Annotated in this window: 179 protein-coding genes (2 of these 179 cut by a window edge); 53 read left to right on the forward strand and 126 right to left on the reverse strand. The window is 53.1% G+C overall.

The annotated features are described in order from the left end of the window. Nucleotides 1-2113 carry the 3' portion of a 2Fe-2S iron-sulfur cluster-binding protein gene (locus HBA55_RS12805; protein WP_166991569.1) on the forward strand. Its footprint begins 1124 nt before the window's first position, so 2113 of the gene's 3237 nt are visible here — the last part of the coding sequence; its start codon lies off the left edge, out of view; its stop codon occupies nucleotides 2111-2113. A 14-nt stretch (nucleotides 2114-2127) separates the two neighbouring features. Here HBA55_RS12805 and HBA55_RS12810 read toward each other — a convergent pair whose 3' ends face one another. The 5 genes from HBA55_RS12810 to HBA55_RS12830 form a co-directional block, all read right to left on the reverse strand. After that, entirely contained in the window at nucleotides 2128-2652 is a 525-nt protein-coding gene (locus HBA55_RS12810) for a DUF2478 domain-containing protein (protein ID WP_166991574.1), read from the reverse strand. A gap of 92 nt (nucleotides 2653-2744) precedes the next feature. Then, nucleotides 2745-4355, reverse strand: coding sequence for a GMC family oxidoreductase (locus tag HBA55_RS12815; protein ID WP_166991577.1), 1611 nt, complete (start codon nucleotides 4353-4355; stop codon nucleotides 2745-2747). A 61-nt stretch (nucleotides 4356-4416) separates the two neighbouring features. Further along, complete coding sequence (locus tag HBA55_RS12820) at nucleotides 4417-5661, reverse strand: MFS transporter (protein WP_166991579.1); 1245 nt, start codon at nucleotides 5659-5661, stop codon at nucleotides 4417-4419. Between the two features lie 294 nt (nucleotides 5662-5955). After that, nucleotides 5956-6975 carry a 2-dehydropantoate 2-reductase gene (locus HBA55_RS12825; RefSeq protein WP_166991582.1) on the reverse strand — a complete coding sequence of 340 codons (1020 nt, stop codon included), beginning with the start codon at nucleotides 6973-6975 and terminating at the stop codon, nucleotides 5956-5958. Between the two features lie 4 nt (nucleotides 6976-6979). Then, a complete protein-coding gene (locus tag HBA55_RS12830) occupies nucleotides 6980-8152 on the reverse strand; it encodes a phytanoyl-CoA dioxygenase family protein (protein ID WP_166991585.1) in 1173 nt (390 codons plus the stop codon). Between the two features lie 114 nt (nucleotides 8153-8266). Between HBA55_RS12830 and HBA55_RS12835 the strand changes: the two genes are divergently transcribed. The 6 genes from HBA55_RS12835 to HBA55_RS12860 all read left to right on the forward strand — a co-directional run bounded on the left by HBA55_RS12835 (nucleotide 8267) and on the right by HBA55_RS12860 (nucleotide 14024). After that, nucleotides 8267-8929 (forward strand): TetR/AcrR family transcriptional regulator, encoded by a 663-nt coding sequence (locus HBA55_RS12835; protein ID WP_166991588.1) that lies wholly within the window; start codon nucleotides 8267-8269, stop codon nucleotides 8927-8929. Nucleotides 8930-9012: 83 nt separating this feature from the next. Next, nucleotides 9013-9552 carry a cytochrome b/b6 domain-containing protein gene (locus tag HBA55_RS12840; RefSeq protein ID WP_166991590.1) on the forward strand — a complete coding sequence of 180 codons (540 nt, stop codon included), beginning with the start codon at nucleotides 9013-9015 and terminating at the stop codon, nucleotides 9550-9552. A 13-nt stretch (nucleotides 9553-9565) separates the two neighbouring features. Then, nucleotides 9566-10402 carry a glutathione S-transferase family protein gene (locus HBA55_RS12845; RefSeq protein ID WP_166991593.1) on the forward strand — a complete coding sequence of 279 codons (837 nt, stop codon included), beginning with the start codon at nucleotides 9566-9568 and terminating at the stop codon, nucleotides 10400-10402. A 189-nt stretch (nucleotides 10403-10591) separates the two neighbouring features. Beyond that, a complete protein-coding gene (locus HBA55_RS12850) occupies nucleotides 10592-12658 on the forward strand; it encodes a TonB-dependent receptor (RefSeq protein ID WP_166991596.1) in 2067 nt (688 codons plus the stop codon). Further along, nucleotides 12658-13491, forward strand: coding sequence for an AraC family transcriptional regulator (locus tag HBA55_RS12855; RefSeq protein WP_166991599.1), 834 nt, complete (start codon nucleotides 12658-12660; stop codon nucleotides 13489-13491). The genes HBA55_RS12850 and HBA55_RS12855 overlap by 1 nt, the downstream gene beginning before the upstream one ends. Before the next feature lie 89 nt (nucleotides 13492-13580). Beyond that, entirely contained in the window at nucleotides 13581-14024 is a 444-nt protein-coding gene (locus HBA55_RS12860) for a DUF3291 domain-containing protein (protein ID WP_166991602.1), read from the forward strand. Nucleotides 14025-14555: 531 nt separating this feature from the next. Here HBA55_RS12860 and pepQ read toward each other — a convergent pair. The 9 genes from pepQ to HBA55_RS12905 form a co-directional block, all read right to left on the reverse strand. After that, nucleotides 14556-15863 (reverse strand): Xaa-Pro dipeptidase, encoded by a 1308-nt coding sequence (pepQ, locus tag HBA55_RS12865; protein WP_166991605.1) that lies wholly within the window; start codon nucleotides 15861-15863, stop codon nucleotides 14556-14558. Further along, on the reverse strand, nucleotides 15863-17170 hold the full coding sequence (locus tag HBA55_RS12870; protein WP_166991608.1) for a cytosine permease: 1308 nt from the start codon (nucleotides 17168-17170) through the stop codon (nucleotides 15863-15865). Before HBA55_RS12870 ends, pepQ begins: the two co-directional genes overlap by 1 nt. Nucleotides 17171-17237: 67 nt before the next feature. Beyond that, entirely contained in the window at nucleotides 17238-18905 is a 1668-nt protein-coding gene (locus tag HBA55_RS12875) for a hydantoinase B/oxoprolinase family protein (RefSeq protein ID WP_166991611.1), read from the reverse strand. 12 nt (nucleotides 18906-18917) lie between these two features. After that, nucleotides 18918-21002 (reverse strand): hydantoinase/oxoprolinase family protein, encoded by a 2085-nt coding sequence (locus HBA55_RS12880; RefSeq protein WP_166991614.1) that lies wholly within the window; start codon nucleotides 21000-21002, stop codon nucleotides 18918-18920. Nucleotides 21003-21030: 28 nt separating this feature from the next. Next, nucleotides 21031-21348, reverse strand: a complete 318-nt coding sequence (locus HBA55_RS12885; protein WP_166991618.1) for a cupin domain-containing protein — start codon at nucleotides 21346-21348, stop codon at nucleotides 21031-21033. Nucleotides 21349-21380: 32 nt separating this feature from the next. Beyond that, nucleotides 21381-22229 (reverse strand): aspartate/glutamate racemase family protein, encoded by an 849-nt coding sequence (locus HBA55_RS12890; RefSeq protein ID WP_206019782.1) that lies wholly within the window; start codon nucleotides 22227-22229, stop codon nucleotides 21381-21383. A 17-nt stretch (nucleotides 22230-22246) separates the two neighbouring features. Further along, nucleotides 22247-22849, reverse strand: a complete 603-nt coding sequence (locus tag HBA55_RS12895; protein ID WP_166991621.1) for a helix-turn-helix domain-containing protein — start codon at nucleotides 22847-22849, stop codon at nucleotides 22247-22249. Between the two features lie 72 nt (nucleotides 22850-22921). Continuing rightward, nucleotides 22922-25105, reverse strand: a complete 2184-nt coding sequence (locus HBA55_RS12900) for a TonB-dependent receptor (RefSeq protein ID WP_166991624.1) — start codon at nucleotides 25103-25105, stop codon at nucleotides 22922-22924. A gap of 468 nt (nucleotides 25106-25573) precedes the next feature. Next, nucleotides 25574-25729, reverse strand: a complete 156-nt coding sequence (locus HBA55_RS12905; RefSeq protein WP_166991627.1) for a hypothetical protein — start codon at nucleotides 25727-25729, stop codon at nucleotides 25574-25576. 156 nt (nucleotides 25730-25885) lie between these two features. Between HBA55_RS12905 and HBA55_RS12910 the strand changes: the two genes are divergently transcribed. Further along, on the forward strand, nucleotides 25886-26359 hold the full coding sequence (locus tag HBA55_RS12910; protein ID WP_166991629.1) for a hypothetical protein: 474 nt from the start codon (nucleotides 25886-25888) through the stop codon (nucleotides 26357-26359). A gap of 1396 nt (nucleotides 26360-27755) precedes the next feature. Here the strand turns inward: HBA55_RS12910 and HBA55_RS12915 are convergent. From HBA55_RS12915 to HBA55_RS12930, 3 genes are all read right to left on the reverse strand, one after another. After that, nucleotides 27756-30176 carry a TonB-dependent receptor gene (locus tag HBA55_RS12915; RefSeq protein WP_166991632.1) on the reverse strand — a complete coding sequence of 807 codons (2421 nt, stop codon included), beginning with the start codon at nucleotides 30174-30176 and terminating at the stop codon, nucleotides 27756-27758. A 208-nt stretch (nucleotides 30177-30384) separates the two neighbouring features. Beyond that, complete coding sequence (locus HBA55_RS12920) at nucleotides 30385-30978, reverse strand: NUDIX hydrolase (RefSeq protein WP_338109407.1); 594 nt, start codon at nucleotides 30976-30978, stop codon at nucleotides 30385-30387. A 26-nt stretch (nucleotides 30979-31004) separates the two neighbouring features. Continuing rightward, nucleotides 31005-31931: a LysR family transcriptional regulator gene (locus HBA55_RS12930; protein WP_166991635.1), complete on the reverse strand. Its 927-nt coding sequence runs from the start codon at nucleotides 31929-31931 to the stop codon at nucleotides 31005-31007. A gap of 185 nt (nucleotides 31932-32116) precedes the next feature. Here HBA55_RS12930 and HBA55_RS12935 point away from each other — a divergent pair, with 185 nt between their 5' ends. From HBA55_RS12935 to HBA55_RS12955, 5 genes are all read left to right on the forward strand, one after another. Further along, nucleotides 32117-33832 (forward strand): thiamine pyrophosphate-requiring protein, encoded by a 1716-nt coding sequence (locus HBA55_RS12935; protein ID WP_166991638.1) that lies wholly within the window; start codon nucleotides 32117-32119, stop codon nucleotides 33830-33832. 25 nt (nucleotides 33833-33857) lie between these two features. Further along, nucleotides 33858-34646, forward strand: a complete 789-nt coding sequence (locus tag HBA55_RS12940; protein WP_166991642.1) for an SDR family oxidoreductase — start codon at nucleotides 33858-33860, stop codon at nucleotides 34644-34646. A gap of 34 nt (nucleotides 34647-34680) precedes the next feature. Next, nucleotides 34681-36093, forward strand: coding sequence for an aldehyde dehydrogenase family protein (locus HBA55_RS12945; protein ID WP_206019784.1), 1413 nt, complete (start codon nucleotides 34681-34683; stop codon nucleotides 36091-36093). Nucleotides 36094-36116: 23 nt separating this feature from the next. Next, nucleotides 36117-37655, forward strand: coding sequence for an acyl-CoA synthetase (locus HBA55_RS12950; protein WP_166991645.1), 1539 nt, complete (start codon nucleotides 36117-36119; stop codon nucleotides 37653-37655). A 187-nt stretch (nucleotides 37656-37842) separates the two neighbouring features. Then, nucleotides 37843-38715 carry a VOC family protein gene (locus tag HBA55_RS12955; protein WP_166991648.1) on the forward strand — a complete coding sequence of 291 codons (873 nt, stop codon included), beginning with the start codon at nucleotides 37843-37845 and terminating at the stop codon, nucleotides 38713-38715. A gap of 136 nt (nucleotides 38716-38851) precedes the next feature. Here the strand turns inward: HBA55_RS12955 and HBA55_RS12960 are convergent, their stop codons facing one another. From HBA55_RS12960 to HBA55_RS12980, 5 genes are all read right to left on the reverse strand, one after another. Next, nucleotides 38852-39640, reverse strand: coding sequence for an alpha/beta fold hydrolase (locus tag HBA55_RS12960; RefSeq protein WP_166991651.1), 789 nt, complete (start codon nucleotides 39638-39640; stop codon nucleotides 38852-38854). Continuing rightward, nucleotides 39640-41364: a PHA/PHB synthase family protein gene (locus tag HBA55_RS12965; RefSeq protein WP_166991654.1), complete on the reverse strand. Its 1725-nt coding sequence runs from the start codon at nucleotides 41362-41364 to the stop codon at nucleotides 39640-39642. The genes HBA55_RS12960 and HBA55_RS12965 overlap by 1 nt, the downstream gene beginning before the upstream one ends. A gap of 219 nt (nucleotides 41365-41583) precedes the next feature. Next, nucleotides 41584-43731, reverse strand: coding sequence for a 3-hydroxyacyl-CoA dehydrogenase NAD-binding domain-containing protein (locus tag HBA55_RS12970; protein ID WP_166991657.1), 2148 nt, complete (start codon nucleotides 43729-43731; stop codon nucleotides 41584-41586). A gap of 1 nt (nucleotide 43732) precedes the next feature. Continuing rightward, nucleotides 43733-44944: an acetyl-CoA C-acetyltransferase gene (locus HBA55_RS12975; protein WP_166991660.1), complete on the reverse strand. Its 1212-nt coding sequence runs from the start codon at nucleotides 44942-44944 to the stop codon at nucleotides 43733-43735. Between the two features lie 112 nt (nucleotides 44945-45056). Then, nucleotides 45057-45713 (reverse strand): TetR/AcrR family transcriptional regulator, encoded by a 657-nt coding sequence (locus HBA55_RS12980; protein ID WP_166991663.1) that lies wholly within the window; start codon nucleotides 45711-45713, stop codon nucleotides 45057-45059. 185 nt (nucleotides 45714-45898) lie between these two features. Between HBA55_RS12980 and HBA55_RS12985 the strand changes: the two genes are divergently transcribed. The 6 genes from HBA55_RS12985 to gstA are packed head-to-tail and all read left to right on the forward strand — an operon-like array spanning nucleotide 45899 to nucleotide 50787. Next, nucleotides 45899-47041, forward strand: a complete 1143-nt coding sequence (locus tag HBA55_RS12985; RefSeq protein ID WP_166991666.1) for an acyl-CoA dehydrogenase family protein — start codon at nucleotides 45899-45901, stop codon at nucleotides 47039-47041. 25 nt (nucleotides 47042-47066) lie between these two features. Beyond that, the gene (locus HBA55_RS12990) at nucleotides 47067-48167 is read left to right on the forward strand and encodes an Rv3169 family protein (RefSeq protein WP_166991669.1); all 1101 of its coding nucleotides are present in this window, start codon (nucleotides 47067-47069) and stop codon (nucleotides 48165-48167) included. 27 nt (nucleotides 48168-48194) lie between these two features. Continuing rightward, nucleotides 48195-49235: a phosphotransferase gene (locus HBA55_RS12995; protein WP_166991673.1), complete on the forward strand. Its 1041-nt coding sequence runs from the start codon at nucleotides 48195-48197 to the stop codon at nucleotides 49233-49235. Continuing rightward, entirely contained in the window at nucleotides 49225-49674 is a 450-nt protein-coding gene (locus HBA55_RS13000; RefSeq protein ID WP_166991677.1) for a hypothetical protein, read from the forward strand. The genes HBA55_RS12995 and HBA55_RS13000 overlap by 11 nt, the downstream gene beginning before the upstream one ends. A 24-nt stretch (nucleotides 49675-49698) precedes the next feature. Beyond that, nucleotides 49699-50178, forward strand: coding sequence for a flavin reductase family protein (locus HBA55_RS13005; protein ID WP_166991679.1), 480 nt, complete (start codon nucleotides 49699-49701; stop codon nucleotides 50176-50178). Nucleotides 50179-50196: 18 nt separating this feature from the next. Further along, nucleotides 50197-50787 (forward strand): glutathione transferase GstA, encoded by a 591-nt coding sequence (gstA, locus tag HBA55_RS13010; RefSeq protein WP_166991682.1) that lies wholly within the window; start codon nucleotides 50197-50199, stop codon nucleotides 50785-50787. Nucleotides 50788-51427: 640 nt separating this feature from the next. Here gstA and HBA55_RS13015 read toward each other — a convergent pair. The 5 genes from HBA55_RS13015 to HBA55_RS13035 all read right to left on the reverse strand — a co-directional run bounded on the left by HBA55_RS13015 (nucleotide 51428) and on the right by HBA55_RS13035 (nucleotide 57560). Next, the gene (locus HBA55_RS13015) at nucleotides 51428-52396 is read right to left on the reverse strand and encodes a LysR family transcriptional regulator (RefSeq protein ID WP_166991685.1); all 969 of its coding nucleotides are present in this window, start codon (nucleotides 52394-52396) and stop codon (nucleotides 51428-51430) included. Nucleotides 52397-52402: 6 nt separating this feature from the next. Next, nucleotides 52403-53692, reverse strand: coding sequence for a TRAP transporter large permease (locus HBA55_RS13020; RefSeq protein ID WP_166991688.1), 1290 nt, complete (start codon nucleotides 53690-53692; stop codon nucleotides 52403-52405). Continuing rightward, nucleotides 53685-54215, reverse strand: a complete 531-nt coding sequence (locus HBA55_RS13025) for a TRAP transporter small permease (RefSeq protein WP_166991691.1) — start codon at nucleotides 54213-54215, stop codon at nucleotides 53685-53687. Before HBA55_RS13025 ends, HBA55_RS13020 begins: the two co-directional genes overlap by 8 nt. Then, nucleotides 54208-55254 (reverse strand): TRAP transporter substrate-binding protein DctP, encoded by a 1047-nt coding sequence (gene dctP, locus HBA55_RS13030; protein WP_166991694.1) that lies wholly within the window; start codon nucleotides 55252-55254, stop codon nucleotides 54208-54210. The genes HBA55_RS13025 and dctP overlap by 8 nt, the downstream gene beginning before the upstream one ends. Nucleotides 55255-55427: 173 nt before the next feature. After that, a complete protein-coding gene (locus HBA55_RS13035) occupies nucleotides 55428-57560 on the reverse strand; it encodes a TonB-dependent receptor (RefSeq protein WP_166991697.1) in 2133 nt (710 codons plus the stop codon). A 247-nt stretch (nucleotides 57561-57807) separates the two neighbouring features. Here HBA55_RS13035 and HBA55_RS13040 point away from each other — a divergent pair, with 247 nt between their 5' ends. From HBA55_RS13040 to HBA55_RS13050, 3 genes are all read left to right on the forward strand, one after another. Continuing rightward, nucleotides 57808-59034: a CaiB/BaiF CoA transferase family protein gene (locus HBA55_RS13040; RefSeq protein ID WP_166991700.1), complete on the forward strand. Its 1227-nt coding sequence runs from the start codon at nucleotides 57808-57810 to the stop codon at nucleotides 59032-59034. After that, a complete protein-coding gene (locus HBA55_RS13045; RefSeq protein WP_166991703.1) occupies nucleotides 59022-59852 on the forward strand; it encodes an HpcH/HpaI aldolase/citrate lyase family protein in 831 nt (276 codons plus the stop codon). Before HBA55_RS13040 ends, HBA55_RS13045 begins: the two co-directional genes overlap by 13 nt. A gap of 171 nt (nucleotides 59853-60023) precedes the next feature. Then, on the forward strand, nucleotides 60024-61190 hold the full coding sequence (locus HBA55_RS13050) for a sterol desaturase family protein (protein WP_206019785.1): 1167 nt from the start codon (nucleotides 60024-60026) through the stop codon (nucleotides 61188-61190). On the opposite strand, the gene HBA55_RS13055 is transcribed toward HBA55_RS13050, so the two are convergent. Further along, nucleotides 61187-62137: an AEC family transporter gene (locus tag HBA55_RS13055; RefSeq protein WP_166991706.1), complete on the reverse strand. Its 951-nt coding sequence runs from the start codon at nucleotides 62135-62137 to the stop codon at nucleotides 61187-61189. The two genes, HBA55_RS13050 and HBA55_RS13055, sit on opposite strands and share 4 nt — an antisense overlap. A gap of 124 nt (nucleotides 62138-62261) precedes the next feature. Further along, a complete protein-coding gene (locus HBA55_RS13060) occupies nucleotides 62262-63290 on the reverse strand; it encodes a zinc-binding alcohol dehydrogenase family protein (RefSeq protein ID WP_166991709.1) in 1029 nt (342 codons plus the stop codon). Nucleotides 63291-63407: 117 nt separating this feature from the next. On the opposite strand from HBA55_RS13060, the gene HBA55_RS13065 reads away from it, so the two are divergent. Together HBA55_RS13065 and HBA55_RS13070 are read left to right on the forward strand one after the other, a co-directional pair. Continuing rightward, on the forward strand, nucleotides 63408-64340 hold the full coding sequence (locus tag HBA55_RS13065; protein ID WP_166991712.1) for a LysR family transcriptional regulator: 933 nt from the start codon (nucleotides 63408-63410) through the stop codon (nucleotides 64338-64340). Nucleotides 64341-64479: 139 nt separating this feature from the next. Further along, entirely contained in the window at nucleotides 64480-65358 is an 879-nt protein-coding gene (locus tag HBA55_RS13070) for a helix-turn-helix domain-containing protein (RefSeq protein ID WP_206019786.1), read from the forward strand. A gap of 8 nt (nucleotides 65359-65366) precedes the next feature. Here the strand turns inward: HBA55_RS13070 and HBA55_RS13075 are convergent, their stop codons facing one another. The 8 genes from HBA55_RS13075 to HBA55_RS13110 form a co-directional block, all read right to left on the reverse strand. Further along, on the reverse strand, nucleotides 65367-66260 hold the full coding sequence (locus tag HBA55_RS13075) for an MBL fold metallo-hydrolase (RefSeq protein ID WP_240946054.1): 894 nt from the start codon (nucleotides 66258-66260) through the stop codon (nucleotides 65367-65369). Nucleotides 66261-66399: 139 nt separating this feature from the next. Further along, on the reverse strand, nucleotides 66400-67884 hold the full coding sequence (locus HBA55_RS13080) for an APC family permease (RefSeq protein ID WP_166991715.1): 1485 nt from the start codon (nucleotides 67882-67884) through the stop codon (nucleotides 66400-66402). A gap of 55 nt (nucleotides 67885-67939) precedes the next feature. Beyond that, nucleotides 67940-68764 carry an alpha/beta fold hydrolase gene (locus tag HBA55_RS13085; RefSeq protein WP_166991718.1) on the reverse strand — a complete coding sequence of 275 codons (825 nt, stop codon included), beginning with the start codon at nucleotides 68762-68764 and terminating at the stop codon, nucleotides 67940-67942. After that, entirely contained in the window at nucleotides 68761-69216 is a 456-nt protein-coding gene (locus tag HBA55_RS13090; protein ID WP_206019787.1) for a lipocalin-like domain-containing protein, read from the reverse strand. Before HBA55_RS13090 ends, HBA55_RS13085 begins: the two co-directional genes overlap by 4 nt. A 41-nt stretch (nucleotides 69217-69257) precedes the next feature. Next, nucleotides 69258-70226 (reverse strand): VOC family protein, encoded by a 969-nt coding sequence (locus HBA55_RS13095; RefSeq protein ID WP_166991721.1) that lies wholly within the window; start codon nucleotides 70224-70226, stop codon nucleotides 69258-69260. A gap of 13 nt (nucleotides 70227-70239) precedes the next feature. Continuing rightward, nucleotides 70240-71016, reverse strand: a complete 777-nt coding sequence (locus HBA55_RS13100; protein WP_166991724.1) for a 1,6-dihydroxycyclohexa-2,4-diene-1-carboxylate dehydrogenase — start codon at nucleotides 71014-71016, stop codon at nucleotides 70240-70242. A gap of 12 nt (nucleotides 71017-71028) precedes the next feature. Then, on the reverse strand, nucleotides 71029-71523 hold the full coding sequence (locus HBA55_RS13105; protein WP_166991727.1) for an aromatic-ring-hydroxylating dioxygenase subunit beta: 495 nt from the start codon (nucleotides 71521-71523) through the stop codon (nucleotides 71029-71031). Next, nucleotides 71520-72743 (reverse strand): aromatic ring-hydroxylating oxygenase subunit alpha, encoded by a 1224-nt coding sequence (locus HBA55_RS13110; RefSeq protein ID WP_166991730.1) that lies wholly within the window; start codon nucleotides 72741-72743, stop codon nucleotides 71520-71522. The genes HBA55_RS13105 and HBA55_RS13110 overlap by 4 nt, the downstream gene beginning before the upstream one ends. Nucleotides 72744-73008: 265 nt before the next feature. Here HBA55_RS13110 and trpD point away from each other — a divergent pair, with 265 nt between their 5' ends. Beyond that, nucleotides 73009-74034: an anthranilate phosphoribosyltransferase gene (trpD, locus tag HBA55_RS13115; RefSeq protein ID WP_166991734.1), complete on the forward strand. Its 1026-nt coding sequence runs from the start codon at nucleotides 73009-73011 to the stop codon at nucleotides 74032-74034. 17 nt (nucleotides 74035-74051) lie between these two features. On the opposite strand, the gene HBA55_RS13120 is transcribed toward trpD, so the two are convergent. The 3 genes from HBA55_RS13120 to HBA55_RS13130 are packed head-to-tail and all read right to left on the reverse strand — an operon-like array spanning nucleotide 74052 to nucleotide 78137. After that, nucleotides 74052-75551, reverse strand: a complete 1500-nt coding sequence (locus HBA55_RS13120; protein ID WP_166991736.1) for an aldehyde dehydrogenase — start codon at nucleotides 75549-75551, stop codon at nucleotides 74052-74054. Nucleotides 75552-75593: 42 nt separating this feature from the next. Then, nucleotides 75594-77327, reverse strand: coding sequence for an amidohydrolase (locus HBA55_RS13125; protein ID WP_166991740.1), 1734 nt, complete (start codon nucleotides 77325-77327; stop codon nucleotides 75594-75596). Between the two features lie 6 nt (nucleotides 77328-77333). Then, nucleotides 77334-78137, reverse strand: a complete 804-nt coding sequence (locus HBA55_RS13130) for a fumarylacetoacetate hydrolase family protein (protein WP_277345590.1) — start codon at nucleotides 78135-78137, stop codon at nucleotides 77334-77336. A 142-nt stretch (nucleotides 78138-78279) separates the two neighbouring features. Here HBA55_RS13130 and HBA55_RS13135 point away from each other — a divergent pair, with 142 nt between their 5' ends. Beyond that, nucleotides 78280-79059, forward strand: coding sequence for an IclR family transcriptional regulator (locus HBA55_RS13135; RefSeq protein ID WP_166991743.1), 780 nt, complete (start codon nucleotides 78280-78282; stop codon nucleotides 79057-79059). A 47-nt stretch (nucleotides 79060-79106) separates the two neighbouring features. Here HBA55_RS13135 and HBA55_RS13140 read toward each other — a convergent pair whose 3' ends face one another. Further along, the gene (locus HBA55_RS13140) at nucleotides 79107-80444 is read right to left on the reverse strand and encodes an aminotransferase class III-fold pyridoxal phosphate-dependent enzyme (protein ID WP_166991745.1); all 1338 of its coding nucleotides are present in this window, start codon (nucleotides 80442-80444) and stop codon (nucleotides 79107-79109) included. 13 nt (nucleotides 80445-80457) lie between these two features. Next, on the reverse strand, nucleotides 80458-82218 hold the full coding sequence (locus HBA55_RS13145; RefSeq protein WP_166991748.1) for an amidohydrolase: 1761 nt from the start codon (nucleotides 82216-82218) through the stop codon (nucleotides 80458-80460). A 254-nt stretch (nucleotides 82219-82472) separates the two neighbouring features. Between HBA55_RS13145 and HBA55_RS13150 the strand changes: the two genes are divergently transcribed. After that, the gene (locus HBA55_RS13150; protein ID WP_166991751.1) at nucleotides 82473-84818 is read left to right on the forward strand and encodes a TonB-dependent receptor; all 2346 of its coding nucleotides are present in this window, start codon (nucleotides 82473-82475) and stop codon (nucleotides 84816-84818) included. A gap of 535 nt (nucleotides 84819-85353) precedes the next feature. Here the strand turns inward: HBA55_RS13150 and HBA55_RS13155 are convergent. Beyond that, nucleotides 85354-85917 carry a phosphohydrolase gene (locus HBA55_RS13155; protein WP_166991754.1) on the reverse strand — a complete coding sequence of 188 codons (564 nt, stop codon included), beginning with the start codon at nucleotides 85915-85917 and terminating at the stop codon, nucleotides 85354-85356. A 593-nt stretch (nucleotides 85918-86510) separates the two neighbouring features. Here HBA55_RS13155 and HBA55_RS13160 point away from each other — a divergent pair. The 3 genes from HBA55_RS13160 (at nucleotide 86511) to HBA55_RS13170 (ending at nucleotide 90067) form a co-directional block, all read left to right on the forward strand. After that, a complete protein-coding gene (locus tag HBA55_RS13160) occupies nucleotides 86511-86984 on the forward strand; it encodes a type 2 periplasmic-binding domain-containing protein (RefSeq protein WP_420821499.1) in 474 nt (157 codons plus the stop codon). A gap of 228 nt (nucleotides 86985-87212) precedes the next feature. After that, nucleotides 87213-89585: a TonB-dependent receptor gene (locus HBA55_RS13165; protein ID WP_166991760.1), complete on the forward strand. Its 2373-nt coding sequence runs from the start codon at nucleotides 87213-87215 to the stop codon at nucleotides 89583-89585. A gap of 50 nt (nucleotides 89586-89635) precedes the next feature. Continuing rightward, nucleotides 89636-90067, forward strand: coding sequence for a hypothetical protein (locus tag HBA55_RS13170; protein ID WP_166991763.1), 432 nt, complete (start codon nucleotides 89636-89638; stop codon nucleotides 90065-90067). Nucleotides 90068-90159: 92 nt separating this feature from the next. Here the strand turns inward: HBA55_RS13170 and HBA55_RS13175 are convergent, their stop codons facing one another. The 3 genes from HBA55_RS13175 to HBA55_RS13185 are packed head-to-tail and all read right to left on the reverse strand — an operon-like array spanning nucleotide 90160 to nucleotide 96450. Further along, nucleotides 90160-92154 carry a CehA/McbA family metallohydrolase gene (locus tag HBA55_RS13175; RefSeq protein WP_166991766.1) on the reverse strand — a complete coding sequence of 665 codons (1995 nt, stop codon included), beginning with the start codon at nucleotides 92152-92154 and terminating at the stop codon, nucleotides 90160-90162. Nucleotides 92155-92213: 59 nt separating this feature from the next. Then, nucleotides 92214-93986 (reverse strand): amidohydrolase, encoded by a 1773-nt coding sequence (locus tag HBA55_RS13180; protein ID WP_166991769.1) that lies wholly within the window; start codon nucleotides 93984-93986, stop codon nucleotides 92214-92216. A gap of 16 nt (nucleotides 93987-94002) precedes the next feature. Next, complete coding sequence (locus HBA55_RS13185) at nucleotides 94003-96450, reverse strand: TonB-dependent receptor (RefSeq protein ID WP_166991772.1); 2448 nt, start codon at nucleotides 96448-96450, stop codon at nucleotides 94003-94005. Nucleotides 96451-96698: 248 nt separating this feature from the next. Here HBA55_RS13185 and HBA55_RS13190 point away from each other — a divergent pair, with 248 nt between their 5' ends. After that, complete coding sequence (locus HBA55_RS13190) at nucleotides 96699-97520, forward strand: helix-turn-helix domain-containing protein (RefSeq protein WP_166991775.1); 822 nt, start codon at nucleotides 96699-96701, stop codon at nucleotides 97518-97520. Nucleotides 97521-97527: 7 nt separating this feature from the next. Here the strand turns inward: HBA55_RS13190 and HBA55_RS13195 are convergent, their stop codons facing one another. Then, nucleotides 97528-98172, reverse strand: coding sequence for a hypothetical protein (locus tag HBA55_RS13195; protein WP_166991778.1), 645 nt, complete (start codon nucleotides 98170-98172; stop codon nucleotides 97528-97530). A gap of 172 nt (nucleotides 98173-98344) precedes the next feature. Then, complete coding sequence (locus HBA55_RS13200) at nucleotides 98345-99319, reverse strand: aldo/keto reductase (RefSeq protein ID WP_166991781.1); 975 nt, start codon at nucleotides 99317-99319, stop codon at nucleotides 98345-98347. Nucleotides 99320-99458: 139 nt separating this feature from the next. Between HBA55_RS13200 and HBA55_RS13205 the strand changes: the two genes are divergently transcribed. Next, a complete protein-coding gene (locus HBA55_RS13205) occupies nucleotides 99459-100358 on the forward strand; it encodes a LysR family transcriptional regulator (protein ID WP_206019788.1) in 900 nt (299 codons plus the stop codon). Nucleotides 100359-100742: 384 nt separating this feature from the next. Here HBA55_RS13205 and HBA55_RS13210 read toward each other — a convergent pair whose 3' ends face one another. The 12 genes from HBA55_RS13210 to HBA55_RS13265 form a co-directional block, all read right to left on the reverse strand. Then, nucleotides 100743-102704, reverse strand: coding sequence for a pyrroloquinoline quinone-dependent dehydrogenase (locus tag HBA55_RS13210; protein WP_166991787.1), 1962 nt, complete (start codon nucleotides 102702-102704; stop codon nucleotides 100743-100745). A gap of 169 nt (nucleotides 102705-102873) precedes the next feature. After that, nucleotides 102874-105375: a TonB-dependent receptor gene (locus tag HBA55_RS13215; RefSeq protein WP_166991790.1), complete on the reverse strand. Its 2502-nt coding sequence runs from the start codon at nucleotides 105373-105375 to the stop codon at nucleotides 102874-102876. Nucleotides 105376-105486: 111 nt separating this feature from the next. Beyond that, nucleotides 105487-108042, reverse strand: a complete 2556-nt coding sequence (locus HBA55_RS13220) for a TonB-dependent receptor (RefSeq protein ID WP_166991793.1) — start codon at nucleotides 108040-108042, stop codon at nucleotides 105487-105489. Continuing rightward, complete coding sequence (locus tag HBA55_RS13225; RefSeq protein WP_166991796.1) at nucleotides 108011-109096, reverse strand: FecR family protein; 1086 nt, start codon at nucleotides 109094-109096, stop codon at nucleotides 108011-108013. The genes HBA55_RS13220 and HBA55_RS13225 overlap by 32 nt, the downstream gene beginning before the upstream one ends. 10 nt (nucleotides 109097-109106) lie before the next feature. Beyond that, a complete protein-coding gene (locus HBA55_RS13230) occupies nucleotides 109107-109718 on the reverse strand; it encodes a sigma-70 family RNA polymerase sigma factor (protein WP_166991799.1) in 612 nt (203 codons plus the stop codon). A gap of 132 nt (nucleotides 109719-109850) precedes the next feature. Then, the gene (locus tag HBA55_RS13235; RefSeq protein WP_166991802.1) at nucleotides 109851-111596 is read right to left on the reverse strand and encodes a serine hydrolase domain-containing protein; all 1746 of its coding nucleotides are present in this window, start codon (nucleotides 111594-111596) and stop codon (nucleotides 109851-109853) included. A gap of 88 nt (nucleotides 111597-111684) precedes the next feature. Next, a complete protein-coding gene (locus HBA55_RS13240) occupies nucleotides 111685-114048 on the reverse strand; it encodes a hypothetical protein (RefSeq protein ID WP_166991806.1) in 2364 nt (787 codons plus the stop codon). Nucleotides 114049-114188: 140 nt separating this feature from the next. Beyond that, nucleotides 114189-115913, reverse strand: coding sequence for an amidohydrolase family protein (locus HBA55_RS13245; protein WP_166991809.1), 1725 nt, complete (start codon nucleotides 115911-115913; stop codon nucleotides 114189-114191). A gap of 196 nt (nucleotides 115914-116109) precedes the next feature. Beyond that, nucleotides 116110-118848, reverse strand: coding sequence for a TonB-dependent receptor (locus HBA55_RS13250; protein WP_166991811.1), 2739 nt, complete (start codon nucleotides 118846-118848; stop codon nucleotides 116110-116112). Between the two features lie 89 nt (nucleotides 118849-118937). Beyond that, nucleotides 118938-120062 carry a FecR domain-containing protein gene (locus tag HBA55_RS13255; protein WP_166991813.1) on the reverse strand — a complete coding sequence of 375 codons (1125 nt, stop codon included), beginning with the start codon at nucleotides 120060-120062 and terminating at the stop codon, nucleotides 118938-118940. A gap of 9 nt (nucleotides 120063-120071) precedes the next feature. After that, nucleotides 120072-120635, reverse strand: a complete 564-nt coding sequence (locus HBA55_RS13260) for an RNA polymerase sigma factor (RefSeq protein WP_166991815.1) — start codon at nucleotides 120633-120635, stop codon at nucleotides 120072-120074. A gap of 109 nt (nucleotides 120636-120744) precedes the next feature. After that, nucleotides 120745-121314, reverse strand: coding sequence for a cysteine hydrolase family protein (locus HBA55_RS13265; protein ID WP_166991818.1), 570 nt, complete (start codon nucleotides 121312-121314; stop codon nucleotides 120745-120747). Between the two features lie 373 nt (nucleotides 121315-121687). Here HBA55_RS13265 and HBA55_RS13270 point away from each other — a divergent pair, with 373 nt between their 5' ends. Continuing rightward, nucleotides 121688-124003 carry a TonB-dependent receptor gene (locus tag HBA55_RS13270; protein ID WP_166991821.1) on the forward strand — a complete coding sequence of 772 codons (2316 nt, stop codon included), beginning with the start codon at nucleotides 121688-121690 and terminating at the stop codon, nucleotides 124001-124003. Nucleotides 124004-124020: 17 nt separating this feature from the next. On the opposite strand, the gene HBA55_RS13275 is transcribed toward HBA55_RS13270, so the two are convergent. Further along, nucleotides 124021-125025, reverse strand: coding sequence for an AraC family transcriptional regulator (locus HBA55_RS13275; protein ID WP_166991824.1), 1005 nt, complete (start codon nucleotides 125023-125025; stop codon nucleotides 124021-124023). A 118-nt stretch (nucleotides 125026-125143) separates the two neighbouring features. On the opposite strand from HBA55_RS13275, the gene HBA55_RS13280 reads away from it, so the two are divergent. The 5 genes from HBA55_RS13280 (at nucleotide 125144) to HBA55_RS13300 (ending at nucleotide 132653) form a co-directional block, all read left to right on the forward strand. Beyond that, the gene (locus tag HBA55_RS13280; RefSeq protein ID WP_166991826.1) at nucleotides 125144-126103 is read left to right on the forward strand and encodes a phytanoyl-CoA dioxygenase family protein; all 960 of its coding nucleotides are present in this window, start codon (nucleotides 125144-125146) and stop codon (nucleotides 126101-126103) included. 37 nt (nucleotides 126104-126140) lie between these two features. Beyond that, nucleotides 126141-127625, forward strand: a complete 1485-nt coding sequence (locus HBA55_RS13285; RefSeq protein WP_166991829.1) for an arylsulfatase B — start codon at nucleotides 126141-126143, stop codon at nucleotides 127623-127625. Nucleotides 127626-127679: 54 nt separating this feature from the next. Then, on the forward strand, nucleotides 127680-128099 hold the full coding sequence (locus HBA55_RS13290) for a MarR family winged helix-turn-helix transcriptional regulator (RefSeq protein WP_166991832.1): 420 nt from the start codon (nucleotides 127680-127682) through the stop codon (nucleotides 128097-128099). 100 nt (nucleotides 128100-128199) lie between these two features. Continuing rightward, nucleotides 128200-131376: an outer membrane lipoprotein-sorting protein gene (locus HBA55_RS13295; protein ID WP_206019789.1), complete on the forward strand. Its 3177-nt coding sequence runs from the start codon at nucleotides 128200-128202 to the stop codon at nucleotides 131374-131376. Further along, a complete protein-coding gene (locus HBA55_RS13300; RefSeq protein ID WP_166991835.1) occupies nucleotides 131373-132653 on the forward strand; it encodes a DUF1302 family protein in 1281 nt (426 codons plus the stop codon). Before HBA55_RS13295 ends, HBA55_RS13300 begins: the two co-directional genes overlap by 4 nt. 737 nt (nucleotides 132654-133390) lie before the next feature. On the opposite strand, the gene HBA55_RS13305 is transcribed toward HBA55_RS13300, so the two are convergent. Next, the gene (locus HBA55_RS13305; RefSeq protein ID WP_206019790.1) at nucleotides 133391-136636 is read right to left on the reverse strand and encodes an amidohydrolase family protein; all 3246 of its coding nucleotides are present in this window, start codon (nucleotides 136634-136636) and stop codon (nucleotides 133391-133393) included. Nucleotides 136637-137021: 385 nt separating this feature from the next. Here HBA55_RS13305 and HBA55_RS13310 point away from each other — a divergent pair, with 385 nt between their 5' ends. After that, a complete protein-coding gene (locus HBA55_RS13310; protein WP_240946055.1) occupies nucleotides 137022-137321 on the forward strand; it encodes a type II toxin-antitoxin system CcdA family antitoxin in 300 nt (99 codons plus the stop codon). Next, nucleotides 137321-137638: a CcdB family protein gene (locus HBA55_RS13315; RefSeq protein ID WP_166991838.1), complete on the forward strand. Its 318-nt coding sequence runs from the start codon at nucleotides 137321-137323 to the stop codon at nucleotides 137636-137638. The genes HBA55_RS13310 and HBA55_RS13315 overlap by 1 nt, the downstream gene beginning before the upstream one ends. Nucleotides 137639-137659: 21 nt before the next feature. On the opposite strand, the gene HBA55_RS13320 is transcribed toward HBA55_RS13315, so the two are convergent. Beyond that, on the reverse strand, nucleotides 137660-138481 hold the full coding sequence (locus HBA55_RS13320; RefSeq protein WP_166991841.1) for a helix-turn-helix domain-containing protein: 822 nt from the start codon (nucleotides 138479-138481) through the stop codon (nucleotides 137660-137662). Nucleotides 138482-138577: 96 nt separating this feature from the next. Here HBA55_RS13320 and HBA55_RS13325 point away from each other — a divergent pair, with 96 nt between their 5' ends. Then, on the forward strand, nucleotides 138578-139537 hold the full coding sequence (locus HBA55_RS13325; RefSeq protein WP_166991844.1) for an NADP-dependent oxidoreductase: 960 nt from the start codon (nucleotides 138578-138580) through the stop codon (nucleotides 139535-139537). A 49-nt stretch (nucleotides 139538-139586) separates the two neighbouring features. On the opposite strand, the gene HBA55_RS13330 is transcribed toward HBA55_RS13325, so the two are convergent. From HBA55_RS13330 to glmS, 4 genes are read right to left on the reverse strand one after another with little or no spacing between them, the layout of a single operon-like run. Then, on the reverse strand, nucleotides 139587-141155 hold the full coding sequence (locus HBA55_RS13330) for an AMP-binding protein (RefSeq protein WP_166991847.1): 1569 nt from the start codon (nucleotides 141153-141155) through the stop codon (nucleotides 139587-139589). Nucleotides 141156-141174: 19 nt separating this feature from the next. After that, complete coding sequence (locus tag HBA55_RS13335) at nucleotides 141175-142362, reverse strand: glutamate mutase L (protein WP_166991850.1); 1188 nt, start codon at nucleotides 142360-142362, stop codon at nucleotides 141175-141177. Next, entirely contained in the window at nucleotides 142359-143723 is a 1365-nt protein-coding gene (locus HBA55_RS13340; RefSeq protein ID WP_166991853.1) for a methylaspartate mutase, read from the reverse strand. Before HBA55_RS13340 ends, HBA55_RS13335 begins: the two co-directional genes overlap by 4 nt. Further along, nucleotides 143720-144151, reverse strand: coding sequence for a methylaspartate mutase subunit S (glmS, locus tag HBA55_RS13345; RefSeq protein ID WP_166991856.1), 432 nt, complete (start codon nucleotides 144149-144151; stop codon nucleotides 143720-143722). The genes HBA55_RS13340 and glmS overlap by 4 nt, the downstream gene beginning before the upstream one ends. Before the next feature lie 224 nt (nucleotides 144152-144375). Here glmS and rraA point away from each other — a divergent pair, with 224 nt between their 5' ends. Further along, entirely contained in the window at nucleotides 144376-144855 is a 480-nt protein-coding gene (gene rraA, locus HBA55_RS13350) for a ribonuclease E activity regulator RraA (RefSeq protein ID WP_166991859.1), read from the forward strand. Nucleotides 144856-144934: 79 nt separating this feature from the next. Here the strand turns inward: rraA and HBA55_RS13355 are convergent, their stop codons facing one another. Together HBA55_RS13355 and HBA55_RS13360 are read right to left on the reverse strand one after the other, a co-directional pair. After that, on the reverse strand, nucleotides 144935-146122 hold the full coding sequence (locus HBA55_RS13355; RefSeq protein WP_166991862.1) for an amino acid aminotransferase: 1188 nt from the start codon (nucleotides 146120-146122) through the stop codon (nucleotides 144935-144937). A gap of 219 nt (nucleotides 146123-146341) precedes the next feature. Continuing rightward, nucleotides 146342-147238 carry a fatty acid desaturase family protein gene (locus HBA55_RS13360; RefSeq protein WP_166991865.1) on the reverse strand — a complete coding sequence of 299 codons (897 nt, stop codon included), beginning with the start codon at nucleotides 147236-147238 and terminating at the stop codon, nucleotides 146342-146344. Between the two features lie 134 nt (nucleotides 147239-147372). Here HBA55_RS13360 and HBA55_RS13365 point away from each other — a divergent pair, with 134 nt between their 5' ends. Beyond that, nucleotides 147373-148380: a helix-turn-helix domain-containing protein gene (locus HBA55_RS13365; protein ID WP_166991868.1), complete on the forward strand. Its 1008-nt coding sequence runs from the start codon at nucleotides 147373-147375 to the stop codon at nucleotides 148378-148380. On the opposite strand, the gene HBA55_RS13370 is transcribed toward HBA55_RS13365, so the two are convergent. Beyond that, complete coding sequence (locus HBA55_RS13370; protein WP_166991871.1) at nucleotides 148368-149345, reverse strand: NAD(P)H-dependent flavin oxidoreductase; 978 nt, start codon at nucleotides 149343-149345, stop codon at nucleotides 148368-148370. The genes HBA55_RS13365 and HBA55_RS13370 overlap by 13 nt on opposite strands. A gap of 157 nt (nucleotides 149346-149502) precedes the next feature. Between HBA55_RS13370 and HBA55_RS13375 the strand changes: the two genes are divergently transcribed. The 3 genes from HBA55_RS13375 (at nucleotide 149503) to HBA55_RS13385 (ending at nucleotide 153890) form a co-directional block, all read left to right on the forward strand. Then, nucleotides 149503-150519: an AraC family transcriptional regulator gene (locus HBA55_RS13375; protein ID WP_166991874.1), complete on the forward strand. Its 1017-nt coding sequence runs from the start codon at nucleotides 149503-149505 to the stop codon at nucleotides 150517-150519. A 166-nt stretch (nucleotides 150520-150685) separates the two neighbouring features. Further along, the gene (gene ilvB, locus HBA55_RS13380) at nucleotides 150686-152524 is read left to right on the forward strand and encodes a biosynthetic-type acetolactate synthase large subunit (protein ID WP_206019791.1); all 1839 of its coding nucleotides are present in this window, start codon (nucleotides 150686-150688) and stop codon (nucleotides 152522-152524) included. Nucleotides 152525-152621: 97 nt separating this feature from the next. Beyond that, nucleotides 152622-153890, forward strand: a complete 1269-nt coding sequence (locus HBA55_RS13385; RefSeq protein WP_166991877.1) for a hypothetical protein — start codon at nucleotides 152622-152624, stop codon at nucleotides 153888-153890. Between the two features lie 132 nt (nucleotides 153891-154022). Here the strand turns inward: HBA55_RS13385 and HBA55_RS13390 are convergent, their stop codons facing one another. From HBA55_RS13390 to HBA55_RS13440, 11 genes are all read right to left on the reverse strand, one after another. Beyond that, the gene (locus HBA55_RS13390) at nucleotides 154023-155021 is read right to left on the reverse strand and encodes a 4Fe-4S dicluster domain-containing protein (RefSeq protein ID WP_166991880.1); all 999 of its coding nucleotides are present in this window, start codon (nucleotides 155019-155021) and stop codon (nucleotides 154023-154025) included. Further along, the gene (locus HBA55_RS13395; protein ID WP_166991883.1) at nucleotides 155014-155436 is read right to left on the reverse strand and encodes an acyl-CoA thioesterase; all 423 of its coding nucleotides are present in this window, start codon (nucleotides 155434-155436) and stop codon (nucleotides 155014-155016) included. The genes HBA55_RS13390 and HBA55_RS13395 overlap by 8 nt, the downstream gene beginning before the upstream one ends. A 3-nt stretch (nucleotides 155437-155439) precedes the next feature. Beyond that, entirely contained in the window at nucleotides 155440-156354 is a 915-nt protein-coding gene (locus HBA55_RS13400; protein WP_166991886.1) for a 3-hydroxyacyl-CoA dehydrogenase NAD-binding domain-containing protein, read from the reverse strand. A gap of 80 nt (nucleotides 156355-156434) precedes the next feature. Continuing rightward, nucleotides 156435-158678 carry a TonB-dependent receptor gene (locus HBA55_RS13405; RefSeq protein WP_166991889.1) on the reverse strand — a complete coding sequence of 748 codons (2244 nt, stop codon included), beginning with the start codon at nucleotides 158676-158678 and terminating at the stop codon, nucleotides 156435-156437. 38 nt (nucleotides 158679-158716) lie between these two features. Further along, on the reverse strand, nucleotides 158717-160678 hold the full coding sequence (locus tag HBA55_RS13410; RefSeq protein ID WP_166991892.1) for a GH39 family glycosyl hydrolase: 1962 nt from the start codon (nucleotides 160676-160678) through the stop codon (nucleotides 158717-158719). Further along, entirely contained in the window at nucleotides 160675-161202 is a 528-nt protein-coding gene (locus HBA55_RS13415; protein ID WP_166991895.1) for a gluconokinase, read from the reverse strand. Before HBA55_RS13415 ends, HBA55_RS13410 begins: the two co-directional genes overlap by 4 nt. Beyond that, a complete protein-coding gene (locus tag HBA55_RS13420) occupies nucleotides 161199-162491 on the reverse strand; it encodes a TRAP transporter large permease subunit (protein ID WP_166991899.1) in 1293 nt (430 codons plus the stop codon). Before HBA55_RS13420 ends, HBA55_RS13415 begins: the two co-directional genes overlap by 4 nt. Next, the gene (locus HBA55_RS13425) at nucleotides 162488-162958 is read right to left on the reverse strand and encodes a TRAP transporter small permease (RefSeq protein WP_166991902.1); all 471 of its coding nucleotides are present in this window, start codon (nucleotides 162956-162958) and stop codon (nucleotides 162488-162490) included. Before HBA55_RS13425 ends, HBA55_RS13420 begins: the two co-directional genes overlap by 4 nt. Nucleotides 162959-162973: 15 nt before the next feature. Then, on the reverse strand, nucleotides 162974-163765 hold the full coding sequence (locus HBA55_RS13430) for an SDR family oxidoreductase (RefSeq protein ID WP_166991905.1): 792 nt from the start codon (nucleotides 163763-163765) through the stop codon (nucleotides 162974-162976). A gap of 18 nt (nucleotides 163766-163783) precedes the next feature. Next, entirely contained in the window at nucleotides 163784-164626 is an 843-nt protein-coding gene (locus tag HBA55_RS13435; RefSeq protein ID WP_166991908.1) for a 5-deoxy-glucuronate isomerase, read from the reverse strand. Beyond that, entirely contained in the window at nucleotides 164623-165642 is a 1020-nt protein-coding gene (locus HBA55_RS13440) for a TRAP transporter substrate-binding protein (protein ID WP_166991911.1), read from the reverse strand. The genes HBA55_RS13435 and HBA55_RS13440 overlap by 4 nt, the downstream gene beginning before the upstream one ends. A 137-nt stretch (nucleotides 165643-165779) precedes the next feature. Between HBA55_RS13440 and HBA55_RS13445 the strand changes: the two genes are divergently transcribed. Next, a complete protein-coding gene (locus HBA55_RS13445; protein WP_166991914.1) occupies nucleotides 165780-167372 on the forward strand; it encodes a CehA/McbA family metallohydrolase in 1593 nt (530 codons plus the stop codon). Nucleotides 167373-167393: 21 nt separating this feature from the next. Continuing rightward, nucleotides 167394-168680, forward strand: coding sequence for an alanine racemase (locus HBA55_RS13450; RefSeq protein WP_166991917.1), 1287 nt, complete (start codon nucleotides 167394-167396; stop codon nucleotides 168678-168680). A gap of 10 nt (nucleotides 168681-168690) precedes the next feature. Here the strand turns inward: HBA55_RS13450 and HBA55_RS13455 are convergent, their stop codons facing one another. From HBA55_RS13455 to HBA55_RS13495, 9 genes are read right to left on the reverse strand one after another with little or no spacing between them, the layout of a single operon-like run. Beyond that, nucleotides 168691-170664, reverse strand: a complete 1974-nt coding sequence (locus HBA55_RS13455) for a CehA/McbA family metallohydrolase (protein ID WP_166991920.1) — start codon at nucleotides 170662-170664, stop codon at nucleotides 168691-168693. Further along, the gene (locus tag HBA55_RS13460; RefSeq protein WP_166991923.1) at nucleotides 170661-172571 is read right to left on the reverse strand and encodes a serine hydrolase domain-containing protein; all 1911 of its coding nucleotides are present in this window, start codon (nucleotides 172569-172571) and stop codon (nucleotides 170661-170663) included. The genes HBA55_RS13455 and HBA55_RS13460 overlap by 4 nt, the downstream gene beginning before the upstream one ends. 1 nt (nucleotide 172572) lies before the next feature. After that, nucleotides 172573-173565 (reverse strand): N-acetyl-D-Glu racemase DgcA, encoded by a 993-nt coding sequence (gene dgcA / locus HBA55_RS38035; protein WP_338109408.1) that lies wholly within the window; start codon nucleotides 173563-173565, stop codon nucleotides 172573-172575. Nucleotides 173566-173571: 6 nt separating this feature from the next. Next, nucleotides 173572-174708: a DUF819 family protein gene (locus HBA55_RS13470; RefSeq protein ID WP_166991929.1), complete on the reverse strand. Its 1137-nt coding sequence runs from the start codon at nucleotides 174706-174708 to the stop codon at nucleotides 173572-173574. Beyond that, nucleotides 174705-175919 carry a saccharopine dehydrogenase family protein gene (locus HBA55_RS13475; protein WP_166991932.1) on the reverse strand — a complete coding sequence of 405 codons (1215 nt, stop codon included), beginning with the start codon at nucleotides 175917-175919 and terminating at the stop codon, nucleotides 174705-174707. Before HBA55_RS13475 ends, HBA55_RS13470 begins: the two co-directional genes overlap by 4 nt. Then, a complete protein-coding gene (locus tag HBA55_RS13480) occupies nucleotides 175912-177375 on the reverse strand; it encodes an APC family permease (RefSeq protein WP_166991935.1) in 1464 nt (487 codons plus the stop codon). The genes HBA55_RS13475 and HBA55_RS13480 overlap by 8 nt, the downstream gene beginning before the upstream one ends. A 6-nt stretch (nucleotides 177376-177381) precedes the next feature. Next, the gene (locus tag HBA55_RS13485; RefSeq protein ID WP_166991938.1) at nucleotides 177382-178170 is read right to left on the reverse strand and encodes an enoyl-CoA hydratase-related protein; all 789 of its coding nucleotides are present in this window, start codon (nucleotides 178168-178170) and stop codon (nucleotides 177382-177384) included. A gap of 24 nt (nucleotides 178171-178194) precedes the next feature. Beyond that, on the reverse strand, nucleotides 178195-179961 hold the full coding sequence (locus tag HBA55_RS13490) for an acyl-CoA dehydrogenase C-terminal domain-containing protein (RefSeq protein ID WP_166991941.1): 1767 nt from the start codon (nucleotides 179959-179961) through the stop codon (nucleotides 178195-178197). 23 nt (nucleotides 179962-179984) lie between these two features. After that, the gene (locus HBA55_RS13495) at nucleotides 179985-181376 is read right to left on the reverse strand and encodes an aminotransferase (RefSeq protein WP_166991944.1); all 1392 of its coding nucleotides are present in this window, start codon (nucleotides 181374-181376) and stop codon (nucleotides 179985-179987) included. A gap of 276 nt (nucleotides 181377-181652) precedes the next feature. Here HBA55_RS13495 and HBA55_RS13500 point away from each other — a divergent pair, with 276 nt between their 5' ends. Beyond that, entirely contained in the window at nucleotides 181653-181814 is a 162-nt protein-coding gene (locus HBA55_RS13500) for a hypothetical protein (RefSeq protein ID WP_166991947.1), read from the forward strand. A 34-nt stretch (nucleotides 181815-181848) separates the two neighbouring features. On the opposite strand, the gene HBA55_RS13505 is transcribed toward HBA55_RS13500, so the two are convergent. From HBA55_RS13505 to HBA55_RS13530, 6 genes are all read right to left on the reverse strand, one after another. After that, a complete protein-coding gene (locus tag HBA55_RS13505) occupies nucleotides 181849-182520 on the reverse strand; it encodes a GntR family transcriptional regulator (RefSeq protein ID WP_166991950.1) in 672 nt (223 codons plus the stop codon). A 101-nt stretch (nucleotides 182521-182621) separates the two neighbouring features. Beyond that, on the reverse strand, nucleotides 182622-184853 hold the full coding sequence (locus tag HBA55_RS13510) for a CocE/NonD family hydrolase (RefSeq protein ID WP_166991953.1): 2232 nt from the start codon (nucleotides 184851-184853) through the stop codon (nucleotides 182622-182624). Nucleotides 184854-184918: 65 nt separating this feature from the next. After that, on the reverse strand, nucleotides 184919-185875 hold the full coding sequence (locus HBA55_RS13515) for a PLP-dependent cysteine synthase family protein (protein WP_166991956.1): 957 nt from the start codon (nucleotides 185873-185875) through the stop codon (nucleotides 184919-184921). Between the two features lie 7 nt (nucleotides 185876-185882). Then, a complete protein-coding gene (locus HBA55_RS13520) occupies nucleotides 185883-186767 on the reverse strand; it encodes a 3-keto-5-aminohexanoate cleavage protein (RefSeq protein WP_166991960.1) in 885 nt (294 codons plus the stop codon). Between the two features lie 32 nt (nucleotides 186768-186799). After that, nucleotides 186800-188704: a serine hydrolase domain-containing protein gene (locus HBA55_RS13525; protein WP_166991963.1), complete on the reverse strand. Its 1905-nt coding sequence runs from the start codon at nucleotides 188702-188704 to the stop codon at nucleotides 186800-186802. Nucleotides 188705-188739: 35 nt separating this feature from the next. After that, the gene (locus HBA55_RS13530) at nucleotides 188740-190866 is read right to left on the reverse strand and encodes a TonB-dependent receptor (protein ID WP_166991966.1); all 2127 of its coding nucleotides are present in this window, start codon (nucleotides 190864-190866) and stop codon (nucleotides 188740-188742) included. A 239-nt stretch (nucleotides 190867-191105) separates the two neighbouring features. On the opposite strand from HBA55_RS13530, the gene HBA55_RS13535 reads away from it, so the two are divergent. Continuing rightward, on the forward strand, nucleotides 191106-191774 hold the full coding sequence (locus HBA55_RS13535; protein WP_166991969.1) for a GntR family transcriptional regulator: 669 nt from the start codon (nucleotides 191106-191108) through the stop codon (nucleotides 191772-191774). A 5-nt stretch (nucleotides 191775-191779) separates the two neighbouring features. Here HBA55_RS13535 and HBA55_RS13540 read toward each other — a convergent pair whose 3' ends face one another. From HBA55_RS13540 to HBA55_RS13605, 14 genes are all read right to left on the reverse strand, one after another. After that, nucleotides 191780-192715 (reverse strand): hypothetical protein, encoded by a 936-nt coding sequence (locus tag HBA55_RS13540; protein WP_166991972.1) that lies wholly within the window; start codon nucleotides 192713-192715, stop codon nucleotides 191780-191782. Nucleotides 192716-192729: 14 nt separating this feature from the next. Next, nucleotides 192730-194001 (reverse strand): DUF3592 domain-containing protein, encoded by a 1272-nt coding sequence (locus HBA55_RS13545; protein ID WP_166991975.1) that lies wholly within the window; start codon nucleotides 193999-194001, stop codon nucleotides 192730-192732. 255 nt (nucleotides 194002-194256) lie between these two features. Next, nucleotides 194257-194547: a hypothetical protein gene (locus HBA55_RS13550; RefSeq protein WP_166991978.1), complete on the reverse strand. Its 291-nt coding sequence runs from the start codon at nucleotides 194545-194547 to the stop codon at nucleotides 194257-194259. Nucleotides 194548-194693: 146 nt separating this feature from the next. Continuing rightward, entirely contained in the window at nucleotides 194694-194930 is a 237-nt protein-coding gene (locus tag HBA55_RS13555) for an SCP2 sterol-binding domain-containing protein (protein WP_166991981.1), read from the reverse strand. Nucleotides 194931-194968: 38 nt separating this feature from the next. Continuing rightward, nucleotides 194969-196120, reverse strand: coding sequence for an acyl-CoA dehydrogenase family protein (locus HBA55_RS13560; protein WP_166991984.1), 1152 nt, complete (start codon nucleotides 196118-196120; stop codon nucleotides 194969-194971). 74 nt (nucleotides 196121-196194) lie between these two features. Then, nucleotides 196195-197856 (reverse strand): AMP-binding protein, encoded by a 1662-nt coding sequence (locus tag HBA55_RS13565; RefSeq protein WP_166991987.1) that lies wholly within the window; start codon nucleotides 197854-197856, stop codon nucleotides 196195-196197. Between the two features lie 151 nt (nucleotides 197857-198007). Further along, complete coding sequence (locus HBA55_RS13570; protein ID WP_166991990.1) at nucleotides 198008-199174, reverse strand: alpha/beta fold hydrolase; 1167 nt, start codon at nucleotides 199172-199174, stop codon at nucleotides 198008-198010. Then, nucleotides 199171-200526 carry a wax ester/triacylglycerol synthase family O-acyltransferase gene (locus tag HBA55_RS13575; protein WP_166991994.1) on the reverse strand — a complete coding sequence of 452 codons (1356 nt, stop codon included), beginning with the start codon at nucleotides 200524-200526 and terminating at the stop codon, nucleotides 199171-199173. Before HBA55_RS13575 ends, HBA55_RS13570 begins: the two co-directional genes overlap by 4 nt. 29 nt (nucleotides 200527-200555) lie before the next feature. Beyond that, entirely contained in the window at nucleotides 200556-202604 is a 2049-nt protein-coding gene (locus HBA55_RS13580) for an SDR family oxidoreductase (protein WP_166991997.1), read from the reverse strand. A 2-nt stretch (nucleotides 202605-202606) separates the two neighbouring features. Beyond that, nucleotides 202607-204088 (reverse strand): DUF3336 domain-containing protein, encoded by a 1482-nt coding sequence (locus HBA55_RS13585; protein ID WP_166992000.1) that lies wholly within the window; start codon nucleotides 204086-204088, stop codon nucleotides 202607-202609. A 22-nt stretch (nucleotides 204089-204110) separates the two neighbouring features. Next, on the reverse strand, nucleotides 204111-206549 hold the full coding sequence (locus HBA55_RS13590) for an efflux RND transporter permease subunit (RefSeq protein ID WP_166992003.1): 2439 nt from the start codon (nucleotides 206547-206549) through the stop codon (nucleotides 204111-204113). Between the two features lie 24 nt (nucleotides 206550-206573). Beyond that, nucleotides 206574-207701: a WD40/YVTN/BNR-like repeat-containing protein gene (locus tag HBA55_RS13595; RefSeq protein ID WP_166992006.1), complete on the reverse strand. Its 1128-nt coding sequence runs from the start codon at nucleotides 207699-207701 to the stop codon at nucleotides 206574-206576. 136 nt (nucleotides 207702-207837) lie between these two features. Beyond that, nucleotides 207838-209199, reverse strand: a complete 1362-nt coding sequence (locus tag HBA55_RS13600) for a DUF1329 domain-containing protein (protein ID WP_166992008.1) — start codon at nucleotides 209197-209199, stop codon at nucleotides 207838-207840. A gap of 40 nt (nucleotides 209200-209239) precedes the next feature. Further along, complete coding sequence (locus tag HBA55_RS13605; protein WP_166992011.1) at nucleotides 209240-211066, reverse strand: DUF1302 domain-containing protein; 1827 nt, start codon at nucleotides 211064-211066, stop codon at nucleotides 209240-209242. 316 nt (nucleotides 211067-211382) lie between these two features. Here HBA55_RS13605 and HBA55_RS13610 point away from each other — a divergent pair, with 316 nt between their 5' ends. Further along, nucleotides 211383-212432: an AraC family transcriptional regulator gene (locus tag HBA55_RS13610; RefSeq protein ID WP_240946057.1), complete on the forward strand. Its 1050-nt coding sequence runs from the start codon at nucleotides 211383-211385 to the stop codon at nucleotides 212430-212432. Between the two features lie 67 nt (nucleotides 212433-212499). Here HBA55_RS13610 and HBA55_RS13615 read toward each other — a convergent pair whose 3' ends face one another. The 6 genes from HBA55_RS13615 to HBA55_RS13640 form a co-directional block, all read right to left on the reverse strand. After that, nucleotides 212500-213177: a hypothetical protein gene (locus HBA55_RS13615; RefSeq protein WP_166992017.1), complete on the reverse strand. Its 678-nt coding sequence runs from the start codon at nucleotides 213175-213177 to the stop codon at nucleotides 212500-212502. Then, entirely contained in the window at nucleotides 213177-215474 is a 2298-nt protein-coding gene (locus HBA55_RS13620) for a xanthine dehydrogenase family protein molybdopterin-binding subunit (protein WP_166992020.1), read from the reverse strand. The genes HBA55_RS13615 and HBA55_RS13620 overlap by 1 nt, the downstream gene beginning before the upstream one ends. Nucleotide 215475: 1 nt before the next feature. Continuing rightward, a complete protein-coding gene (locus HBA55_RS13625; protein ID WP_166992023.1) occupies nucleotides 215476-215970 on the reverse strand; it encodes a (2Fe-2S)-binding protein in 495 nt (164 codons plus the stop codon). 128 nt (nucleotides 215971-216098) lie between these two features. Then, nucleotides 216099-217238: a low temperature requirement protein A gene (locus HBA55_RS13630; protein WP_166992027.1), complete on the reverse strand. Its 1140-nt coding sequence runs from the start codon at nucleotides 217236-217238 to the stop codon at nucleotides 216099-216101. A 2-nt stretch (nucleotides 217239-217240) separates the two neighbouring features. Continuing rightward, nucleotides 217241-217615, reverse strand: coding sequence for a cupin domain-containing protein (locus HBA55_RS13635; protein WP_166992031.1), 375 nt, complete (start codon nucleotides 217613-217615; stop codon nucleotides 217241-217243). Between the two features lie 71 nt (nucleotides 217616-217686). Further along, the gene (locus HBA55_RS13640) at nucleotides 217687-218271 is read right to left on the reverse strand and encodes an NAD(P)H-dependent oxidoreductase (protein WP_166992034.1); all 585 of its coding nucleotides are present in this window, start codon (nucleotides 218269-218271) and stop codon (nucleotides 217687-217689) included. A gap of 166 nt (nucleotides 218272-218437) precedes the next feature. Here HBA55_RS13640 and HBA55_RS13645 point away from each other — a divergent pair, with 166 nt between their 5' ends. Further along, entirely contained in the window at nucleotides 218438-218794 is a 357-nt protein-coding gene (locus HBA55_RS13645; protein ID WP_166992037.1) for a winged helix-turn-helix transcriptional regulator, read from the forward strand. Between the two features lie 92 nt (nucleotides 218795-218886). Then, complete coding sequence (locus tag HBA55_RS13650) at nucleotides 218887-219291, forward strand: GFA family protein (RefSeq protein WP_166992040.1); 405 nt, start codon at nucleotides 218887-218889, stop codon at nucleotides 219289-219291. 50 nt (nucleotides 219292-219341) lie between these two features. Here HBA55_RS13650 and HBA55_RS13655 read toward each other — a convergent pair whose 3' ends face one another. The 10 genes from HBA55_RS13655 to HBA55_RS13700 form a co-directional block, all read right to left on the reverse strand. After that, nucleotides 219342-220160 (reverse strand): SDR family oxidoreductase, encoded by an 819-nt coding sequence (locus tag HBA55_RS13655; RefSeq protein ID WP_166992044.1) that lies wholly within the window; start codon nucleotides 220158-220160, stop codon nucleotides 219342-219344. Between the two features lie 122 nt (nucleotides 220161-220282). Further along, nucleotides 220283-222697, reverse strand: coding sequence for a TonB-dependent receptor (locus HBA55_RS13660; protein ID WP_166992047.1), 2415 nt, complete (start codon nucleotides 222695-222697; stop codon nucleotides 220283-220285). A 240-nt stretch (nucleotides 222698-222937) separates the two neighbouring features. Then, a complete protein-coding gene (locus tag HBA55_RS13665; protein ID WP_166992050.1) occupies nucleotides 222938-223960 on the reverse strand; it encodes an ester cyclase in 1023 nt (340 codons plus the stop codon). A gap of 68 nt (nucleotides 223961-224028) precedes the next feature. Next, a complete protein-coding gene (locus tag HBA55_RS13670) occupies nucleotides 224029-224445 on the reverse strand; it encodes a hypothetical protein (protein WP_166992053.1) in 417 nt (138 codons plus the stop codon). Between the two features lie 106 nt (nucleotides 224446-224551). Continuing rightward, a complete protein-coding gene (locus HBA55_RS13675; RefSeq protein ID WP_166992056.1) occupies nucleotides 224552-225601 on the reverse strand; it encodes a helix-turn-helix transcriptional regulator in 1050 nt (349 codons plus the stop codon). A gap of 57 nt (nucleotides 225602-225658) precedes the next feature. Continuing rightward, entirely contained in the window at nucleotides 225659-226525 is an 867-nt protein-coding gene (purU, locus tag HBA55_RS13680; protein ID WP_166992059.1) for a formyltetrahydrofolate deformylase, read from the reverse strand. Nucleotides 226526-226536: 11 nt separating this feature from the next. Further along, a complete protein-coding gene (locus HBA55_RS13685) occupies nucleotides 226537-227205 on the reverse strand; it encodes a sarcosine oxidase subunit gamma (protein ID WP_240946058.1) in 669 nt (222 codons plus the stop codon). Then, nucleotides 227198-230206 carry a sarcosine oxidase subunit alpha gene (locus HBA55_RS13690; protein ID WP_166992062.1) on the reverse strand — a complete coding sequence of 1003 codons (3009 nt, stop codon included), beginning with the start codon at nucleotides 230204-230206 and terminating at the stop codon, nucleotides 227198-227200. The genes HBA55_RS13685 and HBA55_RS13690 overlap by 8 nt, the downstream gene beginning before the upstream one ends. Beyond that, on the reverse strand, nucleotides 230206-230514 hold the full coding sequence (locus HBA55_RS13695; RefSeq protein ID WP_166992065.1) for a sarcosine oxidase subunit delta family protein: 309 nt from the start codon (nucleotides 230512-230514) through the stop codon (nucleotides 230206-230208). Before HBA55_RS13695 ends, HBA55_RS13690 begins: the two co-directional genes overlap by 1 nt. Nucleotides 230515-230540: 26 nt before the next feature. Continuing rightward, nucleotides 230541-230686, reverse strand: partial view of a sarcosine oxidase subunit beta family protein gene (locus HBA55_RS13700; RefSeq protein ID WP_166992068.1) — the end only. The gene runs 1123 nt beyond the window's last position; only the last 146 of its 1269 coding nucleotides appear in the window; the start codon falls outside the window, past its right edge; its stop codon occupies nucleotides 230541-230543.

The following is a 230686-nucleotide window of genomic DNA, read 5'->3' on the forward strand; positions in this document are numbered from 1 at the left end:
GTATGGTCTTATTGGAAGTTTGCACCTGTTGGAGCGCAGAACACCCGCGGCAGACAAAGCTCCCGGACATTGCGATCCCCGACTCAATGCCAAGAAAATAAAGTCCGCACTGCATTACCTGGGTGCCGACATGGTCGGAATATCCGAGGCACCCGACTGGGTCTGGTATTCCCACGATTTGGATGGTTCGGAAATTCATCCTCCCCATAAAAACGCGATCACCCTGTTGATCGATCAAGGTCACGAAACCATGGAGGGCGCCAGCGGTGACGATTGGATAGCTGCCAGCCAAAGTATGCGCGCTTACCTTCGCGGCATGTTGCTGGGGGGCATTGTTGCCGAACAAATCCGCAACCTGGGATACAGTGCCTCCACCCACAGTGTTGTCGACAGCGATGTGATTCACACGCCACTGGTTTTGCTGTCGGGCCTGGGGGAAATCAGCCGTATCGGAGACACTGCGCTGAATCCGTTTTTGGGGCCGCGTTTGAAAACCCTGGTCATTACCACGGATATGCCCCTGGAAGCGGACAAACCCATCGACTTTGGCTTGCAGGCATTTTGCAACGCCTGTAAAAAGTGTGCTCGCGAGTGTCCCTCTGGCGCGATCTCTGCGGGCCCAAAAGTGATGTTTAACGGCTACGAAACCTGGAAAGCGGATGTCGAAAAATGCGGGCGCTATCGAATGACCCAGGACCAGGGTGCCATGTGCGGCCGCTGCATGAAAACCTGTCCCTGGAACCTGGAAGGGTTGTTTGTAGAATCGCCGTTCCGCTGGCTGGCCATGAAGGTTCCGCAGGCGGCCAAAGGGCTAACCTGGTTGGACGACAAATTGGGGCATGGCAACATCAATCCGATGAAAAAATGGTGGTGGGATATAGAAACCACCCAGACCGGCGTTAAACAGGTGGTGCCTGAAGAACGGATTAACGTTCGAGAATTGAATTTGGATCTGGACCTGCAGCCTGAAGACCAGACTCTGGCCTGCTACCCGGCGGATATGGCACCGGCCCCTGTACCCATTGTGCAGCCAATGGATAGAGAGCTGGCCATCGAACGCTACCAAAATCTATTGTCGCCTGAGGAATACCAAGCGAAATTGGACAGGGGCGATACCGACAACCTGGTACCTGTCTATCAAATTCCGGAAGATACGCCTGACGTGCAGTATCTGCGTATTGCAAAGCGGGAAATGAGTGCCGAAGGCGTTGTCCGGTTTGAACTGGAAAGTCCAGACGGCAAGCCTTTAACCCCTTTTACAGCGGGTGCCCACATTGATCTGGTGATCGATGCCCCCTTCACCCGACAGTACAGCCTGGCCGGCGATCCCGCTGATCGCTCCAAATATGTGCTGGGAATTTTGAATGAACCGGAAGGACGTGGAGGTTCGCTCCGCGCCCATGAACGTTTGTTAGAAGGCGCAATTGTTCCCGTTACCGGTCCCCGTAACCATTTCGAACTGGAAGCGTCGGCAGAGAAAACACTTTTGTTTGGCGGCGGTATCGGCATTACCCCCATGATCGCTATGGGTCATCATTTATACGCCATCGGCGCTGATTTCGATCTTCACTACAGCTTTCGCTCACGCTCGACGGCGGGATTTATCGAAGAGCTATTGGCAACGCCCTGGGCAGATCGGGTACATCTTCATATATCAGCGGAAGGCACTCGAGCGGATCTGGCGGCACTCATTGGCGCAGCTGAACCGGGCAAGTTTCTATACACCTGCGGACCCAATGCGTTTATGGACGCTGTGCTCACTACAGGAGAAACCCTGGGTTGGCATGAACACAACCTGAGAAGAGAATATTTCTCAGCACCGGAACACGATGAGTATGAGAATTTCCCGTTTAAGGTAAAAATTGCCAGCACCGGTAAAACCATTGATGTTCCTGCAGAAAAATCCCTGGCCGAGGTCCTGGAAGAGAATCATATTCCCGTAATCACCAAGTGCAACGACGGTATTTGCGGTGTCTGTTCGACAAGGTACATTGAAGGTGATGTGGAGCACAGGGATTTCGTACTGTCCCGGGACGAACGCCGGGAGCATCTTATCGCCTGTTGTTCCCGTGTCACCCCGGAAAGTGAGCAGGTTTTGGTCCTGGATAGATGATCTCGTGGGAGTGTCTAGTCCCGATCCAGGGCTTCGCACCAATTCAGCAACGCTGGAACCTCACAGGGCAGGAGATCACTGCAACCGCCGGTAAACTCCTGCCAGCGTTCCTGCACGCCGGCTGGCACCGCAACCAGAATAGGAATACCGTCCGCCATGGCATGCAGAATCTCGTCGGCAAGACCGCCTCCCTGCTGCTCCTGTTCGCCGAATTTCTCAACCACCACCAGGTCAACGCGGTCAGCAATGGCCTTTCTCAACACGGCTGTAGCGTCGGTCAGCGCTGAGAGATTCAGCGAGCATTCATTGTTTTCGATCTGCTCCCTGGTGGGGCGATTGATCGGAATACGCTCGCCGGTGGATACATCGATAATATCGACTTGCGTCTTGTAGCCATCTTTATGGCGATGAATCTCCTGCACCACTCCGCCAACGCGCCAGCCACGCTCGAGCAGTTCTTGAGCCACCAGATTGAGTGCGTCTCGGGAAGGCGTTTCTTTGGTATACAGGACGGCGCCGGCGCGCACGTGGTCGAGCATGGGGTTCTCGCTTGATGTCAATCAAAATCCAACGCTCACTATACGATAATTACACGGTGTCTGTCCCCTGTCTCAAGACATCGGACGAACCACTAACTGGCATCCTCCAGGATCATGGCGGCCCCTTTTTCCGCAATCATCACCGTTGGTGCATTGGTATTGCCAGAGACGATGGTGGGCATAATAGAGGCATCAATGACTCGTAGCTGGTCGACCCCGTGTACCTGCAAGCGGTCGTTGACCACCGCCTCGGCATCTGAGCCCATTTTGCAGGTACCCACTGGGTGAAAAATGGTGGTACCGAGATCACCGGCAGCGTGGGCCAATTGTTCGTCCGTCTGCAAGTCCGACCCCGGCTTCCATTCCGTGGGGTTATAGGGCTTGAGCGCATCAGCCGCCATGATACGGCGGGTAAATTTGAGTCCGTCGATGGCCACTTTCCGGTCTTCCTCGGTGGAGAGGTAGTTAAGTTTGATTTCCGGCGCGCTGTTGGGATTGTCATCTTTAATCCGGATATGCCCCCGACTTGAGGGTCGCAAGTTACAGACTGAGGGTGTCACGGCATTAAAGCGATGAAGCGGCTCGCCAAATTTATCCAGCGACAGGGGCTGTACGTGCCATTCGATATTGGCGCTGGGCTGGTCGGGGTCGCTCTTGGCAAAAGCCCCCAGTTGCGAGGGTGGCATAGTGAGAGGACCGGTTCTAAACAGCAGGTATTGAAGCCCCATTTTGGCTTTGCCCACCAGGCTATTGGCCAGTTGGTTGAGGGTAACGGTGTTTTCCACCTGGTAGACGGTACGGATCTGAAGGTGGTCTTGCAGATTCTCCCCCACCCCGGCCAGATGATGATTAACCGAAATGCCCATACTTTGCAGTTGCTGTGAATTACCGATACCAGACAGTTGCAGTATCTGCGGCGAACCGATGGAGCCGGCGGCCAGGATAACTTCGCGGTTAGCGCTGAACACCTGGGAGGGTGCGCCATTGATGCTGACTTTTACTCCCGTTGCGCGCTGTTGTTCGGAGCCACCTTCGAGCTCCAGCTGTTCAACAATCGCATTGGAAATGATCGTTAAATTGGGACGATTTTTGACAGGATCGAGAAACGCCCTGGCTGCGCTCCAGCGCTTGCCTCGGCGCTGGTTCATCTGGAAGTAGGCAGTACCGAAGTTATCGCCACGATTAAATTCCTCGATTTTTGGGATACCCGTTTCTGCAGCCGCATCCCGCCAGGCGTCAAGTATTTCCCAATTGACCCGCCGTTCTTCGACACGAAGCTCGCCATCGGCGCCGTGAAATTCGTCAGCGCCATGCTGGTAGCTTTCGGATTGTTTGAAAATGGGCAGCACATCCTGCCATCCCCAACCTCGATTGCCAAGCTCAGCCCAATGGTCGTAGTCGCTGCGCTGGCCACGCATATAAATCATGGCATTGATGGAGGAACAGCCACCCAGAACTTTGCCACGGGCATAGCCGAGGCTGCGGCCATTGAGGCCAGTATCAGGTTCAGTCTGATAACACCAGTCCGTGCGGGGGTTGTTGATCGTGTAGAGGTAACCGACGGGAATGTCGATCCAGAAGTAATTGTCTTTGCCACCGGCTTCGAGCAGAAGTACGTTGTTGTTGGGGTTATTGCTGAGGCGATTGGCGAGGACGCAGCCGGCGGTGCCGGCGCCGACGATGATGTAGTCGTAGGTGTTCATGGATGTTGGTCCCTCTTTGTTGCCGTGTATTGTTCAATATTGTCGCAGGAATGGCAAAAAATCAGGGGATGGATTTTTTCAAACGCAGGGCAGCTATCAGACCCAACACCGAGCATAATGACAAAAAAAGGAAATAATGTTGAAAACCGGTAGTCCCCGGATTTGCGTCGAGCAGCCGACCGGTGATGGGCGCAAAAAAGATATCGGGTGTAAAACCAATAACTGAGATCAGACCTACCGCTGACCCCGTGATTCTGCGGTGAATATTGGACTCTTCCAACAGAGCAAAGTAAACAGCCCGTAGCGCATAAACGGCTATAAACGTTAGCAGGAGGTTGCCGATGACCAGCTGCTCTCCCACCGCCATAGGTGACAACAGGATCAGGGTCACAAACGCCAGCGCCAAGATTCCGAATAGCGTGGAGACCAGACGGCTGGTGATCCAGCGGTCCGCCAGCAGACCGGCTGCAATGGCGGCAATAGGACGTGTATAGCTGGCATTGGCAGTAAAAGCAGCGGCGTCGAGTTGGCTCATGCCGAGTACCTGCACAGCAAAGATACCGTAGTTATCCAGCCCTTTGTAGCCGCAATAGGCACACACGACAATAACGGCTTGCCAGCCAATCGCCGGGTTGGAGAAAACGGTTTTCCAGGAGGGCGCTGATCGGCGTGAGTACACAGCGTACGAAGTCGTCGCAGGTGGCAGAAGCCATATCACCAACGCCGCAGTCAGTGCGGTGGCACCAGCATAAAACAGAATAACCGATTGCAGGGCGTTACTTTGCTGTTCCGCACTGCCGCCCTCGACCCATTGCAGCCCCATAATCAGCACCGCAAGACTGGCCAGAATGCTGGCCACCATACCGCGGCCACCATCAAGAAAGCCGAAAGCCAGACCCTGTTCGTGAGCACCGGCCCACTCTCTTGTTGATTTAATCAACGCGGCCCAAAACAGAAGGATGCTGGTGAGCCCCCAAAAGGCAAATAGAACAAAGAGCACGGATTGACTGGGTATGGAGACAAAAACAAAGCCGCCCATGGCAGTAGCCAGCAGTGACATCGTCATCAACGTGCGGGCAGAAAACCGATCAGCCAGCCAACCACCGGGAAAGTAAGAGAGCATAGCGACAACGCCATAGAGTGCAAATATATCGCCGAGTTGGGTATTGGTTATGGAGAAGACTTCGAGCAATGTTGGACGAAAAAAGCGCGGCACGTGGAACGGCAGACTAAAAATGATCTCACCGGCAATGATCAGGGTGACCAGTGCGGCATAATGAGACAGAGTACGTTGATTGCTGACCATGGTCCTTCATTCGCCCTTTTCAGAGGGATACGGCATTGAACGCCAATGGCAAGCATCCTATGCCTGTCCAATCCAAGTCAACAATACAGTTAACAATGAGGCACAATTCCTGGAGAACCACGGTGTGAGGGCGGCCGAGGATGTTGTTTTCAGAGCGTCAAAACCGAGCGCCGAAAGAGCCAAAAAGACCGGCGTGCCGGGCTTTTTGGTGACTGAGGGCAGCCTGGAGGGCCGCCGGTTAGCTCTGAAAACAACATCCTCGGCCGCCTTTGAGGCACAAAACTCAATGACGTTTCAGACAGGTCCCGAAGTTACTCGCCGAAATAAATCCGCTGCAGGATAGTTAGGAGACCCAGACTGAGATTGCTCCGCCTGCCGAACCAGATCAACAATCGCCTGATTAACCGGCGCGGACCGCCCCAACGCCTCAGCCAACTGCACAATCTCCCCATTCAAAAAATCGATCTCCGTCCTACGCCCCAACGCCAGATCCTCATACATCGAAGAACGCGCCTTCGGATCAATCTTAATCATCGAACCGGCAATCCGTCGAAAAATCCAATCCGGCAAACACAACAAAAACGGAATAACCCCAGGACCAACCTTACCCACCTTTGCCGGCGTAATACCCGCCTGCTTCAACAGCCCCAATGCCTCCCTCTGCGACATGGCCGTAATCCGACGAAACTCACCGCGATTCAACTGCTCCTTCAACGGAATCCCCGACAGCGCGTTGACCGAATTATTCAAATTCATCAACAGCTTGCCCCACTGAATCCCCTCCAAGTCATCAGACATCACTGTAGGGAGGTCCGCCCGCTGTAACGCCTCAACCAATGCAGACGCCGATGGGTCAGCCTCGATCATCAACTCACCCTCAGTACCGCAATGAAAATGCCCGCCACCGGCACTGACCACATTAAAAGGCACCATACCTTTCAACACCTTGTGATCAGGCAGACACCGCCGCAACACCTCCGTATTACGCACACCATTTTGCAGACTGACCACCACCGCCTTCGGATTCAGCGCCGACGCCATCAACAAAGCGGCGGACTCCGTGTCACCGCTCTTAACAGTGACCAACACAAAATCCGTATCGGCGAGCACGTCGTTGCTCAAAGAAAACTGAAAATTCGACCAGGGCACTTGAGCATCCCGCCCGCGCCAATCCGTCACATGCAGCCCATGCGCCTGCAACTGCTGCTGGATTCGGGGGCGGCCTATCAACGTCACCCGCGCCCTGCCCGCCGCCAGACAGCCGCCGACATAGCAACCGATACTGCCCGCCCCCAGAACTGCAATCTTAACCATATTGTCAGATACTCAAATCGTAGAGGTTATAGTCCTTAATATCAGCCTTTGCCGCCGCATCCCACCGATACTGCTCACCGCTATCGCGAAGCGGCTGATAATCGTAGGGTACCTCATCCGGAAAGCGCTGGCGTCTGGCATCAATGCCATAGCCGATCAGACGCGAACGTTTGCGAATAAACTCATCGTCATACACCAGCGCCTCTGCATGAATACCCGCCCCTTTGACATCCAGCACTGAAGATCGACGATGGAAACCGAAGTTTACCGTTACACGAGGCTCGAAACCGGTATTGGCAAACGAACCATGCACTAATTGACGATTACAAATCACCACATCCCCCGGATTACACACAATTGGAACCGCGTTTAACAAACGCTCACTACCCGCCTCTTCAACCAGTTTGGTGATATCCACCTTTCCCTGCTTGTGAGTACCGGGTACCACCCAGACACCGTTCACAGCCGTGCTGCCATACACCTGTGCCATAAAATTAAAGCCGTGAATGCCTTCATCAAAGTCAGGGTTGTTCCAATGGGTGTCGCCATCCTGATGCCAGGAAACCGCCGCCCCCAAACCGGGATCTTTAATAAACAGACTCTCATGGAAAGGGGCAAAGTCCTCGCCATTGACCTCAGCCGCCACCTTCAGCAATTGGGGATGCCCGTAAACCCTCAGACAGCTCTCTGAAAACTGCAGCGAACCCATCATCACAAACACCGCTTCCTCTGGAGCATCCGCCGCTGCCTCCGGCTCAAACAATTTGGTCTGGTGGCGACCATTGGCAATGGCGGTTCCCCCCAGAGGGTCACCCAAAGGCTTGGACCAGATCAGATTCAGACCCGCACAATCCGAACCCAGCGCCGGTCCGCCACTCACTGAGATCTTATCGCCATTTCTCGCCGGAAAACGACTGCGCATCTCCTCAAGGTCCGCCTTGATATCCTCAACCTCCTCCTGATCGAGAATCCCTTCGAAGATATAGAAACCGTAGCGAGAGTATGCTTCCAGGATCTTCGGATCCAGCCTGCCCTGGGAGTCAAAGCGAATGGGGCCACGGTTGTCGAGAGCCAGCGCCTGGCGCTCTCCCTCCAGTAAATATTGGCGCATGGCTTCTTCGTCTTTGCCATAGTGAGCCGCGCAGGCATCGATGGATGTTTTCGTATCAACGTTCATGGTAGACTTTCTCTCACAGTTTTTATTCATATTAAAATTTTATGACCATTAAAAAGTGTGGTCAAGCCGTTTTTTTTGAACAATAATTTTGAACAACGTGTTCGGAGCACACCCATGACCCGCAAAAATCCCGCCCGAGGCAGCGCCACCCGTACCGCCAATATGAATAAACGCCGGGAGCAGATACTCACCTGTGCGGGCAATATCATTGCCTCTGAGGGTGTAGAGGCCTTTACGCTGAACCGCCTGGCTCAAGAGGCCGAAGTTACAGTTCCCACCATCCACAACCTGATCGGTAAAAAGTCAGATGTGGTCAAGAGATTGGTGGACGAGACGTTAATCAGAGTGGAGGAAGCCTTTAACGATCAGGTGATGAGCGACCCCATCACTGCGGTAGAGACCTTTATTGATCAATTGATGGATCTGTTTTCGTCCAACGAGGACCTGTACCGGGCAGCCTTTATCGCTGGCGAGCAGGCTAAACTGTTTGAGCACGTCAAACCCACCGGTATCTTCTCAAAGTCTCTGCAACTGACCATTCAGGTGATCGAACACGCGCAGGCCGAGGGTTATCTGGAAGGTCGGATCAACACCCACCGGTTGGCACAGGAGATCTTTGGCTGCCAGCGATTGGCACGTCACGACTGGATGCATGGGTATATTGACCTGGATACCTACCGTAATCAGGTGTTGGTGGGAATGTTCATATTGTTTGCCGCCGATGCGGCGCCCGAGTTTCGCAACACGTTACTACAACGGGTGGAAGAAATAAGATAAATGGACAAGTAATCATAATTGAATATAGTTCACTTTATAGGTACCATTGCGTCATTCCCGACTTCTAACAAGAGGTATGAACGGTGGCGCTTCACTATTCCTTCTCCCAAAAACTGCTGCACTGGCTGATGGCCCTGCTCATCATCCTGGATCTGATCGTCGCCCAGAAATTTGGGGGGATAATGGAAGTCGCGGATCGGCTGGAGTCCAGGGCAGACCACGCGGGTTTAAACCTGGTGGTAATGGCGCTGTTTTTACTCAGAGTGTTCTTGCGCCGCAAGCACGGTGCGCCGCCGCTGCCCCACAACACCGTTGACTGGCAGGCCAGGCTGTCCAAAATCACGCATCTGGCGATTTATTTCTTTATGGCGGCTCTGTTTGTCACAGGACTGACGACGGCGATCAATGCTACCTCTCCCATTGAAGTCTATGGCCTGCTGGATATCACCCGCGGCAACAGCGACGAAAACCTGTTCCAATTTGTGCGGCAATTTCACGAATTTTCCACCCAAGTAGTGATAGCACTGATCGGCCTGCACGTGGTGGCAGTCCTCTACCATCAACTGGTAAAGCGCGACAACATCATGGCAAGAATGCTGCGCTCACCACGAAACGACTTTTGAAGGGAGACTTGCAATGGCTGTTATCGAACCCCAGACCCTGGAAGTAAAGGAATGGACGGGATTGCATCTTATGCACTACGGCATGAGCAACTGCTCCCAGCGTGTGCGAATCATGCTGGAGGAAAAAGGACTGACATGGAACAGTCGTATTATCGATATCCCGAAGGAAGAAAACCTGACCGACTGGTATCAGGGAATCAATCCCAATGGGGTTGTGCCTACGCTGGTGCACGATGGCAAGGTGATTATTGAGTCGACGGATATACTCGAATATCTGGACGAGCAATTTCCGGGGAGCTGTGGCAGCCTGACAAACGGCGATGGCCTGCAGCACAATACCCTGAAGGCGATGATAGCAAGAGCCAACAGCGCACAAACACAAATCAAACTGCTGTCGTTCGAATATCTGTTCAAACCTATGGCCAAGAAAAATCGAAAGCAATTGGCAACTCTGGAGCAAAAACTTCGAAATCAAGAGCTCTTGGCATTCCACCAGCGGTTTTCTTCCAAATCAGGTGTTGCTACAGGCGAGCTGCTCAACAATATCTGTGTGATGCACGAGCATTTGCACACGTTGGAACAACAACTCTCGCAGAATTCCTGGCTGGCCGGTAATCGCTTCAGCATCGCCGATATCGCCTGGATCGTAAACATTCATCGTCTCGAATTGATGCATTTTCCCTTGGATCGCTACCCACATCTTGTGTCCTGGACTGCGCGAATGAAATCCCGTCCCAGCTACCGAAAAGCCCTGGTCGATTACCAACCTCCAGCCATTGGTATCGTCAGGTGCTACGCCTGGTTTCGCTCCAGATTTGGACGGGCATCCTTCCGGCACGCTGTATGCTAAGACCCGGTTTCTTTTACACGTAAAATTCCGGAGTTAAATTCCCGTCATTTGTCGTATTTCTGGCATAAAGAGCTATTTCATTCTTCGTCAAACACCCCTAGAGTACAGGCCTCCTAAAATATGGAGAGGCGTTTAGGGGTATAATCGCCTGACAACAATATTTGCCACAGGCAAGAACGAGGAAAACTGATGAGAACAACTCAGCTGCTGCCAGCTGTCGTGATGGCCCTGTCCTGCACAGAGCTCGTCGCCGAACAGGCCCCCATGGAAACCATGGTAGTGACGGCCACCCGTGAAGGCTCACTGCTCAAGGATATCGCCGGCAATACCTCCCTGGTAACACAGGATGCGTTGAAACTGGTCGGTCACAGCCATATCCAAGAAGCCCTGGCCAGGGTACCGGGCGTTAATCTGGCTCGTGGTAATGGCCAGGAATACCTGCCCGCACTGCGTTCACCGGTGCTCACAGGCGCCGGCGCCTGTGGCAGTATCCTTGCAGCGGTAGATGGTATCCCACTTCGTTCAGCCGGTTTCTGCAACATCAACGAGCTGTTTGAAGCTCCCTCTGAGCAAGCCCAGCGCATCGAAGTGGTGCGCGGTCCGGGGAGTGCTCTCTATGGCTCCAATGCCATGACCGGCGTTATCAACGTGATTACCCCCAGTGTCACAGAGAAGTCTTTTTGGTCCCTGGGCCTGGAAGCCGGCCCACATGACTATTCACGCCTCAAATACAGCCAAAGTGAACGAATGGGCGACCATGGCCTGCGTGCCGATTTGGTGTTGGCCCACGATGGCGGTTACCGGGACGACTCTGGGTTTGACCAGCAAAAGCTGACGTTGCGACATGAATACGGCACTGAGAACCTAAGCTATACCACCACACTACAAGCGTCCAACCTGAATCAGGAAACCGCGGGCTATGTAAACGGCACCGATGCTTATAAAGACAGCGATCTGCAGGACAGCAATCCCAACCCGGAGGCCTATCGCGACGCTACCGCCTTAAGGCTGGCCACTCAAGTGGTCTACACGCTGGATGAACAACGCCGCTGGGTAGTGACTCCATACCTCCGCTATACCGATATGGATTTCCTGCAACATTTTTTGCCGGGTGACCCACTGGAAGAAAATGGCCAGAAGAGTCTCGGGCTGCAGAGCGCCTATTTTCATAACCTCAACGAGAAATTGAAAATTATTGCCGGGCTGGATCTGGAATATACTGACGGTTTCCTCAAACAGAGCCAGGATGCTCCTACCCGTGGCTCCGCATTTTTACAAGCCACCATTCCTGAAGGCAAACACTACGACTACCAGGTCGACGCCATCATGGCGGCGCCCTTCGTCCACGCCAACTGGGATCTGAGCGAAAAGTTGAGCGTTCAGGCCGGTCTGCGCTTCGAAGTGATGGACTACGACTACGACAACCGCATGCTCGATGGCCGCACCGCAGAAGATGGCACTGCCTGTGGTTTTGGTGGTTGCCGCTACAGCCGTCCGGCGGATCGCGATGACCGGTTTGAAAACTGGTCGCCCAAGCTGGGAGTGCTCTACCGTATCGACAATGATACCCAGGTCTATGCCAATGTCTCGCAGGGCTTCCGCGCCCCCCAGGCCACCGAGCTCTATCGCTTACAGCGTGCTCAACAGGTGGCGGATCTGGACTCTGAGTCCCTGGACAGCCTAGAGATCGGACTTCGCGGTCAGCAGTCTCTGGTCGCATATGAAGTCATTGCTTATGCGATGAAAAAAGAGAACGTGATCTTCCGGGATTCTGACTTCTTCAATGTGGCTGACGGCGAGACACGTCACCTTGGCCTGGAGCTGGCCCTGTCTTACTCCATTAACGAGCAATGGGACGTTGCGCTGTCCGCCAGCTATGCCGAGCACGAATACGATGATGACCGTGTACTGGGAGGAATCGCCATTGATGGCAATGAAGTGGACTCCGCACCCAAGCACTTTGGTAATCTGCGGCTGGGCTGGAACCCTGTGGCTAACGCCCGTGCCGAGCTCGAATGGGTACACCAGGGTGACTACTACACCGACCCCGAAAACCTCCATTCCTATGAAGGCCACGATATACTTAACCTGCGCGGCACCTGGCAGGTGAATCAATCCACCCGCCTGACCGCGCGGGCTACCAACCTCACCGATCGCGAATATGCAGAGCGGGCTGACTACAGTGGCTTTAGTGGTGATCGTTACTTCCCCGGTGAGCCTCGGTCCTTGTACGTTGGGGTGGAGTTCAGTTATTGATGAGTGATCACGGGTTTTGGCGTTCTCTTCAGCTCCCCTATTTGGAGCTACGCTATGCCCGTGGCAGTCATAATGTTTATGGCCTGCATGCCCATCGAGAGTACTCTATCGGACTGGTCGCTTCGGGTGAGGCGACGTCTGTTATCAATGGGACCGAGTATCAGCTCGGACCCGGCGATTTGGTCCTGATCAATCCTGAAGAGCCCCACTCGTGTAACCCTAACGCCGGCACATCCTGGGGCTACTATATGCTCTACATCGCTGCGGATTGGTGGCAAAAAATCGCTAATGGGTTAGCTGCTGTTCCGGGAGCCGCAAACTTTCATCTGCCCGTCGTGCGCGATGCTTCACTTGCCTCCTCGTTCACCGAATTCGCCGCTGGAGTGCTCCAGCACAATGGAGGAGCTGCTCTACCGACCGAATTCATTGAACTTGAATTGCTGGACTGCCTGTTGAAACTAGTGGAGACAACTCATACTCTCAATCAGTCCCCTTCAGACCTCGATAAACCCAATCAGCCTCTGATTGATAAGATCAAGACCTACCTGCACTCCCATGTTGGGGACAACGTACAGCTGCAAGAACTCTGCGAAATTGCCCATCGAAGCCCCGGCAATGTCATACGACTCTTCAAGCAACATACCGGCATGTCGCCCTACGCCTATCTGCAAAACTATCGTATCAATCAGGCGAAAGTTCTGCTGAGAGAGGGGCAATCGATCTCTCAAGTTGCCCAATCCATGGGATTTTCCGATCAGAGTCACCTTAACCGCATTTTTAAGCGGCATGTGGCCTCTACGCCACGTCGTTATCAGAAACCTGCGACCGGTTGATCTGCCGACAACGGGCAATATCGTTCAATTTTTCCCGCAACGAATTCGCTACGCTTGTTTACGTCTGTTATTAATGGATGGAGATGATCATGACCGAATATCGATTAGCCCAACTTAATATTGCCGAAAGCCCCTATACTGAGAATGCTCCGGAACTACAGGAGTTTCTCGCTAACATTGATCGAATCAACAAACTGGCCGAGGAATCCCCCGGCTTCGTATGGCGATTGCAAACCGAAGAAGGAGATGCCACCAGCCTGAAGCCACTTGGGGAGCAGGTGTTTGTAAACTTGTCCGTTTGGGAGGATCTCTCCTGCCTCAGAACGTTTGTCTATAACACCGAGCACAGGCACTTTCTAAACCGGCGAGCGCAGTGGTTTATACGTCGCCCTACAGCTCACTTGGTGTTGTGGTGGATCGATCGTGATCATCTACCCACCATTGAGGAAGCCATCGCCAGGCTGGGACTCCTGCAAGAGAAAGGACCGACAGCACAGGCGTTTGATTTTGGGTATGCACTGCGGAATTCTTGATGACAATCAGTTGCCTGGCGAGACAGGCAACTGATTGAAGTTCAATCCATTTCTGTTTCGAATCAAGCTGTTCTATTTGAACGCTATTCGCGAACTACGTTTGGAATGATCGAATAGGCAGCAAAGTGCCAGGAGCGGAAATAGAAATTCGCAGAATTTGCGTTCCAAAATGATCACGGTGGCGTTGTTCGTGCGTAGGTCGGATTAGGCGCTTTGCGCCGTAATCCGACGGCTCCGCGGGTGTTGTTCGTTGGCTTCGCCCCGGTTCTTAACACCCTTGAATGTACCTGCAACAGGTGATTTATACACGGCCGCCGCCAATTTAAACCTTCGGCGGATCGTCGGATTACGAAGCGCGAAGCGCGAAGCGCTTCTAATCCGACCTACATTCGTGCGGCCGTTGCGGACATTATCGAATGCCCATGGTGCCCTGAACCAGGATTATGAATTTCCGGTTATGGCACTTTTCCGCCTAAGCCTGAACTCAAACAACCAACAAGCCTTCCTGAAGACCCAATTTTAGAAAGGTGTTTAAAACACCTCTCGCGTCAAATTTTCCACCCCGTTTTCCGTGACCACCACATTGTCCTCGATTCTAATGCCTCCGAAAGGCATTAACTGATCAAGAAGCCTGGCATTGAGAATATTCCCTTTATCCAACCACGGCTGTAACAGCATCGGTATAAAGTAAAGACCCGGTTCAACCGTAAACACCATATTTTCTTCGGCTGTGCGGGTGCAACGCAGAGAAGGGAACTCGGGGTGGGGTTTTCGCAATTGCCCATTCGGCGATGCCAGATGACCACCCTGGTCGTGTACCTGAACACCAATCAAATGCCCAAGCCCGTGGGGTAAAAAAGCACGTGTAACTCCCAGATCATATGCTTCTTCTGCCGATACCGTCAGTAGATCCTGTGATACCAACAGAGATGCCAGCAGTCTATGGGCCTCTGCATTGAGTTCCCTGAAGTCAACACCTGGTCTCATAGATTCAACCAGTCGTTGCTGCAAGGATTCCACACCGTCGATCAACGCCCTGAAACCATCATAGCCATCACCCGTGCTATTGCTCATGTAGGTTCGGCTGATATCCGCAGCATAACCCAGACACTGAGCACCCGCATCGATCAGGAAGGACCGAGACATTTTCGGTCTTTGGGTATCAAGCACCATATGGTGAAGTACCGACGCGTGTTGGTTCAAGGCCACGATGTTGCCATAGGGGAGCTCTTCTTCACGGCAACCTACTGCCGACAAATAAGTCATATGGATTTCGTATTCAGAAAGCCCTTGCCGAAACGCTTGCTCAGCGGCCTTGTGGCCCCTGATCGCGTTTCGATTGGCATCTCGCATCAGATCCAGTTCGAACGGAGTTTTGCAGGCGCGTTGATAGTCGATAACATTCAATATGCCTTCGGGATTGATGTTGGATGCCTCAGCTGTCCAAGGACAAGATTCCCGAGCGCCAATAAAGGCCAGACCACGATCTTTGGGCAGCAAGCGTCTTAGCTCCTGTTCACTCTCATACTCTACAACTTCAACCGATTGCGCTACTTCATCGGGCAGAGGCTCCGGTGGGCTGTGCCAAAAATCCCTGAAGACTTTCAGCAATAGCGTTGGCCTATCGCTGTCCCGTCGAAACACGAGAAAACAATCCGGTTGGTTAAGCTGTGGCAGGCATTCGCGAAAATAAGCGTTAACCGAAAACGGATAATTCACATCATCCCGAAATCGATACAACACAGAGCCTGAAGCAATAACAACGCCTTCGAACTCTGAGGCCTCCAATGCATGATGAATATTCTTAACTTTATGGGAAAGATGATTGGCAAAAGACATTAGGAAATCTCCGGCTTCTTCGATAAGGGAGAGAATAACACCTGCACTTTAAGCAACGGATACAGTAGAGCTGCAACAATTGCGGCGTCTAGAGCGGAGACGCCCGAAAGCTCCACCAGGCCGTTGCTACTGGCGTAGCCAACTCCGCTGGACAATGCCCAAGCCAACAGCGCATTGATATTAAAGGCGGGTTCATTTTTCAATGCATCTGTTGCACATCTGCCCCGCCTGACAAGCAACACATCAATCACATAGATGGCCGCCACGGGCGGGATCAGAATACCCAGAAGAACCAAAAAAGGGATGAAGTAGTCCTGTGCCTGGCTCAATGCCAATGCTGTACCTGTAACGCCAGCGGCTAAGGTGATCGAGGACAAACGCCCTTGCGAAAATACCGTCGCCAGGGACAATCCCGATGAATACAAACCGACCACATTACTGGACCAGGAACCGAGCACCAGTAACAGAAAAGCAGGCACACCAATTCCCAGGGCGATCATGATTTCTATCAGATTCACCTGACCTGTTGCCACGCTGGGAATCGCCGCTAATACCTGAACGATCGGATAAAACACACCCAATGCCAACACCATGGCCCACGCCGATTGTCGAACGTTGCGGGCAAACCGGCTGTAATCCGGTTGAATCACTACGCCCACGATATAGCCACCAATTACGGCGGATGTGGCTTCGGAAAACGTCATACTCGCTCCCAGAGCAACCGGCACATCCCAACCCGGAATGTGATCGACTGTGAGCCAATTGGTGTAGAGCAGAAAGAACAGCATCAAGGGCACCAACAGAAATGCCAGTCGATCAATACCACTGAATCCGACCACAGCAATCCAGATCATCAACACGCTTCCAGAGATAACGTACAGCCAGGCAGGCAACTGCCAGCCCAATCCTGCCCGAATCGCCATATCCGCTGCCTGTCCAAACACGTTGGCGGTGACGGCGTACCATCCAATCAGCGTGAGGGCGATCACAAAGTTCATGATCTTGGCGCCGGAGCGACCAAACGCAAACTCTGCCAGTACATAAGTGGACAGGCGGGTCGTTGCTCCGGTGACAGACGTCAACACACCCAATACACACAAGACAAGACTTCCCAGCAAAAATGCCGGCAGAGCCTCTGACAGCCCAAGACTGCCGCCCACCTGGGCGGAAACCAGAAAGATGGGAATGCCAATTAACGTACCCACCACGATCAGGGCAATGTGCCAACTCGACTTGGTGCAGTCTTCCGGTACCGGGGAATGAAAAAACCCATCGGGTCGAGTATTGACCCCGTTATTTGAGTTCATAGGAATTCTCGATAAAAAAGGCGGCGAGGATTCCCCCAGCGACTGGCGCAGGGGGATAGTGGGCAAATCACTCGTGGTGGTAGTATTTCCGCGCCTGTTCCGCAGTGACATATCCGTTTTTGATATCCATCGCCACTTGCTCGCGAGGTCGCTTCGCCGGGTCGCCAAAACCCCCGCCGGTGCCTGTGGTCAAACGAATCACTTCGCCTTTTTGCGCGCGAACGGTCGTACACATGTGGTAACGTTCCGTGGAACCATCGTGACGAAGGATTTGGGCATAATTATTGGAGCCCTCCTGCCCACCATTCATTCCCCAGGGCTTTGAAACCGTGCGAGAGGCTGCGTAGGTCAGAAACGCTTCCTCAGCCGTTACCTGATAATCCAGAACCACGCCCTTGCCGCCGCGAAACTCGCCGGCGCCGCCATCTTCATTATGAAATGCGTATTGGTTGACCTGCAGTCCATAGCGGCTTTCAAACAGCTCGATGGGAATATTGAAAGTCTCGCCATTGGCACAGCAGAATTGGCCGCTGTCACCATCGAGACCTTCAGCGGCTCCCCAGCCACCGACCAAGGGTTCACCCATAACAAACAACTCACCGGTCTGAGGATGCACTCCAGAGACGAAAGTCGCCCCGACACTGCGCTGATGGCCGGCGGGCAGGCGATCGGGCAGTATCGGCGCCAGGGCCTTCCACATAACGTCAATTGCCGCGATCAGGGGCTCGTAATAAAGCGAGACAGGCGCGGGGCTCTGGGCGCTCACCAGCGTACCGTCCGGGCAAATCACCTCCAGCGCACGAAAGCAGCCACCATTGGCGGGAATGTCGGTATTGGTCACTGCCTTGAACAGACAGCGGGCCCCCGTAACCAGACCGGTATAGGAGCAATTGATTGGCCCGGGCACCTGCGGGTCTGTCCCGGTGTAATCGGCGATCATCTTGTCGTCAGTAATGGTAACCTTGACGCGGATTTTGAAGGGACCATTGCCGAGGCCATCATCCTCAACAATGTCTTCCGATTCATAGACACCCGTGGGCAGCTTTTGCAACTCGGCCTGAGTCATTCGTTCGCCATAGTCCAGCAGATCGTCCATGGCGAACAGGACCGACTCACAGCCGTACTTGTCGACGATTTCGCCAATTCGTTTGGCCCCTACGTTGGCTGCAGCCACTCCTGCATGCATATCACCAATCGTTGAATCCGGCAGGCGAACATTGGTTCGTATCAGGTCGATTAAGGAGGCGTTCGGTTGGCCTTTTTCGTAGAGTTTGAGGAAACGAAAATGCAGGCCCTCCTGATAAATCTCGGTAGCAACCGTTGACACACTGCCGGGCTGCGCGCCACCCACTTCGGTCCAGTGGGCTTTGTTGACGGTCCAGGCGATCAACAGATCGTTGTGAAAAACCGGGACCAGAATCACGACATCGGAAAGGTGCGTACCACCTCCCTCGTAGGGGGAATTGGTAATAAACACGTCGCCGGGGTAGATGCTGTCTATGTCGTAGTGGGTAAGCAGACTCTGTACGGCAGTATCCAGGGTCGCCAGAAAAGCCGTGACACCGTTACCCTGTGCCAGCAAATTGCCGGCTGCATCTGTCGCCCCCACGGCGAAGTCTGTCGTCTCGTAGATGATAGGGCTCATGCTGGTCCGCACCATGGCTTCAAACATTTCGTCACCCAAGGCCACAATGGAGTCTTTAATAATTTCGGTTGTAAACACGTCGTTAATCATGATCGGTCTCCCTTAGCCTTGTGGTATCTGACGTACGTTGAGTTCAACATGATAGTTGCCGTAGTCGTCGAGTGTGACCCGATGCCCCGGCGAGACCACCAGGGTAACGGAAGGCTCCTGAATCACCGCAGGACCGAAAAGCGCCATGTCCGGTTCGAGTTTCAAACCGTCATAAATTACCGCGTTATGAATGCCGTGCTGATCAAAATCCACCTCGCGGGTGTGCAGCACGCAGTCTTCGAGGCGCGCACCTGTGAACGGTTTTTTGGCCAACGCCGGTTTCGGCACCAGGACTTTGGCGACCAAATGAAAATTAACGATTTCCACACCGGCGTCCAAACGATAGGTAAAGCGTTTTTCATGGGCGTTATGAAACTGCTCGATCGCATCGCCCAACCTGACCTGGTCGTTTTCCATAGGCACCGACACCTTCACAGTATGCTCCTGACCGGTATAACGCATATCCGCAAAATATTCGTAAGCCAACTCGGCGCTGGTCATATCCACACCGTCTGTCCGGTAGTCCGCTTCCGCCTCGGCACGCAGACGGGAAAACTCCGCGCTGATCGCCTCCGTGTGCTCGTTGCTCAACAGCCCTGGGCGAGTCTGTAAATAATCCCGGCGCAAGTCAGTCAGTAACATGCCCCAGGCCGAAAACACGGATGAGTTGACCGGCACAATCACTCGCGGCACCTTGAGCTCCTCGGCCAGCGCCACCGCGTGCATGGCGCCGCCTCCGCCAAAGGCCATGAGGGCAAAATCGCGGGGATCATAGCCCTTATTGGTGGACACCAGACGCAGCGCATTGGTCATATTGGCATTGGCGATACGCACAATGCCCCTGGCGACCGCTTCCTTGCTCAACTCCAGCTCTTCCATCAACGGTGCAAACGCAGTATCGACAGCATTCCAATCCGGTTCGACTTCGCCACCCACAAAGCTGGCCGGATCAATCCGACCGAGCACCAGATTGGCGTCAGTGGTAGTTGGCTTGGTACCACCCTTGCCATAGGCGGCCGGCCCCGGCATGGCACCGGCGGACTGGGGCCCCACGTGCAACTTCCGGCCTTGATCCACCCACGCAATGCTGCCGCCGCCATTGCCGATCTCGACAATTTCCGACACCGGCGTCTGTATCGGGTAACCGGGGTTTTTGGTGTCTTTTTCGATGTAGTACTCGGTGGTGACTTTCACCTCGGCGTCTTCGATCAGTGTACACTTCGCTGTGGTACCGCCGATATCCAGAACAATCAGATTTTTTTCCTCGATAGTCTCGCCCAGGTACGCCGCCGCAAAGATTCCACTGGCAGGACCGGACTCGACCATGGTGATCGGATTCGCCTTGGCCGCCTCTACCGTGGAGATACCGCCATTGGACTGCATCATATAAGGCTTGTCGTCAAAGCCGCCCCTCGCCAGCTTTTCCTCCAGGGATTCAATATATTTTTTGGCAATGGGATGCACATAGGCAGACAACACCGTGGTATTGGTACGTTCATACTCACGCCATTCGCGACTGATCTCATGGGAGGCGAGAACCGAAACCTGCGGCCATAGTTCGTTGATGCGTGCCTTCACCCGCTGTTCATTGGCCGGTTGGATGTAAGCGTGCAAAAAGCTGATGGCAATCGCCTCTACGCCTTCGCTCTTGAAATACTCCAACAGTTCCGCAAGCGGTGCCAGGTCCACTTCTTGTTGTGTTTCGCCGTTGAAGGCGACTCGCTCATTCAGCTCCGCTCTCAGATAACGGGGAACAAATGCGGCGGGTTTACGAAAATTAAAGTTAAACAAGTCGGGACGATTGCCCCGGGCGATTTCCAGTACATCCCGAAATCCGCGGGTCGTGATCAAGGCGGTTTTCACACCTTTGCGTTCGGTCAGCGCGTTAATCACCACTGTGGAACCGTGGGCAAAAAAGTCCAGATCCCGAGGGGACAGCCCTACTTTTTCGATGGCGTTCATAACGCCCTGTTCAAAATTGGGCGGTGTCGTGTCGGCCTTGGCGGTCTTTACCTCGCCACTCTGGCCCGTTGATTCATCAATGCTGTAATACACCAGGTCGGTAAAGGTACCGCCCACATCGCTCGCTGCTCGCATAAGTAAAACTCTCTCTGTTTATATGTGTCTAACCGCAAAGCACCCAAAACACTTTGCTGTCTTGCAGTGCCGTTGAGGCGTGCTTCTCTCCCGCCTCCAGCCAGACCACCTGGCCGGCCTTCACAGAGGTCGTTCGGCCATCCAGATGCAGATCCATTTGCCCTTCTATAATGTAGGATATTTCGTGCTGATCGTGGGTTGCCATATCCGTTTCCGGATGGGTGGTTCCTTCAGAAAAGCTGGCCATTCCGACGGAGATCACACTCTTATGCTCGGGTACCAATTCAAGAATTGTTTCCACGGTGGTGCCTTCCGCCACGAAATCGTGCAGATCGAAGATTTTCATTTTTAAACCTCAAGTATTGCCTTGGTTGGCAGTTAGATGACGACGCGGTGACCAACCAAATCTTGCGTTTGAAACAAGCCGAAGGACTTCAGCTCCTGTTCATCAGGTGGCGCCATACTGCCCTGGCGGCTGGGGGACCAGTCAAAACGGTGTTTCAGTTCGACCATGGTTTCCGCCCATTTATAGGCGGCGCAAATCGGATCTATGACGGGAACGCCCAGTTCCTGTTGAACCCGTTCGTACAAACCAAACGTGCAGGTACAACCCAACACCAGGGCTTCGGCGCCATCCTCCTCAATGGCACGTTTGCCGGCCAGGATAATTCTGTCTTCCGTCAGGCGGCAGTCGCGTTGCAACTCCGGAACTGATATGTCTATGGATCGCATAGATGCAAGTTTTGAGTCACAACCGTAGGCACTGACTCGCTCCGACATCTGTTCAATCCATTTCGCTTGCCCGACGATAATGGAAAACTTATTACTCAGATGCTCGGCCAATTGCAGGCTGGCCTGGCAGGGAGCAACCACCACCGAAGAACCGGAAATTTCTCTTGCCGCCTCCAGTGATGGGTCGTAAAAGCAACCAATCACGATCGCATCAAAATGATTCTCTGCCCCGTAACGGGTGGCCTTAATGATGTCGCCGGCTACCAGGGCTTCATAGGTCCTGTATTCGAGGTGGTGCGGAGTTGGCGACAACGCCAACGACACGACCTCTACCGCAACATCCTGCTGTTTAATGGTGTGAATGTATTCGGCGATGGGAAAATCGTAATCGCCCACACCAATCGGGTTAATCCAGAGAATGGATTTTATGCCCGTGTTACTGGCTCTACTGTCACTGTTGTTGTCACTGTTATCACAGCAGTTATCGTCAGACAATTGAACACCTATTCAAGTCATTTGTCGGAGTTCTCCGACAGGTTTTGGTGTAACCAGGCTGGTGATCCGCACCACAATAAGCGCGTCAAGGCGTCTGTCGGGTTCTCTGTATCCACGCCCATTTGGTAGTCGAAATGGACACTGTCACCTTCGTCCAGTACCGTCTCTTCTTCACCAATTTTGATGGCCAGACGCCCTTCCAGTACGTAGATAAAGCCTTCACCCTCTCGCTTCACATAAGGGAAACGGTAGTGAGGGGGCACCTCCGTGATCAACTGCTCCATCTTTTGATTGGGGAACTGACTGCTCAGCAGGCGATACTTGACCGGATGATCGATATCCAGGTACTCAGGCTTGTTGGCTCGATGAACCAGCCCTTCGCCTTCGGGCACATCGATAAAGTAGCCGATTTCCACCTCCAGCGCCTCTGCGATGGACTGCAGAGACACCAGAGAAAAGCTGCTTTTACCCCGCTCTACCAATGAAATAAACGCACTGGACAGCTCGCACTTGTCGGCCAGTTGTTGCATCGTCATGCCCATATCTTTACGACGAGCACGAATGGCTGGACCTACCGCGTGAGCGTAGCGTTCCTTTTTCTTCAGTAATTCCTTGATCATGCCTTACACCGTTTTGTGTGATGTTGGGATATTACAACATCCCGCCATCACACGCCTCTATTGGCTTCCCGGTCAAAAGTTGTACCGGAAGTCCAGATTCCATATTCTCGGGGGTGCCGGGTGAGCAAAGCCGCCCAACACCCATTCCGAGTTGTACTCTTCATCCGTGGCGTTTTTGACACTGGCCACCAGTGACCAGGTATCCTCGGCGGATTCAACACCGATTCTGGCATTAACCAGACTCAACGACGAGCGCTTGGAGCTGTTTTCGGGGTCCCAGTACTGGCCGCCACGATGTTCGTAATCCAGCCGGACCAAGCCATTCAGACTGTCAGTAATCGCGAATCGGTATTGACCACCAATGTTAAACGTCGACTTGGGCACGTAGGGGGCTTCATTACCTTCTGCCGATGGATTCAGGCCGTACTCGGTCACTTCACTGTCGGTATAGCCAATGCCGGCATACACATCGAAGTTATCACTTAAGTGCGCCAAGAGTTCCAATTCTCCACCCGAGATTTCGACTTCGTCGATATTCACCAATACCTGCGCGCCAACCTCGCCGACAAACACAAAGTATTGCTGCCCATCCACCTTAGTGTGATAGATGGAGCCATTGAGCCGGATGCTGTTGTCAGCGAACTCGGATTTAAAACCAACTTCCAGCGTTTCTGTCTCCTCCTGGTCCACTACATCACCCACGCCGATCAAGCCGGCACCGGCTGCCGCAACGCCCACACCATTTTGGTTAAACTGACCACTGCGGAAACCTTCACCCCAGGAGCCGTAGACCTGCATATCTTCGTTGATCCGGTAGCGTAGCGTCAGCTTGGGCTGCCACTTGTCGAACTCTTCCTTGTTCTCCACGCCTGGCAAACCCGACGTATTGTGCTCAGAGACCCTCTGGCGTCTTTCGTCCTGGTCATAGCGCAAGGCAAAGGCGGCTTCAAGGTTTTCGGTGATGTCGTAGTTGAGGCTGCCGAATACTGCCCAGGCCGTGTTGTCATTGTCATCCGCCAGGAAAGATAACGTGGGATTCTCGGCGTCCGTAAATGCCGGGCGACGCTCAATTCGAGTAATGCCCTGACGATTGTCGATACCCGTGGTGGTAGAAATAAAGCGCTCGGTCTCCAGATAGTAAGCGCCCAACATCCAGCGCAGTGCACTGTCGTCAATGGAGGTGATTCTGAATTCCTGACTCCAGGCCTCGATTTCAGCGTACTGAGTCTGAGTACCGTCGAATACCCCGAAAATTCCGGTGGCTGCGGTATAGGGGAATTGATCACCACCCGTATATTCTTCGACTTTGTTCCAGGAAGTAATTGAGGTCAGGCTGACGGCGCCGGCCAGGTATTCGAGTTTGAGTGAGGTTTCATCGATATCCCGTTCGCCCTCGCCTTCGTTGTTGGCGCAGAAATCACGACTGACTGAATCCGCGTCGGAGGTCCCGGCAAACGCCAGTGCGTTGTTGGTAAAACAGGGCTGGCCCGGATCAAACAACGCCGGCTGGTATTGAAAGTTGATGGCACCGGATTCCGTGCGCCCCAGGTTTACCCGCAGGTCGGCGGTCAGGTTCTCGCTGACGTGCCACTTCAACAAACCGCGAATGGTGGTGTCTTCGTACGGATCCACTTCGGTGCCGAGAAAGTCATTGTCCAGGTAACCGTCGCGGTCCACATAGCTGGCAGCCAATCGATACATCAAGGTGTCTTCTACCAGTGCACCGCTGATGGAACCCTGTACCCGGGTTTCATCGCCCTTGCCAAGACCGACACGAACATAACCTTCGGTTTCATTGGTGGGCTGTTTGGTGGTGATCAGTATGGCCCCGCCGGTGGCGTTTCGGCCGTAAAGCGCGCCCTGCGGGCCCCTGAGCACTTCGATTTGCTCGACATCGAACAGCTCCTGAGTGAACTGCCGGGAATTGATTTGCAAAACGCCGTCCACCACCGTCGCCACCGGTGGTTCGCCGTTGCGTACCTGGGTCACACCGCGAATGGTCATAAACGACACACCGGCACTCTGGGACTCCGCCAGGGTGACATTGGGTGTCATGGCGATAAAGTCGCCAGCGCTGTCGATTTTGGCGTCTTCGATCTGGCTGGCCGTGAATGCCGTTTCACTCAGGGGTACGTCTTGCAGGCTTTCCGCCCGGTGGCGTGCGGTAACTACAATTTCCTCCAGCTCAAAGGCTAGCCCGGATTCTGATGCGGCAGCGATCGATATCGCCAGCGCCAGGCGCTTAAAGTGGGACATGGAACTCTCCTCTTAATTGTGCGGTTTCTTATGTGTTTCTTATCAATGGCCGTTTTGGGATCTGTGGCTGGGAACACCCCTGCCGTGCTTATAAAATCTACTCCACTTAATTTTTTAAGTAAAGTATATGTTTTTAAGTCGCCATGAATCTCTGGCATTTTGATCAAATTTCAGCCAGGCGAAAGGCAACGAAAAAAGGTGAGAAACCTATTGAAGAGCCCGTGGTTTGTGGGCTCAGCTCAATAGAGCCCAGAGGACGGCATTGAGCCAATGCGAGCTTTGGTTATATAAAAATGGCTAATCTATGCCAATTTAACCTAACCTGACATCTTAAAAATTTAAGTGACTCATCTTTTGACTCAAAGCAGCCCTTCGGATTTCAACGCCTTCTGCGCATGCCTTGCCCACTTGAACACACTCTACTGCACCATTTTTTCACACCGTCCATCCTCACAATTCAGCCCACACTCATAGCCCAAGCACCCTCTTGTGCTTGGGCTCATAACCGCCCACATAGGCAAACGCCGTCCAGTGGCGTGTTGCCAGACTATAGGCCGTGTAAGACAGTACAATCACACCGGATATCGCCAAGGACCTTAACGTAAATCCTTTTACCGTCAGCATCTTGATTCCTTACACCGGGTTAGGCCAACTCAATCATGTTGGCGAGTACGGCTTTGCGGATGGCCGCGAAGGGCTCGTCGGATTCGGCCCAGTTCGTTTACGTCGCCGGCATTGGCCAGTTCAGGGAACTGACACAGTGGCTTGTGCGTGTGGAGCGTGTCGGCAGCCTCAGGGGCTTTGGTTACCAGTGCATTGTTGACCGCCGGTGCTGAATCGCTGATTCACATTCTGCGTATTGAAAAAATCACTCGAAAGTTTTGGATTGGCGCGGGATGGGTTTTCGTAATAAAAGTCAGTATTCCATCTACGGCTTTGTTGGGATCACCGGGACGAAAATCGAGAAGGATTCTTTCAACTTTGGAGACAGTTATTGGAGAGTTATCAGATAATTTTCTGTCGTTACGATCCACGAAAGTGATAGATTTCTATAACCTAAGAAAACCATCATTCAACCCTTGTGAAAAGACCCGCTGTAAAACCACCGATGTTTTTGACCGCAGTTGTACTGGCACTGGTGGGCTTTACAATAGGTGCTCGCCACTGGACCGGGTTTGTGTGCTGTGGTGGCTACAAGCCCAGAAAGTTGATACTAATCAAGCCCTACTGTTTTCTGAAAACCGTCAGAGATGACACAATAACCAAGCTACATTGACGCAGGTTACATATTCACCTGGCAGATGCCGTACCGCAAAGGGCATGAACTAGATTTGAGAAGAAATGGCATCGGAGGCTGGACCTGAACAGGCATACTATCTCAAAAATGGAATCCTCACTTCAAAAAAACCTACGCAGGTTAGTAGTCCAAAAAGCTTACAGATAAATACCTCGGCAAGACTATCAGATCGCCCACCTTCGAGTCACAACAAAGACTCTTACTCCAGGTGACCGCCAGCCACGGGCTCCATACATGACTGTGATTCGATACACGAAGCCATTTGTGTCATCTCCCTATTCGACCACTTCGCCTTAATGAGCCGATGTAATCCAGGGATGATCTTTCGGGCTTATTTCGTACGCGTAAGAACACTGGTTCCGTTGTACTCAATTTTCGAAGCGGACATCCCTAAGCTACGAATAGTCGCCGCTGAATTCCCGCTTGCTACCCGTTTCCGACTTTCCTACATCGGAAAACTCCATGAAATTATTCGTTAATGAAAGTCCGTTGTATGTCATAGAGCCGCCGTTTCTCACAAAGACAGGTATGCGCAAGTATGCGGCCATACAGCCTTATTAATTGTGGGGTTGGATCAGGCCAACGTCCAACCCTGTCAGAATACTAATCTATTTGCATATTCCATGATAAATGGAATCATTACCAAACACGTCTTTCATCATCAACATGGTACATACTATGAGATATACGCTTTGGTAATCAAATACCAGCTTCACAAGCAACGTTAATCGCTTCTGTCCTATTACTTACATCGAGTTTTCATAAATATGAACAGGTGCCATTTAATAGTAGCCCGAGAGACAAAGAGAATTTCCGATGGCCTCTAGTTGGAGTATCCCTTCTGCAGTAGCTTTAAGAGCCCTAACTCCCAAAAAGTAAGTCCATCCACCTTTTAGCCTAAATCATTATTTATGTCTTCATTTTGTGAGGCCAGCACATCGGTAACATCAAAAATTTGAGAAAGATCCGAGACAAAACTCGGAAGGTCTCCCTCTTTTTTATTTTTTATGCTTTGTACAAGTACTCTAAGAAATTCAGATAGTAGATATTCCAGAAAACCCGATCATAATCAAAGATTCTCAGCCGGCTTTTTTGCGGCGAGCGAAGCAGAGAATTGGATCCCCCCCCCAAAGCACTGATCTGTCTTGCCACTATCACCGTAGGCCTTTGCAGTAGGTATATTTGAAGGTTTCGAACTCTCAAAACCTTTCAGGGGAGCTATTCGTATGAAGTGAACGGCTTTTCTAGCCAGGAAGAAAGAATTAAATCTAATTGAGCCAACCAATTTGAAAAATGGTAGAGAAACGCTGCTTTATTAACAGCGTTTCTCGTATTGACAGATCGACAGAGATCTTATTGAAAGTTCATCCCAAACTGAATGGCGATGGTTTTCGGCGGATTTGGCACCAAAGAGCCGGAACCTGGAGAGGTTGGTAATAACTGACGAAAATCGGATGTCACTTCGTCGTTCAGGTTTTTACCGATCAACGCTATGGTCCAATCGCCAGCTGCAGACTCGTAGCCAATTCGCAGGTTTAGCTTCTCATAACCTGGCTGGTAGGATATGGGCTCCAAAGTTGCAAGTGTGTCGTAACCGCTGGAGAAATCCACACTTGGCTCAATGCTCAATAACCCCTCACCCAACGGCATTTCGTAGTTCACGCTAAGGGTACCGCTCCACTCGGGGCTAAAGGGTCGATTCTCACCCGACAGATCATTGGTCTGCGCAACGTTATCGTCACAGGTACCCAGTGCTTTGTTAACCTCATCGCAAGGCGCATCCACCCACTCATCATAAATCGCGTCCAGCCAGGCAACATCGGCACTAAGAGTCACTCGCTCGGAAGCTCTCCACGTGACCGCCATTTCTACCCCTTCGGACTTGGCTTTGCCGACGTTATCCACAAATGTGACTACTGCGCCAGTGGGAGAAACAGTATTACCAGATTCCTGAAGATCGTCGTATTCGTTGCTGAAAGCTGCCAGGCTAACGAACATGGCGCCGTCCAGCAACGTGGCCTTCATGCCCACCTCATAGGCTGTCACTTCTTCTTTGTCGAAGGTTTCCGGTATGTTTGAGAACCCAAAGCCACCCGATTTAAAACCGCGGGAGAACTTAGCGTAAGCCATGACATCCGGAGTTATATCGTAAGAAAAGTTCACCGATGGCATAAAGCCACTGTCTTTGTGCGTGGTGTCTGCAAACTGCGCCGGGCTGCCGCCGATCACTGCACCTTGAATAAAACCGGCGAGCTCAGCGTCGTTGGTGATTGGGGCTAATCCCGGCAGAGGGATGACCACGGGATATGGAATCGGCAGAGTTCCGTAGACAGCTTCTAGCGGTACCGCCGAATCGAGTGTTGGCACGTTGTCAGACCACACCACAGGGATATTAATGCGCGACGCCTCTTTCTCCACTTCGGAATAACGCAGTCCCAAACTCAACAGCGCCGCATCCGACAACTGAATATCCACCGCCGCAAAAACGGACTTCAGCTCTTGCTCCTGATCAGTATTGAGCGCATAGCCCGAGCCAGGGATCCACAGGGCACCGAGTGGTCCCAATAATTCTGGGGTCACGAAATTAAACGCCACGCCGTTTTCCAGCTCCAAATCGCTGTTGAGGTAGTAGGCACCCACCATCAGATCAATCTGATCGCCAATGCTGGTTTCAAAGCGAATTTCCTGTGAGAACTGGTCAAATTCTTCACCCACATACGCAGGCAAAAATCCGCCCTCTAATCCCAGGCTATTGGGCAGGTTCACTGGCATCGGGTCCGCCAGGCGTTCGCTCTCATGGGTATAGAAGCTGCTCACTGCGGTGATGGCACCTCCAGACTCCAGCTCCCAACGGTTGCTCCATTCAATTTCGTCGAACTCAGCTTTGAAGAAAGCACTGGTGCCGTAGCTGTTGTAGTCGATGCGATCTTCACCGCCCAATGCCAGAAACCCCTGGCACAGTAGTGACGATGGGAGACCGCCTTCTGGTGACGCGCAAGAGACGATTTCTGACGGTACCGCCTCGCTGACATCCAACTCACCATTGTCCCAGCGGAAGTCCATGCGATAGCTGTCCGTGGGCTCCCAAGCGAAGGACGCTCTGACCGAATGATCGTCATTACTTGGGCCCTCCTGGCCGCTGGTTTGATTCTCAGAATAGCCATCACTGCCAAACAAACGACCCGCCAGTCGAACGGAGAGTTGCTCGGTGACAGCAAGAGAAGCGCCAACGTCAATATTGTAGTCGCCATATTCAGGTTCGTAGTACAGATTCACGTTTGCTTGACTATCGTCACCGGGATTGGACTTTCGCGTGGTTAGACTGAACGCTCCAGCGGTGGCATTGGCGCCGAAATAGGTCAATTGTGGACCTTTGAGCACCTCCACACGCTCCAGGTCAAACATGGCCAAGCGACGACTGATTGCACGGCTGCGGTAGCTGCCATCCACGAAGGTGGATACGGCTTGCTCGAAAGCAACGTTATTGCCCGAGCCGAAACCACGAATATTGATCAGTTCACCGACGGCCGTTGGTGCGATCTTGACGGTGGGTACCTTAGCGGCGAGCACGTTAAGGTCCGTCAAATTGTTTTTGGTCATGTTATCGCCGCTAACCACGGATACCGCAACGGGGACTTCCTGCAGAGTTTGCGTCCGCTTCTGTGCGGTGACTACAATTTCTTCCAGGGTGTACTGCCCTATGGCCTGGGTTGATGTTCCAACCAGAGCTATAGCGCAGGTCAGGGGCAGGGCTTTTAATGCGAACGCATTCATGATGATGATCTCTCCCTCGTGGGTTATGACGGTTTTTTATATCAGAAAGGAGACAACAGGCTCATTATTAGAGCGATCGGTTATTGGCAAAAATCCCGAATCACAACTTGTCTCACCGTCTAGTCTTGTTCACGAGCGCTTTCACGTCCATGCAATATTCTAGATAGTAAATATCGATCCGATTGATGCTTTGGGACCCTGACGGAGTCTATGTTCCCTCTTCTGAGCCACCGATACGGGAAAAGGTATGTTGCCCTGCTCCATAGGTCGCTTGGTAGACACCGTATTGTCGGCTTTGGTGATCGATATAAAACTGCTGTAGAGATGGCTGTACCACTGGATAGGCGAACTCTTTCCAGGGAACTTCCTCTGCGGAAAAAAGAGCAACGTCCAAAGATTCCTCGCCCCGGTTAAGTTGCGGTGAAAGTAACGGCCCGTGAAATGCCAGGTACACTTCGCTGATCTCAGGCAGTGAGCCCAGTAAGAACAGCTCGAGCTGATTGGGGTCGACAACGCCGCCGGTTTCCTCTCTTAGCTCCCGCGCAGCCGCTTGCTGCGGTGTTTCGTCGCTCTCCATAAATCCCGCCGGTATGGCCCAACTACCTCGCTGGGGCTCACAGGCGCGCCTCATCCAAACGACGCGATCCTGCCAAAATGCAAGACAGGCCACTAGAATTTTGGGGTTCTGATAAACAATATGACCACACCTGTCACACATCAGCCTGGAGTGCGTATCTCCCGCTGGAACCGCCCTGGTGAGTGGAGTGGCGCAGTGGCCGCAGAACTTTTCTTGCATAGACATAACGCTTCCAGCAACATCCTATTTGATCATTCGGCACAATAGCGAATATCGCAGGCCAGATTATCGACCAGTCGATCTCGAAACCAGTGATGAAATTCGTCGTTATGATGAACCTCTGCCCAGTATGCGCAAACCTTAACCGTAGGCAGCCCCAAATCGATTTCATGGATATCGATGGCAAAATAGCGAGTGAATCGCTCAGCGACAGGGCGTTGAACCAAAGCAACAGCTTCGGATTGCTCAACAAAATAGGGCAAAAGTGTCAGTTGTGGGATCATAATTTGCTCTTTGTCTTCTGGCTCTGTGGGTCCGATGATCCGTAATCCCAGAGTCGTATCACCACAAAAACCAATTCGCTGCACTGCACGCAAATCTTGTTCCGTCAGACACAAATTTGCATTGAACAGTCCTTTTCGCGAAATAGCCACGAAATCCTCTTGGAACAGTTCCAAGTGGTGCAGCTCTGGCTCGTCAATAAAGCCTTCAGGCAGTATCACTAAATCCAAATCACCCCGTTTAAGCGCATTAATGTCGAGATCTTGAAGGTCCAGAAATTTAACGTGTACATTAGGGGCATGTTCAGATAAATCCGCCAGCAAGCCACACCCCAGCGTCGCCACTACATTGTCCGCTGTGGCAATCACCAGTTCGCGACGTAGCGTTTCTAACTCCAACTCCTGCGGCTGAGTCATGCTCTCGATTTCCGACAACGCACGAGCAAGTCTCGGTTCCAGAGTTCCGGCAAAGTGCGTCAACACCATACTGCGACCGGCACGAACCAGTATTTCGTCCTCAAATTGCAGGCGAATACGTTTGAGGGCTTCACTGACCGCCGACTGACTCATGTGCAGAACCTCGGCCGTTCTGGACACACTTTTGGTTTGAATCAGGGAACGCAGCACCGGCAGTAGATTAAGATCCAATGCTCGCAAATTCTTTACTGGATTAACCATAATCGAGTTTATGTCGTTTACTTGTATGGTCGGATTATCACACCAATTAAGAATAGTCGCAAAGTCCCCACTCCCGCCAGCGGCTTCTTCCGCCTCTCCGATAGCAGACATATGGAATATTGATTAGGGCGTCCGTCAAGTCGATGACACTATACCTGCTCTAATCTTGCTGGAGAGACGTGTTCATGGCTGATGAGTTTTCCGATCAATCCGTGGCAGAAGCGTATCTGCTCTACCTAAAGTCATCAGGTATTGATTACCTGTTTATGAATGTTGGAACGGATTTTGCGCCCTTGGTAGAAGCCTATGCCCGCATTGAGGCCAGTGGGCAGGATGTCAAACAATACCCTCGTCCAATTCTCGGCACCCACGAGAACCTGGTCATCGGTATGGCCCACGGCGCTTACCTTGCCAGCCGCCAGATGCAAGCGGCTATGTTTCACGTCAACGTCGGCACCGCCAACGCAGCCTGTGGCATCATTAATGCCGGCGTAGAACGTATTCCGCTCTTTATCGCTGCTGGTCGTACACCCTACCTGGAGGGAGGCAAGCTCGGCGCCCGAGACAACCGGACCAATTGGGGGCAGGAGATGATGGACCAACACGCATTGGTTCGTGAAGCCGTCAAATGGGACTATGAGCTGAGAGACCCCTTGCAAGTCAACGATGTGATGCATCGTGCTTTTACCCTGGCCCAAACAGAGCCAACAGGCCCTGTCTATCTGACATTGCCTCGTGAAGTGCTGGCGGAAGATATGCCTCAGCCACTTTTTCCAACAAACTCTCGCGTGGCAACCGTTCCATCAGTAACCTATCCAGATCCAACGGCCATCAGCCTGCTGGCCGACAAACTGATGGCAGCAGAATTACCGGTTATTTCTTCACTTGCTGTCGGCGCCGATCCCGCTGCCGTTGAATTACTGGCGGAGATCTGTGAGCGTTTTGCAATTGGGTATGTGGAAGAGCTGGCTCGCTATATGAACCTGCCACATAACCACCCCTACCATCTGGGTTTTAAAGTTCATCCTGTATTCGAACAGGCCGATGTACTTTGTTTTCTGGAGTCCGACGTGCCCTGGTTGCCACAAGTGATGGTCCCCAATGAGGACGTGTTTATTGCACAGTGCGGCGTCGATCCCAACTTCAGCACCTACGCCATGCGCTCGCACCGCAGTGACCTCTCAATTGCCAGCTCCAGTCTGCCATTGCTGCGTGCCCTGCTAAGGGAGCTGGAAAGCCGAGATCAGGCCGTTGATTCAAAACGGCGAGAACGGCTGGAATCCCTATCGGCCGCTTCTAAAAACCAGTGGTCACAAATCTTTGCAGATTCACGTTCGAATCAAGGGCCTATGGACTATATGTTCTTGAGTGAGGCACTTGCCGAAATTCTGCACGATGACTGCCTGCTGTTCAATGAATATTTCGCGCAACCCGCCGCACTGGATCTATCAGTGCCCGGCTCTTACTTTATGATGCCGGCCAGTGGCGGACTGGGCTGGTCACTGCCAGCCGCAGTTGGCGCCAAAATCCAGGCCCCGGAAAAAACCAGCATCGTCGCCATTGGTGACGGCAGCTACACCTTTACCAACCCCACCGCCTGCCATCAGGCCAGCCAGAAATATGAGGCTCCCGTACTGACGCTGATCTGCAATAACGCCTATTGGAACGCTGTGGACTTCACAGCAAAGCAAGTGTATCCGGACGGACACCTTGCCCAGTGTTCCCGCATCGACATGGCGGATATTGGTCCTTCTCCTGCGTTTGAAAAATATGCAGAAGCCTCCGGTGGCTACGGTGAAGTAGTCACCCATCGTGACCAACTAGTGCCTGCGCTCAAACGTGGCCTTCACGCTGTGGAAAGCGAAAAACGGCAAGCCGTTATCAATGTGATCTGCGCCTGACTGATTCATTTTGGAGAGTGAAAATATGAAAACCTGTCTTAACTCGCTGTTTTCCCTTGAAGGGCGCACCGCACTGATTACCGGTGGTACCAGTGGCATTGGATTGATGATGGCGCGGAGCCTGATGTTGGCAGGTGCTAGAGTGATTTTGGTCGGTCGAAATCCCGAAAACTGCCAACAAAAAATCAGCGAACTCAATGACACCATCCGCACCTCACCAACCGCCGAGTTCATCAGTGCTGATCTTTCTAGTGAAGAGGGATTGGACATACTCGTCACCAAATTAATCTCCAGAACCGAAAAACTGTCGATTCTCATCAACAACGCCGGTATGACAGCCCATTCGCCATTGGGCACTTACCCCGGCAGCCATTTCGACGACATTATGGCACTTAACGTCAAGACGCCTTTTCTATTGGCCCAGGCACTGTTGCCACAACTCAAAGCCAATGCGACCGCCGGGCGTCCCTCTCACATTATCAATACGGGCTCTATCGGAGGGATCGTTCACACCACACCGGACTCTTTTGCCTATGGCCCCAGTAAGGCGGCATTACACCACATGACCAAAGTTCTGGCCAAGAGACTGGCGAGCGACCATATCTTGGTCAATGCGCTAGCGCCGGGTCTCTTCCCCAGCAAAATGTCCGCGTGGATCACCGAGGACCCCTCTACCCTCGACTCGGTTTCCCAGCAGATTCCTGTCGGGCGAATTGGGCATCCCGACGATATCGCCCGCGCACTTATTGCCTTGGTCTCTGGCAGCTATCAGACCGGTACCATTGTCGCTCTCGATGGTGGCATGGCGCTGTAACGCTCGTATTTAAACCCAATTCAGGAGAATTCGTGTGGATCTCAACAGAACATTCAGCATGACAGTAAACGGAGCTGCATTGGCTGGCGCCGAAACCATGGACGTGATCAACCCTGCCACCGGTGAAGTCTGCACCAACGCGCCGCAAGCATCCAAAACACAGGTTGATGAGGCCATCGCCTGCGCTAGATCGGCTTTCTCACAATGGAAGACGACCACCATCGAAGAACGTCAGTCGTTGGTCAAACAAGCCGCCAGAATCCTGGAAGCAAATATTGAAGAGCTTGCACAGATCCTCCTTTTAGAACATGGAAGACCACTGCAAGGCTGTATGATGGAGTTGCAGGCCGCCATTCAGTACTTTGATGACTTTGCAGCCATGACCCCGGAAGTACTGGTCACCGAAGACTCGGATGTGCGCCGGGTGGAAGTCCACTACGAACCCCTGGGCGTGGTTTGCGCAATCCCCGCCTGGAACTTCCCCATCACGTTGAGTGCCATGAAAATTTGCCCAGCATTAGTAGCCGGCAACACTCTCGTACTACGCCCGTCTCCCACAACGTCGCTGACATTGTTGAGAATCGGCGAACTGCTGCGCGATGTTTTCCCTGCAGGTGTTTTTAACGTCATCAGTGGTAACGGCCTTGGCAGTTTTCTAACCTCTCACTCGGGCTTCGACAAAATTTCCTATACTGGTTCCACCGAAACAGGCAAACAGGTCATGGCCGCCGGCGCCGACAGCCTGAGACGGATGACATTGGAGTTGGGCGGCAATGACGCTGCCATTGTCCTGCCGGACGTCGACATAGAAAAGGTTGCTCCGCAGATTTTTTTTGGCGCTTTCTTTAACAGTGCGCAGATCTGTGTTGCCACCAAACGATTATACATCCACGCTGACATCTATGAGCCCTTGCGTGATGCACTCCATCAAATTGCCAAGGCATCCAAAATGGGAGATGGTAGCGAGCCCGATACGGTATTGGGACCCATTCAAAATCAACGTCAATACCGTAGCGTCTCAGCGTTACTAGAACACGCCCAGAAAGAGGGACTCACGCTATTGACCGGCTACCAACCAGAAAATCAGGAAGGTTACTTTATTCCTGCCACCCTCGTTGACAATCCACCGCACGACAGTCGCGTTGTCACTGAAGAAGCGTTTGGTCCAATTTTGCCGCTAATTAAGTTCGACAATGAGGACGATCTTATTCAGCAGGTTAACAGCAGCAAATACGGCCTTGCCGGTGCGATCTGGGCACAAGACACGCAGAAAGCCGTGACCCTTGCTAAACGCATGGATACTGGCACCGTTTGGATTAACGAAAATCTCTATCTCCCTGCTTCCACACCGTTTGGCGGGCACAAACAATCGGGTATCGGCGTTGAGAATGGCATGGCTGGACTGCTTGGGTTTATGCAACAAAAGGCCATTTACATTCCCAAATAATCGGACAACTACAGGACGGAATTATGCACCCAAGTCAATACGCGGCATCAACACCCGATACAGCCGCTGTTATTATGGCGGACAGTGGCGAAACCTTGACCTATCGCCAACTGGATGATCGCTCTAACCAGCTCGCTCAACTGTTCCGTGCACAGGGTTTGGTTCGCGGTGATGTCATTGCGATTTTGTTGGAAAACCATCCTCGCTATTTCGAAGCCTGTTGGGCCGCGCAAAGAAGCGGACTGTACTTTGTGGGCATCTCTTCGAAGCTGAACGCCGATGAGGCCGCCTATATCATCGAGGACTCAGAGGCGAAGCTGTTGATCACGTCTGCCGCCATGACGGACATTGCCGCACCGCTGGCCGAACGCCTGTCCCACGTCCATCTGTATATGCTAGATGGTGCCATTGATCCATACCAGAACTACGAGGCCAGTCTGGAAGAGTTCCTGGCACGACCTATTACCGATGAATCCGCCGGCAGCGACATGCTTTATTCATCCGGCACCACCGGCAGACCCAAGGGCATTAAACCCGCCTTGCCTGAGGCCGGCATCGACGCCGTTACACCTTTGCATCAGGTCATGACGCAGGTGCTTAAACTCAAACCAGGCTGCGTCTATCTGTCACCAGCGCCACTGTACCACTCCTCACCTCTTCGTTGGTGTATGGGCATTCATCGACTCGGTGGCACCGTCGTGGTCATGGAGAAGTTCCGCGATGAACAGGTTCTACAGCTCATTGAACGCTATAAAGTTCAAAGTGCACAATTCGTGCCAACCCATTTTCAGCGGCTGTTAAAGCTGGAGTCGGCCACCAAGCAGAACTATGAACTCAACTCGTTGGAAGCGGTTGTGCACGCTGGTGCTCCTTGTGCCGCCACCACCAAACGACAGATGATCGATTGGTGGGGCCCCATCATTCATGAGTTTTATGCTGGCACCGAGGGTAACGGACTTTGTTACATCAACTCAGAGCAGTGGCTCTCTCACCCCGGCTCAGTGGGCCGCCCAGTTGTGGGGAAGCTCCATATCTGCAACGACGAAGGTGAACCGGTTGCTCCCGGCGAAGAGGGCTTGATTTATTTCGAGGACGGCCCGCAATTTCATTATCACAATGATGCCCAAAAAACGGCAGAAGCACACAACCAACATGGGTGGTCAACCCTTGGTGACGTAGGACGGGTCGACGAAGAGGGCTATCTCTATCTAACCGATCGAAAGAGTTTCATGATCATCTCAGGTGGCGTCAATGTCTATCCCCAGGAAATCGAAGATCTCTTCATCGCCCACCCCAAAGTCGCTGATGTGGCTGTCATTGGAGCACCCGATGAGGATATGGGCGAACGAGTTGTGGCCGTTATTCAACTCGAAGCAGGTCATACAGCTGGCGAGAGACTGAGCGAAGAACTCGTCAACTACGGCCGACAACATCTGTCTCACATTAAGGCGCCTCGACAGGTGGATTTTGTCAGCGAATTACCTCGTCACGACACTGGAAAGCTCTACAAACGCCTGATCCGAGATCAGTATTGGCAGGGTCGAAATAGCAAGTTGATTTAGTCAGTAGCCACAGATGCAATCATCAACTCTCCGCACTTCCCTACAGGAAGGTATTGGGGCCGGAGATCCGGCCCACCTTTTTTACATCAATGGTTATCGGTGTTACCGATACCAGCGGTCTGACTTCTTGATTATGTTCCAGACCAAAATTCCCGTAAGTTAGTAGTCTCAAAAGAGGAGTCCAACAATGGCAACATTAAGAAATTTAGGATACCTGGTGTTAGGTGTCAGTGACCTTCACGCCTGGAAACACTTCGCCACTGAAATCGTCGGATTTCAAATCGGTCGCGAAGACGAAAACCATGTCGCCTTGCGAATGGACAACTTTGAACAACGCATTCTTTTGCAGAAAGACGATCGTGACGACATTATCGCTGCAGGGTGGTTACTGACAGACCCTGCAGAACTGGAGGCTTATGTTGAGCAGTTACGTGCGAGAGACGTTGAGGTTACCAAAGGTGACTCACAGCTGGCTAATCAGCGTCGAGTTGAGTCTATCTACTACTGCCAGGATCCCAATGGCGTTCAGCAAGAATTTTTCTGCGGCCCCAAAATGGCACCGTCTACCGACCCCTTCTCCTCTAACAAAATTCACAGCAAATTTGTTACAGGAGATTTCGGTCTGGGTCACTTCGTACCGGTGGGTCCGGATTTGGAGCTCTCTAAGGATTTTTACATCAATAGAATGGGTCTGAAACTCTCAGGCTACATCAGCCCAAGCCCCGAAGTGACCGTCGTATTTACTCACGTGCCCAACGGTCGTTTTCATTCCCTGGCGACGGCTGCCATGCCCTCTCCCAAAACTCTCTTCCACATGGCAGTAGAAGTCGAGTCTCTTGACGATGTGGGTTACGCACTTGATCGTGCAAAAGCGGCTGGCATTGAAGTCACTGCAGATATGGGTCATCACCCCAATGCAAAGTCGATTTCCTTCTATATGAAGACTCCATCAGGGTTTGACATCGAGATTCTCAGCGGTGAGATCGTTATCGACGATGAGAACTGGCAGGCAGAAACCTACCAGCAGTTTAGCGACTGGGGACATAAGCCACAGACCTGACGATATTTTGCGGCCATGAGCGTATCGAGAATTCACTCGCTCATGGCACATACTTTGTCTTCAAAAGAGTCACTATTCTCAATATAACCTTCGACCTTCCTTGGAGACTGATTATATTGAGAACAAATCAAGTTTATTAGTGATCCAAAAACTTCGCGAGCATGGGTCCAACCAGATGCATCTCGTCGACAACTGCCAGATGGCCCGCTCCCTCGATAATTTCCAGTTTTGCGTTGGGAATGACCTTCGACAGAATCTTTGAATTGATCGGAGGAATTAGAGGATCATCGTCTCCAGAGATAACAAGAGTCGGCGCCACAATTTGATGAGCTCTAAATAACGTAGACCACGCGGTTCCAACAGAGAGTTGCTTTAAGAATCCACCGAATGGGGGCCTGACACGACTGGCACGATAACGTTCGGCAAGCTCAGTATCCCGCGATGTGCGGCCTCCTACCATCTTTGACGTCGAGTGCTTAAACAAACCTGGGACGATGAACCTTAGTGGGGACATTAAGGTCGCAAATGCGCGCGGGTCTCCTGGAATTCCACCAAATCCCCAGGTGGTAGACGCCAACACCAGTTTTCGGACTCTTTCCGGATAGGCAATTGCAACTTGCTGCGCTACGATCCCACCCATAGAGACACCTAGCACGTCCACCTCGCCTTCGATTCCAAGTTCGTCGAGCAGTCCTACGGCTAAGCGTGCAATACGAGGTATAGGCACAGGAAGTCGTGGGCTTGGTGATCTCCCTGCACCAGGGGCGTCGAATGCCAGTGTTCTACAATCCAGTGCATCTCGCAACGGTTCCCAGTTTTCAAGGTTTCCGCCTAACCCATTAATTAGCAGTAAAGGACGACCATCCCCGCTAAGCGAAGCATAGAGTTCATGTCCAAAAACGCTAACCATTTCCGATTGGTTCATTATCCTTTCTCCATTACGTATATTCCTGGAGCTGGCAATATTGGGGGATATTTCCTCGAGCCCGCGCTGTGTGAGGCGGGGATCTTATCTCCTGCGCGATCAAGCAACCAATTCTGCCAATCTTGCCACCAACTTTCGTTTATCAAAACGGATTCCTTCAGCCAATCCTCGATTGGTCCGTTTGGGTCAAAGCCTTCATTGATTCGGTAAAATGCTTTCGGATGACCTAAAGAGTTAACCATACATTGAACATGCCCGCCTGAAACAAGAGCAAAGCGCTTTTTCCCTCGAAATAAACGCATGCTGTAGTAGGTGCTTTGCCAAGGGACAGTATCGTCGGCCATCGCGCCTACGGTATAACTGTCTATATTGATTTCTTCAAAGCTGACAGTATCGTTCAAGATCTTAACGGTTGCCCCCTTAGTGAAAGATTGGTACAGCATACTCTTTAGTAGATCTGAATGGAGCCCAGCCGGCATATTTGTGACATCCATGTTCCAAGCAAGAACTTCGGTGCCCGGCGGCTCTTTTCCAAGCAAGTAATTGTTAACTCCCATGTTCCAGATCAACTCGTGAGATCGCATCATTGAAAAAGAGCGCATTAGAGAACGTCCACTAAGAACACCATTTTCAGTAGTTTGCTCAATCGCCCTTTCGACCGATTTCTCATCCAACAACGCGGCAAATTGCGATGGATAGCTACTATCGATTCCCGCAACAAGAAAAGTGACAGCATGAACTAACCGAACTTTCTTCTTCGCATGATAGGCTAACATCAGCGCTGCAGTAACCCCTGATCCGCACATTACGGCAAGATTCAGATCAGGAAAGCCAGAGATTTCGGATACCACCTGGCAAGCTTCATTCAGAGATGAAACATATGTCTCCAGGTTCCAATCCCTGTGTTCAGATTGAGGATTACGCCAGCTGATCATATAAACACGAAAACCGCTCTGAACAATCCATTCCACCAGACTCTTCCCTGGCGCGAGATCTAGCGCGTAGTACTTATTTACTGTCGAAGGTCCTATCAAGAGCGGCCGCTCGTAGACTTCTTCAGTCTGTGGAGCGTATTCAATGATTTCGAAGACAGGGCTACGGTATACGACTGAACCTTCTGTAATTGCCAGATTTTTTCCAACATTGTAGGCATCGCTCTTGGCCATTGAAGGCATGGCGCCATTATTGACTACATCATCGACAAATTGACGAAGCCCTGTTATTAGAGATGCCCCTCCGGTTTCTAGTGCACGAATCTGTGCGGCTGGATTGGTCCAAAAGAAGTTGGTTGGTGACATTCCTTCTGCAATCAAATTGGCAAGCGTCTTTGCTCTCGCTGACTTTTCATTGCTGAGAGACCCATCAACGGATTTCTGGATCACCTCCCGAGTTAGCCAATATTGGTTAGCAAGACATCTGAAGAGCAAATTCTCCTTGTATGCAGGGTGGGAAAACCTGGGGTCACTGGGGTGGTGATCTAGATTCAAGAGATGTTGAAGATTATCAAAGGAGCCAACTGCCGCCTCTTTCAGAAGATCCCGAACCAACCTGGGATTGCCAGCCAATCCAGATGCCCAATCCTTGAAGGTGTCGAATAAAATACTGCCAGCGGGCGGCAGAAGAGGGTTAGGTCCGATTTTCGCCCTTAATTGTGTGGTTAAAGCGTCCAAGTTACGGACGTCGAAATTGATAGTTCTGTTGTTCTTGGATTTGCCTTTCGCCATAGTAACAGTCCCTCGATAGTAAGACTACGATACTATGTACACTCAACTTGAACTAGTGGGTATTACAGAATCGAACTATCAATCTTACTGATATACCCAAGTGAAATTTTCTTACATAATTTTTAAAAAGTTACCCTCTGGATCACCATAAGCTGGGAAAGGACGCCGCCATGATAAATGATAGCAGCGCCTTTCCTTGTGACCTGCTGTACGGCTCGGTCAGTTGAACTCTCGACCTTCGGCCAGCGTAGCAGATACGATCAGCGGGGCCCTAAAACGCTCGCCGTATCGAGCTTGCAGTTCGGAACATCGATCAATAAAACGTTGCAGACCGTAAGTGTTAACAAACTGTAGATACCCGCCTGTCCAGGTTGGAGCACCGATACCCAATAAAGAGCCAATATTTCCGTCCGCGACAGATCTCAGAACGCTGGACTCCAGACACTTCAGGCTCTCAATGACCGGACGAAACAGCAGACGATCCTTGATATCCTGTTCGGGAATGTCTACCTCGGGCTTGTACCAGGTTTCCAGCACCTCCTGTGACAAAGACTTGGATCCGTCCTCGTTATAGTCGTAAAAGCCACCCCCGTGGTGACGCCCCTTTCGATCAAATTTGTCGACCATGGTTGCCATTACATCAAAGAGTTGGTCCTGCTCTCCCCATTTACCAAACACTCCGATTTCCTTCCAGTCGCACAGCATCTTGTAGGTTAACTGATGGCTGATTTCGTCAGACATGGTTATGGGACCAACGGGGAAGCCAGTGGCTTTACCAAGATTATCGATTCGCGTCGGGTGCAGCCCTTCTTCAAGCATGCGGATGCCCTCATCAACCGAAGTGGAGAACACGCGAGAGGTGTAGAACTGTAGAGAGTCATTGACCACTATAGGAGTTTTGCCAATCTGGCGGGCAAAATCAAAAGCGCGGGCCAAGGTTTCATCGCTTGTTTCTTTGCCACAGATCAGTTCGATCAGAGGCATTTTATCGACCGGGGAAAAGAAATGGATGCCAATGAAATTTTCAGGCCGTTGACTAACCTCTGCCAGTTGAGTGATCGGCAGGCTCGACGTATTGGTTCCCCAGATACCCTTGTCGGCCAGGAACGGCTCGGTTTGTTTAGTGATTTTGTGTTTGAGGTTCATGACTTCAAACACGGCCTCAATAATCAGGTCACAGCCTCGAAGGTCTTCGTCATTGGCGCTGGGAGTAATCAACTCGAGGATTTTATTTTTGCGAGCGTCGTCCAAACGGCCGCGACGTACCCGCTTTGATAACAGCTTGTCCGAATACGCCTTGCCTTTCTCGGCAGCGTCCAGCGATATATCCTTGAGTACCACCTCGATCCCTGCCATGGCAGCGCAATAGGCGATGCCCTGGCCCATCATGCCAGCCCCCAGAATACCCAATTTCCTTACCTGGCTCGGGGGAATGTCCTTTGGTCGACTGCTGCCGCCATTCACCTGATTCATCTGAAAGAAGAAGCTGGTGATCATGTTCTTGGCTTCGGGCGTCATAACCAGTCTTGTCATCGCGCGACTTTCGATGCGAAGCGCCGTATCCGGGTCCACACGTGTGGCTTCGACTGCGCAGTCCAAAATGGCTTCCGGGGCGGGCAGCAGGCCACGAGTTTTACTGGTTACACCAGCTGGTGCGACACTGATAAGCTGTGCAACTTTAGGATGATTAGCATTGCCACCGGGAATTTTGAAGCCTTTGATATCCCAGGGTTGTATAGCGGCCAACTGGTTATTCTTGTTTCGCAATATGTGGTGCTTTGCTTGCGGAAGCAGGTCTTGTAAATCGTCAACGAGTTGATGAATCAAGCCAGCTTTCAGTGCCGCTTCAGCGTTCACTTTTTTGCCTTCAAGCAGATATGGCAATGCCACCTCAAGGCCCAGAAGATTGACCAAACGGACAATGCCACCACCACCAGGTAACAGCCCCAGGCTGACTTCAGGAAGACCCAGTTGAACCGAATTGTGGTTATAGGCAATCCGGTGATTACACGCCAGGCAGATTTCATACCCACCACCCAAGGCTGCACCATTGATCGCAGCCACTACGGGTACGGGCAGCTTTTCCAAGCGGCGCAGTTGTGATTTCACACTTTCCGTGGTTTGGAAAAAGGCTTGTTCCTGCCCAGGCTGAGCCTCTAATAAACTATTGAGGTCGCCTCCAGCAAAGAAGGTCTTCTTGGCGGATGCGAAAACGACACCCGTCAGGTTTTCTTCGCTTTCCAGCCGTTCTACGACGCCGGCCATCGCGTCGCGATACTCGTCGTTCATGGCATTGACCGGGCCAGTCATATCCATAGTAATGACCACAATGCCATCGACGTCCTTTTGGTAGTTGAATACACTCATTTTATACTCTCTCAATAATCGTTGAAATTCCCATGCCGCCGCCTACACAGAGTGACAGCATCGCGCGCTTCAACTGGCGCCGTTCCAGCTCATCGAGCATGGTGCTGACCAACATACCGCCGGTAGCGCCCAATGGGTGACCCAGTGCCATGGCGCCACCGCACACGTTGGTGACGTCGTGACTAATGTCCAGATCCTTCATATATCTAGCCACTACGGCCGCAAAGGCCTCGTTGATCTCCCACAAATCAATATCAGACTTCTTCAGTCCGGCTTTATCCAGGCAACGTTTAGCGGCGGGGCCGGGGCCAACCAGCATAATAACCGGGTCGGTAGCCAGAACCGCGGTGGCCAGAATTCGACCTCGGGGTGCCAAACCCAGGTCTTTTCCTGCTTTTTCGCTGCCGATCAGCACTGCACTGGCGCCATCAACGATGCCAGAAGAATTGCCTGGCGTGTGCACATGGTTGATGCGATCCAGGGTGTTGTACTTGCGCATTACCACTTCATCGAAGCCCAGCTGAGTGCCCATCTGTTCGAATGAAGGCCTCAGATCGGCCAGGTCTTCGGCCGTGGTGTGGGGTTTGATGAAGTCATCCTGCGCCAGAATGGTGATGCCATTGACATCTTTGACAGGGATCACGGATTCCGCAAAATACCCGCTGTCGCGAGCATGGGCAGCACGACGTTGTGATTCCAGGGCCAGTGCATCCATATCTTCGCGTGACCAACCTTCCAGGGTCGCAATGGTATCGGCGCCGATACCTTGCGGTGCAAACCCACTTTTGAATTGCAAGGCTGGATCGCCCGTCATGGGCCCACCACTACTGCCCATGGGCACACGCGACATACACTCGACACCGCCGGCCACGATCAAGTCTTCCCAGCCAGAGGCCACTTTCTGAGCGGCGCTGTTAACCGCTTCCAGCCCCGACGCACAAAACCGATCTAACTGCAGACCCGGTACTGACTCATCCCAGCCGGCGTTCTGGACAATCATCTTGGTGATCACACCACCCTGTTCAGCAACAGGTGTCGTGCAGCCCATGATCACATCATCAACGTAGCGTGTGTCCAGATCGTGTCGTTTTTGCAGGGCGGTCAGCAGCCCTGCACCGAGATCGACAGGCTTGACCTCGTGCAGTGAACCATCTTTTTTCCCTTTACTGCGAGGGGTTCGCACCGCATCGTATATGAAAGCTTGGTGTGTCATGTCAGGGGGGTACTCCGTAAAGCCGTGTTGCAGACGCTGACGTGTGTCAGCTCATCACACTAGAGTACTGCCCGTGAGGCTGGGGGGAAATTGATATTCTGTAAGTCAGCTATCAATGAGATTGATGGCTGATTCCGCGGACGACGACATCTGCCACGCTGGCGACTATTTCATGGTGTTGTTCGTCATTCGCTGTTGAAAGCAAATCGATTTTAGTGGAAAGGGGTTTCAGACAAAGCGCCGCACCACCACCGTGAGCGATCATCAAAAAGACGAGCGAAGCGGAGACGGGGCGAAATTCACCTGCCGCCACGCCTTCGTCAATAATCTCTTGCAAACGAGTGCGCATGTTTTCATGAGCTGGCGTGGCAAGGATATAATCCAGCCGCTCTGAATCCCGTGAACCTTCGCTGTTAATAAGTTGCAGAATCGCCGGAAATTCCCACAATGAAAGCAGCAAATGCGAGGACGCGATACGAAGCTTCTCTGCCGCCGTGTCTACATCGCTCAAGTCACCAATATTGTCGGCCAAGCGCTCCATGCCCTGATCCACCGCGGCCCTCCAGAGCGCCTCCTTAGTACCAAAGCGGGCCGGTATCAGCCCATGGCTGATGCCTATACGCGCCGCCAGCACTCGCATCGACATGCCGTCGTAGCCCAGTTCAGCAAAGGCTGCCAGAGCCCCATCCAGTATCTCTTCGCGAGTACTGACGGATCGGTCATCACTTTTTGGGCGCCCACGTCGGCGGGGTTTAGTTGAGTGAGTCATATTTCTTTCCAGCATAAGATAGCTGAATTTTAAGCCAAATACGCCTCATGATGAAGCATTGAAGGATCGGTTGGACTAACTTTCTTAAATAAATATACAGTTGACAAATTAAATTGGGCCACCCTAAACTGGGCAAGAAGTCGCCACACAATCCAAAAGATCCCTATTTTTCCAGGAGAACGGCTATGTCCAACCCTTCCGACTACATTCCCAGCGAAGAAGAATTGATCCAACGCGCCACAGAACTACTACCAATGTTAAGAAATCGAGCAGATGAGATTGACGCTGCGGGTGAAGTGCCTGAAGACATTGTGCAAACGTTTCGCGATGCGGGCTTTTTCAAGATCGTACAGCCTAGAAAATGGGGTGGATATGAGTACAGCCCGCTCACCTTTGTACGCGTACTGATGGAGTTGGCGCGCGGCAGTGGCAGCGCGGCCTGGGTAATGATGGTGTTGGGATCACACCAATACATCGTTGGTATCATGAGTGACGAAGCCGGTGACACTGTTTGGGGTGAAGACAACAATATCCTGTTGTCCTCCTCTTACGCGCCAGCGGGTAAGGCCACGCCAACTGAAGGCGGCTACTTGCTCAACGGCACCTGGCCGACCTCCAGCGGTTGTGCGCATGCCCAGTGGGCCATTGTGGGAGCCATGACCGAAAACGAATTTGGAGAGATGGAGCAAATGGCCTTTATTGCACCTCGGTCTGGCTGGAGTAGCCTTAACGACTGGGATGTATTCGGGTTGCAGGGTACGGGTTCGAATAATATCAAACTGGAGAATGCGTTCGTCCCTGATCATTTGGTAACGCCGCTGTTTCGCAATACATTTGACGCACGCAGCAAAGTGTACCGTTACCCATTCCCGTTGTTGGCCATGGGAATCATTTCAGCCTCTTTGATCGGTTTTGGCCAAGGGGCGATCGATGTATTTGGTGAGCAGATCAAAGGTAAAAAACGTACTGGCAGCAAAGATCTCTTGAGTGAAGACCCCTTTGTTCAAGCCGCGGTGGCGAATGCTCAGGCCATAGTGAACAATACCAGGGCCAAGCTGGAGTGGTGTTATCTTGAAGCAGAGCGCTTCCTCTTTAACGATCTCGAAGTGCCCCCTTCAACCATGACTCAGTTTGTTGAGATCTCGCGAACAGGTGAGCAGATACAGGAGGCTGTCCTGACTCTGTATAACGTCATGAGTCCATCTGTTGCTTATCGCTCTAACCCGATGCAGCGCTACTTGCGCGACATTATGGTGGGCAGCGCTCATCCGACACAGCGTTTTCTGACCGATCACGCCCGCACTTTGGGCACTACCAAACTCGCGTAACGCCAGACAAGAAGCGGAGAGCACGATGCTGACCAAATACGATGACTATCCCGTGCATCAGACGGCGGACCCTATTGCCTACGCGGGTACAGACAGAAACTTCTATGACCGCTACTGGTTTAACGGTTACAGCCGCGATGGCAGCATCTTTTTTGCCTGTGCGTTGGGAGTTTACCCGAACTTAAATATCATGGACGGCGCCTTCAGCGTATTGATTGACGGAGTCCAGCACAATCTTCGAGTGTCGCGGCATCTCAATATGGAACGGATGCATACTTGCATTGGTCCTTTGGGTGTGGAAGTGCTGGAACCACTTCAGAAGCTGCGAATTGTGGTTGATGAAAACGAACACGGTATAAGCGCCGATTTGACGTTCACGGGCAGAGTCCCGGTTGAAGAGGAACCCCGTTTTACCAAACGGCAAGGGCCCAGAACGCTTTACGACTACACGAGGCTGACCCAAAACGGTGATTACGAAGGCTGGATCGAGGTGCAAGGGACTCGGTACGAATTACAAGGGATGACGGTTCGTGGCACCAGGGACCGTTCTTGGGGGGTACGTTACATCGTGGGCATGCCTGATCCTCAAAAAGTGCCGCCGCACGTTGATCCTCAAAGCTTCTGGCTTTGGGCGCCGCTGAATTTTGATGATAGCTGGGTGTTGCTATCGGACAGCCAGGACAGCTCGGGCGAATCCTGGAACTGGGCGGCGGTCATCGGTGGGCTTGGCGAGAGTGAGGCTTGCAAGATGAACGAACTGTCGTGGGATCTGGAATTCGAACCCGGCTTGCGACATTTACGCCACGCCAAAGCGGTCATGAAGGACAGCGCAGGTCAGAACATCGCAATAGAGTTCGATCTAAAGCAGAAATTCTACATGTCAGGTTTAGGGTATCTTCACCCCGAATGGGGTCATGGTATGAACAAAGGCGAGTTGGCGGTGGGATATGACCGCCTGGAAGTTGACCAGATATCAACGTCCAAACCGCCGTTTTACCTCCATGTTCAGCAGTTTGCTCAAGTCAGAATGAGCTTACCCGATGGAGCTACTAAAACAGGGAGTGGCGTTTTGGAGCAGGCGATCCTTGGACCTCACGCCCCGACGGGCTTGAAAGGCCTGTACTGACAGTCTAATCACGCAGGGATATATATTGTGAGCACACTTGAACAACAATTTGCACAATACCTCCAGCACAGAATGCCCGATGCGAAGAACATTGAGGTAACCCTGACCGGACAAATCTTCGGTGGAGCGAGCCGGCAAACCTACCGCCTGAAAGTATCTTGGTCTGCCAATGGGGTAGAACAACAGCGGGGCATGATTCTGCGCCGCGAAGCCGAGTCAGGTCTAATTGACACCGAAGGTGAAACTGAATTCAGGGCCTTCGAAGCCATTCATGGAAAAGGCATACCCGTTCCCGAGGCGCTCTATCTGGAAAACGACAGTCACTGGCTGGGCCGTCCTTTTATTGTCACTTCAGAAATTACCAAAAGCCGGGCCAGCAACCCTATGACGGATGACCCATACGGCGTCGTTCGGGAGAAGGTAGGTGAACAGTTTTTTGACTACCTCGGTAAGCTTGCCACCTTCGATCCGGAGGAATTGGGTTTAACACGGATATTGGAGCCAGTAACGCCAGAGCGGTGTTGGGAAGTAGAACTGAAGAAATGGGAAACAGTAATTAACCAGTTTCCGACTCCTGAACCCATTGCTCAAACCGCGATACGCTGGCTGCGTGCCAATCCTCCACGGCCACCAGAGCAGGTTCGAGTGGTGCATGGTGATTTTCGAACCGGTAACGTGATGGCTACGAAGGAAGGGGAAATCACGGCAGTGCTGGATTGGGAGATGGCGCATATCGGTGACCCGTTAGAGGATCTCGCCTGGGCCATTGACCCCATGTGGGGGTATAAACAACCGAATCGGGTTGGAGGTATGATACCTCGCAACGAGGCTCTACGGATCTATCAATCTCGCAGCGGTGTCGCCATCGATCACACAGATCTGGCCTGGTGGGAGATGTTCAGTCATGTGAAGGGTCTAGCGATCTGGGGCTCAGCTGCCAAAGAATTTCAGCTGGGGAACAACAATGATCCTATCATGTTGGTAGCCGGCCTGGCCCCCTTTACCACCCATGAACATATTCTAGCAAAAAAACTGCTCACACAAAGAGAGGCTCGCGGTGCGCATTGATAATGAGATCATACTCAAGAACTTAAAGCGAGTCCTGCATACCAAAGTCGTCCCCGCCGTTGGAGACACCTATGTCAGAAGCGGGGCAGGTGTGGTAGGTATGTGTTGCGATCTGCTGGCTCAGCAAGCCGATGACGCTGCAGATATCGTTTACGAAGACAACCGAGGTATGCAAGGACTCTTTCTTAAAGCACTCAGCGTTGTAAGCTGTAACGATCTGCGTCAACAGTTGGAAGACGCCGGTACTTGGCAATCGCCTTCGATAAGGATTCCGGACTTGACAGCGCTCAATGCCAAATTGGCAGAACTTCTGATTGAATTGCAAATTTGGCTGGAATCCAACGAGGCTTCAGGTGCGAGCTCTTTAGAGTTTGAGATTCTCGAACAACTGGAAAGAAACGCCAAGCGTCGACTGCTGATTTTGGGCGCGCTGGGTTAATTGAATAATTATTAGGAGAAGTCCATGTCTATTGACACACGTTCATTGCGCGATGCGCTTGGGAAGTTTGCCACAGGTGTCTGCGTGATCACCAGCGAGATAGCGGACGCTTCCCCCATCGGCATGACCATCAACTCTTTCGCCTCGCTATCTCTGGACCCACCACTGGTGATTTGGAGTATCGCAAAGACCTCGGATTGTTTTAATCACTTTGAGTCGACAGAGCGATACGCCGTCAATATTTTGAAAGAAGATCAACAGGCGTTGTCCGGACGCTATTCACGCCGAGGTGACCACAATCTGAAGGAAGGCGACTGGACGAGAGGCAACACCGATTGCCCGGTTCTCAGAGAATCATTAGCGTGTTTTGAATGCGAGATATTTGAAAGACTCGATGGTGGGGATCACGTTATCCTTGTGGGTCGGGTTCTTGAGGCCAATCATGAGGCGGACGAAAAGCCTCTGCTGTTTTTTGCTGGCCAATACCGATCAATAGCTGATTAAACTTCCGAGAGAAAATCTATGAAACTCTACTATACCCCAGGTGGTTGTTCGTTGGTTCCGCATATAATTGCAAGAGAAGCGGATTTGGATATTGAACTAATCAAAGTGGACGTCAAAACCCACAGGGTAGAAGATGGCACCGACTACTTTCGAATAACTAAGCTGGGACTGGTGCCTTTATTGATTCTCGACGATGAATCTCGCCTATCCGAAGTGCAAGTGGTCGCACAATATCTCGCCGACCAACGACCTCAATCCGAGTTGGCACCCCTAGAAGGCACGTTTACCCGATATCAGCATCAGCAGTGGTTGAGTTTTATCAGCACTGAAATTCACAAGAGCTTTCGTCCATTGATTCGTAGTTCGGATACAGCGACAATCTCTGAAACCAAAGATAGGTTAATGAATCGTCTGGGATACATTTCTGATATGTTAAAAAGCGATTATTTGATGGGAGAAACCTTTTCAGCAGCTGATGCCTATTTATTCGTCACATTGTTATGGGCGAAACACCTACAGTTGAGTATTCCTTCTAAGCTAGAGGTATTCTTCGAAAGAATTGCAGCTCGGCCGGCTGTACAAACGGCGCTGAGTGTGGAGGGATTATAGAAATTGTGAAGTTCATGTGTGGTAGTTTCTGGTATATTCGTTTCCTTGGCTTTGAACAAATTAGATTTTTGTATCTCCAACCAAAACAACTTGAGTTGTTGGTATGCTATCGGTTTTTGGTCAAAAAAATGAATAGATCCAACAGAACTCTCTACTAAACTTAAGTTCTCCGTTGTCATCGATCGATTTCCCAGTTAACAATATGTAAACGTTTGGATTACATAGACTACAGATTTCCAACATCACCCAAATCTAGCTGATCAGTTCCAAATAAAGTTAGTATTCTTTGGTCGTCACAATGGGAATTTTCAGAAAAGAGCAATAACTGACAGTTGAAACTTGGAGCACCGGGAATTCGACGGAGTGAATTCCCTTGATCACACGACAACAGTTGATGCTTGTAGAACTGACCTTCCGCAGAGACTCCAACTCCCGACATTCATACGTCCAAGTAGTATCAACTCTATGACTGCTTTGGCTCGGACTCCCTCCATAAAGAATTCACAGGCAGAGTAACAGTGCAATGTCCGGAATTGGCTGAAACCTGCATTAGATCAGAACTTCCGCTATTACCAAATCACCCAAGAATCAATAGTTCAAGGACCACCAGCCGAAAAAATCGTTGAACACAAGCCCAGCATCAAGAACTTGTTTTTTGTTCAACCAACTCTTGTCGGACAAACTCGATAACACCGTCCTTCACCGCTGTAGAACTGGAATGCATATGCAGGTAAGGAGAACAGCAGAGGGTAATGCTGCGCATTATGCGATAGTTATCGATACGGTAGTAGTGCAGGTTCCCTTCCGGGTCGAGATCATTGATTGTTTGCCGAGGCAGAATAGAACAGCAAAAACCAGAAGCGACCAGTTTGAAGATCAGATCCACCGAATCGCTGTGCCCGATATAGTTCATCTCAACGCCGCCGGCGCTGGCGATCCAGTCCAGGTTGCGGGTAATGGCGTGATTGATCGGTGGCACCACCAGCCGAACTTGTTTCAGCGCTTCAATCGGTATCGAACTGACTCCCGGTTGTTTCTGGTCGGTTAACGCTTCGGAAGAAACGAACAGAATTTCCTCCTCAAACAACGGGTGGTGTTCCAGGGCACTGGCGGTAAACAGGCTTTCCATATGAACTTTTTCATCATCCTTATAGATAGACACGTCTTTGTGCACAACCGCCATGTCAATATTCGAGTTGGAAAGTGACTTAAACAGCTCTTCGGTATTGCCGGAGCGAAAGTCCAGCTTTATGCCCGGATAACGACCCACGACTTGCTGCATGATACCGGCGCCGATAATGCCGGCCAGGCTGTGTTGGCAGCCCACCGCAACATTGCCGACCGGTTGACCGGTGCTCTCTTTCACGTCCTCCAGTACGGCGTTGGCCGACTTAACGATCACCTTGGCATGTGCATAGACCTTTTGACCGGCGTCAGTCAAGGTGACACCCTTGTGCGAGCGAACAAACAGCTTAACACCGAGTTCATCCTCCAGCGCCCCCAGACGATTGCTGAGCGCCGGCTGGGCAATGTAAATCTGTTCTGCCGCCCGACTGATACTGCCGGCTTCGGCGATGGCAATCAACGCGTTGAGGTGTTTGATATCCATTCGTGACTATCCCATCAGTTGCGGTAAAAACAGGGCGATTCCCGGGAACAATGCCAATATCACCAGTGACACCATCATCAGTAATACATAGGGCAAAGCACCGAGTACAACATCCGAGAACTCGGCTCCGGTAGCGCCTTTGATTACCATTAAATTTAGTCCAACCGGGGGGGATATTAAAGACATTTCCAGATTGATCACAAGCAGAATACCGTACCACATGCGGTCAATGCCGAGCATGTCCAACACTGGTAGCACCAGCGGTGTAGTGACCAGTGTGATAGAGGCCCCCTCTAAAAACATGCCGAGGATAAACAGGAAAAACATCAGACCGCATAAAAAACCGAGAGCGCTGAGTTCCATCTCCGCTACCCATTGCAGCATAAATTGAGGGGTTTCTGCCAGCACAATGACATGGCCAAAGACTGCCGCGCCGGCAATGACGGCGAACACCATGCCGGAGGTTTCCGCGGAGCGTTTAGCGGCGGCGTGGCAATCGGAGAGTCTAAAACTCTTATAGGCCAGAGTGGCGATACCCAACGCCAGTAACACACCGATGGCGCCGGCTTCCGACGGGGTGAAGACACCTCCGTAGAGTCCGGCAATAATCAGTACGGGAAGACCCGCCACTGAGAGCACCCGCCACTTGTTCGACCCGACAGCCTGGTTAAGATCTTTGCGCCCATACTCCTGATCGCATTGCTCTGAAGGACGATGTGCCAGGCGATCGTAGCTTGCAAATAGCGCTATCAACAGCAAAGCCGGACCCAAAGCGGCAATAAACAGTCCGGAGATGGATACATCGGCGATAACGCCGTATACAATCAATGCAATCGAAGGCGGAATCAGAATACCCAATGTTCCGGAAGCCGCGACCAGTCCATAGGCAGAGCGTTTGGAATAACCGTGTTTGATCATCTGTGGGATTGATGTATCGCTCAGGGTCACCGCCGTCGCCACAGAAGAACCGGATACCGCCGAGAATACCGTGGCCACGCCAATGGTGGTAAAACCCACGCCGCTACGAACTCTGCCGAGCAAGCGGTTTACGCTGTTATAGACATCAGCCAGCGCATTCGTCTTCAGCAGAATTTGCGCCATCAGCGCAAACATGGGAATGGCGACAAATGCATAAGTATCCAGACGCGCAAAAATAATATCCGCCAAATGCTCCAAACCGACCCATCCCTCAATGGCCACCAGGGCCGCCATAGAGGATAAACAGAGCGCGACGAACACCGGCACCCCCAGGCACAGCAGGAGCAACAAAAAGGTTATTACCAGTAATTCACCCAACGCTTTGTACCTCTTTATTATCAGGCTGAGACAAAAGATCCCGGAACAATGCCAGGCATGAAAGCGACATCAAGACGCCCCCCAAGGGCAGACTTAACTGGCTGACCCAGTCGGGTATTCCGAGCAGGCTGGGCGAGCGGATCTGGTATTCATAGAGAAACACCACCGATTGCCAGCCGGATACCAAAATGGAAACGGATACGACCAAACCACACAACACAGAAAAGAGTACACACAAGCGTGCCCTTTTCGCCGCCATGCGATTAACCAGCAAGTCCACACTGACGTGCCCTTTTCGCTCGATCAGGTAGCTGGTCACCAACATCGATAACAGCGGAATAAAGGTAGAGATCAACTCGTCGATCCAGACAATAGGCAGCGCCAGCAGGTATCTGCTGAACACTCCTGATACGATCAATATCGCCATAACCACGATCAATAGCGCACTGAATTGAATGGCAAGCTCATTGAGTAATCGTACTGACGATCGAAAGCGTCCTGGCAGAGGAAGTGCTTTATTCATCGTTGTTTTCCTCCTGCAATGAACGCCCCCAGGGGCGATCGGCTCGCCACTGTTCAAAGTGCTTTAGCAACGCCAACCCTTTTGCACCAGAGGTCTGAAGAAATGACTGGCGCCACTCATCCATGACTTGTGCGCGCAAGACGGCAATGTCGGCTTTTGTCTGTTGATATACCTGCATACCGCTGCTTGCAATCATATCGGGCAGGCTTGCATCTTCGCGTTTGGCCAACAGAACAGATTGCTGTTCAAGCCAGCGGCCTTCTTCCGAAATAATCTGCTTTACGGATTCATCCTGCTGATCCCACCATTGCTTGTTCACCACCAACGAGAAAACGGTAACAAAGAGTGGAGAAATGGTGCACCAGTCCTGCACCTCAAAGTACCGGCGCCGGTAGACCGCCGGCAAGGTGGTCACCGATGCCTGAATCAGGTTGGTTTCCAGCGCCTGATAGGCCTCACCGCCACTCATGCTGACCGGTGCTGCGCCAAGGGCCATTAGTGAGGCATTGATGACCGGGTTCATGCCCCGAATCTTGAGTTGCCGGAAGTGCTCAGGAGTCACCAGAGGGCCGTTGTTAGACGTAAACCCCTGATTGTCGGTCACCCATACCCAACCCAGGTTGTGAACTCCAACGGGCGCAAACATGTCTGAGTCAGCGAGCGCGGGTGAGCGCAGAAAATCACTGAATTCCTCATAGCCTGAGAACCCGAAGGGTAAGGAAAAAATCCCCATCTCGGGAATAGTCAGCCCCCAATCCAGATTGGAGATCATTGCGGCATTCACGTGCCCACGAATCACTGAAGGTACCATGCTTTTGGTACGCAGTAACTGGTTGCCGGGATAGATCTTGATGGTCAGGCGGCCCTGCGCCCGTTGTTCGATGCGTTGCGCCCACTCGTCAACCAACCGAGCGATCGGCATCTGACCGGGCACGCTGTGAGTCAGGCGTAGAATGTCGGTGTTTGCGGTGAGCCACTGTGGCAGGCAGAGTGCCACAGTGGTCACCAGCGCCCGCAGCAATGACTGTCGATATACCATAGAAAATTCCTCTTTGGACCTCGTGCCGATCAACGGCGGATTACGCCGCGTTGCGGCTATTCCGCCCTACGGGTTCGGTACTTAAGGTGGTTGTACAGAATTCGTAGGGCGGATTCGCGTAAGCGTAATCCGCCGTTTGATTGCCCACCAAGTGGCGCGGTTTTGTGCCCCCCCTAGAAGTTCATCTCGAGTGAAAGCCCCCATTCCTGCGGTCGGCCGACGTCAACCGTCGTCGCTCCGAAGGGGGTGTTCAACAGGTTCAATCCACTGGTCAGGTACTCTTCATCATTCAAGTTGGTGGCGAACAGTGATACTCGATAGTCCTCATCCTCGCTGGTATAAGTCAAGCGCGCACTGAGCAACCCAAATGCCTCCTGGGTAACCGAGTTGGGCTCCGGTGTCACCAAACGATAATCATCCTTCCAACCCCAATCCAGTCGCGCACTCAAGTTGCCGCCGGCAAACACATCGTTGAGCAAGTACTCCGCACCCACCGAATAGGACGCATCCGGTGAACGGGCCAGCTGTGTCCCTTCAGAAATATCTTCGTTGCCGCCGTCGTCGGTAATGCGGGCATCCATTAAGGCGCCGGCCATATTCAATTGGACGTTTTCACTCAACAACAGAGTCAGATCAAACTCGATACCGTCGATCTCTGCAGTGCCCACATTGGTCACACGAACATCCTGCCCTACCAGTGCCGGAAGCTGCAGATCCGTGTAATCCGTGTGAAACAGAGCCGCATTCAACCGTGCACGGCCGTCCCAGAAGTCGCTCTTTACACCGATCTCGTAGGTGTCGGCCAACTCTTCATCGAATGGGTTTAGACCGTCATAAGGGGCGCCTGGAATGGGTGAGCGATCATTAAAGCCTCCGCTCTTGAAACCGCTGGCGGCAGAGGCGTACACCATGAAATCCTCAGACCAATGATAAGTGGTAGAAAGACGATAGGTGACGGAGGAGAACTCTTCCTCAGCTTGGCCGGTTACCCCGTTGCGCTCACTGATAATCCACTTGTCTTCACGGGTTCCACGTACGCCCAAGGTAACATCCAGTTTATCGGACACGTGAATATTGGCTTCGCCAAACAGAGCGTAGCTGTCGGTCTCTTCTTCGAACGCCAATTGATTTAGCCCACCCAAAGTATTGCGCTGCTGTCTACGATCATCCGTGGGGTTTTCGTTGTACATAAACAGACCCACCAGATAGTCGACCTTGTCGTCAAACAAGCTGCCCTGTAGCTGGAATTCCTGCTGAATCTGATCATGGTCGCGAACCACCAGTTCATCGCGCAGCACGGCCGCAGAACCATCAAAGTCCACGATAAAGCTGCTGTCGAAGGTACGGTAAGACGTCAGGGATTTCAGCACCAGATCACCCAGCTCCCATTCTATGACCATGCCCAGTCCGTAGCCTTCATAATCCGAGAAGGTGTCGGCACTCAGACGGCTGGTAAACAAGTCTCCAGTGGGAGTAGGTACCGGCTCCCCGGACCCGGACAAGAGCGGCGCACTGGGGTTGCCTTCGATAATATTCTGCGCGCCGCCGTTGGACTTGCTGCTGACCCAGTCATAGGTAAAATTCACTTGCAGATCCTGATTGACATCCCACATCAGCTGACCGCGAATAGCAGAAACGTCCGTATTGCCCAGATCCACCGGGTTATTGGGGTCAAAGACGTCTTTGACATGTCCGTCGCGGGTCTTGCTCAGAGCGGACAGACGCACCGCCATATCGTCCGTCAGGGGCAGGTTCACCATGCCTTCGACGTCCAGGCGGTCAAATTCGCCGACGGTAAACTTCAGACGCCCCTCCTTTTCGTTGGAAGGGCGTTTGGAGACATAGTTAATGGCACCGCCAATGGAGTTCTTACCAAACAGGGTGCCCTGGGGGCCCCTCAGAACCTCAATGCGTTCGGCATCCACCAAGTCGATCAGACCACCGTCACTCTGTCCCAGGAAGATGCCGTCAATATAGGTGCCCACCCCGGACTCCGCTGTAGACGCACTGCGATCCTGACCGATACCGCGAATAAAGATACTGGAAATGGATCCCCCGAAACCGCCACCGGAGCCGATGGTCAGATTGGGAATCACTGTGTTCAGGTCACCCAGGTTGGAAATATTGCGCTTTTCGAGGTTTTCCGCCCCCATGGCCACCACAGACAGCGGTACGGACTGCATATCCTCCTCAACCCGGCGCGCCGTTACCTGGATTTCCTCGATCTGCAGTGCTTCGTTAGCCAGGGCCACGTCGCCCCCGCTTAGAGCCCCTGCGATGCTCAGTGCCAATACCGCTCTTTTCATGCTCAGTCTCCACCTTGTTTATATTATTGCTCGATTTTCAGTGTTGGGCGTTGATAGTTGCCCAAATCCGTATCAACCAGCCTAAAGACCCCGTTTGCCAGGGACCAATATCCATTCGAGATGGGCTATGCGAATACTTTATGGCCATCCCGATTTTGATTACCGTATTTCGAAACGGTATTACCAGCCGCCGCAGCCGCTCCCATAAGCTGGAACTCACGATCAACACATCGCGGGAAGGGCTTATATGAAAGAGATTCAAATGGGGGCACCTAATCTGGGGCCACTGAAGGGTATGCGAGTACTGGACCTGTCTCGCCTGTTGGCGGGCAACTTCCTCAGCTATCACCTGGCAGACCTCGGTGCGGAGGTGATCAAGATCGAAGACGCTCGCCAGCCCGACCCCCTGCGCAAGTTCACCAACAACGGTGTCGACGCCACTTGGAAGGTACTGGCACGCAACAAGAAGAGCCTGGCCCTGGACTATACCCGTTGTGACAAGGGCCGCCAGCTACTGCTGGATCTGGTTCGCGGCGCGGATGCCCTGATCGAAAACTTTAAACCCGGCGGTATGGAAAAGTTTGGTCTGGGCCCGGAGCTACTGCATGAGATCAATCCCAAGCTGGTCATCGCCAGAGTCAGTGGCTGGGGGCAGGATGGGCCCTATAGCCATAAACCCGGATTCGGCACTTTGGTGGAAGCCTTCTCCGGTTTTGCGGCCAAATCGGGCTTTCCAGACGGCGACCCACTGCTGCCCAACCTGGGACTGGCGGACATGATTACCGGGATCACCGGTGCCTTCTCCTTACTGGCCGCCCTTCGGGAGGTGGAGGTCAGGGGTGGCAATGGCCAGGTGATTGACCTTGCGTTGCTGGACGGCATCGTCAGTTTTCTCGGCGCTGACCCCGCCGTGTGCCAGGCTACCGGCCGCCCCATACCCAGAACCGGCAACAAGGGCGAAGTGGCTGCCCCTCGTAATCTTTACCTATCAAAAGACGGTCGCTATATCGCCCTCTCCGCCTCCATGCAGTCCATGGTCGATCGGTTGTTTCGGGCCATTGGCCGAGAAGATCTGATCGACAATCCCAACTTCAAGACCAATGAAGATCGTATCCGCAATAGCGACGAATTGGATGTGATTATCGGCAACTTTATCGGTGAACGCAGCGCAGAAGAGTGTCTGGCGTTTTTTGAAGCGCAGGGTATTACCGCAGGACCGCTTTATAACGCAATGGAAATCCTGGAAGACACCCATGTTCAAGAAAGGGGCGTCTACGTCAAGGTCAACGACCCTGACATGGGCACAGTACCCATGCCCAATATTGCTGCTCGATTTTCCGGCACCCCCGGTGCGATCAGGTCACTGGCCCCGGCCTATGGGCAGGACACCAAATTACTGATGAAAGAAATCGGCCTGACTGATGGTGACATCCAAGCTCTGGAGCAAGAACAGGTGATCGTATGTGGCAAGTGAGTTCCGAGGTATTTCGTTCTTTTCTGTTTGTACCTGCAACCTCCAAGCGTTTTGTTAACAAAGCCATTGGTTTGGAAACCGATGCGGTAATTTTGGATTTGGAGGCTTCCATTCCTCATGATCAGAAAGAAGAGGCACGAGGCTGCCTCTCCGACGCCGTAGAGCAACTGAGACAAACCCGCAAGACGGTGTTAGTTCGGGTAAACCCCGGGAACCTCAAAGACTGCACAGCGGCCATGGAAGCACAAGCCGACGGCATCGTGGTGCCAACCGTTGAGCAACCCGAAGACCTGTTGTGCTTTTCCTCCAGGCTTGATCAGGAGAAAGGGCTGTTCCCGATTATTGAAACGCCCTTGGGACTGGTGAATCTGCCGAGTTTGCTGGCCACCGATCTGCCCGTGGGCGGTCTGATGTTTGGCTCCGAGGATTTTGTGGTGCGTATGGGCAGCCGCGCCCTGCCCTGTCGGGATCTGTTGTTTAATGCCTGTTGGCAGCTGGCAGTACATGCTCGGGCACAAGGTATCACTCCCTATGGTATTCCAGGTACCTTGGCGGACTTTTCAGAGACAGAACGGTTTCGAGAAATCTGCGAGCAGGGCCGCCGCGTTGGCATGGCGGGTTGCCCGGCAATTCACCCGGGGCAGTTGTCGGTTTTAAACGAGGTATTCTCCCCTTCAGAAGAAGAACTGGCGACTGCCCGACGCGCGGTTGAGGCATTTATTGCTGCCGGTGAAAAAGCCATAGCCGTGGACGGCAAGATGGTGGACTACCCCATCTATGAGCGTTATCTGGGGCTGTTGGAACAACAGCAAGTCTAGACCAATTCCGCTATTTCAACACAACATGCACTGCAACCGGGGGCTTGGCGGCTTCTTAAAGACTTTATCCCTGAAGCAGGGCCTACGTCAATGCTGGCCGTGGCAAGCAGCAATTGATCGCGAAATCTGGTAAAAGCGGCGGAAATTGGCCTAAAATTAGGTGCATGGTGAATGGAATCAAAGGGACTGCACGGCATGAAAGAAGGATTCAAATATCAAGACCGACACGTAACACTGGATACCAGCAAGGAATTTCGCGTCGGTGACGGCAAGATCAGTGGCTACAGTGCTGTGTTTCTCGGTGCTTTAAGTCTGCTTGCGGTACTTGCCTATCTATTCCCATCCTATTTAACTACAACGGAACTTCGCCAGGTTTACGACGCGGAGTTTTTACAACATATCCTGAAATACGGCATGTACTTTTCGCTGTTTTTTGGCGCACTGACCTTTGTTTTGGGAAAATATCGACGCATGGGCAGTGTGGGAATTGGCTTGACTTTGACTGCATTTGCTTTGGGCGGTTACACCATTCCGGTCGGACCAGTAGAAGCCAAGAAGCTGTCATTGGGTGTCGATTGGCTAATTCTGGCTTTTCTGGGTTCAGTGTTTGTTTTTATGACTTTGGAAAAACTATTCCCCAAATACCGAAATCAGGTCATATTACGTAGTGAGTGGGGGCTGGATTTATTTTATTTTTGCCTGAATCACTTGGCAATCTCCGCCATCCTCATTTACGCAAACTTTCACGTGGGACACTTTGAGTGGGCTGTAAGTGAAAGTGTTCAAAGCTTTATCCAATCAACTCCTTTGTTTGTTCAGGTAGTTCTTACCGTTCTGGCCGCTGATTTCGTACTCTACTGGGAACACAGACTCTATCACGAAGTCAAAATTCTCTGGCCCATTCATGCGGTGCACCATTCTGTTGAAAATATGGATTGGCTTGCCGGTTCTCGAGGACACTTTTTCCAGGTGTTCTCAGAAAGAGCCATGGTAATGGTACCGCTCTATTTGCTCGGAGTTGACACCACAGCGCTCAATATTTATGTGGCCTTTGCGGCATTACATGCTGTGCTGATTCACTGCAATCTAAGCTGTTCATTTGGCCCTTTAAAATATCTGTTTGTTACGCCCCAATTTCACCATTGGCATCATAGTTCAGAAGAGCCGGCGCTTGATACGAACTATTCAGCACATACTATTGTGTTTGATTGGTTATTTAAGACTTACCATTTACCCGGGGACAAATGGCCCGCAAAGTACGGAACCACAAAACCTTTGCCAAAAAGCTTCCTGGGGCAGGCTCTGTACCCGCTTCGCGCTTTAACGCAGAAAGATTAAAAGCCTGATGTCATTCCCAGCACCAATGTAACTGTCACAAATGCAAGCAGTGTCGTCACCAGTAACACGCTGGCGCAGTAGCTCTGATGTCCGTAAGAAGAGCCGATAATGGGATACATACTCATCATAGGGCAGGCCGCGAAGATAATGGCGGCCTGCTTAAGCATTGGATCCATACCCGGGCTCAACGTAAGAATAAGCAAGAGCACCAACAGGGGATGAAGCAGCAACTTGGCACTGGAGACCAGTGCTATATCTCTGATCGGTACTGAAACGGCCGCCCCCACCAGAGAACCACCGATGATCAACAACGCTACTGGCGCTGCAGCATTGGCCAGTAACTTCAGGCTCATGGCAACGAAGCCGACCAACTCCAACTGCGCCAGTGACGCCAGGATCCCTGCAAACACGGCGATAATAATCGGGTTTTTCACCAGCCTCTGAGTCACCGTCAGCAAAATACCCTTCCAATGACTGTTTTTGCTTCCGGCCGCCGTCTCCAGGCAGGCAAAAGCCAGAGGAAAGAGCACAAGATTCTCGGCCATCACAACCATCACCAGTGCCTGTGCCGGCGGGCTGTCGAAGAATTGCAGCAGAACCGGAAATCCGATAAAAACGCTGTTGGGAAATGCACCGCCCAATGCCTTGAGACCGGCGAAGCTGGTGCTGTCTCCCAACAACCAACGGCTGATGGCAAAAACCGTAAAAAACGCCAGCGCACAAGCACCGCTATAAATCAATAGAAAATCGACATTGAGGACTTTGCCAATCTCCAGCTCAGAGAGCTTGGTGAAGATGAGTGCCGGCAGAGCCAGATAGAGTACAAAGCGGTTCAGACCCGGAATGGTCTCCTGGGGCAGGAGACCGGACCTGACAGCACCAAAGCCGATCAGAATCAACAGAAATATTGGGGCAGTGATGCTGGCAATAATTAACATGTTCAGCATATTAACACACTACCGTCCTCGAAGCACACCCTACTTGTAGATCAATTCAGAAAGCTCCTGAACAGGATTGGAATCGACGCCAGCCCTTCGTATTCGTGGCGACGCTTTATGCAAGAAATGAAATTTAAAAACCCTCCAACACAATTTTGCCAATCGCCTTTCCCGATTCCAGTTCGTGATGTGCGGCTCTAAGATTTTCCGCATTAATGATTCCCAGATTTTTACCAACTGTGGTTTGGAGGTGGCCTTGGTCCACCAGATCCGCCACCCGATTTAACAATTTGCTCTGCTCATCCATATCCTCGGCATTGAACATGGAGCGTGCAAACATAAACTCGATGTGTAACGACAGGCTTTTGGGTTTGATCTTCATAATATCGATCGACTGAGGATCATCAATCATCGCAATTTTACCAAACGGCTGCAGCAACTCAGTATAGGTTTCAAAGTAAGTCTCCGTACTGTTGAGGCTGGCTACGTGTGTAATCTGCCCGATATTCAATGCGTCAATTTGCGGTTGCAAAGGCTGGGTATGGTCGACGACATGATCCGCTCCCAGCTTTTCCACCCAATTGCGGGAGCTTGCGCGAGAAGCTGTAGCAACGATGGTCGCATTGGTCAGAATTTTGGCCAATTGAATCAGAATCGAACCCACGCCACCAGCGGCGCCAACCACCAGCATGACCTCTTGAGCCCCCCGGCTTGATGCCTCAGTGCTTTTCTGCTGAATATTGAGGTGCTCGAACAGCAGTTCCCATGCTGTAATGGCAGTAAGGGGAAGCGCCGCGGCTTCGGCATCCTTCAGGCTCTTGGGCTTAAAACCCACCAACAGCTCGTCCACCAGTTGGTACTCTGCATTGCTACCCTGGCGGTTGAGATCTCCGGCGTAGAAAACCTCATCGCCCGGCTTGAATCCCGTCACCAGCTCTCCGGTGGCGACTACCTCCCCAACAGCGTCCCACCCGATCACTTTTGGGCTTCCATCATCATGAGTCACCATTTGACGTATCTTGTAATCCACGGGATTTACGGCGATGGCTTTGACTTTGACCAGAAGATCACGTCCACGGGCGGTGGGTTGCGGCAGTTCAATGTCCAACAGAGACTCTGAGTTGTCGATGGGCAGGGATTGGGTATAGCCGATAGCTTTCATGGTTCAGGTAGCCTCCGAAGTGGGCGTTCAATTGATAATGTGGCGCCATGATATGCCTTGATTACTACGCAATAAACACTACAATTTAAGAAACATTATCAAAAAATATTTGAAAATATGCAGATCGAAGACCTTCGAGTGGTACTCAAAGTAGCGGAGTTTCGCAGTATCACTGCGGCGGCGGCCAACCTTGATATGCGTACGGCAACCGCCAGCGCGGCGCTCAAACGAGTGGAGGCCACTTTAGGGGCAGAATTGTTTATCCGTACCACCCGCCAGCTTAGGCTTTCTAATGCGGGTGAGCGCTATATCCCCCAATGCCAGCAGGCCCTGCTATTACTGGAACAGGCCCGCCACAATATGCAGGAGGATTCGGACAGCGTGGAGGGCGAGATCCGGGTCGCGGTGTCGTCGGATCTCGGTCGTAACCTGGTAGTACCCTGGCTGGATGAATTTATGGAGACCTACCCCAAGGTCAGCCTGCGAGCCAATATCAGCGACAGTAATATCGATTTCTACCGGGACGCGGTGGATATCGCCATCCGCTACGGCTCACCCAGCGATTCCAATTTGTATGGCTTTAAGATCTGTGATGTACCCAGGCTTCTGTGTGCCACGCAGGGATACCTTGACCAGCACGGCACGCCATCACATCCCCATGACCTGCCCGCTTACAACGGTCTGTTTTATCAACTGCACGACATCATTCACGATGTGTGGGAGTTTTCTCACCAGGGCTCTCAGTTCAAAGTCAAAATGAGTGGCAACCGCGCCTCCAACGACGGCGATCTGGTACGGCGCTGGTGTGTGGCCGGTAAAGGGCTGGCCGCAAAATCCTGCCTGGATGTGTCCGCAGATTTGTTGGCTGGAAATATTGTCAGCATACTGCCGGAGTACCAGCCAAGACCCACCGAATTGTGGCTGGTGTGCCCCAGCCGTCAGTCCATTACACCCGCGGTGCGATTGCTGAGGGACGCCGTAAAAGAGAAGTGCCGGGAGACCCTGCAGCGGTTGATTGACACGGAGATTTTAGACGCAAGTGTACTTTGATTGTTAACCTCAATTGCCCGACAATAGTTCTCTCAGGTAGTAACGCTATGCGCTAAAAGGAGAAGCCCCTATCAAAGCTTCAGACACGCAATCAATTGCTGTGGCGATTGTTGATTATCCGGGCTGTATGCGGTCCGCAGTGCTCGGACTGCAAGAATTGTTTTCTCTCGCCAATATGGTGGCGGAGCAGGAGGATATTCCGCAGCGATTTTCCGTTGACATTATCTCCATGGATGATATCAAGCAGGGTACGATGGCTGTTGATTCACTGAAGGTAATGATCCTTCCACCGAGTCTGGGTGGGGGGTATTACCTTGAGCCCGAACAGGAGCTGCTCGATTGGATTCTGAAGCACCATGCAAAAGGTTCCACCCTATGCTCTGCCTGTGCCGGTGCATTTATTATTGCTGCCAGCGGCCTAAGCGAAGGTCGGCGCTGTACCACTCACTGGGATCTGTCCCATGAGTTTGAAGAGCGCTATCCAAACGTACCTTTGGATAGCAATAAGATTCTGATTAACGATGGCGACCTGATTACCGCCGGAGGTCTGATGTCTTGGGTGGATTTGGGGTTGGAGTTGGTAGCCCAGTTAACTTCACCCATCCTCATGCGCAAGCTCGGCAAACTAATGGTTGTGGATACCGGCCCCCGCGAGCAACGTTACTACAATAGCCTATCGCCCCGCCTCGATCACGGCGATGAGGACATTCTAAAAATACAACATTATATGCAAGCCAACTTTCACCATGCACTCACCGTAAAGGCGCTGGCCGAGCGTGCGCACCTCGGCGAACGTACTTTTTTGCGGCGTTTCCTCAAAGCCACTGGCCATCGCCCCAGTGAATACTTGCAGCGATTACGTATCCGCAAGGCCTGCGAGCTGATCGAAAGCACTAATACCAGTATCGACAATATCGCTTATCAAGTGGGTTACGAAGATAGCAGTGCCTTTCGCAAGACGTTTATCAAAATCATCGGTTTGACGCCCAGAGACTTTAAGAAAAGATTCTGTGCGTAGCAGCAAGCTCAGGGCGCCAAGTAAACCATAGTGGTCCACTGATCACCGTTGAGATAGGCCACACCCCAGGTCGAATCAAAATCCGCCGTTGGTTTGGCGGCAATCACCTGCTCGAGCGTTTTTCCTTCAGCTCTCAACTTGCTCACTCGATCATTAACAGTGGTCAGCATGTGCAGGTAGTTTTCAAGTTCCACTTTAGAGGCGAGCAGGCCATGGCCAGGAATCACTTTAGTATTGTTGTCGATCCTTGCCAGCACCTCTCTTACGCCCCTCACCAGACCGGAGGTGGAACCGCCGCTATCCGCATCAATTACCGGGTAGAGCCCGTTCCAATACAGATCTCCCATGTGCACAACATTGGCACTCTCAAAAAAAACCACCGCATCGCCATCTGTATGCGCCGGGGCCGGGTGCTCTACTCGAATAACATCGTTGTTCCAATGAAAAGTAATGTCCTTATCGAAGGTCAACACCGGTAAAGCAGCGGGATTCGCCGGCGGAATATCCATATTAAAGGCCTGAACGAATTGCCCCTTTGCCATGCGTTCGCGAACATTGTTATGGGCAACAATCAAGGCACCCTCTTGCGAGAATGCCTCATTGCCACCGGTATGATCAAAGTGCCAGTGGGTATTGAGGAGAAACCGGATTGGCTTTTTGCTGATTGCAGAAACTGACTTTCGAATCTTGGCAGACAGCGGAGCAAACTGATCGTCGATCATGAATACGCCATCCTCCCCCGCAGAAACGCCGATATTGCCGCCCTGCCCCATCAGCATATAGATGTCCTTGGTAACCGCAACGGTCTGAATCTCCACTTTATTGATGTCCTGTTGAGCGTTCGACAGCGCCGGCATCGTCAGCAGAAGGGGTATAAGTCCAAGTTTGAACATCTTTTTCATTATGTCATCCGTCAGGTTACAAGTGTGGTCATTTTGCACGGATGCTTATTATGGGAGGTGGCGGCTGGACCTTAGAAGGTCAGAATCGACATTTATAGGGGTCAAACTGACAAATTTCTGCGCCTTGTGGCCGCTGCCTCTAGCGACCAGCTCCAGAGAGGTGCCCAAGAATCATATTGGCCCTTTCTTCATGACTCATATCCTTACGACTCTGGCGTACCCAGTAACACAGAATGCCAAAGACACTCCATAGGGCGACGATACTGAACTCTGCTGATTGCAACTGCCCTGGGCTCCCTGGCACCGTCATCAATAATACCAACAACAGTGAAACGGAGGCACCGGCGTATAGCGTGCCCGTACTTGCACGATAAGGGCGTTCCAGATCCGGGGCAATTTTTCGAAGGCGGATGGCCGACAAACAGGTCATCAACAGCGCCAATGCAAAGGTGAGTGAACCACTGCTGACAATGGGCACCAGCGCCGATTTTCCGATAAAGGGGCCGCACAGGGAAATAGCACCAACGAACAACAGCGCATTGCTGGGCGTTCGATGTTTTTCATGTATCTTGCCGAACCAGCTGGGGATCATACCACCGCGACCGAGGGAGAAGAGAATGCGGGAAGAAGCGATATAAAAGCCGTTAAGCGTGGATATCAGTCCCAACAGTGAAGTAAAGAGCACCAGCTGAGCCGCCCACTCTGTGTCAAATGCAACTCTGAAAACTTCAGCTGTGGGCATCACGTCTTTTTGTTTCAGCATCTCGCTCAACTGTTCCGAAGAGACGCTCATCCCAACCGCAAGAATAATCAGCACGTAAAAAATGGCACCCAGTATGATGCACGCCAAAATGGCTACCCCCAGCTGCTGTGGTTTCATTTCAACCCCGGACTCTTCCGCAGCCTGCGGGATCGTATCAAAGCCGGCCATAAAATAGGGAGCGACCACAAGCACCGAGATGATCGAGGCAGGCACTATCGCCCAACCGCTACCCCCACCTGAGAGCGTGGCCGCAGAAAAAGCAGGGATCAGGTTGGCGAGGTCGCCGTTGGCAAGTGCCGTTGTAATGAATACCAGACTACACCCGGCAATAGCATAGATCAGCCACAGCTGAGCCTGTGCGGAATTCTTCGCGCCACGAATATTTAACCAGATCAGAAACCCTCCAGCTAAAGAGCCCGGAATAATAGTGGACCAGCTGACCCTGTAACCACCGATTGAATACAGGGTCTCAGTCACCAGAGCGCTGTTCATGGCCTCCAGCAGAGCACCAATGGCTATGGTTTCAAAGGGCGTAATCGCAATATAACTCAGCGCCAGGGCCCACGCCGTTACAAAGGACACCAAAGAGCCGAAGGCCCGAAAAGTAAACGCCATTTCACCACCGGCTACGGGCAAGGCAGAGGTCAATTCCGCGTAGCACTTGCCGACAGGAATCAACAGCAGCCCACAGATGGCAAAAGCCAGCATTGCGCCGAGCGGACCACCGTCCTGGATCCATTGACCCGCATATACCAGCCAGCCAATTCCAATAATGGCCCCGAGCCCAACCCCAAGATAGCTGCTGAAGGAAATCGACTTCTCCAGTGTTGGGCGCTCGACTGTTTTGACATCGTTTTGCATATTACCAATAGTACCTTTGTTATCTGTTCTTATTGTATGGTTGTTTTGGATCGGATCAGCGACTAAAGAATTCCTCGATCAATTTGGAGAACTCCGCCTTTTTTTCAATTTGGGTCCAGTGGCCGCATTCACCAAATACGTGCAAGTCCGAGTGTTCTATCAGCTGGTGAAGCTTCAAACTGCTGGCCAAGGGGATGATCCGGTCGTCGCGACCATGAACAATCAATACCTGATGCGGCAAGCTTTTTAAAGCAGCTTCCGGTGTTGCCAGAGCGCCGATATGTCTTTGTCTGGGAGCTGGGAACAGACTGGCAAAACTTTCTTGGTAACCGGGCCGGACGCTGGCCTCATAACGCGAACGTACCAGTTCATCACTGATAAACTCCGTGTGATAGGCAAATGACTCCATCAGTGCCTGCATATTTTCAATGGATGGTTCATAGCCCCAGGCCTGATCCAAGCCTTCAGTCAGCTCAAACTCGGTGCCCACTGATCCCATCAGGACAAACCGCCCCACCCGTTCCGGGTAACGTGCCGCCAGCGCCAGGGTGAGTGCGCCGCCAAAGGAATTGCCCACAAAGTGAGCCTGTTCTATGTCCAGTGCATCCATCAAACCGGCGATATGGTCGACCCAAAAATCCAGATGGTAGTCAATACCCGGCTTACGTTCAGTATAGCCAAAACCGGCAACATCGGGGGCAACCACCCGAAATGACTTGGCCAACCCCGGTATGGTCAGGCGCCAGTTTGCATAGGCAGTCACTCCGGCACCAGAGCCATGCAGCAGGATGATAGCTTGGCCCTCACCCTGGTCAAGATAGTTGGTTTCTATACCATTGGCGTTAATGCGGTAACCGATTTCCGGATCGTTCTGGTTCATGATACATCCCCTGAAGTCTGCGTGGTTCCCGAATCCTTCTCCCAAATCAGGTAGGAAGTTCTTGCCTCGGGTGTTCCTTCTTCAATTCTGGCAGTGATGTACAGCACCCCTGCCTCAAGTTTCACTGTTCTGTGTTGATTATTATCAATCCAGTCAGGAAACAGACTGATTTCGATATGATGGGTGACCTGATCGTTGGATAGCGTGTATCGACCGAAATAGGTGAGATATTGATCATAGGCCCGGGCCTTTTCTTCATCGCTGGCGGTCCATTGCTTTCCAGTACTGAATGGAGGGCGTCCGGCTTTCTGAATGGCGCAGTACATAGCACCGTCGGCGCCATAAAAGATTTTGCCCTGCACATCCTCTCCGAACGGATAAACGACTCTGCCGTCATCGTACCTCTGTTCCATAGACATGAGATTCCAGAGACCCAGGAGGTGTTGTTTCATGATCATTTCTGAAGGTTACTCTCTTAATTGTCAATTGTCGGTCAGCGGAAGTATTTCAGATCAAACGCGTCAGAGTGGTTGACCTGAGTCTTCTCCAAAATACCCTTGTCCGCCGCGAATTTGAGTTTTAGCCGTGCGGCCTCCCTCGCCTCTGGAGGCAGCCAGGTGCGTTCGTGCCCCCAGATGCTGGGGCCATAGAGCGAATGAGGCTCCCAGCCATCGTCGATAAGGCGTCCCGCCCAACCGGTTTCAATCATAAAGCCGCCTGGTGTTCTCGAATAAAACGACGTCATGTGATCGTTGGAATGTCTTCCCAGAGTCACCGTGACACAATCCGGTTTTTCCAACGCCATGTCGTAGAGTCGGCCCACGTCATCCAGGTAGTTGTATTCCACCATAACATGGTGGATTCCCTGAGCTTCGTTTTCGATCACGGCAATGGAGTGATGCCTGGGATTAACATGAAAAAAAGAAGCTCTGAACGGGCTTTCTTCGACGTAGTCGCTTAACCGTAGCCCGAGCACTTTATCGTAGAAGCGCCCCATGGCCTTGAAATTCCGGGTAGTCAAGGCGACATGTCCAATGCCGAGTTCACCGGTCCTGAATCCGCCGATAGGACGAGAGGGTAAAAAAGCCTGTTGGGCCTGCTCCGCGTTGCAATAAATTTCGATCCTGTTGCCGTCGGGATCCAGAAACCAGATAAGGTTGCGAACATGCCGACTTTTGCACTCACACAGGTCACCCGCATGGACGTTAATGCCGCTATCTGACAAGCCTGCACCGAACGCTTCCAAAGCCGCCATATCGTCAACCTCAAAACCGAGGAAAGCCAGACCGTTGCTTTCGGCAGGGACGATCAACATCCTTTGCAGCCGTTCATCCATACGCAATTCAAGCGCGCCGGAGTCCGTTTCCTTTACCTCCATTCCCAGAAATTCAGCGGCATAGGAACGCCACTGCTCAACATTGGGCGAGGCAAACCCAACATAACCAAGCTGCGTAATTCGCATAGTATTTTCTCTGTTACCCGATTCCACCACCGGCGACGTGTACAACCTCGCCCGTGATATAGGCGGCTTCCTCCGACGCCAGAAAAGCGATGGTCGCCGCCACTTCGTCCGCCTCTCCCAAACGCGCCAAATAGCTGTCTTGTAAGCTCTGTGTCATCACATCGCGATGCCAGTGTCTTTCCTGTTCCGTCGGCGCTTCCGCCTTCCTGGGTATGACACGGTTGGCTTTGATGGCACCTGGGGACACACTATTCACACGCACACCACGGTCTCCGAGCTCTCGGGCCATTGCCACTGTCATCGCCTGTACACCGCCTTTGGCCGCTGCGTAAGGCACCCGATAAATGCCGCGGGTAGCCACGGACCCAACGTTGACGATAGAACCGGCACTGCATTGAATCATGCCCGGGATCACCGCCCGACAACATCGCAAGGTCGGCCACAGAGACCGATTGATCTCTCGCTGCATTTCTTCGTCGCTGTATTCCCAGAAAGGCTTGGTCCAGAGCGTGCCGCCCACATTATTGACAAGAACGTCAATTCGATCGAATTCGCCCCCAATCTGAGTCAACATACTGTCCACCCCGACAGCGGTTTCAAGATCGGCCACAACCACAAATGCCCGGCCTCCGGAAGATAGAATCTCCTGGCACACCGCCTCGCAGGCGTTTTCCTCTCTATCGACCAAAGCAACCCATGCACCCTCAGAGGCAAGACGCATGGCGGTAGCCCGTCCTATACCTTGGGCCGCTCCGGTGATGACAGCGTTTTTGTGTTCAAACCTCAACATCGCATACTCCGGTCACAATGGATAGGCCATAAAACGCTCCACTACTGAGGAATCGGTCACCACCTTCTTGGACAAGAACAGCGCTTGGTCTTTATCAACCACCACTTGATCGAAATAGACACCGGTGGCGAACAGCGTTGAGCGACCCGTTTCCTCGGGTGTGGTCATGACCATAAAATTCGACTCCACCTCATACTTTCCTGCACCCATGTCCCGACAGGCCGTACGCTGCACAAAATGGCGGGTGGCGTAATCGGCGTAGGTGCCTGGCCATACTTTGTTGACGATTGTGACCCGGTCTTGCAGTCTCTGATAATTGTCGTCCATTACCAGTGCCATGGCATGGTTGGCTCTCAGGTTTTCCGCCGTGGTATAGACGTAGGATGCTTCAGCAACCTGGCAGAAGGTTGAGAGCCAGCCCTCCATGTCCTTGGCGTCGATGACAGCAATATACCGTGTTTGAAGATCGTCAATTTTTGACAAGACGTCGCTGCAGATTTGTTTCATGACTGCTCCTTCGGATAGCCCATGGTTTGTCGATAATGCTCCCATCCGGGCAGGTTAGCGGCCTCGTCACTTTGCTGAAACTCTTCCGGAATGCCGTGATCATCCGTCACGCCTTTCAGAAAGACGGCATTGCCAGGTGTTGTACCTGCGGTGTGCAAGCGGTGAAACACGGCCGCGTCTTCCATACTGACCATACCGCAGGGGCCCAGCAGATTGGACGCCTGGCGAACCCGGTGGCGAATCATCTCTTCGTCATCTTCAGCCCGGCCGAAATAGGTGTAGTGCACTTCAGTTTCATCGACTGAGATTGGATTGGCAAAGCGGATTCCAATGGTATTGAGATGTCGGGTCATTCCGGATATGGGAAACAGTCGCACACTGGCGGAGGAGCACTCCGAGGCTTCGCCTTTGAATTCAATAAGACTGGGGTCCTTGAGGCGGTTGACTTCTTCAGGCAGAGTCACCTCGCCGACATAGCTGCGGTGCCCACGCGCATTGGCAGTCTGGTGTCCACTGCCACCGGACCAATTCAACATCTGGAAAGCCGTGTGCAGCAGCCCCGCGTGATAGGTGTCGTTGTCGTGAAAGGTCTTCCAGTTTGCATGAAAAACCACCTTCTGAGCCCCCAGTAAACGCAGATTGCCGTCACCGCCAAATACCTGGGCAATTTTGTCTATGTAACCCTCCAGGTATTCTTCGATGGGGGGCGTTTCCGGATTAAAGGTCACCAGAATCAACCCGTGGACAATGGCCATGCGCGGTCGATCCAACGGGTAGTTCGACTTATCGAAATCGGACGGAAAGTCACCGGGTTTGTTGGGGCAACCGATCAGGTCTCCCTTGGCGTTAAAAAGCCAGCTATGGTATGGGCACCTGAATCTAAGTTTGTTGCCCGATGTTGCGGTTTCCAACTGCACACCCCGATGGGAGCAGGCGTTATAGTAAACGTTGATTTCTCCATCGTTGTCGCGGGTGATCAGGAGAGGAACACGCCCCACCTGTGTGGTTTTAAAATCGCCAATATTGGGGATTTCCGCCTCATGGGCGATCATCAACCATTCTTTTCCATAGAAGATTCGAGCCAATTCTTCTTCGAAAACGTCTGGTCGAACAAAGATCTCCTTGGGCAGGAGATTGGCCTTTTGAGGCCAGATGATCGGCGGATTAGCGCCTTTAGCGTCTTGCTTTTCGGTTGCGATGATCTCGGCATGGTTGGTCATATCGTCTGCACCATTCTAACTACCTTCACTGGGAACCCTGTGGCCCCAAACTCTGGAAATCATTGTCGACGGGTCGCCACACTGGCGCAATGGAGATAAGGGTATTCACAGACCGGGAATTTTATAATGTGAAATGCGGCATCCGCCCCAAAGATCATCACCTCCGGATTTACCTCTGATTGCGCTTTTTTAGCATTTGGCCCGTGTGGTAAAATCCCTGGGATTTCCATCGGAAAACTAAGAATTCACTGTGAGGTTACAAAGCATGAACAGCCGGGAGGCACTTGATAAAGTCTCTAGCGGAGTTGGACTCAGCCGCGAAGAAATGAAAGCAGCCATGTCGGCAATCATGAGCGGCCAATGGACCGACACGCAGATCGCGGGCTTGTTGATAGGGCTGCGCACCAAGGGCGAATCCGTTGATGAAATTACCGCCGCGGCAGAAGTCATGCGAGAGTTTTCCGAGCCCGTTAACGTCGGTGTCACACCTCTGGTCGATGTTGTGGGCACCGGCGGCGATGGCGCCAACCTGTTTAACGTATCATCCGCCTCAGCGTTTGTGGTCGCGAGTAGTGGCGCCCGAGTAGCCAAACACGGCAACCGGGGCGTATCCGGCGTCAGCGGCAGTGCCGATGTCCTGGAACGTCTGGGTATCAACGTCAATCTTCCCACGCCTCGCCTTGAGCAATCCATACGCGAGCTGGGAATCGGGTTTATGTTCGCGCAAAACTACCACACGGCGATGAAAAATGTGATCAAGGCACGAAGGGAGTTAGGGGTTCGAACCATCTTCAATATCCTTGGCCCATTAAGCAATCCCGCTGGCGCAACCCGCTTGCTCGTCGGTGCTTTTTCCCGCTCTTTGCTTAAACCCATGGCCGAAGTCCTTCGCAGGCTCGGCGCCGAACATGTGATGGTGGTGCATGCTGAAGACGGGCTGGACGAAATCAGCCTGGCAACCGGCACCCACGCCATAGAGCTAAAAGATGACAGACTTATCGAACATTTTCTGACACCGGAACAGTTCGGTATCCAGCAACAGAGTCTCGAAGGTCTGATCATAAACAGCTCAGCAGATTCAGCGGCCTTGATTCGAGACGCCTTGGGTGAACAGAAAGGGGCCTATTGCAAGAAAGCGGTTGATATCATTTCACTTAATGCCGGTGCGGCGATCTATGTGAGTGGCAACGCCGATTCAATTGAGGACGGTGTTGGACTCGCGCGCGAACTCATTGACTCCGGCAAAGCCCTTGAGAAAATGGAAGCTCTGGCGCAGTTTTGCCAGAGCTAGTGTAGTGTCCTGCCTGGTTACCTCATTACAAAAGGATTAGCGACCTTTCCGGTTGTATCAATCCAGACGGTTTTGGTTTGCAGGTAAGCATCAATCGCTTCCTGACCATTCTCCCGACCAATGCCACTGGATTTGTAGCCGCCAAACGGTGCCAGGAAACTGGCGGCGCGGTAGCAGTTTATCCACACCGTGCCCGCCTCCAGGCGGTTTGACATGCGCAGCGAACGTCCAATGTCAGACGTCCACACGCCCGCCGCCAGTCCATAGGGTGAGTCGTTGGCAATGGATAAGGCCTCCGCTTCATCGTCAAAGGGAATCACGGCCAGCACCGGTCCAAACACCTCTTCTCTGGCAATACGCATTTGGTTGTTTACGCCGGTAAGTACCGTGGGCTCGACAAACCACCCCCCGCCCAACGTCGAGGCATCAGGCACCCCGCCCCCGAGAACACACTGGGCCCCTTCATCTCTGGCGATTTGAATATAATCCAGAATGCGTTGAAGTTGAGGCTGCGTGGTTACGGGACCCACCTGGGTATCGGCCCGCTTGGGATCACCCATAATCGCTGTTTTTGCCAATTCCACCAAACGTTCAACCACCTGGTCATGTACACTGCGTTGCACCAACAATCGGGAACCGGCGATGCAGGTTTGCCCTGTGGCCGCGAATATGCCGGATATCGCACCGTTAACGGCATTTTCCAGGTTGGCGTCCTCAAAAATGATGTTTGGGGATTTGCCGCCCAGTTCGAGTGTGACGGGCTTCAGTCCCTCAGCAGCGGATCGATAAACGGAAAGTCCACCCGCGTCGCCGCCGGTAAAAGCCACTTTGCGGACATCCGGGTGCCGAACCAGAGGTTCGCCCACTTCTGCGGGAAAACCCGTCACACTATTGACCACACCCGGCGGGAAACCGGCTTTTTCAAAAAGCGCCAGAAATGCCAAGGTTGACGCCGAGGTGTGCTCTGACGGTTTGACCACGCAAGTATTACCTGCGGCCAGAGCGGGCGCCAGTTTCCAGGTTAACAACATCAACGGTGAATTCCAGGGAGTGATGCAGGCAACGACGCCCAGGGGTTCGCGACAAGTGTGCGCGTGCATTCCAGGCTTATCGATGGGCAGTACGTCACCTTGGATTTTGTCAGCGAGCCCCCCAAAATAGCGGAACCATTGAGGAATATAATTCAGTTGGCCACGAACCTCCTGAATCAGCTTGCCATTGTCCCTGACTTCCAAGGCAATCAATCGCTCCGCTTCCTCGGCGATGATATCCGCCAGCCGGTTCAGCAGCTGACCCCGTGCGGTTGCCGTGATATCGCGCCAGGCGGGATCGTAGAATGCATTGCGTGCGGCCTCTACAGCGGCATTAACATCGTTGGGGCCACACTTGGGTATCTGTGCCCAGGGTTGTCCGGTATTGGGATCTACAGTGGTGAACCAGCTGCCCGCTGCACCGGCCGGTTGACCGCCAATCGTGTTTTCAAAACGGATCAGATCTGCCGTTGATTCAGAAACCATTTCAGAACCTCATGGATTAATGATGTAAAAAGTATGGAACACTCACTGTTGATGGACAACTTCGCCCCCGAATAATGTCATCACCACCTTGGTGTTGCCGATTTCTTCTGTGGGTATTTCAAACAGATTCTGGTTGAGCACAATCACGTCAGCGCGCTTGCCCACGGCGATTGATCCGGTTTCCTCGCCAAGGCCAATACCCCGGGAGCCGTTTAGCGTGTAGATTTGCAGTGCTTGCTGCAGGGTAATTCCCTGTTCTGGCCATAGCGCGTCCTCCGGGTAATCACCCCAAGGATTGCGCCGGGATATCATGGCTTCCATCCCCACCCATGGGTTCATACTGGACAGGGCTCCGGCGGGCCAATCCGAACCGGCAACCACCTCCGCCCCCTGCTCCATCAAGGTTCGAATGGGCCAATACTGTTGACCTCGCTGGCCCACTGCACGCTGAATCGATTCCACTTTGACCGAGGGAAACCAAATATAGGGCGACACTTCCGCCACCGCATTCAGTTCCGCGAATCTGGGTATATCTTCAGGATCGATAAATCCGGCATGAGAAACTTCGTGGCGCAAACCGCTGTTACCGTTTTTGTGCCTCGCGGATTCGATGGCGTCCAGCGTTACCCGAACTGACCGATCTCCGGCTGCGTGCACCTTCACCGTAATACCCAGCCGGTCCAGGGTTCCGATAAGGTTTCCCAGAATGTCAGGGGGATACAACAGCATGCCTGCGTTACTCTCTGCCCCCTTATGGGCAGGGGTATATTCGGACAGCATCGCCGCGGTACGAGAGGACGAAGGCACACCATCCATCAGAACTTTTGCATAGGCAGTTCTGACGAATTTCCCCTGATGAGTGTTAATCAATCGCTTGAATGCCGCCTCATCCAGGTTCATGCCTTTGTCGAGCATAGGGATGATGGAAGTCGCCACCGCCGTGTGTACTGACAACTGCCCGCGATCATCCAGGGTCTTGAGCGCTTTGAGAATTGCAGGGCTGCCCATGGCCGCCTTCATGCCGGTAATGCCGAAGGAATTGGCCGCTTTGATACTTTTTGTCGCCGCCTGTAGATACTGTCTGTCAGTCCAGTCGGGGACCTTGGCCAACACTGGGTCGGCAGCACTTTCATACAACAGACCATTGGGCTCTCCCTTCTCGTCTCTGACGATTTTACCTCCGGGGATCTCTTCCGAGTGTCGGTCAAATCCTGCCAGCGCCAGCGCTTTGCTGTTAGCCCAATGATTGTGAAACGACGTATCCCTCAGGATAATGGCTTTGCCGCCGGAAATGCGGTCCAGCCAGCGCCGAGGGGATGGAATATCGTTTTCCAGAAAAAAATCCGTGCGCCACTGTCCGCCAATAATCCACTCGGCGTCTGGATTCTCTTTTACGCATTGAGAAACCACCGCTTGGACGGCATCCGCGTCCAGCGCTCCTGAAAAGGAGCATTCGAACAGAGTGGTGGTAAATCCGTAAACGGGATGTACATGCAGATCGTTTAACCCGGGCAAAGCCATCTTGCCCTTGAGGTCAACGATCTTTGTGTTGGCGCCGCGAAGTTGATCAGCACCTTTGGCAGTGCCTACATAACTGATTTTTCCATCATTGATGGCAACCGCTTGTGCCCAGGCGCTATCGCCCGACAGGGTATAGATTTTTCCGTTGGTAAGAATAGTGTCTGCGACCGGTTGAGCGACAGCGGCAGATTGCATTCCAGCGAAAGACACCGACATCAGAGCAAACAGGTGTGTCAGAATTTTTTTCTTTATCATTATTGGTCAAGCCCCTATTTTCATTGACACGGATCCGACGCCGTGCAGCTCCATAAACATGTCGTCACCTGGGGCAACCGGCTCAAGCGGCACCATGGATCCGGACAAAATCACCTCGCCTGCCTTGAAGGGGATGTCATACTTACCCAGGGTATTGGCCAACCAGGCAACTGCCGTCAAGGGATTGCCCTGGACCGCGCAGCCATAGCCTTCACTGAGGGGCTGCCCATTCTTAAACACCGAAACCTTGAGCTCGGCCAGATCGAACTGCCTGGGATCGACAGCTTGTTCTCCCAGAACATAGGCGCCGCAAGAGGCATTGTCGGCAACGGTGTCCTCAATCTTGATTTGCCAGTTTTCGATCCTGGAATCGACAATCTCAAAGCAGGGAATAATCGACTCTGTGGCCGCCAACACATCCTGTTCGGTAATGCCGGGTCCGACCAGATCCTGATTCAAAAAAAATGCGATTTCCGCTTCTGCGCGAGGCTGTATCAAATTGCCCGACAAGGGGATTTGCGCATGGTCCCGATATGCCATTTTGTCAGTCAGAAAACCAAAATCCGGTTGATAGACATTGAGCATCTGCTGAACCGCTGGGCTGGTCACTCCTATCTTTTTGCCGATCACGACTTCCCCGGCATCCCGACGACGTTGCAAGAATTGCAGAGAAATATGATAGGCGTCGTCAAGACTGATGTTCGGGTAACGAGAAGTCAAAGGAGCCACGGTATGGCCGCCTCTCATTGCCTCGTACAATTCGTCGCCACAATCCGATATCGATTGTTGATCCATCGATTGTTGATCCATAGTAGGTCCACCTGGTTGGTAAGTGCCGGAGCTATCAGCAAATTTTTGAACAGGATTGGATCTGCATCAATAGTTTGATTGTTAATCGCCATCAGAAATTTTACAATGTGAACTGCAACGGGAGAGATGGGAGCCAACGATCATGCCTGCAGCAAAACGTACCGGCACTCAGAGTATTGAACGAGCCATGCTGATACTCAGAGAGATTTCGACCCATGGCAAATTTGGTTGGCGTCTGGGGGAAATAGCCGAGCGCTGCAACCTGGATCACGGCACCACTCATCGAATTCTCGCCTGCCTGGTGAGAGAAGGTATGGTTCAACAAAGGGAAAGTAACGGACACTACATTCCTGGTCCCTTGATTTTCGAGTTAAACCTGACGATCCCGCACTATTCCGAGTTCCAGCAGGCCTGTCATGAATCAGCGACGCGTCTGGCAAAAAAATTCAAAGCCGCATCCGTTTTTTATCTACGCAACGGCTTTGACTGGGTCTGTGCCACCCGATCCGGGCCCGCGGTATACGGCGGCACGATTCTGGAGGTCGGAACCCGGAGACCGCTGCTTTCCTCAGCCGGTGGTGCCGCAATACTCCTGGCACTCCCAGAAAATGAAGCGCAAGAGATTGTCGAATACAACAAGTGGCAACTGCGCTCTCTAAGCGCCACGGCCATCAAATTGTTAGAGCGAATGTTGAGGCGCTCTCGAAGTCTTGGTTATGCCTATAACAAGGGAGAGGTGAGTCAAGGGTCTTATTCGTATGGAATACCCGTCAGAGACTCGCTAGGGCAAGCATTTTCCTCACTCACTGTGGGTGCCAAATCGGAGCACTTTCAGACCCTTGATTCAGAGGAGTTGCTTGAATCCCTGCAGCTGGAAGCACGGAACATTGCCGAGGCTGCTGACAGAATTCTTCCGGTTTGATTCAGGCGGAATCTGCCGTACAAACGCAGATGCCGCACTTTTGTTGCTTATCGGTCGATGGATTCAAAGGCAGCAATCAGTGCTCTGGCCAACTCCTGGCTATGTTCCGTCTGATACACCAGCGGCGGTGACAGAATAATCTTGTCACCGGCTGCCCGCACCAGGGCCCCTTGGTCGCGGATCGCCGACGCCAAGCGCTTGGCAAGACCATTTTTCGGATCGACAGGCACTCGTGTCCTCTTGTCCTCTACCAGGTCGATGGCAATCATTAATCCCTTGCCTCGGACTTCACCCACTGACGTAAACCGCTCCTCCATGGGTTTCAAAAGATCCATGAGATACGCTCCCTGCTCGGCGGCATTCTCCGGCAGCTTCTCTTCACAGACAATATCAAGTGCAGCGATTCCAGCGGCGCAGGCCACGGGGTGCCCGGAATAGGTGTAACCATGCATGACATTGCCATCAAAATTATGGTTAGCCTCGAACGCCTGTTCTATACGTTCATTAACCAGTGTCGCGCCAAGAGGGATATAACCGGACGAAATGCCTTTAGCCAGACACATGATATCCGGCTTGACGCCCCAACCGCGACAGCCAAACATGCTGCCCGATCGCCCAAACCCGGTAATGACTTCATCGGTGATCAACAACACACCGTGTTTGTCGCAGATCTCCCTGACCAACGGCCAATAGTTGTCTGGAGGAACGATCACCCCTCCGATACCCTGAATCGGTTCTGCGATAAATGCCGCCACTGTCTCGGCGCCGTGAAATTGGATTTCCCGTTCCAGCTCCTGGGCGCAGAGGCGACCCAGCTCCTCCGGGTCCTGGGTCCAGGGATTGCGGTACAACCAGGGAGTGGCAACCTGGAAGCAGCCGGGCAGCAACGGCTCATAATTACGCCGGAACATGGTACTGCCATTGATTGACGTGCCGCCAATATGAGTACCATGATAAGCCTGTTTGAGAGAGATAAACTTGCTGCGTTCGGCCTCGCCATTGAGCCTGTGGTACTGTCTTGCCAGCTTTAGCGCACTCTCAATGGCATCTGACCCGCCGGAGCTAAACAGCACCCTTTTCATATTTTCACGGGCAGTAAGCGCTGTCAGTTTTTCCGCAAGTTCGACCGCTCTCGGGTGAGCGATACCGCCGAACAGCTGAACATATTCCAACTCGTCGAGCTGTCTTGTGATAGCGTCTTTGATTTCCTGGCGGTTGTGCCCGACATTGACGCACCACAACCCAGCACTCCCGTCCAGATATTCATTGCCTTGATCATCGGTTACGAAAACACCGTTGGCGGATTGAATGCAAAGGCCACCTCCAGATTTCATGTCATTGGGATGGACCATTGGGTGCCATAGAGACTGCGATGGCTCACTCATAAATTACCTCTGACTACAATTGACTGCGATCGAAAACGATTTCGCCGTTAATGATGGTTTTTTCAACCTTGGTTTTGTGCAGCTGCTTGACCGGCACAGCATAGGGATCCTGGTCGAGTACAACCAGATCGGCAATCATGCCAGCGGCAATCTTACCCAACTTATCTTCATTGCCCATGTGTTTCGCCCCGTTTACGGTAAACAACCGGATCGCCTCATCCAGGGTGATTGCCCCCGATTTACCGACACTGGTCTCACTGCCGCCCGGTTGTTCCCGGGTCACCAAGGTCTCAACCGCAATCCAGGGATTCACCGAAGGGACGACTGCCCAATCTGACCCGGGAACCACCAGAGACCCCGACTCCAGCATATCCCGGACTGGCCAGATACGCTCCATACGTTCGTTGCCCACGGCATTGGCAATACTGTCATTAATCGGTGTGGGACCAAACAGATAGGGTGACACCTCAAAAGTGGCCTGAAGTTCTTTGGCGCGGGCGATGTCCTCTACCTTCACAAAAGTACCGTGGGCAATATTGTGTCGCTGGCTGCTCATTCCGTTGCTGGTTCTGGCGGCCTCTACCGCATCCAGCCCGGCCCGAACCGCGGCATCCCCGGCGGCATGGAATTTTACCGTCAACCCTTGCTGATCAAATCGAGTAACGGCGTCGTTGAGTTTCTGCTGCTCAACCATAAGAATCCCCCGAACACTGGCCTCGTCAGCACGCCCCTCAATATATCCGGCATAGGGCTCCAGCATAGCGGCGGTATGACTTTCCGTGGGCACCCCATCCAGGCCGACCTTGACGCAATCGGGATTCAGACGCTCGCGGACATATTGCTGTCGTGTTTCCACGGACACTTCATGGTCCACATTGTCCGTCGCCCAGGGTATACAGAATCGAATTCTGTGCTTGAGTTCTCCTTCATCCGCCAAGGCTGCAAACAATTCGAGCTCCCTTTGAACTCCGACGGCATAGCCTGTGGATGCCTCGGTAAAAGAGGTAATCCCGTGAGACAACATCTTGTCGAGAGACCAGATCAACGCCTTGCGCACCTGTGCATAGGGAGGCGGCGGAATATGCTGCTTAACCAGTCCCACCGCGTATTCATGAAGCACTCCCGAGGGCTCTCCGAAATCGTCCTTCTCGATTACTCCGCCTTTCGGACTTTCCACGGCAGCGGTAATCTGGGCAATGGCCAGCGCCTTGCTGTTGACCCAGGCACTGTGTTCACTGGTGTCTCCAAGGAGTACCGGGTTGTCCGGGGCCACAACATCCAGCAGACTCTTATGTGGCGTCTGTCCTACCGCCGATTTATCCCACTGGCCACCGATGACCCAGGCACCGGGCTCCGCTTTTTCGACGCAGGCCTTAAGCCTGCGTTGTATTTCCGCCAGGTTTGATCCCTGCGGGATGCGGCACTGCTGGTGCTGCAGTCCGGCAAAAATCGGATGAACATGGAAGTCGTGAAAACCGGGAAGCACTGTTTTCCCATCCAGATCAACAACGCGTGTACGGCCGTTTGCCTGACCTTCGATCGCTTTGTTATCACCCACTGCCAGGATCTTGCCGTCATAAATGGCAATGGCCTGCGCAGGCGGCTCAGCATCCCCATTGAGCGTATGAATTCTTCCGTTGATCAGTATGGTGTCTGCGGCCGGAGAGATATCAGAGTATTCATCCTCTATGCCTCCACAGGAGGCCAACACCACGACTGCGAAGACAATGAATTGGACTCGTAGCAGGCAATGCCCGAGAGAGGTTTCCCGCATGGTTGTTCTCCAATAGATATATAACCATCAACTATAGCAAGTGGGCGTTCAAGCAGCGCCTCTGTAACCAATATCCACTTGTATCTATTTGATCGCAATAGAGAAATCACAGGCGGCCGGCGGTTATTTCACTATGTGAACTACGCGATCCTCAGCGACGCCCTCCAGCACAAAATTGGGTTCAGAATAGACCCAGTGACGCAACAATCACTCAAACAAATGCAATAATAGTAATCAGCCAAGGGGAAATTGTTATGAAATTCGGAACCCGTGCACTCGCCGCCGCAATTGCAGCCAGTGTCGTCGCGCCAATTTCGCTCGCCGATATTATGCTCGAGGAAATAGTCGTGACCGCCCAGAAACGTGAGCAGGGCATCAATGATGTCGGCATCACCGTCAACGCGTTCTCGGCCGATCAGCTGGATAACTTCGGCATCGATTCCGCCGACGATCTCGAACAACTGGTACCGGGCCTGACCATCAACGCCACCCAACCTGCCGGCGCACCGGTCTATACCATTCGGGGCGTGGGCTTTAACGACTTCACCGCCTCAGCCACAAGCACCGTGGGAATCTACAACGATGGCGCCGCCATTCCATTTCCGGTAATGACCACCGGGTTGTTGTTTGATGTTGAACGTGTGGAAGTTCTAAAGGGTCCGCAGGGGGATCTGTACGGTCGCAACACCACTGCCGGCCAGATTAATTTTATCAGCCGTAAACCGACAGAAGAAACCCAGGCCGGTATCACGGCCAGCTATGGTCGCTACGAGACACTGGATCTCGAGGGTTATGTCAGTGGTTCCATCAGCGACTCCGTTCAGGGACGTCTATCGTTCAAGACGGTAAATTCCGGGGAGGGGTGGCAAGAGAGCGTCAGTCGCCCTGGTGACACCCTGGGAGAGCGCGACGAACTGGCGATACGCGCTCTGATCAATTGGGATATCAGCGAAGATGCATCCTTGCTGCTTAGCCTGCGTTCATTTAAGGATGAGTCCGAGACGCTGGCGATGTCGGTGACCTCCGGTATTTTTCCGATAGAAAAGGACCCGGACGGCTACGACAATGAAGACGCGGACTGGTCACCGGACTGGCGGCCCCGTAATAACAATACCACTGAAGGTGTAACCGCTACGCTCAATTGGGACATGGGCTCACTGTCATTGACCAGTATTACATCCTACGATCAATTTGAACGTGATGGTGCGCTGTTTGACAGCTCCGGTGTGCCATTTGAAGACTCCGATGCGATCAACACCACCGATATCGAGGTATTTTCCCAGGAAATTCGCCTGGAATCTGCTGGCGATGCAGATTTCTATTGGGTCGCTGGCCTTTACTACAGCGAAGACGAAGTCGATGAAAGTTACCTGCTGGAGTTCCGGGATTCCTTTGGCCTGACCGCAGACTCCAACTATAAACAGACCAGCGATTCTGTTGCCGTTTTTGGCCACGTGGAATATAACCTGTCTGAAAAATTTCGCCTCACGCTGGGTGGCCGCTATACCGAAGAGGAACGCTCCTGGCGGGGCTGCACCTTCGATACCGGTGATGGACTGCTGGCAGGGTTTTACAACTTCTTTGCTTACCCCGTGTTCTTCCAACCCGCGTTTGGAGGCAACGAAGAAGTTCCCTTGGGCGGATGCACCAGCTATAACGATGTCGAGGGAACACCTGGTTTTACCACCTATGCTATTTTTGACCAAACCATGGATACGGAAGCAGCCATGGGCAAGATCTCGCTGGACTACAAACCCACGGATGACATTCTGATCTACGGCACTGTCTCCACAGGTTTCAAATCCGGGGGATTCAATGGTGCACTGGCGTTAACTCACACGCAGTTGCAACCCTATGGTAAAGAGCAATTGACCTCCTACGAACTGGGGATAAAATCCACCCTGCTCGAAGGCGCCATGCAACTTAACGCAGCTGCTTTTATTTACGATTACGAGGACAAACAAGAGTTGACCGGGTTTGTCTCTCCTGTGGGTGGTGTATTCGGTTTTGACAATGTTCCTGAGTCTGAAGTACAAGGCTTCGAGCTGGAAATGGCTTGGGCTATTACGGAGGGACTGAGATGGGATCTGGGTATTGCGTTCCTGGACACCGAAATCGAAGAGTGGGACATACCCTGCCCGGCCGGCCTGTTGGGGGCTCCCGTGGCCTTGCCAGTGGAATGCCCGAGAGAAAGTGTCTTCGGTGATGTCATTATGTATGACGCATCAGGTGTTGGCCTGAACAACTCTCCTGAGTGGCAAGTGTCCTCAACCCTCTCGTATACCTGGGCGTTAACCAATACTCTGAATATGATGATCGGTGTTGACGTGAGCTACCGTGATGACAATATTGGCAGCCAGGCCGCCCCGGATTCCTCCGACAAGGATGTGGCATTCTCCGGTTATGTCCCTGACTATACCATTGCCAACGCCAGAATTGGCTTGAGTGATTCTGAGGGCGTGTGGTCCGCAACGCTATGGGGCCGCAACATTACCGATGAGTACTACTGGAACTTTACTTCCTCCGGTAATGGCGTCAATACTCGTGGACATGGTATGCCGACGACCTATGGGCTTACTGTTTCCTATAACTACTTCTGATTTTGTCAGAAGTTGAAGGAACAGGGCGTTAATATCCGCCCTGTTCCGGGGAATCAGTTAAACATTTGTGGATCTTTTGAAAAATGTTTGAATTTTTAAGGTTCAGTTTTTGACGGAAGAGTGCCAGGAGCTGCCGTTCGAGACAACAGGATTTTCTTCCCGCGTAGGTCGGATTAGCTCCGCTTCGCGGAGCGTAATCCGACGGTTCCGCTGGAGCTGTTCGTTGGCTGCGGCCCGGTTTTTAACACCCAGGGATGTTGCTGTAACAGGCGGTTTATTCACGGCCGCCGCCAATTTAAACCTTTGGCGGATCGGCGGATTACGGCTTCGCCTAATCCGCCCTACATCCGTGCGGTCGTTGCAGACATTATCGAACGCCCATGGTGCCCTGAACCAGGATTATGAACTTCCGGTTCTGGCACTTTACAGCCAATTCAATACCGCATGATATTTCTTGCGAATCGCGTTCAAACAGAAAAATCGACTCGCTCCAAATCACCACTTTATTATCGATTCCAATTGCGGAGAAGAGTCGCTACCACTTAAAGACGTTGCGCACTACACGCATATTGCCTTTGAGAGCCGAGCCCCCCAAATCTACGGCGCTTCGTGCTAGCGCTTCATGAAAACCGTCATTGGGTATGGATTTTTCAACCATATCGATTTGTTCCTTGCTTAGACCCTTACGCATTTTTCCTTGGGTTGCGTCGATCCAGTCCGCCTTTCTCGCCGCATTAATAATGTCGGCATGTTCACCTTTGTAGGCTGTAACTTTGTGATGCCAGTGAATGACATCTCTGAGTAATTCAGGATCAAGTCCCAACTTGCGCTCATTGTTAACCCTTAGTGCTTCGGCTTCACTGGGTTCCAAATAGGCCAGATTTTTGTCTGTCCACAAGCCGATGTCATGGAATACAAATGCTGCCTCCAGAACGGGCAAATATCGTTCATCATTATCCAGAAAGTGCATCGCATAGGTGAGAGCTCTGTAGACATGGCCACGATACCCCTTAAAATCATCTCCAATAACCTCACGATACGGTTCCAGCAGTGATTCCACTTGATTACTATGTGAGATTATCTTTATCTGTTCAGGCATTTTCTCTGTTAACTCCTAGTCTATTTGCCGAAACCGGCTCTGGATACGCTATAGCCTACAACAATCGATGCGGCCAGCGAGGATTTTTGCGTCTTATCAGCAAATCATCGATCAGCAATGGATCTACATCAATGGTTCGGCCCCTGACCGGCCCAGACATTTTTACAATGTGAACTTTCCATTCAACTGGCACCTTATGCCCAAACCGTAACGGTCACCCTCATGGATTGAAATGGAATGACCGGGTACAATTCTACTTCGATCCGATGAGATGGAAGCTTTTGAAGGAAATTGGAACGAATAAAATCGGCTACTAAACTGTAACGGGAGATACCCAGATGTTACTCAATTGCTCCTGCATGAAGCCCAAATCGCTTGCATCGCTGATTTGGCTGGCAATCGGGTTCCACTGCTGGGCTGCAGAAAACCCCACAGGTGAGAAAAACGTCAGGATTCTGCTCGATCATTGGCCCCCATACCATTTCCGACAATACCCCGATAAAGGAATCATCTATCCCATTGTAAAACGAGCATTCCAACATTCCGGTTATCAGACCGAGATTGTGACTGCCCCCGCCCCTCGGAAGAAAGCGATGTTGATAGCCGATTCACTGGCGGACCTGGACTGTTCTGTCTGGTTTAGCCAGAGCAGGGCAAGAATACTCACCTACTCCACTCCCTTTATGTTCAATCGCTATGCACTCTACGCCATGGCAGACAAGGGCATCTCCTCCTTGAAGACCGATCAGCTGCATTTGGGCATCATCCGGGGCTTTGAGTATCTGCAGCCGCCCGAATTCATCTCCAGTTATGGTACGGTGACCAAGGTCCGTGACTCCGAGATTTTGCTGAAGATGTTGTTATCCCACCGCATTGATGTGGGACTGCTTGACCAGCGGGTAGTACAGTGGTCTCAACGTCAACACCACCAAGAATACCTACAAATCGATAAACCCTTATTTTCAAGAGAGCTTCACTGCGTTGCCGCCAAGGAAAACCCAAGAGGTGCGACGTTGATCGCGGCATTCAATGCGGGGCTTCTGGCCACCCAGAACCCGTCTCAGTAATGCACAGATTACTCCTGACTGGGCATGTCCTGCGGGGCATTATTCGCTGATCGTCTAGCTCCAGGCGCCAGCCAGAATCCCCTCTCGTGAGCTGGAATCTTGATTCCTTTGTCTGAATTTTCCTGAAAAATGTCAATACCGACACCCGTACTGACAATCAACTTGTCGCATACTTCCCCACGCATCTCCCTGACCAGCACCATTCCAACAATAACTATGGAGAAGAACATGCGAAATCTACAACCTGGGAAGTCCCTGTCAGCGGCGCTATTGCTGGCAACATCCGCAACTATCCCAACAAGCCAGACCCTTGCGGAATCGTTTTTAATCGATGAAGTTATTGTCACTGCCCAAAAACGAGCTGAGTCGGTCAATGACATCAGCATGGCGATCTCCGCCTTTCAGGGCGATGATCTGGAAAAGCTTGGGCTCACGGATACCCGCGATATGGCAGGACTGGTGCCCGGGTTAACTCTGGCCAAATCGCGCTCCGGCACACCCATTTACACCCTCCGCGGTGTTGGCTTTAATTCGGAGAATCTGTCGTCAACTTCTCCCGTTGGCGTTTATATTGACGAGGTTTCCTATCCATACCCCTATATGAGTCAAGGCCTGACCTTTGATGTGGAGCGGGTTGAAGTTTTGAAAGGCCCACAAGGGACGTTGTATGGCCGAAATACCACAGGTGGTTTGATCAACTACATTGCCAATAAGCCTACCGAGCATTTTGATGCGTCCATTAAAGCAGAATACGGCAAGTATGACAGTTACGGCATTGAGGCCGTGATCAACGGTGCACTCACCGACACCCTCAATGCACGGCTTGCCATAAAGACCCATCAATCGGAGGAAGGTTGGCAAAAAAGCGCGTCTCGTGGCGATGAGCTTGGCGAGAAAGATCGCACAGGATTACGGTTGGCGCTGGACTGGGAGGTCCATGAGAATGTTAATGCTCTCTTCACTTTGGGCTGGTGGGAAGACAAATCTGACACTCAGGCGCCACAGGTGATTGCCCTCGCTCTGGATGTGCCCGGGTTTGAACACCCAGATCTTGCCAATCAAGTCTTGACCAACCCGGACAATGAAGACGCCGACTGGGATACTCCAGGCACTATCCCCTGGGGCGGTAGTACATTCACCGAGGCACCGGAAGGTTTCGTGATGGATGCGGAGATGTTCTCCGTGGCGACCCGCGTCGATTGGCAGATCAATGACGAACTGAATGTTACCTCTATCACCAGTTACGCTGACCTCAAGCGTAACGACTTCGCCGACCGCGATGGCAGTCAATATGAAACCGTGGCTTTCCTGGATTCCGGTACGATTGAGAGTTTTTCACAGGAACTGCGAATCACCGCTGAAACCGACCAGTTCAGATACATTGCCGGTGTCTTTTACTCCCAGGATGATCTGTTGGATGAATCGCGAGCTTGGGCCGGCCAAAACTCCATTTTGAGTTTTCTGCGGGCTGGTGCCTCCATGGCGGATCCGGTCGAGGGTCCGTGGAGCTTCAGAAACTGGGCCAATTTTGCCGACATCGAAACCCAAAGTCATGCTGTTTTTGGTCAGGCCGAATGGGACCTCAATGATCATCTGCGGCTAACCGCTGGCTTGCGTTACACTAAAGATACTGCGGACTTTGAAGGCTGTTCTACTGATACCGATGGTGACGGCAATATCATGGCTGCCTGGAATCTGGTATTCCAGCCACTCCTTGCAGAACCCATTGAGCCGGGCGAGTGTGTGACTTTTAAGACCGACTTCTCGGGCCCCGTGGATGGACCAATCAACAACACGCTGAACGAAAATAATCTTTCCGGTCGTCTGGCGCTGGATTGGCAAATCTCAGAAAACACCATGGTATATGCCTCTTTCTCCAGAGGTTTCAAGTCGGGTAACTTCCCTCAGTTGTCCGGAAACCGTGCCAATCAGTACGATCCCGTCACTCAGGAAGAGCTCAAAGCTTACGAGGTCGGTGTGAAATCCGCGCTGGCAGACAATGTTCAACTCAATGTCTCCGCCTACTATTACGACTATAAGGACAAACAGGTCTTTGCCGATGTATTGGACCCCGTTTTTGTTACGCTGGAACGCCTTGTTAACGTGCCCGAGTCAGAGGTCAAGGGCATTGAGTTGGATTTAACCTGGGGAATAACCGACAACCTGGTGACCAAACTCTCGGCTGCGTACATGGACACCGAAATTGAGGAGTTCAATGGCTTTGACAAAGCGGGTAACGCGATTGATTTCTCCGGTTCCGAGTTCGAGTACTCACCGGATTTTCAAATCAATGGGTTAGTCTCCTACCACCAACCCCTGTCCGCTAATTTAAGCGCTCAACTCACCGTGAATGCGACCTATACATCTGAACAACAGGGCGACCTGCTGGGTACAGACAACTTCAGCATAGACGCCTACACACTACTTGGCGCCAACCTGAGCCTTATGCCCGACAGCGAAGACTGGGAACTGTCGGTATGGAGCAGAAACCTCACTGGTAAATACTACTGGACTTCGGTGCAAACCCAACGCGACACCGTGTACCGCTACGCGGGAATGCCAAGAACATGGGGGTTGTCGTTCAAGTACCGATTTCACTGAATTACGATTGTTGCCAAACCAGATTTTCTGACTGACCTACGGAAACTACAATGAACAAAAATGATTTAATACTTCGATACTCTCTACTTGCCTGTACAGCATACTTCCTCGTGATGGCTGCAGCACATGTAACCGGCTTTAAGGTGCCTGTGCTGTTTGTTTATTTCGACGTACCTTCCCATCAATATCAGGATACCATTATTTCCTTTTGTTGCGTCGGTTGGGCGGGTTTCAGCTACGCGGCGGCAAACAACCGCGGGACTCTGGCGCCGTTTTTGCTAGCCTTCTCTGGTGTTGTGATTGGCTTGTCGTACATCAATCTGACAACGGATTTCCAAACCTTGAAATCCGGACTCACCACGACACCTTACTGGATACAAACTGGGATCCTTTCGGGCTTGGTGGTCTGGCTGTTTGCATTCTACCGACTGACAGGAAACGACAAACAGCAGCCCCCTGTGATAACCGAGGAACAAATTTAGAGAAGTAATTCCAAGAGTAAGTCTCAATCGTTACTCAGACTCGACGAAGCAGGGCCAGATCAATCCAGATCTTCTGGCCCTTGGCTCAAAGATTAGTCTCTCAGCTGTTTAAGGTACACTTCCCTTGCACTGCGGTACAGATCGAGTACCTCCTGCCGCTGTTGCTCATTATGATAACGTGCCTTTTTTTCAGCCCAGGCAATGGTCCGTTCAATAATATCCAGTAAATAACGTGCACTCTTCGCCGACGTTCTGGGGCGCTTTTTGTAGTCCACATAAACAGGGCTGGTGTGGGCCATCACAGGGGAACCGCCGCCGGTCAAATGTGCCTGGGTTGGCAGCTGTTGGGCTGAGTAGGCTCGCGCCGCCACCCAGCTGCTATCATCCAACATCAGCTCGCCGCTAAATCTCAACGATTTCTCTTTGTCGCGATTGAGTTTGGTGGCCACCACTTCACCGTTGACAAGAATCTCGATACGATCAATTGGTAAGTGTGAGACGACAAGAGCTTCAAAAGGTTTTTTGCCTGGCTTGGCAAGCTTCAGCCGGTCTCCCGCACCATGGTAGTCAAGTGAGAAAAACAACATCGGCCCGGAGGTAAAGAAGGTGCGACCAGCGTCAATGCCTTGGACCCAGTTGTTGTAGTTAAACTCGCCCTGGACGTCGACATAGGTACGAACGGAGCCGGATACTTGGCTGTTCCACATTTTGTCCGTCGAACCCAGCCCCGGCATATCGAAACCCGTATTGAGCAAGCTGTACCATAACTCCATTGGACTGATCGCCTCAGGGGTGAACTCTCCCATGCGAACCCTTACCGGGTGCTTTTCCAGCGGATCTCCGAACACCATGGTTTCCACCGCATCCACCTTATTCAGAGCCACATCAATGGGCAGCTCGCCGTGGGGATGAGGAAAATGAGACCAGGCTACCAGCGCGCCCTGCTCGTGGGCTTTATCGGCCTGCTGCGCCATGGTGGGATAATCATAGGCATTGTGCACGCCCGTATGTGGGCCACCCCAGCCAAATGGGTAAATCAATTCTTTCAGGTTTAGCAGCACTGTATGCCCCAAGTAGTCGTGTCGGGTCTCCTCGCCGATGTAAGCGATGTGGTTTTCGTCCGAGAACACACTGGGGCCTCCCGTGAAGTGAGGTACCTGGGTAATCAGGTTGCCACCGGATGAGATCAACACGTTGATGACATTAAGGTCTTCGCCTCTTGCCTCCAGCATGGCGGTCTGTGGATCGAGAAAGTGGGTGTGAGTATCACCGGAGTACCAACCTTCTTCAGCCATATGAATCCATCGGTTCAGATCGACCTGAAGACTGAGTTTCTTGCCTGAGCGAACCTCAAACCTGACGTCAACTGGCTCATATTCCAGCCCCCGCCTGACTTCCATAACATATTCACCGACCGGTAATGGGGCGATAAAATCCGGTTCGACATAGGCAAAGGTCTTGCCCGCCACAACCACATCGCCACCAATGTCTTCCCGCCACCCCTCAGCAATCTGCTTTCGATGCCCCCGTGGTGGCCAGTAGTCCCCCCCGGCGTCGCGAATATGCACACGAGCGTGTACGGGTTTTCCGGTATCCTCATCCCTCAGTTTGATGGCAACGTCTTGGGTGATTTTCTGCAGCGGGTGATTATCCGTCGCGAGTTCGTCCGGCACCTCGTCGAATTCCGTCATGGTCAGAATTTTCCAGTCTTCACCTTCTTGCACCAGTTCCATGGTCAGGGAATAGGGTACGTTCAGTTCCCGATAGGGTACGTGCACAATGGACGACACCGTAGCCCGATAGCCTTTGTCGTGACCGCCGTGAATACGATAATTGGCGTAGCGTAGAATCACCCGCTTTACGGGTATCAGACGCATGCGTGCCAGGTAGGCTTGGGGGTTGACAAAGTCGGCGGATAAAAGCGCCTGCATATCCTCATAGTTGTCTCCCTGGTAGGCGTTGGCCCACTGCGCTACCGCATGCTGTAACGGCAACAACTGATCACCACGGTGCGCATGGGTGCTGGCAGCAAAGAAAAGTAAGCAGAGCACAATGAGGCCGGCTTTGGGAAAGTATTCGAATTTCATTCAGTCTTCACCTGATTATGTCGGGCGGCAGCTGAAGACAACCCGCCCTGACTATTCCGTTATGGCTTCTGCGACGAAGCGGTGTTTGTATCGAGGTTTTCGTACACGTCTTCCCCTTCAAATAGAGTCAATTCAACGCGAGTTTCGCTGATGTCCTCCACAGACACTTCGAGGAGATTGTGGTTCAACACGATCAGATCCGCGGATTTGCCGACTTGAACCGAGCCTGTAACGGACTTCAGACCCAGTGCAGCGGCACCATCGAGAGTGAAAATACGCAGTGCCTGTTCAATATTGATGGCTTGTTCATTCCAGAAAGTACCGGGGTGCACACCTTTGGGATCTGCCCTGGAAACCATGGCCTCCAATCCCAACCAGGGGTCGATGGTTTCCACCGCGGCGGGCCAATCAGAGCCCGCCAGTACCGGTGCGCGCGCAGAGAGCAGATCGCGAATAGGCCAGTATTGCTCGCCACGGGGCGAACCCACAGCGGAAACTATAGAGTCAATTATGGGAGATGGATGCCAGAGGTAAGGAGACAAGTCGGCAACCGCCTGCAGCTGAACGAATCGGGGTAAGTCATTGGGATCGATATAACCTGCGTGTGCAAGCTCGTGCCTCAAGCCACTGTCGCCGTTGACCTTGCGCGCCGCTTCTATCGCATCCAGTGCGACCCTGACCGAACGATCTCCGGCGGTGTGAATTTTCACGGTGTAGCCCCGTTTATCGAGCTCAATCAGATCTGTTGCCATCAGCTCGGGTTCAAGGTGCAGCATACCGGCAAAGGCTGCACCATCCGGGTGAATTGGGACATAGGGTTTCAACATTGCCGCGGTTCGAGACGCGGTCGGCACTCCATCCGAAAACAGCTTGACGGAATTGGGGTGTACATGGGCACTGGCATACTGCTTGCGAATACGATCAATCCGCTCGTAGTCCAGTGGTTGCTGGCGATGACCATAGGGCGTTGCAATCGCAGCGGCCATGTGAATACTGAGTTCATCCCGCTGGTCCAGTTCATGATAGGCTGCGATGGCGGGTTCGGTGGCCATCGCATCTTTCATACCGGTAATACCAAAGCGGTTGGCGATACGCACAGCTTCTCGGACGCCTTGCCGGTATTCACTCTGGCTCCAGTCCGGCAATTGATCCATCATCAGCTGCTCTGCCCCTTCCAGCAAAATACCATTGGGTTCGCCGGTAGCAGGATCCCGCACATAGGTACCGTCCGAAGGGTCGGGAGTGTCTTTGGTAATGCCAGCAAGTTCCAGAGCCTTGGAGTTGACCCAGCCATTGTGGTTGCTATCGTCGTTCAGTACTACAGCTTTGTCGCCGGAGACAGCATCCAGGAAATCCCTGGGGTTGTCGATCTGATAAGTATCGAAAAAACCACTGTCCCACTGACCACCGCGAATCCATACGGCGCTCGGATTGTCTTTCACACATTGAGCAACTCTCGCCTGAATTTGCTCGGGTGAAGCGCTGAACGGAAAATTACATTCGAACAATTCCTTGGTGCCACCGCGAGCCGGATGCAGATGGGCATCGTTGATGCCCGGCATTGCCATACGGCCCGCCAAGTCAATCACCCGAGTCTCGACACCAATATGCTGTTGGGCATCTTCACTCTTGCCTACCCAGGTGTATCTTCCGTTGCTGATAGCGACCGCCTCAACCCAAGGCTGTAAAGCATCGATGGTATAAATACGGCCATTGGTGATCACCGTGTCGGCTGCCGGATGGGAAATGCTCGTTGAGTTACAGCCGGCCAGCATGGCGCAGGCTGCCAGTAAGCTCGATGCGCCGGCTGTCAGTAAACTAAATGGTCTCATTACTTCGGTCCGTTATTTAAAAGTCGTATTCGAGGGAAACGCCATAGGTGCGAGGCAGGCCAACGGAGCGAACATAGCCGCCATTGGTACCACCAAAGGCGCCGGTGTAGTAATACTCATCTGTCAGGTTGCGACTCCAGAGCAGTAAACGCCACTGGCCTTCGGTATCACTGATGCCGACTCTGGCATTCACCAGGGTGTAGTCGTCCAGTGAATTTTGCTCTCGTACCGGGTCCGGGGTTTCGTCGGTAAAGTTGATATCGGCACTGACCTCCAACACCAGTTGCTCACCCACTGGCCACTCGTAGCGGGCCATGGCATTGTAGGACCACTCCGGTGCCTGTGGCAGACCGGAACCGGAAGCGTCGACTGTGACAACGTTTACCGCTGTGCCCGTAGCGAAGTCAAAATCCCCCGACACCGGCGTTATCCACTTCTTGATTTCGGTATTCAGATAGGCCGCACCGAGGTTAACGCTCAGCCCCTCAACGGGCGCCCACTGTATATCCAGCTCGGCTCCCTGTATCTCCGACTCGTCCACATTCCCCAGGCCGCCGATGGCACCCACAAAGGTTATCGCCCGCTCGGACTCTTGTTTGTCTTTGTAGTCGTAGTGAAACACCGCAGCGTTCAGCTGTAAGGTCCGATCAAGCAGCGTCGCCTTTACACCAAGCTCCAGTGAGGTGAGTTCCTCGGGGTCGTAGGGTTCCAGTTGGGTCGTCGTGTTGGAGTTGTTGCCGTTGAAACCGCCGGATTTAAAGCCAGTCGCCAGGGTTCCATAAATCAGGAAGTCCTCGGTAACAGCATAGTCGAGTCCAATTTTCCCCATCCATTTTTCGGTACTGATGTCCGTTTTAAAAGGATGAAAGGCGTCGTTGACGTCAGCAGTGCCTATCACGTTGGCGATATTGGTTGGCGCACCTGCCGTATCGTCCAGAGTACCGCAAGCTCCGGCACCAAGCGTTGCACCGATGGCACCATTCCAAAAGCCCGAGAGCCCCATGTCGCCAGCATCAAAGGTACAACCGGACCAGTCCCGTTCTTCCTCCGTGTAACGCAACCCCAGAGTCAGGCGCAGTGGCTCTGTAATGTTGTACTCCAGGTGTCCGAATACCGCGCGGGATTCAGTTTCCTGCTGATATTTGGTGTGTAAGCGGCGGATGGGGAAAGCGGCAAATGGCGTGGGCAATCCCCAGGCAGCAGAACCATCACCAAAAATGGAATCCGCCATAAAAAAATTATAAAACTCGTCCGCTTCGTCTTTCGAGAAATAAACACCGGCAATCCAGAGTAACCGGTCGGTTTGTGACGACAATCGCAACTCTTGGGAAAAGACTTCCAGGTCAGTGCCATTAATATTCTCCTGCACGGAGAAGGCCCCGCCATCCACATCGTTGGTTTCCAGGCGCTCGAAGTCATCGTAGGCGCTGATCGAAGTGAGTGTGATATCTCCGAGATTCCATTCCAGCTTGGCGGAGAAACCCTTGAGCTGATTGTCCCTGCCGGGTCGAAGGCTATGGGTTTCACCAGTTACCGGGTTGGTCCAGCTGTTGGTCCAATCGGCGGCGCGATTGTCACCCAGTGAATACCAGGGTGGTGTTTGCCCAAAGTTCGCCCCTCCCGGCAGAACATAGTCATTGAGTGGTCGGTAGGGTGCACCGGTTTCAGCCAGACCTACCTGCCTGCCGTCGTAGGGGGTTTGGGCCTGGTTGTCGGATTGGTCATCTACGTAGTGGAGCTTCAACAGCACGGAGGCGTTTTCAGCCAGATCGAGACTGAGCAAAGTTCGGATCCCCAGCGTGTCTTTTTCCCCCAGCTCGTCTCCGGGCCGGCTCACACTCTGTTGCCAGCCCCGGTTGGATTGGGTGCTTTTTATGGCCACCCGCGCCTGCGCCGATTCGGTAAGCCCGCCACTGACAAAGCCCTCGAAGTCAAGCACATCAAAACGGCCATAGCTGGCAGTAAACCCGGCCTCAAACTCATGCGTCGGTTTTTTGCTGATGTAGTTGATCTGCCCCGCCGTGGTATTGCGGCCATAGAGGTCACCCTGGGGTCCCTTGAGTACTTCGACCCGCTCGACATCAAACAGAGCGCCACGACTCATCACGGTATAAGGAATTGCCACCTCATCGAAATAGAGCCCTACCGTAGATGAACTGGTGGTGGTGATATCCTGAAAACCAACACCACGGATGGTGTATACAGGTACCCCTGTGGCACCCGGAGAACTGACCGTTAAACCCGGTGTAAAGGCGGCTATATCCTCGGCACTGGCGACCCCCATATCCTTGATGGTATCGCCAGTGAAAGCATTGACGGTGATTCCTACGTCGTTGACACTCTGAGTGATTTTCTGCGCGGTAACGACAATTTCTTCCAGCTGTGCGTGGCCGGGCGCGGCAACCCCTGCAGTGATCAGCGCAGCAATGGTGGCAGACAGCAGTTTTCTATTATTATGCTTCATCTTGGCTCTCTCAGTTCCGGCGTTGTTTGGTAGAAAATCATGGTAGCAACGCCCTTGAGGACTACCCTATGATACGAAAGAGCTATTTTTTATGGCTTTAGAGTATTTTCAATCGCTTTTGATATTCCCAAAATGAAGGTTAAATAGGCCAATCGACCCCCTCTTTTATTGATCCGACAGCGCAAAATTTGCGATACTTAGATTTATGATAAATCCATAATAATGTATCAAAATAAAAGTGACACCATATGTATATAAGCCCCTCCAGCTTGCAACGCATTCACGACCTGGGTCAGGTTTTAACCGATATTGACAATATGGATGACTTTCGTGTGGAATCGGTCAGCCGCCTCAGCACTCTGTTTTCGGCATCTGCTTCGGCATTTATGCACTGGGCCGATGCCGACGGCAAGGCCTCCAAGATGAAGCGGGAGGATATCTTCTTTACGCAGATGGACGAGAATTATCAGGAACTCTATTTCTCCGAAGTACTTGCCTCAGACCCACTGACCCGCTGGGTTTCGAACCGTCCAGGTGGGCAACAGGTGTTTACACTGGTCTCGATTACCTCACCGCAGCAATTGCGCCGCTCGGCACTGTATCGCGAAATTTTATCGCCCAATAATAATCACGATATTTTGACCATTTCACTGAATATCGGCGGCAAGCTGCTGGGCAACATCAGTTTGTCCAGGGCAAGGGGATTTTCGGTTTATGAGAAAACCGATGTCGAATTGGCTCAGCTGCTGGCCCCCATGTTAAGCGCCACTTACTACAATCGGGTATTGAGCCATAAAATACTAGACGCAGACACAACGCCAAAGGCGTGCACACCGGAGTCTTCGGAAACAGGGTCAGAACTGAAGCAACACAGTCCTCAATATTGGCTCAGTACACGGGAGAAAGACATCGTCCGACAGCTTGAAAAAGGACTGACGGCGGCGAAAATCGGCGAACAGTTGGCCATTAGCCCCTGGACGGTAAAAAATCACCTGCAGTCGATTTACCGCAAGGTAGGAGTTAACAACCGGGTCAGTTTACTGAACAAATTATCCTGTGGATATGGATGATTCAGCTCTACCAGACTTTCTGAACTTTGATATATCGCACTGCCACCAGCTTGCGATTAGCTGTCACCTGTTGCTCAAACCGGGTAAATTCTTCTGCTGCACGCACATCATCGAGATAGTGGTTGAGTTCAGCAAAGCTTGAGGCAGACACCAACACATAGTGGGTGACCTGCCCGGCTTCCAGGGTTTTCATCAGGCGAATCATTCCGGGGGGCTTGTTGGCAGTCGGTGAAGACAGCAGTTTAGCAAACGCCTTTTGGTAGGATGCCTGATCCCGCACTTGCATCGCTATGGCCGCCAGATGATCACCTTCCTTCCAACTCGCCCTCCCAAACGTCATCAACTCCTGAGCGTGGCCTTCTGTATACCGGCGGCTTATCGGGCTCAATGCGTTTTGAAGCGTGTTCCAATCCGCGGATTGGGCGGCCACGCTCTGCATCTTGTCCACGCCCTTGTAGCTCTCCATTTGCGCAACCAGGACGTGGGTCGCCGGGGTACTGCCGTTGGAGGTCACGGAAAACAGGGTTAAACCGTATCCCGAAGCTTTTCCGCCGTCGCTTTGCATCCATCGATCCAAAGCCGCTTCATATTCCATCGGCGCCGATACGACGTTCTCGGTGTAAAAGTTGAACTCTGCAGAAACCGTATTCACCAAACAGCTGTTTAATAAACAAATCCAAAATACGGTTGCTGTTTTCACTCTGGTTCCACCCTTGGTCTAAGTTCATCTGCGCGTTAGCCGCTTTATAGTAGCCAGGAGATTGTGCAGATGAAATGATTCGTTCGAGCTATTTGCAACAACAAAGAGTTTGTCACTGTAGGTTTCAGGGTAGCTTCTGCCCGCGCGCAGACACATACAGAGCATACCAGTCCTCTCGACTCAAGCTGATATGGCCCACCTCGCTGCAAGCCTTGATTCGGGCAATATTGGTTGTGCCGATAACCGGTTGCACACGACTCGGATGACGCATGATCCAGGCCAACAAGATCGCTTCCTGACTTACCTGATACTTTTCCGCCAGAGACGCCACCAGATCCGCCGTTGCACGAATATGCCCGGGCTGCTCCGAAACATCCCTGCCGGAGAATAGCCCCTGGCATAAGCTGCCCCAAGACTGCACCTGTACACCCTGCTGGCGGCAGTGCTCCAGAGTGCCGGCGGTAAAGTTGACATCGGCCCCTTGTGGATTACCCGCATACACACCTTCGTCAACCCAGCCACGTTGTTGCAGACTGATCTCCAATTGATTCACCACCAGCGGCATGTCCAGATGGGACTGCAAATAGGCCACTTGATGACAATGCATATTAGAGACCCCGAAGTGATTCACTTTTCCGGACTCTCTTAACGATAAAAATGTTTTCGCCACCTCATCGATATCCATTAACGGATCCGGGCGGTGCAGCAATAACACGTCGATGTAATCCGCATTGAGCCTGGTCAAAATGCCATCCACCGAGCGGGTGATCCAAGCGCCGGAAAAATCGTAACGCTTCGGCCCCAGCTCATCGTCAAAGCGGATGCCACACTTGGATTGAAGATAGATTTGCTGTCTTAGTTCGGGGCGTTGTTTCAGTACGCGACCAAATACGGTCTCCGCCTTACCCCGCGTGTAGATATCCGCATGGTCAAAGAAATTGATGCCTGCCTCCAGAGCCGCATCAATGACCTCGTGCGCCTGCTGGACATGTTCAAGAGTCACGCTGCTGTCGGGATCCCAGTCTCCTCCCAGGCCCATGCAGCCATAGGCGAGGTCGCTGACATTGGTTAAGAACTGGCGTAGTGGAAGAGCTGTCATGGAGGTGTCCTTTTTGTTTGCATGTCCGAATTGTAGCTATACACACCCCGGAGGTCAGCGGACCTTCTCGAAATCATTATTCTATATATCGAACAATGATGTAGAATGTTTTATATACAGTAATTTCATGGTGGGTGCCTTGAGTCGGGAACACAAAAAGATCGAGCGTTATATGCTGTTTAGCGAAGTGGCCAAACAACTGAGCTTTACCCAGGCGGCGGAAACCCTGGGCATTTCCCGGGGTTATCTGTCCGATCAGATCAAACACCTGGAAAAAGAGATTGGCACACCACTGCTGATCCGATCCACCCGCAATGTCATGCTGACCTCCGAAGGCCAGCGATTTCTTGAGGGGATGGAGAATATCAGGAGTTCATTACTGGAGTTGGAACGCAGCGTGCAACACGAACGCAGAGCCCTGGAGGGAACCTTGAGGATTACGGCCCCAAACCTGTTTTCCCAGCGTTACCTGCAGGACATTTGCCACGCATTCCGCAAGCAACATCCGGGCATTCGGTTTTCCATCGATTCCAGTTATACCAACTACGATTTGATGCAGAGTAATTTTGATCTGGCTTTTCGAGCAACCAACACCCCGCCACAGAATATGGTCGCCAAAGCCTTACTGTCTTACCAACACCCCTGTTGTGCCTCCCCGGAATACTTGACAACATTCGGCACCCCCAGAACACCGAAAGACCTGGCACAGCACCATTGCCTGAGCAGGCCGTCGCAACATACGTGGCGCTTTAAGAGCGGAGAAGTCCCTATCAAGGGCTGGATTGAACTTAACGACAACTATGCGCTCAAACAGCTGGCATTGCAGGGGCGTGGTATTATTCGTCTGCCGGAGTACTTTATCGATCGGGAAGTGGAATCGGGCAAACTGGTCAAAGTTCTCGAACGGGAAAAGATTCGGGGGCAAAAGATCTTTATTATTCACCCCCAACAGATTCGCCAGTCAGCCCGACTCAGAGCCTTTATTGATTTTACCCAGGCCTGGTTTGCAAAGCACAATAATCGTGGGAAAAACGCCTGATGGACTGCCTGGAGAGGCAGCAAAGTGCCATAACCGGAAGTTCATAATCCTGGTTCAGGGCACCATGGGCCTTCGATGATGTCCGCAACGGCCGCACGACGTAGGGTGGATTAGAAGCGCTTTGCGCTTCGTAATCCACCGATCCGCCGAAGGTTTAAATTGGCGGCGGCCGTGTACAAATCACCTGTTACAGGCACATTCAAGGGTGTTAAAAACCGGGCCGAAGCCAACGAACATCTCCGGCAGAACCGGCGGATTACGGCGCAAGCGCCTAATCCGCCCTACGCATAAACAACGCCGTCAGAGTACCAATCCTGCGAATTTCTAAGACCGGTTATGGCACAATGCAGCCAAATCTAAACCTCGAAAATCGTCCTGAAGATCCTACTTTTTCAAACGAAACGCTACAATTGCATCGCTTTTAACGGTTTCAAAGCCGTCGTGTCCGCCGGCGGCGATCACCACATACTGCTGCGGTTTTTCGCCATAGGCGTAGGTCATGGGCGTGGCGATGGCCGGAGCGGGGATATCGCCCTTCCAAAGTAATTCTCCAGTGTGGAGGTCATAGGCTCGTAACAGACTGTCCGGGCTCGCACCGATAAACACCAATCCCCCCGCTGTAATGATAGGGCCGCCCTGATTGGGAGCTCCCCAGGCCTGCGGGCTTTTGAACGGACCAAACAGCTCAACCTGCCCAAAGGGAATACGCCAGCGGGTTTCACCAGTGTTCATATCGATGGCCGTCAGATTACCCCAGGGGGGTGGATTACAAGGCGCTCCGGTTATCGACGACAACAGCACATTGCGTGCCATCACGTAGGGGGCGCCCTTCATTTCGTAGTAAGAGCCCGGGTGTTTTTCCTTATCGTATTCATCGCGTTTCACCAGCGTTACCGAGGACACCAGATTGGAAGAGTTAACCACTGCCAAACCGGATGCCGCGTCATAGGCAATACCGCCCCAATTACTTCCTCCCAAAAACGAGGGATGCAGAACTGACCCGTTGACGCTGGGTGGCGTAAACAGCCCTTCGTTACGAAGAGGTTCTAACTTGCTCTCGCATTCCCACTCGTCGATCAGCATTGCGCCCCAGCCGTCCTCCATAGAAATCTGGGTAGAGGTTACCGAGGCGGGCAATGTGGGCACAGGCTGCGTGGGTGAATTCACTTCGCCCGCCACATCTGAAGATGGTACGGGAATCTCCTTGACCTCAAACAGTGGTTCGCCGGTCTCTCGATCAAACAGAAAAACGTAACCGGTTTTGGTCGGTTGCAGTACCGCCTCCCTGACCTCACCCTGGCGTTGCACTCGGACCAGGGTGGGCATAGCAGGCACATCGTAATCCCATAAATCGTGATGCACGGTTTGATAGGACCACACCAGCTCTCCCGTTAACGCGTCCAACACCACCACGGCGTTACCATGGGGAATCGGTTCGGTTCGAGCGGTTCCATAGACATCGTAACTCGGGCTGCCCGTCGGCAGAAATACCCAACCCCGATCCATATCAATGGAGAGCGGTGCCCAGGCGTTGGCGCCGCCGACTTTATCGCTAAGGTGTTCGGGGATCGGGTTCCAGTGCCAAAGCTCCTTGCCCGTACGCGCATCAAATGCCCGGATGATGCCGTCGATAGCATCACCGTACATATTGTCGTGAAAACCTCCGCCCACAATGACGGCGTTTTTGTAGATGGCAGGTGGCGATGCCGAATAAAGTTTGCCACTGCCCTTGTAGTCCAGAGCGTTCAGATTCACACGGCCCTGGTCACCAAAATCTGTGCACAGCTCACCGGTATCGGCATCAACACCTAACAGAAATCCGTTTTGAACGGTTTCGAAAACTCGTTTGCCGCAACGCTGTTCACGCACAGACGCCTCTTCCGATTCCCAGTAGGACACACCACGGCAATTATGGCCATAGAAGGTATCGCGCGGGTCTTTGTCCGGATCAAAGCGCCAGATTTCTTCACCCGTCCCCGGATTCAACGCAATAATGTTGTTAAAGGGTGAGCAGAGATACATCATACCGTTGGCGATGATGGGAGTGACCTGATAGGTCACCGGATCCACATCATCCCCGGGACCGGGGTTTTCCCCCACATGGTAGGTCCAGGCAACTTCCAGATCATCGACATTGCCGCGGTGGATCTGCTCCAGACTGGAATACTGGGTGCCGCTGGGCTGGCCACCATAAGTTGGCCACCCAATGGCGGATTCTGCCGGTATTAACTCAGTTTGGCTTGTACCGAAAGAGGTCGTACTGACATTCTCCTGGCAACCGAAGAGTGCAAGAAAGGTCAGTGGCAGCAGACGATAAAACAAACTTGGGATAAATCGTTTTCGCATGGGCGGGTTCCGAACTGGTATGACAATCTGATCAGGCTCAAAAGGTATGTCGCTTGAAACTGGTAAAACCGCCAGTCATATAACGAGAATTTTCTCATTCTGAAAAACAAAGACCGGGCCAAGGGCCCGGCAAAGATTCCAGTGTAGAGAGAGATTGTTGTTAGTATCCTCAGAACTTGTAGGCCGCCGAGAGACCAATGGTACGGGGCTGTGCGATAAACTGGAGGTTGGCGTTTCCGTACCAGCCTTCAAAGGTGCCATTATCGTAGGTACGCACAGACTCGGGCCAGGAACCCCCGGTCGCCTCCTCGTTACCCAGGTTCTTACCGTAAAGCACCAGGCTCCACTGTTCGGTCACCAGGCTGGCGGACGCCCCCCACAACATAAATCCATCGTGGGTTTGGCTGAAGGGGTCATTGTCGTTGTCAATGTAGTTCTCGCTGTCGCTCTGGTAGTAACCATTGGCCTGGGCTACCAGGTCCATGCCTTCGGCAACTGGCCAGGTGTAGTCGATACCCAAACTGAGCACGTGTTCAGCACTGCCGGGTAGACGCTCCCCTTTTTCAGCAATCACATTGCCCAATTGGGTGCCGACGAAGTCCGAATCCAGCTCAGCCTCAGTCCAGGTGTAGCCAAAGCGATAGTGCAGGCTGTTGCCAATGTAACCATCCAGTTCCACCTCCAGGCCCAGAGTGTGGGCGGAGTCGCCATTGTCGGCCATCAGGAAACCGAAGGTACTGGCGGTATTGATTTGCGGGTCATTCCAGTCGATATAGAACGCAGACAGTGTATACGCCAGCGAATCCGTACGACCCTTTACACCAAACTCGTAGTTGAGGACGGTATCGCGCTCATAGGCACTGACGGCCTCTGCATTGGGTTCGGCAAAAGGCCCATCAGCGGGAATAGAGTTGGCGCCGCCACGACGGTAACCCTCTGAGATGGTACCGTACACCATAGCGGTTTCGCTGAGGTCATAGGAGGCGTTCACCTTCAGCAGGACACCGCTGTCTTCGTCCACATTGGCCTGCACCACCGGAGAGCTGTCGCCTTCCAGCAGAGGGAACCCCATCACACCATCGGCCACGGATTCGTTATCAAACCATCGCAAACCTCCCGTGACACGAAGCTTTTGACTGAGATGCCAGGTGACTTCTCCGTACACCGCCAACTCTTCAAAGGTTTCGTTGCGTTCATACTCAAAATCGTTTTCACTGAGGGGGACGCCCGCTGCAAACAGATACGGCCAAAAGCCGGCGCAGATCGGATCGTTGGTACGGGCGCAAGCCTGGGACCAGTTGTTCATCCCAGGGTTAAAGCTGTCCGAGTACGCCTGCTTCTCCTGATCCAGGTAGAAAACCCCCGCCAGCCAATCAAAGGCGCCATCACTGCTATTGGAAACCAACCGGAATTCCTGCACAAAGGTCTCGTCTTTAAAGCCAGCCACAGTGCGATGGGCCGGACGCGCCCATCCGGGGTACAAAATGCTGGCCCAGTCACCACGACCATCGCTGTTAACGCTGGTCCAGAGACCACCATTATCACGTTCACCGACACCCTCGTGATCATAGCGGGAGGTATTGGAGGTGAGGGTGGCGAATCCCAGGTCCCACTCCACATCCAATGCCAGCATATCCACATCCCGGGATGAAGGCTCTGTCAGCACCAGACCAATGTCGTCATCGCCGTATTCAAAGCGCAGCGGTGATCCCTCCGGCTGATTATTATCACCCAGGGTGATTGCACGACGCCCACCCACCTTATCACGCTGGGTCTGGTAGGCCAGCAGGAAACTTAAGGATTCGCTGGGTTCGTACTGCAGCGCAACACGACCGTAGTCCAACTCAACGGTATCGGCGTCTTCGCGATTGGTAAAACAGCCGACATTGTGGAGCACCTGCTGATCGGAGGCTTGGCGGGGGTCGAGACAATTGCCATTGCCATCATCCAGCAGCGGTTCGCCAAACTCGTTAAGTTGGTAAGCGTTGATGTAGTCGATGGAACCATCGTTATCGACCTTGCCAATATGACCGCGGATGGCCAACTGATCGTTGATGGGAACATTGAGCATCATATCCAGTGTCTGGTTGTGACCACCGGAACCATTCACCTCTCCATAGCTGGCAGACACGCTGCCTTCGAATTCTTCGGTATTGGGCTTGTTACTGATGTATCTGACGGTGCCGCCCAATGAGCCGGAACCATAGAGCGTACCTTGGGGGCCACGCAGCACTTCGACCCGTTGAATATCCTTGAGAACGAAACGTGCATAGAGCGGTGTATTGTCAACGTAGGTGGAGACAGCCGCTACGGCATTGGAAGCATTGTCACCGGAGCTGCCGTTGTCGACGTTAAGACCACGGATAATGATGCTGTTTACTGTACCCGCATTGCGGTCTCCACGGTCGATCACGCCAACACCAGCGATAGAGCGCAACAGATCGGCCTCACCGGTGATTTGAGACGCGGCGATATCGGCGCCGGATATGGCGGAGATATTGTAAGGGATTTCCTGGACGGTTTGCTCTCGCGCAGTGGCGGTAACAACAATTTCCTCAAGCAAACTGCCAATATCTTCAGCGTTCTGGGCTATGGATGTCGGCAGGTAACCCATGGCGGCGGCGGCGATGGCGTTGACCAGTAGCTTCTGGCGGGGGTTGGGAGACTTCATAAACTCCTCCTCGATAACATCGATGTTTGATATTGGATTATTGGTTTTTAGGTGTAGCTGGAGCTATAACCGATTACTTCACCAAAACCGCTATCGAGAAAGAAATTTTTTCTACCGATAATGCAGAGACAATCCCAGGCCGATGGTGCGAGGCGTTAACTGTGCCCGAAAGTCGAAGCTGCCGTCGTACCAATCCATAGTACTGGCGTTGACGTCTTCCAGATTGCGCACAAACAGCTGCAAACCCCACCAGTCGCCACGCAAGCCGGCAAAGAAATTGGATACTTCGAAACGCCGGTTATTAAAATCAACGCCTGAGGCTTGATTGGGTACATCGGCATAGGAGTGACCCCGCAGACTGTAATCCCAGCGCAGATAGCCCTGCAGTCCATAGGAAAGCTGAAAACTCCGCTCAACCCCGAGATTCAAAAGATACTCCGGTGCATTGGGCAGACGCATACCCTGCAATCGGTAGATTCCATCGGGGTTTTCTGTATTTCTATAGGGGGAGAGGATGGTACCGCTGTCAAACTGTGCCTGAATCAGCGACGCCCCCAGACTGAATGTCCAGCCACTGGTCAGGTTAAGGTTAAGATCGGCTTCTGCACCGAAACTGTGTGCCCCTTCGCCATTTACCGTAATAAACTTACTCAGCTCCGAATCGTTGGCCGTAATATTGTCCTGAATTGGCCGATCAATTTGGACCTTATCCCAGTCGATATAAAACACCGCCAGATTGAACCAGCCCTGACCTTGCAGCAGCCGGCGCTTTAGCCCCAGCTCATAATTCCAGACTTCGTCCGGCCGAAAGGAGCGAACATAGCCGGCATCCTGCCCCAGAGAAAAATCAGTATTGACACCGCCGGCACGAAAACCCTTGCTGGCTGAAAGGTAAAAGAGCAACCCGTCGGAATGCTGCCAGTCGATGCCAATTTTTGGAGATGTGTCGGTAAATCGCTCTTTGACTTGATAGAGATCCCCCAATTGATCGGCGTTAATATGATCAAGGCTGCGACTTTCCTGTTCCGAGTAACGAATCCCCAGAATAAGCCTGAGATCGTCCGTCAGCGGCCAGGCTGCTTCGCCAAACAACGACCACTGCTGGGTAAAGTCTTCCCGTAGTAATGCCTGCTCGGATTGCAGCTGCGTCTCTCGTGAGGCCTCCCGAAAATAGAGACCCAGTATCCAGGGAAATGTCTCCTCCGAGGCTAACCGCAGCTCCTGACTCCAACCCCGCGTCTGACTGCGAAAAGTGTTGTCCACATCAACAATATCACCGTATCCGCTGACTGCACTCAAGGTGGCGAAGGGAAGGTGCCAGTCAAGTTGGAGTAAATCCTCTTGTACCCGTTGCTCCCGACCGAATACATCCCTGAATAGAGGAAAAACCAGGTCCGAATCCGGTGGGGGGGTACCCGTGTGAGCAAATAAATCCCTGATATAACGGCGGGAGGTATATTTATTAATACCCTGACGAAGGCGTTCGCGTTTATGGATCAACTGCCCCTGGAGTTCGTTCCAGCGAAAGCCGATCATGGCGCGACCGCCACGGGTGCGCTCCCAATTCAGGTCTTCTCCAACCAGTTGGGGAGGCTGCGGGTTTTCCGGGTCAAGCGCCGGCAGGACCGAATAAGCGTCAATAAAACCCGCTTGTTCGTTATCGAAACCAACCAGTCTCAGCGCCAGCCGCTTCTCCAGCAACGGCACATTAACCATGGCCGCCAGTTGACTGTTGTTCGACGATCCCTCCTCGATCTCAAACTTTTTAAAGGATACCGATCCGGCAAACGTCTCTAAATCGGGGCGGCGAGAAATGATGTTAATCACTCCGCCAAAAGAACCCTCACCATAGAGAGTACCTTGAGGCCCCCGCAAAACCTCAACGCGCTCGATATCAAACAGGGTGGTATCCTGTTCCGCAAATATACCGTTGGCCTGTAGTCGATTTACCGATATTACACCATCATTGTATATGGCGACGGTACCAACATTACCAACATTGGAGCCAAGACCGCGAATCTGTACATTGTTGCTGCCCCGCTGAAAATCCGTTATGGACAAGCTCGGCACTACCCGGGTCAGGCTTTCCAGGCGATCAGCCCCTATGGTATCCAGTACGCCGGCTGACAAGACCCTGAGACTGATCGGTACTTCTTGTAAGGCCTGTTCCCGTTTTTGCGCAGTGACCAGTATTTCCTCAGTCACCGCGTTGCGTCCGTTCGACGTTGATTGCGACGGTGTATCTTTCAGAAAAGCCAGCAACCGGTCCAGTACTTTACGGCGGGGGTCTTGTTTCGACCTTGAGGCCCGCGCAACCGCAAAAATTCCGTGGCCGGATTGCAGCCCGACCAGACCGGCCGGCCCCAGTAATTTGTGCAGAGTCTGTTTCACAGTGAGTCGTCCCCGTACCGCGGGAGCCTGATGCTGCTCCACCAACCTGTAAGGGTAGAGAATCTGTGTATGGGTTTGATCGGATAAGGTTTTCAGTGATTGAATCAGCGGCTGTGAGGGCAAATCGATATCGTAGGTGGTTGATACCTCCGCATTGGCGACGACACACCAGAATTGCAAGAAAAGCAGGCACACCCAGATACCACCCCGCTCAAGAGCGAAGCAAACCCGTTCGTCCCTGTTACTAGCGATCCCGATTTGGTGTGCGGTCACCATAAATTTGAATATGCTGGTCGTTCAAGCGGCTAATGGTAACACCGAATCCGGTTTCCAATACGTTAAAGAGCGCTTCTGTCTCACCCACTTTGAATTGTCCGCCGATACGCAGTGATTTGAGTTCTGGGTCTGTGATTTCGATCTTTACCGGGGTATAGCGACTGACTTCAGTCACCACCTCTTCCAACGTTTGTCCGTGAAATTCCAGACGCCCCCTGATCCAGGCCAGATCCGCCTTCAGACGGGCGGGATCCACATCGAGCACATCGCCCAATGTCCCGGCATTGTGCGGCAGCGCTGTGCTCTGACCAGCCACCAGGGCTCCCAGCAATTGTTTGCTGCTTTGCTCAAAGCCCGGTTTTTGATCCGAATCCAATAATGAGAACAACGGTGCGGCGACTTTGGTCTGAACAGAGGAGATATTGATTTCACCTTCCGTTACGGTCACTTTGATCTGCGCATCGCTGTGAAATACAGAGAACGCTGTACCCACCGCCCGCACCATTCGATCGGCTGCGTAGACTTCGAACGGACGATTTGGGTCATGATGAACGTCGAAATGGGCTTCGCCGCTATGCAGCAACAGTTGCCGTTTATGCTCCGTGTAGAAGACTTCGATTTCGCTATTGGTGTTGAGCCACAAGATTGAACCATCGGGTAAACGATGCGTGGATTGCTCCCCCACCATGGTGACATACATCCTGCCCTGGGATTGCGGGCCCGGCAGCAACTGCCAGAAACCCAATGCCGTCACTAGCAATAAGAGCATTGCCGCCATCGCGGGCGCGCTACTCCATCTATGCCAACCGCTGCTGTGGGCGCTGTTGCTGCGCTGAGCCGCGGGCACTTGCAATTCGGTCAGCAGATCCATTTGGTTCCAATGTTGCGCCATCCTCAGCAGGATGTCGCGATGCTTGTCGCTGCGGGCCATCCACTGATGCAATGCGGCAATGTCCTTGGGGCTGGGTCGCTCGTGGTCTTCAAAGCGTACTATCCAGAGACTGGCCTCTTCTTCAATAATATGAGTATCGGGAAATTCCACTACCTTTGCCATTATCAACTCCTTACCGCTCCGGCCCCGGCCGCCCTCGCTTCCCAGCATGCAGGACTTCTCTTTGTCCACGTGTCATTTTGGTGCTGCCCTTGGTCTCTTCGCCATAACGTTCGCTGATTATTTTAGTACTCAGACGCACACCTTTCGCCAGGTGCTTTTCTACGGTGCTCACTGCCAGCTCCATACGCTCCGCAATCTCCCGGTTGGACATCCCATAGACTTTTTTCATCAGCACAGCACGTCGACATTGTTCCGGTAGCGACGCCACCGCCTCACAATAGATGCCCAGTTTTTGTTGGGCCATGACGTTGTCTTCCAGACTGTCTCCCTCCAGAAAGTCCTGTTGTTCATAATCCTCAATATAGTCCGTAATCCTATAAGACTTGCGACTGAACTCGGACAACACCAAATTGCGGGCAATTCGGAACAGAAACGCCTTGGGCTGTTCGATCGGACGACTCTGCTCCACCTGATAAGCCCGCAGGAAGGCCTCTTGAGACACATCGTCGATTTCATGGGGAGTAATCATAAAACGGGACAAGAAATGCTTCAGCGATCCGCCATGCTGCAGGAAGGCCTCCAGGACCCCGCCCGCCGGTTTATCGCGCTGCTTCTTGTCCACCCTCTACTCCCATTTATCGGTTGTGTTCTGGGTCTATAACTTGCGGGGCCGTCATAACCTCTATCCGAAACCCATACTAATTTTGTATGGATTTCGAAACATTGATAGTCCTTGACTATTTAACGGCCCGCCTCAATCACAACCATTGGCTGCAATCTGCCAATATCCGCTGGCGGTCTGTGTCAGCGAGACGCTGATACCCCCGCCAGCGCCCAGGTAGGCCGCCGATCCCGTCGCGTAATAGTAATTAGAATAAGAATAGGCCCTGCCGGCGGACTCGTGTTCGGCGTTGGTGGCGGTCACGCAGCTGCCGCCATTACCGCCTCCCCCTCCAGAACCACCGTTGACCACATGCGCCGGCGTCACATAGTCCTGCATGATCTTCTTCACTTCGGCGTAGTTGTCACTGGCAGCCGTCTGGTCGATGTCCCCGGTAAAGGTCACCACCATATCCTCATTTTCCAGTACCAGGGTATCCTGATTGCCCCAGCCACGGGCACCGGCCAAATCCTGGGTACCATAGTCGGTCTCAATCCACATCTGGAATCCATACCAGCTGGCTGACGAATCCTTTTGAACTTGGGCGGCGGTCATTTGATCCACGTAGGTCTGACTGACAATCTGCTGCCCTTGCCATTGGCCTTCGTCCAGCAGCATCTGGCCCAACTTATTGAAATCGCGGGGCAACATAAAGGAGTCCCAACCGCCCGCATTGATGCCATCAAGGGTGGTCAACCAAGAGTAATCCCCGGTAATCCCCAAGGGGGTAAACAGATGCTCCTCGGCAAACTCCAGTGTGGTACCCGGCGTATTGTAATGAATGATGGCGGAGAGCAAATGAGAACTGCCGGTATTGTAGAAAAACTGGCCCTTGGGTTTGGAATAGCGGCTGTCATGAGCCCGGGAGAGAATAAACTCCACTGAGTCGGTGTTGACGGTCTCTTTGAGCTTCTGGAAGTCAGAAGGCACATCAAAGTCATTCCAGGACAAACCTGTGGTCATCGTTAGCACATTCCACAACGTGATCTCGGCCTTGCTGCCCGTCAACAAATGGGCATAGTCTGGCAACAAGTCCGACAGAGGTGTATTCAGGTCATTGGGAATAAAGCCTTTGTCCATCGCTATGCCAATCAGAATCGCGCTGATGGTCTTGGTCGCGGACTGGAGCTGGTGCGACATAGTGGCATTGTGTTCACCAAAGTAATTTTCTGAAACAATTTGGTTGCAATGCCGAACAATGTAACTGTTCAGACCCGGTGCATTGGCGTTGATATAAGGCACCGCTGCTTCTATTTGTGCCAGGTCCAGGTCAGCGCTGTTGCACTCCTGCGGCACGCCGACGTTGTAGGTCTGCTCATTGCTCCATGCGCTTTCCAGTCCTGCGGCGTCAACCGCCTTGGCTTTTACAGTGAAGTTTTCACCTGTCGGATGATCAGAGGTAACGTGGTTCCAGTTACCGGATGAGTTGGGAGTAACTTCAACGGCGCCGGTACCATTGTATTGCAGGACCACTTTTTCCAGATCATTATCTGCGTCACTGGCCGAACCGCTGACGGTAACCTCATTGTCTGAAACCGATACGGTGACTGCGCTTAATGTTGGAGCCTGGGGTTGGAGCTCGCAGTTGTCAACCGACTCCCAGTGATTGGGAGCGGTTTGCGCCAGTGATGTGGTGGCATAGAAGTTACCAATATATTCCCCGGAGCCCACGGCGTTGTATTGGTACCCGTAGTAGTAATAGTAGGTGGCGCGGCCTTCGTATTCATGAACAGGGTTGGTTGCCGTCACGCAATTTTGTGCCAAAGCGGTACTGGCAACTGCCATAACGGCACTGGCTAGAACGCATTGGGTAAAATGGGTGTTCGTGATTTTTATCATTGTTTTCTCCCAGCGGGTCTCCAAGTGGATGAGTTGTGGGAGTTATAACTATTGGGCGGTCGAAAACCGCTATGAGTTCGGGCAGATACTAGCGGTTTTTTGCGTTGTATATGGCCAGCATATTCTGATCCAGCTTACGGATGATGTCGCTGTCACAGGCATTGCTGCTCATGGCTTGCCGTAGGCCAACCAGCGCATCGTTGACCAGTTTCAGCACCGCCTGCATATCCAAAGGGATCCCGTCACCATGCAGCCGGGCAAAGACGCCAAGAGACTCCGGCGTAGAAACGTCGCCATTGAGTTTTTGAAAAGCCTCGACGTGTCGTCGATTGATCGTGAAATTTTGAGTTTTTACCGTAGAAACGCTGCTGATTTCTGCACCATAGCCGTTTCGAACGACGGATTCCATGCCACTGGTTTTCTTAAATGTCACCGCATCGGCCTCCATGCAGCCTGGATATAGAGACTGGTAAGAGGCGGCAAAAAATCCCAGAATCGGGTTAATCATTGATGATTTGCGGATTTCCTGCTCTACCCACCACTGGGCCTCAGCGCGTGAACCACCGCTGCCCGAGAGCAGGCTCGCCATCCTGAAAACCTGGTTATCGCTGTACGCCTCCATTTGTTTGATAAAGGCTTTGTGCATCAGAATGTCTTCGGCTTTTATCTGCTTCAAATCGTTTCGGTAGATCGCGTTCAGCAAAATGGCACCAGGATAGTCAGGATCGTGGGGACCTTCACCCACACGTGCCACAAACTCAAGGTCCTCGAGCTTCGTTTGCTTGGTGAGACGATACGCCTCGATCTCCCGAAATGTCGGTGAGTATTTGGCATCGATCAAAATTTTGAAATCGTGACCATAGCTCATGGAGGCCGGGCGGTGTTTAATGGCATCAATCTCCGTAATAAACTCCGGTTTCAAGGCTCTATAGGCCAATTCGCGCTCCGCCCCGAATTTTGGCCAGAATTCCTTGAGTGCGCGAGTGGGAGTGTGTGGCGCCAACTTGCGCAAAGCATAAGCCGCGCCTCCATACCACAGGTAACTTATGTCCATTTTTTGTCGCGGGTCCTTTGCCGCCCGAATCTGCGCAAGAACAATGTCCAGATGCTCAACGATACCATCATGGGTCAGTTTGCGCATGCGGGCACCAAACTCTTTGACGGTTTCATCGTCTATACCATCGTACAATCCCCCCCATTTACTGAGTATGTGCAATTCATCAACCGCCCAGCCATCTCCTGATTTCAAGCGGGCTTCGATCTCATCGAATCGCGCTGCCACCTTGGCCGCTCGGAGCTCATTCTGCCGGGCTGCCATTTGATTACGCGCCGAGTTCCGCTCCTGTGGCCAAAGGACCGATATAAACGGTTGAAGCTGGTTCTGCAGAGCTTCGATTTCCTCCAAATTGTCGTTATTCAAATACTGAGCACTGACTCGCACGTGCCAGGCAGCGATCAACTCAGTCGCAATACCGGCAATGCCGACTTCTGTCACGCTGTTGCCCGGCCGACCGTTCAAGGTGTATGACAATGGCAAGCGTATATTGCTGTTTGCCACAACGCCTCCATCATGGGCGCAAGGTCCCTGCATCGCTTGTTGTAATTTATTAAGATCGGCAGGGGTAAAATCTGCAAAGGCTTTACCAAAGTGACGGCTAAAAACCGCTGGTCGAAACAAACCGGGGAGCTCGCCGATACTTTGTAGAGAAGCGCCGTTTCTCTCCAGCTCCTGCACCCAAGCTACGATATGAGAAGGACAAATGACGCCGGGCGACGAGGGCGCTGTGGTCGAGGATTGAGCAGATCGTTGAGCCGCAAAGTCTCGTATCAGTTTTTTCTTCTGAGCACGAAGCTGCGCCGTTCGGTTCTTTGTTCTCGCCCGAACAGATGCCTGGATCTGCGCCGTCAATTCTTTTAGCTGCCGCTGGTGCTCTGTGCGGGCATCCGTTTTTCGGGCTCGAATTTCGACGTCAGAAACCCGGTTGGAGGATTGAGACATCGGCGACAACGGGTCCAGATCGGCCAGCGCCTTCAGGGAGGGACGAACTTCGCTGCCCCGATGGAAAACGAAAGGCAAGATTGGCGTCTTTGTGGCTACAACCGCCATGGCAGTAGCCTCTTCATTGAAAATGGCGACCATATCGAGACCAAAACGTCGCCCCTCATTCATTCGCCAATACCGAAGCACCCCAGTATTGGAATTATACTCGCCATTTATGGGATAAGATGTGGTCACCGCTTCCGTTTGAGCATGTTGAGGGACGATGGTGGAAACGATCGTACCCCGAATCGGCTGCTTGTTGAAAACGGTTACCCGCGTGTCAGTCACCGCTCCCCTTCGCCGAGAGCCCACTCGATCGGGGATAGTTGCCGGGCCTTGAGTGATGCCCGAACTGGCGCTGGCATCGCCCGCCTCGATAGTCAGTACTACAAGGGAAAGCTGTTTAGCCACGGTCGACTTGTCCAAACCGGACCATGTGCCCAGAATCGCGTCAGATCCTGCCTCCACAGCACATACCATGTTGCTGAGAAAACAGAACGCGATAGCTCTCGAGATCGATCGAATCATTCCTTTAGACTAGTACATTCTGATCAGGGTGCCTCGTAGACCACCTTGCCTCCAAACATTGTGAACGTCACCTGAGTCTCACTGATCTCGGAAGCGGGAATATCAAATAATTGCCGATCAATGACGATCATGTCGGCAAGCTTACCCTTCTGAATAGATCCGGTTTGACCCAGAAGCTTGAGCGCTCTGGCGCCGCCCAGCGTCGAGATTTCCAGAGCCTGATGCAGGCTGATCGCCTGTTCCGGCCAGTAGCTGCCGGGGAAGTCCCCGGTGGGATGTTGGCGGGTCACCATGGCCTCAATACCCTTCCAAGGGTTCATATCCGGCAATACGGCGGGTAAATCCGAGCCTGCAGTGACATTAACACCCGCCTCCAACAAGTCCTTAAAGGGAAAGTAGCGATTGCCTCTTTCACCCAGGGCGCCAACGATCGAATTGATGATGGGTGATGGATACCAGATTGCCGGGGATGCGTCCGCAGTCACATCCAGACTGACGAAACGGGGAATATCGTCCGGATGAATAAAACCGGCGTGGGCAATCTCGTGTCGCAAACCGCTGTTACCATTGATGCGTCGAGATTCTTCAATAGCGTCCAGCGTAACCCTCACCGCACGATCGCCGGCGGCATGCACACTGACAGTGATACCGAGTGCATCCAGCGTTGTGATAATGCCTGCCAGCTTGGCCGGAGCAATAAGCAGGTGGCCATTGTGCGTATCGCCACCGGTATGCTCGGGCAAATAATCATCCAGCATGGCGGCAGTTCTGGGCGCCGCCGGCACACCATCCAGAAACAGTTTTACAAAATCGGTATTGGCGTGCTTGCCGCGATTATTGTTACGCAGTTGCGCCAGTTTCTCCAAGTCCAACGACAGTTCTTCATCTTTAAACGGTGCCGCAATCGCCACTGCCATATGATGATTGAGTTTGCCGGCATCATCCAATGCCTTATAGGCGCGAACACCATGATGGGAGTCGCCCGCCTCCTTGATCCCGGTAATTCCGTATGCCGTAGCCTGGGCAAGGACTTCTTCTGCGACCTGCTGGTATTCCTCGGCGGTGCGCTCCGGAATCAGCTGTAAAATCGGGTACATTGCGGCTTCATAGAGCAGGCCATTGGGTTCACCCGAGTTTTTGTCCAGAACGATATCGCCACCTTCGATACGGGTGGTTTTGTCAATACCCGCCAGTTCCAGAGCCTTACTGTTGACCCACCGATTATGGCCGGTATCGTCCTGTAAACTGATTGCCTTGTCGGTTGAAATCATATCGAGCCACAGCCTCGGAGACTGGATGTGGTTGCGGATAAAAAAATCACTGTCCCAGCGACCGCCAACAATCCACTGGGCATCGGGCAACGCCTCCACACAACCAGAAAGCCGCTCGGCGATCTGCACCGCATCTGCAGAGGGATAAAAACTGCAATCGTATTTTTGCTCCACACCGGCCAATACGGGGTGAACGTGGGCATCGAAGAGCCCCGGCAGGGCCATTTTTCCTTGCAGGTCGATCACCCGGGTATTCTCACCACGGTACTGATGAACCTCTTTGGCGTTGCCCACATAGGCAAAGCGACCCTCTTGAATGGCTACCGCCTGTGCCCAGGGTTGTTCCGGGTTCATGGTATAGATGTTGCCGTTGGTCAGTATGGTGTGGGCCTGATGGGGTTGGACCCGGTCATTACAGGCCAGCAGAGCCAACATTGAGGCAAAGACCAACAGAATTTTGAGGCTTGACACATTCACGTGGTGACGACTCCTTAACTAATACTACTTAACTCGTGCAACTCTATAGAACAGATTCGGAACCCAAATCCTCTACAATCGTCGCTCCCGGCCTCCTGCCTCCCGCGACACTCGCACTCGTATTCGGGTGTACCGTACCTCCTGTACATAAAAATGGGCCGGTAATATCACCGGCCCCCAAGAGGAGAGAGTTTTTTTAGTAGTTGTAGGAAAGGGTCACGCCGTAAGTTTTGGGCATGCCATTGAGCCGGATGGTGGTGGTATTGCTCGTTGAAGTGGAACCCCAGTAGTACTCATCCGTCATATTGCGGCCCCACAGAGTTGCACTCCACTTACCCTCAGCATCGCTGATACCGGCGCGCAGATTGACGATGGTGTAGTCCGGCAGGTAAAAGAGACTGTCGGAGTTTTCTGCGGCACGGCTGCCCAGATTGTCATCCTTATAGCTGACATCGCCGCCCAGCATCATCATCAGACTCTCTGTCACCGGCCAGGAATAGGTGACGGAAGCTGTCGCCTGCCATTCCGGCGCGTTGTCCAGTTTAGAGCCGGAAGCATCAAAGGGGATCACATTGTCAAAGCTGCTGCGCTCGGGGCAGGCTGCGGGCAGGGTAACCGCACCGCCGAAGAGTCCCGCCGGGCAACTGGTGGTGAACTCTTCGATTTCACTGTCAAGATAAGCCAGGCCCAGATTAACCACCAATCCCTGGGTCACCGCCCAGCGCATTTCGACTTCGGCTCCCTGCACCTTGGATTCAGGGACATTGGTAATTCCAACCACATCACCAATGGGTGCAATAAAGTTATCCAACTCCTGCTTGTCTTCATAGTCATACAAGAACAATGCGGCGTTCAATTGCATACGACCATCGAGCAATGTGGACTTCATGCCCAGCTCAAAAGACATTAACTCTTCTTTTTCGTAAGGCAACACCTGGGTGTGGACCAATGCACCTGCGCCGTTAAAGCCGCCAGATTTAAATCCGGTAGAGACGGTGCCGTAGAACAACAGGTCGTCGTTAGGCGCATAATCCAGTGTGATTTTTCCCATCAAGTCTTCGGTATCAATGGTATCGTCGAGTGGCGTAAAGTCACCAGCCCCCGGAGTACCCACCACGTCGTTAAACAAAGCACAGTCTCCGGGCTCCAAAACGGATGGAGAAAACCCTGCGGGCTCGAAGAAAAACGGAGAAACAAAGAAGTTATAGAAACCCGCAATCGAACCGTCCCCGACATCATAAGTACAGACGCTGATGTCCCTCTCTTCTTCGGTGTAGCGAGCCCCCAAACTCAAACGGAATTGTTCAGTCAGCTGGTATTCCACATGGCCAAACACCGCCATCGACTCGCTTTCCTGGGTGTAACGGTTTTCGAGATGTAAGCCGACCGTTTCGATAAAATTCAGGTTATAAACTTCGTCAACCTCATCCTGAGAATAAAACACGCCTGCAGTCCAGTAGAGATCATCACCGCCATTGGATTCCAGACGCAGCTCCTGGGAGAACACCTCGATTTCAGTATCATTAAAGACATCAGCATCAATCGCGGGCACTCCAGAAGTATCATAAGTCGCTTCACGGTCATATTTATCGTAAGCCGTGATACTTGTCAGGCCTACACCACCCAAATCCCACTCCAGTTTGGCAGAAACGCCTTGCAGCGTATTGTCATTCTCTGGGCGATGGTTTTCAGTCCAATCGGCGTCTTCGTGGTCATTGGACACTGGCACTGGAGCGCCACCGACAGTAGTGGGAGTACCGGCGATGTTGTCGGACTTATTGGCAAAGTGGTGAAACTTCAACAACAGACTGGCATCGTCATTGATATCGATGTCAAACAATGCCCGCACTGCAAGCTCATCTCGTTCCCCCAACTCGTCACCCGGCCTGGTAATACTCTCCTGCCAGCCTTCTCCGGAGGTAATACTCTTAATGGCCACCCGAGCGTTAACAGCTTCACTCAAGGCTCCGCTGACATATGCTTCCACGTCAACCGTCTCATAGCGGCTATAGTCCAGCGTCACACCCGCTTCGGTTTCATCGGTGGGTTTGCGGCTGATAAAGTTAATCTGACCCGCCGTGGTATTGCGACCATAAAGATCGCCCTGAGGGCCTTTGAGAACCTCGACCCTCTCCAGATCAAATAACGCCGAACGAGTCATTACCGGATAGGGTATGGAGGCGCCGTCGGCGTAAAGGCCCACAGTACTTGAAGCCGCTGCCGTAAAATCGTTAAAACCGACACCACGAATGGTGTATACCGGAGCGCCGGCCGGCTGACTGTTGGTTACCGTCAGGCCAGGTGTCATCTGTTCAAGATCTTCGGCGGATTTCACCCCGAAGTTTTTCAAGTCTTCCGGGGTAAACGCATTAACCGTAATACCCACATCGTTAATGCTTTGCTCTCGTTTCTGTGCAGTGACTACAATTTCTTCCAGTGTGAAGTCGTCAGTCTGAGCGAAGGCATATTGAGAGCCACCGGAACCCACCAAAAACCCAATAAACGTGGCCAGGATGCTCTTCTTTGCTGTGCCTGATTCAATCATTTTGTCTTTCCCCTCGTCATTATCGGTGCCCGGCTCCCGGAGGGTAACCATCAGCACGCCTTTGTCGGAAAGACCACCGGTGAGATCTGTGCCATGTAGCAGGCGTTCCAATGCTTCATGTAATGTCAATCGTCCGCTGACTTCATTGGCGCTGCGAGTGACTGCCAGATCATAGGGAAACAATACCTGTACATCTGTTTGTTTCGACAAGATCGTCAAGGCTTCCGCCACGTTTCTTGCCGGCACTTGAATCTGATATACACGCTTGGCAATCACCTCTGCGCTGACGTAGCCTGCGAGCAACAACAGCAGGAGAATTCGGCAACAGAAGCCCAACAGTCGGCGACATTTGCCCGACTCAGTGGTCTTACGAGAGATATGTCGCCTCAACAAATCATTTCCTCTACTGGAAAACAAAAAATTTTGCTTTCGGGGACAATCAGATGACAGTCACATTCGAATAACCAATAGAGAATGGACTAGGGAAGGGATTTACGCAACTGGATGTGGCGATCGTCGAGTTGAGTGACCTGAATACCGAACCCGCTTTCCAGCACATCAAACATGGCCTCCAGCTCACCGACTTTAAATCGCCCACCGATACGGAGATCACGGAGCTGTGGGTCTGCGATTTCAATGGTTACCGGCATATAGCGGTTAACATCCTCTACCACCTGACTGAGTGGCTCGCCTGCAAACACAAGATAACCCTGCTGCCAGGCCAGCTGCCGCTCAAGTTCACTGCTGTCAAGCCGGTCGACGATCTTGAGCACTTGTGCGGCCACGTCCACACTCGCCGCCGGAGTAACGGCGGTAACCTCATTGCGCATAGTCGCCGTCTGCCCCACCTCCAACGACGCCACTTTGCGCAACTCCCTAGAGGACATCAGAGTTCTTCCCATAGGTGCAATACGGCCAGGTGCTGGGTCCAGGTCCACGCGGGAGGCCAGATCCACACGCCCTTCGGTCACCACCACCTCAATCTCCTTCGAATCCAGCTTAACCGAGAATGCAGTGCCCACCGCCTTGACCATCCCTTCACCGGCAAACACCTTAAACGGCCGATCCGAATTATGTGCAACGTCAAAATGCGCCTCACCCCTCAAAAGACGAATTTTGCGCTCCTGATCGTTAAAATCCACCTGAATCTGACTATCGGTATTAATGGTAACCATGGAGCCATCAGGAAGCCGTGTCACCCTGAGCTCGCCGATGGCAGTTGCGTAGAGGCCATTGGAAACGCGGGATGCATCGCCATGCCACCACAGGCCGGTTGCCAGTAACACCGCCAACAGACAAAGAGTCGCAGCTGCACCCCAGATAGGCTTGTGCCACAGAGTCCGCCAAGGCGAAAATTCCTTGGGTCGCTCCCCCTCCGGACGATGCAATACAGGAATAGACAATTCAGTAAGGACATTGGCGTCGCTCCAAAACGCCGAAATGCGCAACAGTTCTTCGCGGTGGGCGGGACTGCGCTCCACCCAGGCATGCAGTTCCTTCCGCTCTTCAGCGGACAAAGGCTCATCCCCGTCCAGGCGAATCAGCCAACGGCGTGCATCTTCCTCGATGGAATCACGGCTGTCAAAAGAATAGATATTGGCCACGCCCTGCCTCTATGCGCGTCTTTTAGATCTCATATTAGCAGAGACAGCCTTCCGGGCGGGCATCTTTTCATGCAGGTAGCGGTCGCAGAGCTCCACACCTTTCATCAAGTGCTTCTCCACCGTACTCACCGCAATACCCAAACGTTCGGCAATCTCCTTGTGAGGCATGCCGTAGACCTTGCGCATCAGATAAACCTTGCGACACTGTGGTGGCAAAGCCGCCACCGCTTCACAGTGTAACCCCAAGCGCTGCTGCGCCTGCACCTCGTCTTCCAGCGTACTCTCACCCAATAAGACGTCTGAAGCGGCCTGATCCTCTATATAATCCGTAATCTGCCGCGACTTTAGCCGCAACTCAGACACAGCGACATTCTTGGCAATCCGAAACAAAAAAGACTTGGGCTGCTCAATCACCGCCTCCTTCTCTGCACTGAATGCACGAAGAACCGCCTCTTGGGCCACATCCTCAATATCCTGCGTATTGTGCAAAAAGCGCGAAATAAACCGCTTAAGCGCCGCCTGATGAGTCACAAACGCACCTAATACACCAGAATTTGAGTTATTCTTTTTCATCGCTTTCACTTTCTACGCAGTCGCGTTTTCAGCCGGGAAAGATGTCAAGGTCTATTTGTATCACGCTCCCGGCCAGGAAACTGGCTCAGGAGCGAAATCACAAATAGACTCAGAGCGAAGCCAACTCCTCAACCAAGGCGCTCGTGGGCAACACCCGCGCATAACCAAAGGCCAATGCCCCCATAAAGGCGGCATGCACCTTCTCCGCATCCACAGCCACACCTCCAAACTCCAAAGGCATAGCAGCACAAGCATCGTGCGCCACACTACAAGCATAACCAAGATCGGCTGCCGCACGAGTCACCGCATCCACACACATATTGCTCATGGCACCCACAATCACCAGGCTCTCGACACCCTCCCGATCCAGAATCTGCTTCAGCTCTGTATCACGGAAACTGTTCGCCTGCTGTTTCACCACCACCGGCTCATTCCCCTGTGGCGCTAAACTGGCATGAATCTGGGCACCCTCGGAATTGGGTTTAAAGAAGGGCGCCTCCTCCATTGGATTCTCATGACGCACATGGACTACGGGCAGCCTCTTATCCCGGAATGCCGCCAACAACACCGCAGCCTGAGATGCTGCCTTATCCCCGGCCGACAATGGCCACAAAGCACCCTCCCAGGACGGTATATAGTCATTTTGAAGATCAATCAAAAGAAGAGCGGTTTTAGACATAACTACCTCAAATAACGTGAGAGAACATAGGAGGAGTCATTGTGAGGAGAATGACGAACGAATCCCAAAGTCAGAAACGACATACTTCAGGAAAAATCGGACAACGCCAATCCTCTTTCCCATTCGGGCACCTTCTCATCAGAGAATCAGATGGAAAGCATCATTTTATATGAATAGCACTGATGTCCGGCCCAATTGTAAGATTGATCGGCAGCGCCTTATCTCGCTGTTTTAACGATCAATACGAGACGCGAGCGAATATGTCGTAACTCTAATAGGTCTAATCGTTATAGCTTCAAATTTGACATATCTCTCATATTTGAGATATTTTTAACCTTACAATAATATACCCATGAGAGGGAGAGATAACTCCATGATCAACGCTAGCCTTGGTTTGAAAGCAAATAAGTTTCTCCGAAAGACTGCACTGGCAGCAGCCGTCAGCCTGTTGAGCCCCACGGCAGTGCTTGCCAACGACAGCTTTATGCTGGAAGAAATAATCGTCACCGCACAGAAGCGCGAGCAGAGTCTGCAGGATGTACCTGTCTCGGTCAGCGCGGTTGCGGGTGAGAAAATCACAGAATCCGGCATTACCAATCTGGAAAGTCTCTCCTCCTATGTGCCCAATCTTAAGATTCATGAGGGTCCTACAGAGGTGGGAATTTTTATTCGGGGCCTCGGTTCCGGTAATAATCAGGGGTTTGAACAATCGGTGGGCATGTTTATTGATGGCGTCTACGCCGGCAAGGCGCGACAGTTTCAAGCGCCATTTCTTGACGTAGGCGTCGTTGAGGTCTTACGTGGTCCCCAGGGAACGCTGTTTGGTAAAAACACTATTGCGGGCTCCATTACCATTAATACTGCGCGTCCAACTGAAGAACTTGAGGCAACCCTGCAGACCGATTATGAACTGGAGTACGGCGACCAGTCTCATGAGTTGGTATTGTCCGGCCCGCTGACGGATACTCTTGGGGCCCGTGCTGCCCTGCGATATACGGAAAGTAACGGCTATATGGATAACACCCTGCAAGACCGCGACGAAGTCCAGTCATCCGGCGTCGTGGGCCGATTCAGCCTGGTATGGAATCCATCTGACGAATTGGAAATCTTTCTGAAGTATGAAAAGGGAGATGTGGAGAACGATGGCCGTAACAGTCGACTGGACGATACCGCCACCTACGGTCCGCTGCTGTCGATTGCCGATCCGGATTACTCCACCGATGCTTTTCATCGTTCGACCTCGGTCGCCGAGTCCGCCGATGTTGACAGCGAGAGCCTGACCCTGAATCTGAACTATGACCTGGGTGGTCACGAACTGACTTGGATAGCGGCCTATTCCGAGTATTTTGCCGCCGACCGTTTTGATGCCGACTTTTCTCCGGTAGATATCAATACCGTTTTATTCGACCAGGAGTATGAGCAGGTTTCCCACGAACTGCGACTGACATCGGATATGGGTGAGAGCATCGACTATATTCTCGGTGTTTATTATCAGAGTAATGATTTTGATACACATCGCAACCTGGGCCTGGTGCCGGCAAACCTGGGCGTTCCCTTTCCAGCAGATTTAGGGATCAACCTGCTGTTTGGTCAGGAAACGGAAACTTATGCAGCCTTCGGCTCCGTGAGCTGGCACCCCTCAGAGGTTTTGCACTGGACCTTGGGTTTGCGCTACACCATTGAGGAAAAGGAAGCCGAACGCCACTTCCGGTATACCGAGTATTTGACCGACACCCCATTGGCCGAGGTATTGCCTCCCCAGTTGGCGGTTCCCGGCGGAATGATTCTGATGGCCAACAATCTGTTCGAGCACGATATTTCCGATGACCGCCGCTCCGAGAACCTGTCGCCATCGCTAAAGGTTCAGTACGACCTGACACCGGACCTGATGCTCTATGCCAGCTTGAGTAAGGCCTTCAAGTCCGGCGGTTTCAGTGAAGCCGGCTCCACTGGCGCCAACCCCGGCGAGTATAATCCGCAGGTCGGACCAGCCGTATTTGAGTTTGATGAGGAAGAAGCACTGGCCTTTGAGATTGGAGGTAAGTCCACTCTGCTCAATGGTGCCGCAACTCTCAACTTCGCGCTGTTTCGTACCGAATATGACGATTTGCAGGTGAGCTCTTACGAAGGCGTGGAATTTGTCGTGGGCAACGCTGCCGAGGCCGTCAGTCAGGGGCTGGAGATTGACGGAGTTATTCGATTGACTGAGGCTCTCACTCTGTCAAGCTCCCTGGCTTATCTCGATGCGTCCTATGAAAACTATTCCACCGCTCCCTGTTCGGCCGTACAAATCGCTGTATCTGAGGATGGACTGGGTTGCACCCAGGACCTGAGCGGGGAGCCTCTGGCCCACGCCCCCGAGTGGTCAGTAAATGTGGCTCTGGATCACATGATGCCGCTGACCGACAATCTGGAACTCTATAGTCATATCGACCTGGCATACAGCGATGAGCATTACCTGGCTTCTGATTTGGACGTGCGTTCGCTGGAGGATGCCCACACCATTGTTAACGCCCGCATTGCATTACGACACAGCGAGGGTAATTGGGAAGTGGCGCTGCTTGGGAAAAACCTGTCGGATGAAGAAGTCCGCACTATGACCGGCGATCCCTCGTTTCTGCCCGGTGCGCAGTTGGCGATGATGGATGCACCAAGAACTGTCGCTCTGCAATTTAAGCTCAGTTTGTAAGCTGAACGTCAATCCGTTTAGGCACCCCGGGGAGTGGAGCGATACTCCGCGGGTGTGCACCCCATTTCCTTTTTAAACGCCCGGTAGAAACTCGGTGTATCACAATATCCAACCTCGTCGGCAATCGCGTCGATACTTAGTTTGGACTCCCGAAGCAATCTTCCAGCTCGTCGAAGACGGTGCTGCAGGGTAATCTCTCGATAGCTGGTGTTCTCTTTCTTAAGTTGATAACGCAGAGTTCTTGAAGAGATTTTGAGGGTGTTGGAAATCTGCTCGATGCCGGGATAGCTGCTGTAGCTGTCCAGTATTTGGAGGATATGACCAGTGAGCACTTCCTTTCTTTTTATCCGCTTCTGAATATCCTGGCATACTTCCAGAAACAATTTCTTGGATACTGAATCACGTCGCGGCAGACGATCTGATAAACAGCTTTTGGGCAAAATCACACTGGCTTCGCGCGCGTCAAAAACCAACTTCACGGGGACATAGTGCCGATATTGCGATAACAGATCAGCTGGCGGCTTAGCAAAAGGAAATTGGACTTTCATTTGATTGGGTATGTAGCCCGTCACATCTTCCAGGAATCGAACGCTGCCGGCGGCGGCAATCTGCATGTTGAATTTGCTATAAGTGCTGGAAGCATCGGGAAACCCGACAGTAATACTAACCGCACCGGTTTTCTCAATAATCTCGATATCAAAAGGCAGAAAGGTTGGCGAGTAGGTAACGGCCAAATCCAAAACATCGGCAATTGTCTCACAGCTCATCATGGCCGCACCGAGCGCACCAAAATGGGTAGAGCTCATTTGCTGTCCGAATTTCAGACCCAGTATCGGGTCGTCCACGCATTCAATGGCCAAATCACAGGCGCACTTAAACACATCTTTATCGACAAAGTCCGCATCGTCATCGGGAAACGGCAGCTTCTGCTTTTTCCAGATTTCCTGAACGTCGACACCATGCTCCCGCTGGATCAACGCCGCAAGCTGATATAAGTACTTTACCGGGGAATAGCGTTGCATCCCAATCGCCTCTGGAACATTGCCGGAAATGCCAATATGTTAGCCGAAGCGGCTATTATTTCCCAGAGCTCACAGGGGTAGCATGAGACTTCGTTAGACTATTACTCAGGATTGAATTATGTCACTGGCCGCTTCTCCCCTTCGTAAACTCACCCAGGAAGAGCTGGACGCCTATAAGAAAGATGGTGTGATCATGGTAAAAGGGTTGATCGAACCCAATTGGCTGGAAATGATTGCACTGGGCATTGACGAAGCACTTAACAATGCCTCGCTGTACGGTCGTTATGTTTCGCACAAGGTTGAGGGCTACAACATGGACTCGTACCTGTGGAAACGCAGCGACTATATCAGGGACCTGATTTACTACTCACCGTTTGCGCACTGGGCCCAACAACTGATGGCATCAGAAGAAGTGCGTTTCTTCTATGATCAAATGTTTGTCAAGGAACCCGGTGTTGATGCTCCGACTCCCTGGCATCAGGACCTGTCATTTTGGCCCATCAAAGGCCATCAGATGTGTTCCTTCTGGGTGCCACTTGATCCTGTTACTCAAGACAGCAGTGGACTGCAGTATGTTAAGGGCTCTCATATGTGGTCTGAGCGATATCGACCGGTCGCGCCAGGCAACATAGGCGGCATTGATTCCGATCTTCCCGCCCCCCCTGATGTCCATGCCAATATTGATAACTACGATCACGCGTGTTGGGACATGGAGCCCGGCGATGTAACCATCTTTCATCCATTGACCTTGCACGGGTCTTCCGGCAACAAAAACCGCAAACAAAAGCGTCGGGCATTGGCATTGCGTTGGCTCGGAGAAGATGTGGTTCATGCACCGGACATGTCGCCCGTTCCCATTCCCTATAAGCACGATAACACCCCGGGAAGCCCTGTAGCCGGGCCGTTGTTTCCCAGGATATTGCCAAGCCACATTCCGTCGGAGCGGGCACAACGGGCAAAAGGTATCGAGTCATTATTAACCATCGATACCGCGAAGACCATGGCCAAGTCGGCCATGACCAGTGCCAAATCGTTTCTGAGAAACGGCCAAGCCGGTGAACACAAAGAAACCTGGTAATTCCGTTTAGGCGTGAGGATTTAGAGTAATGCTGAGAATGTCGGACAGATCAATTGCGATCCCATTGCGCTTGCTGCTTGTTCTTATCTTGTGCAGCGGAGTGCGGCTCTCACACGCAGTGGATCGCCCCAACATAGTGGTGATCGTAGCCGATGATTTGGGTTGGAACGATGTCGGATATCACGGTAGTGAAATCCAGACACCCAGAATCGACCAGTTAGCCGCTGAAGGGGTTATTCTGAATCGCTTTTATGCTCAACCAACCTGCAGCCCCACCAGGGCATCGCTGTTAACGGGGAACTCTGCTGTGAAACTGGGAGTCGTAGCCCCGCTGTCGACCGCCAATCCGGAAGGCTTGCCTCTGGACCAGAGGCTGCTGCCACAGTTTCTGCAAGCCAGTGGATACCAGACCGCACTTATCGGGAAGTGGCACTTGGGATTTCGAAAAGAGGCCTATCTTCCAACGTCCCGCGGGTTCAACCATTTCTACGGCAGCCTGACAGGCGGCATCGGTCACTGGGATCACGTCAACGGTGGCGGACTCGACTGGCAGCGCAACGGGCAAACGTTGCGAGAAGAGGGCTACAGCACCCACCTCTTAACGGATGAAGCCCTTCGCCTTATTCACAATACTGATTCCGGCAGGCCACTATTCTTGATGCTAAGCTTCAACGCGCCTCATTTGCCCAACGAGGCGCCACTCGAAGCTGTAGCGGCTTATGAAAAACTGCCAGATCCGAAGCGGCGTCAGCATGCCGCAATGGTATCTGAAATAGATAGCGCCATCGGGCAACTGGTCGACGAGTTGCAGCGGCGGTCGATGCTGGAGAATACTCTACTGTGGTTTCTGAGTGACAATGGCGGATTGAATACTTCGTCCTTTTCAAAGACCACGGTTGAATTTGTTCGCATTCTCGACCGCTGGTTCCCGGATGAAAAGGTACCGTTTCAATTCCTGGAGTTTGTTCGAACTAATGTGCGAGACGGTGCTGCCGACAATAGTCCGCTTAGAAAGGGAAAAAAGAGCATATATGAGGGTGGAGTCCGGGTGCCTTCTTTTGTGTATTGGAGCGGCAGGCTCAAGCCTCACCACATCAGCCGCATGATTACAGTTCAGGATATCACCCCAACTTTGTTGTCAGTGATCGAAAGTGCGGTACCTGATGAACGATTTGATGGTGTTGATCAATGGGCATGGATAGAGGATAAACACCACCTCAGCAACTCACAGCCGCCTGATTACATAGTCAAATCCTGGGATGGGGAAGCCGTATTCCGCTACCCCTGGAAACTGGTAACGCCATCATCTGGAGATCCCGAGCTCTACCATCTTGAGTCTGATCCCGAAGAGCGCGATAACCTCTACGAAAGACATCCGGCGATAGCAGGCCAGCTTCGTAATATTCAGGCCAACTTCCCCAGGGGCCCCAGTGTTCATCTGCCGCTGTATTACAACCTGATGTCCGAGGATTCGTTCGGAGGTACTGAGAAACACCCTCCTTGGACGAGTCAGATTAAATAGAAGCAGGCGGGGTTGGAAATACATGCATATTCATCTATACTGCATGGCATGAGTATGAAAAATCCCGATATGTGCCTGGCTCACTGTGTTCGTCGCGCCGACCGCGTCGTCAGCCAGCTGTACAATGATCACCTGGCCCCCCTGGGCATTCGCATTACACAGTTTTCTATTATGCGTGCGCTGCATCTATTGGAGAGCACTACTGCTCGCCAGTTGCAGGAGGTGCTGGTGATGGATCAGACCACGGTGTCCCGCGCACTCAAACCCCTGATACGTGACGGCTATATTCACACCGGCGCGGGCGCCAACAAACGGGAGAAAGCCCTGTCACTGACCAAGGAAGGCGAGGAATTGTATCTGGCGGCGCAGACGCCCTGGAAAGCGGCCCAAAAACAGCTGAAGAAAAAGCTAGGCAAAGGCCAGGACCAGTTGCTGGTGGAACTCAGTCAACTGATTGTATCGCTTAAACAGTAGTATTTGCTGACCAACCACACCGGGCTATATAACGCCCGGTTTTTTGCTCCAACACATGCATATACATATGCTTATACATTAATAAAGAGAGGTACAACCCATGACAGATTCCCTTGTTCACCCTCTGTTCCGATGGATTGTTGATCACCCCAAGCGAGTCATTTTGGTTGGCCTCGCCGTTATGATCACCATGGCGTCTTTTGCGCCACAATTGCAGAAAGATACGCGCGCAGACGCCTTTTTGGCCGATGACAATCCGGCACTGGTTTATCGCGACAAGGTAAAAGCGCTGTTTGGCCTCAGTGACCCTATGGTAATTGCCGTTGTCGCCAAAGAATCCATCTTCACACCGGATGGGCTAAATGCGGTGCAGCGGATTACCGAGGCAATTTCCCGCATCGACAATATCGACCCCGATGGCATCACCAGCCTCGCCACAGAAAACAACATTGTCGGCACCTATGACGGCATGAAAGTGGAACCCTTTTACGAAACGGAAGTCACTCTCCAAACTCAGGCGGATGCCGTCAGAGATGCGATTCGAGACTTCCCTCTGTACCAAGGCAGCCTCGTCGCCAATGACGAAACCGCCACCTTGATTGTGGCCGAGATCCTGGATAACGAACAGGTTGAGGCCACCTACAACACCCTGCTATCCACTATTGATAAACTGTCATTGCCGCAGGGGCACGAAGTACATGTCGCCGGAGAGGGTGCCATTGCCGGCTACCTGGGCAGCTATATCGATGCTGATGCGCAGCGACTGAATCCCATCGCGGCGATGGTGATAACCCTCATCGTGTTTATCGCATTTTTGCGCTTTGGCACTACCCTGATGGCCAACGTGATCATCGCCGCGTCGGTATTGATTACAGTCGGTGCCATGGCCGCGTTAGAAACTCCGTTTTTTGTGATTACCAACGCACTGCCCGTTATTCTGATCGGGATATCGGTTGCGGACAGCATTCACGTATACAGCGAGTACTTTGAACGTCGGGCTCTGCATCCACAGGAATCCATACACGATTCCATCGTCTTTAGCATGGTGGAAATGTGGCGCCCTATCACGTTAACCACACTGACAACCGCCGCAGGTTTCCTGGGACTTTACTTCGCTGCTTATATGCCACCGTTCAAGTATTTTGGTTTGTATACTGCGTTGGGCGTAAGTATTGCCTGGGCCTACTCACTGCTGTTTTTGCCCGCCGCCATGAGCCTTTTAAGAACTCCGGTGAGCCAGCACCTGGCCCGCAAAATCGCCAGTCGAGACCACGACATCTTCGCACGGCTGATGGCCAGACTCGGCAAGTTTACCCAACAGCGCGCGAAGCTGGTGGTCAGACTTTCCCTGGCAGTTATTGCCATCGGTTTTATCTCGGCCAGCCAATTGGTGGTCAACGAAGAACGAATTGCCACCTTTCATCCCTCTGAGCCGCTATACGTTGCCGACAATGCCATCAACAGCCGCTTTGACGGCACCAATTACCTGGACATCGTAATCGAAACCCGCGAGATGGAAGGCATCTTTGAACCCTCCGTTCTGAACAAAATTGCCGTCCTGCAACAGTACGCTGAAGCTCTGCCCGGGGTACAGGGCTCCACCTCGATCGTGGATTACCTCAAACAAATGAACCGCGCCCTGAACGAAGGCCGTGCTGAGAAACATCGCCTGCCCCAGGACCGCGATCTGATCGCGCAATACTTCTTGCTCTATTCCGCCTCGGGCGAACCTAACGACTTTGAAGAAGAAGTGGACTACGACTACCGTCTCGCTAACGTCCGCGTTATTCTCAATACCGGCGCCTACATTCGCAATCGCGACACCGTTGAAGCCTTGGATGCCTTTCTGGCCAATCACTTTAACGATGAGTTGGTCACGGGCACCCTGAGCGGCAGAGTTAACCTTAACTACCACTGGATCAAAGACTTGGGCATCAGCCACTTTGCGGGTATGGGCATCGCTCTGTTCCTCGTGTGGCTGGTATCGTCACTGCTGTTCCGTTCTGCTGTGGCGGGTTTCTTCGCCTTAATACCCGTGGCTACCAGTATTTTACTCGTTTACTCCGCCATGGTTGGTTTTGGCATTCCGCTGGGCATTGGCACATCCATGTTCGCGGCGGTTGCCATTGGCCTCGGCGTTGACTTCGCCATTCACACCATCGACCGTCTGCGGTCGCTCTATCAGGAGACCGGTAACATGTCGTTAACGCTGGAGCGTTTTTACCCCACAACGGGACGCGCCTTGTTCTTCAACCTGCTTGCCATTGCTTTGGGGTTCGGAGTATTGATTTCCAGCAAGGTCGTTCCTCTAAACAACTTCGGTACCATTGTCGCGCTGTCGGTAACCACCAGCTTTCTGTTCAGCATGGTATTGTTGCCGGCGCTGGTTCTCCTGTTCAGACCTAACTTCATTACCTCACGCTCCGCTGAGCTGACCAATGTCACCGGGCTCGCCGCAAAAGCATCACTGGTACTACTGGCCGCCGGCGGACTGGCAATGATACTGACCTCCGCCCCCGCATCGGCCGATACCGGCGGATTACCCGAAGGCCGTTGGGTCGCTGAACAGGTCAATGCCGTGGACGACGGCGAACACCGCATCAGCACTCTATCCATGAAACTTGTCGACCGCCGCGGCAAGGAACGCACCCGCGAAACCAAAACCTTTCGAAAGTACTTTGGTGAAGAAAAACGCACGGCACTGTTCTACCTCTCGCCCCGCAATGTCAAAGACACCGGCTTTTTAACCTACGACTACCCACAGGCCGATATCGACGACGACCAGTGGCTCTACCTGCCGGCGTTGCGCAAGGCACGCCGCATCTCCGCCTCGGACCGCGGCGACAACTTCCTCGGCACCGACTTCACCTACGAAGACATTAAAAACGAAGGCAAATTTGAACTGAGCGACTACCATTTTCGGACCATGGCCGCCGCCGAAATCGACGGAATCGACACTCTGTTGCTGGAAGCCATCCCCGTCGACCAGCAAACCGCCAAGGAGCTGGGATACGGCAAAGTGCTGGCCTGGGTGGATCGTAGCAACTGGATAGTCGTAAAAGCCCAATACTGGGACATTAACCTCAACGGGCTCAAAACAGTTGAGATCAGTGACATACGCAAAATCGACGATATCTGGACCCGCCACCGCATGGACGTCACCAACCACAAGACAGGCCACAGTACCACATTCGTATTCTCAGACGTGGACTACCAGACCAGCGTAAGTGACAACATCTTTGGCCGCCAGGCCCTTACCCGAGGAGTGCCAAGATGAAACAACTTGCGGGAATCGCCATGCTTGTGCTGAGTTCAACTGCATATGCAGCCGAATTCAGCGGCATATTGAAGTCTCAAACTTCCTACGGCTTGGACTCCCACGAACTGCAGCAACAGGAATGGCTACTGGACGTCGAATTCAACCGTGAACTATGGGATGGTGAGCTTACTCTGATCGGGCGCTTGCGCTGGGACAGTGTTGACGACCTCAATCACTCCGACCGCCCCGACAACTATTCCGAAATAGGTAAACCCATCACCGTCAGTGACTCCGGTGAAATCCAGATTCGGGAACTCTACTGGGAAAAAACCATCGGCGACCTGTACCTGCGGCTTGGCAAACAACAAGTCGTCTGGGGTGAGGCGGACGGCCTCAAACTCTTGGACGTTATCAACCCCCAGAGCTTTCGCGAATTTATACTGGACGACTTTGACGACTCCCGCATACCGCTGTGGATGGCAAACACCGAAATCACCATTGACAACAGCGGCACACTGCAACTGCTCTTGATTCCAGATACCACCGCCAACGAACTGCCGGCACAGGATTCACCCTATGCGCTGACCAGCCCCAAGCTGGTACCCACGGGAGAACTGCCTGTAATCCCAATAATCAAACCAGTCAGAGCCGCCAACTCCCTGAGCGATGGTGACTTCGGCATACGCTACAGTGACTTTCGTGCGGGTTGGGATTTCTCCCTCAACTATCTCTACCATATGGTCGACACACCCGTGGTGAAAAGCCGATTCGAAAACGGACAACTACTTGTTGAGCAAACCTACCGCAGAAGTCACCTGATCGGCGGCAGTGCCAGCACTGCAATCAACGATTGGACCCTTCGTATTGAAACCGCCTTGGAAACTGATCGCTATCACCGAACACGATCGTCACTACCAGGCATAGAAAAATCAGACCAATGGGGAACCGTCATCGGACTGGACTGGCAGGGCTGGACCGACCAGTTTATCTCCATCCAATGGTTTCACACCCGAATACTGCAACACGACTCCGATATGGAAGCCGGCAATCGGGAAGACCGAGTGACCTTTTTGTGGGAATCCAATTTCTACAACGAAACCCTGAACCTCGAATGGCTGCACTTACACTCACTCACCAACGGAGACGGTACGATTCAAACGCGAGCGACCTACAACTTCGAATCCAATATCGATGTGTATGTCGGTGCAGATTTTTTCTATGGCAATAAAGATGATTTGTTCGGTCAATTCGACCAAACCGACAGGATTTCCTTGGGCCTGAACTGGGGTTTCTAAAACCGAAAGTCTTCTGGAAGATTCGTGCGTTGTCTTGGTTCGATAAGACAGTTTGGTGCCATAACCGGCCGTTCGAAACGACAGGATTTTCTTCCCGCGTAGGTCGGATTAGCTCCGCTTCGCGGAGCGTAATCCGACGGTTCCGCTGGAGCTGTTGGTTGGCTGCGGCCCGGTTTTTAACACTTTGGAGTGTTGCTGCAACAGGTGGTTTATACACGGCCACCGCCAATTTAAACCTTCGGCGGAACGGCGGATTACGGCTTCGCCTAATCCGCCCTACATTCGTGCGGCCGTTGCAGACAGTTGCGGCACCCCATTATCAACGCTTTGAAGTTGCGATGATAGAACGATGACGTCAGGGTACCTCGGCCTAAAGGGTGGCTGGGTGTTCGTTGGAGGGGCATTTCAAGCGAACGCCGAAGGAGTCAATGAGACAAGCGTTTTTTGCTTGGCTCATTGGGGACTGAGGGAAGCCGGGAGGGCCGGTAGCGTGCCCCTCCAACGGACACCCAGCCGCCCGTAGTGGCACAAAATCACCAGCCCCTTTCGTCCTATCCGCAGAGACCAACGCCGATCAAAGCACCCAACTCTAATGGAAGCGCATGGCATAACAGAGACGGTGCCAATCCGGTCGCACTCAGAGCGCGCTGCTACACACGAAGATAAATGGTGCCGTGCCAAGCGGCAGCACTTTTCTGACTTTCAGGCTCCGAATCTACCCCAGAACAAACTCAATCTCACTCGAAAAAGAACCTCTCACGCGGACGATCATAGTTACCAACTTCATTCATCGTCTCAGCATCATACAGCCGGCCGTTGACCATAGTATAAATCACCCGATCGCTGATCCTGATATCCTTGGTCACATCCCCATCAATCACCACCAGATCCGCCAACTTACCCTCTTTCAGCGAACCAATATAACCATCCAACCCAAACGACCGTGCCGGCGAAATCGTCGCCGTACGCAAAGCCTCCACGGGCGACATGCCTCCCTGAGCCATCATCCACATCTCCCAATGCATCGCCAACCCCTCACGCTGGCCATGGCCACCGGAATTCACTTCAATGCCCAAATCCTGCAACGCCTTCGCCGTCTTCGCCACATTCACATGATTATAGTGATGATGCGGCGCCTTAGACCGACGCATCGACTTGGGTGCCAAAAACTCCATCGGCACAAACTTACTCAAGCGCGGATGTTTCCAGACCTCCGTCGTGTCATACCAAAAATTCTCACCCCAGATACCACCGTAAGCGACCCCCATCGTCGGCGTATAGGCCATACCCGATGCAGACCACAACTGTTTAATGTCTTTATACACCTTCTCAGTGGGAATCGAATGCTCCAGCGTCGTATGGCCATCCACCACCATCGTCAGATTATGCTGCAGCAGAGAGCCACCCTCCGGCACCACCATCATCTCCAACTCCCGCGCCGCCTGAATCACCTGCTGGCGCTGGTTGCGACGCGGCTGGTTATAACTCTTCACACTGAAGGCACCCACCTTCTCCAAGCGTTCAAGATGAAACTTCGCGTCCTCCAGATTATCCACATGAGACGTATAACCGGCGACCGTTGCCCCATACAGAATCGTACCCGTGGAATACAAACGGGCACTGACAATGTTCCCCGCTTTCTGCATCTCACTGGCAGCGAAAAACTCCGTCGTGTCGTTGGACGGATCATGGATACTCGTCACCCCCAACGCCAGACCCGCGTAGTTGTTCCAGTTCTGCTGCGGAATAATCTCATTGGATCCCTGCGGTCCATGGGCGTGAGCATCAATCAAACCCGGCACAATAGACTGCCCCGTGATATCCACCACCTTTGCAGCGTCAGGAATGGTTACCGAATCCCGAGAACCGACTGCAGTAATCTTGTTGCCCTCGACAACAACCACACCATTATCAATCACACGATCCCCTTCCATGGTGACAACCTTGCCGCCCGTAAACGCGATGACTCCGGAAGGCACATCAACCTTCTGAGTAAAGCCCAAATAGGTTTGCTTTGGCTTCGGCTTTTCGTCTTTGGCTTCCTGGCTTCCATCGGCATCAGTGCTTTCATCCTCCGAATGCTCGTCCACATTCTTCTCAACAACATCAAACAGCCCACTCACGGAAGCCTGATAAAGATCCGGACCCAAACTCCAATAAATCTCTCTGGCATCAGCACTCCAGCTAATACCCTCCCCGGCACGAACGGACAACTCACGTACCGGCAAGTTAGCGGCTTTGGGACCTGTATCGATCACACTGCCACGCTCCATCATCGGCGTTACAAACACCTTAAAACGCTCGGCAAAAGCCAGGTGTTTTCCATCGGGAGAAACCCGATACTCCGTGGCAAACTTGCCCTGGTACAGGGTCATATCGTTATCACCGTCCAAATCCACCCGCGCCAGAGAAGGCTTCTCTCCCTGACGAATCACATATAATCGATCATTGCGGGCACCAAAGTGTGGCTGCACACCATTCTTTGTGACAAGCTCAGGAAAACCGCCTTTGCTGGGTATGGTATAGATACCCGGATTCAGTCCCCATTTGGGGTCAGTGATATAGCCACCGGATATCTTGCGATAAACGATCGTTTTCCCATCAGGAGAAAAGGCCGGTTCGATGTATTTACCGGGTTCCTGACTGACGACCTTACCCTTGCCGCCACGACTGGACACCACTCGAACACTGCCCAGCTTTTGATCATCCCAACTGACATAAACCACCTTCTTGCCATCGCGGGAAAAGCTGGGATAAAACTCAAAGTGATCCTTTTGTTTGGTTAATCGCTTGAGCTTGCCGCTGGCCAGATCACGCAGATAAATACGCCCCATAGCTTCAAATACGGCGGTTTTTCCATCAGGTGAAATCTCCACCTCGCGCAACATCTTCACGTCAAATTCAGACGCATCGATGTCCTGCTTATAGCGCACCACTTTCTGAATCTGCTTTTGCGTCTTTACGTGAAAATCAACAATCGAAGACCGGCGGGATTTCAGATCCAGCTTGTTGATCTTGCCAGCGGCCCAAAACAAAATGGCATCGCTGTTCGGCGTCCAGGCCATGGTCGGATAAACCCCGTGAATGGCCCAGGTTTCCTGCATATCCCTCTCCAGCCCCTCGTATACCAGCTGTTCTTCGCCACTGTTCAAGTCGTAGAGATACAGGTTGGATTGAAAATCATCACGGCTGATAAAAGCCAGATAGCGGCCATCGGGCGAAGGTGTGGGACGAATGGCACCGCCGCGCCCGGATATCACCACTTCTATCTCACCGGTTTCCAGCTCCAGGCGCTTGATAGTGTATATGCCCTTTTCGGAATCCTTGCTGTAATGAAAGGTCTTGCCGGGGGTCGCATCCTGAGAAAAATACACATACTTGCCATCATGAGAAAAGGCTGGCTCACCCAAGTCCTTCTGCTCATTGGGGCGCTTGGTCAGCATCACCCCTTGGCCACCGGTCTTGTGATAGAGCCAGACTTCGCCGGCCCCCAGGGAGCGAGATCCCGTAAAGTGCTTGCGACCAACCAGATAATCGCTGTCCGGCGACCAGGCTGGACTATTCAAGAGTCGAAACGTTTCCGACGTCACGGCCTGAGCATTGGAGCCGTCGACATTCATAATCCAAAGATTATCGCCCCCCTCCTGATCCGAGGTATAGGCAATGTGTTTGCCATCCGGGCTAAAGCGTGGCTGCATTTGCCAGGCGATGTCGGTCATCAAAGGCGTGGCCTTACCGCCCCCTATAGGCAGGGTGTAGAGATCCCCCAAGAGGTCAAAGACAATGGTTTTGCCGTCCGGGCTGATATCCAAATTCATCCAGGTGCCTTCGCGCACATCAATATCAACGCTCTTGAATTCACCTTGCGGGGCATTAACATCCCACTTTTCCTTGGCATCTGCCTTGTTTTCCCCAGCCTGCGCGGCGGCACTGATTCCCAGCACCAGGGCCAGAACGGAGAGCTTTTTCAGTCCTCTGGACATAGTCATTCCTGTATTGATCTTAAGTTTGATCGGATCGCCAGCTAATCTACTACTTTTCCACATAAAGATATATCGTTAGGGCATATGATGGAGTGCCGCTTGAATCCGAGACGAATAACCTCACTGCCGGGTGTGTTGCCGTGCGTTTAGTAATGCTGTTTTCAACCGTTTTATTGGCGTCCTGTAGCATAACGTATCAGGATGACACCTCCTCAAAGGGAACCGCTTCAAAATGGGATGTCGACTTGGTGTTTACCGGGCTCGCAGTGCCTTTGGCGTCAGTGGGCTTGCGGCAAATGCCAGGGGTGAGGTGGAGTGTATCGCCAGGCGTTAGGTCATCTGCCAGTGGAGGTACTGGATTGACAGCAGACGCAGACCCTGTAATATGCGCATAACAATGCGCATACGCAATTTCAGTCCTTCGTTTGAGGTCAACGAAATGCAAAACCTTTACGATATCAGTGCTCCGAAGAAAGCGACAAACCTAAGCATCAATAGCGATTTGTTAGCCCAGGCCCGATCCTCGAATATTAATCTTTCTGCGACTCTGGAGCGGGCATTAAGAGAAGAATTAGCGCGTGAAAGAGCGTCTCAGTGGCAGGTCGAGAATAAGGCGTCGATTAAAGCCTATAACCAATTTGTACAAGAAAACGGTTGCTTTGGAGACGAATTCAGGGAGTTTTGATGGCTCAGTTTGACGTTTATAGAAACCCCAGCTTAAAAAGCCGGGCCGCCTATCCATTGCTCATGGATATCCAAAGCCCTTACCTTGTTGATCTGGAAACTCGTATAGTCGTCCCCTTGACTCGGAAGTCCAACTTCTCCGACAAAAACCTTGGAGTCTTGACCCCGGTTATTGAACACGGAAATGAGGACTATCTCCTATTAATGCCTCAGATATCTTCCATGCCCTCCCACTTGCTCGCAGATGCAATCGGCTCCTTGGAACACTGTCGCGAACTGGTTTTGAATGCTCTGGATTTCGCCGTGGGTGGGATCTAGTATCCGAGGACGGAGGTCTTGCTAACAAAGCCTACGTCCCCCCTGTTTGAAGTACTCTTCTCCCGCCTCATCCACGGGGTAACCCGCTTCCATCTGCCAGTCGGGCAGGGTAATGTTATAGGCCGCTCCCAGAGACGACGTCGTGGTGTACAGTTTGAATTCCACAGCTTCATTTCGATAATGCACAGGCAACACCAGTTTTGGAATAATCTGACCGGATTCTTCCAGCCAGGTTTGATGATCTTTAGGCCTGTAATTGGCCACTATTTCCATTTGCTGTTTTAGGGATTTATCGTTGGGACTCTGCATCAAACTGCGCTGAGCACGACTCATATTAGTCATGTAGATTTCGTGAAGATTGACGATCTGGCGTGACCAACCCTGAGGGTGAAATAGCAGATTGAGCATATTCCAGGGCTTATCCTCATAAATGGCCCGATCACTGACAAAATCTTTCACCAGCAAATCCAAACCGCGGTTCCACATCAAAATATCAAAGTTATGGTCGAGCACCATCGCAGGATAGGGTTCGTGTGCCGAGAGGATTTTTTCCAGCACCAGACGAACTTCGGCCGCCTCTTCGTCGTCCAAATCCAGCACACTGGCATCTGGCGCAAAACCGGCTGCCAGAACCAGTCCATTGCGAATTCGTTGGGGGATTTGCAATACCTCTGCCAGCTGGTCGAGCAACGCACGTGTGGGCATGGCTCGGCTGGTCTCGATGCAGCTTAGATGCCGGCTGGAGGTATTGGCTTCCAGAGCCAGTTGCATCTGGCTTATGCCTCTCTCCAGGCGCCAAAAGCGTATTACCTCGCCCACATTGGGTGTATTAATAGCGTCCATAATGGTTATTGCACCCCTCGTCCATGACTTTGAGGTCATGGACGCTGTTTTGCCCTCATGAAAAACTCTAAAAATATTACAGAGAGGAGCAACGATATGAAAGCTGTGTACTACCAGCAACATGGCACTGCCGATGTTTTGGAAGTGGGCGAGCGCCCAGTACCCGAAATCCAGCCACACCAAGTGCTGGTGCAGGTGGTTTCCACCTCGGTTAACCCTATCGATCGCCGCTTGAGAAACGGGGAATTGACGGAATATATCACCCGGACCTTCCCGGTAGTTCCAGGCTGGGACCTGGCAGGTCGTATCGTTAAGGTCGGCTCTGCCGTTGAGGGATGGCAGCAGGGGGACGAGGTGCTTGGTCTGGCCTTTACCTGGTCCATTCAGCACGGGAGTTATGCGGAATACTGCCCCATTGATGCCACCTCAATCACCCGTAAACCCGCTGAGATCAGCTTTGATCAGGCGGCGGCCCTGCCGTTGGTCAGTCTCACCGCCTGGCAGGCGCTGAGTGAATTTGGGCGCTTGAGTGCCGGCCAGACCGTATTTATCCAGGCCGGTGCCGGTGGCGTGGGTAGCGTCGCCATTCCCATGGCCAAGCACTTGGGCGCCAAGGTATATACCACCGCCAGCACCAAGAACCATGAGTATGTAAAGTCGCTCGGTGCCGATGAGGTCATCAACTACCGCAATGAAGATTACGAGACGGCACTACGAGCCTTTGAACCCGCTGGAGTGGACCTGGTATTGGAGTCACTGCTGGGTGAGGGCATTGCGGAAGCTGCCATTCGTCTGGCCAAAACAGGCGGTGCAGTCGCCTATATGAATAACGAACCACCGGAGATAGGCGAGATCGAGCAACGGGATATCCGTGCGGAGTTTCTGCATCACCGGCCAGACGGTGAAATGTTGACGATGCTGGTTGGGCTGTTTCAGGCCGGCAAGCTGGCCCTGCCCAGGATCCAGGTGCGTCCCCTCGAAGAAGCACAGGATGCACACCATGCCTCGGAAGCCGGCCATACCCAGGGTAAGGTGGTTTTGCGGGTTGAATCTTAAAGCAGATACCCCACCTCTTTGAAGATGGCGGGGTGACGGAGGGTGTGGTTTAACCCACCAACTCCCGCTTCAATTCATCTTTGTTGACCTGGTTTTTATCACTCTGCACCAGGGGCAAAGATTTACGATAAACCACACGACTGGGAATCATGTAAGACGCCAGGTGCTTCTTCAGCTCAAATAGAATTTCCTTCTCGGGAACTTCGCTTGGCGCTGAATAAACCAGCACAATCTCTTCCTCAATCAGCTCGTTCTCTATGGAGAACACTGCGCTGCGGGCAATCTGCGGCAGGTTTTTCTGCACTACGGACTCAATTTCATAGGGCGAGACCCGGAAGCCACGGGTTTTGATCATATCGTCGTGACGGGAAACGAAGTAGTAATAACCTTCTTCGTCTTTGTAAACATAGTCGCCCGTCGCCACTACAATCTCATCGGTGAGCTGCCCTTCCAGATTGATCACATCTTTAAGGATATCGATGGACTTAAAGCGACGCTGGTTTTCTTCCGGTGCGTTCCAGAAGCCACGATAGATGTAGCCACCGCGGTGAATCAGTTCACCCACTTCACGTGGACCACACTCTTTGCCCTCGTCATTGATCACGTAGAGCTCCACATCGGGAATCGGTTTACCGATTGACTCGGGACGAATCAGAACTTGCGACGGGTCCAGATAGGTAGAACGGAAAGCTTCCGTCAGACCATGCATTGAGTAAAACTCGGCCTTACGGAAATGCTCGCGGCAGTCTTTAATCATCTTCGCGGTGACATTGCCGCCCGAGGAAGTAATGGTACGGACACCATCGAACAACTCGGCACTGGGTATACGCTGGTCGCCGTCTTCAAACATCTGCGAGATGTTGACCGGCATCAGCGGCAATACCGTCACCTGATCGTCGATCAGGTGATTGAAGAAGTCTTCCGGCAGAATAAACCGATGCAGCGCCAGAGTTGCGCGCTTGTACAAGCTGCAGAAAATCTGGTTAAGGCCGTAATCCAGGTTGAAGATCAGAATCCCGGAAATAACGTCGTCTTCCTGCAGGTCCAGGTACTGGGAAACCACCCGTGCGGAGTCGATCAGGTTGCGGTGGGAGATCACAATACCCTTAGGTGTACCCGTCAGGCCAAAGGAATAGGTGATCACCGCGTTGCTATGACCACTTACATCGCAACTGTAGGGTTTGTTGTAGTACTTGAAGATTTCGTCAAAGGAGGCAACATCTTTGCTGGTGCTCTCGTAAGAGATCACGTGGCCGTCAAAGCTGATCTCTTCAATACTCTCCAGTTTAACCCTGTCGGTAATAATGCATTTGATATCGCAGTCATTAATAATGTATTCCACTTGCTCCGCTTTGAGCAGACGCGTCAGTGGCACCAACACATAGTCGGTGGACAGAATCGCCAGAATGGCAATCACCTGTTCGATGGACTTGCCAGAGTAAACACCAATGCGAGTATTGGCGGGGAGATCCAGTTCATCCAGGTAACAGGCAACCTGATTGACCTTGGTAAACAGCTCCGCGTAAGTCAGCTTGCTGCCTTCATAGGTCAGGGCAACCTTGTCGCTGTGGCTGGTAACAGCGTCTTCCAGCAGAGTTCTAATGCAGTTAATTGACATGGCTTTGCAACCTTATTCCTTATACCCGAGCACCAAGGGTCCAAATGTCGTAGTTATCATCCAACACAACCGTTGGCTTGTGGTCTGACGTCAAAATTTTGCGGTAGAAAAACACAATGATGGTTTCGATATCTTCTACCGTCAGTACCTTGGTGATACCACCCGTCAACACAATAGAGTTGATGGTCAACAACTTGAGGTTGATATAGGACTGACGATGATGAGACATCTTATACAGCACCAGGAAGATGGCCAGTTGCATCAGAATTTTGGTGGCCTTGTCACTCTGCTCCTGGAAAATGTTCTCGGTCACTTTCAGGTGCATCAGTAACTCGTAGACAAACTCGTTACCCTGGGCCGCCAGAATCAGCGACTGCTTGGATTTGTACACCCCCAGGCGCTTAAACACCAGGCGGTCAAATTCGTTTTCGGTAACGATATTTTCTTCTACCAGATCCTTGGAGTAATGAATATCCGTGGTAGCCCCACCGATATCCAGCAGGATAAAAGGGTTCGCCACTGAGAAGCGGGACTCGATAGTCGGCAATGCCCGGTTCACGATATAGGGCGTAGAGAAAATCTGGTTGCCGGTAATATCGTAGAGGTGTTTGATGTCCTCTTTGCCCTCGATGTCCTGCTGGTACAGATTCGTCAGGTATTCCTTCAGATGCTCTTCAACAATATGCAGGCGATCATCAATAATATTGGGCAGCACCACCAGATTGTCGATATTGCTGTTCATATATTCCGCGTCGTGCTCGCACCCCGTAAACACAATATTGGAGTAGGTCAGCTGCTTGAGGTACGCAAACAGATCGTCGGAGAACAAACCCTTATGAGAATTGGCACCGCCGACAATGATCACCACATCGATCAGCTCACCAGGTACAGAGTAATCTTCCAGGTCCTGATAGAGCACAGTATCGATAATATTGATGCCCGAATTAAAGGCGATATTGGTCGCGTACTTCAGGGAGAAGGAGCGCGTTACTCCGATAATCAAGGTGCTCAATCCACCATTGGCGGATGAGCAAATATGCACGTCGTTTTTGTCGAAACGCTGAACGGTGTCACCGCACTTGTTCATCAGGTCGTCAAAGATATCACTGTTGAAGTCCCGAAAGTGCTGTTCGAGACCTTCAGGGCTGGCGACCTTGAAATAGGTACTGCCGACATCAATCAGCAGTTTTTCATTGGCTTCGCTCATTGCATGATACCTATGTCGTGAATGATGTCGTTGACGATACTGGTGGTATCTTTGGTCAGATCACACTGGGCGCGTTCGTACTCGTAGCACTTGTCCGGGATGGGCACGTTGCCGCGCTCAATAATCCGAATATTCTTCTGGGCGTCACGAATAGTGATCATCTCGTTCTGGTTAATAATGTGCGGTGAGAAAGGCACATCAATCACGCCACTCTTGATGCAGTTAAACACCTTGCGCCAGAGGGTATCGGCGGGGTCATTAAACACCGCTTCCATAATCGCCATGACTTCTTGGGTGAGAATTTCTTCCTCTTCCTCATCCACCACGGTGGGCAGGCCATTAAGAATTCGCAGAGTGTACTGGGTATCGGCCACGGTCTTGGCGTTGGCTTCCTTGGTGGGAATGCCGGTGGCTTCCTGGCGGGTCTTGGTAATGATTTTGTCCGCGCCGACCATAGAGGCAATCACGGTCGCCAGATTAATCAGCTGATCCGCGTAATCCATATTGGTGGGGAAGGCCCCCATCCACTGGTGGTACACCAGGTTGATGGTGGCATCGCCGCAACCGATTTCCTCGGCGTAGTGTTTGGCCAGCTTTTTGATCACCGCTCCAGTGACGATGTCCTGCATCATAGAGCCCTGCTGGGCAAAAGACACCGAGAAGGACTTAACGCCCTCTTCCAGGGACAGGAGCATTTCCAGCAGCTGGATCACAATGGTGATGCAGGGCGGTACCAGGGTCGCTGTCAGCGGCCCAAAGGACTCACGATTGATGGGCTCATTCAGCTCGGAGTAGTTGGCGCAAACCCGCTCCACGTACTTCCAATACAGGAAGGCCTTATCCAATGGGAAGTTCTTGGAATAGGGCAGCAGATAGGTAATGGGCCCGCCTTCGATCTCGAAGATACCGGAGGCGATGGCCGTCTCCACCAACAGGCGCGCATCGGGCGTACCGTGGCGCAGGCTCACCGGTTTGTCGAAGTTGGTGATCATATTGCGCGTGGTGCGATAGCCGTGAATGATAAGCGGATAGCCGTTAAGCATATCCTTGTCATTCTCTTCACTCAGGCGCAGCATCTTCTGGGCCGTGGCGTAGTCGTTAAGGCGGGTATTGGAGTCGATGGTCAGGGGCAGAACATCGACATTGGCCTTAACGAAGTATTCGTAGAGGGCAAACTGCTGCTGATAAGTCGGGAAGCCGCCACGGGGCTGAACCAGCATCTTGTCCTTGTTTTTAAAGTGGTGGGAGATGAACAACTCCTTGCTGGCGTTGGTCACAAATTCCGCCACCTCGGCAAAATCAAAGGCGTCCACAAACTCATTGCTGACGATGATATCCCGTTCTTCTTGCAGCAGGCTCATGCGATCGCCTCCTCGGAAACCAGTCCGCGTGCTTCTAGCAGGTCCTGCAACATGTCCAGCCCGGTGTTCAGGTCCATCTGGTGGCAGACGATATCGAAGCCGTAGTTTTTGTAGCGGGCCACAATGTCTTCGGCATTGCCGCTGCCAACGGTCAGATTGCCGCCGATCATCATAATCACGTCGTCCAGGCTTTTGTATTTGGACTTCAGCAGGCGCACTTCACGGCCCCAGCCTTCGGCCTCGCCGTTGAGGGAGGAAATCATCAGCACTTCGGCGCCGGTCTCAACCACGGCATCAAAGAATTCCTGCAGATGGGTGTTGACCCCCAGGTTATAGACGTCGTACCCCCTGGCACGAAGTGATAGATCGATCAGCCGGTTGGCGACCACGTGGATGTCGTTGCCAACCACGCCGGTTACTACTTTCATTTGGACTTGTACCCTACCCTTATCGGGATATTGAAATAGGCCTTTTCAGAGCCTATAGGAACGCGAGGCGGCATTCTGCCATGGTTTTTGCTTAAACTCTATCCTGAGGAGCCAAAATGCGGCCTAAGATGGCACCATAAATGCTTACATTTCAAATGGTTATGTCAAAACCCCGGTCGCTTTGCTAGAATCCCGCCACCATTACACCCCAGGGGGCTACTTGCATGACTTTTTTCACCGCTGATATCTGTGATGAACACAGTGAAAAGACTTCGGTACTCGGGCCCGGCTACCAGAACTATGGCGGTGCCGAAAAGTGCCAGGGCGAAGTCGTTACCATTAAGCTGGATCGCAATAATTCCGACCTGATCACTCTGCTGAGAGATGAAGACGGCGCCGGCAAGGTGGTGGTTGTGGATGTGGATCGCGAGTACTACGCGGTAGTGGGAGAGAACCTGATGAAGTTCGCCCATAAAAACAACTATGCGGGCATTGTGATTAACGGTTACGTTCGCGACACCTTCCAGATCAAGGACATCCCCGTAGCCCTGTACGCGCTGGGCACCTGCTCGCGCAAATATATCCCGGTTACCTCCGGTGAGCGTGATATATCTCTTACGTTTGGGGATATTGAGGTTAACAGTGGTGACTATCTGTACGCCGATATGGACGGTGTGATTGTCTGTCCTGAGAAGATCGTCTAAACCCGGTCGCCCTCAGAGCGGGCTGCTACAGAGTTTCCTTCACCTGTAGCAGCGCGACCCGCCGATCCTCAGAATCTATTCAGAGCACCTTGGCAATAGACTGAGCCAGGTAATCCACATTGCTCGGCGCAATAGCTGCAATGCTGATGCGGCTGGAACCCACCACATAGATGCTGAACTCATCCTGCAGGCGCTGCACCTGATCCTTGTCGATGCCCAGGAATGAGAACATACCCTTCTGGCGGGTAATAAAGCTGAAGTCACGGGTCACACCGTTCTCAACCAACTTGTCCACCAGCAGCTGACGCATACCGCCGATGCGGTCACGCATTTCCTTCAGCTCGCCGTGCCACTGGGTGGTCAGCTCTTCCGAGCCCAGAACGGTCTCCACAATGGCCGCGCCGTGGGCAGGAGGCATGGAGTAGTTAGTACGCACCACCGGCATCAACACGGAGTTGATGATATCCGCTTGCTCGGCACTCTTACCGATCACGGAACAAGCACCAATCCTGTCACGATACAGACCGAAATTCTTGGAACAGGAGCTGCAGAGAATCATTTCGTCCACAACGTCGGCCATCAGGCGCACGCCATAGGCGTCTTCTTCCAGACCGTCACCAAAGCCCTGGTAAGCCATATCCACAACCGGGAAGAAGCCCACATCGCGAGCCAGCTCAGCCACTTCCTGCCACTGCTCGCGGCTCAAATCCATACCGCTGGGGTTGTGGCAGCAGGCGTGGATCAGCACTGCGTCATCAGCAGGGACCTGCTTCAGAGCCTCAACCATGGCGTCGAAGTCCAGGCACTTGTTCTCGTAGTCGTAGTAGGGGTAGGTCTTTACATTCAGGCCCGCAGCAGTGAAAACACCCTGATGATTGGCCCAGGTGGGGTTACTGACCCAAATGGTGGCCCCGGGCTTGGTAGTGCGTATCAACTCACCGGCAATGCGCAGAGAGCCAGTACCGCCGGGGGTAGAGATGGTACGGATGCGGTTTTCGGCAATGACACGGTGCTCACCCAGATTCAGGGCGGTAATACGCTCATTGAACAGGGCGGAGCCGGCAGAGTTAATGTAGGCTTTGGAGTTTTCCTGATCAACGCGGAACTGCTCCGCGGCCTTAACACACTCCAGAACCGGAGTATTGCCGGCCTCATCCTTATAGATACCCGGACCAAGATCGATCTTGTTCGGGTTGCTGTCCGCCTTGAACTTAACGGTCAGGCCCAGGATCGGATCGGCCGGGCGCATCTCTAACTCTGAAAACATAGTACTGTCCACCTTGCTGCTGTACAGCCAGCCCCCCGAATTGCTTGAGATGGAGAGGAGCTGCCCCTTGAAAAGGGGCGATTATACAGGATTCGCGGGGTGGGTCATTAACCAGCAGCGTCTGAGCTTGCCTCCTGAAACACCTTCACCCCTGCATCCATGGACCAGTTGGTTCGCTGGCTCCGCAATCCCTGGGATTTTGCCGGTAGTTGCGTAAATTCAGGCAGGGATTGGTTTTAGCCCACCACCCGTCAATTCATATATCGGAGCACCCTTGGCCCTCATAATCGGTTCAATTTCCTCAAACAACGCCTTGTACTTGTAGAAAGGCACCTTGGGAAACAGGTGATGGATGGAGTGATAGTTTTGAAACAACCAGCACCAGGTAAGCAGATTATTGGCTGGACCACGTAGGACGATCGTTGAGGTATCCAGATATCGCTCCACAGCCGTATGGGGACGATGCACGATATACGCGAACAGATAGATCAAGGCGATCAGCCCCAGCAGGCTGCCAACCACAAACATCAGCACACCTTCCATCCAGTAGCCCTGGGCCATAAAAGCGATTCTGGCCGCCCATGCCAAAACGGTTTCCGTCGCCATCACGGATTTCTCTCTTGCGCTTGCCCTGTGCCATTGATGTTTGAGGTAGTAACCGTATTGACCGCTGAGCAAACGGAAGGCCGAACGAACGGCGTGCAGGGGTGAACGCCCCATGTCACCAATTTGAAAATCCGGGTCCAGCTCCGCATGGTTGGTATGACGGTGATGGGCAATATGCTCGTAGCGGTGTCCGGAGAAGGGAAACCCCAGAATAAAACCCATGCTGTAGCCCAATAGATTCTGCAGCCACAGCAGTGATCTGTGCCTGCCGACAATGGCGCCATGTACTGCATCATGCATAACGGTGTAGGACGCGTAGGTCACCAGCGCTATCACAATCACGGCCAGCCACAATGATATCAGTCCCTGTACGACCATGAGCGGCGCGGAGACAAAACCGGCAATGCAAGATACGCCTAACAATATCGTGGGCCATGCCAGACTACCCATTTGTTGAGTCGCGGCCTTAAGTGCACGGTGGTCGGGGCTTGGGGTTTGCATTTTGCTCATCTCTCTATCCTCAGTGGAAGCCAAAGTGGCTTGGTCACTGCCAGATTGAAGGATTTGAGAGAGAGATGAGAGTGTAATAGTCGCCAATATAGTGTCATTATACGCCATAGTTAATCTTTCTGACGAACAAAGCCATGAACACTATAGGTCCCGCGTACGCCCTGATCGTACTTCAAGAGGTGTCAGCCCGAGGGCTGTCTGAGGCGGCGCTGTTTGAAAATACAGCGCTGAGCAAGGGTGTTTTGGAAGCCGGTGAGAACATTGCCATGAACGATTTTCTTCAGCTGCTGATCAACGCCGATGCCATGATTCAAGACACACCCATGGGAATCATTATTGGTCGCCGCAGCAATATCCTGGTACTCGGGCAAGCGGGGATTGCTGCAGCCAGCTCTCCAAACCTGCGGCAGGGATTACAATCGCTGGAGTCCTACAGTCGCTTGCACGTTTCCTACTTGCACATAGCCGTCAGCACCAGTTTTAAAGGGATGACGTTGGCGATCAGCTTTTCACAGGATGTCGGGGTGACCGAACGATTTCATATTGAAACCGCTTTCATGCTGTTTCAGAATTTCGTGGAAACCGTGGTCGGAGAAGCCGTACTTGATGCCCGATATTATGTGCCCTACCCAAGACCGGACAATGCCGACGACTATGGGCAGTTTATCCATGGTGACATGACCTTTGACCACACTGAAACATTGATTCAGATACCCAGGCGGGTTCTGGACCAGGCGTCACCGTTTTATGACAAGGACGCATGGCAACAAAGTCAGCGGCGACTGTCTGAACGCATTAAAACCATCACCTCGGAATCTTCTGGCAGCGCTCCCTACAGCCTCCATGTGCAAGCGCTACTGCAGGCGCAAGAGCCGCCGCTGCCGACACTGAGTCAGATCGCTGATCAACTTCACCTTTCGGAGCGAACACTCAACCGACGTTTACAGGAAGAGAAAACCAATTTTAGAGAGATTAAGTCGTCCATAACCCACAAATGGGCCAGGCAATATCTTCTCGACAGCCAGCTGAGTGTTGATGCGATCGCAACCGCATTGGGATATCAGGACACGGCCAACTTCAGGCGAGCATTCCGCAACAAGGAAGCCTGCTCGCCGGTTGAGTATCGAAATCAGCGAGGCTGATACTGTGCGGATAAACGCTGGTAAGCCGCATCGTACTGCTTGGCAAAACCCTGAATCAGTTCGGCTGCCGGCAGACGCGCCTTAATGGCACCAATACCCTGGCCGCAGCCCCAGATGTCTTTCCAGGCTTTGCTGTCGGTATTACCGCCGGAACCAAAATTCATCTTTGACGGATCACTTTCCGGCAGGTTATCCGGGTCCATACCGGCGCTGATAATAGAGGGCTTCAAGTAATTGCCGTGTACGCCGGTAAACAGGTTGGTGTACACAATGTCTTTGGCGTTGTAGTCAACGATCGCTTGCTTGTATCCGTCCGCTGCACGCGCTTCTTCGCAGGAGATAAAGGCGGAGCCGATATAGCCAAGATCCGCCCCCATGGCTTGCGCCGCCAGGATCGAATCACCACTGGCGATGGAACCGGATAACAACAGCGGCCCTTCAAACCATTCACGGATTTCCTGGATCAGTGCCAGGGGGGATTGGGTACCCGCATGACCACCCGCTCCTGCCGCGACGGCAATGAGGCCATCAGCGCCTTTTTCGACGGCTTTCTTGGCGAACGTGTTGTCAATGATATCGTGCAGCACAATTCCGCCATAGGAATGAATCGCTTCGTTCACCTCTGGGCGCGCTCCCAACGAAGTGATAATCACTGGCACTTTGTACTGCACACACAACGCCAGGTCTTCATCCAGGCGGTTGTTGGAACGGTGAACAATCAAGTTGACCGCAAAAGGCGCCGCCGGGCTGTTGGGATTGGCCTCATTGTGGGCATCCAGAGCCTCTGTAATCTGCTGCAGCCATTTCTCGAACTCACCCTCTCCCCTTGCATTGAGCGAGGGAAAAGATCCTACGACCCCGGCCTTACACTGGGCAATCACAAGTTCAGGCCCGGAAATGATAAACAGGGGAGCCGCCACTGCGGGTACGGACAAGCGTCCTTTAAGGATATCTGGAAGAGCCATTGCGTTATCTCATCACTGGTTGATTTACGCTCATTATGAAAGCTGCGGGTTCTTGTCGGAATGACCACCGAAAACAGAATAGTTGATACTTTACAACACCCCAGATTGGCGACAGACTATTGATCATAGGCCATTGACCTGACAGCAGAATGGAAAAATGAGAAAAATCTCCTCAAATAGAGTGTCTCTCAGTATACAATTGGTGCAGGGAACAATATCCAAGGTCGAGTTAAATAATCAAGAAGTTGATACTTTACTGCGGCAATGTCATATCCCGCCGACACTGCTGAATGAACCCCAGGCGCGCGTCTCTCTGGCGCAATTCGGGCAGCTCCTTTCCCGCTTGATGAATGCCTGCAACGACGAACTGCTGGGCCATGGTTCTGTGCCGGTCCCGGTAGGCAACCTGTCGATTTTGAGCCACTACCTGATCGCGGCGGGCACTATGGGTCAGGCGCTGCATCGGCTGGTTCGCTACAACGAAATACAGCACAGCGGCTATAAACTGCGTCCAGAGCTGGGCGAAGAGCTGATCTCCATTGATATCGACACCTCCGCCAGTACGCGCTCATCAGACAACTACCTGATGGAATTTGCCTTCTGGTCCATTCACCGCATGCTTTGCTGGCTCAGCAAGGAGATTTTTCCCATCCATCATCTGTACTTCCCCTTTGAAGAACCCAGCTACAGCAGAGATTATCGGCTGATGTTTTACGGGGCGCCCGTGTCCTTTAATAATCGGTTCGGCCGGATCACCTTTGCCAAAGAGCTGCTGCAAAAACCTGTGGTGCAAGATATGGTGGGGCTCAAAGCCCTGCTTGACGAGCCCTTCCGCTACCTGTTGGCGCTGAATTTTACCGGTGACAGCTGGGCTTCGCGAGTAGCGGACTATATTCGTCCCAGCCTTAACCATCTGCCCACTCTGCCTGAACTGGCCGAAGCACTGAAGATTGCCCCCTACACCCTGCAGAGGCGCCTGTCGGATGAAGGGGTGAGTTATTTGATGATCAAAAACCAAGTGAAGCGTGACAGGGCTATTGAATTGTTGGTTCACTCCGAGATGTCCATCGAAGATATCAGTGCGGAGCTGGGATTTTCGGAAACCAGTCCCTTTACCCGCACCTTTAAAGGCTGGACAGGGCTGCCGCCAAGCGCTTATCGGAGACGCCTGTAACCCATTAATGCCAACACACCCTCCTTCGATATACTCGAATTCTGCCAATTAAGTATATTTTATACCCAGTTAAGACCTTACAGCGTATTATTGGCAGAGTCTATGCCGTCCGATTCTTCTAATCTATTTGGGAAATCACACCTTCTCCAAATAAATCGGGTGCCACATGACCAACATTCCCCACCATAATGAAGACAACATCACCTATCAGAATCGGGGCACGATATCCGGCGGTGATTTGGAGGACATTAAAGCGACTCAGCGACACCTGGCGCTGAGAGGGGCACAGATTCTGGCCAAAGCCTTGCAGGCCGAAGGGGTGGATACCCTGTTCGGCTACCCCGGCGGTGCCAATCTGGAAATCTTCGATGTACTGAGAGAATACAATATCCGTTGTATTCGAACCGAACACGAACAGGGGGCCATTCACGCTGCCCAGGGATTTGCCCGGGCCACCGGCAAAGTGGGTGTCTGCCTGGCCACCTCTGGTCCTGGCGCCACTAATCTGGTTACCGGAATCGCAGATGCCAACAGCGACTCCACCCCCATCGTAGCGATCACTGGCAACGTGCCCTCTCACCTGCTGGGCAGAAATGCCTTTCAGGAGGTGGATATTGTGGGCGTTACCCGCCCGATTACCAAGAAAAACTATCTGGTGAAGAAGGTCACCGATATTCCTGAAGTGGTTCGAGAAGCGTTTGCCCTTGCCGGTGGTAACCGTCCCGGCCCCGTGCTTGTCGATATACCCAAGGACATCCAGCAACACTATCCACGTGACCCCGAGGGCAATTATGCTCCACCGCGGATTCCCGCCGTGATCGAAAAGCCCGAACCCGGCATTGGCGGCATTCCTGAAACCCAGTTGGAAGAAGCCTGTCGCCTGCTGAGTGAGGCGTCCAAACCGGTTATCTATGCCGGCGGTGGCATTGTCTCAGCCAACGCGGCCAATGAGTTGCTGGCCCTGGCAGAAAAACTACAGTGCCCGGTGACTACAACACTAATGGGCGTGGGCGCCTTTCCGCCCCACCATGATTTGGCATTACATGTATTGGGCATGCACGGCAGCAAGTATGCCAATACAGCGATTAATGAAGCGGACCTGGTTATCGCCGCAGGTGTTCGTTTTGATGATCGCGTGACGGGTAACCTGAACGAGTTTATCCGCCATGGCAAGATTATTCATATCGATATCGATCGCAATGAGCTGAACAAAAACAAGGTGGTGACTCTGCCGATTTGCGCTGATATTAAACCCGCTCTTGTGCAACTGCGTGAAAACGCGCAGCCTGGCGAGTACCGGGTCTGGCGCGATTATCTCGCTGATTTACGTGAGCGCTACCCGTTTAAGGTACCTGATAGTGACAGCATCACTCCGCAATATGCCATCTCACAGTTAAGCCAAATAACACAAGGGGATGCCATCGTGAGCCTCGGCGTTGGCCAGCATCAAATGTGGGCCATGCAGCACTATAGGGCTCGCCGCAGCCGTTCGTTTTTAAGCAGCTCTGGCTTTGGCACCATGGGTTACGGTCTTCCCGCCGCCATCGGCGCCAAGATAGGCTGCCCGGAGCGGACGGTAATCGATATTGACGGTGACGGTTCGCTCAATATGACGATCCACGAACTGGCCGCCTGCCACCGCTACGGCATTGGGGTAAAAGTCGTAGTGATGAACAATCAATGGCTGGGCATGGTTCGGCAATGGCAGGATATGATTTATGACAAACATCGTTCCGGCTCTGATCAATCTGACCCCACTGCTGTAAAGAAACCGGAAGATCTGGAAATCTACCCCAACTTTCTCAAGATCGCGGAGGGCTATCGGGTAAAAGCGGAGCGGGTGACTTGCAAGGAAGAGCTACTGGCAGCCTACCAGCGTCTATTGGCCGATCCCGACGAGCCTTATCTACTTGACGTTATTGTGGAGGCTGAAGAGAACGTTTACCCGATGATTCCGGCCGGGGGGAGTTATCGGGATATTATTATGGGCGAGAGCGTCACATAAGTTTCATCTGTTGGTCACATAGCTTAACTAAAGTCGAAGGTCCGCTCTTAATGAATAAGCCGCCTCTCTTACATGAGAAGCTATGGGGACCAACACAATGAAAACTCTGCTCCGCTGCGCAATCGCAGCCGCTATCGCACTACCTGCCGCCGCCATGGCCGGTTCTACCGCCCAGGTTACTTCTGATAACAACGACGGGGCGGGGTCGCTGCGTGCGGCACTGGCCAGCGGTGCCACCCAGATTGTGATCAACCCGTCAGTGGGTGTCATCACCGTTACCGAATCCTTGCAGTACACCGGCACAGAGCCTCTGACTCTGATCGGCAGCGGTCAGACTATTGACGGCGCCGGCATGAGCAACGATCTGGATCCGATTTTTGCGGTTACTCAAGGGGCTGATCTGACCATTAAGCGCCTCAGCTTTACCGGCAGCGGTTCCTATAGCCGTTCAGACAATCTGAACAATGGCGTTGAGGTCAGTGGCGGCAAAGGCATCTACCTGAACGTCCCCGATACCCGCACCGGCACCGTTAAGGTGAACCTGTCGGGCGTATCCGTTTTTGACACTGGCAACCATGGCATTCACGTGTCCGACTGCTCGCTGGGCGATGACTGCGGCGGTGGCGGCGGTGGTGCCGGCGATGGTTCTCCTGCATCCATTGAAGTCAATCTGAATGATGTATTGGTTGACGGTGTTGGCTTCGGTAAGCAAGACGCCGATGGTGTCCGCGTCGATGATCGCAACGACGGCAACATTGTCTTTAACGTCGTTAATTCCACCTTCCGCAATGTGGGTGCCGACGGCGTCGAGCTTGATGAAGGCAACCAGGGCAGCGTCATCATTAACGTCGTTAACACCACCTTTGAAGGTAACGGCGCCTATTGTGTAGACGGGCCTTTTGTTGCCGGTGATGCCTGTGACGATGAGGGTGACCCCGATGTGGATGACGGCTTTGACATCGATGAGGCCGGCCCCGGTGACATTCGTGGCAAGGTGGTTAACACCGAGGTGGTGAACAACTTCGACGAAGGCCTGGACTTCGACGAAGAAGATGCAGGCGGTTACCGACTGACGCTGTCCAATATCTACGCCGAAAACAATGAAGATGAAGGTGTCAAAATCTCGGAAGAGAACGACGGCGGCATTCGCGTTGATCTGAAAGTCGTTACGCTGCTCAATAACAATGGCAGCAAAGAAGACATCGAAATCGAGGAAGCCGATGACGGTAACGTGCGGGCCTCGATTATTTCCTCTACCATTGACGAAGTCAAGGTTGAGGAAGACGGCACCGGTTTTGGTATCTTGAAGATCCGCAGTTCCAATATTGCTGAAGAACTGGATTTGGATAACGTTGAGGTTAAATAACCGGTAAACGTCCTCATTAAGAGTTCAGGTCCGATAAACTCAGAGAAATCGGACCTGAAGTAGCGCATTTGGTGCGGGTGGAGATGTGTCTTGTTTGCTACCTACGTAGAGAAGAATGAACGTTATCGAAAGTCAACCCTGGCTCTCTGATTGTCGTTTTTTCTCTCTGCGTTTGGTGAATTTGTCCGCGAGCTTTGGTGCCCTGCCCGGTGTCGACCAGGGACACACGCCCAGGCATATTCCACATCCGTAGGTCTCGGCAAAGTAGGAAAAACACTTGTCGAAGTCCACATACCACTTTTCAACGCCGCGAACGGTCTGCTTCTTGTCTGAAATGGCGTCCACGGGACACGCTTTGGTACAAACCTGACAGGCAGAACAAAAGTCGTCGGCTGCAAATTCGTCCAAAGCGTCTTCGACCAATGGCATATCGGTAAAGACGGCCGACAAGCGGAACGACGAACCGTGCTCCCGGTTGATGATCGAACCGTGCTTGCCCAGTTCTCCAAAGCCACACTCAATCGCCGCCGGCGTCAGGGTAATTGGGCCAGCAGAGGGTCCCCCCGACGCTTCTGCCCGCCACCCCTGGGAGAGAATCCAGTCTTCCACCGGCCTGGCCACCTTCCAGCCCTTGGTATACTTATCGACAACTTCTATCGCCGAGGTCACTTCGGGCGCTGTCAGCAGTTTGTCGTGCTCCATGACCACACCCAGGACAATTATCCAGGGATAATCGAAGTCGTAACCCTCAAACACCCAGTCAGGATTCGCCCTGGCAATACCCACCAACTCGGCACCGGCTTTTCGAGCCAGCTCCTTCACCTTGTTGGACGCGTCCGTTGCCTGCATTTGATTTTGATCACTGGCGATCAATCGCGGTTGCAGGCCAATCACCTTTTCCCGATCAGCACGCATAGCTGCCAGCTTCGGCTCCTTGACACCCTGAGCCCAGAACCACTTCTGAACATCCCCATGAGCGATTTTTTCCGGCTCGTGCCACATAACCGGTGTCGGCCGACGCACCTCGGTTTCGCCCAGGCCGTTGATGGTGTTTCCTGAAACATCGGGCCATAACGCGCTTTGTTCCCCACTGGGCACAAACTCTTCAACAACAGGTTTTCTATTAGACATCAGACTGACTCTCAATATATTCCAGACACTTGCTGCGAATGGCTGCAGGCACTTCGATGGCCTTGCGTTGTTCGAGATCGAAAGAGAGAACAACTCCGTCCAACGTCGCCACCTTTTCTCCGGTGGCAACATTGCTCATAACATGGCGATAGCGCAACGATTTGCGACCCACTTCCAGCGGCTGGCTTTCAATTTTCAGCAACGCGCCGTTGGATACTTCTTGCAGGTAACGGATGGTGTGTTCCACGTCCGCCCAACCCTGGCGGGTTTCCTTGCCGGCCTCCAGCGAGTAACCCAAGTGGTGCATCATATGGGCGCCGGCGTCGTCGAACATCGCCAGATAGTGCCGCGTATTCATATGGTGATATTGATCGCAGTGCCAGGGGAACACCACTGCCCGGTTGGTTTCAAACATGGTTTATCCGATCCTGTGCTGTTGTTTCAGGTTCAAGAGCTGCGTCACCAAGGTGTCGCGGCGCTGTCGTTTGGTTTCGAAATCTTCATCGCGTTCTGCCAGATAATTGGCAATCTCCTGCAATGCCTTGGGTTGCCACGGGTTTGCCACCAGCAGTTTTTTGCCCAACTCCACGTAAGAGTCACCAAACTTTTGAGCGTATTCCTCAAATCCATTGGGCGCATTCAGATCCATAGTTTCAAAGGGGCCAAAAAAGGCCCAGCGTAGGCCGAGGCAATCCTTGAGACATTTGTCTACATCAGCCGGGCTGGCAACGCCCTCGGCGACCAGATTCACGGCTTCGTTAACAACCGCAGCTTGCAATCGGTTGGCAACAAATCCTTCGATTTCCCGACGCAGCTTGACCACCTGTTGGCCTATGGATTCCAGCAGTGCTGCGGCTGTGTCGAGTGCATACTCGGATGTTTTTTCACCGGGCACCAGTTCCACCAACGGCAGGAGGTAGCTGGGATTAAACGGGTGTGCCACCAGAAAGCGAGAAGGGTTGGTCATTGCACTGGCCAAATGCGTGGCTGGAATTGCCGATGTGGAGCTGAGAACCAACCCCTGCGGATCAAACACTTGCTCAATGTCGTTGAGTACCGACTGTTTTAGCGATAACTGTTCGGGTACCGCCTCAATCACCAGTCGAGCACCACTGACGGCTTTATCGATAGGCTGACTGCCCTCGGCCGCTCCACGTTCACGTGCGGAAACCCTGAGCGAGTCGCAAATGGCAAGGCAGGTTTGCGCCGCCGTTTGCGCACGCTCCACATCAATATCAAACAGTCGCACATCCCAACCCGCGCGACAGAACGACACCGCCCAACCGAGCCCCATGGTGCCAGTGCCAACAATACAAACCGTTGGATTCGTCAAAATACTCTCTCTTGAATTAACCGTTAGACAAAAAACAGACAAGGGCTCTATGTCATAGAGCCCTTGTCTGGATGGAAAGCTCAGAACGTCTTGCGTATGCTCATACCCAGAGTACGAGGGCGCCCCACCGCAATCAGGTTCAGCGAGTCGGACAACTCTGCCGGATCAGCGAGGTTGGCCCGCTCGTCGGTCAGGTTTTCCACAAAGGCCGACAGATCCCAGCTGCCCCACTGGATGCCAGCACGCAGGTTGATCAACTCGTAGCGGTCACGGTCATTGCCCTGGGCACTGACACTGGAGCCGACATAGCGATAATCGAAGCGGGAATAGCCGTCCATCTCCTCGCTGATGGAGAAGTCGTAGTCCAAAGCCAGTGCACCGTTCCAGCGGGGTACATTGGCCAATGCCTGGCCCTCCTCAACACCCAGGGCACCGCCGGTATCGGTAATACGCGAGTCGGTGTAACCCACCCCGGCACTGAGACTGAATCCTTCCGTTACCTGTAGCATCAATTCCAGTTCCGCACCCTTGGATTCCACTTCACCGACGTTGTCGCGGGCTGAAAAGCCCAGGCCGCAATTAATGGTCTGTGCCCGGCGCTCATCCCAGGAAATAAAGTAAGTGGCCATATTCAAAGTGGCGCGGCCGCCCCACAGACGGGTTTTGGCACCTAGCTCGTAGTTCCAGAGGGAATCGGAGTCGGTAAATTCCGGAATATCCGTCAAGCCCACGGCTTCACAGGCGGCCTTGGCATCGTTGACGTCTCCAGGGCGGTAACCTTTGGCCACGTTGCTGTAGAGGGTGACTTCGTCGTTGATGTCCCAGCTGAGTGCAACACGGGGATTAAATCCGTCCTCATCCACCCCGCCTTTAAAGGGCTCGGGAATGGGAAAACCAAAGGCGACACCCAGCTTGGTAAACAGTGTGCCGCCGTCAATGCGTTCGTCTTCCGTCGATACGTCAAACCAGCGACCGCCAACGGTCATCGTCAGTGTGTCCGTCAGGCTGTACTCAAATTCACCAAACAGCCCCAACTCTTCCTGTTCAAAATGACTTTGCAGCGAGAAGAATGAATCACCGGCTTCGAAACCCGCAAAACCAATAAAGGGCGCTCCGCCGGGAACAATGGAGGCAGGCGGGAATCCGCCCTCTCGGTCGATCTTCTGATAAAAGACACCAGCCACCATATTCAGTTTACCCTCAAAGTTGGACACAAATCGCAACTCCTGGGTAATACGCTCTTCATCAGAGGTCTCAAATGTAATAGCAGGTGCGTCGACGGAAGCAACGGCCGGACCGCCCAGGAAGCTCGACATAAAGATAGTGCCGTCTTCAATATCCAGGGTTTCCCGCTCAAAGTAAGAGGTACTGGAGACGATTTCACCGTACCCCAGATCATAGTTAATCGTGAGCGCGGCCAGGCTCCACTCGTCCTCGCCCTCTTCGGTCACATCAAACTGGCGGATCTTGGTAAAGTTGTCGATATCTTCATCCACAAAGGCCGGGCCGTCTGACTCGGTTTTCTGGTACATCAGCTGCGGCTGCAGCATCAGTTCCTCGCTCACCTGCCAGAACAGGGACGCCTGAAATCCCTGGGTACTGTCTTCGTTGATGTCCTCATTGCGATACTCATCGCCGTTCAGCGCATCTTCGCCACCCACAACGGCCGAGCCGTCGGGGTCGACGATTCGATCAATAAAACCGGCATCCCTCAGGTAATAACCCGTCAGACGCAGTGCCACATTCTCTGCCAGCGGCAAATTTACCGAACCGTCCACGCGATAATCGAGACCGCCCCCTTCCATGCTGCCCACGGCCGCGTGCAGCTTGCCCTCAACCTCATCGGTGGAGGGCTTTTTGGTCACCATGCGCACCAGACCGCCCATGGAGCGGGCGCCAAACAGGGTGCCCTGCGGACCCCGCAGAACTTCCACCCGTTCAACGTCGATAACCCGAGGGTCCATGGTCGTGGGGACGGCAGTTTCGTCAATATAGAGGGCCGAGGTGTCATCACCGGTAATACCCCTCAGTTGAAACTTCCTCGACGTCTGACGCCCCTCGCCACTGTAACCAAAACTCAGATTGGGGACGGAGGTGGCGTAGTCCGCAAATTCTGCGGCGCCCGATCGTTCCAGCTCCACCTCGCCGATAGCCGTCACCGACAGGGAAATATCCTGCAGCGACTGCTCCCGCTTGGTGGCGGTAACCACTACCTCTTCCAGCTCCAGAGCCGTGTCGGCCAAGCCGTACTGCGGTGCCAGTGATATGCCCAGCGCCAGTAAACCGGCGCCCGACAGGCGATGTATTTTGAATTTATCGTTCATCTCTTTACCCTCTATGACTCAATTATAGTTGCCTGGCCCTATAGCGTGACCACTGAAGAAAACTCACCCTTGTTGCCCCAAAAGTCCACGGCCCGCACCTTGTATTGACCGCCGCGTTTGGCATTGGCGTGCACCCAGCTTCGGTCCAGCAAGGTGGCTCGGCTGAGTTGTTTAAACTCACTGGAACCCGGCCTGGCGTAATGCACTTCATAGTGGATCAGTCCGGATTCGTTGGTGGACTTCCAGTCCAGCACCGCGGTGCTTTCACCGTGAATGCCAAGATGAACGGTTCTCGATAAAGCGGTTATGTCTCCAGGACCTGTCTTCGGCGCGGAACTCAAGACAATCAGACTCACCGACGCTGATGGCAGATCAACATCCAGTTGCAACGCGCCATTGTCGATCGCCACTTTGCGGTCCGTCCTGAAAGAAGGCTCCTGCGCTTCCACCAGCTTTTGCAACTGTTTCGCGGAGGGGTCCTCGGGCGAACCCATTTTCTTCCAGAGTTCGTAGGCGTTGCCGTCTTTGTTGTCGAGACGCAACTCGGCCAGGATCGGATTTTCCAGGTTCAGGCCGGCCAGATTCAGTCTTACCTTGCCGCTTTGACGCTTCCAGACATTACGCTGCTTTTTGCTGGGTTCCATCTGTTCCTGCAAGCCATTATTGAGGGACATTTCCGGCTTGTTATAGCAGAGCAATGCCACCGCCTGATCCAGGCGCCTGGTGGCCATACAACCGATATTGGGGTTGTCGGAGACATAGCGATCGACCAGCTGGCGATACTCGGGAAAACCCTCCACCGGATAACGCTGTGGCCCCAGAAAATCCAGCAGCGACATCACTGATTGAACCGGTTTTTTGATCAAAAAGAACTGCTGGGTCTCCGGGCGGGTATCGGTTTTATCGCTTTGCCCAAACGGCTTCCAGCCGCCCTCGTCGCCACTGCCTTTTTGCGGTGTGCTATTGTCGCCTCTCAGAAACCGGGCGTATTGGGTACGCTGCCCCCAGGTACCGGAAAAGCCGTGATCGTTGCTCAGCAGTTTGTAATCCACACCCAACTTGTCGATCATGACTTGATTGTGGGCATCAATGGATTGCGCAAAAAAGGCCGCGTGCCAGGCACCGGCGCGCCACCAGTAAGGTACGCCCCAACCACCGATGGGATCGGCCTCATCGTTGACAAACGGAATGGTTTTTAAATTCGGGTGATGCTTGCGAATGTAGTCGACCTTCCACTCTTCCAGGCGCACCATGGACCAGGGCGTGGCCTTGTAATGGGACGAGAGAAACTCCGGCGCGGTTTTGCCCGGCTGGTCCACATGCTCAAGGGTCATCTTCAGCAGCGGTGACATAAACCGGCCATTGGCCGGGCCACCGAGATTGAGGCTGGCGTCCACCTTGCGCATGCCACGGTTGGTCGCATCAAAGTAACGCAGATAGTCGGCGGCGCCGTGCTCCCAGAACGGATGAATATCGGCTTCGTTGGTGGTTTCGAACATCCACTGGCGAATTTCTTCGGAGCCGTAGCGATCCACCAGATGCCGTGTCACGTCCTCTACAAAAGTCTCCCAGAGAGCGACCTGCTGCTCCGTTTTGTAGCCCTGAAAGTACGCCGATGGATTACCCATCCATTCGAACACCAAGTGAATGCCATTATGGACAATATTGTCCAGTGCCTTGTCAAAGCGAGCCCAGTCGTAGCGGATTTGCGTTCCTTCGCCACCGGTAATTTCGATCAGGTCGAGAATATAGTGCGGCCGGAAAAACTCGGTGCCACCACGGGTTGCCCCCATGTGCTTGAGGGAAATTTCCATGTCTTTGGTCAACAGCAAATCCGAGGGAGACAAGCCGCTGGATTTCCAGTAGGGCTCGAAGGGCACAGACGGTGCAGAAAAGTCCACCGACACTTTATAGTGGTTGTCGGCCAATGAAGCAGCAGCTCCCATCATCAGCAGCGCCATCAGGCTGCGTTTCAGAGCTTTTGGAAACAGTTTATTCATGAACGTTCTTTCTCCTCAACCAAATTCAGTTTGTACTCGCAAAAAGCTATCTGATCTTCCAATGCCCACTCCGCGTCAATCCTGATGACGTCAGCCTCACCGACGGGGCATTCCAGCGTCTCAAACTGTGAGCGGATCAGTGACTTGGGCATAAAGTGATCCTGTCGGTTCTGGCATCGCTGGTGCGCACGAGTTTCGATAATGTCCAAATAAAGAAATTGCGGCGGTGCTATCAAACGCCGCCGAAATTGATCCCGATAGCGCTTCTTCAATGCGGAGCACGACAGCACCACTGACTCCTTTGCATTCAGGAAACGATTACACTGCAAGCACAACGCCTGCAGCCACTCCTTTCTGTCTTCATCATCAAGGGCGATGCCCCGCTGCATTTTGTTCACGTTGGCGGGCGGATGAAATTCGTCGCCCTCAACAAAGGGCAGCTCAAACCTCGACGAAAACGCCCGCGCCAGTGTTGACTTGCCACAGGAGGAAACCCCCATCACAATAAGCGGCCTGTTGATCATCCGGCCACCATCCTCGACGGCAACCAGGTCACCAGCTCCGGCACAAACATCAGCAGTATCAACACAGCCATCAACGTCAACACAAAAGGAATACTGTATAAAATGGTTTCACTGGAAGAAGCCTCCGCGATGCTGCCGGTAATAAACATCAATACCGCTACGGGTGGCGTGATGGCGCCGATTTGCGTCGCGATCACCACCAGCACGCCAAGATGCAAGGGGTCAAACCCATAGGCCTGCCCCAAATGTGCGAGAACCGGCACAAACAGAATCAATACCGCCAGCGATTCAAGAAACATGGTCATCAGCAACATGCCTCCGACCAGTACCATCAATACGGTTTGCGGATGCTGGGAAAGCAACTGGATTTTCTCCAACGCCAGCAGGTGAAATTCCATAAACGACAGCAGCCAGCCGATGGAACCGGCCATGGCAATAATGCCCACCACAGTTGCAGTGGTGAGTCCGGCATCCACCACGATTCTCGGCAAGTCGCTCGAAGTGATGGAGCGGTAATAGTAACGAGACGTCAAGTAGGCATAGAGACAGGTCACCACGCCTGCTTCCGTAGCGGTAAACAGCCCGGAGAAAATGCCACCAATAATCAGGACCGGCGCCAGCAGGGCCACCCAGGAGCGTCGCACATGCTGCAGCAGGGCGCGAAACCCTTGCCAGGGTTCGCGATGCGCCAGTGCCGGGAAGGCCGGCAGGTAGGACATTAAAAAGATCAGAGCGATCAACGCCGTCGCCATGATCAGCCCTGGCACCACACCGGCCAAAAACAGACCACCAATTGAAACCCCCGTCATCGATCCGTAGATGATCATAGTCATGCTGGGGGGAATTACCGGACCAATGGTGGCTGCCGCCGCAACGATAGACGCGGCCAATCCCGGCTGATAATTTTCGGCTTTCATGGCGGGGATGGTGACGGAACCAATGGCGGCAGCTTCTGCGGCAGAGGAGCCGGAAACATTGGCCATGGAAACGCAGGAGACAACCGACGCATTACCGAGGCCACCACGCCAGTGGCCAAACAACCCTTTGCCCATGGCCACCAGCGCCTCACTCAAACCGCCTTTGGACATGAGTGAACCCGCCAGAATAAAGTACGGCAACGCCAACAGACTGAACGAATCCAATGACGAAAACGAGCGCTGGGCAAAAAACGCGGGAGTGACATCCTGTGTGGAGAACATGCCCACCAATCCCACCAGGGCCAGCGCCAAAATCACCGGAATACGTAATAACACCAGCGCGATCAGCAGTACAAACAGCAAGGCAATCACGATTCGCCACCCTCAGGGTCAATCAGATTTTGCAGCGCAAACAACATCAGGACCATACCTCCGCTGATCTGGCAGAGATAAATCCAGGCCATTTTCACACCCAGGCCGGCGCTGTATTGATGCTGTCCGACAGCCACTAATTTGCCGCCCAGAACAACCAGGGCCAAAGCCAACACCAGCCACAGCGCATGAGTGCAGGTTTCCAGCCCCGCCCCCAAACGCCCCTGCTCCAAGCGGCTGAATAATTTCACGCAGATATGACGGCGATGACGATAGGCGAGTGGAATGGCCAGGAACACCAGCCAAATGTGCAGGTAACGCTGCAACTCTTCTGTCCAGCTCATAGAAGGAACCGGCAGATACCGATTGACTATCTGCAACAACCCAACCAACACCATGACCAGAAATAACGTGGTCACCACATGCTGGACCCAATGGGCCGTTGTACTTGCCAGTTTGCCGAACATCACGCTCACCTTCGCCTAGACCACGGCGGTCATGCCACCATCCACATACATAACTTGACCGGTAATAAAACTGGAAGCCTCTGAAGCCAGCATCACCGCCATGCCCTGTAATTCTTCCACTCGCCCCCAGCGATTGGCGGGCGTGCGCTGGCAGAGCCACCGACTGAACTCCTCGTCGTCCACCAGTGCACGAGTAAGCTCCGTATTGAAGTACCCGGGGGCGATGGCGTTGACCTGGATATTGTCGGCTGACCACTCCGCGCACATCGAACGCGTGAGCATGACCATCGCCCCCTTGGACGAGGCATAGGGAGCAATCGACGGTCTTGCCAGCGAAGACTGAACGGAACCGATATTGATAATCTTGCCCCGCTGGCGAGAAATCATGCCGCGAGCCACGGTTCTGCCCACCAGAAACGCCGAGGTCAGGTTGGTGTTCAGTACTTCTTGCCAGGTCGACAGCTCGACATCGGTCAATGGCACGCGACGTTGCATACCGGCGTTGTTAATCAGTATATCTATCGGACCCAGGCTGCTTTCAATGCGCTGGATGGATTCTTCCACCGCCACTTCATCAGTCACATCGAAACACTCAGTCTCCATCGATAGGCCCAGATCATGCAGCTGCCGCCGTGCCACACCCAATTGCTCCTCGTTGCGCCCGTTTAGCACAACCAGAGCACCTGCCTCCGCCAATGCCCGGGCGAGACTCAATCCAATACCGCGGGACGAACCGGTCACCAGCGCAATTTTTCCGTCGAGACTAAAGCGCTGCAGAATATTGCCCTTTGTCGAAACCTCACTCATGACAAAACCCCTCGCCGCTTACTTAAATTTATCGCGCATGGCACCGAGGCCCGGAATGGAGTCCATCAGGTAGTCGTTGCGCTCGTGAAAATGCTGCAACAGAGAACGCTGTTGCCGTCCCACCAGAATGGTAAAGATATACTCTTTGTGTCCGGGGGAGGTGACGGTGGGATGGTATCCGCCTTCTATCAATACCGTGTCGCCGTCGCCGGTTTTGTACACCGTGCCCTTGCTGTCGTCGTCATAAACAAACTGGCCGCCAAATCCGGTGTTGGGTTCAAAACGGTAGTGATACACCTCCTCGTGGTGACTCTCACCCTCGCGGTCTTCGTCGTGTTTGTGGGGTGGATACCCGGACCAGCAACCTTCGTCTGCATAAAGCTCACTGACCAGCAGGTTGCCGGCGCGACCAGCCGCGTTCTGGCCCAGAATATGAAAGATGCAGCGGCGGGAGTGGGTACCTTGAGAGCCCACGTCGACCATGTCCACTTCGCTTGGTGTGATTCGAAAAGGTTGATATACCTCCGTGCACAAACCACCGGCCACGGCCACTTCACAACTTTCACTGACGCATCTCAGACTGACGCTTGCCCCCACCGGGGCGTAAACCGAATCCGCCGTGCCGGACCAAACGTCCTCCCGGCCACCGACAGCGACAAAGGTCTCGTCATTGATCACAATATCCACCTTGCCGGACATCAGAACGTAAACGGTTTCATAGTCCTGCAGACAGGCACGATACTGTTGTCCTTGTGTTAACCGGACTCGATTAAAGTAGGTCCGCTTCAGACAGGAATCATCCCGCGCCGCATCAACGACAGGTTCGTTGTGATTATCGGCGTTGTAAATAATCTCACTCATATTTCGACTTCACTGGTAGGAGTAACTGCACCGATGGCCTCGATGAGGTCACTGGCGTGGTATTTTTCTGCAAACAACTTGTGGACTCCGACTGCGGTGCCCACAAATTCACGGGTATCCAGTTCCCGCACCGTCATGCCTTGGCGTTGCAGCGCTGCGATTGCCTGCTGTTCCTTAATGGGTGCCTGCTGCCGCACAAAGGTGGCGGCATCCTTTGCAGCGGCAAGCAGCAATTGTCTCTGTGGCTCGCTCAGCTGCTGCCACTTGTCCCGGGAGCAAACCATCACAATGGGACCAAACAGATGATTGGTGCGGATCAGATAGTCCGTCACTTCGTAGAATCGGTTTGAGAGCACGGTTGAGGGTGTGTGCTCAAAACCGTCGATCACACCATTTTCCAGTGAGGTATAGATTTCACCGAAGGCCATGGGCGTCGGGTTTACACCCATGGTTTGCATCGCCAGAATGTAACTGGGCGCAGGGATGGTTCTCAGCTTCAACCCCTTTAACTCCTCCGGCTCGCGCACATCTTTGGAGGTGGTGACCACGTTGCGTCGGCCCCAGCTGTCCATCCATGCCAGCACTTCGAAGCCCGCCTTTCGCAGCTCCTCGCGCAGCTGGTCACCGACCGCGCCGTCCAGTGCCCGGTGAATGTGATCGTAGTCGCGCCACAAAAACGGCAGATCCAGCGCTCCCAGCCGAGGATTGAAGTTCGCCAGAATCGCAGTGCCGGAGATCGAACAGGCGGCCCCCGCTCCCAACTGCATCCCCTCGTAGACCTCGCGCTCCTGTCCGAGGCTGTTATTGGCGTAGACCCGCACCTTGATATCGTCGGAACGGCTTTCGACATACTCGGCAACCCGGCTGGCGGCAACGTGAATCTCGGAATCGTCACGGGCCTGGTGGCTGTGAGAAATACGAATAACCGTTTGTTGTGTGTTGCCCTGGAGCCCGCCGATCACCCCATCACAACCCAACAACGCCAGACACATAAACACGCAGTACAAACATTTCATGCTGTTGACTTTATGTGATCACAAATCTAAAGTCAAATATCTAAAATCAATAGACTGGCATTCTCCATCTATATTTGAACGACGGTATATATAGAAGGCTGTATATAACCGTCCGCTACAAACCCAGGAAGATTTCTATGTTATCTGCGCCCTTGATAAACCCCCTGCCACTCGCCAAAACCATGGCAGCAGCTTTGATCCTGTTTGGTGCCTCTGTCACCGAGGCACACCAGAGCAGCCTGCACCGGTCTATGGTCAAGCTAAGCGCCGATGAGTCCTCCACTCCCCGCAGTGCGCCTGCCAAGCAAACCAGATCACTCAGTCTCGACTTCATAGACGCCGAGACCGGCCAGCCGATGGCGGCTACGGTCAGAATTACTGACCTGGTTTCCGGTAAAAAGTGGTGGCCCAAAGACTGGACCCGATCTCACGCCATGCGCCGCATGCAAGACTGGTGGAGCCTGGCCAGCGGCACGGCGCTGGAGTTGCCCAATGGCGAAGTTGAAATTGAGGCCATTGGCGGCCTGACCATAAAACTGAATCACTTTTACCGGCCCCAACAACAACACTGGTGGGGTGGCAATACTCACCTGCATATGTTCTCGGTATCGCGGGGCTATGCGGACCGCTATCTGCAGGTTGTGCCAAGGGCCGATGGTCTGGATACGGTTTACGTCTCTCACCTGGAACGGGTGAAGGTGGATGAAACCTATGTGTCCAACCAATACTCTGCCACCGATATGCAGGAGCTGAGCAACAGTGTCATCAGTTATGGCTACGGGCAGGAGACCCGACACAACTTCGGCGAGTACGGCCAGGGATATGGGCATGCCCTGTTGCTGGATATTCCCAAGTTGATTCAACCGGTCAGCATCGGCCAGTCACTGACGGCAAAGGGCGCTGACTACCCGCCGCTGGCACCGAGCTTGCGCGCTGCCGACAAAGCCGGTGGCACCGTGGTGTGGGCGCACAATGATTTTGGCATGGAGGATATTCCCAACTGGCTTAATGGACGTATTCACGCGCTTAACTCCTTTGACGGCGGTGATCGCACCCACTACGAGCAGAGCTTTTATCGCTACCTCGACGTCGGTCTGAGGGTGCCTTTTTCGTCCGGTACTGACTGGTTTATGTTGGACTTTGCACGCGCTTACGTTTATGGCAGACACAAACCCGACGCCGAAGGCTGGTTAAAGGCCCTGCGCCAGGGACGCTCTTATATCACCAATGGTCCGTTGCTGGAATTCAGCGCCAACGAAAAAATGATTGGCGACACCCTCAACATCGACAGTGAAACGTCCAAGGTCAGCATCTCAGCAAAAGCCTTGGGACGAACTGACTTTAAAAAGCTCGAATTGATTTTTAACGGCGACGTGGTGTATTCGGTTGCTTCAGAAGCCCTGAACGGCCACTTTCAAGCAACAATGAATTATGACTTTGTCGCCGACAGCTCCGGATGGCTGGCGGTAAGGATTCCCTGGCACAACAACAAAAACGAAATGGGTGAAGTCCTTCGCGCCCATACCAGCCCCATTTATCTGCAAGTGGATGGCAAAGCACATTTCAAGCCGTGGGTTGCGCGAGGCTTGGTCGCCGAAATGCGCGACAGCATTGACCGCATTACACACGAGGGCGAGTTCGAGTCCCCCACACAGCGAGCCAGCGTAATCAAAGTTTATCAGCGAGCGATTCAGCAGTTGGACGAAAAAATTTCAGCATTGCATGACTGACAACACCCTATGGAGATTGATGTGAAGACTTTTCCCAGTTTGATTACCCGCCGCCAGCTGATAAAGGCAGCGACAGTCGCTACCGCCGCCGATGCAGCCGGTTCGGTTCTGACGTCGACGGCGGGCGTTGCGCGCTCCGCCCACTCGCCCTATTTCAAGTCGCTGCAGGGGGCATTGGACCGTGCCGGCCTGCACCGCCCGACGCTGGTCATCGACAAGGACCGGTTCGTCGAGAATATCCGCACATTGCGCACTCACTGGTCCAACGATATTCACTATCGAGCAGTCACCAAGTCGCTGCCCGCCTATGGATTGATCGAAACCATTCTGGAGCAGACACAGAGCCAACGATTGATGGTGTTTCACCAGCCATTTTTAAACTCGGTAGCGAAACGCTGGCCAGAGGTTAACTGCCTGCTGGGCAAACCGATGCCGGTGGGTGCCGTAGATCAGTTTTACCGATCTCATCAACCCTCCGCTTTTGACCCTGCCCGGCAGGTGCAATGGCTGGTGGACTCGATGCCAAGACTGATCCAGTATCGCGATTTTGCCGAAAGTCGCAAGCTCAACCTGAGCATCAATCTGGAAATCGACGTGGGTTTTCATCGCGGTGGCTTTTCCAGTCCCGCGGAGATGCGCCAGGCCCTGCTGCTCATTCAAAAAAGCCCTGGTCTGAACTTCAGTGGTTTTATGGGTTACGACGGCCACATCTCCATCTTCCCCCAGTTTGTTGGGCAACCGGAAAAAAGTCTGCCGGAAACAGATCGGCGCTACCGGGCGTTTGTCGAAGCAGCCAGGAAATCACTGGATAGTCAATGGGATGAGCAGGCCATGACACTGAATACCGGTGGCAGCACCACCTATCAACTTTATCGTCGTGGTCGGGAAGTGACCGTGGCCAATGATATTGCCGTGGGTTCCGGGCTGATCAAACCTCGCTTTTGTGACGCCACCCTGGGCGATCACCAGGAGGCAGTATTTATAGCCACTCCGGTGCTGAAAACCTCGCCAAGTGTCGACATACCAGGGCACGCCCCTGAAACCGGAAAACGTATGACCCTGTTTACCTATGGTGGCAAGTGGATGGCTGAGGTGGCCTCGCCCCAGGGACTGGAAAACCACCCTGTTTACGGCCGCTCCAGCAACCAGGATATGTTTACGGCGCCGCTGGGCACGCCCATTTTTATGGATGACCGGGTGTTCCTGCGCCCCAGCCAGACAGAAGGTGTACTGCTACAGTTTGGCGATATCGCGGTTTACCAACAGGGAGAGATTCGGGAGTTCTGGCCCACGTTGCAAACGTCCTGAAAACCCTGATTTATTGCACTTCCGACAACCAGACATCATAACGGCTGACGGCGCGCTTGAAGAACGCCGTCATGCTTTCCCGTTCGGTCGGGAGTCGAACATTGGCCTTGTCCCTGCTCCAGGCAAACCCCTTATCCGCCATTTTGCGCAGCAGCTTAAGAGACTTTTTTTCTCGCCAGACGGTGCCACCCGGTTTCAGATAGATGGGGCTGCTATGAGCCATCAGCTCAATGCCTTCCGGTGTCAGCGTTTGCCAGGTTTGATAGGGCAGGCGTTTTGAAGACAGTGCTCGCACGGCAATCCAGCCACCTTGCTCAACATCCATGCGGTGCTTTAAAGACAGCATCCGCTCTTTGCCCGGGTTCTGCATCGACGTGATGACCCGGCCGTTGTGAATAAGCTCTAGGGAATCAACAGGCAGAAAAGACTCTACCCGGGCGTCGATAAGGATCTCGCCGGTTTGCGTTAAGGTATCGCCGATACCCAGAATTTGTATACCTTGAGTCACGTTAAGATCCAGCATAGGCCCGGTGGTGACAAACGTTTTGCCGGCACGCACCGAGTCAATCCAGCCTTGATAGCTTTTGTCATCGCCCGCACGGGCATAGGTTCGAACCGAACCAACCGTTTGCAGATTCATCATCTTATCCGTGCCGGCGACGGCCGGCATGGGGATACCCGCATTCAAGAGAGCATAGTAAAGCTGTGACGCAGAATATCCTTTGTGGTAAGGCGCAAACGGATTGCCCCACACCATCAGCTCCACCGCATCCAGCTTGCCCAGGACAGCATCCGCTGCCAGCTCTCCGGGATGCAAGGGCAGATGTGCGGCTGCGACAAAACCACCCTGGGCTCGGACCACGTCGGACTGCATGGCAATCAGCGGAAAATCATAACCCCCGGGAACGCCCTCTCCGGGTCCACCCCAGGACATGGGATAAACCAGACGTTTTAAATTAAGCAGCACGGCATGGCCAAGAAAACCGTGCCGCAGCTCCTCGTTGACAAAAACCTGATGCTCTCCATTCAAACTGAGATGAGGAACGCCTGTAAAATGCTCGGCATTGGTTCTCAATGATCCCCACTGTGTCGCCAGCACATTGGCTACATTCAGCCCCTCACCCGAAGCCTCCAGCAACGCCGTTGTCGGATCGAGAAAATGAATATGCGTATCACCTGATCGCCATCCACGGGTGTTCATATTCACCCAACGCTGCAGCTGTAGATCAAACTGCTGACTGCCCGCTTGAACCTGGATCACAGTTTCCAGCGGGACATATTCCATGCCCCTTTCCAGGCGCAGGTGATATTGCCCGGCGGGAAGTTGAGCACTAAATTCTCCAGGCACATACGAATACTGCCGACCGGCGATCACCACACCGGCACCAACATCCTGTCGCCATCCGGTCGGCACCGTGCGTCGACGTCCTTCAGGCACCCAGCTGGTGCCGTTTTGATCTTGCAGGCTGATGCGAGAGGCGACCGATTGCCCCTCACTTTGCACACGAAATGTCACTGCATAGTGTGGTTGCGGTGACGGGGGAACGGGCAAAATCACGTCGTCGGGCATGGTCGAAGAATAGTTCAACCCAGCGATTTTCCAGCCTTGTTCGCGTCGTACCAGATCGAGCGACATGGCCAGCACAGCCATATCGCCATCACCCAGATAGATTATGAGTGGGCCGAGCCTCGCTTTGTCACCCTGTTGTTGCAGGCGTGCATGTTGTTGGCGTATACCGGAAATTTCCACCCCGGTGGGAAGAACGCTTTGCAGAAATTGATGCTTATTCAGCGTAATGGGGCCGGTAAAGCCTCCGCCCGCTACGGTAAAGTCCGGATCAATCAGCGCTTCAACTTCGTCGCTGTAGCCACTGAGCAGTGCCGACACAAAAATCGATGCAACCTGCTCCGGGTGGTGAGGCCCGGAGCTGTCATGTGCCAGCGCCGATGCTGCGATCAGCAGCAACAGGCACAATACCCTCAAGGAAAGTTCCAGCCCAGAGCATTCCAATGATTGAGGTATAACATCAGCAGCCCAACGAATACCACGGTTGAAAGAGAAGTGATGGAGGTCAGCCAACCTTGCGGCAGCCACGTTCGCTTGAAGGCGCCCAGCAGATACAACGCGACCAGACCGAAGACAATAAACGGTATCGTCAAATACCAATAGGCGAAACCCGGAATGGATTGTTGCAGCACCTGCTCCGGTGTCGAGGAGGCCGCGAGCATAAAGCCCATCATGCCGTAAGCGCTGAGACCACTGGCCAGTGTCAGCAATGCCAGGCCCAGTGCCTGCTTACCGTTGCCTTTACGGTAATTGGAAACCATCAAGCTGATCAAAATCAGTGTCAACACGATAAAAATAATGACCATGCCGAAAAACGCAAACTGGTTGAAGCCCTGAGTATCCGCTGTAGACAACTTGAATGCGGTGACAAACGGGAAACTGCCCATATTCATATTAAGCTGACCGTCTTCACCGCGCCAGAAATACATCAACTCACCGGTCAATCGATTTTGGAACAGTCCAGTTTCTTTGGTCGGCAGGTATTCACCGGCTCCGAGCCGCCCTTTGACGATCAGACTGCCGGTACCGGAGTCCTTAACGGCAAACTCCGAGACCAACTGCAGCGTACGCTCGACGCTGGTAAAGGCCCAGCGATAGTGGCGATACTGTCCGGCGTATTGCGCGAGGCTTTTGTCTGTCGCTTTATCTCCTTGTTCAAAAGCAACCGGCTCAAAACCGGAACCCGCGACCAGTTTGGGTACAAGTGTACGGGCAAGGAATTCCCGCGCCTGGGGACCAGGCGCGGAGAGAAAGCCCATATAGATGCCCAGATCATGTTCGCGCGACAGAATCAAGTCGGTGTGATGCGTGCCGCCATCACCACCGTGGCCGACAAAGCGTATACCGGCGATATCCTTTTCAGCAAAAATAATGGCGATACCCGGTATGGATTCGTGAGCCGCTCTGGTGTCGGCTATCATCGTATCCACCGACGTGCGGCTGAGCAGGCGCACGCCATCGTCGGCCACGCCACCACTCAGGATCATGCGCCCGAATTTTGCCATATCGGGCAATGTGGACAAGACTCGCCCGGCCGGATAGGTACGCAGGTTATAAGTGGGTTTGGGCGCTCTGATTACACCATCTTTGACATACAACCCCGGTACCAGTTTTTCGGCAAAGGCGCCTGGTTCCGGATGTTCCGCGGTGGTTCCGTACATGCCGAGAGGCTCCAGCACCTGTGTGCGCAGAAACTCGTGATAGGGAACTCCGGCGGCTCGTTCAATAACGTAACCCAACAGGGCGATACCGTAGTTGGAATAGCTGGCATAGGTACCCGGCGGTGCAATCAACTGCGGATAAGTCTGAGCCAATTGCTCACCCCAGCTGCGGGAGTCCTCGGCGAAACCGGCGCCGGTGGCGAGCCAGCGCTCTTCAAAACCCGCCTCGTGGCGAGCGAGATCCCGCAGCGTAATGGCGCGACTGCCGGGATACGTGGGCAGGGTAAAGTCCAGATGACGATTGGCATCATCGTCCAGAGACAGTAAACCCATTTCCTGGGCGCGCATCAGGGCCACGGCCACAAAGGTCTTGGAAATGGAAGCGATGGGAATGGTATCGTCCACCTGCAGTGGCACCTGGCCGTCTTTGTCGCTATATCCGTAGGCCTTGACCAGAGCATTGCCCTTGGAGGAAAACACCGCCAGACTGAGACCGGGAACATGGTCGCGCTGACGCAGTGCCTCGACCGCACCGTCAATATAGCCAATTTGCGCGGGGCTCAGCGCCGCATTGATCTGGCTGTTTTGATCGCCATAAGCAAGCAAAGACAGACACCCCGTCAGTGCCACACTCAACCATCGACTGATCAGACTTTTCATCATATTAACCTCCCCAGACGGACGATGAGTTCAGCAGGTACTCACCGTTCTTAATAGTGTAGTTGTCATCCCGATCCTCGGAAAAATGCAGGGGCGCGTCCAGATCCACAAAGGAACACTGAGACGCAACCACCAGCGCCGGCGCCATGGCCAGCGAGGTGCCAAACATGCATCCCACCATCGGAATCAGATCGTATTTTGGAGCAAGCTCCAGGATATTCAGTGCCTCGGTCAAGCCGCCGCACTTGTCGAGCTTGATATTCACGTAACGGTAGCGCCCGTGCATTTGCGGTAAGTCCGCCGAGGAATGAAAACTCTCATCGGCACACAAGGGAGCCGGCAATGCCATGTTTTCCAGCGGCTGGTCAGCGGCCGCTGGCAGCGGCTGTTCGATCAGTGCGATACCAACCTCGTCCAGGACGGGCGCCAGGTCTTGGGTCAGCTCCGGAGTCCAACCCTCGTTGGGATCAATTGAGAGCCGCGCATCGGGGCGTGCCGCACGAACGGCGCGCAGGTTTTGTGCGTTCTGCAGAGGCCCCAGTTTGAGTTTCAGGGTACTGAACGCCTGGAACTCCCTGGCCTTCTCTGCCATCTTGTCGGTCTCGCCCAGCACGACGGTCATCGCTGTGGCCAGACGCTCGGGTTTTTGCAGACCAAGCTTATCCCATATGGACACACCTTCCTCTTTGCATTCCAGGTCCCAAAGAGCACAATCAATACCATTGCGGGCCGCACCCGGAGGCAGCGACTCCAGCAACTGCTGGCGGCTCAGATCCTGTTGCAACTCGGACCGGATACCGCGAATCTGTTCACAGACACTGTCTACCGACTCGCCATAGTGTGCCGTGGGGCAGCATTCGCCCCGGCCGATAACGCCGTTGCGTGTCAGCTCCACGACCACCAGCTGCGCCTGGCTATAGGTGCCGCGGGAGACCACAATGGGATCTTTCATCTCCCAGGATTCCACGTATAGTTTTAAATCTATTGCCACAACCACATCTTCCTAAAATTTTCCAACCAACCAGGTGACGCCGACGCCGAGGAAATTGGCCACGGCGTAACCGAACAAGCCCACCAGCAAACCGGGTAACACCAAATGATGCCAACCGCGACTGGCAGCCATGCCCGCCGCCGTCGGCGGGCCCAGAACACAGGCATTGGATGCCACCAGCAGTGCAGCGAGATCGACTTTAAACCAACGCCCCAAGACCAGCAGCACACCAACATGAATCCCCAATACCAATGCATAGTAAAGCAGCGCATAGAGAGAACCGCCGAACAGCCCACCCAGATCCACAGAGGCACCGGTTACCAGAAAAAAAGCGTACATCATCACCATGGCCATTTTATCTTCGTGGACGATGTATTGGCGTGATGCCGGAAAACTGCTGGCCAGCGCCACGGTAATGACCGTAATCACCAGAATACGATATTTCTCTATCCCGAGGATTTGGCTCAGAACGCCACTGACCCAGACAATGGCGCTGGCAACCGCCAGGGCGAGCATAATGGAGACAACGGCGGGCAATTTTGCCGCGGCCACTTGATCCGCGTCGTGCAACCGCGAAGCCTCGGCTTCCGCATCCATGGTCGCCGAGGGGACTATCGCCCGCAGCAGAGTTGAAGAACACATCACAAACAACAGCGACAGAAACACAACGCCGATAATGACATCCGCCGTCAGTGCCCCGGCGTAGAGCGGGCTGTCCGCAAAACCCACGGCCTCGGAAACTGCAAAAAAATTCATAGAGCCGCCAATCAGTGTTGCTGTTACCACACCCGCCAGCTCCGCGGCGTCGTCCTGCAGAGGCAGTGCCATATACACCGTCAAGACGCCGGCAAGGGTTCCCAGCATGGCCACACCAAACGCGGGTAACAAACCGCGGGCGGTTTGCCACAGCATGCGAACATCGGATTTCATCAGGAACAACGTGATTGCAAGCGGCAAAAGAACCAGCACGATCGCATCATCAATACTGTTGTGCTCGGGAACCACATTCAAGGTGGAGAGCAATGCCCCGGCGACCAACATCACCAGGGCACCCGGAATCTGCCGCCCCAGTCGACTGTGGTCGATAGCCAAACCGATTGCACTGCTGGCGCAGACCAGGGTCAGCATAAAAAAGTCGTCATTGGTCACAGTTCCCCCTCCCTTCCACTTCCACTTCCACTTCCACCAGTTTCGACCGGAGCCAACAGTGAGCGAATAGAGATCTGTTCCTGTTTGCGGCCATCGGCCGTGGCATAGCATTCCAGCTGCCCACCTCCCGGAGAAACGGAAGAGGCCGTTGTGAAGAATGTCGTCGGGTCCAATATTTCCGGCGACCAGACGCCGGTTTCCTGCAACTGGCCAGACAGTGCCATCAAGGCCACCGCAACGGCCGGCACCGCTGTCGACTGCTCCATGGATATGGTGGTCTGGTTTTCGAAACGAATACCGCGTTGCTGCAACTGAACGTCAATCACCATGCCACTATAGGGCGTGCTGTCTGCCTGGTTGAACCAGCGACTCTTGCTCAGTTGATCCCAGGCATCCGCAATCGACGCCAATCGACCCTGATGCACCTCCCGACACAGTCTCCAGGCTTCCCGGGTCAGTTCGGCATCGGTAAAACCGCCCAACAAGTTAGCGTCTATACCCAGACAGCGCTTGAGGGTATAGGGTTCGGGGTGACCCAGCTGTACCAGCTCCACCGCTCCCAGTGCTTCGGGAAACTCCACACGGCGTGGCTGCAACTGCTGCCATTGCGGAAACTCATCAAGGCCGGCAATCGCCGTTTCAAAACAGTGGTACATGTGTTCAAAGATACCGGCGGTGAGGTCCCTCGGAGGAGCACACCAACAGATATCCGCCTTAATGCCCGCTGCAGCCAGTGCCAGGCCCGGTGGATTCTGACGGTGCAGATACTCGGCCGCCATTTTCACCAATAGATTGGTAACACCCGGTGCGGCACCAGCACCGGTGACGGCGATAACACCCTGCTCCTGGGCGCGAGTATGCTGGGCCATCAACTGCTCCATCGCGTCCCAGTCGTCACAGATATCGATGTAGTGAGTGCGCGACCGCAGCGCCGCTTCCATCACCGCCGGACCGATTTTAAAGAAAGGACCGGCAAAGTTGGCGACCACATCAATAACTGCAAATAACTCAGTGAGTTTTTCCTGTTCAGCCACCACATCGAGACTGACACAGCGCACACTGCCGTTTGACCAATGGTTTCGTTGCACCCAGGAAAACTCCCGATCAACAGCCAAAACCTGCAGCGATGGTGACGTGTTCAGCAGATAATCGATGGCCTGGCTGCCCTGGCTGCCAGCGGCACCGATGACCGCAATCTGACCTTTACTCATCCACCTTCCCCATAATTCTTTGTCGTCTGTAAGCGTCGGTAACCGAACCTCGGTAGTGTCGGCCGCGCCACCAGAAGGTGGCCCCTGTCAAGACCCAGACCAGGATCACCCCGAGTTCGGTAAACTCACCGCGCTGTGCATTACCGAATAAATACACCAGATTGATGGCCAACAAGCCACCGGCAATGGCAATCGTGAGTGCGGGTAATAACCGCTTCCAACCAATGGCGTTCATCTCCTTTATCTGCATTTTCAGCGTGCAAAAACCTACCAACAGAAACATCAGGCAGATAGCCACACCACCAATGGTGACAATGGGAAGCAAGGCCTGCCGGCCCGCCATGGCCAACATCAGAGTTACTACGGAAACCAGCCAGATCGCACGGCCAGCACTACCGTGGCGATTGCGACGCCGGAAACCCGGTAGTGCCAACTGGGCGTTGGAAATCACAAACACTACCCGCGTGGCGGAAAACAGTACGGCATTCCAGGTGGTCAGCAATCCCAGCAGGCCGGCGAACAAGACCAGTTTGGCCATCAACTCACTGCCAAAAGCCAGTTCGAAGGCCGCTGCCACCGGCAGCGGTCGATTGGCGATTTGTTCGAAAGGCAGTATGTAGGCAGTCGAGAAGATCACCGCCACATAAAACAAAATGGAGGCACCAATGACACACACAACAATCGCGGGCAAGCGTTTTCTGGCCCTTTCGGAGCTCTCACCCAGGGCCTGGGGTACGGCACCAAAACCGGCAAAAAACAGCGGTGTCACCAATAGCAGTGTCATAAATCCACCCAGCTCTGCAGCGCTGGAATCAGTCGCTGAATCCGCGAACAGCGGCTGCAGATTTTGCGGACTGCCGCCGTAAAATGCGAGTCCGAGAAAACAGAAAGTTACCAACACCAGCAGCAAGGTTGTGGCGTCCTGGAAGGACGCCGCCATTCTCAGCCCGCCAATATGCACCCTGGCCAATACCAACGTGAACACCAGCGCCAGACAAAGATCCGCCAAAAAAACCGATGCACCGGCGAACTGATACAGGGGCTCCCCCTGATCGAAGGCAAAAATCTCTGACAGGATCCAGGCGACAGAGACCGCCTCAAAACCACACAGGGAAATATAGACCAGCGCTAAAGTCCAGGCGGCGCAAAATCCGGCGCCGGAACCAAAGAAACGATAGGCGTAGACAATCTCTCCCCCGGTGGAGGGATAACGCTGGCCCAGGCGGGCATAGCAAAGCCCGACAGGAACAATCAGCGCACCGCCGAGAACAAAAGCCAGCATGGCTCCAAACGAACCCGCCTGTCGGATCCAGTCCCCCACCAGCATCAGCCAGCTGACGCCAATAATGGCACCGAAGGCCAGGGCGAATAATTGACGCCCGCTGAGATCGGTACTCTTCGAGGTGGCTTCACTCACCTCGACAGGTTCCGCTGTTGCCTCCACCGCACGCTGCATATTGCTTTACTTTCCCTGCCACTGGGGCTTGCGTTTTTCAGCAAAGGCGCGGGGACCCTCGATGTGATCCTCCGACTGCAACATCTTTTCAAACACAGGAAAACCGCCGTTGCGCACCCGATGGAACTGCTCCTCCACACTCAGGCTGTCCGTAGTCGCCACGATTTCCTTGATGGCCTTAACCGAAAGGGGCGCTCCGTCAACAATACTACGCGCGATGTCGCGAGCCCTTTCCATTACATCACTGGCCGGCACAACATAATTGACCAGCCCCCAATGGGCAGCCTCACTGGCGGGCAAGACACGGCCTGTCAGTAACATATCCATGGCAATATTGTGTGGAATTTTTCGCGGCAGGCGCTGCACACCGCCGGCATCGGCGACAACGCCAACGGATGTTTCAGGTAACGAGAAACTGGCGTGATCCGCAGCCACGACAATGTCGCTGGCCAGAGCGATTTCCACACCACCCCCAACGGCTACACCATTTACCGCGGCGATAACAGGTTTCAGGAGATCAAACATCTCGGTGATACCGGCAAAACCACCCACTCCATAATCCTGGTTTTCGTTCTCGCCGTGCTCCGCCGCGGCTTTCAGATCCCAACCGGCCGAGAAAATTCTCTCCCCACCGCCGGTAATAATGGCACAACGCAGATGATCGCTGTCACGGTAGTAGGCAAACGCCTCACCCAGCGCGCGGCTGGTGGCGGCGTCGATGGCATTGGCCTTGGGACGATCCAGAGTAATCTCAAAGATGCCCGCCTCTTCATTGGTTTTAACCGCGTCTGTCATGTTCTGTATTTTCCTGTTAATCAATTAGAAGAGTGCTTCGTCCACCGACATCAACACATCGGCGCCGGTGGCTGCCACCTGCAAATGCAGTTTCACTTTGGGCAACTCCCGAGCAAAAAAGTAACGGGCAACGGCGCACTTGGATTGGGAGAATTCATCCGTTCGGGTTGCGCAGACTTGAGCGATCTTCAGCCACATCCAACCAAAGGTCACCAGTGCAAAGGCTTTTTGGTAATCGACACCTGCCGCGCCGATTTCGTTGGCATCTTTAGCAATTCGACGATTGAGATCTTCCGTCGCTGACTGCAGCGCATAGAATGCGTCTTTAAGGGCAATGGCAAAGTGAGACACCGCCGGCGACGAAGCCGCCTCGCTGGTGGTCGCCTTGACCTCTTCACTGAACGCGTTCCAAAGCCGACCATCGTGCATATTGAGTTTGCGACCGATCAGATCCAGCGCCTGAATACTGTTGGCCCCCTCCTGGATCTGGGCAATGCGACAATCGCGCACCAACTGCTCCAGACCATTGTCACGGATATAGCCGTGACCGCCGAAAATCTGCATGGCGTTGTTGCAACTTTCGAAACCCAGGTCGGTAAAAGAGGCTTTAACCACCGGCGTTAATAAGGCCACCAGATCCGCAGCCCGTTGGCGTTTGTCCGCCTGGGAATGATGTTGCGCCTGCTCCATCTGCATCGCCAGCCATAGTGCCAGTGCCCGCCCGGCATCGGTGAAGCTGCGGGTTGCCAGTAACATCCGGCGCACATCGGGGTGCACCAATAACAGATCCGCAGACTTATCCACATCCACCACGCCGCTCAGCGCACGACCCTGCCGGCGTTCGCGCGCATAGGCCAGTGCCGTCTGGTAACCCGTCTCGCTGGAACCCAGCCCCTGCAAGGCCACCAGCAACCGCGCCGTGTTCACCATGGTAAACATGGCTTTCAGGCCCTTATGAGGTTCACCCAATAATTGTGCCTCGGCGTTTTCAAAAAACATCTCACAGGTCGAGGCCGCGCGGTAGCCCATTTTCTTTTCCAGCCGCACCACATTAACCCCGTTGCGGCCAGTGATCTCGCCGTCGTCATTGAGATTGAACTTCGGGCACAAAAACAGACTCAGGCCACGTACTCCCTCGGGCGCATCCGGCAACCTTGCCAGCACCAGATGAACAATATTCTCCGACAAATCATGGTCGCCGCCCGAGATAAAAATCTTGGTGCCATTTAGACGGTATCCATCTTCACCGATGGGTTCTGCTGAGGCACTGATCAATCCCAAATCCGTCCCGCACTGGGGCTCCGTCATACACATCGTCGCCGACCATTCGCCGGAAACCATTCGGGGCAAAAATCGCTGTTTGATCTCCTCGGAACCATGAGCCGCAATCGTCTTCATGGCCGCCTGCGGCAAACCCACATAGTCGCCAAACGAAAAGCAACTGGCCATAATCATTTCGTGCAGAATCACATTTAGAAACAACGGCAACTGCATACCGCCAAACTCAGCGTCGGCGTTAAGCCCAATCCAACCGCCCTGGGCAAACTGATCAAACGCCGCCTTAAAACCCTCCGGGGTTTTAACCCGCTCACCGTCAAACGAACAACCCTGCTCATCCCCCTGGCGATTGATCGGCAACAACTCCGCTTCACAAAGCTTGGCGGCCTCCTCGATGATGGCCATATAATCTTCCAGCGCAAAACCTTGCTGACCGGTTTGGGCCAGATCCTCGGCCAACAACTCAGAAAGAATAAACTGATAATCCTGCAGTGGAGCTTTATAAGTAATCATGAATTAATGTCCGGTGTCCTGACTCAAGCCAACAGCTCTTTACTCTCGATCCACTGCAGCGTGGCGGTGAACGCCCCGTCAAAGCGATGCATCAGATCGTCAATCTCCTCGGCATTGATAATCAGCGGCGGCGCGATAGCAACCGAATCACCGTTGGCCAGATTGCGAATAATCAAGCCGCGCTTTTCGCACTCAACCGCCAACTGGTTGGCCGCCGCACCGGTGTACTTCAGCAACTCTCGAGTGGACTTGTTGGCAACCAGCTCCATGGCCCACATCAAGCCGGTGCCGCGCACTTCTCCCACCAGGGGATGATCCGCATAAGCCTTCATCCTCTGCCCCAACAGATTTCCCATTGTCTCCACGTTCTCGGCAATGCCATCGTTCTCGATAATATCGAGCGTCTTCAAGGCCGCTGCACAACCAACGGGGTGACCGGCAAAGGTCGAACCATGAGAGAAAAATCCATACTGATCACTGCCCTTCTGCAAAAAATCATAAATTCGCGGGCTCAGTGCTATTGCAGAAATGGGAATATAAGACGACGAAAACCCCTTCGCGAACGTCATCGCATCCGGCTCGATATTCACCGTCTGACTGCCAAACATATTGCCCGTGCGACCAAAACCCGTCACCACCTCATCCGCGATCAACAAAATATCGTGACGACGCAACACCTCCTGCACCGCCGGGTAATAACTCGACGGCGGCACCACCACACCGGAGGCTGCACCAACGGGCTCCACAATCATCGCCGCAATCGTATCCGCCCCCTGCTCCTCAATCGTCTGCTCCAACTCCCTGCACAAACGCTCAACAAACGCCGCCTCACTCTCACCATCCAGACTGTTACGGAAAAAATGCGGCGCGGTCAGATGAATAAACCCCGGCAGCGGCAAGCCAAACCCCTGATGACAACGGGGAATACCACTCATACTGCAGGCAGCAATCGTCGACCCGTGCCAGGCATTATGGTGAGACAACACCTTGCGCTTCTCCGGCAAACCGCGGGCACTGTTGGCGTACCAAATAAACTTCAATAGAAAATCGTTGGCCTCAGACCCCGTCGTCGCAAAATGAATACGGGCGTTATCCATTGGCACCATACCTGCCAGTTTTTGAGCCAGATCCACAATCGGCTCATGGGTCTTATTCAGGCCATAGTGATAAAACGGCAACTGTCGCAACTGCTCAATCGCCGCCTCTGCGGGACGGGAATCACTGAAACCCAGCGACGCCGCCCACATGCCCGAAGAAGCATCCAGAAAACGACGTCCTTCATCATCGATCACATAGACACGGTCGCCACCGGTAATAACATCGGCACCCTCGACAAAGCGCTTGGACAAATTGACGTAATGGGGAAGGACAAATTGGGCATCCCGCTGGCGCGTGGACAGTTCTTGTTTCTGCATTGTTATGACTCCAGAGAACGGTGCTCATTAGGCTATGAACTTGAGATCACTATATATTGATTTGTGATCACAAGTCAAATGGCAAAAACATGCCGCTTGAGATTTAAGACAATTAACAGGGAGAGTTCAGGTTGATACGGGCCAGCCAGCCCATAGAAATCGGTTACGAAACAACAATTAAGGTGTACTACCAGACCAAGGTGTTTTCGCTTTTGGGTTTTGGAGCTCCTATAGGACGCAGAACAAGACGATAAAGCCCGGGTCGGGGGAAGCCATATGGGACCGTCTGCGCCATGGATGGCGCAGCAGAGCTACATGGACGTATTTATGCGTGTCACAGATGGCTTCCCCCGACCCGGGCTGCCGCGCACTATTCAAGGACGCATCAACGACGGGCGACCGTCGGCTCCAAAACCCAAAAGCGAAAACGCCGATTGAGGCACAAACTCACACCACAGTTCGTACCTGAAAACTACTGATGAATATAATCCCGAAAAAACTTGGCCGCCCGCTCAATATCCTCAGACAACGCCTTGCGCGCCGCCCGGGAATCACCATTCGCCATCGCCTCAAGAATATGATCATTATTATTGATCTGGGCAATCGCCTCATCACCCAACTCAAAACACTTATCGATCAAAGCCCTGAAATAAGGCCCCGACTGCAACCAAAGCGACTCAATCACCCGCATCATCGTCACAGAACCGGCCGCCTCATAAATCGCAAAATGAAAATTGCGATTGGCTAACGCCGCCTCACCGGCATCGCCAGCCTCAACCACCCGAGAAATCTCCCGATCCAACTCCCGCAGCCTATCCAACAACCCATCATCGGCATGCTTGGCCGCCATGGCAGCGGCCTCGGCCTCCACCAACTTACGGGTCGTCTTAATATCATCAAAGACATCCGCACACAGCTCCGGCACCCGCACCGAAGAACGAACCTTGTCATCCTCCTCCAGCGCATGCTCGGATACCAATCGATGCAAACTCTGCCGAATCGGCATGGGACTCGTGCCCAACTGATCGGCCAGATCGCGGATGACCAACACCTGCCCCGGGGCAAAGTGACCGCCCATCAGCGCCACCTTCAACTGTTGATAGACCTTGGCCTGCAAACTTTTGGCCTCAATCTTCTCAAGCATGGTATTCCCCCGATTCTGTTTTAAAGAGTTCAGTGATAAACAGCCCGCATTCTACCCCATTGCCCGGGAGCAGAGAAACTCCGTCACCGACTGCACAAAAATCACTCAACCAACTGCACCGGCAACCGCAACTCCGATGCCCGGCTGCCGCCGTGAGCCAACTCAATCCTGACTGGAGTCGGCCGCGGAATCGTCAGATTCGTATGCGCCTCCGCCCCCGTCACCACCAATCGGATACGCTCCCCTTTGTTAAACACCACACTGGTCGGCTGCAAATCAAACTCCACTCGCACCGGCCTACCCGGCTCGATCGCCGGTGTCTCCATCACCACATCCTTGCGTGAATCAGACCAGGGCAACCCCAGATTATCGTACGTGGGCTGCCCCAAGCGGCGGTGGGAAGTCTTCATCACACCGTCTGCCAGCATTCGCACCGTCCCGTCACGCTCCACCACCTCCAGATACCCATTCACATCCACCACCGGAACATTGGCGCTGAGAAACAGGGAAACCACAGCAGACCCCGTGACAGTGACCGCCTTTTCCAGAGGCGCTGTCGTAAACGACAGCGCGCCGTTACGCCCATGCGCCGTCAGATCCGGCAGTACATTGGGTCCCAGACCAATAGCATCGTGGTAGCGGGTCTGCTCACCCAGGGTCGAGGTAAAATCCACCTCGAAGCCGCTACTGCCGGCGGAACCCCGAACCGCAGACAAGCCCCCCTCCGGTGCCAGGTACCAGCTCCTGTAGGACGTATCGGCCACCGGCCAGCCGGCGCGGTGCTGCCAGTCAAACTCCTGTGAAGAACGCAGGGTGGCAAAGGTGGCCCGGGGCTCCAAATCCATACCGTTGCCTATGCCGCGCAGATGAAAGTCCGCCCAGCGCAACTGCTCGATACGGCGCAACACGTAGGAGGCGTCCTCCTTGCGATCGTCCCGTTCATTGGGTCCGTGGGTCCAGGGTCCCATTGCCAGTTTGGTCAGCTTGTTACCGGTATCCAGATTCACATACCACAGAAGGGTATCGATGGAGGCAAAATCCGTCCAACCACCCCAGTTGTAAACCGCAATATCCGTGTTGTTGATTCGCTCCACCAGTGTGGCCAGATTGTTAGGGCCGACATCCTGCGCCGATTGCAGCATCTCGGATTGGTCGCGGTAAAAACTCAATTGACTCAACGTCTGCTGCAATTCCGGATTCGCCTCGATCAATGCCGACAGCCGCTCAACCGAATACAGCGTCTCCATAATCTGCGCCGGGGAGTCCGTGCCCATCGCTCGGGAGATGGCATCCACCAGTTCACCAGCCTCTGGTGACTGACGAATAAAGTAGAGCATGGGGTTGGTGGCCTCCGGATCGCTCAGACGCTCCTGGCGCGCGGCAGCCCTCTGACTACCGTCAACATCCGCATCCACACGGGCGACCGCCTTGCCCGAACGATCCACCGGATTGATCGACGAACTCTCGACCCCTTTCTGCACACCGTCGCGCTTTGCCTCCCGCGCCAGCCAGGCGAGACCATACTTTCTCAAAACCCCCGCACCACTCCAGGATGCTCGGTATTCATCAAAGGTCGCTACGCCGGGCAAGATCGCCTTCAGGCCTTTGGGGTTGGCGCTGGCCACCAGATACTGGGACATACCTTCGTAGCTCTGGCCAATCATCCCCACCCGACCGTTTGACCAGGGTTGCTGCACAATCCACTCGACAATGTTTTTCCCGTCCAGGGCTTCGACACCCGACAGGTCGCCATTGCGCAAACCGTAAGACGCGCCGGTACCGCGCGCCTCCGCCCGAACAAAGGTATAACCGTGAGCCAATAGCAAACCGACGCCCTGAACGTCGCCTTGTGAGCCATTGTCCAGCGCCGCTTTAATGGCGATGGTGGATTGCCCGATGGGCATGCGCCCCACATAGGTCGATACCATGCCATCGGGATGTTCCGTCGCCCGCCAGTAACGGGAAAAGGTAAAGATCACCGGCATTGGACGGGTAATGGGTTTGCCATCTTTAACCGGACGATAAATGTCCACGGCCAGACGCACACCGTCCCGCACCGGTACATAAACGGATTCACGAATAAACTGATCGTACTGCGCTTCGGAATATCCCCGATAGCAGCCAAAAGAAGACGCCCTGGTTTGATCGAGTTGCGACTGTGAACACAGCGCCTGTGTGTGCTTCCAGTCGGAGCGATCGTAGTTTGCCACGACCTCGTTGCTCGCCCGATGATTGTCATTCTGAACTTCGGTGTGTTCACACCCGATGAGTGAGGCGGTGGGCAGCGCAATAATAAGCAGCCGCTTAAGGAGACTGGAAAATAGAATTGACATATTCACAATTTCTCTTCAACAAAGCCAAATAACTCTACTTTATTTTGTCACTGCATGGCACTTACTTAGCTTTCCCACAGACCGGTACTCATGTACTTAAGCCCCGAATCGCACAACAGCACCACGATGGTTTTTCCTTCCATCGGCCCCTTGAGCAACTGCAGGGCGGCAGCCACATTAGCCCCGGCCGAAAAGCCCGCGAATATGCCCTCTTCCGCAGCCAACCGCCGCGTCATTTGCATGGCCTCTTCGCCGCTGACTTGCAGATATTCATCGGCGTCTGTGTCGCGCAGAAAATCCAGGGAGCCCATGACATATCCACCACCCTGGATGGGATGATCGGGACAACTGATGGATTCACCGGCCAGGGCGGCGGCGCCCTGAGGCTCGACGATGAAGCACTGGATACCCGCGTTCTTCTGCTTAAAGAAGCGGGTGCAGCCGCCAAAGGATCCGCCCGAACCGACAAAATCGCACCAGGCGTCAAACTGCCCTTCCGTTTGGCGCCAGATCTCCTCAGCGGTACCCTGAAAATGGGCATTGAGATTGCCGACGCGGTGAAACTGGTCGACGTAGAAAGCACTCAACTCCTGCGTCAGCCGCTCGGCTTCCAGGCGCACCAGCTCCAGGTCCTCACCGGTTACCTCGCCGGGCTTTGACCCCGGCGCCTGGTCCACCAGGTGCACCTGGGCCCCCAGGGCACTCATCATTATCGAGCGCTCGCGGGAATTGCCCTTGGAGATAACCGCTACAAAAGGGTGGCCGAGAATACTGCAGGCAATCGCCAGCCCGGTGCCCATATTGCCGCTGGTCAGCTCCACCACCGTTTGCCCCGGTTGCAGGTCGCCGCTGTCGCGGGCCTCCTTCAGAATTTGCAGCGCCGCCCGGTCTTTCTTGGAGGCCCCGGGATTGTAGAACTCACACTTGGCGAGAACTCTGCCGCTCAGCCCCCGGGTCAGGCGATCAAGGGCCACCAGCGGCGTGTTACCGACGGTATCGAGTATAGAGTCACAGATATTCATGGGTTATTTACACCGCGGCCGGTAAATTCAGGCTCTCCCTGGCATTGCCCACCGAGGATACATTACTGCCCATTTTTTCGATAATCTCCACGGCCCGCTCCACCAGCTGTGCATTGGTGGCGGGCACGCCTTTTTCAATATAGAGGTTATCTTCCAGACCCACCCGCACGTTGCCGCCCATCAATACGGACTGTGCCACCATAGGCATTTGTTGCGCGCCAATGCCAAAGGCACCCCAGACACAATCCTGCGGCAGCATATCGGCCATGGCCACCAGACCACGAGTGGTCGCGGGCACACCGTAAGGAATACCCATGCACAGCTGAATCAGAGGAGGCGCATCGAAAACCCCCTGTTTGATAAACGCCTGGGTGCGCCACAAGTCACCGATATCAAAACATTCAATTTCCGGCTTCACCCCCATTCGCTGCAACGCCTTGGCCATAATCTCCACATGCTGGGGCAGATTACAGTAGGGCGTGTCATTGTAATTCATGATCGGCATATCGAGCGAACAGACGTCCGGTTTGGCAGCCTCGATGTGTTGCAATCGCTGTTCCGGCCCCCAGAAACGGGTTTTGTCCGGATTCAGCCGCGAGGGATTCTGCAGATCAAAGCTGACCAGTACTCCAATAGCGGTGGTCAGGTTGATAATAATGTCCGTCCCCTGGTCGCGAATGCGATTGACGACCTCAACAAATCGCTCGGTGTCCCAGGATTCCAGCCCCGTTTCCGGATCACGCACATGCAGGTGCACCATGGTGGCCCCAGCGGCAGCGACATCGGCCACGTCCCGCGCGATGTCTTCAGCGCTGACGGGAATATTGGGGTTTTTGCCGGTCGTGTCTGCACCGCCGGTAACGGCGCAGGTAATCAGTACATCTTTTTTCACAAATAATCCTCAGGTATTCGGTGAGTCGAATGTCAAACCAGATTCCAACCCAGCAAGTTGATTTGCCACAGAACCGGCAAGAGTGCCGCACCAGACAGCGACAGCACCACGAAATGAACCGCCGCAAACGTAGAGCGCCAACCCTGCCCCCAGCGGTCCGTTTTGAAGATACGCGCACCGAAGTACAACTGCACAAAGAACAAAACCAGGAAAATATTGGCCGCCATTGCCATCAGCGCGTAGCGATGGGACTGGCCGGAAATATGGTAGTACCCCAGCCCTCCCTCGCCATGTCCCACCAGGAACAGCAGAGGCAATGAAATAATCAGCACACCACCAGCCGCGCTCATATATTTGACCAGACGGGTGCGGCGGTTAAGCCCGGGCCAGAGTAAAGCAATCACTGCGGTCAGCATGACAAAGAATGCATACTTGGCAATAGGCATCCAGACCATAGGCGTCGCCAGTGGGGTGGTTTTACTGAAGGTCGCCAGTCCAATCTGCGGCGTCATGCGAATAACATTGCCTTGTTCATCGCGACTAAAACCATATAACTCGGACATAAAGGGATTGTTGGACACATAGCCCTCTTTCCAGAAGGTATCCGGGGCAATGCTGCGATAGCCGCTTACCCCCGCTATGGTCAAAGAGCCATCCCCGGCCTGTTCCACTGCGGCCACATCACCGCCCATAAAAGAGAGAATGGATTCCAGCGTACTGATATTGCGATTCTCATTGCGGTACAAACCCACGTAATCGGAGAGATTTGCTGAGGTCTGTTGGTATTCGAAACGGCGTTCACCCAATAATGCCGTCGACACTTGAGTATTGACCTCGAAAGGGGTCAGGCTGGGTGACCCTGAGCCGACAATTCCAACGTAGAATCCAAGGTTGGAATCCGGCATCAATACCATCAGCGAGTTGTGACCAGGCCAGCTGCCGCCGTGCTCCACACGACGTTCACCGTTCCAGACGTTGGTCCAGAACTTCATACCGATACCGCTGATTCCCTCAAAGGGGTGGTTTGAAAAGCTGCGGCCATGTAATAACTTGAAGGTTTCCTCTGACAGAATGTTATCGGAACCATTTCGACCTTCTGCAATTTGGAACTGCATATAGCGAGCAATGTCATTAGGCGTAATCCCCATACCACCAATCGGACCGGCAAATGGGTGGAAGGGCAGCCACTTCATAGGTGTCGTGCCTTCCGGCTTGACCTTGAGAGCTCTCATCACATTGTCCGATTGTTGCAGACCGTTTTCAAAACCTGCACTGGTGATGCCCAATGGGCTCAGGATCTTTTCGTTGAGGTAATCTTCCGTTGATTGCCCGGAAACGTCCTCGACAATAAAACCCAGCGCTCCGGTAGAGAAATTGGAATAACTCACCAGCTCTCCCGGCTCGCGAACGAGCGCAGGGAGCATTTTTTCCGCTTCGGTGGCGGGCACCAGCTCCGGCTGAGAATCAAAGGTACCCAACCGGGCGTTCTTCTGTTCGTAACCTGCTGAATGCGTCAGCAGATGGCGAACCAGAATCGGCCTGCCTTGGTAATCCTCAAGCTTGATTCGCTTTAAATACTTGTTGGCCGGATCATCCAGCGAAGTGATCAACCCATCCTGGTAAAGTTTGGCGATGGCCGTGGCGGTGAAAGTCTTTGTCATCGACCCAATCAGAAACCGCGTGTGATCGGGATCGATCTGCGCGCCTTTCTCGTCGGCAACTCCCCAGGTTTTCTGAATGACAACCTCATTGTCCTTAACCACCTGAAACACCAAACCGGAAAACCGGTGTTCCTGATAGGCCTGACCAAAGTAGTCATCCGCCCAGCGAGACATCTGATTCACATCCAGCTCGACCGCTCTCACACTGCTGCCCAACAGCAGAACCGAAACAGCGATAAAGGCGGTAAACAGGAAGGATGGTTTTCGTACAAACATAAGCATCATCTCGGATTGATCACTCGCTGTGGAGCTTAAAAATTCACTCTCAGGTCCATGCCATAGGATTCAGGCGCATTCACCAGATTCGGGAATTGGTAAACGGTCTCGTCGGTGACATTGCGCCCCCACAAGTAAACCGCCCAACGTCCGTCGGTGGCTTCCACCCCGGCGCGAATATTGGCGATGGTGTGGGACTCCTGCTCCAGGGTATTGGTCTGGCCGATGTAATTGTCGCCCTTGTAGTTGGCATCGATGCGCATCATGCCATCGAGACCATCAGACACCGCAAAGTTAAACTGCGCGGCCAGAGAGCCACTCCACTCCGGCGCGCGGGCCAGTTGATTGCCTTCCAGACTGGTGCCACCCAGGGGATCGTCGAACTCCGTAAACTCGGTATCCAGGTAACCAAGGGCTGCTTCCAGGCGCAGCCACTCGGTGGCCAGCGCCACCAATTCCAGCTCCACACCTTTGATCTCTGCTTCGCCGGCGTTGGCGATGGTGGTCACCGGTAAGGTCACACCACCGATCACAGCGTCACCCTGGATTTGCTCCTGCTTGTCGGTGTAATCCATCATAAACACCGAACCGTTAAAGCGAACACGGTCGCCGATGTCCGACTTGAAACCGATCTCATAGTTATCCATCAACTCGGAATCAAACAGGAAATCAGACAAGTCGAGCGTGGACTGGCCGAACGCCGTTGCTATGGGCGCACCGCCAGTTAAGGCAGAGATGTTGGCGAATCCGCCGGCCTTGAATCCATGAGCATATTTGGCGTAAATCAGCCAATCGTTATTGGGGCGATAATTCAGGGTAATATCCCCGGACCAACGCTCTTCTGAAAGGTCTTCCGTCGAAGAAATCTGACCGGGAGGAAATACCTCGACAAAGGTCGCGTCAAGGTCAAAATCCTTTTCTTCCTCCGTGTATCTAAGACCAAGAGCGAGTTCCAGGGTGTCCGTCACATCGACATTCATGGTGCCGAACAGCGCCAGGCTGTCGGTTTCGATCTCGGTGACGGAGGTACCGGAGGGATCTCCAAAGTCATCACCAAACCAAAAATCGACTGGATTCTCCACCTCTTCGTGAAGGTAGAAGAAGCCCGCAATAAAGTTGACCCGTCCCTCATAGTTGGACGTTAAACGAACCTCCTGGGTAAACGCGCTGACGTCTTCGGTGAACATGGTGACAATGCCTTCGGCCGGCGAGAAGTCCTGATCGTAGAAAGCCGTGGATTCGAAGGCCTGATAGGCGCTGAGAGACGTCAGCGTCAAGGCTTCAAAGTCGATATCCGCTCTTATCGACACCAGGCTTGAATCGCGTACGCTGCTGTTGCGGGGGCCAACACTGACGGAGCGATCCATTGAGTCGCCATCGACATCCTGGGTTTGATCGCCCGTACCTTCAAAGTCCGAGTACTCGGCGGTGTATAACAGACGTATATCTTCGTTGACCTGCTGCAGTAGATGACCTCGAACCGCGGAGTATTCCTGGCCGAAAAGGTCTTCGCCGTTGCGGTTTTCCAGCCAACCATCCTGCTCCTTATAAACCATCGCCAGACGGCCAGAGAGGGAACCTTCAACCAGTTCACCGGCGACCGACGCTCTGGCTTGAATCAGATCGCGACTGCCGAGGGAAAGCTCTGCATTGATTTGCGTTTCCTCAGTCGGTTTTTGGGTAGTCACCGAGAACAGACCACCAACGGTATTCTTACCAAATAGGGTGCCCTGTGGACCACGAAGCACTTCGATGCGCTCCAAATCATAAATTGCCGACCCATAAGCTGAGGGCCGCAGACGAGGAACTTCGTCAATATACACCGTTACGGCTGGCTCAAAGCCGACACCGTTGCCGATATTATTAACGCCTCGAACGCTGATCGCCGGGCTCTGTTGCGATGGTGACTCGTAAGAAACATTGGCAACCGACTGAAAGACTTCTTCAAAATCGGAGATGCCTTGATTTTGCAGTGTTTCAGCAGAAATCACAGAAATGGAACCCGCCACATCCTGAACAGACTCACTGCGTTTGGTTGCTGTGACGATAATTTCCTCAAGCAGAAATTCGTCTTCGTCCCCGAGTACTGCAGTTGATCCCCCTCCGAGGCATATAACAGCTAGTGCTGAGCTCAACAGCTTTTTATGCACAATTCTTTTCATAATTCCTCCCCTGGCGCCCGGCCGCTGACCTCTGGGCCAATAAAACCGGACTGTTATATAAACATTGTAGGCGCCGGCGCGAACAAGACAGCTGAACGGCGCATCGTCAAAAGATACTCCATAAACCATGTGTGATCAAATTCTTTTGATCACAAATCTATAAATATCATCCAGAGCTTGTAGTGATATGAAATTTGTGATCAAATATCACTCAAGTAAAAAACGGCACAAGACGTACCATGCTGGAAAAGATTGAAAACAAGAGCTTGCAGAAACAGGTATACGACCGACTCAAAGAGGCCCTTACCTGTGGAGAGTTCGAACCGGGGCAGGCGATGGTTATACGCAACTTGGCGGACAAACTGGGCTGCAGCCCCATGCCTGTGCGCCAGAGCCTGCAGAGGCTGGTCTCCGAGCATGCTCTCACCGCCAAGGACTCGGCGCGCTCCACCATCCGCGTACCCTGTATTTCGCCAGAGGCTTACGAGGACATAAAGAGCGTACGCAAGATTCTGGAACCGGCCGCCGCCGCCCGTGCGGCTGAGCGATCCACCCCCGAACTGGTCAGAGAGTTACACGCTCTGGACAAAAAGATGAAGCAGGCAATCGAGGCGGGAGACGCGCAACAAGCTGCCAAGACCAATCGGGCTTTCCACTTTGCGATTTACCAGGCAGCGGATTCACTGACCCTGCTGCGCTCAATCGAATCCCTGTGGTTGCAGTCCGGGCCCTATTTTCGCATTTTAATTGGCCGCTACTTTCCCGGTGGGACGAGTGGCCATGGTACCAGTCTCAATCACAACTCCCATGGTTCCATTATCGACGCAATAGAAAATCGTGACCCCGAGGCGGCCTATAAGGCCCTGAGTGACGATATTCATATTGCCGCCAAATACTACATTGTCTAGTGTAGTTAATCCGGTGGCGGGGTCTGAAAAATCGGGACCAGAAGCGTGACAAAGGTAAGCATCAGTAGTGCATAACCCGCCAGATTCGTCCACGCCCTGTGCTCCGCGTGCCTGAGGGTTAAACTCCCTGTCGAGGAATCTGCCAAAAACGCTTTTATCGTTTCACGATCTGCAGCCAGCCCGTCTCTGCTATCGCGCCATAACGGTAACCCCGAAGGCCCCTGGTCGCAAACCAACTCCAAGCTCGCTGTCGCTGTGGTAGTACTTTGTACGTCTTGTAGCGGAATACGTTTGAACGTGAAAATGTCAAAAAGCATGTGATGACGAACATAACCGCTGACTTCGTTGCCCGCCCTTTGCAGTTCCAGAGTCTTGTGAGGCTGGTTAGACATAAACAGAATGGCCGGCCAGATAAACCAGGCCAGACAAAAGGCCAGTCGATAAGCCATGGGGCCCACCTGATACATACCGACTGACAAGATGACAAATCCAGCAATGGAAATCCCATAACCAATCATCGAAAGACCGGTGACCTGCTCAGCCGGCAGCTCAATATTAAGCCGTTCCTTGCTCTCATCAGCGATGAACTTTTTTATTGCATCAACCGCTATGCTCGCGTCATTCCCCTCTATGGCGCCACTGCTGACTTTGGCATCTCCGGATTCCGCGTGAATTTGCACATTTGAAAGTCGACCATGGCGAATTCTGTCGGCACCGGTGACGCCATTATAATTCTGTCGGTTGTTTTCGAATAACCCCCACAAGGTCGTCCGAAAAGCCGAAGCCGTCACATAGCCGGTATGCCCCCGGTGCAGGCTTAACATGGTCGTCGAATGAAAAAAGTGCAGAACATATAGGGCGATAACCAAGACTATGGTCGCCACCACCACGGTTTGAAGTACGGAATAAACCGTAGATACCAGTTTTACTTCTTCTTCCATGCTTGCCTACTCCATCACGAACCACCAAAAATCGCATTCATGGCAATGGTTGCCAAGATTGCCACTATCGGCAGAGCAAAAAGAATTATCAGTAACCAAAGGCCATACTTTGCCAAGGAGCTCCAGATTTCCTGCGGCGACGGCATAGCGGCGTAAGCCACATAGGGATTTTCCGGGTCATAGCGAATCTCATGTTCAGACCCTATCGGATAGCGGTCCAATACACCTTTCATTTCTTCCGTGACTCTATCAGAGGTATCCGGAGACTTCTCTAACAGCCCGGTTTCGTAATGTTGACCATCAACCTTGTAGCTGAATTTTACTTCGGGCCAATAGCTGTAAAAAGCGGGAGTTTTTTCGCCTGCAGGGTGATAGGTCTTACGTACTTCACTGACAATCACCGTTGCGGATACAGGTATAAAGGACTGGTGAAAACGCCCGGCCAAAGACGCTGACGAGGCGGCCCACCAAATTGGAAACACGACCAATATCAGCAATAGGACACCGACAAACGTTGTAAATCCTATCGTTGCCCAGTGATCCGCAGACACGCTGCCAAAAACCGGTTCCAGTCGAAGTGCGATTGCTGGAAGCACGCTGCTTTTCAGCCAGGGCCAAAACAGAGGCAGTCCGGAAATCACCAAATACCCCGCTGAAAGCAGTGCCGCCGACAACGCAAACGGACCTCGAAGCAGCGCGTAATGAACGATACACAGCGAACCGGCAGCCAGGCAAAGCAGACTGTATGGTGTCAGGTCGACGGGAAAACTGCCGCGGCCGACGATTGACGCCAGAGAGAAAATCCACAGGCTGATCAGTATCAGCGCATAACCACCAAAACTGGGCGCACTGATAAGAAAGCTGTTTTCCGGTGCCGCCGGGTTGACGTAGGCAGTGACGGGCTGGTGAATAGGGTATTCATCCAGCAGGGCCTCGTTTGCCTGGCCCTGGTGAAAATAGGCGGTCCTGCTTTCGTACCATTGATTGTCAAATCGGTATTCGTAGACAAGCCAGTGTACATTGGTATCAATGGTATCAACGTCGACGGCATCCGCGTTTCTGGATTCGGCATGTTCCCTAAGTCCCTCGGTGACAGAATCCCCAAGAACATTGGCAACGGCGGGATTATCGATCGAACGGGTCTCGGCCTCGAACAAATGGGTTTTAATCGTTGCTGGCACGGGTTGCCAGTAGACATAGGCCGCCCGCTGGTTCTTGACGGCATTAATTCCTAGAGCGGCCCAGAGAATACCAAATATCAGTAGTACCAGTACCGCGCCATTCATGAACCATCCTTTCTACGAGGCATCCCGGATTATGTCTTGTCTCGAATGACCGCTATCGTATGGACTTCTCGACAACCGCCAACCATTGCTCAAAGGAGTCAGCCCGCCAATTATTATCAACTCGAAGGGAACTGGGATCATACGATGCGGAATGCCCACCATAGAAATTAACCCAGCCCTTATCAGGTATATGCGCCAGGGGAACGTCAAATTCCTTGATATAAAAGACAGTACCTTCAGGAAATTCAGACTCCTTCATCGGTCCCGAACTCTCACGATCACGGCTTCAATGCTGTCGAGTGAAACTGCGGCATCGAAAAACTCCCTGCCCCGAAGTTCATGCAGGTGCACCAGCTTTTTACTCACGGATTTTACCGAGCCACTGAGCTCCTGGCCTGATTTGAGCTTGAGGGTTACGTATTTGTCCGTGTAGTTTTTAAGCACCGTTGCCTGGGTACTGCTGGATTTTATAACAAGGGGCTCGGCGAAAGCAGGAAATGCGATCAAAGCGCTCAAGAGCATGGTGGTACCGAAGATCCGCTGCATGGTAGGGTTTCCTTTCTATTGAATATCATTCAAGTCTAGTCTGCTAATCCTGCCCTGTGTATTTTCTGGAATGCCTGGACGGCATATAACCATTGATACTGAGTGGCGACACACATATGGCATCTGGGTATTAATGACGCTGCCTGCTAATGAAAGCTGTATCCCAGCTTTATTCCCCACAACCTGGGCCATCGCTTGCGGTAGCATCCGTCCTCCATCACTTCAGCGGTTTTCTCGGGCTCCAGCTTGCCTCCAAAGTACAATATCTGTTCATCGGCTTCACCGGTAACGATTGCCATCAGGTTTTCTTCTGACACACCGAGAGTGACATCGGGCTTGTCCAATACTTCGGCTCCACAGAAGCCAAATTGTGGCAGATCCATTACAAATATCTATTTGATATAGAGCCGCTGCCAGAAACTCAATCCGCCAGTAAAGATCGGCCGACAATCAATTTCATAACCTCACTGGTACCACCGTAAATACGCTGAACGCGAGCATCGGCGAAGGCCCGGGCCACCGGGTATTCCCACATGTAGCCGTAACCGCCGTGCAGCTGCAAGCATTCATCCATGACCCGCCCTTGCAGTTCGGTAGAGAGTAGCTTGGCCTTGGAAGCGCCTACCGCATCCAGCTTATCCTGAATGTGCAGCTCCAGACAGCGGTCCACAAACACGCGCATGGCAGTGATTTCGGCGTCCAATTCGGCCAATTTGAACTGGGTGTTCTGAAACGCGGCCACCGGTTTGCCAAACGCCTTGCGCTCTTTCACATAATCCACGGTATGTTGCAGCACCGCTTCACAGCTGCTCACTGCGGCTAACGCCAGACTCAAGCGCTCCTGAGACAGCTCCTGCATTAGGTAGAGAAATCCCTTGCCCTCTTCGCCCAGCAGGTTCTCTTTGGGGACACGCACATCCTGGAAAAACAGTTCGGAGGTATCCTGGGCCTTGAGGCCGATTTTCTTCAGGTTCTTACCCCTTTGGAATCCAGTCGTATCCGCTTCAACCAACAACAGGCTAAATGCCTGTGCGCCGGCGCTGGAATCCTGATTGGTTTTACAGACCACAATCACAAGATCGGCCTGCTGGCCGTTGGTGATAAAAGTCTTTGCGCCATTAATCACATAGTGGTCACCGTCCAGCTCAGCAGTGGTTTTAATCCCCTGCAGGTCAGAGCCAGTACCCGGTTCAGTCATGGCAATGGCGGTCACCAGCTCGCCGGAGAGACAACCGGGCAGGTATTTCCGTTTCTGTGCCTCTGAGCCGTTGTGCAGTATATAGGGCACAACGATATCGGAGTGCAGCGTAAAGCCGATTCCTGTAAGCCCCAGCCGTGCCACTTCTTCGGTGACGATAGCGTTGTAGCGGTAGTCTACTCCTACACCACCATACTCTTCCGGTACGGTAGGACAGAGAAAACCCTGCTCACCAGCCTTGTACCACAGCTGGCGATCAATCTGGCCATCCTCTTCCCACTGCTCATGGTAAGGAACCGCCTCGGCTTCAAGGAATTTGCGTACACTTTCTCGAAACTGTTCGTGCTCTGTTTCAAATATTGTTCTTGGAATCATGATTTTTATCTCACCAAATGTTGCTGGAGCAGTACTCCACGTAAGGTTACTCTTCAAAATCTCGATGGTGGCATCTAGCTCCAGTGCACCAACAGCTGTCCTTGCTCTGCAGACTCTCGGGCAAGGCGCTCGCCGAGTTCCGCGAAGCGCTCGTCAATCTTTTCACGCCGTATCTTTAGGGTAGCCGTAAGCACCTCATTCTCTATACTCCAGGGTTCCGTACTGATGATGACCGCGCCGATACGGGCGTGTTTCTCAACACTATTGTTGACTGCGGCGACTGTTTCGCGGATTGAATTTTCTACACTCAGCTGATGGTTGCTGCTCGCGTTCTCGGCCAAAACCACCACCATCACCGTCTTGGAAAACCCACGTCCCATCAGGCACAGCTGTTCGACATAGGGGTTTTCCGAAAACTGCCCTTCGATGGGAGGCGGCGCCACAAATTTACCCTGGATGGTTTTGAAGTAGTCCTTGACTCGTCCGGTGATATACAGGAAGCCATCTTCATCGACGCGCGCCTTGTCGCCGGTGTGCAGCCAACCATCGCGAATGAGTTCGGCGGTCTTCTCTGGCTGCTTGTAATAGCCAGGCGTGAAACCCTCGGCACGAACAGTAAGCTCACCTTCGTCCGTGAGTTTGTACTCCACCTCACCAATGGGCTTGCCAATTGAACCAGTGCGGCGACTGTCCTTGTGGCTGAGTATCAAACTCATTGCTTCGGTCTGGCCAAAACCATCCATTAAAATCAGGCCCATAGACTCCCACCATTGAACCAGAGGCGCCGGGGTTGGTGCCGATGCCGTCAGGCAGAACTCCACCTCGCCCAGCCCCAGAGAATCGACAACCCGCTTGCCAATCCCCTGGGGATCCGATTTCAATGCTTCGTTAAACGCTTCCTGTCCACCTAACTTGCTAATGACCGCCTGCTGGAGCTGTTCCCAGACACGCGGTGCGCCAAAGAAAAAGTGGGGACGAGAGCGCTGTAGATCTGGCAACAATGTATCCAGAGACTCGTTAAAACTGACCTCGCCGCACTGACATAGCGAGGTGAATTCAACGAGCTGTCGCTCGGCCAGATGTGACAGGGGCAAGTAAGAGAAATAGCGTGGCTCATTGGGAAGAGCCACGAACTCTTTAACGCGCTGGATAGGGATAATGTTGCTGTCGTGCGTCTGGATAACCCCCTTCGGCAGACCGGTCGTGCCTGAAGTAAAAACCAGCGATATGGTGTCACTGGCCTGACAGGTGTAGTCCGGCACCCTTCCCTCCCCTTCGACGAGGAGTTCATCCCAGGTCAGGTGTTCACCCTCTCCTTCTACCTCTACCTCGACACCTGGTAGCGTAACGATGGTGATATCAGGCGGCAGCACAGGTCGAACTGCCTCCCAGTTTGGGCTTTCACCTACAAAAATAACCTTGGCTTCGGTGAACTCGGCAATGTACTGAGCGATGGACGGTGAGTAGGTGGTGAACATACCCACTGTAACGTTGCCAGAGCGGATGATTGCCAAGTCCGCGAGGAACCAGTGGGGCCGGTTACGTGAAAGAAGGATCATATTAACCCCATGGCCGAACCGCGACTCAAGGGCTGCGCCAACCGCATTGACCTGCCGCCGGGCCTCAGACCAGGTATAGTCGTCGCTACCGCCCTCAAACAAACCTCGCAACCAGACCTTGTCACTGCGCTCGTCCGCCCAGTGATCAAGGTAATCTATTAGGGTATTGTGTCTCATATTGGTTCTCCTCTCTCTACTTCAGCATCTCTTCGCCGGCATTCTTTATCAAACTATCCAGCACACTTGCACAGTACAACCCAGCACCACATCATCCGCATAGGCCGTATCGAAATCATGACGATCACGAAGGGAAAAATGCGACAGAGCCTTAACCAGAGCGCGACGCCAGCCATTCCACCGTCTGTTTCCAAACACTGTCCTGCGCCTTACCGCCGATGATCACCCCCATATGCCCACCAGGCACAGTGCGAAACTCCTTGTCCTCCGAGGCCACCAATTCCACACCCTTGGCAGCCACTTCCGGGGACACCAGATTATCGGTCTCGCCGGCGAAAACCAGCAGGTTTGACCTGATTCTATCCAGTTGTGCCACTTGATCTCCCACCTGGACTTTGCCACTGGCAAACTGATTGTCCACCAGCAGGCCCCCAGCCATATCCTTCACCACGCCCCCCGGATAACGTAACAGGTTGTTCAAGTAATCCGAGGTTGTGGAATGGACTTTCACAAATTCCCGATCCCACAGGTTGGTTACCAAATCCCAATAGGTAGTGACACTACTGATCGGATCGGTGAGTTTAAAGAGCGCCGTGGTGGCCCAGTCGGGGAGAGAGAGACGAGCAGGATCCAGCGTGTTAATACGCAAATTGGTAAAGTTGCGTACCAGTTGGGCCGGTGCGTCCAGGGCTTGCGCGACCCCTGCTGCTGCTGCCACCACACCGCCGTTGCCATCCATATCGATGGGACTGGCGACAGTAATCATATTGCGTATTGTCGGATCCAGTTTGAGTCCCTGGTGCAACAAACAGAACAAACCTCCCATACACCATCCCATCAGAGACAGCTCATCACTACCCGAATGCTGGCGAATCTTTTCCAGCGCGGTACCCAACATGCGATCGGCGTAGTCCTCCATGTTCAGGTGGTCATGTTCCTTTGTGGGTTTGCCCCAATCCACCATATAAACTTTGAACCCGGCCGCCGCCATATAGCGCACCAGACTTCGCCGCGGTAACAGATCAAAACTTTCGGAAGTAATGGCAAGCGGCGGCACCAACACCAGGGGAATATCAAACTGGTTTCTCTCAATGGGCATTTCACTGCCATCGGCCAGTGCTATGCTTTCCTCATCCGGCAGTGCGTAGTAGCGCACCGACATGAGTTCACCATCGTGCACCAGCTCAAACCAGGTACGCCCCGACTGAATCAGCGTATCGCGCTTGAGCACCCAATCCGCTCCATTTGCCGCAGTACGGGCCAAGCGTTGATTGAGTTCCAGCGTGCGGGCCAGTGCCAGCGACGTTAATTGTTTCATGCAACACCCTCCTCCGATTCCACCAGCTCTTCCAGATCGGCCAGCATCTGTCCAAAATATACCGCCATGCGCTGCAGTCGCGGCAAGGTATCACGGGCGCCGGTAAAACCAATATTGAGTCGTCCGGCATAGCTGACACAATCGATGCTCAGGGCACTGTATTGAAGCAATTGACTCAGGGGATACACGGCCTCCAGCCGAGAACCCATGATATAACGCGGCTCCTCACAGGATTCAGTGCTGGACACTCTCAGGTTAAACAGGGGCGGAATCATACGACCCACAACGGGTGTCTGACTTGCGAACAGCGGCGCCGAACGCAACATTACGTAGGGCACCACCGAGCCTTCGGGCAGCGACTGACGATCCGCGCGCGCCTGGGCTATCGACAGTTTAACCGCCTGTAAACGCTTTATAGGATCACCAATGTGAGTCCCCAAAGCCACCCGGATACCCGCGATGGCATTGCCTGGCACCCGTTCACTGCGTTCCTGCAAAGATACCGGTACTACCCCGACCAGAGACTCATCAGGTAAAGCGTTATACTCCTTGAAGAAACGACGCAAAACACTGCCGCAGAGGTAGGTCAACAATTCGTTGACGGTACTGTCGGTGGCGCGGGCAAGACTGGCGATACGGCGGCTGGGAAACTGCTGGGTGGCAACGCGCCTCTGATGATTGATCCTGCGGTTGAGCGTGGACCTCGGGACACCGCCGGGAGCAACGAAGCTGCCTGGCTCCTGCCGTGACACACTGGTGCGCAATAACCCGACGCCGGCCTTGCCCAGGCCGGTCAGAGAATTCAGCCCAATCCCACCTGACGTGGGCTTGGCGTTAGCAATCGGTTGCGTCCATGGCGGTTGCACATCTGTTATATCAGCGCTGTTGGACAGATGTTCCATCAACAGGGGGATGGCATTCACATCTCCGATCAGCAGATGGTGTATTTTCAGGTAGAACGCAAAGCGTTCGTGCGCCAGTCCCTCGATAATGTGCAGTTCCCACAATGGTCGCCGCCGATCCAGGGCGACGCTGTGCAGGTGGGAGACCATACGACCCAGCTCAAGTTCACCGCCTGGATGCGGCAACGCCGAGCGGCGCAGGTGGTATCCGGGTTCGACGTTACGATCCTCGATCAGGCGTGTATTCCATGCTGACAGACCCGGATGGCGCAAGCGGCAATTCCAAGGTGCCACCCAATCCCGACGGCAACCCAATTGTTCGACCAACTGGCTGACATAGTCTGCTGCGGCATTGTCCGGCTTTCGAAATACGGCCAGCACGCCGACGTGCATCGGCGTATCTTCCGTCTCCATGGCCAGCCAGGCGGTATCGGCGATAGACAGTTGCATTCGCTCTCTCCCTTGTGAATTGACGTGGATCAGGTGTGATGACCTTTTAGCAGCTCCGATATACCCTCCAGGGTTTCGGCATCCAGATCCAGTGAGCTGAGGGCATCAACCGCCTGCTGGGCAACACTTGAGAGATCAGCGGTCGACGAGTGCTTGGCACTGTCTTTGGCGGCGGCGGAATCATCGGTCAACTGGTATACCGTGGCAAACACCAGTTTGTGCAACTCTGGCGCCAGGGTACCGAGCAGGCGAGTGATGTTTCCAGTCAGGGTATTCACTTCCATCGGTCTGTCGACCATCGCCTCGCACACCAGCTCCGAAGCCTGCTCCGGCGTCAGTGTCTGGACATTGCGGTATGATGTAGTGGCTTCAATCATACCGGTCCTGACTAATGGCATATGAATATTGGTGAATGCGATGTTCTTATGGCGATACTCCACCCCGGCCGAATCAGACCAGGCATCCAAGGCACTTTTGGACGCCACGTAGGATGAAAACCTGGGCGTACCCCGAGTCAGTGCAGCGATGCTGGAGACATTGACAATATGGCCCTGTTCTCTTTCCGCCATGGAGGGCAGAAGTCTCATCGCCAGCCTGATGGCTGAAAAATAGTTGATTTGCATGACCCGCTCGAAATCGTGAAAGCGCTCATAGGTCAGCGATAGAGATCGGCGGATGGAACGACCGGCGTTGTTGACCAGCACATCAACATGACCGTGATCAGACAACACCTGATCAATCATCCGGTCACAAGCTTCGAGATCAGACAGATCGCAGGAGTAGCTGTGAGCATCACCTCCAGCGGCACGGATCTCCTCCACGGCGGCGTCCAGCTTCGACTGTGTCCGAGCCACCAGGATAACCCTGGCACCGGCCACTGCGCAGTCTACTCCCACCTGCTTGCCAATTCCCTCTGAACCGCCTGTGATCAACACCGTTCGTCCAGCTACGGCGTCCTCGATACTGCGCGGCAAATTGTGGTCGGGGTGCAGGTGCTGGTCCCAATAGTGCCACAGTCGAGCCGCGTAGGTTTTTAATGCCGGGACTTCAATGCCACTGCCTTCCAGCGCCTGCAGGGTATTGCTGCAATCATATTGGGTATTCAGGCTCTCGGTTAAAAGAACCTCCTTGGGTATATTGAGATTCTCGGCGACCTGCTCCTTGACCCGCTCGAACACCTTCCTGTTGCCCGCCAGGGAACGAGCTCCCGCCGGCAGGAAATCCATGGCACGATCCAGCGGCAGGTCCAGCTTCATCAGCGGACCTTTGGCAGCTTTCAGGAACTCATTAAGCAAGTCACCCAACAAAAGTGGATCGGGGTCCGTCAAGTGGAAACATTTACCGTCGAGGTCCGGTTGATGGCTGATATGGTCGAGGGCATCGGCGACGAAATCCACGGGCACGATGTTGAGCTGATTACCCTGGTATTTGGGCAGCGGAAACCACCGTGGCAGCACCTCTGAAATTTTGTCCAATAGCGGAAAGAAATAGTAGGGGCCGTCCACCTTGTTGATCCAGCCACTGACCGAGTGCCCCACCACAGCTCCAGGACGGTATATTCTCCAGGGTATGTGACACTTGTGCCGAACCAGGCCTTCCGCCAGGTGCTTGGTATGAAAGTACGCGTTCCTTTCCACGTCCACCGCTTCGTCAAACATATCCTCGGTGAATGTTCCCTGATAAAAACCAGCCGCGACAATCGAGCTGACATGATGAAAGCAACGGGCGTCCAGTGCTTCCGCCAAACGGATCGCCTCGCGCGTGCCATTGACATTCGCGGCTCTCTGGGAATCGGCATCCGCCGTCAGACTATAGATAGCGCCAAGATGGTAAAAGCCGTCAACGCCTCCCCTTATCTGCGCCAGCACATGCGGTTCTACACCGCACAAAGGCTCCGACAGATTTCCCTCGACAATAACCAGTTTTTGGTCGGGAATATTAAGTTTGTGACGCAGATCCTTGATCTTGCCTTCCGATCCAGGTCGTACCAGGGCGTAGATTGTACCCTCACGTCGACAGAGGTTTTGCAGCAATTGATTGCCGATGAAACCTGTCAACCCTGTGACGAAATAATTCATGTTTACGCCTCCTGTGAGTATGTTAAGTCGTTATCTGTGGGTTCGGAGTGCCCTGTTTGTTCGTAGTCCCGGACAATTCGGTTCAATGTTCTGCTGATACGGGTCTGCACCCGAATCATTTCAATTTTTGGCCAGGCGGAACGTTCGCCCATATCGATGAGATCGTGGATCTCTTCCCTGGAGAGTGCTGCCAGCAAGCGACCGGGATTGCGAAATCGAAAAGGCGGCAATAGATTAATATCGCCGATGTAATTCTGATTGAGAATCGCCAGTGCAGTATTGGTGACGCGGCTGACACGGGGGTGCCTGGCCAGGGGCCGGTGAACAACCGTAGCCGAGGCGTTTAACCACTCTTTCGCGGTTTTGTAGGCCGCTCTCTTGATCGCCGCGCTGCTACGGCGACTGCGCTTGCTGTCACTGATAAACGGAATCACATAGGGGTTGGTCTGGCTGGCAATATAGTGATTAACACCATAGAGGCGGGCCAACCGTTTCGCAGGCAAGTCATCACTGATAGCACCGTCCACCCAGCGACGAGAGGGCAGGTACTGCTTTTTCTCACCGTGCTTGTCCTTCGCCATTAAGGTGACGGATGGATACACACCTGGAAGCGCGCAGGAGGCAAGAATTCCCTCGCGCATGAGTACATTCGGTGTGGTAATCGCATTTAACAAACGTGATGTCTGGTGCGTTTCCGCAGGGGCAATGGAAATATTCATCCAGCGTCCGGTCTTTTCCCAGGCTTCCTGAAAAGTCATATCCGGAACAAGGCGTTCTATCATGGAGCGGATGTCATCGACCTGCATCAACTTTGGTCCCAACCGACGCAAGATGCCCTTGTGGGACTTCGTGGCGTCAAGTTCATAAACCAGGTTTTCCGCGCTGAATACCCGCTGTAATTCCTCGTCGCTGTGGGTTGCCAGAATACTGCCGATAATGGAACCACCACTGGAGCCCGATAGAATATCCGGCAGCAGTTGCTGCTGCCACAAGGCTTTGGCGACCCCAATATGGAAATAGGCCAACATCCCCGAACCGCTGAACATCAACGCAGACCGTCCAAAGCAGTGCTGCGCCCGGTGAAAGAAGTCCAGTTTCTCCTCGCGACCAATATTGTCGTGGTCCTGGCCGGCCAGTAGCTCCAGGGATTCAGTGATCTCGCTAACGTAATCCTCGATCAACTGCTTGGTGCCGAATTTGGCCCGCTGGTATAGCAGCGGGCTGCCCATACCGTCGACGTTGCCGTGAATACCCTCGTTAAGCACAAACAGCAGGCCAGGGTAATCCTGGCGAGCACGCAATTGCCGCAGCTGATCGAGACGCAGCCGGATCGAACGGTAGTCAAAATGTTTCGACTGGTCCATTCGTTTCCAGCGCTGGTTGCCGCTCGCCGCATCATGGGCAATGGCGGCCTGTTGCCACTCTTCGTAGCAGGATGCCTGACGCATGGCGATCTCAGGCTTATGAAGCTTGGTTGAAAACATAGATAACACCTGACGTCCCACCTTAGCGTCCATTCTGTTCTGCAGGAACCAGCGTAGCTGCGGATTCTTCCGGAGCTTTACCTGGCTTGGACTTAACCAGAAACGTTGCCAGAGCCGGCATCAGAATCAGCGCCCCAAACATATTCCAAATGAACATAAAGGTCAGCAGGATGCCCATGTCCGCCTGAAATTTGATCGGCGACATGGCCCAGGTGATGACTCCGGCCGCCAGCGTGACTCCGATCAGGGCCACCACCCGGCCGGTAAAGTTCAGAGTCTCGTAATAGGCTGTAGTCAGGTCCTTGCCCTGTTTTTCCTTGGCGAGGATCACGGTCAGAACATAGAGGGCGTAGTCCACACCGATACCCACACCCAGGGCGATGACCGGCAGGGTTGCGACCTTGACGCCCATGCCCAGCCATACCATCAGTGCCTCGCAAAGTATCGACGTCAGCATCAGCGGTAAAACCGCGCACACCACGCCGGGCACCGAACGAAACGTCAGCAGGCACAGCACAATGACGGCGCCATAGACATAGAACAACATCTCGTGGTTGGCCTTCTTCACGACGATATTAGTGGCAGCCTCGAACCCGGAACTGCCCGCAGCCCCAAGGAATTCGATCTTATCGACGCCACCCCAGTCCGCCTTGAATTGTTCCAGGGTTTCCACCACCCGGGTCAGTGTCGCCGCTTTGTGGTCAGCGAGATAAACTTGCATCGGCCAGATCGAACAGGCCGGGTCAACATATTCAAGAGTCACCAGTTCACTGATGGCATAGTTCATGGTGTCCTGGTTGCGGAACAGTGATTGCCACTTGGGAAAGCCCTCATTGATCCCCATCATGATTTCGCGGGTCCGCACGTTAAGGCCACGGACGTCTTCCACACCTTCCACTTGACGCAGACGCCATTCCAACTCATTGGCCAGACTCAATCCTTCGTGATCAATGCAACCATCGGCAGCGGTCTTGACGATTACTGCAAACACGTCTGTACTCACAGAATAGTTTTCAATCATAAAGGCCACATCCCGGTTGTAACGGGAGTCCGGGCGCAGTTCTGGAGCGCCCTTGTCGAGATCACCGATCTGCAAGTCCTGGGCAACCACCAGCCCAATCACGGCCAGCACCACACTCACGGCAATAGCCATGGCGGCCGGCCCCCGGCGTGTAAACAGCAACAGAAAGCGCCATAGCCAATGCATATCCTGCTGGCTCTTGGGGGGACGCTGGGCGCGAATAACACTCTTGCGCCCGACACCGGTGTATGACAATACAATGGGAATCAGAATCAGGTTGGTAAAAATCAGCACCACAACGCCAATACTCGCGGTAATGGCCAGATCCTGGATCACCTGAATCTGAATGATCATCAGCACCGCAAAACCAACGCCGTCAGACAAGAGCGCGGTCACTCCGGCAATAAACAGACGGCGGAAGGTATAGCGGGCGGCAACGTACGGGTGCGCACCCCGCCCGATGTCCTGTAGTACACCATTGAGTTTCTGGGCACCGTGAGACACGCCAATGGCGAACACCAAAAATGGCACCAGAATGGAAAACGGGTCCAGCTCAAATCCCAACAGCGCGAGAATACCCAACTGCCATACCACGGCGACCAAAGTGCAGGCGATCACCATAACGGTGGAACGCAGGCAGCGGGTATAACCGTTTAGCAATACGGTGGCGATAATCACCGCTAGGGCAAAGAAACCCATAACCGCCATCAGGCCATCGATCAAATCACCGATCAGCTTGGCAAAACCGATAATGTGGATGGATCGATTGGTATCATTCTCTGTAAAGGTTTTGCGAATTTCCTCCAGTTTTTCACTCAGCCGGGCGTAGTCAAGACGCTCTCCAGTTTCAGGATTAATCTCCAACAGAGGAACAATAATGGCGGCGGACTTCTCATTATTTGCAACCAGATCGCCGCCGATTCCCGCGCGCAGGATATTGCGTTTGACTTCTGCAATGGACCGCTCTGAACCATCGAAATCTCCGGGAATAACCGGCCCCCCCTCAAAGCCCTGCTCCGTGACCACCCTCCAGCGAGTGTTGGGGGTAAACAGGGATTTCATGCCGTTGCGGTCAACACCGGGAATATAGAAAATGGCGTCGTTCACCTGCTCAAGGAATTTGAGGTTCTCTCGGGTAAACAGCGTCCCCTCGTCCACCGCCACAACTACCCGCAAGTTGTTGCCCAACCCCTTGAGATCGTCGCGGTTCTCCTGATAGTTGACAACGTATTGGTGCGCCTTGGGCAGGGTTTTCTCAAAGCCGGCCCTGAGATCAATCTGTGTCGCGTAAAAACCGAGAAAGACTGTGACCAACCCACACAGGGCCATCACTATTCCACGATTGTTGAAAACCAGTTTCTCCAGCCAGGTTCCGGAGTTAAAATCGAACTTGTTCAGATCCGAAATAATCGGCAGATCTGACTCTGATGCATGCGCCATGATAGCTTCTCGGATGATTGAATCTTACTGTGGAAGTGTCAGCTTGTGGATGCCGTCGGGCCCACCCACCAGCAAAGTGCCGGACGGTCCTTCGGCCAGGGTATAAACCCTCGTGCCACTGCTGATCGGCAGGCGGCTGAAAGATGTGCCGTGATCGCTACTGACCAGGAGGTCCCCTGCCATACCGGCAAACACGAGACGGCCGTCCGCCAGACGTACAGAATCCACCAGTGAACTGGACGCGGGTTTCTGAGCCTCAGACCAGCTCTTGCCCTCATCGGCGGTACTGAACAGGCGACCACGCAGCCCACCCAGCACAATACGCCCGTCGGCTGCCGCCACGCTGGTAAAGAAACTGCCCTCCCAGGGCACATTCTCTACACGTACCGCCTTGCGACGGTTACTGTCTCCGATCATCAACAAACCCGCTTCACCGGCAATGAAGAAGCGGCCTGGCTCTGGTAAAGGAGCAAAGTCGAACAAGTGATAAAACGAGTCATTTTCGGTGGCATGGAGCACATGTTCCCAGTTTTGTCCTCCGTCCCGAGTACGCAGCAGCATCCCGTAGGCACCAAAGGCATGGCCGTGGGTATCGCTGTGAAAATATACCTTGAACAAAGGCTTGTCGGCTCCCTGCTCAATGGCAAACTGCATCTCCTCCACCAGATAGCTATAGTACGGGTCCCGCGGGTATTGAAGCGCCAGCTTTTGATAATAGGCCAATCCCTCAGTACCATAACGCAGACCGTCATATTGTTTTTCCCAGGTTTTACCAGCATCGACGGAGTGTAGAATCAACCCTTCGTGGCCCACCGCCCAGCCTTTGTCCGGAGTAGGAAAATGAATATCGAGAATGCTGCTGCGAACCGGCACCTGAGCCTGGGTCCAGGTTTCTCCGTCGTCCTCTGACCACAGGATGTGGCCTTGAATACCCGTCGCGTAAATGCGTCCGTGGAACTTGCGGATTGAATAGACCAGCGACTCTGTGGCAATTTCGCTGCGCACGGCAGGCAAGTTCAGAACGTCGAAATCCTTCGCCCAGCTCCCCTGCCAGGGCGCCAGCATCAAGAGTATCAAGGTTCCGATCAGGACTCGCGTATCTGACGTTCGTGTATGAGACGTTCGTGTATGAGACGTTCGTGTATGAGGCATAGCACTGCTTCCGTTTACTAATTGGGTTCACATGCATTAACCGGCACCTGCCAGTTAATGCACAAAGCCTCAGCAAAGTTTCGGTATTGCCTTGCTTACAAATCCAATGACCTGTGTTATATCCAGTGGTGCGCGCTTAGCGCACGCCACCACGGGCCAGGCCTTTGGCGGTGAAGTACTTTGCGTTCTGATTGACACCGGTTCGGAAGCCACCCGGAGCGGGTTTGGTGTTGATGTTATAAATACCCTGGAGTAAATCATAAGCTCCATAGGCGAAATGATAGTTGGACTTGATGTCGTACAGGTTGGCACCATAGGCGAACTGCACGCGCCACAAATCACCCTGTCCATCGTAGTTTTCGGCGGCCAGTGCTTGCCAACTGTCCTCATCGATATAGAGACGACGCTTGGCATAGAGGTGACGCTTGCCTTCCTTGAGTGTCGCTTCCACCACCCACACACGATGTTTCTCCCAGCGAATCAGCTCCGGGTCCAGAAACTTTTCACCCAGCGCATCTTTGACTTCCGTCTGGAAAACGAAATCGTAGCAATTGTAGGGAACCATCATCTCTTTCTTACCAATCAGTTTCCAATCGAAACGTTCAGGCGACCCATTCAGAATAAAGGCATCGTCATAGGTAGAGGTACCGGCAACGGCGGGATTGGGTGTATCGAAGGAAACCGCCGGTGCCAAACGCACGCGCCGCTGCCCGGTCAAATACTGCCACGCCTTGCGGCCTTTGCCTTCGGTAAAATCCGCACCCGGTTCATGCACCAGCAGAATCTCGCCAGCCCGTCGGGTCGGAGCCTTGTAGTTGAGTCGTAACTTCAACCAGGGCGTATCGTCCATCAACTTATTCGGAGTTTTGTACATCGAGAAGACGTTAGTCATATAACCGGTTGTAGACAAAATGGGCTTTCCATTGGCATTCACATAGTAGGTGTCGTAGGTGACCGAGTGATCAGTCAGATAACGTGTAAGGTGATTCCAGAGCACTTCCAACCCTGTTTCCGGGATTGGAAAGGGTACTCCAGGCAGAGAATTCGCGATACGTTGTCCGTTATCTTCCAAAGTGGCGTTGGTAGCGTTCTTCAGCGTGTTGTCGTACAACCAGTCCGGCGTTACGAAGTCACGACGACTGGGATATACCTGCATCCTGAAACCATCGCCGCCCAATTTTTCAAACATGGCCAGGGAGCCCTGTGTAAGATTGTCGGCATGTTCTTTGTAATTATTCTGGTCAATGGTAAACAGGACTTTGTCATCGGGATAGGCATTGACATAGTTGTCGGAGCCCGCCACAAAATTATCCGGTATGGGCGAACCTTTGGGATTCCATGGAGGGATAGAACCGTCGGCGTTACCTGATGCTTGCGCCCCCATGGGCGTCAAGTCCTTACCCAGGCGCGAAGCCTGATCAGTGGAAACTGCAGCCATAGCGCCGCTGATCATGGCGCCGGTCAGGCACAGGGCCGTCAACATTCTTCTTTGTATCATCGTTAGTACCTCTCAATACAGCCGTATATGTTTATGTTTTTTAGAACGAGCGCTTTAGAGTCAGCGACAAGTTGTCACGATCTTTCAAGAGTCCTCCCAACCCGGCGTTGACCGGACCAAAGAAAGCGTTGTAACTCGCTGATAGGATCCAGGTTTGATCGATATCGAGGACAATTCCGAGACTGGCACTGCCGCGCTCCTCGTCACCACCGAAAGAAAAGGGGCTTTTTTCACCATCAATGGTGTAAGAAAGACTCATGGGCACGCTCAGGTCCCACCCTGGATAGACTTGATACCAGGTAGGCTTGAATACAGCGCCAATGGTGCTGACAACTCGATTTTCGTATACACGATGATCCACCAGACCACAGTTTGCATTGCAGTCGTCCAACATCTGGAAGGTCGCCTCCAGCAGATAGGACCCACCTTCCCAGAAACCGTTGTCATTCAATAAACCAAGGCCATTAAGGACCACTGACCAGATATCACCTTGGGCGCCAAGGAAGTTTCCGGAATTGTAGTCGTCGTAGCTACCGGGAATATGGCCGAGACCAAGGGCGCCTTCGATACTATCAACAAAGGGGGTCGGCGCACCGTAAAAGCGTCTCAGTGAGTTGGCAAGATCCGGGGCGATAGGAGCGTTCTTGCGTAGAACTATATCCGCGCCGACGCTGATACCGTTGATTTCTTTTGCCAGGGAAATCGCGAACAAGTCAATATCGTCTTTGAAAATCCATCCGGCCTGGCCGGTCACAATATTGCCCGCTTCAACATTGATCTCCGGCGCGTTGGGTGGGCAAGGCTGCAGTACACCGGCTGAACAGCCACCTGCCCAGCCCTGCAACAGGGCACCCGCCACCGGGTTGCCCGCCTGAGCCTGAACCGCGGCCAACTGGCCGGTATCAAATCCCGCGTGCAGGCCGTGTAGATTTTTGTCGACGTAGTTCAGATAGATAAAGGAAGTCTCCAGCCCCCATCGCTCAATGTAGTACTGAAGATTGATTCCCCACTCGTCACTCTCGGTTTTGTCGTTGCGCATTCGCATTCCCACGGCAAACGGACTACCGGGCGTGACGGTGATAAACTCGCTGTCTTCTGTCAGGCCTTCAGCCGGGCTAAAAAAGGTGCCCGTTTCCGGCATGCGATAGCGCTGGTGTTCGAAGCTGTAATAGGCGTTGAGAGTGATATTGTCAGACAGCTGCCACACCCCGGACAGTTTCGCGGAAGGAATAAACAACTCTTTGGCTTCACTGCCAGGAACGGAGAGGGACTTGGAGAAATCCAACGCGGCCATGGCTCCACCAACGCCTGCAATAGCTCCCGTGGCCAGCAGGCTGTTCCCCCAATAGATAGTATGACGGCCGGCACGCAGGCCCAGCGAACTCTCCCCAATATCCCAGCTGCCAAAGAAGAAGGCATCCAGAATCTCGGCATCGGAATGGTGAAGATCCTGTGCTGCATCGGAGTACTCCCCCGGAGAAACGCTAGCAGACGCCCACGACAAGCTGCGATCGACGGGGTGATCAGAATCTTTGTACTGATGATCGTACCACCCGGATGCGCTGATTCGGAATCCGAAATTGTCTTTGAAAATAACATCGAACTCGGACAGAACATCAACTCGTGTACTGATCAAACCCAGGCCAGAACGATCCACCGACAGATCGGAATCATCTGCCAGATACCAGGCAGCACCCGCGCGAGGGGTATACACATCTTCATCCTGGGAGGCGACCCGCGACATCAGGTTCAGTTTGACAGTGTTATCCCAACGTATTTCCCAGTCACTGGACGTATCGAATTGAAAGGCATTGACGTTGGCACAGGCAGCCGAAAAAGCCGCCATTGCCATAAGGCATTTATTCATATCTCTCCCCGGAGAAGCTCTATTTTTGGTGAATTTTTGGAAAAAGTGCCTCCCATGGGGAGGCCAACTGCTACTACTGCAGAGAGAACTGCATCACTGTGAATTGTTTGGAAGGCTGCCATCGAATCATCAAACTAACCTCTCTAGAATGTCGTAGCTATTTGTTCTCTGATATTCTTATAATGGTTATCAAGCAAAACGCTCGGTGCCACTTTAGTGGAATCAGACCCTGCTTGACTATGATATGAGCAACCAGGAACAATTGATAAAATGTTACACCTCGACATCCCCGCTCATTAACTTGAATGCCATTGCAATGAAATCCGGCCAAGACAAGCAAGACATCGGAATCCGTACAGCGATCCTCTCAGACCTTCTTTCCACTGCGAGAGAATCAAATGTGGACATTGATTCCCTTTTACAACGTTGCGATATAAAACCGGATAGATTTATTACTCGACAGGGAAGAGTACCGGTTGCCAATGCAGTTAAGCTGATTCGTCGATGTGGATTTTTGATGGGTGATGAGTATATGGGTCTGCTGAGCAGACCACTGCCCGTGGGATATTTTCGCATGGCGATATTAAATGCCGTACAGCAGCCCACCCTGGGGGAGGCCCTTCAGCGTTTCTTTGAATTCAACAATCTTTTCTTGCCGGATTTGAAAACAAAATTAGTAAACAGACAACAGTTTTCAGAAATTCATCTGGTACGCAATTCCGGCGTCCGCTTTCGCAATAACGTCGCCGTAGACATGATCATCGCCATCATCCACCGCCTATCCAATTGGCTTTGCGATGAGTTGATTGTAGTGGACAGTCTCGAGCTGGACCACGAACCCCGCCTCTATCGACGGGAATACAAGCATATCTATTACGGCGCCGTCGTCAAATATCACGGTGACATCAATCGCCTTGTCTTTGACAGGCACTACCTGGATCTACCCGTGATTCAAAACGAAACCGATGCCGAAGCCTATTACCAGCGCGCACCGTTGGATCTCTTTCTGCCCCAGGACGTACAGGGAGAAACCAGCCGGGTGATAAGAAAGTTAATCAAGCAACAGTACACAACCAGAAACGTCATCGCCAACCTGCAAGAAGTCTCAGCGTTATTGGACCTGGGCCCTCAAACCATTCGCCGCCGCCTGGCCAAGGAGGGAACCAGCTACAACAGCATAAAGTCTCGGGTAAAACGCGACGTTGCCATGCGTGCCCTGAACGATCCGGATTTGACCATTGAAGAGGTGGCAATCCGTATAGGTTATTCAGAGCCGGCGGCATTTATTCGCGCTTTTAAGTCCTGGACCGGGTTTTCGCCTGCCAGATTCAGAAGGGGTGGATTTGAGACCGACACAGTGGATTAGTTTGTGGCGGTTCCAAAAATGGGCATGGTTCAAAAAACCTTGTTTTTGATCCATGTCGAAATATTCATTAATCTGGACAGGGCGCCCCACCCTGAATCCAGATTTTCATTGCCATTACAAAATCCTTATGGGTTCCCGGCGCTGAGCTTCTGCCCGGCCCCGGCTGCCAGGCCCAGCGAATCAGAGGGTCATCGTGCACATGGTGCACGAATTCCTTTTTGAAGGTTTTCATATCATTACGGCTGCCGCGAAACGCCAGAAAGCTGTTTTTGGCCGGATTGAGCCAGTTTTCGCAAAGTTCATGAGGCTCGATCCCCACCGGAACAACCATAGTGGCGGGCGGCATGTGCCAAACAAAGCCCGGCATCAAATTGTTGGCGGCCCCCGGTGGCATACCGGGGGCACTGCCATTTTTTGTTTGATGACAGCTGCGGCAGTTAACCGGTTTATCGGATTTCGGCACGGGTTGAAACTGAAAGTTGGCGAACATCAGCTGCAGATTGTTGGCCGCACTGATGTTCATGGGGTGCCGACGTCGGTCATCACCGACCGTGGGTCGGTGAACGCCATCAATTTCCTGACCGTGACAATTGGCGCAACGGGGATGTGTGGCCACCTGGTGTAAATATCGAAAGGCGTTTTCAGGAGAAGCCTCGTTCTTAAACACCTGATAGGCATCGGCCGTGGCACCATTGCCGATCAATGCGCCTACTGCCACTAACAGTAGCATAAGTAATCTGTTCATCAGGATGTCACCTCCGCCGTCAGACCATTCAGCACATGCTGGGCTTTCATCGGCAAATCACGCAGTCGCACACCAACGGCCTGATAGACCGCGTTGCCTATCGCGGGGCCGATGCCAATCACACCGGGTTCACCCAGTCCGGTCGGTACCTCTTCACTTTCGACAAAATGAATATCCAGCTCCGGAATCTCGTTCATTCGCAAAGGCAAGTAACTGTTGAGGTTGACGTCTTTGACCTGCCCCTTTTCGAACTCGGTAAATTCGTTCAGCGCCAGACTGACACCCCAAAAGGCGCTACCCTCCAGCTGAGCAAGCGCACCATCGGGATGCACGATCAACCCTGCATCGACAACCATGGTGATTTTTTTGACCGTGATTTTGCCCGTCTGTCGATTTACATGCACATGCGCCGCCGTGGCGATCCAGGCGGGCATGGTGCGCTCCTGTCCAGCGGTAACGGCAACGCCAACGCCTTCATTTATCGGTAGTTTATTGCCATAACCAATGCGCTGCTTTAGTACATCCAGTGTGTTTTTCAAACGCAGGGCACCACCGACACTCTCCGGTGCCTTGCCCGCTTGTTTGCCTTTTCCATCCAGCATAGACAAACGGAATTCAATCGGGTCACGCCCAGTTTTGTGAGCGATCTCGTCGATAAAGGATTCCAGCCCCCAGACAATCCAACCCTGTCCCACCGATCGCAGCCAACCCGGCAGGAATGTCTCTTGCGCCAGAGTATTGTTGATCACCCGCGCCCGGTGATTCGGCATGCTGTACCAATGATCGGCGCCACTGGCGGAGAAAGGATCGAACTTGCCCTTTTTGTCCAGGCTCTCGGGCATAAAACCTGGCGCCATGTCCAGAGTCGGCCAACCCGAAGAATGGGCCGTGTTTAAACCGGTCAGTGCATTGTCATTCAGACTGGCTTCAAATCCGGAAACCGATGGTGAACGCACTTGGTCAAAACGGGAATCATCGGCGCGGGTGAAAATCAACTTTACGGGCTTGCCGGTTTGCTTGGCTGTCAGTGCCGCCGGGATCATATAGTCTCCGTAGAGCCGACGACCAAAACCGCCACCCAGGTAATACTGGTGCATCACAATCCTGTCTTCGTCCACCTGCAGCGCCTTGGCCAATACCGGAAGTGTCAGTGACTGCCACTGGTTACCTGCATGAATATGCCAAATACCTTGCTTTAACTCCGCGGTCGTATTCATGGGCTCCAACGCGAAGTGCAGAGCCGTATTGGTGCGATAGATTGCACTCAAATGATTACTGGCATCTTGTTTCGCGCGATCAACATTACCCTCGTCAACAAATAGTACCCCCTCTGAAGTTTCGTTGACTTGTCGCTCGCCCTCCGACAGTATTTGCTGCTCATTGATATCGGCTCTGGACCCCGCCTGGTAATTGACCGAGATAACGTCTGCCGCCTTGATGGCCGTAGGATAGTCCCGAGCCAGAACCGATACCCAACCCTGAAGGGTGTCGCTGGGGTCTTCCAGAATCTCAAAACCCAGATAACCCGGCAAGGATTTCGCACCGCTGTCATTCACAGACACTACCTTGCTGCGATAACGCGTCGGTGGCAGGATCGGGCGTGCGTATATCATGCCATCAATTTCGACGTCGATACCGTACTTCGCACTACCATTGGTTTTGGCGGGAATGTCCAAGGCCTTAAAGTCTTTCCCAATCAGTTTGTGTGCAGACTTTGATTTCAGAGGTAATTTGGCCATTTCCTCCTGGGAAAAGTTGCGGTTAAAGTGCCCCTTTTGCACTATCTCTGAAAATTGGAGTCGACCCTTTGGAGTCACCACGCAACCGCCTTCCGTGTCACAGTCTGAGGCTTCGACACCGGCCAGTTCAGCACCTGCTTCAATCAAGGCCATGCGGCCCGCAGCGCCGGCTTGAGACAACGGCTTGTAAGACGTGAAGATCGACCAGGAACCGCCGGTGATCATGTAACCCCACTTGGGATCTGTGTCTACATGGCGAATTTCCATCTGCTCCCAGTCAGCACCCAGCTCATCCGCTATGATACGAGCCAGTGCGGTGCCTACGTGTTGTCCCATTTCCGCCTTGGCGATATTGATCAGGACCTTGCCAGTGGCATCGATTTCGAACCAGATGGTGGGGGAAAACACTTTGTCCGCCAGGGACTGCTGCGCCGTAGCCGTGGCAGCAAGAGCCGAAGGCGCAAACGCCATCATGACAGAAGCGCCCACGGAACCAATCAGGAAATTACGCCGCGACACATTGGCGGACTGATAGCGAGCCTGTTTGATGGATGTCATATCAAGCCTCCAGAGAATCTTGGTGGCCTGCAGGGTCATAAACTGCCACGGCATTATCGTTGGCTGCACGCTTTACAGCTTTGTGAATGCGTTTGTATGCCATACAGCGACATAGATTGGAACTCATGTGGTTAACAATATCCTCATCGGAGGGATTGGGGTTGTAACTGAGCAAGGTTGCCGCCTGCATAATTTGGCCGGATTGGCAGTAACCGCACTGTGGCACCTGCTCTTCGACCCAGGCTTTTTGCATGGGGTGGGTGTTGTTAAGGCCTTCGATAGTAGTGATCTCGGCACCCTGTGCCAACTCCAGGGGATATGAACAAGAGCGTATGGCATTGCCATCCACATGCACGGTACAGGCACCGCACATGGCGATACCGCAACCGAACTTGGTACCTTTAAGCTTAAACTCGTCACGAATAATCCAGAGTAACGGGGTATCTTTACTGGCAGCAGTTTTGACCAACTTGCCATTCAATCTAAATTCAATCATGGCTGACATCTTTCGAAAGGAGGGTGTGATTGTTAAGTGAGAGAAGGATAATGAAGAGGCGGCACTCTCCACAATTAGTCACCAAAAAGTGACTGGTCGGAAAAAAGTAACCGCCTTTGGCAGATTAATCAGGCGTGTGCGTCCAGATAATCATCCACATCGACGCTGAGCACTCTCAGATGCGTGAGCGCAACATAGACCATCATGCCAAGTGTCATACCCACCAGGGAGTACTCAATGGCCGGCATGAACGAACTGGCAATGGTGATTGACACACAGATCACGGTATTACCCACAATGGCTTTGCGCCATGGTGGAAAGGCGTACCAGTAGGGAATCTGTTTACCGAGATAGAAAAACACCAGACCCACGATGGCCAACAAACCGAAGGTTGGCCGATCCAGATCCCCCAAAATTGAGTGTCGAATCAGATTGGCCAGTATCAACAGCCCCATACACAAGAACAGATGGCTGAACACCAGCAGGTTGGGCGCATCAAGCCTCTGGCTGCGTTCCATGGTTTCGAAACTGTCGAAGTAGATCCACCAAATGGACCCCAGCAATGCGAAACCGAATACGGAACTGAGTATGGCCGTCTTCGTCCATTCGACTTCACTCAGCGCTGCCACCATGGCAATCACCGATTCGCCCAGAATAATGATCGCCAACAGACCGATACGTTCCACCAGATGCTTGCGATCCACAGGGCGAGTCAGGGTCTTCTTCTGCAATATAGCTTGCAGAAATATATCCAGGCCGATGCCGCCATAGAAAACCAGATACCGAAGCGTGCCATCAAAAGCCACCGACAGCAGACTGACCAGGGCACCGGCTCCGATAATTGCCCCCATATCCTTGGCGAAGTTCACTTCGTCGCGAAAGTGGTGGTGCACATAGAAATACTGGGCAGCAAGAATCAGTCGAACTCCGGCATAGAGTGACGCAAATTGTACAAAACCCTCACCCATACTGCTCTCAGCAAAGGTGGAAAACACCACCATCAGCCCCATCACTGCCAGGGTAATCATCCGGTCGTAGCGGCTGTCGCTGTCAAAGCGATTGGAGAACAAAGTATGGGTCATCCAGATCCACCACACGGGAATAAACACCAACGGGAAGCGCAGCAGTTGCTCGGTACCGATGTGGCCATCGTGGGTGTGTGCCAGATCATGGGTAACCACACCGATAACCGCGACAAAAACAAGGTCGAAAAACAGCTCCAACCAGGTAGCATGGCGTGAATCGTGTTTATAGAGTTGAGAAATCATAGTCACCTCTTCTCTTTGGCCTCAACGATCACCGCCACAACTTCCGTGTTGCCGACATTGGTAACCTGATGACTCCAGGCCTCGTGCCACATCACTTGGCCATCGGGCACCGTTACGACCATGGTTTTGCCGTTCTCCAGTGTGATGGCAAGCGTGCCTCCACGCTCAAAGTAAACGGTTTCATTGTTGTGATGGTGCATGGCATCGGCGTCACCTGGCTTCAGCACCATCTTCAACACCAGGACTTCTTCGTTTTCAGTAAGTACCTGGTAGAATTCCGGTGACGCTGTATGAGCGGCGGTGAGCTTGTCCGCCAGCGCATGACCGCAGACTATAAGAGCCGTGGCAAAGGCAAGAGATTGCATCAGCGTTTTCATGTTGCATTGACCTCATTATAAGATCCGGCAACAACGTTTCAGTGGCGTTGCCGGTTAGTCATCAGGACCTTTTAGAGTTGCGCTTCGATGTGACTGGCGAAACGCTTAAAATCGTTTTCAGTGTCTGCGTTTTTCATCACATCGTAGCAAGCAAAGGTCTCCAACCCTTCCATGCCAAAGAACCGGAAGTTCATATGCATGGGGAAGAACAAATCGTCCACACTCTTACCCTGGAACAAGTATTCGCCAGAGTCGTTAAATGACTCTTCGGGTGCGTTAAAGGTTAGCGACAACATATACTTCTTGCCGGTAAGGGTGCCGCCAGCGCCGTAGTTCTTTTTGGGCTCTTCCGCCGTGCGGCCGTCGCCGTTGCAGAGGGCGCCGCCCATACCCGCGGTGTAGACTTCATCCATGTACTTTTTGAAAGTCCAGGGCACCCCCATCCAGTTCACAGGGGTCTGCAGCAGCACGATGTCGGCCCACTGGTGATTTTCCAACTCTTGCTCCACGTCCCAGGTATCGTCAACCACCACTATGCGGGTCTGGTGCCCCTTGGCTTCAATCAGCTCCTGGGCCATTTGCACCAGGGCACCATTCAGGCGACCTTCGGAAAACGGGTATTGATGGTGGGCGTTGATAATCAGAACATTACTCATAACGTAAACCTCTTAAGGTGATTCGATCAATGAATACAGGTGAATTGTTGTTGCCAGGTATACTATGGTAACCTTTTACCCATGTTCAATTAGTTTACTTTTGGTAACCTGCAATCCGGGGTCGTTTGAAAGTTCGACAAGAGTAAAATCACAGGAGGAATCGACAATGGGTGGCGTTGTACAAACCGATGCACGCGGCAGAAAAACCGTATTGGACGCCTGCACAGAGCCCTGTGCGATCGAAAAGGGCATGCGCATGATCGGCGGCAAGTGGAAGGGCTCCATCCTCTGGCACCTTCAGGACGAACCGGTTCGCTTTAATGACCTGACGCGATTGCTGGGCGGCGCCAGCAAGAAAATGGTGGATCAACGGCTCAAGGAGTTAGAGAGCGAGGGCATGGTACTGCGCAAGGTCATTAACGACCGGCCAGTCGCGGTCACCTACGAGCTGACGGATTTTGGCCGTACCGCACTGGATATTCTGGACAGTCTGCGAGAATGGTCGGAGACCTATATTGAATAAAGGGGTGCGCTCCAGGTTACCAAAAGTAAACTAATTGAATCCTCCCCAACAGAGCGGATAATAGGTCGTCATGATTATTGCGGAGTTCCACCATGTCCGACACCCATCACATCTCTTGCGACTGCGGTAGCGTCAAACTGACAATGCAAGGCGAGCCCAAAGTACGCGGCTTTTGCCACTGCGAAGACTGCAGGGATCTGCTCAAGATTCCCTATCATTCCGTAACCGCGTGGGAGTCCGATCAGGTCACATTCACCTCAGGCGAACAGGAAGCCGCAACCTTCCAACACCCCACAAAACGCATGCAACGCATTTACTGCAAGCACTGTGGCGAAACCTTGTTTAATACCAATGCTATGGGTTGGCGAATCATTTCCCAACTGTTGATTCGCAAGTGCTACAATGATGAGCTTCCTGAGGAGCTGAAGTCTAAAATGCACTTCTTTTACGATCGACGCATCGTTGACATCGACGATCCGTTACCGAAACGGCCTTGAGTTGTTGGCAGCAGTAGAGACGAAGGTAAGCACCTCCGTCTCCGATCGTGCTAGGTTTTCTGTGCCCGCAACATATCACCCAATGCTTTACCAAACAGGGATGAGCCTCGCAGATACAGACCACCATCAACTTCAATCACCTGTCCAGTAACAAAACCGGCCAACTCAGAAGAAAGCATCAGGCACATATTGGCAACGTCGGTTTTCTCGCCCAGTCGGTTAAGAGGTGTGTAGTCGATGGATACCGCCAGAGACTCCTCGCTGGCGGATAAACGTTTCATGCCTTCGGTATCGGCAATAAAGCCCGGCACTACTGAGTTGATGCGAATACCCTCTTTACCCCATTCCAATGCAAGCACCCGCGTAATCTGATCAACGCCCGCCTTGGCAGCCCCCACATGGCCCTGGGCTTCACTCGGCTGATAGCCTTGCGGAGCCGAAATATTGATGATGCTACAACCCGGTTTTTTCAGGAATGGGTAGGACGCCTTCATGACGTGCAAGGTGCCCATCAGATCAATTTCGACCACGGCGCGAAAAGCATTGACCGACATATCTGCGACGAGCGCCGGAAAGTTACCCGCCGCTCCGGACACCAGAATATCGAAGTCGCCCAGTTGCTCATGAAAGAATGTGAGCCCCGCGGCAACCGCTTCTGAGTCACGTACGTCGAAGGCCTGACCGATTGCCTTTGATGCACCTGCTTTCAGCAGCGAAGCCACCGTGTCGTCAACTTTGTCCTGGCTGCGGCTCGCCACTGCCACACAGGCGCCCTGCCCGGCAAACGTTTCCGCAATCCCGCGGTTAATTCCGGACGTGCCACCAACGACGATAACCACTTTATCTTGAAAATCCAGCGTAACAGCCATCTCAATTCCCCGGAGTAAAAGTTAAGGGTTTTGTTAGTATAGATGGCTTATACAGGTAGACAACGAAATAGCGCCCCATAAATGGGGACGCTATTTCGCCAATCAGGAGGGCAATGTATCTATCAGAAACTGTACTTCAGTTTCAAACCATAGTTTTGAGGATACAGAGGCGTGGTCTGCAAACGGTCGTTACCACCGGTGGTGGAACGGGCCGTAACCTCTTCATCCTCGATGTTTTCGATAAAGGCCTCGATTGCAAAACTCTCCTCCGGTGAGATCCAGGTCAGGCGGAAGTCCGTCTTGCTGTAGGAGTCCTGCACGCCACCCGGAGTATTCGGCAGGTTGAAACCATGGTTGGAGTAATCGTCAGAATAGGCAACCTGAATGGAGGGCGTCAGAACACCGTAGTCACCCAGCTCGATATCGTACAGGGCGCTCAGGTTAAAACTGAACTCTGGAGTAAACGGCGCACGCTCACCCGCCAGGTTAACGAAATTATTCACTACACCATTTTGCAACTGGTAAGGGTTAGATGAACCAAACTTACCATACTCAGCGTCCACCCATGCGGCGTTAAAGGCGATTTGCATCCCCTCGATCGGCAACACCAACAGCTCGATTTCAAAGCCGTCGGCTTCAATATCACCACCGTTGACCGAAGTGGTGGTCACACCACCACCGGGAATTTCGGTCTGGATACTGGTCAACAGGTTGGTGTACTCGGTGTGGTACGCCGCCAGGTTAACCTGCAGGCGATCATCCCAGAAGCGGCTCTTCAAACCGAGCTCCCAGGATTCCGACTCCTGTGGGTCAGTGATGTTGCCATTGTGGCTCAATGCACCTGAGAGGAAACCGGTGGAGCCACTGACGTAGGCCATCATCTCTTCGTTGATATCGTATTCCAGACCAAAGCGCCAGGTGGTATCGGTGTACTTTTTCTCCGGGAACACGCGATCAACACCGGAGCTGTAATTAAACACATAGAGATCGGTGGGGCTGCCGGCCAGTGGTGCGGTGGGTGAAGGGGGAACAAAGGTCACGAACTTCTCGAAGTCCGGCAGACCGCTGTAGTTACTGGAACCGCCAACGGCCTCCTTATCCTCAGAGTTGTAACGCAAACCGGCAATCACACGAAACTCATCGGTGAGTGAGTATTCCACCTGGCCGAAGACACCAAATACATCGGTCTCCGTGCGCAGTTCTTCGGCATAACGGCTGCCGTAGACGGTAGTGGTGTCAACAATTGGGGTACCACTTTGAACGGTGTGCAGTACACCATTATCGTCGGGGACCTGAATACGGTTGTTATCGTGCGCCGTGTGGCTGTACTGGTAGTAACCGTACTGAGTCTCGTCGTGGGAGAAGTACATGCCGGCGGTCCACTGCAACGCACCGTCATCAGTGGACACCAAAGTAAATTCCTGGGTCCAGGACTCAGCGTAGTCGGTGGCGGAGCCACGGCTGAATGGCTGGCCGCTATAGTCAATGTCGCCAGCGGCATCCATCTTAAAGTCGGTATAGGAGCTGATGGACTTGAAGGCCATGCCGTCCAGATCCCAGTTCACTTCGATGGTGACATTGTCCTCAGTCAAGTCGCCATTTTCGACATAGTCGTATTCAATATCGTAAAAGCCTTGGGTGGCATAGCTAACTTCGCTCAGACCGGCACCATTGCGGGGGTTCTGGCAGTCCAGAAATTCGCCATAGAGGTCGGTCAGGCCGTTAGCCGTTACCGGGCGACAAATCCCCGCGGTGGAAAAGAGGCCTACAAAAGTGCCTTTTTCTTCAGCGCTGGAGACGCGAGCCAGTACTTCCAAATTCTCACTTGGCTGCCACAGCGCAGAAACCCGCAGGGAGACATTGTCATCAATCCCCAGGTCTTTACCCGCGCTGTTCTCGATCCAGCCGTCACTGCGTTCGGTGAGTCCTGCGACCCGCAGGGCAAAGGTATCGCTGACAGGGATATTGAGCACACCCTCAGTGCGCACGACCCCAAAGCGAGCCGCAGTCACTTCCAGTTCGCCGCTCTGTTCCTCAAGGTCTGGGCGATTGGTATGCAAGTTAATGGCACCACCAAAGGTATTACGACCGTAGAGTGTTCCCTGAGGGCCCTTCAGGACTTCAAGACGCTCCACATCATAGAAAGCACGGGTCTGCTGAGAAGCTCGGGGTTTGTAGACACCGTCTACAAACAGGCCCACCACCGAGGCATTGTCACCATAGGTGTTGTTTGAATTGGTGCCGCGAATGGCAATCTTGGCATCGTTGCCATAGGTACCGTATGAGATACCAGCGCCGATCAACTCAAGACGGGAAATGTCCGTCAAACCCGCTTTGTCCATACCTTCAGCGGTGATGGCCTGTACTGACTGGCCAATATCCTGCAATCCTTCCTGCCGTTTCTGGGCTGTGACAATTATCTCTTCCAGTGCCCAAGTATCTGCATCTGATTCGGCGGCCGATACCGACACCGGCAGCAGCGCAGCACCCATGGTGATCAACGCAATTTGCTTGGCTAGGAAATGCTTAGCTGTCATGTGAACTCCTCACTTATGTGATTATTTTTGGCTTTTGACTTCGAATGCAGTCAAGTTGAATTTGAATATACTCCCACCTATCGGCACATTCTTTCGCTCGCGTACTGTTTTTTTACTGCCCCCTCATTTTGTTGTTTAGGGGTGTTAATGCAAAAAAACCGGGCTTGCGCGGATTTCGCGCAGGCCCGGCCTGGGTAAGGTCCAATTGGAGAGGATGCCCGAATTAAGAGTAAGCGGGGATCAGGCGGCCTCGCGAAGCCCCTTGACCCGTTCCAGCAAGTCCACACCGATTTGCAGGCAAGCATAGAGCAGGTCCACCAGCACCCAATCCTCGTGCAGCAGATCGTCCCGGCGGGTGTAAAAATCCATAATGCGCCATTCAACCCGATTACCGGTAGGTGCAATACCCATAAATTCGCCGGTGTGAGTGCCCTGAAGCGCTCTGAGTCCGCCCATGGCAGCGCAGTGTCCTTCACCAAAGCGCGCCTTGTGAAAGCCGCCGATACGATCAGGATGGCCCGCGACAATCGGTCCCTGGGCATTGCGGTAAAACTCTTCCATACCAAAGGCACTGCCTATACCACTGGGGCCATACCAGACCATATCCTCGGTCCAGTGGCCTTCCATACCCGGCTTTTCGCGATCGGTTTTATCGTACTGCATGCCCTTGAAGAGCATGTTGTAAAGCACCTGGAAGGATTTTTGCGACTCTTGTTCGTCCTGGGGCTCCAGCAGCACGCCATTGCCTGCCATCGGTCCGGGTACCCAAATCTCGCGACCGGGGCTGGGGGGGACCACGTCAACGCCTGCCTGCTTCATCAAGCTAATGATGTCGAACAACGTATAGATCTCAACGATCTTACCGTCCACAAGGCGGCTAAATTCACCAAATCGAAAATGCACGGTCTGGCCAGTGGCGGGTATGCCGAGAAAGTCCTCGGCAAAGGTACCAATGTAGTCGCCCATGCCCGCAACCCAATCCTGCGTATCTTCCAATTTATGGACTTCTGGACCTACCTGTCCACCCAGGAACAGATACGTGCGTTTATGCAGATCCGGGAAGGAACGTAGCAGTGGTTGCCAAAGCTCCCGGTAGAGGGCGTCGCGTCCCTGGATGTTGTTAAAGGGGTGAGGTCCTTGCCAAAGAATGTCTTCGTCCATAAATTCATCGAGCAGATCACCGATCCGGCCGGGAGCCTGATTGCAGCGCTGCCAGAAATTCCACACGGTGGTCTTGCTTTGTTGAACGATGGGATGAGTCATAAAGTGCCTGTTTAAAAGTGCCTGCGTAAACCTATACGGCTGTGATAAACGTTGATCTCCAGGATTGCCTATAGTCCTAGACTGTTGCCCTTAACGACCAACGCATTGAAAGAGTGTTTGCCCTCGAAGTAGGCAACGATCCGTCCCCGTGAGTCGCGAAAAAGTGGAAAACACTTCTCGCCGTTGCCCCAGGTGTTCCAGTGGGAACACAGCGCACCGCCTTCAGCGCGCCAACGCCCCGAGTCACGACTGCTGCCAGACTCGCCCCGCTCTTGTCGCAGGTTCAGGTAGTAAACCGCCCAGAAGCTTTCTTCACCTCGCTTGGCGCCGTCGCTGACCAGAGTATTGCCCTTGAGCAACGTGCGAATTTCGGCGTCGCTCAGGGGAGTAAGCATGTCTTTGGTCTCCTCCGAGAGGGCATAGCGGCTGGTCGCTGCCAGAAAGCAGATACTCACAATCGCAAGATGAAGGAATCTCTGGGACATAAACGTTCCTGGGTGCGGTGGGGGTCTGAAAAGACTACACCTCGGAACGGGGATTTACTTACTTTAGCGTACGCTTTTTTTACGGCCGCCTCACTTAAGCGCGTCCTTACTGGGACAGCCGTTTGGCAGCCGGCAATACGGTCCCGGCATGACGAAATTGTTTGGGGCTGCAGCCGAATCGCTTCTTGAACGCCGTACTGAACGCCGGCGCGTGCCGAAATCCCACTTGCAACGCAATCTCCATCAGCGAACATTCACCTTGCTGCAATAACCGCATCGCATGCTGCAGCTTCAGTTCGCGACAGTATTCAAAAATTGGCGATCCATAGAGAACCTTAAATCCAAAACAGAGCTTGTTGCGGTTGAGTCCAACCTGATGGGCAAGATCATCAATACTCGGCGGATCAATATAGTTTCCTTTGATGATCCGGTGAGCATCTTCGAGCAACTTAACATCGCGCTGGTGCAAGTCCAGCGCCGACGTATCGTCTGGGCCACTCAGCAAGGCTTCGGCGACAAAACTGATGATCTCACGCGCCTTGCCCTCCAGATACAACCGCAGCAAGTTGCCGTTCAAACGGCACTGCATCACCTCAGTGGCCACCGAAGCCAGCTCTGGAGACAGCGGAAGAATCACTACCCGAGCGCGGCGTTTCTCATCCTGTTCGAAGTCCTTGAATAGCGAGGGCATGGATTGCATATCCAGATGCCAGACATCGCTGAGCAGTCGCCTGGGTAACAGCAAGGTGACTCCGCAATGTCGACTGTCATTATCGGTAACCTGATAAACTTCGAACCCTGGGGGCTGATCAATCAGGTAACAGACCTGGCCGGAGAAACTGCTACTGCCTTCATTGACCCCCTCGAAACGCCCCTCTCCCACCAGGCTGAGGCGAATGCGGATCATATCGTCCCCCATCAGCTGCTGACGGGCCCTGCCGTTAAAGGAGACATCACCTCGGGAAAATACCAGCTCGCTGCCGGGTTCACTGATTTCGTAGCTACCGCCGTAACCCGAGGCCAGGCTACTGTCGAAGGCGTCCGAGCGGTAGCGAACGCCGAAGTCTGATGGCTGCATCAAGGTGGAGTCGGGTTTAACATGGGCCTGAACATCGGCGAAAAAACGATCTACAATCTGTTGGTGTGCAAAACCCATGGTTCAACTGACCTAATTTTTGTGAGTGGCGATGGTGCGTCAGAACTGAAGTATAGATTACAGGATAACGGTCCGCGCTCCGTTCAGCACTACTCGCCGCTCAACATGCAACTTAACGGCCCGGGCCAGGGTCGTGGCCTCAGTATCATGCCCCAACACCACCATATCGGCCGCCGTCTGAGCGTGGGTTACCGGTCGTACATCCTGAGCGATAATCGGCCCTTCATCCAAATCCGACGTGACGTAGTGGGCGGTTGCGCCAATCAGTTTTACGCCCCGCGCGTGTGCCTGATGATAAGGCTTGGCGCCTTTAAAGCTCGGCAGAAACGAGTGATGAATATTGATCGCCCGACCTTCGAGCTGTTGACACATATGATCGGACAATACCTGCATATAGCGCGCCAACACCAGAAGATCCACGCGTTCTTTGTCCATTAATCCCAGAATTTGCGCCTCCTGCTGAGGCTTAGTCTCTTTACTGATGGGGAAATGGTGGTAAGGAATACCATACCACTCGACCAAACCGCGACAATCGTCATGGTTAGACACCACACCAACGATATCCACTGGCAGGACACCGGATTTCCATTTGGTCAGCAGCACGTTCAGACAGTGGTCGTACTTGGACACCGCCAACAGCAACCTGGGGCGGTAGTCCATCGGCGTCATGCTGTATTCCATGTTGTAACGATCCGCCAACTGAGCAAACTGCTGCTGAAAACGATCGATATCTTCGGTAAGGGAGCGATCATCAAATACCTTGCGGTAAAAACACGTGTGATTATCCGGGTCGGTGTAATGAGAGGTATCGGTAACAAAAGCACCACAGCGATAGAACAACTGCGACACTTCCGCAAAGATGCCCAGACGATCCGGGCATTTGTAAGTCAAAATATACTGCTTGCAGGCGGTCTGCTGCGTCATCGACACACTCCTTAACGTTGACCGGTTTCAATACGACACCCGAATTCGCGTCCGGCATCCAACAGCCAACTGGCCAAATAGTCGGCAAAACTGCGACGGATCACCAGATCAAAACTGCCGTCGGCCTTTTTGCTGACCAGCGCCGTGGCCTTGGCCAGGGTAGTCTGGACGCAGCGACCTGGGCCAAAGTGTCTGGGATGAAAGTCGTAACCACTGGATTTCTTCAGAACGGTGGCCACCGCTTCTCCACTGAGGTTAATCAATGTCTGGCCGCCGCTGATGTCCACGATGGCAATATGGCCACTGATGGCTTGCCGCAGTGCCGTTTCAGTCCGGCCTTCCGAGCCACCCGGGACTATCAGCAGCCATTCGTTGGGCCCCAGCCAGTAAATGCTGTTGTCGCCGTTGGTCTCAAACGTTCCCGGCGAAAGCGGTAATGTCACCCCCAACACCTGCTCCACTCCAGCTGTGAACAACTCACTCTGCGGATTACCGCGTAAATTCAGGTGCCCTCGAAGCCCGGCTTCTTCAACCACTAACCCAACCGCGCCCTTTTTTGCCTGTGCCATACCGGAAAATTTACCCAGGAAGTAGTGCAACGGCGACTCGATACTCACTGCGGCATTGACTGATGCAGAGACTGTATTGGTCGTGGCTTTGTCTTCAATAATTTCAGACATTCTGACGATCTCCCTTGGGGTCGTAAAACACGGAGCTGACAATCTCAGCAGCAATATTGCGGCCATCGGCCAGCGGGCAATGCACCACCTCGCCCATGCGGTTGAGCCCCCCCTTGACCACCGCCAGCGCGAAGCTGTGGCCGAGGTTGGCGCTGTAATAACTGGAGGTCACGTGCCCTTGCATATCCATGGGTATTGCTTGGTTCGGGTCGTTGACGATCTGTGCTCCCTCGGGCAACACTTCCTTTTCATTCAATGGTTTAAGCCCCACGAATTGCTTGCGGTTTTCTCGCACAGTGTCGCTGCGCTCCAGAGAACGTTTGCCAATAAAGCTGAAAGCCTTTTTCTTGCCCACCACCCAGTCCATATTCATGTCCTGGGGTGTCATGGAGCCATCGGTGTCCTGGCCAACGATAATAAAACCCTTCTCGGCTCGCAGAACGTGCATGGTTTCAGTGCCGTAAGGCGTTATATCAAACTCCCTACCGGCCTCAATCAACTTCTCCCAAATGTAACGGCCATAGTGGGCGGGTACATTCACCTCGAACGACAGTTCGCCGGTGAAGCTGATGCGGAAAATACGCGCCTTCACGTCTGCCACAGTGCCGTCACGCCAATCCATAAACTTGAAGCTGTCGTTGGACAGGTCCACGTCTTGGCACACTTTTTCAATCACTTTGCGAGCGTTGGGCCCGGTCACGGTGGCAGTGGTCCAGTGGTCAGTCACGGAGGTAAAGTACACTTCCAGTTCCGGCCATTCCGTCTGCTGCCACAGTTCCAACCAAGCCAGAACCCCGGCGGCACCACCGGTGGTGGTGAACATCAGATAGTGGTTTTCTCCGAGACAGGCGGTCACGCCGTCGTCAAAGATCATGCCATCTTCTTTCAACATCACACCGTAACGGCACTTGCCCGGTGCCAGCTTGAGATAGGCATTGGTATAAATTCTGGTGATAAACTCAGCGGCATCCGGCCCCTGAATATCAATCTTGCCCAAGGTCGAGGCATCAAGGATACCAACACTGTTGCGCACGGCCAGACATTCACGATTGACCGCATCGTGCATGGTCTCGCCGGGTTTCGGGAAGTACCAGGGGCGCTTCCATTGCCCCACGTTTTCAAATGCCGCGCCGTTTTCCACATGCCAGCGATGCATCGCAGTGTAGCGCTCGGGGTCAAACAGCTCTTTGACATCACGCCCGGCGATAGCGCCGAATGTGGTGGGTGTATAGGACGGTCTGAAGATGGTGGTACCTGTTTCCGGAATGCCTTGCCCCAAGGCCTTGGATAAGATCGCCATACCATTAATATTACCCAGCTTGCCCTGGTCGGTACCAAAGCCCATCGCCGTATAACGTTTAACGTGTTCTACGGATTCATAGCCTTCGCGAGCCGCCAATTCAATACCGGCTGCGGTGACGTCCAATTGAAAGTCCACGAACTGCTTGGGTGCGCGACTGGTTCGTTTGCTATGGGGCACCAGGAACAGCGCCTGCTGTGGTTGTTCCTGCAGCTCCGTAAACTTCGGAAGCGGCAGCTGTGAAGTGTCCGTTCCAAATCCGGCCTGTTGCGCCGCTTCGGCTCCTGCACGAGCCCCTTCCTGAAGGCAACCAAGCAAGCTGTAGGTGCCGTTAGCGGCACCGGCGGAACGCTCTTTTTGTTTGGATTCACCCGGCAGGAAGCCGACCACGTCATCACTCCAGACCGGTTTGGCACCGGTATGAGAGCTGAGATGAATGGCTGGGCTCCAACCGCCGGAGCTGGCGAGCAGATCGCAACTCAGCGTTTGAGGCGGGCCAGTCACGGCACTGCCTTCGCGATTTAGGGGTGCCACCAGCGCTGCTTTTACTCGTTTGCCCCCACGAGCTTCAATAACACCGTAGCCATCCAGAATATCAATGCCCAGCTTTCGAGCATAATCAACCCATTCGCCTTTTGGGTTGTGTCGGGTATCCACCACTGCGACCACTTCACGTCCGGCGCTGTGCCAGTCAATGGCGGTCTGATAGGCACCGTCGTTGGTGGTAAAGAGGACGAGTTTGTTACCCGGCGCCACCCCATAACGATTAACATAGGTGCTAACACTGGAGGCGAGCATCACGCCTGGAACATCGTTATTGGCAAACACCAGCGGCCTTTCGATCGCGCCAGTGGCCAGCACCACCTGACGGGCACGTACCCGATGCAGGCGTTGCCGCACACCCGTGGTCGCCACCGGACCGAGATGATCCGTGCGACGTTCGAGGATCGCCAGGAAGTTGTGGTCGTAGTAACCAAAAACGGTACTGCGCGGTAACAGTTCCACATTATTGAAATTACTCAGTTCAGTGATCGTTTGTGAAACCCACTCACGACATGGCTTACCATCCAACGTCTGTGTCGCAGCCAACAAACTTCCGCCAAACTCATTTTGTTCGTCCGCAATAATCACTCTGGCACCAGTGCGCGCCGCTTCCAGCGCCGCCATCAGACCAGCGGGGCCTGCACCCACCACCAACACGTCGCAGTGCTGATTAAGTTTGTCATAAACATCCGGGTCGGCCTCCACCGGCGCACGTCCCAGACCGGCGGCTTTGCGAATCCAGGGTTCGCTGAACTCCCAAATTTTTTTCGAACCCATAAACGTCTTGTAGTAAAAACCCGGCGGCATCAGACCGCCGAGCAACCCCAGACTGCCTTTTATGTCGAAGTCGACACTGGGCCAGCCGCTGACACTGTTCGCCTCCAGCCCTTCGTAGAGTTCTACCTGAGTGGCACGCAGATTGGGAACCGTCTGCGAGCCGTGACTGATCTGTACAATGGCATTGGGTTCCTCAGCGCCATGGCCGACAATGCCTCTCGGACGACCGTATTTAAAGCTGCGCCCTACGATGTCGACACCGTTGGCCAACAGTGCCGCAGCCAGGGTATCGCCCTGTCGGCCCTGGTAGCGTTTGCCGTTAAAACGAAAATAGATCGGCTTGCCGTTGTCCGCACCGCGGTCAATTCTGCGGGTAAGCATTAGCGGGCATCTCCTGTTTGATTGGCAACTGTTGTCACCGTGGGGTTTTCACCCATGGGGTACGACTCCAGAATTTGATAGCTGACCGTGTCGCGGGTGACATTAAAGTAGCGTCGACAACCGGTCTGGTGATACCACATTTCGTGATGCAAACCACGGGGGTTTTTTCGGAAAAACAAATAGTCTCCCCACTGCTCATCGCTCTGGGCTTCAGGCTCCGGCGGGCGCGCAATGTGAGCCTCGCCACTGTAGCTGAACTCCTCTTCCTCACGAGTTTCGCGGCAATAGGGGCAGTAAATTTCTAACACAATAAATATCCTCTAAAAGTCGCGAATCAATGAGCCACACCGGCAGCGCCGTGCTCGTCGATCAAAGCACCGCTGGAAAAGCGATCCAGACTAAAAGGCGCCGCCAGGGGATGAGGTCGGTCATTGGCAACGGTATCGGCAAACACAAAACCGGAACCAGGCGTGGCCTTAA

Origin of the sequence: Pseudomaricurvus alkylphenolicus, assembly GCF_011683955.1 — a bacterium.
Taxonomy (GTDB): Bacteria; Pseudomonadota; Gammaproteobacteria; order Pseudomonadales; family Cellvibrionaceae; genus Pseudomaricurvus; species Pseudomaricurvus alkylphenolicus.

Excerpts from the sequence above, each read along its gene's own strand:
- HBA55_RS13540 (WP_166991972.1), bottom strand. The coding sequence starts at position 192,715 with ATGGAAGAAGAAGTAAAACTGGTATCTACGGTTTATTCCGTACTTCAA.
- HBA55_RS13060 (WP_166991709.1), bottom strand. The coding sequence starts at position 63,290 with ATGAAAGCTATCGGCTATACCCAATCCCTGCCCATCGACAACTCAGAG.
- rraA (WP_166991859.1), top strand. The coding sequence starts at position 144,376 with ATGACTTTTTTCACCGCTGATATCTGTGATGAACACAGTGAAAAGACT.
- HBA55_RS13165 (WP_166991760.1), top strand. The coding sequence starts at position 87,213 with ATGCGAAATCTACAACCTGGGAAGTCCCTGTCAGCGGCGCTATTGCTG.
- HBA55_RS12825 (WP_166991582.1), bottom strand. The coding sequence starts at position 6,975 with ATGGTTAAGATTGCAGTTCTGGGGGCGGGCAGTATCGGTTGCTATGTC.
- HBA55_RS13005 (WP_166991679.1), top strand. The coding sequence starts at position 49,699 with ATGTCTATTGACACACGTTCATTGCGCGATGCGCTTGGGAAGTTTGCC.
- HBA55_RS13690 (WP_166992062.1), bottom strand. The coding sequence starts at position 230,206 with ATGCTTACCCGCAGAATTGACCGCGGTGCGGACAACGGCAAGCCGATC.
- HBA55_RS12965 (WP_166991654.1), bottom strand. The coding sequence starts at position 41,364 with ATGGCGAAAGGCAAATCCAAGAACAACAGAACTATCAATTTCGACGTC.
- HBA55_RS13580 (WP_166991997.1), bottom strand. The coding sequence starts at position 202,604 with ATGAATTATTTCGTCACAGGGTTGACAGGTTTCATCGGCAATCAATTG.
- HBA55_RS13170 (WP_166991763.1), top strand. The coding sequence starts at position 89,636 with ATGAACAAAAATGATTTAATACTTCGATACTCTCTACTTGCCTGTACA.
- HBA55_RS12980 (WP_166991663.1), bottom strand. The coding sequence starts at position 45,713 with ATGACTCACTCAACTAAACCCCGCCGACGTGGGCGCCCAAAAAGTGAT.
- HBA55_RS13155 (WP_166991754.1), bottom strand. The coding sequence starts at position 85,917 with ATGCCTGAACAGATAAAGATAATCTCACATAGTAATCAAGTGGAATCA.
- gstA (WP_166991682.1), top strand. The coding sequence starts at position 50,197 with ATGAAACTCTACTATACCCCAGGTGGTTGTTCGTTGGTTCCGCATATA.
- HBA55_RS13355 (WP_166991862.1), bottom strand. The coding sequence starts at position 146,122 with ATGTTTTCAGAGTTAGAGATGCGCCCGGCCGATCCGATCCTGGGCCTG.
- HBA55_RS13685 (WP_240946058.1), bottom strand. The coding sequence starts at position 227,205 with ATGTCTGAAATTATTGAAGACAAAGCCACGACCAATACAGTCTCTGCA.
- HBA55_RS12915 (WP_166991632.1), bottom strand. The coding sequence starts at position 30,176 with ATGAATGCGTTCGCATTAAAAGCCCTGCCCCTGACCTGCGCTATAGCT.
- HBA55_RS13585 (WP_166992000.1), bottom strand. The coding sequence starts at position 204,088 with ATGTTTTCAACCAAGCTTCATAAGCCTGAGATCGCCATGCGTCAGGCA.
- HBA55_RS13330 (WP_166991847.1), bottom strand. The coding sequence starts at position 141,155 with ATGTCAATTAACTGCATTAGAACTCTGCTGGAAGACGCTGTTACCAGC.
- HBA55_RS13410 (WP_166991892.1), bottom strand. The coding sequence starts at position 160,678 with ATGAATAAACTGTTTCCAAAAGCTCTGAAACGCAGCCTGATGGCGCTG.
- HBA55_RS12970 (WP_166991657.1), bottom strand. The coding sequence starts at position 43,731 with ATGAGTGTATTCAACTACCAAAAGGACGTCGATGGCATTGTGGTCATT.
- HBA55_RS13440 (WP_166991911.1), bottom strand. The coding sequence starts at position 165,642 with ATGAAATGTTTGTACTGCGTGTTTATGTGTCTGGCGTTGTTGGGTTGT.
- HBA55_RS13145 (WP_166991748.1), bottom strand. The coding sequence starts at position 82,218 with ATGCGGGAAACCTCTCTCGGGCATTGCCTGCTACGAGTCCAATTCATT.
- HBA55_RS12820 (WP_166991579.1), bottom strand. The coding sequence starts at position 5,661 with ATGGTCAGCAATCAACGTACTCTGTCTCATTATGCCGCACTGGTCACC.
- HBA55_RS13525 (WP_166991963.1), bottom strand. The coding sequence starts at position 188,704 with ATGTTTGTACGAAAACCATCCTTCCTGTTTACCGCCTTTATCGCTGTT.
- HBA55_RS13130 (WP_277345590.1), bottom strand. The coding sequence starts at position 78,137 with ATGGATCAACAATCGATGGATCAACAATCGATATCGGATTGTGGCGAC.
- glmS (WP_166991856.1), bottom strand. The coding sequence starts at position 144,151 with ATGAAAGTAGTAACCGGCGTGGTTGGCAACGACATCCACGTGGTCGCC.
- HBA55_RS13505 (WP_166991950.1), bottom strand. The coding sequence starts at position 182,520 with ATGCTTGAGAAGATTGAGGCCAAAAGTTTGCAGGCCAAGGTCTATCAA.
- HBA55_RS13275 (WP_166991824.1), bottom strand. The coding sequence starts at position 125,025 with ATGCAACGCTATTCCCCGGTAAAGTACTTATATCAGCTTGCGGCGTTG.
- HBA55_RS13320 (WP_166991841.1), bottom strand. The coding sequence starts at position 138,481 with ATGGACGCTATTAATACACCCAATGTGGGCGAGGTAATACGCTTTTGG.
- HBA55_RS13325 (WP_166991844.1), top strand. The coding sequence starts at position 138,578 with ATGAAAGCTGTGTACTACCAGCAACATGGCACTGCCGATGTTTTGGAA.
- HBA55_RS13495 (WP_166991944.1), bottom strand. The coding sequence starts at position 181,376 with ATGCAGAAACAAGAACTGTCCACGCGCCAGCGGGATGCCCAATTTGTC.
- HBA55_RS13445 (WP_166991914.1), top strand. The coding sequence starts at position 165,780 with ATGTTATCTGCGCCCTTGATAAACCCCCTGCCACTCGCCAAAACCATG.
- HBA55_RS13575 (WP_166991994.1), bottom strand. The coding sequence starts at position 200,526 with ATGCAACTGTCTATCGCCGATACCGCCTGGCTGGCCATGGAGACGGAA.
- HBA55_RS12875 (WP_166991611.1), bottom strand. The coding sequence starts at position 18,905 with ATGATTAACGACGTGTTTACAACCGAAATTATTAAAGACTCCATTGTG.
- HBA55_RS12815 (WP_166991577.1), bottom strand. The coding sequence starts at position 4,355 with ATGAACACCTACGACTACATCATCGTCGGCGCCGGCACCGCCGGCTGC.
- HBA55_RS13650 (WP_166992040.1), top strand. The coding sequence starts at position 218,887 with ATGTCCGACACCCATCACATCTCTTGCGACTGCGGTAGCGTCAAACTG.
- HBA55_RS13565 (WP_166991987.1), bottom strand. The coding sequence starts at position 197,856 with ATGAGACACAATACCCTAATAGATTACCTTGATCACTGGGCGGACGAG.
- HBA55_RS12940 (WP_166991642.1), top strand. The coding sequence starts at position 33,858 with ATGAAAACCTGTCTTAACTCGCTGTTTTCCCTTGAAGGGCGCACCGCA.
- HBA55_RS13485 (WP_166991938.1), bottom strand. The coding sequence starts at position 178,170 with ATGACAGACGCGGTTAAAACCAATGAAGAGGCGGGCATCTTTGAGATT.
- HBA55_RS13065 (WP_166991712.1), top strand. The coding sequence starts at position 63,408 with ATGCAGATCGAAGACCTTCGAGTGGTACTCAAAGTAGCGGAGTTTCGC.
- HBA55_RS13435 (WP_166991908.1), bottom strand. The coding sequence starts at position 164,626 with ATGAGTGAGATTATTTACAACGCCGATAATCACAACGAACCTGTCGTT.
- HBA55_RS13395 (WP_166991883.1), bottom strand. The coding sequence starts at position 155,436 with ATGTTTGAAACCAACCGGGCAGTGGTGTTCCCCTGGCACTGCGATCAA.
- HBA55_RS13500 (WP_166991947.1), top strand. The coding sequence starts at position 181,653 with ATGGGACCGTCTGCGCCATGGATGGCGCAGCAGAGCTACATGGACGTA.
- HBA55_RS13340 (WP_166991853.1), bottom strand. The coding sequence starts at position 143,723 with ATGAGCCTGCTGCAAGAAGAACGGGATATCATCGTCAGCAATGAGTTT.
- HBA55_RS13220 (WP_166991793.1), bottom strand. The coding sequence starts at position 108,042 with ATGGTGACCGCACACCAAATCGGGATCGCTAGTAACAGGGACGAACGG.
- HBA55_RS13635 (WP_166992031.1), bottom strand. The coding sequence starts at position 217,615 with ATGAAAACGCTGATGCAATCTCTTGCCTTTGCCACGGCTCTTATAGTC.
- HBA55_RS13550 (WP_166991978.1), bottom strand. The coding sequence starts at position 194,547 with ATGCAGCGGATCTTCGGTACCACCATGCTCTTGAGCGCTTTGATCGCA.
- HBA55_RS12855 (WP_166991599.1), top strand. The coding sequence starts at position 12,658 with ATGAGTGATCACGGGTTTTGGCGTTCTCTTCAGCTCCCCTATTTGGAG.
- HBA55_RS12975 (WP_166991660.1), bottom strand. The coding sequence starts at position 44,944 with ATGACACACCAAGCTTTCATATACGATGCGGTGCGAACCCCTCGCAGT.
- HBA55_RS13105 (WP_166991727.1), bottom strand. The coding sequence starts at position 71,523 with ATGAAACAAATCTGCAGCGACGTCTTGTCAAAAATTGACGATCTTCAA.
- HBA55_RS13080 (WP_166991715.1), bottom strand. The coding sequence starts at position 67,884 with ATGCAAAACGATGTCAAAACAGTCGAGCGCCCAACACTGGAGAAGTCG.
- HBA55_RS13570 (WP_166991990.1), bottom strand. The coding sequence starts at position 199,174 with ATGAAACAATTAACGTCGCTGGCACTGGCCCGCACGCTGGAACTCAAT.
- HBA55_RS13660 (WP_166992047.1), bottom strand. The coding sequence starts at position 222,697 with ATGACAGCTAAGCATTTCCTAGCCAAGCAAATTGCGTTGATCACCATG.
- HBA55_RS13595 (WP_166992006.1), bottom strand. The coding sequence starts at position 207,701 with ATGCCTCATACACGAACGTCTCATACACGAACGTCTCATACACGAACG.
- HBA55_RS13305 (WP_206019790.1), bottom strand. The coding sequence starts at position 136,636 with ATGTCCAGAGGACTGAAAAAGCTCTCCGTTCTGGCCCTGGTGCTGGGA.
- HBA55_RS13050 (WP_206019785.1), top strand. The coding sequence starts at position 60,024 with ATGGAATCAAAGGGACTGCACGGCATGAAAGAAGGATTCAAATATCAA.
- HBA55_RS13630 (WP_166992027.1), bottom strand. The coding sequence starts at position 217,238 with ATGATTTCTCAACTCTATAAACACGATTCACGCCATGCTACCTGGTTG.
- HBA55_RS13390 (WP_166991880.1), bottom strand. The coding sequence starts at position 155,021 with ATGTCTAATAGAAAACCTGTTGTTGAAGAGTTTGTGCCCAGTGGGGAA.
- HBA55_RS12850 (WP_166991596.1), top strand. The coding sequence starts at position 10,592 with ATGAGAACAACTCAGCTGCTGCCAGCTGTCGTGATGGCCCTGTCCTGC.
- HBA55_RS13085 (WP_166991718.1), bottom strand. The coding sequence starts at position 68,764 with ATGAACCAGAACGATCCGGAAATCGGTTACCGCATTAACGCCAATGGT.
- HBA55_RS13640 (WP_166992034.1), bottom strand. The coding sequence starts at position 218,271 with ATGAGTAATGTTCTGATTATCAACGCCCACCATCAATACCCGTTTTCC.
- HBA55_RS13135 (WP_166991743.1), top strand. The coding sequence starts at position 78,280 with ATGCCTGCAGCAAAACGTACCGGCACTCAGAGTATTGAACGAGCCATG.
- HBA55_RS13600 (WP_166992008.1), bottom strand. The coding sequence starts at position 209,199 with ATGATACAAAGAAGAATGTTGACGGCCCTGTGCCTGACCGGCGCCATG.
- HBA55_RS13475 (WP_166991932.1), bottom strand. The coding sequence starts at position 175,919 with ATGAGTAAAGGTCAGATTGCGGTCATCGGTGCCGCTGGCAGCCAGGGC.
- HBA55_RS12810 (WP_166991574.1), bottom strand. The coding sequence starts at position 2,652 with ATGCTCGACCACGTGCGCGCCGGCGCCGTCCTGTATACCAAAGAAACG.
- HBA55_RS13515 (WP_166991956.1), bottom strand. The coding sequence starts at position 185,875 with ATGAATATCTGTGACTCTATACTCGATACCGTCGGTAACACGCCGCTG.
- HBA55_RS13110 (WP_166991730.1), bottom strand. The coding sequence starts at position 72,743 with ATGACCAACCATGCCGAGATCATCGCAACCGAAAAGCAAGACGCTAAA.
- HBA55_RS13035 (WP_166991697.1), bottom strand. The coding sequence starts at position 57,560 with ATGAAAAGAGCGGTATTGGCACTGAGCATCGCAGGGGCTCTAAGCGGG.
- HBA55_RS13210 (WP_166991787.1), bottom strand. The coding sequence starts at position 102,704 with ATGCGAAAACGATTTATCCCAAGTTTGTTTTATCGTCTGCTGCCACTG.
- HBA55_RS13025 (WP_166991691.1), bottom strand. The coding sequence starts at position 54,215 with ATGAATAAAGCACTTCCTCTGCCAGGACGCTTTCGATCGTCAGTACGA.
- HBA55_RS12835 (WP_166991588.1), top strand. The coding sequence starts at position 8,267 with ATGACCCGCAAAAATCCCGCCCGAGGCAGCGCCACCCGTACCGCCAAT.
- HBA55_RS13360 (WP_166991865.1), bottom strand. The coding sequence starts at position 147,238 with ATGAGCAAAATGCAAACCCCAAGCCCCGACCACCGTGCACTTAAGGCC.
- HBA55_RS12830 (WP_166991585.1), bottom strand. The coding sequence starts at position 8,152 with ATGAACGTTGATACGAAAACATCCATCGATGCCTGCGCGGCTCACTAT.
- HBA55_RS13045 (WP_166991703.1), top strand. The coding sequence starts at position 59,022 with ATGTGGCAAGTGAGTTCCGAGGTATTTCGTTCTTTTCTGTTTGTACCT.
- HBA55_RS12920 (WP_338109407.1), bottom strand. The coding sequence starts at position 30,978 with ATGTCTATGCAAGAAAAGTTCTGCGGCCACTGCGCCACTCCACTCACC.
- HBA55_RS13480 (WP_166991935.1), bottom strand. The coding sequence starts at position 177,375 with ATGCAGCGTGCGGTGGAGGCAACAGCGGAACCTGTCGAGGTGAGTGAA.
- HBA55_RS13260 (WP_166991815.1), bottom strand. The coding sequence starts at position 120,635 with ATGAAAAAGAATAACTCAAATTCTGGTGTATTAGGTGCGTTTGTGACT.
- HBA55_RS13675 (WP_166992056.1), bottom strand. The coding sequence starts at position 225,601 with ATGGGTTTTGCACACCAACAGATTGTAGATCGTTTTTTCGCCGATGTT.
- HBA55_RS13460 (WP_166991923.1), bottom strand. The coding sequence starts at position 172,571 with ATGATGAAAAGTCTGATCAGTCGATGGTTGAGTGTGGCACTGACGGGG.
- ilvB (WP_206019791.1), top strand. The coding sequence starts at position 150,686 with ATGACCAACATTCCCCACCATAATGAAGACAACATCACCTATCAGAAT.
- HBA55_RS13235 (WP_166991802.1), bottom strand. The coding sequence starts at position 111,596 with ATGATAAAAATCACGAACACCCATTTTACCCAATGCGTTCTAGCCAGT.
- HBA55_RS13645 (WP_166992037.1), top strand. The coding sequence starts at position 218,438 with ATGGGTGGCGTTGTACAAACCGATGCACGCGGCAGAAAAACCGTATTG.
- HBA55_RS13560 (WP_166991984.1), bottom strand. The coding sequence starts at position 196,120 with ATGATTCCAAGAACAATATTTGAAACAGAGCACGAACAGTTTCGAGAA.
- trpD (WP_166991734.1), top strand. The coding sequence starts at position 73,009 with ATGAACAGCCGGGAGGCACTTGATAAAGTCTCTAGCGGAGTTGGACTC.
- HBA55_RS13215 (WP_166991790.1), bottom strand. The coding sequence starts at position 105,375 with ATGAAGTCTCCCAACCCCCGCCAGAAGCTACTGGTCAACGCCATCGCC.
- HBA55_RS13365 (WP_166991868.1), top strand. The coding sequence starts at position 147,373 with ATGAACACTATAGGTCCCGCGTACGCCCTGATCGTACTTCAAGAGGTG.
- HBA55_RS13665 (WP_166992050.1), bottom strand. The coding sequence starts at position 223,960 with ATGACTCATCCCATCGTTCAACAAAGCAAGACCACCGTGTGGAATTTC.
- purU (WP_166992059.1), bottom strand. The coding sequence starts at position 226,525 with ATGACGCAGCAGACCGCCTGCAAGCAGTATATTTTGACTTACAAATGC.
- HBA55_RS13095 (WP_166991721.1), bottom strand. The coding sequence starts at position 70,226 with ATGCGAATTACGCAGCTTGGTTATGTTGGGTTTGCCTCGCCCAATGTT.
- HBA55_RS12950 (WP_166991645.1), top strand. The coding sequence starts at position 36,117 with ATGCACCCAAGTCAATACGCGGCATCAACACCCGATACAGCCGCTGTT.
- HBA55_RS13430 (WP_166991905.1), bottom strand. The coding sequence starts at position 163,765 with ATGAGTGAGGTTTCGACAAAGGGCAATATTCTGCAGCGCTTTAGTCTC.
- HBA55_RS13140 (WP_166991745.1), bottom strand. The coding sequence starts at position 80,444 with ATGAGTGAGCCATCGCAGTCTCTATGGCACCCAATGGTCCATCCCAAT.
- HBA55_RS13315 (WP_166991838.1), top strand. The coding sequence starts at position 137,321 with ATGGCTCAGTTTGACGTTTATAGAAACCCCAGCTTAAAAAGCCGGGCC.
- HBA55_RS13490 (WP_166991941.1), bottom strand. The coding sequence starts at position 179,961 with ATGATTACTTATAAAGCTCCACTGCAGGATTATCAGTTTATTCTTTCT.
- HBA55_RS13265 (WP_166991818.1), bottom strand. The coding sequence starts at position 121,314 with ATGTCTAAAACCGCTCTTCTTTTGATTGATCTTCAAAATGACTATATA.
- HBA55_RS13185 (WP_166991772.1), bottom strand. The coding sequence starts at position 96,450 with ATGAAGCATAATAATAGAAAACTGCTGTCTGCCACCATTGCTGCGCTG.
- HBA55_RS13405 (WP_166991889.1), bottom strand. The coding sequence starts at position 158,678 with ATGAACGATAAATTCAAAATACATCGCCTGTCGGGCGCCGGTTTACTG.
- HBA55_RS13415 (WP_166991895.1), bottom strand. The coding sequence starts at position 161,202 with ATGATCAACAGGCCGCTTATTGTGATGGGGGTTTCCTCCTGTGGCAAG.
- HBA55_RS12885 (WP_166991618.1), bottom strand. The coding sequence starts at position 21,348 with ATGAAAATCTTCGATCTGCACGATTTCGTGGCGGAAGGCACCACCGTG.
- HBA55_RS13150 (WP_166991751.1), top strand. The coding sequence starts at position 82,473 with ATGAAATTCGGAACCCGTGCACTCGCCGCCGCAATTGCAGCCAGTGTC.
- HBA55_RS13545 (WP_166991975.1), bottom strand. The coding sequence starts at position 194,001 with ATGAATGGCGCGGTACTGGTACTACTGATATTTGGTATTCTCTGGGCC.
- HBA55_RS13670 (WP_166992053.1), bottom strand. The coding sequence starts at position 224,445 with ATGTCCCAGAGATTCCTTCATCTTGCGATTGTGAGTATCTGCTTTCTG.
- HBA55_RS12880 (WP_166991614.1), bottom strand. The coding sequence starts at position 21,002 with ATGCGAGCAGCGAGCGATGTGGGCGGTACCTTTACCGACCTGGTGTAT.
- HBA55_RS13590 (WP_166992003.1), bottom strand. The coding sequence starts at position 206,549 with ATGGCGCATGCATCAGAGTCAGATCTGCCGATTATTTCGGATCTGAAC.
- HBA55_RS13160 (WP_420821499.1), top strand. The coding sequence starts at position 86,511 with ATGTTGATAGCCGATTCACTGGCGGACCTGGACTGTTCTGTCTGGTTT.
- HBA55_RS12930 (WP_166991635.1), bottom strand. The coding sequence starts at position 31,931 with ATGGTTAATCCAGTAAAGAATTTGCGAGCATTGGATCTTAATCTACTG.
- HBA55_RS12935 (WP_166991638.1), top strand. The coding sequence starts at position 32,117 with ATGGCTGATGAGTTTTCCGATCAATCCGTGGCAGAAGCGTATCTGCTC.
- HBA55_RS12990 (WP_166991669.1), top strand. The coding sequence starts at position 47,067 with ATGCTGACCAAATACGATGACTATCCCGTGCATCAGACGGCGGACCCT.
- HBA55_RS12895 (WP_166991621.1), bottom strand. The coding sequence starts at position 22,849 with ATGATCAAGGAATTACTGAAGAAAAAGGAACGCTACGCTCACGCGGTA.
- HBA55_RS13610 (WP_240946057.1), top strand. The coding sequence starts at position 211,383 with ATGAAATCCGGCCAAGACAAGCAAGACATCGGAATCCGTACAGCGATC.
- pepQ (WP_166991605.1), bottom strand. The coding sequence starts at position 15,863 with ATGTCTTTTGCCAATCATCTTTCCCATAAAGTTAAGAATATTCATCAT.
- HBA55_RS13180 (WP_166991769.1), bottom strand. The coding sequence starts at position 93,986 with ATGAGACCATTTAGTTTACTGACAGCCGGCGCATCGAGCTTACTGGCA.
- HBA55_RS13535 (WP_166991969.1), top strand. The coding sequence starts at position 191,106 with ATGCTGGAAAAGATTGAAAACAAGAGCTTGCAGAAACAGGTATACGAC.
- HBA55_RS13120 (WP_166991736.1), bottom strand. The coding sequence starts at position 75,551 with ATGGTTTCTGAATCAACGGCAGATCTGATCCGTTTTGAAAACACGATT.
- HBA55_RS13100 (WP_166991724.1), bottom strand. The coding sequence starts at position 71,016 with ATGTTGAGGTTTGAACACAAAAACGCTGTCATCACCGGAGCGGCCCAA.
- HBA55_RS12860 (WP_166991602.1), top strand. The coding sequence starts at position 13,581 with ATGACCGAATATCGATTAGCCCAACTTAATATTGCCGAAAGCCCCTAT.
- HBA55_RS13555 (WP_166991981.1), bottom strand. The coding sequence starts at position 194,930 with ATGGATCTGCCACAATTTGGCTTCTGTGGAGCCGAAGTATTGGACAAG.
- dctP (WP_166991694.1), bottom strand. The coding sequence starts at position 55,254 with ATGGTATATCGACAGTCATTGCTGCGGGCGCTGGTGACCACTGTGGCA.
- HBA55_RS13055 (WP_166991706.1), bottom strand. The coding sequence starts at position 62,137 with ATGCTGAACATGTTAATTATTGCCAGCATCACTGCCCCAATATTTCTG.
- HBA55_RS13200 (WP_166991781.1), bottom strand. The coding sequence starts at position 99,319 with ATGACAGCTCTTCCACTACGCCAGTTCTTAACCAATGTCAGCGACCTC.
- HBA55_RS13125 (WP_166991740.1), bottom strand. The coding sequence starts at position 77,327 with ATGATAAAGAAAAAAATTCTGACACACCTGTTTGCTCTGATGTCGGTG.
- HBA55_RS13290 (WP_166991832.1), top strand. The coding sequence starts at position 127,680 with ATGAAAAATCCCGATATGTGCCTGGCTCACTGTGTTCGTCGCGCCGAC.
- HBA55_RS13375 (WP_166991874.1), top strand. The coding sequence starts at position 149,503 with ATGAGAAAAATCTCCTCAAATAGAGTGTCTCTCAGTATACAATTGGTG.
- HBA55_RS13190 (WP_166991775.1), top strand. The coding sequence starts at position 96,699 with ATGTATATAAGCCCCTCCAGCTTGCAACGCATTCACGACCTGGGTCAG.
- HBA55_RS13300 (WP_166991835.1), top strand. The coding sequence starts at position 131,373 with ATGAAACAACTTGCGGGAATCGCCATGCTTGTGCTGAGTTCAACTGCA.
- HBA55_RS13425 (WP_166991902.1), bottom strand. The coding sequence starts at position 162,958 with ATGTTCGGCAAACTGGCAAGTACAACGGCCCATTGGGTCCAGCATGTG.
- HBA55_RS13615 (WP_166992017.1), bottom strand. The coding sequence starts at position 213,177 with ATGAACAGATTACTTATGCTACTGTTAGTGGCAGTAGGCGCATTGATC.
- HBA55_RS13605 (WP_166992011.1), bottom strand. The coding sequence starts at position 211,066 with ATGAATAAATGCCTTATGGCAATGGCGGCTTTTTCGGCTGCCTGTGCC.
- HBA55_RS13335 (WP_166991850.1), bottom strand. The coding sequence starts at position 142,362 with ATGAGCGAAGCCAATGAAAAACTGCTGATTGATGTCGGCAGTACCTAT.
- HBA55_RS12960 (WP_166991651.1), bottom strand. The coding sequence starts at position 39,640 with ATGAACCAATCGGAAATGGTTAGCGTTTTTGGACATGAACTCTATGCT.
- HBA55_RS13625 (WP_166992023.1), bottom strand. The coding sequence starts at position 215,970 with ATGATTGAATTTAGATTGAATGGCAAGTTGGTCAAAACTGCTGCCAGT.
- HBA55_RS13510 (WP_166991953.1), bottom strand. The coding sequence starts at position 184,853 with ATGTCAATTCTATTTTCCAGTCTCCTTAAGCGGCTGCTTATTATTGCG.
- HBA55_RS12900 (WP_166991624.1), bottom strand. The coding sequence starts at position 25,105 with ATGTCCCACTTTAAGCGCCTGGCGCTGGCGATATCGATCGCTGCCGCA.
- HBA55_RS13620 (WP_166992020.1), bottom strand. The coding sequence starts at position 215,474 with ATGACATCCATCAAACAGGCTCGCTATCAGTCCGCCAATGTGTCGCGG.
- HBA55_RS12845 (WP_166991593.1), top strand. The coding sequence starts at position 9,566 with ATGGCTGTTATCGAACCCCAGACCCTGGAAGTAAAGGAATGGACGGGA.
- HBA55_RS13370 (WP_166991871.1), bottom strand. The coding sequence starts at position 149,345 with ATGGCTCTTCCAGATATCCTTAAAGGACGCTTGTCCGTACCCGCAGTG.
- HBA55_RS13015 (WP_166991685.1), bottom strand. The coding sequence starts at position 52,396 with ATGGATATCAAACACCTCAACGCGTTGATTGCCATCGCCGAAGCCGGC.
- HBA55_RS12985 (WP_166991666.1), top strand. The coding sequence starts at position 45,899 with ATGTCCAACCCTTCCGACTACATTCCCAGCGAAGAAGAATTGATCCAA.
- HBA55_RS13310 (WP_240946055.1), top strand. The coding sequence starts at position 137,022 with ATGCGCATAACAATGCGCATACGCAATTTCAGTCCTTCGTTTGAGGTC.
- HBA55_RS13280 (WP_166991826.1), top strand. The coding sequence starts at position 125,144 with ATGTCACTGGCCGCTTCTCCCCTTCGTAAACTCACCCAGGAAGAGCTG.
- HBA55_RS13175 (WP_166991766.1), bottom strand. The coding sequence starts at position 92,154 with ATGAAATTCGAATACTTTCCCAAAGCCGGCCTCATTGTGCTCTGCTTA.
- HBA55_RS13090 (WP_206019787.1), bottom strand. The coding sequence starts at position 69,216 with ATGAAACAACACCTCCTGGGTCTCTGGAATCTCATGTCTATGGAACAG.
- HBA55_RS13530 (WP_166991966.1), bottom strand. The coding sequence starts at position 190,866 with ATGAAAAGAATTGTGCATAAAAAGCTGTTGAGCTCAGCACTAGCTGTT.
- HBA55_RS13285 (WP_166991829.1), top strand. The coding sequence starts at position 126,141 with ATGTCGGACAGATCAATTGCGATCCCATTGCGCTTGCTGCTTGTTCTT.
- HBA55_RS13270 (WP_166991821.1), top strand. The coding sequence starts at position 121,688 with ATGATCAACGCTAGCCTTGGTTTGAAAGCAAATAAGTTTCTCCGAAAG.
- HBA55_RS12870 (WP_166991608.1), bottom strand. The coding sequence starts at position 17,170 with ATGAACTCAAATAACGGGGTCAATACTCGACCCGATGGGTTTTTTCAT.
- HBA55_RS13295 (WP_206019789.1), top strand. The coding sequence starts at position 128,200 with ATGACAGATTCCCTTGTTCACCCTCTGTTCCGATGGATTGTTGATCAC.
- HBA55_RS13655 (WP_166992044.1), bottom strand. The coding sequence starts at position 220,160 with ATGGCTGTTACGCTGGATTTTCAAGATAAAGTGGTTATCGTCGTTGGT.
- HBA55_RS13075 (WP_240946054.1), bottom strand. The coding sequence starts at position 66,260 with ATGAAAAAGATGTTCAAACTTGGACTTATACCCCTTCTGCTGACGATG.
- HBA55_RS13040 (WP_166991700.1), top strand. The coding sequence starts at position 57,808 with ATGAAAGAGATTCAAATGGGGGCACCTAATCTGGGGCCACTGAAGGGT.
- HBA55_RS12905 (WP_166991627.1), bottom strand. The coding sequence starts at position 25,729 with ATGCTGACGGTAAAAGGATTTACGTTAAGGTCCTTGGCGATATCCGGT.
- HBA55_RS12955 (WP_166991648.1), top strand. The coding sequence starts at position 37,843 with ATGGCAACATTAAGAAATTTAGGATACCTGGTGTTAGGTGTCAGTGAC.
- HBA55_RS13385 (WP_166991877.1), top strand. The coding sequence starts at position 152,622 with ATGAAAACTCTGCTCCGCTGCGCAATCGCAGCCGCTATCGCACTACCT.
- HBA55_RS13225 (WP_166991796.1), bottom strand. The coding sequence starts at position 109,096 with ATGGCAAAGGTAGTGGAATTTCCCGATACTCATATTATTGAAGAAGAG.